This is a genomic window from Thauera sp. WB-2, assembly GCF_027594845.1.
Classification (GTDB): Bacteria; Pseudomonadota; Gammaproteobacteria; order Burkholderiales; family Rhodocyclaceae; genus Thauera; species Thauera mechernichensis.
Genome location: NZ_CP088935.1, coordinates 3,244,677 through 3,470,972, shown reverse-complemented (window position 1 = coordinate 3,470,972; position 226,296 = coordinate 3,244,677). Strand labels below are relative to the sequence as shown.

General features: G+C 65.8%; 208 protein-coding genes, 5 tRNA genes and 1 other RNA gene (2 of these 214 running past the window's edge). 152 read left to right on the top strand and 62 right to left on the bottom strand.

The features are described 5' to 3' along the window. The 7 genes from LQF09_RS15920 to LQF09_RS15890 all read left to right on the top strand — a co-directional run. Positions 1-1,245: the 3' portion of a TonB-dependent receptor plug domain-containing protein gene (locus LQF09_RS15920; RefSeq protein WP_270068406.1), read on the top strand. Its footprint begins 855 nt before the window's first position; 1,245 of the gene's 2,100 nt are visible here — the last part of the coding sequence; its start codon lies beyond the left edge, outside the window; the stop codon is at positions 1,243-1,245. 58 nt (positions 1,246-1,303) lie between these two features. Further along, entirely contained in the window at positions 1,304-1,864 is a 561-nt protein-coding gene (locus LQF09_RS15915) for a MotA/TolQ/ExbB proton channel family protein (protein ID WP_002929626.1), read from the top strand. Then, on the top strand, positions 1,861-2,172 hold the full coding sequence (locus LQF09_RS15910; protein ID WP_002929629.1) for a DUF2149 domain-containing protein: 312 nt from the start codon (positions 1,861-1,863) through the stop codon (positions 2,170-2,172). Before LQF09_RS15915 ends, LQF09_RS15910 begins: the two co-directional genes overlap by 4 nt. A gap of 77 nt (positions 2,173-2,249) precedes the next feature. Beyond that, a complete protein-coding gene (locus tag LQF09_RS15905) occupies positions 2,250-2,534 on the top strand; it encodes a hypothetical protein (RefSeq protein ID WP_002929630.1) in 285 nt (94 codons plus the stop codon). A gap of 42 nt (positions 2,535-2,576) precedes the next feature. Next, on the top strand, positions 2,577-3,188 hold the full coding sequence (gene rpsD, locus LQF09_RS15900; protein WP_270068405.1) for a 30S ribosomal protein S4: 612 nt from the start codon (positions 2,577-2,579) through the stop codon (positions 3,186-3,188). A 26-nt stretch (positions 3,189-3,214) separates the two neighbouring features. Next, complete coding sequence (locus LQF09_RS15895; RefSeq protein WP_232433266.1) at positions 3,215-3,487, top strand: hypothetical protein; 273 nt, start codon at positions 3,215-3,217, stop codon at positions 3,485-3,487. A gap of 170 nt (positions 3,488-3,657) precedes the next feature. Then, positions 3,658-4,035, top strand: a complete 378-nt coding sequence (locus tag LQF09_RS15890) for a DUF6746 family protein (RefSeq protein WP_270068404.1) — start codon at positions 3,658-3,660, stop codon at positions 4,033-4,035. A 111-nt stretch (positions 4,036-4,146) separates the two neighbouring features. Here the strand turns inward: LQF09_RS15890 and LQF09_RS15885 are convergent, their stop codons facing one another. From LQF09_RS15885 to LQF09_RS15865, 5 genes are all read right to left on the bottom strand, one after another. Continuing rightward, positions 4,147-5,322, bottom strand: a complete 1,176-nt coding sequence (locus LQF09_RS15885; RefSeq protein WP_270068403.1) for a DUF1513 domain-containing protein — start codon at positions 5,320-5,322, stop codon at positions 4,147-4,149. An 86-nt stretch (positions 5,323-5,408) separates the two neighbouring features. After that, on the bottom strand, positions 5,409-7,736 hold the full coding sequence (locus LQF09_RS15880; protein ID WP_002941693.1) for a TonB-dependent receptor: 2,328 nt from the start codon (positions 7,734-7,736) through the stop codon (positions 5,409-5,411). 351 nt (positions 7,737-8,087) lie between these two features. Next, on the bottom strand, positions 8,088-9,461 hold the full coding sequence (locus LQF09_RS15875; RefSeq protein WP_270068402.1) for an efflux transporter outer membrane subunit: 1,374 nt from the start codon (positions 9,459-9,461) through the stop codon (positions 8,088-8,090). 71 nt (positions 9,462-9,532) lie between these two features. Further along, complete coding sequence (locus LQF09_RS15870) at positions 9,533-11,512, bottom strand: MacB family efflux pump subunit (RefSeq protein WP_002929655.1); 1,980 nt, start codon at positions 11,510-11,512, stop codon at positions 9,533-9,535. After that, positions 11,509-12,807 (bottom strand): efflux RND transporter periplasmic adaptor subunit, encoded by a 1,299-nt coding sequence (locus LQF09_RS15865; protein ID WP_270068401.1) that lies wholly within the window; start codon positions 12,805-12,807, stop codon positions 11,509-11,511. The genes LQF09_RS15870 and LQF09_RS15865 overlap by 4 nt, the downstream gene beginning before the upstream one ends. Before the next feature lie 295 nt (positions 12,808-13,102). Between LQF09_RS15865 and LQF09_RS15860 the strand changes: the two genes are divergently transcribed. Continuing rightward, complete coding sequence (locus tag LQF09_RS15860) at positions 13,103-14,101, top strand: cytochrome-c peroxidase (protein WP_270068400.1); 999 nt, start codon at positions 13,103-13,105, stop codon at positions 14,099-14,101. 178 nt (positions 14,102-14,279) lie between these two features. Continuing rightward, on the top strand, positions 14,280-14,696 hold the full coding sequence (locus LQF09_RS15855) for a Fur family transcriptional regulator (protein WP_002929658.1): 417 nt from the start codon (positions 14,280-14,282) through the stop codon (positions 14,694-14,696). A gap of 96 nt (positions 14,697-14,792) precedes the next feature. Here the strand turns inward: LQF09_RS15855 and LQF09_RS15850 are convergent, their stop codons facing one another. The 10 genes from LQF09_RS15850 to LQF09_RS15805 all read right to left on the bottom strand — a co-directional run bounded on the left by LQF09_RS15850 (position 14,793) and on the right by LQF09_RS15805 (position 23,456). Beyond that, positions 14,793-15,209: an ExbD/TolR family protein gene (locus LQF09_RS15850; RefSeq protein WP_002929659.1), complete on the bottom strand. Its 417-nt coding sequence runs from the start codon at positions 15,207-15,209 to the stop codon at positions 14,793-14,795. Then, positions 15,209-15,979 (bottom strand): MotA/TolQ/ExbB proton channel family protein, encoded by a 771-nt coding sequence (locus tag LQF09_RS15845; RefSeq protein ID WP_002929660.1) that lies wholly within the window; start codon positions 15,977-15,979, stop codon positions 15,209-15,211. The genes LQF09_RS15850 and LQF09_RS15845 overlap by 1 nt, the downstream gene beginning before the upstream one ends. A 1-nt stretch (position 15,980) precedes the next feature. After that, positions 15,981-16,784, bottom strand: a complete 804-nt coding sequence (locus LQF09_RS15840; RefSeq protein ID WP_270068399.1) for an energy transducer TonB — start codon at positions 16,782-16,784, stop codon at positions 15,981-15,983. 141 nt (positions 16,785-16,925) lie between these two features. Then, positions 16,926-17,405: a bacterioferritin gene (gene bfr / locus LQF09_RS15835; RefSeq protein WP_002929663.1), complete on the bottom strand. Its 480-nt coding sequence runs from the start codon at positions 17,403-17,405 to the stop codon at positions 16,926-16,928. Next, positions 17,402-17,644 carry a (2Fe-2S)-binding protein gene (locus LQF09_RS15830; protein WP_004248823.1) on the bottom strand — a complete coding sequence of 81 codons (243 nt, stop codon included), beginning with the start codon at positions 17,642-17,644 and terminating at the stop codon, positions 17,402-17,404. Before LQF09_RS15830 ends, bfr begins: the two co-directional genes overlap by 4 nt. A 43-nt stretch (positions 17,645-17,687) precedes the next feature. After that, the gene (locus LQF09_RS15825) at positions 17,688-17,894 is read right to left on the bottom strand and encodes a hemin uptake protein HemP (protein WP_270068398.1); all 207 of its coding nucleotides are present in this window, start codon (positions 17,892-17,894) and stop codon (positions 17,688-17,690) included. A 98-nt stretch (positions 17,895-17,992) separates the two neighbouring features. After that, positions 17,993-18,448 carry a hypothetical protein gene (locus tag LQF09_RS15820; RefSeq protein WP_270068397.1) on the bottom strand — a complete coding sequence of 152 codons (456 nt, stop codon included), beginning with the start codon at positions 18,446-18,448 and terminating at the stop codon, positions 17,993-17,995. Next, positions 18,435-19,604, bottom strand: coding sequence for a hypothetical protein (locus LQF09_RS15815; protein WP_270068396.1), 1,170 nt, complete (start codon positions 19,602-19,604; stop codon positions 18,435-18,437). Before LQF09_RS15815 ends, LQF09_RS15820 begins: the two co-directional genes overlap by 14 nt. Beyond that, positions 19,601-22,048, bottom strand: coding sequence for an EAL domain-containing protein (locus LQF09_RS15810; protein ID WP_270068395.1), 2,448 nt, complete (start codon positions 22,046-22,048; stop codon positions 19,601-19,603). The genes LQF09_RS15815 and LQF09_RS15810 overlap by 4 nt, the downstream gene beginning before the upstream one ends. A 25-nt stretch (positions 22,049-22,073) precedes the next feature. After that, positions 22,074-23,456 (bottom strand): malonyl-CoA decarboxylase, encoded by a 1,383-nt coding sequence (locus LQF09_RS15805; protein ID WP_270068394.1) that lies wholly within the window; start codon positions 23,454-23,456, stop codon positions 22,074-22,076. Between the two features lie 225 nt (positions 23,457-23,681). Between LQF09_RS15805 and LQF09_RS15800 the strand changes: the two genes are divergently transcribed. Continuing rightward, a complete protein-coding gene (locus LQF09_RS15800; protein WP_270068393.1) occupies positions 23,682-24,068 on the top strand; it encodes a two-component system response regulator in 387 nt (128 codons plus the stop codon). A 24-nt stretch (positions 24,069-24,092) separates the two neighbouring features. Here the strand turns inward: LQF09_RS15800 and lgt are convergent, their stop codons facing one another. Both lgt and LQF09_RS15790 read right to left on the bottom strand, forming a co-directional pair. Next, positions 24,093-24,893, bottom strand: a complete 801-nt coding sequence (gene lgt, locus LQF09_RS15795; protein ID WP_270068392.1) for a prolipoprotein diacylglyceryl transferase — start codon at positions 24,891-24,893, stop codon at positions 24,093-24,095. An 86-nt stretch (positions 24,894-24,979) separates the two neighbouring features. Further along, positions 24,980-25,672, bottom strand: a complete 693-nt coding sequence (locus LQF09_RS15790) for a YceH family protein (protein ID WP_002929695.1) — start codon at positions 25,670-25,672, stop codon at positions 24,980-24,982. Between the two features lie 604 nt (positions 25,673-26,276). Here LQF09_RS15790 and ilvD point away from each other — a divergent pair. The 5 genes from ilvD (at position 26,277) to LQF09_RS15765 (ending at position 29,802) form a co-directional block, all read left to right on the top strand. Continuing rightward, on the top strand, positions 26,277-28,127 hold the full coding sequence (ilvD, locus tag LQF09_RS15785; RefSeq protein ID WP_002931890.1) for a dihydroxy-acid dehydratase: 1,851 nt from the start codon (positions 26,277-26,279) through the stop codon (positions 28,125-28,127). Between the two features lie 36 nt (positions 28,128-28,163). Further along, positions 28,164-28,358: a hypothetical protein gene (locus tag LQF09_RS15780; protein WP_002931891.1), complete on the top strand. Its 195-nt coding sequence runs from the start codon at positions 28,164-28,166 to the stop codon at positions 28,356-28,358. 4 nt (positions 28,359-28,362) lie between these two features. After that, on the top strand, positions 28,363-28,665 hold the full coding sequence (locus tag LQF09_RS15775; protein ID WP_002931893.1) for a cell division protein ZapA: 303 nt from the start codon (positions 28,363-28,365) through the stop codon (positions 28,663-28,665). Between the two features lie 57 nt (positions 28,666-28,722). Further along, a non-coding RNA gene (ssrS, locus tag LQF09_RS15770) (6S RNA) lies at positions 28,723-28,905 on the top strand. 90 nt (positions 28,906-28,995) lie between these two features. Then, positions 28,996-29,802, top strand: a complete 807-nt coding sequence (locus tag LQF09_RS15765) for a sulfite exporter TauE/SafE family protein (RefSeq protein WP_002931896.1) — start codon at positions 28,996-28,998, stop codon at positions 29,800-29,802. Between the two features lie 19 nt (positions 29,803-29,821). Here LQF09_RS15765 and LQF09_RS15760 read toward each other — a convergent pair whose 3' ends face one another. From LQF09_RS15760 to LQF09_RS15740, 5 genes are all read right to left on the bottom strand, one after another. Then, entirely contained in the window at positions 29,822-30,784 is a 963-nt protein-coding gene (locus LQF09_RS15760; RefSeq protein ID WP_270068391.1) for a metal ABC transporter solute-binding protein, Zn/Mn family, read from the bottom strand. 57 nt (positions 30,785-30,841) lie between these two features. Next, positions 30,842-31,708, bottom strand: a complete 867-nt coding sequence (locus tag LQF09_RS15755; protein WP_002931903.1) for a metal ABC transporter permease — start codon at positions 31,706-31,708, stop codon at positions 30,842-30,844. 81 nt (positions 31,709-31,789) lie between these two features. Continuing rightward, complete coding sequence (locus tag LQF09_RS15750) at positions 31,790-32,641, bottom strand: metal ABC transporter ATP-binding protein (protein ID WP_270068390.1); 852 nt, start codon at positions 32,639-32,641, stop codon at positions 31,790-31,792. A gap of 1 nt (position 32,642) precedes the next feature. Next, positions 32,643-32,852 (bottom strand): hypothetical protein, encoded by a 210-nt coding sequence (locus LQF09_RS15745; protein ID WP_002931907.1) that lies wholly within the window; start codon positions 32,850-32,852, stop codon positions 32,643-32,645. Between the two features lie 2 nt (positions 32,853-32,854). Further along, positions 32,855-33,313: a Fur family transcriptional regulator gene (locus tag LQF09_RS15740; protein ID WP_002931908.1), complete on the bottom strand. Its 459-nt coding sequence runs from the start codon at positions 33,311-33,313 to the stop codon at positions 32,855-32,857. 336 nt (positions 33,314-33,649) lie between these two features. On the opposite strand from LQF09_RS15740, the gene LQF09_RS15735 reads away from it, so the two are divergent. From LQF09_RS15735 to LQF09_RS15695, 9 genes are all read left to right on the top strand, one after another. Then, on the top strand, positions 33,650-34,243 hold the full coding sequence (locus LQF09_RS15735) for a DUF2796 domain-containing protein (protein ID WP_002931910.1): 594 nt from the start codon (positions 33,650-33,652) through the stop codon (positions 34,241-34,243). Between the two features lie 11 nt (positions 34,244-34,254). Further along, a complete protein-coding gene (locus LQF09_RS15730) occupies positions 34,255-34,971 on the top strand; it encodes an ABC transporter ATP-binding protein (RefSeq protein WP_270068389.1) in 717 nt (238 codons plus the stop codon). Beyond that, complete coding sequence (locus LQF09_RS15725; RefSeq protein ID WP_002931915.1) at positions 34,968-36,263, top strand: ABC transporter permease; 1,296 nt, start codon at positions 34,968-34,970, stop codon at positions 36,261-36,263. Before LQF09_RS15730 ends, LQF09_RS15725 begins: the two co-directional genes overlap by 4 nt. 43 nt (positions 36,264-36,306) lie before the next feature. Next, positions 36,307-36,927, top strand: coding sequence for a DUF3299 domain-containing protein (locus tag LQF09_RS15720; RefSeq protein WP_002931916.1), 621 nt, complete (start codon positions 36,307-36,309; stop codon positions 36,925-36,927). Positions 36,928-37,030: 103 nt separating this feature from the next. After that, a complete protein-coding gene (locus LQF09_RS15715) occupies positions 37,031-39,226 on the top strand; it encodes a type I secretion system permease/ATPase (RefSeq protein ID WP_270068388.1) in 2,196 nt (731 codons plus the stop codon). Continuing rightward, positions 39,226-40,644: an HlyD family type I secretion periplasmic adaptor subunit gene (locus LQF09_RS15710; RefSeq protein ID WP_002931924.1), complete on the top strand. Its 1,419-nt coding sequence runs from the start codon at positions 39,226-39,228 to the stop codon at positions 40,642-40,644. The genes LQF09_RS15715 and LQF09_RS15710 overlap by 1 nt, the downstream gene beginning before the upstream one ends. A 2-nt stretch (positions 40,645-40,646) precedes the next feature. After that, complete coding sequence (locus LQF09_RS15705; protein ID WP_270068387.1) at positions 40,647-41,264, top strand: helix-turn-helix transcriptional regulator; 618 nt, start codon at positions 40,647-40,649, stop codon at positions 41,262-41,264. 129 nt (positions 41,265-41,393) lie between these two features. Then, entirely contained in the window at positions 41,394-48,746 is a 7,353-nt protein-coding gene (locus LQF09_RS15700) for a retention module-containing protein (RefSeq protein WP_270068386.1), read from the top strand. 56 nt (positions 48,747-48,802) lie between these two features. Then, on the top strand, positions 48,803-49,129 hold the full coding sequence (locus tag LQF09_RS15695; RefSeq protein ID WP_270068385.1) for a hypothetical protein: 327 nt from the start codon (positions 48,803-48,805) through the stop codon (positions 49,127-49,129). Between the two features lie 48 nt (positions 49,130-49,177). Here LQF09_RS15695 and LQF09_RS15690 read toward each other — a convergent pair whose 3' ends face one another. Together LQF09_RS15690 and LQF09_RS15685 are read right to left on the bottom strand one after the other, a co-directional pair. Continuing rightward, the gene (locus LQF09_RS15690; RefSeq protein WP_270068384.1) at positions 49,178-51,097 is read right to left on the bottom strand and encodes a bifunctional diguanylate cyclase/phosphodiesterase; all 1,920 of its coding nucleotides are present in this window, start codon (positions 51,095-51,097) and stop codon (positions 49,178-49,180) included. Between the two features lie 25 nt (positions 51,098-51,122). Then, positions 51,123-51,818: a transglutaminase-like cysteine peptidase gene (locus LQF09_RS15685; protein ID WP_002931944.1), complete on the bottom strand. Its 696-nt coding sequence runs from the start codon at positions 51,816-51,818 to the stop codon at positions 51,123-51,125. 226 nt (positions 51,819-52,044) lie between these two features. On the opposite strand from LQF09_RS15685, the gene LQF09_RS15680 reads away from it, so the two are divergent. After that, positions 52,045-53,508 carry a TolC family outer membrane protein gene (locus LQF09_RS15680; RefSeq protein ID WP_002931947.1) on the top strand — a complete coding sequence of 488 codons (1,464 nt, stop codon included), beginning with the start codon at positions 52,045-52,047 and terminating at the stop codon, positions 53,506-53,508. Positions 53,509-53,544: 36 nt separating this feature from the next. Here LQF09_RS15680 and LQF09_RS15675 read toward each other — a convergent pair whose 3' ends face one another. Continuing rightward, entirely contained in the window at positions 53,545-54,327 is a 783-nt protein-coding gene (locus LQF09_RS15675) for an enoyl-CoA hydratase/isomerase family protein (RefSeq protein WP_002931954.1), read from the bottom strand. A gap of 170 nt (positions 54,328-54,497) precedes the next feature. Between LQF09_RS15675 and LQF09_RS15670 the strand changes: the two genes are divergently transcribed. From LQF09_RS15670 to LQF09_RS15645, 6 genes are all read left to right on the top strand, one after another. Further along, positions 54,498-54,818, top strand: a complete 321-nt coding sequence (locus LQF09_RS15670) for a DUF485 domain-containing protein (RefSeq protein ID WP_353736329.1) — start codon at positions 54,498-54,500, stop codon at positions 54,816-54,818. Continuing rightward, entirely contained in the window at positions 54,818-56,494 is a 1,677-nt protein-coding gene (locus LQF09_RS15665) for a cation acetate symporter (RefSeq protein WP_002931958.1), read from the top strand. Before LQF09_RS15670 ends, LQF09_RS15665 begins: the two co-directional genes overlap by 1 nt. 925 nt (positions 56,495-57,419) lie before the next feature. Beyond that, positions 57,420-58,715: a hemolysin family protein gene (locus tag LQF09_RS15660; protein WP_002934046.1), complete on the top strand. Its 1,296-nt coding sequence runs from the start codon at positions 57,420-57,422 to the stop codon at positions 58,713-58,715. A 52-nt stretch (positions 58,716-58,767) separates the two neighbouring features. Beyond that, positions 58,768-59,181, top strand: coding sequence for a hypothetical protein (locus LQF09_RS15655; RefSeq protein WP_002934048.1), 414 nt, complete (start codon positions 58,768-58,770; stop codon positions 59,179-59,181). A 10-nt stretch (positions 59,182-59,191) separates the two neighbouring features. Next, complete coding sequence (locus LQF09_RS15650) at positions 59,192-59,869, top strand: helix-turn-helix domain-containing protein (RefSeq protein ID WP_270068383.1); 678 nt, start codon at positions 59,192-59,194, stop codon at positions 59,867-59,869. Continuing rightward, a complete protein-coding gene (locus LQF09_RS15645) occupies positions 59,866-60,177 on the top strand; it encodes a hypothetical protein (protein WP_270068382.1) in 312 nt (103 codons plus the stop codon). The genes LQF09_RS15650 and LQF09_RS15645 overlap by 4 nt, the downstream gene beginning before the upstream one ends. 13 nt (positions 60,178-60,190) lie before the next feature. On the opposite strand, the gene LQF09_RS15640 is transcribed toward LQF09_RS15645, so the two are convergent. Then, on the bottom strand, positions 60,191-60,901 hold the full coding sequence (locus tag LQF09_RS15640; protein ID WP_051018607.1) for a GntR family transcriptional regulator: 711 nt from the start codon (positions 60,899-60,901) through the stop codon (positions 60,191-60,193). Between the two features lie 576 nt (positions 60,902-61,477). Between LQF09_RS15640 and scpA the strand changes: the two genes are divergently transcribed. From scpA to LQF09_RS15515, 25 genes are all read left to right on the top strand, one after another. Next, the gene (scpA, locus tag LQF09_RS15635; RefSeq protein ID WP_270068381.1) at positions 61,478-63,649 is read left to right on the top strand and encodes a methylmalonyl-CoA mutase; all 2,172 of its coding nucleotides are present in this window, start codon (positions 61,478-61,480) and stop codon (positions 63,647-63,649) included. 224 nt (positions 63,650-63,873) lie between these two features. Further along, positions 63,874-64,872: a methylmalonyl Co-A mutase-associated GTPase MeaB gene (gene meaB, locus LQF09_RS15630; RefSeq protein WP_037985178.1), complete on the top strand. Its 999-nt coding sequence runs from the start codon at positions 63,874-63,876 to the stop codon at positions 64,870-64,872. A 105-nt stretch (positions 64,873-64,977) separates the two neighbouring features. Then, positions 64,978-66,510: an acyl-CoA carboxylase subunit beta gene (locus LQF09_RS15625; RefSeq protein WP_002934186.1), complete on the top strand. Its 1,533-nt coding sequence runs from the start codon at positions 64,978-64,980 to the stop codon at positions 66,508-66,510. Between the two features lie 138 nt (positions 66,511-66,648). Beyond that, entirely contained in the window at positions 66,649-68,637 is a 1,989-nt protein-coding gene (gene accC / locus LQF09_RS15620) for an acetyl-CoA carboxylase biotin carboxylase subunit (RefSeq protein WP_270068380.1), read from the top strand. 402 nt (positions 68,638-69,039) lie between these two features. Continuing rightward, positions 69,040-70,416 carry a KamA family radical SAM protein gene (locus LQF09_RS15615; protein WP_270068379.1) on the top strand — a complete coding sequence of 459 codons (1,377 nt, stop codon included), beginning with the start codon at positions 69,040-69,042 and terminating at the stop codon, positions 70,414-70,416. A gap of 213 nt (positions 70,417-70,629) precedes the next feature. Further along, positions 70,630-71,085, top strand: coding sequence for an REP-associated tyrosine transposase (locus LQF09_RS15610; protein ID WP_270068378.1), 456 nt, complete (start codon positions 70,630-70,632; stop codon positions 71,083-71,085). 89 nt (positions 71,086-71,174) lie between these two features. Further along, complete coding sequence (locus tag LQF09_RS15605) at positions 71,175-71,498, top strand: type II toxin-antitoxin system RelE/ParE family toxin (RefSeq protein WP_002933838.1); 324 nt, start codon at positions 71,175-71,177, stop codon at positions 71,496-71,498. Continuing rightward, a complete protein-coding gene (locus LQF09_RS15600) occupies positions 71,491-71,781 on the top strand; it encodes a helix-turn-helix domain-containing protein (RefSeq protein WP_002945515.1) in 291 nt (96 codons plus the stop codon). Before LQF09_RS15605 ends, LQF09_RS15600 begins: the two co-directional genes overlap by 8 nt. A gap of 936 nt (positions 71,782-72,717) precedes the next feature. After that, positions 72,718-73,950 (top strand): polysaccharide export protein, encoded by a 1,233-nt coding sequence (locus tag LQF09_RS15595; protein ID WP_270068377.1) that lies wholly within the window; start codon positions 72,718-72,720, stop codon positions 73,948-73,950. Between the two features lie 100 nt (positions 73,951-74,050). Continuing rightward, positions 74,051-76,297 carry a polysaccharide biosynthesis tyrosine autokinase gene (locus LQF09_RS15590; protein WP_270068376.1) on the top strand — a complete coding sequence of 749 codons (2,247 nt, stop codon included), beginning with the start codon at positions 74,051-74,053 and terminating at the stop codon, positions 76,295-76,297. A gap of 298 nt (positions 76,298-76,595) precedes the next feature. Beyond that, a complete protein-coding gene (locus LQF09_RS15585) occupies positions 76,596-78,170 on the top strand; it encodes an MraY family glycosyltransferase (RefSeq protein ID WP_270068375.1) in 1,575 nt (524 codons plus the stop codon). Between the two features lie 102 nt (positions 78,171-78,272). Further along, positions 78,273-79,556, top strand: a complete 1,284-nt coding sequence (gene tviB, locus LQF09_RS15580; protein ID WP_270068374.1) for a Vi polysaccharide biosynthesis UDP-N-acetylglucosamine C-6 dehydrogenase TviB — start codon at positions 78,273-78,275, stop codon at positions 79,554-79,556. 133 nt (positions 79,557-79,689) lie between these two features. Beyond that, positions 79,690-80,763 (top strand): NAD-dependent epimerase/dehydratase family protein, encoded by a 1,074-nt coding sequence (locus tag LQF09_RS15575; protein ID WP_270068373.1) that lies wholly within the window; start codon positions 79,690-79,692, stop codon positions 80,761-80,763. Positions 80,764-80,767: 4 nt separating this feature from the next. Beyond that, positions 80,768-82,204 carry a lipopolysaccharide biosynthesis protein gene (locus tag LQF09_RS15570; RefSeq protein WP_270068372.1) on the top strand — a complete coding sequence of 479 codons (1,437 nt, stop codon included), beginning with the start codon at positions 80,768-80,770 and terminating at the stop codon, positions 82,202-82,204. Between the two features lie 26 nt (positions 82,205-82,230). Continuing rightward, on the top strand, positions 82,231-83,322 hold the full coding sequence (locus LQF09_RS15565) for a glycosyltransferase (RefSeq protein ID WP_270068371.1): 1,092 nt from the start codon (positions 82,231-82,233) through the stop codon (positions 83,320-83,322). Between the two features lie 4 nt (positions 83,323-83,326). Beyond that, positions 83,327-84,316, top strand: coding sequence for a hypothetical protein (locus LQF09_RS15560; RefSeq protein ID WP_270068370.1), 990 nt, complete (start codon positions 83,327-83,329; stop codon positions 84,314-84,316). Between the two features lie 82 nt (positions 84,317-84,398). After that, on the top strand, positions 84,399-85,472 hold the full coding sequence (locus LQF09_RS15555; protein WP_270068369.1) for a glycosyltransferase: 1,074 nt from the start codon (positions 84,399-84,401) through the stop codon (positions 85,470-85,472). Positions 85,473-85,535: 63 nt separating this feature from the next. Then, entirely contained in the window at positions 85,536-86,594 is a 1,059-nt protein-coding gene (locus tag LQF09_RS15550) for a hypothetical protein (protein ID WP_270068368.1), read from the top strand. A gap of 21 nt (positions 86,595-86,615) precedes the next feature. After that, positions 86,616-87,446, top strand: coding sequence for a polysaccharide deacetylase family protein (locus LQF09_RS15545; RefSeq protein WP_270068367.1), 831 nt, complete (start codon positions 86,616-86,618; stop codon positions 87,444-87,446). Between the two features lie 16 nt (positions 87,447-87,462). Then, complete coding sequence (locus LQF09_RS15540) at positions 87,463-88,593, top strand: glycosyltransferase family 4 protein (RefSeq protein WP_270068366.1); 1,131 nt, start codon at positions 87,463-87,465, stop codon at positions 88,591-88,593. Between the two features lie 65 nt (positions 88,594-88,658). Continuing rightward, the gene (locus LQF09_RS15535) at positions 88,659-89,294 is read left to right on the top strand and encodes a hypothetical protein (RefSeq protein ID WP_270068365.1); all 636 of its coding nucleotides are present in this window, start codon (positions 88,659-88,661) and stop codon (positions 89,292-89,294) included. Positions 89,295-89,714: 420 nt separating this feature from the next. Next, positions 89,715-91,043, top strand: a complete 1,329-nt coding sequence (locus LQF09_RS15530) for a UDP-glucose dehydrogenase family protein (protein WP_270068364.1) — start codon at positions 89,715-89,717, stop codon at positions 91,041-91,043. A gap of 278 nt (positions 91,044-91,321) precedes the next feature. After that, positions 91,322-92,122 carry a TIGR04255 family protein gene (locus LQF09_RS15525; RefSeq protein ID WP_270068363.1) on the top strand — a complete coding sequence of 267 codons (801 nt, stop codon included), beginning with the start codon at positions 91,322-91,324 and terminating at the stop codon, positions 92,120-92,122. Further along, a complete protein-coding gene (locus tag LQF09_RS15520) occupies positions 92,113-92,691 on the top strand; it encodes a hypothetical protein (protein ID WP_037985212.1) in 579 nt (192 codons plus the stop codon). The genes LQF09_RS15525 and LQF09_RS15520 overlap by 10 nt, the downstream gene beginning before the upstream one ends. 13 nt (positions 92,692-92,704) lie before the next feature. Then, positions 92,705-93,547, top strand: coding sequence for a hypothetical protein (locus LQF09_RS15515; protein ID WP_051018614.1), 843 nt, complete (start codon positions 92,705-92,707; stop codon positions 93,545-93,547). Between the two features lie 272 nt (positions 93,548-93,819). Here LQF09_RS15515 and LQF09_RS15510 read toward each other — a convergent pair whose 3' ends face one another. From LQF09_RS15510 to LQF09_RS15445, 14 genes are all read right to left on the bottom strand, one after another. Continuing rightward, positions 93,820-94,140 (bottom strand): helix-turn-helix domain-containing transcriptional regulator, encoded by a 321-nt coding sequence (locus LQF09_RS15510; RefSeq protein ID WP_270068362.1) that lies wholly within the window; start codon positions 94,138-94,140, stop codon positions 93,820-93,822. Between the two features lie 3 nt (positions 94,141-94,143). Continuing rightward, positions 94,144-94,347, bottom strand: a complete 204-nt coding sequence (locus LQF09_RS15505; protein ID WP_270068361.1) for a hypothetical protein — start codon at positions 94,345-94,347, stop codon at positions 94,144-94,146. 567 nt (positions 94,348-94,914) lie between these two features. Further along, positions 94,915-96,789, bottom strand: a complete 1,875-nt coding sequence (locus tag LQF09_RS15500; RefSeq protein WP_270068360.1) for a methyl-accepting chemotaxis protein — start codon at positions 96,787-96,789, stop codon at positions 94,915-94,917. Between the two features lie 246 nt (positions 96,790-97,035). Then, positions 97,036-98,862: a bifunctional metallophosphatase/5'-nucleotidase gene (locus LQF09_RS15495; RefSeq protein WP_002934224.1), complete on the bottom strand. Its 1,827-nt coding sequence runs from the start codon at positions 98,860-98,862 to the stop codon at positions 97,036-97,038. Between the two features lie 709 nt (positions 98,863-99,571). Next, the gene (locus LQF09_RS15490) at positions 99,572-99,967 is read right to left on the bottom strand and encodes a CBS domain-containing protein (RefSeq protein WP_002933939.1); all 396 of its coding nucleotides are present in this window, start codon (positions 99,965-99,967) and stop codon (positions 99,572-99,574) included. Positions 99,968-99,975: 8 nt separating this feature from the next. Next, complete coding sequence (locus LQF09_RS15485; protein ID WP_004248848.1) at positions 99,976-100,323, bottom strand: hypothetical protein; 348 nt, start codon at positions 100,321-100,323, stop codon at positions 99,976-99,978. Continuing rightward, positions 100,320-101,840: a DUF1538 domain-containing protein gene (locus LQF09_RS15480; RefSeq protein WP_270068359.1), complete on the bottom strand. Its 1,521-nt coding sequence runs from the start codon at positions 101,838-101,840 to the stop codon at positions 100,320-100,322. The genes LQF09_RS15485 and LQF09_RS15480 overlap by 4 nt, the downstream gene beginning before the upstream one ends. Before the next feature lie 470 nt (positions 101,841-102,310). Continuing rightward, positions 102,311-102,748, bottom strand: a complete 438-nt coding sequence (locus LQF09_RS15475; RefSeq protein ID WP_002933951.1) for a low molecular weight protein-tyrosine-phosphatase — start codon at positions 102,746-102,748, stop codon at positions 102,311-102,313. Positions 102,749-102,817: 69 nt separating this feature from the next. Next, entirely contained in the window at positions 102,818-103,633 is an 816-nt protein-coding gene (locus tag LQF09_RS15470) for a PEP-CTERM sorting domain-containing protein (protein WP_270068358.1), read from the bottom strand. Between the two features lie 228 nt (positions 103,634-103,861). Continuing rightward, the gene (locus LQF09_RS15465) at positions 103,862-105,859 is read right to left on the bottom strand and encodes a methyl-accepting chemotaxis protein (RefSeq protein WP_270068357.1); all 1,998 of its coding nucleotides are present in this window, start codon (positions 105,857-105,859) and stop codon (positions 103,862-103,864) included. Positions 105,860-106,054: 195 nt separating this feature from the next. Next, positions 106,055-106,531 carry a VOC family protein gene (locus LQF09_RS15460; protein ID WP_002933980.1) on the bottom strand — a complete coding sequence of 159 codons (477 nt, stop codon included), beginning with the start codon at positions 106,529-106,531 and terminating at the stop codon, positions 106,055-106,057. Between the two features lie 867 nt (positions 106,532-107,398). Then, positions 107,399-108,127, bottom strand: coding sequence for a response regulator transcription factor (locus LQF09_RS15455; protein WP_270068356.1), 729 nt, complete (start codon positions 108,125-108,127; stop codon positions 107,399-107,401). Continuing rightward, positions 108,118-110,220 (bottom strand): PAS-domain containing protein, encoded by a 2,103-nt coding sequence (locus tag LQF09_RS15450; RefSeq protein WP_270068355.1) that lies wholly within the window; start codon positions 110,218-110,220, stop codon positions 108,118-108,120. Before LQF09_RS15450 ends, LQF09_RS15455 begins: the two co-directional genes overlap by 10 nt. A gap of 876 nt (positions 110,221-111,096) precedes the next feature. After that, positions 111,097-112,167, bottom strand: coding sequence for an AraC family transcriptional regulator (locus LQF09_RS15445; RefSeq protein ID WP_270068354.1), 1,071 nt, complete (start codon positions 112,165-112,167; stop codon positions 111,097-111,099). A 351-nt stretch (positions 112,168-112,518) separates the two neighbouring features. On the opposite strand from LQF09_RS15445, the gene icmF reads away from it, so the two are divergent. The 5 genes from icmF (at position 112,519) to LQF09_RS15420 (ending at position 119,152) form a co-directional block, all read left to right on the top strand. Further along, on the top strand, positions 112,519-115,785 hold the full coding sequence (icmF, locus tag LQF09_RS15440) for a fused isobutyryl-CoA mutase/GTPase IcmF (protein WP_002932891.1): 3,267 nt from the start codon (positions 112,519-112,521) through the stop codon (positions 115,783-115,785). Between the two features lie 254 nt (positions 115,786-116,039). Then, positions 116,040-116,918, top strand: a complete 879-nt coding sequence (locus LQF09_RS15435) for a PEP-CTERM sorting domain-containing protein (protein WP_270068353.1) — start codon at positions 116,040-116,042, stop codon at positions 116,916-116,918. Positions 116,919-117,039: 121 nt separating this feature from the next. Further along, complete coding sequence (locus LQF09_RS15430) at positions 117,040-117,429, top strand: DUF2721 domain-containing protein (protein WP_002932894.1); 390 nt, start codon at positions 117,040-117,042, stop codon at positions 117,427-117,429. 119 nt (positions 117,430-117,548) lie between these two features. After that, positions 117,549-118,718: a signal protein gene (locus LQF09_RS15425; protein ID WP_270068352.1), complete on the top strand. Its 1,170-nt coding sequence runs from the start codon at positions 117,549-117,551 to the stop codon at positions 118,716-118,718. Between the two features lie 8 nt (positions 118,719-118,726). Continuing rightward, a complete protein-coding gene (locus LQF09_RS15420; protein ID WP_270068351.1) occupies positions 118,727-119,152 on the top strand; it encodes a hypothetical protein in 426 nt (141 codons plus the stop codon). A 39-nt stretch (positions 119,153-119,191) separates the two neighbouring features. On the opposite strand, the gene LQF09_RS15415 is transcribed toward LQF09_RS15420, so the two are convergent. Both LQF09_RS15415 and LQF09_RS15410 read right to left on the bottom strand, forming a co-directional pair. Further along, positions 119,192-120,319, bottom strand: a complete 1,128-nt coding sequence (locus LQF09_RS15415; protein WP_002932898.1) for a peptidoglycan -binding protein — start codon at positions 120,317-120,319, stop codon at positions 119,192-119,194. 4 nt (positions 120,320-120,323) lie between these two features. Further along, positions 120,324-121,403 (bottom strand): hypothetical protein, encoded by a 1,080-nt coding sequence (locus LQF09_RS15410; protein ID WP_002944803.1) that lies wholly within the window; start codon positions 121,401-121,403, stop codon positions 120,324-120,326. A 184-nt stretch (positions 121,404-121,587) separates the two neighbouring features. Here LQF09_RS15410 and LQF09_RS15405 point away from each other — a divergent pair, with 184 nt between their 5' ends. The 9 genes from LQF09_RS15405 to LQF09_RS15365 all read left to right on the top strand — a co-directional run bounded on the left by LQF09_RS15405 (position 121,588) and on the right by LQF09_RS15365 (position 133,417). Next, entirely contained in the window at positions 121,588-123,198 is a 1,611-nt protein-coding gene (locus LQF09_RS15405; protein ID WP_270068350.1) for a diguanylate cyclase domain-containing protein, read from the top strand. Between the two features lie 213 nt (positions 123,199-123,411). After that, positions 123,412-125,403 carry an AMP-dependent synthetase/ligase gene (locus tag LQF09_RS15400; RefSeq protein ID WP_270068349.1) on the top strand — a complete coding sequence of 664 codons (1,992 nt, stop codon included), beginning with the start codon at positions 123,412-123,414 and terminating at the stop codon, positions 125,401-125,403. Between the two features lie 14 nt (positions 125,404-125,417). Then, on the top strand, positions 125,418-126,239 hold the full coding sequence (locus tag LQF09_RS15395) for an ABC transporter ATP-binding protein (protein WP_002932911.1): 822 nt from the start codon (positions 125,418-125,420) through the stop codon (positions 126,237-126,239). 12 nt (positions 126,240-126,251) lie between these two features. Then, on the top strand, positions 126,252-127,181 hold the full coding sequence (locus LQF09_RS15390) for a branched-chain amino acid ABC transporter permease (RefSeq protein WP_002932924.1): 930 nt from the start codon (positions 126,252-126,254) through the stop codon (positions 127,179-127,181). A gap of 15 nt (positions 127,182-127,196) precedes the next feature. Continuing rightward, complete coding sequence (locus tag LQF09_RS15385) at positions 127,197-128,273, top strand: branched-chain amino acid ABC transporter permease (protein WP_002932926.1); 1,077 nt, start codon at positions 127,197-127,199, stop codon at positions 128,271-128,273. Positions 128,274-128,323: 50 nt separating this feature from the next. After that, a complete protein-coding gene (locus LQF09_RS15380) occupies positions 128,324-129,655 on the top strand; it encodes an ABC transporter substrate-binding protein (protein WP_002932928.1) in 1,332 nt (443 codons plus the stop codon). Positions 129,656-129,709: 54 nt separating this feature from the next. Beyond that, positions 129,710-130,525 carry an ABC transporter ATP-binding protein gene (locus LQF09_RS15375; RefSeq protein WP_002944813.1) on the top strand — a complete coding sequence of 272 codons (816 nt, stop codon included), beginning with the start codon at positions 129,710-129,712 and terminating at the stop codon, positions 130,523-130,525. Positions 130,526-130,575: 50 nt separating this feature from the next. Then, positions 130,576-131,811: a phenylacetate--CoA ligase family protein gene (locus tag LQF09_RS15370; protein ID WP_270068348.1), complete on the top strand. Its 1,236-nt coding sequence runs from the start codon at positions 130,576-130,578 to the stop codon at positions 131,809-131,811. A gap of 415 nt (positions 131,812-132,226) precedes the next feature. Further along, positions 132,227-133,417 (top strand): CaiB/BaiF CoA transferase family protein, encoded by a 1,191-nt coding sequence (locus tag LQF09_RS15365; protein WP_270068347.1) that lies wholly within the window; start codon positions 132,227-132,229, stop codon positions 133,415-133,417. Between the two features lie 12 nt (positions 133,418-133,429). On the opposite strand, the gene LQF09_RS15360 is transcribed toward LQF09_RS15365, so the two are convergent. The 3 genes from LQF09_RS15360 to LQF09_RS15350 form a co-directional block, all read right to left on the bottom strand. Then, complete coding sequence (locus LQF09_RS15360) at positions 133,430-133,867, bottom strand: PhaM family polyhydroxyalkanoate granule multifunctional regulatory protein (protein WP_002932935.1); 438 nt, start codon at positions 133,865-133,867, stop codon at positions 133,430-133,432. A 332-nt stretch (positions 133,868-134,199) separates the two neighbouring features. Then, positions 134,200-136,176, bottom strand: a complete 1,977-nt coding sequence (locus tag LQF09_RS15355; protein WP_270069893.1) for a hybrid sensor histidine kinase/response regulator — start codon at positions 136,174-136,176, stop codon at positions 134,200-134,202. Beyond that, positions 136,176-137,168, bottom strand: coding sequence for an ABC transporter substrate-binding protein (locus LQF09_RS15350; RefSeq protein WP_270068346.1), 993 nt, complete (start codon positions 137,166-137,168; stop codon positions 136,176-136,178). The genes LQF09_RS15355 and LQF09_RS15350 overlap by 1 nt, the downstream gene beginning before the upstream one ends. Before the next feature lie 219 nt (positions 137,169-137,387). Here LQF09_RS15350 and LQF09_RS15345 point away from each other — a divergent pair, with 219 nt between their 5' ends. Then, positions 137,388-138,020, top strand: a complete 633-nt coding sequence (locus LQF09_RS15345) for a response regulator transcription factor (RefSeq protein WP_002931542.1) — start codon at positions 137,388-137,390, stop codon at positions 138,018-138,020. Positions 138,021-138,032: 12 nt separating this feature from the next. Here LQF09_RS15345 and LQF09_RS15340 read toward each other — a convergent pair whose 3' ends face one another. Then, complete coding sequence (locus LQF09_RS15340; RefSeq protein WP_002931545.1) at positions 138,033-138,740, bottom strand: hypothetical protein; 708 nt, start codon at positions 138,738-138,740, stop codon at positions 138,033-138,035. Positions 138,741-138,849: 109 nt separating this feature from the next. Continuing rightward, positions 138,850-139,584: a class I SAM-dependent methyltransferase gene (locus LQF09_RS15335; protein WP_270068345.1), complete on the bottom strand. Its 735-nt coding sequence runs from the start codon at positions 139,582-139,584 to the stop codon at positions 138,850-138,852. 180 nt (positions 139,585-139,764) lie between these two features. Between LQF09_RS15335 and LQF09_RS15330 the strand changes: the two genes are divergently transcribed. The 47 genes from LQF09_RS15330 to galE all read left to right on the top strand — a co-directional run bounded on the left by LQF09_RS15330 (position 139,765) and on the right by galE (position 173,066). Beyond that, positions 139,765-139,849 (top strand) — tRNA-Tyr (locus LQF09_RS15330). Positions 139,850-139,937: 88 nt separating this feature from the next. Further along, positions 139,938-140,011 (top strand) — tRNA-Gly (locus LQF09_RS15325). A 27-nt stretch (positions 140,012-140,038) separates the two neighbouring features. Further along, a tRNA-Thr gene (locus tag LQF09_RS15320) sits at positions 140,039-140,113 on the top strand. An 85-nt stretch (positions 140,114-140,198) separates the two neighbouring features. Continuing rightward, on the top strand, positions 140,199-141,389 hold the full coding sequence (tuf, locus tag LQF09_RS15315) for an elongation factor Tu (RefSeq protein ID WP_002931549.1): 1,191 nt from the start codon (positions 140,199-140,201) through the stop codon (positions 141,387-141,389). 57 nt (positions 141,390-141,446) lie between these two features. Beyond that, positions 141,447-141,522: transfer RNA gene (locus LQF09_RS15310), tRNA-Trp, on the top strand. A 24-nt stretch (positions 141,523-141,546) separates the two neighbouring features. After that, positions 141,547-141,894, top strand: a complete 348-nt coding sequence (gene secE, locus LQF09_RS15305) for a preprotein translocase subunit SecE (protein ID WP_002931551.1) — start codon at positions 141,547-141,549, stop codon at positions 141,892-141,894. Between the two features lies 1 nt (position 141,895). Continuing rightward, positions 141,896-142,429 carry a transcription termination/antitermination protein NusG gene (nusG, locus tag LQF09_RS15300; RefSeq protein ID WP_002931553.1) on the top strand — a complete coding sequence of 178 codons (534 nt, stop codon included), beginning with the start codon at positions 141,896-141,898 and terminating at the stop codon, positions 142,427-142,429. Between the two features lie 107 nt (positions 142,430-142,536). After that, positions 142,537-142,968, top strand: a complete 432-nt coding sequence (rplK, locus tag LQF09_RS15295) for a 50S ribosomal protein L11 (RefSeq protein ID WP_002931554.1) — start codon at positions 142,537-142,539, stop codon at positions 142,966-142,968. Between the two features lie 2 nt (positions 142,969-142,970). Continuing rightward, the gene (gene rplA / locus LQF09_RS15290) at positions 142,971-143,669 is read left to right on the top strand and encodes a 50S ribosomal protein L1 (protein ID WP_002945298.1); all 699 of its coding nucleotides are present in this window, start codon (positions 142,971-142,973) and stop codon (positions 143,667-143,669) included. A gap of 256 nt (positions 143,670-143,925) precedes the next feature. Then, complete coding sequence (gene rplJ, locus LQF09_RS15285; RefSeq protein WP_002931561.1) at positions 143,926-144,429, top strand: 50S ribosomal protein L10; 504 nt, start codon at positions 143,926-143,928, stop codon at positions 144,427-144,429. Between the two features lie 57 nt (positions 144,430-144,486). Beyond that, on the top strand, positions 144,487-144,858 hold the full coding sequence (rplL, locus tag LQF09_RS15280; RefSeq protein ID WP_002931563.1) for a 50S ribosomal protein L7/L12: 372 nt from the start codon (positions 144,487-144,489) through the stop codon (positions 144,856-144,858). Positions 144,859-145,068: 210 nt separating this feature from the next. Beyond that, entirely contained in the window at positions 145,069-149,202 is a 4,134-nt protein-coding gene (gene rpoB / locus LQF09_RS15275) for a DNA-directed RNA polymerase subunit beta (RefSeq protein WP_002931565.1), read from the top strand. A gap of 77 nt (positions 149,203-149,279) precedes the next feature. Beyond that, positions 149,280-153,494 carry a DNA-directed RNA polymerase subunit beta' gene (rpoC, locus tag LQF09_RS15270; protein WP_002945294.1) on the top strand — a complete coding sequence of 1,405 codons (4,215 nt, stop codon included), beginning with the start codon at positions 149,280-149,282 and terminating at the stop codon, positions 153,492-153,494. Between the two features lie 134 nt (positions 153,495-153,628). Next, the gene (gene rpsL / locus LQF09_RS15265) at positions 153,629-154,006 is read left to right on the top strand and encodes a 30S ribosomal protein S12 (RefSeq protein WP_002931569.1); all 378 of its coding nucleotides are present in this window, start codon (positions 153,629-153,631) and stop codon (positions 154,004-154,006) included. Between the two features lie 33 nt (positions 154,007-154,039). Next, complete coding sequence (rpsG, locus tag LQF09_RS15260) at positions 154,040-154,510, top strand: 30S ribosomal protein S7 (protein ID WP_002931571.1); 471 nt, start codon at positions 154,040-154,042, stop codon at positions 154,508-154,510. Positions 154,511-154,617: 107 nt separating this feature from the next. Continuing rightward, positions 154,618-156,717, top strand: a complete 2,100-nt coding sequence (fusA, locus tag LQF09_RS15255; RefSeq protein WP_002945292.1) for an elongation factor G — start codon at positions 154,618-154,620, stop codon at positions 156,715-156,717. Positions 156,718-156,765: 48 nt separating this feature from the next. Further along, positions 156,766-157,956: an elongation factor Tu gene (gene tuf / locus LQF09_RS15250; protein WP_002931549.1), complete on the top strand. Its 1,191-nt coding sequence runs from the start codon at positions 156,766-156,768 to the stop codon at positions 157,954-157,956. Positions 157,957-158,033: 77 nt separating this feature from the next. After that, positions 158,034-158,345: a 30S ribosomal protein S10 gene (gene rpsJ / locus LQF09_RS15245; RefSeq protein WP_002931577.1), complete on the top strand. Its 312-nt coding sequence runs from the start codon at positions 158,034-158,036 to the stop codon at positions 158,343-158,345. A 111-nt stretch (positions 158,346-158,456) separates the two neighbouring features. Further along, on the top strand, positions 158,457-159,095 hold the full coding sequence (gene rplC, locus LQF09_RS15240) for a 50S ribosomal protein L3 (protein WP_002942731.1): 639 nt from the start codon (positions 158,457-158,459) through the stop codon (positions 159,093-159,095). 10 nt (positions 159,096-159,105) lie between these two features. Beyond that, on the top strand, positions 159,106-159,726 hold the full coding sequence (rplD, locus tag LQF09_RS15235) for a 50S ribosomal protein L4 (protein ID WP_002931579.1): 621 nt from the start codon (positions 159,106-159,108) through the stop codon (positions 159,724-159,726). Beyond that, the gene (gene rplW, locus LQF09_RS15230) at positions 159,723-160,028 is read left to right on the top strand and encodes a 50S ribosomal protein L23 (protein ID WP_002931584.1); all 306 of its coding nucleotides are present in this window, start codon (positions 159,723-159,725) and stop codon (positions 160,026-160,028) included. The genes rplD and rplW overlap by 4 nt, the downstream gene beginning before the upstream one ends. Positions 160,029-160,034: 6 nt before the next feature. Then, on the top strand, positions 160,035-160,862 hold the full coding sequence (gene rplB / locus LQF09_RS15225) for a 50S ribosomal protein L2 (RefSeq protein WP_002931586.1): 828 nt from the start codon (positions 160,035-160,037) through the stop codon (positions 160,860-160,862). 10 nt (positions 160,863-160,872) lie between these two features. Further along, positions 160,873-161,148, top strand: coding sequence for a 30S ribosomal protein S19 (rpsS, locus tag LQF09_RS15220; RefSeq protein WP_002931587.1), 276 nt, complete (start codon positions 160,873-160,875; stop codon positions 161,146-161,148). Between the two features lie 9 nt (positions 161,149-161,157). Then, the gene (gene rplV, locus LQF09_RS15215; protein ID WP_002931589.1) at positions 161,158-161,487 is read left to right on the top strand and encodes a 50S ribosomal protein L22; all 330 of its coding nucleotides are present in this window, start codon (positions 161,158-161,160) and stop codon (positions 161,485-161,487) included. Positions 161,488-161,496: 9 nt separating this feature from the next. After that, complete coding sequence (gene rpsC / locus LQF09_RS15210) at positions 161,497-162,264, top strand: 30S ribosomal protein S3 (RefSeq protein ID WP_002931590.1); 768 nt, start codon at positions 161,497-161,499, stop codon at positions 162,262-162,264. Continuing rightward, on the top strand, positions 162,264-162,680 hold the full coding sequence (gene rplP / locus LQF09_RS15205; RefSeq protein WP_002931592.1) for a 50S ribosomal protein L16: 417 nt from the start codon (positions 162,264-162,266) through the stop codon (positions 162,678-162,680). The genes rpsC and rplP overlap by 1 nt, the downstream gene beginning before the upstream one ends. Before the next feature lie 2 nt (positions 162,681-162,682). Next, a complete protein-coding gene (rpmC, locus tag LQF09_RS15200) occupies positions 162,683-162,877 on the top strand; it encodes a 50S ribosomal protein L29 (RefSeq protein WP_002931593.1) in 195 nt (64 codons plus the stop codon). Further along, positions 162,874-163,143 carry a 30S ribosomal protein S17 gene (gene rpsQ, locus LQF09_RS15195; RefSeq protein ID WP_002931595.1) on the top strand — a complete coding sequence of 90 codons (270 nt, stop codon included), beginning with the start codon at positions 162,874-162,876 and terminating at the stop codon, positions 163,141-163,143. Before rpmC ends, rpsQ begins: the two co-directional genes overlap by 4 nt. Positions 163,144-163,296: 153 nt before the next feature. Continuing rightward, positions 163,297-163,665 (top strand): 50S ribosomal protein L14, encoded by a 369-nt coding sequence (gene rplN, locus LQF09_RS15190; protein WP_002931596.1) that lies wholly within the window; start codon positions 163,297-163,299, stop codon positions 163,663-163,665. 11 nt (positions 163,666-163,676) lie between these two features. Continuing rightward, positions 163,677-163,994, top strand: a complete 318-nt coding sequence (gene rplX, locus LQF09_RS15185; protein WP_002931597.1) for a 50S ribosomal protein L24 — start codon at positions 163,677-163,679, stop codon at positions 163,992-163,994. A gap of 9 nt (positions 163,995-164,003) precedes the next feature. Beyond that, positions 164,004-164,543, top strand: a complete 540-nt coding sequence (gene rplE / locus LQF09_RS15180) for a 50S ribosomal protein L5 (protein WP_002931598.1) — start codon at positions 164,004-164,006, stop codon at positions 164,541-164,543. A 7-nt stretch (positions 164,544-164,550) separates the two neighbouring features. After that, on the top strand, positions 164,551-164,856 hold the full coding sequence (gene rpsN / locus LQF09_RS15175) for a 30S ribosomal protein S14 (protein WP_002931601.1): 306 nt from the start codon (positions 164,551-164,553) through the stop codon (positions 164,854-164,856). 13 nt (positions 164,857-164,869) lie between these two features. Continuing rightward, positions 164,870-165,265: a 30S ribosomal protein S8 gene (gene rpsH, locus LQF09_RS15170; protein ID WP_002931603.1), complete on the top strand. Its 396-nt coding sequence runs from the start codon at positions 164,870-164,872 to the stop codon at positions 165,263-165,265. Positions 165,266-165,275: 10 nt separating this feature from the next. Next, positions 165,276-165,809, top strand: a complete 534-nt coding sequence (gene rplF, locus LQF09_RS15165; RefSeq protein ID WP_002942741.1) for a 50S ribosomal protein L6 — start codon at positions 165,276-165,278, stop codon at positions 165,807-165,809. Between the two features lie 11 nt (positions 165,810-165,820). Continuing rightward, positions 165,821-166,174 (top strand): 50S ribosomal protein L18, encoded by a 354-nt coding sequence (gene rplR / locus LQF09_RS15160; protein ID WP_002931606.1) that lies wholly within the window; start codon positions 165,821-165,823, stop codon positions 166,172-166,174. A gap of 12 nt (positions 166,175-166,186) precedes the next feature. Further along, positions 166,187-166,711 (top strand): 30S ribosomal protein S5, encoded by a 525-nt coding sequence (gene rpsE, locus LQF09_RS15155; RefSeq protein WP_002931609.1) that lies wholly within the window; start codon positions 166,187-166,189, stop codon positions 166,709-166,711. Positions 166,712-166,714: 3 nt separating this feature from the next. Further along, positions 166,715-166,897, top strand: coding sequence for a 50S ribosomal protein L30 (rpmD, locus tag LQF09_RS15150; RefSeq protein WP_002931611.1), 183 nt, complete (start codon positions 166,715-166,717; stop codon positions 166,895-166,897). Between the two features lies 1 nt (position 166,898). Beyond that, the gene (rplO, locus tag LQF09_RS15145; RefSeq protein WP_002931612.1) at positions 166,899-167,336 is read left to right on the top strand and encodes a 50S ribosomal protein L15; all 438 of its coding nucleotides are present in this window, start codon (positions 166,899-166,901) and stop codon (positions 167,334-167,336) included. Positions 167,337-167,351: 15 nt separating this feature from the next. Then, positions 167,352-168,677 carry a preprotein translocase subunit SecY gene (gene secY / locus LQF09_RS15140; RefSeq protein WP_002931614.1) on the top strand — a complete coding sequence of 442 codons (1,326 nt, stop codon included), beginning with the start codon at positions 167,352-167,354 and terminating at the stop codon, positions 168,675-168,677. Between the two features lie 4 nt (positions 168,678-168,681). After that, on the top strand, positions 168,682-168,900 hold the full coding sequence (infA, locus tag LQF09_RS15135) for a translation initiation factor IF-1 (RefSeq protein WP_002931617.1): 219 nt from the start codon (positions 168,682-168,684) through the stop codon (positions 168,898-168,900). 25 nt (positions 168,901-168,925) lie between these two features. Next, positions 168,926-169,039: a 50S ribosomal protein L36 gene (rpmJ, locus tag LQF09_RS15130; protein WP_002931619.1), complete on the top strand. Its 114-nt coding sequence runs from the start codon at positions 168,926-168,928 to the stop codon at positions 169,037-169,039. A gap of 53 nt (positions 169,040-169,092) precedes the next feature. Beyond that, positions 169,093-169,455, top strand: a complete 363-nt coding sequence (gene rpsM / locus LQF09_RS15125; RefSeq protein ID WP_002931620.1) for a 30S ribosomal protein S13 — start codon at positions 169,093-169,095, stop codon at positions 169,453-169,455. Between the two features lie 12 nt (positions 169,456-169,467). Beyond that, positions 169,468-169,857 (top strand): 30S ribosomal protein S11, encoded by a 390-nt coding sequence (gene rpsK, locus LQF09_RS15120; RefSeq protein WP_002931621.1) that lies wholly within the window; start codon positions 169,468-169,470, stop codon positions 169,855-169,857. Between the two features lie 14 nt (positions 169,858-169,871). After that, on the top strand, positions 169,872-170,501 hold the full coding sequence (rpsD, locus tag LQF09_RS15115; RefSeq protein WP_002931624.1) for a 30S ribosomal protein S4: 630 nt from the start codon (positions 169,872-169,874) through the stop codon (positions 170,499-170,501). Between the two features lie 39 nt (positions 170,502-170,540). After that, a complete protein-coding gene (locus tag LQF09_RS15110; protein ID WP_002931627.1) occupies positions 170,541-171,521 on the top strand; it encodes a DNA-directed RNA polymerase subunit alpha in 981 nt (326 codons plus the stop codon). 25 nt (positions 171,522-171,546) lie between these two features. Beyond that, positions 171,547-171,945: a 50S ribosomal protein L17 gene (rplQ, locus tag LQF09_RS15105; protein ID WP_002931629.1), complete on the top strand. Its 399-nt coding sequence runs from the start codon at positions 171,547-171,549 to the stop codon at positions 171,943-171,945. A 101-nt stretch (positions 171,946-172,046) separates the two neighbouring features. After that, the gene (galE, locus tag LQF09_RS15100) at positions 172,047-173,066 is read left to right on the top strand and encodes a UDP-glucose 4-epimerase GalE (protein ID WP_270068344.1); all 1,020 of its coding nucleotides are present in this window, start codon (positions 172,047-172,049) and stop codon (positions 173,064-173,066) included. Position 173,067: 1 nt separating this feature from the next. Here the strand turns inward: galE and uvrA are convergent, their stop codons facing one another. Further along, complete coding sequence (gene uvrA, locus LQF09_RS15095; protein WP_270068343.1) at positions 173,068-175,902, bottom strand: excinuclease ABC subunit UvrA; 2,835 nt, start codon at positions 175,900-175,902, stop codon at positions 173,068-173,070. 108 nt (positions 175,903-176,010) lie between these two features. Here uvrA and LQF09_RS15090 point away from each other — a divergent pair, with 108 nt between their 5' ends. The 8 genes from LQF09_RS15090 (at position 176,011) to LQF09_RS15055 (ending at position 185,224) form a co-directional block, all read left to right on the top strand. After that, the gene (locus LQF09_RS15090) at positions 176,011-177,210 is read left to right on the top strand and encodes an MFS transporter (protein WP_270068342.1); all 1,200 of its coding nucleotides are present in this window, start codon (positions 176,011-176,013) and stop codon (positions 177,208-177,210) included. Between the two features lie 91 nt (positions 177,211-177,301). After that, positions 177,302-177,799 carry a single-stranded DNA-binding protein gene (ssb, locus tag LQF09_RS15085; protein WP_002931643.1) on the top strand — a complete coding sequence of 166 codons (498 nt, stop codon included), beginning with the start codon at positions 177,302-177,304 and terminating at the stop codon, positions 177,797-177,799. A gap of 116 nt (positions 177,800-177,915) precedes the next feature. After that, positions 177,916-178,881 carry an MBL fold metallo-hydrolase gene (locus tag LQF09_RS15080; RefSeq protein ID WP_002931646.1) on the top strand — a complete coding sequence of 322 codons (966 nt, stop codon included), beginning with the start codon at positions 177,916-177,918 and terminating at the stop codon, positions 178,879-178,881. A gap of 10 nt (positions 178,882-178,891) precedes the next feature. Next, complete coding sequence (locus tag LQF09_RS15075) at positions 178,892-179,731, top strand: tRNA threonylcarbamoyladenosine dehydratase (RefSeq protein ID WP_270068341.1); 840 nt, start codon at positions 178,892-178,894, stop codon at positions 179,729-179,731. After that, complete coding sequence (locus LQF09_RS15070; RefSeq protein ID WP_002942770.1) at positions 179,728-180,114, top strand: sirohydrochlorin chelatase; 387 nt, start codon at positions 179,728-179,730, stop codon at positions 180,112-180,114. The genes LQF09_RS15075 and LQF09_RS15070 overlap by 4 nt, the downstream gene beginning before the upstream one ends. Positions 180,115-180,387: 273 nt before the next feature. Further along, on the top strand, positions 180,388-181,458 hold the full coding sequence (locus LQF09_RS15065; protein WP_270068340.1) for an efflux RND transporter periplasmic adaptor subunit: 1,071 nt from the start codon (positions 180,388-180,390) through the stop codon (positions 181,456-181,458). 10 nt (positions 181,459-181,468) lie between these two features. Next, positions 181,469-184,741, top strand: coding sequence for an efflux RND transporter permease subunit (locus tag LQF09_RS15060; protein WP_270068339.1), 3,273 nt, complete (start codon positions 181,469-181,471; stop codon positions 184,739-184,741). Positions 184,742-184,903: 162 nt separating this feature from the next. After that, positions 184,904-185,224, top strand: a complete 321-nt coding sequence (locus tag LQF09_RS15055; RefSeq protein WP_232431652.1) for a PilZ domain-containing protein — start codon at positions 184,904-184,906, stop codon at positions 185,222-185,224. Positions 185,225-185,251: 27 nt separating this feature from the next. Here LQF09_RS15055 and LQF09_RS15050 read toward each other — a convergent pair whose 3' ends face one another. Then, positions 185,252-185,767, bottom strand: coding sequence for a disulfide bond formation protein B (locus LQF09_RS15050; protein WP_002932235.1), 516 nt, complete (start codon positions 185,765-185,767; stop codon positions 185,252-185,254). Positions 185,768-185,803: 36 nt separating this feature from the next. Next, positions 185,804-186,748, bottom strand: a complete 945-nt coding sequence (locus LQF09_RS15045; protein WP_270068338.1) for a LysR family transcriptional regulator — start codon at positions 186,746-186,748, stop codon at positions 185,804-185,806. Positions 186,749-186,862: 114 nt separating this feature from the next. Here LQF09_RS15045 and LQF09_RS15040 point away from each other — a divergent pair, with 114 nt between their 5' ends. Together LQF09_RS15040 and LQF09_RS15035 are read left to right on the top strand one after the other, a co-directional pair. Next, positions 186,863-187,462 carry an FMN-dependent NADH-azoreductase gene (locus LQF09_RS15040; RefSeq protein WP_002932238.1) on the top strand — a complete coding sequence of 200 codons (600 nt, stop codon included), beginning with the start codon at positions 186,863-186,865 and terminating at the stop codon, positions 187,460-187,462. Positions 187,463-187,533: 71 nt separating this feature from the next. Further along, complete coding sequence (locus LQF09_RS15035) at positions 187,534-188,418, top strand: pirin family protein (protein WP_270068337.1); 885 nt, start codon at positions 187,534-187,536, stop codon at positions 188,416-188,418. Between the two features lie 13 nt (positions 188,419-188,431). On the opposite strand, the gene LQF09_RS15030 is transcribed toward LQF09_RS15035, so the two are convergent. Both LQF09_RS15030 and ybiB read right to left on the bottom strand, forming a co-directional pair. After that, positions 188,432-188,797, bottom strand: a complete 366-nt coding sequence (locus LQF09_RS15030; RefSeq protein WP_002932243.1) for a PilZ domain-containing protein — start codon at positions 188,795-188,797, stop codon at positions 188,432-188,434. Positions 188,798-188,845: 48 nt separating this feature from the next. Further along, entirely contained in the window at positions 188,846-189,760 is a 915-nt protein-coding gene (gene ybiB / locus LQF09_RS15025) for a DNA-binding protein YbiB (protein WP_270068336.1), read from the bottom strand. A 121-nt stretch (positions 189,761-189,881) separates the two neighbouring features. On the opposite strand from ybiB, the gene LQF09_RS15020 reads away from it, so the two are divergent. The 4 genes from LQF09_RS15020 to LQF09_RS15005 all read left to right on the top strand — a co-directional run bounded on the left by LQF09_RS15020 (position 189,882) and on the right by LQF09_RS15005 (position 192,952). Continuing rightward, on the top strand, positions 189,882-190,763 hold the full coding sequence (locus tag LQF09_RS15020; RefSeq protein ID WP_270068335.1) for an NAD(P)-dependent oxidoreductase: 882 nt from the start codon (positions 189,882-189,884) through the stop codon (positions 190,761-190,763). A 17-nt stretch (positions 190,764-190,780) separates the two neighbouring features. Then, complete coding sequence (locus tag LQF09_RS15015) at positions 190,781-191,668, top strand: NAD(P)-dependent oxidoreductase (protein ID WP_270068334.1); 888 nt, start codon at positions 190,781-190,783, stop codon at positions 191,666-191,668. Positions 191,669-191,809: 141 nt separating this feature from the next. Further along, positions 191,810-192,736, top strand: coding sequence for a UDP-3-O-acyl-N-acetylglucosamine deacetylase (gene lpxC, locus LQF09_RS15010; protein WP_002932254.1), 927 nt, complete (start codon positions 191,810-191,812; stop codon positions 192,734-192,736). 27 nt (positions 192,737-192,763) lie between these two features. Beyond that, positions 192,764-192,952, top strand: a complete 189-nt coding sequence (locus LQF09_RS15005) for a hypothetical protein (protein ID WP_002932255.1) — start codon at positions 192,764-192,766, stop codon at positions 192,950-192,952. A 36-nt stretch (positions 192,953-192,988) separates the two neighbouring features. On the opposite strand, the gene LQF09_RS15000 is transcribed toward LQF09_RS15005, so the two are convergent. Next, a complete protein-coding gene (locus tag LQF09_RS15000; RefSeq protein ID WP_002932256.1) occupies positions 192,989-193,420 on the bottom strand; it encodes a DUF721 domain-containing protein in 432 nt (143 codons plus the stop codon). An 87-nt stretch (positions 193,421-193,507) separates the two neighbouring features. Here LQF09_RS15000 and secA point away from each other — a divergent pair, with 87 nt between their 5' ends. From secA to LQF09_RS14970, 6 genes are all read left to right on the top strand, one after another. Then, complete coding sequence (gene secA, locus LQF09_RS14995; protein ID WP_270068333.1) at positions 193,508-196,243, top strand: preprotein translocase subunit SecA; 2,736 nt, start codon at positions 193,508-193,510, stop codon at positions 196,241-196,243. Positions 196,244-196,261: 18 nt separating this feature from the next. Then, entirely contained in the window at positions 196,262-197,500 is a 1,239-nt protein-coding gene (gene argJ, locus LQF09_RS14990) for a bifunctional glutamate N-acetyltransferase/amino-acid acetyltransferase ArgJ (RefSeq protein WP_270068332.1), read from the top strand. Between the two features lie 194 nt (positions 197,501-197,694). Next, entirely contained in the window at positions 197,695-199,767 is a 2,073-nt protein-coding gene (locus LQF09_RS14985) for a TonB-dependent receptor plug domain-containing protein (protein ID WP_002942798.1), read from the top strand. Next, a complete protein-coding gene (locus tag LQF09_RS14980) occupies positions 199,764-200,750 on the top strand; it encodes an ABC transporter substrate-binding protein (RefSeq protein ID WP_270068331.1) in 987 nt (328 codons plus the stop codon). Before LQF09_RS14985 ends, LQF09_RS14980 begins: the two co-directional genes overlap by 4 nt. After that, positions 200,747-202,054, top strand: coding sequence for a diguanylate cyclase (locus LQF09_RS14975; RefSeq protein WP_270068330.1), 1,308 nt, complete (start codon positions 200,747-200,749; stop codon positions 202,052-202,054). The genes LQF09_RS14980 and LQF09_RS14975 overlap by 4 nt, the downstream gene beginning before the upstream one ends. A gap of 193 nt (positions 202,055-202,247) precedes the next feature. Continuing rightward, positions 202,248-204,236, top strand: coding sequence for a TonB-dependent receptor plug domain-containing protein (locus LQF09_RS14970; RefSeq protein ID WP_270068329.1), 1,989 nt, complete (start codon positions 202,248-202,250; stop codon positions 204,234-204,236). 17 nt (positions 204,237-204,253) lie between these two features. On the opposite strand, the gene apaG is transcribed toward LQF09_RS14970, so the two are convergent. After that, complete coding sequence (apaG, locus tag LQF09_RS14965) at positions 204,254-204,637, bottom strand: Co2+/Mg2+ efflux protein ApaG (RefSeq protein WP_002932262.1); 384 nt, start codon at positions 204,635-204,637, stop codon at positions 204,254-204,256. A 65-nt stretch (positions 204,638-204,702) separates the two neighbouring features. On the opposite strand from apaG, the gene purB reads away from it, so the two are divergent. Continuing rightward, complete coding sequence (gene purB, locus LQF09_RS14960) at positions 204,703-206,079, top strand: adenylosuccinate lyase (RefSeq protein ID WP_002932266.1); 1,377 nt, start codon at positions 204,703-204,705, stop codon at positions 206,077-206,079. Positions 206,080-206,320: 241 nt separating this feature from the next. Continuing rightward, the gene (locus tag LQF09_RS14955; protein WP_270068328.1) at positions 206,321-206,638 is read left to right on the top strand and encodes a DUF2322 family protein; all 318 of its coding nucleotides are present in this window, start codon (positions 206,321-206,323) and stop codon (positions 206,636-206,638) included. 215 nt (positions 206,639-206,853) lie between these two features. On the opposite strand, the gene secF is transcribed toward LQF09_RS14955, so the two are convergent. The 5 genes from secF to queA form a co-directional block, all read right to left on the bottom strand. Then, positions 206,854-207,786: a protein translocase subunit SecF gene (secF, locus tag LQF09_RS14950; protein ID WP_270068327.1), complete on the bottom strand. Its 933-nt coding sequence runs from the start codon at positions 207,784-207,786 to the stop codon at positions 206,854-206,856. A gap of 21 nt (positions 207,787-207,807) precedes the next feature. Then, positions 207,808-209,661 carry a protein translocase subunit SecD gene (gene secD, locus LQF09_RS14945; RefSeq protein WP_270068326.1) on the bottom strand — a complete coding sequence of 618 codons (1,854 nt, stop codon included), beginning with the start codon at positions 209,659-209,661 and terminating at the stop codon, positions 207,808-207,810. 145 nt (positions 209,662-209,806) lie between these two features. Then, positions 209,807-210,130 (bottom strand): preprotein translocase subunit YajC, encoded by a 324-nt coding sequence (gene yajC / locus LQF09_RS14940; protein WP_002931459.1) that lies wholly within the window; start codon positions 210,128-210,130, stop codon positions 209,807-209,809. A 97-nt stretch (positions 210,131-210,227) separates the two neighbouring features. Then, complete coding sequence (tgt, locus tag LQF09_RS14935) at positions 210,228-211,340, bottom strand: tRNA guanosine(34) transglycosylase Tgt (protein ID WP_002944193.1); 1,113 nt, start codon at positions 211,338-211,340, stop codon at positions 210,228-210,230. Further along, positions 211,330-212,406: a tRNA preQ1(34) S-adenosylmethionine ribosyltransferase-isomerase QueA gene (queA, locus tag LQF09_RS14930; RefSeq protein WP_002931457.1), complete on the bottom strand. Its 1,077-nt coding sequence runs from the start codon at positions 212,404-212,406 to the stop codon at positions 211,330-211,332. Before queA ends, tgt begins: the two co-directional genes overlap by 11 nt. 142 nt (positions 212,407-212,548) lie before the next feature. Between queA and LQF09_RS14925 the strand changes: the two genes are divergently transcribed. After that, positions 212,549-212,633 (top strand) — tRNA-Leu (locus tag LQF09_RS14925). Positions 212,634-212,817: 184 nt separating this feature from the next. Here LQF09_RS14925 and nhaR read toward each other — a convergent pair. Next, a complete protein-coding gene (gene nhaR / locus LQF09_RS14920; protein WP_002924799.1) occupies positions 212,818-213,726 on the bottom strand; it encodes a transcriptional activator NhaR in 909 nt (302 codons plus the stop codon). Positions 213,727-213,879: 153 nt separating this feature from the next. Between nhaR and LQF09_RS14915 the strand changes: the two genes are divergently transcribed. The 4 genes from LQF09_RS14915 (at position 213,880) to tilS (ending at position 217,475) form a co-directional block, all read left to right on the top strand. Beyond that, positions 213,880-214,227: an HPF/RaiA family ribosome-associated protein gene (locus LQF09_RS14915; protein WP_002924797.1), complete on the top strand. Its 348-nt coding sequence runs from the start codon at positions 213,880-213,882 to the stop codon at positions 214,225-214,227. Positions 214,228-214,277: 50 nt separating this feature from the next. Beyond that, positions 214,278-214,940, top strand: coding sequence for a Bax inhibitor-1/YccA family protein (locus LQF09_RS14910; RefSeq protein WP_002944198.1), 663 nt, complete (start codon positions 214,278-214,280; stop codon positions 214,938-214,940). 167 nt (positions 214,941-215,107) lie between these two features. Further along, positions 215,108-216,073 carry an acetyl-CoA carboxylase carboxyltransferase subunit alpha gene (locus LQF09_RS14905; protein WP_002924793.1) on the top strand — a complete coding sequence of 322 codons (966 nt, stop codon included), beginning with the start codon at positions 215,108-215,110 and terminating at the stop codon, positions 216,071-216,073. A gap of 76 nt (positions 216,074-216,149) precedes the next feature. Next, positions 216,150-217,475 (top strand): tRNA lysidine(34) synthetase TilS, encoded by a 1,326-nt coding sequence (gene tilS / locus LQF09_RS14900; RefSeq protein WP_270068325.1) that lies wholly within the window; start codon positions 216,150-216,152, stop codon positions 217,473-217,475. 12 nt (positions 217,476-217,487) lie between these two features. Here tilS and LQF09_RS14895 read toward each other — a convergent pair whose 3' ends face one another. Both LQF09_RS14895 and LQF09_RS14890 read right to left on the bottom strand, forming a co-directional pair. Next, positions 217,488-218,093, bottom strand: a complete 606-nt coding sequence (locus LQF09_RS14895; RefSeq protein WP_002924787.1) for a response regulator transcription factor — start codon at positions 218,091-218,093, stop codon at positions 217,488-217,490. Next, positions 218,090-220,024: a sensor histidine kinase gene (locus LQF09_RS14890; RefSeq protein WP_002924785.1), complete on the bottom strand. Its 1,935-nt coding sequence runs from the start codon at positions 220,022-220,024 to the stop codon at positions 218,090-218,092. Before LQF09_RS14890 ends, LQF09_RS14895 begins: the two co-directional genes overlap by 4 nt. A gap of 243 nt (positions 220,025-220,267) precedes the next feature. Between LQF09_RS14890 and LQF09_RS14885 the strand changes: the two genes are divergently transcribed. The 7 genes from LQF09_RS14885 to hisS all read left to right on the top strand — a co-directional run. Continuing rightward, positions 220,268-221,272 carry a TRAP transporter substrate-binding protein gene (locus tag LQF09_RS14885; RefSeq protein WP_270068324.1) on the top strand — a complete coding sequence of 335 codons (1,005 nt, stop codon included), beginning with the start codon at positions 220,268-220,270 and terminating at the stop codon, positions 221,270-221,272. Between the two features lie 141 nt (positions 221,273-221,413). After that, a complete protein-coding gene (ndk, locus tag LQF09_RS14880) occupies positions 221,414-221,839 on the top strand; it encodes a nucleoside-diphosphate kinase (RefSeq protein ID WP_002924781.1) in 426 nt (141 codons plus the stop codon). 132 nt (positions 221,840-221,971) lie between these two features. Then, entirely contained in the window at positions 221,972-223,120 is a 1,149-nt protein-coding gene (gene rlmN, locus LQF09_RS14875; protein ID WP_002924779.1) for a 23S rRNA (adenine(2503)-C(2))-methyltransferase RlmN, read from the top strand. Continuing rightward, positions 223,117-223,923: a type IV pilus biogenesis/stability protein PilW gene (pilW, locus tag LQF09_RS14870; RefSeq protein WP_083485725.1), complete on the top strand. Its 807-nt coding sequence runs from the start codon at positions 223,117-223,119 to the stop codon at positions 223,921-223,923. Before rlmN ends, pilW begins: the two co-directional genes overlap by 4 nt. Next, positions 223,920-224,867 carry a helix-turn-helix domain-containing protein gene (locus LQF09_RS14865; RefSeq protein ID WP_270068323.1) on the top strand — a complete coding sequence of 316 codons (948 nt, stop codon included), beginning with the start codon at positions 223,920-223,922 and terminating at the stop codon, positions 224,865-224,867. Before pilW ends, LQF09_RS14865 begins: the two co-directional genes overlap by 4 nt. 29 nt (positions 224,868-224,896) lie before the next feature. Further along, entirely contained in the window at positions 224,897-226,135 is a 1,239-nt protein-coding gene (gene ispG, locus LQF09_RS14860) for a flavodoxin-dependent (E)-4-hydroxy-3-methylbut-2-enyl-diphosphate synthase (protein WP_333482871.1), read from the top strand. 90 nt (positions 226,136-226,225) lie between these two features. Further along, positions 226,226-226,296, top strand: the start of a protein-coding gene (gene hisS, locus LQF09_RS14855) for a histidine--tRNA ligase (protein ID WP_270068322.1). The gene runs 1,228 nt beyond the window's last position; 71 of the gene's 1,299 nt are visible here — the first part of the coding sequence; the start codon lies at positions 226,226-226,228; its stop codon lies beyond the right edge, outside the window.

Here is a 226,296-nt window from a genome sequence, read left to right as displayed (position 1 = left end):
GCCGACGCCAGCATGCCGCTGGCGTCCGTCGATGGCCGGCTCGGGCTGCGGCTTGCGGTGATGGACGGCGACCGTCGGACGGACACCCGTCGCCTGCCTGCCGTGGGCACGGCCGCAGTCGAGGCGCTCGAGCGCAGCGAGCGCGAACTCACCGGGTCGGCCCGGCTCGACAGGGCAGTGGGGGCCCACCTGCTGACCTGGGCGCTTGAGGGCGCGGTGCTCAGCCGGAAGGATGCACAGGAGGCGGGATCGGATACGGCGTTAGCGCTGCGCCGTCATGACTTGCGTGAAACAAGCGCGGCGGCCTGGTTCCAGGACGAATGGACCTTCGGCGGCGCCGACGGCGACACGTTTACGCTCACCAGCGGCCTGCGCGTGGACGGCCTGCGCCAGCGTTCGGGCGGCGGGCAGCGGCATACCGAGGCGGTGTCGCCCTCGCTCGCATTACGTTGGGCGTTCGCGCCGGCCTGGGTGCTGCGCACCAGCGTCGGAAGTGGCTTGCGCGCGCCCAAGCTGGATGAGCTCAGTCCGGTCGTCACCCGCAGTGCGGGCGTCAATACGCCACTCGAACCCGACCTGGGCGGGCGGCCGGGCCTGGCTGCGGAGCGCATCCAGCGCTTCGAGATCGGTGTCGAGCGCTATCTCGGCGGCGAGCGCAGCGTGCTTGGGGCCAACGCCTACTTCCGTCGCACTGCGGACTTCATCGAGCGCACGTTGGCCGACGAGGCTGGACGCTGGGTCGAGCGCCCCGCCAACGTCGGCGATGCGCGCCATTGGGGCGTCGAGCTCAGCGTGCGCCTGGACAGCGCCGCCCTCGCTGGCATCTTGCCGGCCGGCGGCAGCCTGCGCGCAACCCATACCCTGCCGCGGGCCGAGGTCGACGACGCCCGGCTGGGCGTCCGGCGTATCGCCAATGACACGCCCCGCCATGTCTCCAGCCTTGGCTATGAACACGCGCCTTCGGGTGCGGCCCTGCGCTATGGCGTCCAACTCCGCCACACGGGGCCGGTACGCACGGCGCGGGCCAGCGAACTGCAGGGGACGAACCGCAGTGGCACGCGCATCGACGTCCACGTCACCCGGCAGCTCGTTCCTGGGGTTGATCTGCGCCTGGCCGGGGAGAACCTGCTCGGTGCGCGCGATCGCCTTGCACGTGTGGCGCGCGATGACGACCGTCGCTGGCAGCTGGCCGGCCGTGATGGCGGCGACAGGACCTGGCTGCTGACCCTGGAGGGGAAGTGGTAGCAGCCACTGCCCCGGCACATTCACGACCACCAACCCATTCACCTTCCAAGGAGGACACATGTCCCTTTCCCAACTGATCGAAACCGCCATGTACGGACTCAGTCAGCTCTTCATGCTGCCTGTGCTGCTGCTCGTGACCGTGCTGTTCTTCTACGCCTTCCACGCCCTCGGCCGCTTCCTCATGCAGGCGCGCCAGCGCCGTCGCGGCGACCCGCGTGCGCAGGAACTCCATGCCGCGCTGCGCCTGGATCCCAGCCTGGGGGTGACCGATCTGGAAGCGATCGCTGTGCACCGGCTCGAGACCCTGCGCATCGCTACCCGCGTCGGGCCGATGCTCGGCCTGGTCGCAACCATGATCCCCATGGGGCCGGCCTTGATGGCACTCTCCGATGGGCAACTCCAGGAGGTCAGCCGCAACCTGATGATCGCCTTCTCAGCGGTGATCCTCGCGCTGATCGCCTCTGCGATTACCTACTGGGTCGTCAGCGTGCGCCGCCGCTGGCTGGCGACCGAGCTGGCCGATATCGAGAAGCGAGGCTGCCGCGCTGCTGCGCACGAACAGGGCGGTGCGCCATACGATGATCCGCTCGCCCCGCTGGCCGCGGAGGGTGTGCAATGAGCCTGCGCCTGATGGACGACCTCGAGGCCGACGACCCCATCCTGTCGGTGGTCAATCTGATCGACGTGTTCCTGGTGATCATCGCCGCGCTGCTGCTGGCGATCGCAAGCAACCCGATGAACCCTTTCACAACCGATGACGTCACCATCATCAGGAACCCCGGGCAGCCGAACATGGAGATGATCGTCAAGAAGGGCGAGGTCATCGAGCACTACCAGGCCAGTGGCGAGATCGGCTCGGGAGAGGGCGCCAAGGCTGGGGTCGCCTACCGCATGAAGGATGGCTCCTTCGTCTATGTTCCGGAGTAGTCCATCAAGGGCAAGAAAGGCTTGACTTTCTGCGGATAGTAATAATAATGAGAACTGTTCGCAGAAAGGAGTTCGTCATGTCTCTTCAGGTCTCGACCGAACAGCTCAGGCTGATCTCCGGCCTCATCTCACACGTGGCCCGCTACCTGGACAGTGGCTGTCCTCGTGCGGCGCACGAGGCGGGCATGTTGCTGCGCGAGCTCGACGCGCGTCCGATCGACCAGGAGCTGAACCGCTCATGCGAACAACTCGAACAGGCCATCGCGAACAGCCAGCCGCCCCGAGCGCTGCGTTCCAGCGCAGTCGCACGCGACGCGGTCTCGATTTCGAAGCTGCCTCAATCGCACTTTTCGCACGCCTGAGGCGTGCTGCACAGACTCACGGAACAACAGAAGGAGAACGACTTGTCACGTTATACCGGCCCCCGCCTGAAGGTGATGCGCGCACTGGGCTGCGAGCTTCCCGGCCTGTCGCGCAAGCCGCTGGGGGAACGCAACTACCCGCCAGGCCAGCACGGCCAGCGCCCAAAGCGCAAGTCGGAGTTCGGCTCGCAACTGATCGAGAAGCAGAAGCTGCGTTTCAACTATGGCCTGGGCGAGCGCCAGATCCAGCGCCTGTTCCGTGAAGCCAAGCGCGACAAGGCGCCCACGGGCGAGAAGCTGCTCGAGCTGCTCGAGCGCCGCCTGGATAATTTCGTGTTCCGCGCCGGCTTTGCGCCGACCGCCGTCGCCGCTCGGCAGCTGGTGCGGCACAAGCATGTCCTGCTCAATGGCCGGTCGGTGAACATCCCGTCGATCCGCATTCGTCCGGGTGACCGCATCACGCTCACCGAGCGTGCACGCAAGATTCCGGTGGTCGTCGAGGCGCTCGCCGAGCCGGCGCTCAGCCGTCCCGAATGGCTGGCGTTCGACGAGGCCTCGCTGAGCGCGCAGGTCATGCGGACGCCTTCGGCCGACGAGATGCCGTTCCCGGTCGAGGTGCAGCAAGTCGTCGAATACTACGCGGTGCGCCTGTGACTCCCGAGCGCCGTGCCGCGGAACCCTTGGCGCACACAGGGTGTGCAGAGGGGCCGGATTACGGTCACTCGCCCGACCTCGCACTCGCCGCGGTCCTGCAGTTGCTGTCGCGTTTCCCGGCGCGGCGCTCGCCCGCAGTGGCGCGTGCCATCGCCGCACACCTGGCGCTCATTGGTGGCGACACGCGCATGCCCGAAAGCGTGCGCGAGTGCGCCGCAAGGCTGGTGTCCGACTGGCGCGCCTATGAGGTGCTGGGCGAGTCGTGGAGCGCAGCCGAGTGTCCGGGACACCTGCAATAATGGCCCGCACGGCGACAAGCTAGCACCACGGAGTATTTCATGAGCAAGAAGTGCTGCAGGAAAGACAAGCCCTGCAAAGGCTGCCCTCGCAAGGGCAAGTGAAATCCGTTCGAACGTCTTCGCGTAGCCATGGCCACGCGAAGAGTGCATTTACTCAGAAGGGCAACACCATGAAAAAAATGATCCTCGCTGCTGTTCTCTCCCTCGGTACGCTGGCGACCCCGGCGTGGGCATCCGGCCCGGGGGAGAAGTACGCACACTTCGAAGCCAAGCCGTCAGAGACCCTTGACCAGGCAGTCGCGAACTTTTCGGAATACAACACCAAGCTGCAGGCCATCCTCGACGGCGCCGTCAGCGACGGCGACATGGCCGACGTGCACCAGCTGACCTATACGCTGGAGACTGCGCTTGCCAAGATGAACGAGGAGATGGGCAAGCTTGCCGAGACGCTCGAGGAAGTGCATCAGGCGTCCGAGAAGCTCGACCGCGAGGGCGTCATCAAGCATGGCAAGGCCTACCTGGAGACTTCGCGCAAGGTCGTGAAGTAAGCGCTGGGGGCGATGCACACCAGGTATGCGTTCTGCATCAGCAGCTGCGTCAGAGCCGCCTTTCATAGGCGGCTTTTTTCTGATCAGCGGTCTGCCCGCCACCTGCTGTCGTCAGGCCTCCGAGAGCAGGATCCAGTGGTTGTCCAGTGCCATAGGTTCGGGCCAGGGCAGCAGATTTGCTGGTGCGCTCGGGTGCCAGCGGGCCAGTCCGTAGGCGGTCGACACCAGGACGCCTCCGCCATCGGCGGGGCCATGCCAGCCGCTGAGGGCGTAGGATGCCTTGAGCTGTACGATGGGTCGCATGCGCTCGGGTAGCCCGGGATGCCACAGGTTGGTCACGTCGGCCTGGTGGCTGGAGAGTGCGAAACCGTCATGGAGTGCCGGGGCGATGTCGCCGGCGTAGCCGATACCATCGTTCTCCTGGGTGGGGATGCTCAGGTGCTCGCCATCGAACACGGCCAGGATTGGCGCGCGACGGCGGTCGGCCTCGAGGTCGTGCTCAGCCTGCATTGCGATCCCGAGCAGGGCGTCGCCTTCCTGCGGCGGTCGGCTCCACGCCATGTGACGCAGGCTAAGCCGCGGGTCGTCGACACGCCACTGGCCGAGCAGGGCACCGTTGGCGGTGTCGATGCGCACCAGCGACGCGTCCATGCGATGGATATCGAACTTCTTGTCCTCCAAGCTGCGCGGGATGCCGCCATTGGCGACGAAGAGGTGACCCTGGCCGTCGAGCAGCAACTGGTGCGGGTCAAGGCCATGGGTGTCCCATTCTGCAAGCTTGCGCAGGCTGCGGCGGTCGCGCACGCCAATCTTGCCCTTGCCGCTGCTGAAGTCGGTTTCGGTGGTGTACAGGTGTTCGCCGTTGGCCGAGACGATGACATGGCCGCCAAGGCGGCACATGCCTTCTTCCTGAACGTCGATCTGCTGGACGACATTGCCCTGTGCGTCGCAGCGTAGCAGCCAGGTGCCGGGGCGCGCGCTGCAGACCAGCAGTCCGCCGTCGGGCTCCGCCATCAGGCCGTGTGGCCGGCTCGGCAGAGCGAGCTTATAGCCGAAACCGAGCGTGCGTGCTTCCCAGTCCGCAACCAGGGTGCCGGCGAAGTTCTGGTCGTCCGCGCGCGGCCCACGCCAGGCTGCACCCACTACCGCGCGGGCGCCTTCCGGTGCGGCCAGGGCCCAGCGTGGCAGCGCGGTGCCGGCGATGCCAGCCGTGAGCGCCTGCAGTGCGCGGCGACGGGAAATGCGAATGGATCGAGGTGCAGGGTGCGATGGTGCTTCGGTGTGCATGAACGGCTCCGCAGGCTTGCCTGTTGAACGGGAACGGCCGGGCGGCGCAGTGACGCGTCGCCCGGCCGGATGAAACACGATGAGGTTCAGAAGTCGTAGTTCAGGGTCACGCGGGCATTGCGTGCGTCACCCTTGTAAAGGAAGGAGCCCGACTGGTAGGCCGCCGTGTAGTAGTCCTTGTTGGTCACGTTGCCGACATTCAGGCGCACATCCATGTTCTTGTTGATGCGGTAGTTGGCGAACAGGTCGAGTACCGTGTAGGCGGGAATCGGCTGCGTGTACTGCCCAGTCGTTGCGTTGAAACTGGCTGCGGTGTCCGGCTGGCCGGCGTACTTCTCGCTCTCGTACTTGGCTGCGCCGCCGAACGAGAACTTGTCCGTCGCCTGGTACTTGAGCTGGACGTGGGCGCTGGTGTCGGCGAAGTTGCTGAGCGTCTTGCCGACGCGGGACGGCGTGGCCGATTTCAGCACCTCGGCCTCCATGATCGCGATACCGGCCTGTGCGGTCAGCTTGTCGGTGATCATGCCGGTGAGGCCGAGTTCGATGCCGCGGACGCGGTTTTCGGACGAATTGAAGGTGCCGGTTGCCGTGTAGCCGTTGCCTTCCATGACGTCGGTCTTGGTGATCTGGAATACGGCAGCGGTTGCCAGCAGCTTCTCGCCCATCAGGTTCCACTTCGTGCCGAGCTCGATGAGTTCGGTCTTCTCGGGCTTGGCCGCGCCCGGGATGAAGCCGCCGTAGCCGGCGTTGGTGCCAACGTCCGACTCGCCGCCGTTGATGTCGCTAGCGGTGGAGTAGCTGGCATACACATTGGCGTCCGGACGGAACTTGTAGGTCAGGCCGATGTGGCCGTTCCACAGCGAGTCAGTCAGGTTGTATGGCGTGCGCACCAGGGTCGTCGTGTTCTGGATCGTCTGGCTGTAGTCGTAGCGGTCCCAGCGCAGGCCGGCAAAGGCGGTCCACTTGTCATTGAGGTCGACCGTGTCCATGAGCGATAGCGAGACGGTCTTGACGTTCCAGTCCTGGTCCCACGGGCCGCGCGTGATGCTGCGGTTCATCAGCGTATTGACGCCATTGACGGTGCTGCCGTCCGGGTTGGTGACGCACCAGTTGTTGTTGGTCGTCGAGGTATTGCCGGTGATGCAGTTCTGCCCCGAATTGGCGATGCGATAGACGCCGTTGAGCACCTTGTGGTCCGAATACTCGAGGCCGAAGATGAATTCGTGCTTGAGCCCGCCGATGACGCGGTCCAGGTGCAGGTTGGTCTGGTTGACGAAGTAGTCGACCTCTTGCCAGCCCTGGTGCGTGCTGAGCGAGATCGTCGAAGCCCCGGCGCGGGGGTCATTGGCGCCGAAGGTGGCAGCACGCGCGCCGGTGACGACATAGCCGTTGTCGGCCATGCCCAGGCGGGTGAGGTTCGTGATGCGGGTGTCCTGGTCGAACTTGTACCGCACGCGGGCGGTGAAGGTGTCGACATCGGAACTCAGGAAGTCCTGCTGCTGGGCGTACACCGGCACGTTCTTCGCTGGCTTGCGGTTGGGCACGGTGCCTTGCAGGAAGCTGCCCATGTCGGGGTTGTCTTCCGCGCGCATTCCGTAGTAGTCGAGCGTGAGGTCGAGTTTGTCGGTGGGCGTCCAGAAGCCCGACAGTGCAACGCCCTTGCGGTCGCGGTCGGTCGGGGCGCGGTCGGGTACTTCCTGGTAGCCGTAGAGCAGGTTGGCACGCAGGGCGAAGTCCTCGGTCACCACCTGGTTGGTGTCCAGCGTAAGGCGGGTGTACTTGTCGGTGCCGAACCCGGTCGACAGGCGCGTGTAGGTGTAGTCGGTGGTGGCCTGCTTGGTGACCGAGTTCACCGCGCCGCCGGAGGTGCCGCGGCCGGCAAAGCTCGAGTTGGGGCCCTTGGAGATCTCGACCTGCTCGGTGGCGAAGCTTTCGCGGATCGTCATGCCGGGGTCGCGCAGACCGTCCACGAAGACGTCGCTGCGTGCCTCCTGGCCGCGGATGATGTAGCGGTCGCCGAAGGCGTTGCCGTTCTCGCCTGTGCCCAGCGTGATGCCGGGCTGGGCGTCGAGAATCTCGCGCAGGTCGGTGTAGCCGGAGTCCTCGATCTGTGCCTTGGTCAGGACCTGGATGTTCTGTGCCGTCTCGGCGAGCGGACGCTTGTGGCGTTCGTCACCCGAGTACTTGGCCTTGTAGGGGACGCCTGGTTCCGCGTTGGGGTTTGCTTCGAGCGCAGTATCGACGACACGTACGGTCTGCAGGCTGGCCTCTTCGGCGTTCGCCTGCGCTTGTGCTTGAGCGAGAGCGCTTGCCGGCGCCAGCATGAAGCTGGACAGGCCGACGGCGATTGCGGTGACGATGGGACGTTTGCGCAGCGAGTTAGGGCGCAAGGCCTGCGATTGCTTCAATGACATCGGGTCTTCCTGATCACGGTTGGTCGATACATCCGGGGGTGATCAGCCCGTGCTTGGTGGTTCGGCAGCGCGTGCTCCAGGCAACAGCATGCTGCCCTCGCCTGCCGCGTCGGGGGCGCTAGGGGGGGCTGCATCGTGTTGCGACGGGAGACGTGCGGATCTCCAGGTCAAGCTGACTCGGGCTGGCTTGGCTGGCTGATCCGCACGGGCGGAGTGGCTGGCTGGCTTAGGCGATACCTGCCGCGACGTGCAGACGCGGGCCTGCAGCGGGTATCACGATCTGCTGTTGCAGATGCTTACCATTCTCGGTCTATGGGTCTATCGCGTCAATAAGACTGCGAACAATTCGTATTAAGGAGCTGCGTTGCGCCATCCGCCGCCCAGTGCTCTGTACATGCCGACCGCATTGCTCAGCCGCGCCAGCTGCAGTTGGGCGAGCTGGTCCTGGGCTGAGAACAGGGAGCGCTGGGCGTCGAGCACGGTGAGCAGGCCGTCGGCGCCTTCGCGGTAACGCAGCTCGGCCAGGCGCAGGCTGCGCTCGGCCTCGGCGAGGATCTCGCGCTGGACAGCTTCCTGGTTGGCATCGCGTGCGCTGTCCGCGAGGGCATCCTCCACTTCCTTGAGGGCGACGAGAAGGGTGCGGCGGTGGGTTTCGAGCAGCTCGCGCTGGCGTGAGCGCTGCAGTTCGACCTCGGTGCGCAGGCGGCCGCCATCGAAGATCTTCTGCACCACGCTAGCGGAAAGCGACAGCGTGCGCGTGGTGTCGGCGAGCGAGAGCAGGGCGGCGCTGCCGATGCCTGCGCCTGCCGACAGACTGATGCTGGGCAGCAGGGCTGCGCGTGCTGCGGCGATGTTGGCGGCCGCGGCCTCGAGCCGAGCTTCGCTGGCGGCGATGTCCGGGCGGCGCAGTAGCAGGTCCGAGGGCAGGCCGGCGCTGACATGTGGCACGTGCAGGGAATGCAGCCGTACGTCGGCCGCGACGCTGGCTTGCGGACTGCGTCCGAGCAGGATGGCAAGCGCGCTGCGCGTCTGGCGCAGCTGCACTTCCAGCGGTTCGATCGCCTTGCGCTGGTTGAGTACGGTGCTGCGCTGCTGGCTCAGCTCCAGCGCGGAGGCCGCGCCGTTGTCGTAGCGGGCCTGCACGACACGCAAGACGCGCTCGGCGATGTCGAGGTTCCGGCGCGCGATGTCGATGCGCTCCTGCAGCGTGAGCACCTGGAACCAGGTGGTGGCCACGCTCGCACTCATCGACAGGCGGGCGGCATCGTAGTCATGGCGGGTGGCGACCAGGCTGGCGCGGCTGGCATCGGCCCCGGCGGCGATGCGGCCCCAGAGATCGAGTTCGTAGCTGGCGCCGAGGCTCAGGTCGGTGGAGCCGGACTCCCTGCCGTCGACGTTGCGTGTGCCGCTGCCGCCGCTCAGGCTCAGCGCCGGGAAGAGCGAGGCGCCGGCCTGGCGCAGCGCAAGCTCGGCCTGCACGACGCGCTCGGCCTGGATGCGCAGGTCGGGGGCGGCGGACATCGCCTCGGTAATGAGCGCATCCAGCTCGGGAGCACCGAAGTCATGCCACCAGTCGGTGGCGACAGCGTCGCCGCTTTCTGTAGCGCGCTCAGACCATGCGTTCGGTACGGAGAGCGTCGGGCGGGCGATCGGTTCGGTGATCGCGCAACCGGTCGCGAACAGGGCGGCAATGAGGAGAAGAAGGCTGCGTCGGGTGGGCTGCATGGGGGCGCTAACGGGGTTGGCCGCAGGCTGGCCTGCGGTGTCGAGGCGGGAGTGCGTAAGGCGGCGAGGGTTCACTCGGAAGCGAGGGCGACGACCGGATCCAGGCGCGCTGCCTTGCGTGCAGGCAGGTAGCCGAAGATCAGGCCGGTCAGGAAGGCGCAGCTGAAGGCGAGTACGACCGGCGTCAACGAATATTGCACAGCGGTGCCGAAGCGCTCGATGATCGCCGCGCTGCCCAGGCCCACCGCCACGCCGATCAGCCCGCCGACGGCGGACACCACCAGCGCCTCGATCAGGAACTGCTGCAGGATGTTCTTCATGCGTGCGCCGGTGGCCATGCGGATGCCGATCTCGCGTGTGCGCTCGGTGACCGACACCAGCATGATGTTCATGACGCCGATGCCGCCCACCAGCAACGAAATCGCCGCCACCGTACCGAGCAGGATGGTGAGCGTGTTCTGCGTCTCGGACACGGTGTCGATCACCGAGGCCATGTTGCGGATCTGGAAGTCCTCGACGCCGTGCCGCGCGAGCAGCAGGGCGTGCACATCGGCCTGCGATTCGTCGATGCGCGAGACGTCCTCCACGGCGACGGTCACGTTGCGCAAGAAGCGCTGGCCTGTGATGCGCAGGCTGCCCGTGGTGTAGGGCACGAAGACGATGTCGTCCTGGTCCTGCCCCCATGGCGTGGCGCCCTTGGGCGACATCACGCCGACGACCTGGAAGGGGATGTTGTTGACCAGCACGAACTCGCCTACCGCGTCGCCCGCCGGGAACAAGGCATTGGCGACGGTCTGCCCGAGTACGGCCACGGTCGCGTAGCGGGCCTCGTCCTCGGCACTGAAGAAGGTGCCGCTGGCCGGTACCCAGGTGCGCGCGACCACGTAGTCGGCCGAGGTGCCGTTGACGCTGGTGCGGTGGTCGACGTTGCCGGCGCGGATGGTTATGGTACCGCCCTGCTCTGGGACCGAGGCAAGGATGTTGGGCAGTTCGGCGATCGCCTGCACGTCCTCGATCACCAGCGTCGCCGGGGCGTCGCGGCCGCGCGTGTTGGGCGCGCCGGGACGCACGGTGAGCAGATTGGTGCCCATCGCGCTGACCTGGTCGATCACCTTCTGTTTGGCGCCGTCGCCGATTGCCAGCATGGCGATCACCGAAGCCACGCCGATGACGATGCCGAGCAAGGTGAGGATGGCGCGGAACAGGTTGGCGCGCAGTGCGCGCAGCGCGGTGCGGGTGGCCTCGACGACGTCCGACAGCGGTGACGTGCGGTCCACATGGGGGGCGAAGTCGGGCTCCTCGCCCTGCGGCGGGCGCGGACCGGGGTCACCGACGATGCGTCCGTCGCGGATCTCGATGATGCGGCTCGCTTGCTCGGCGACCTCGCGCTCGTGGGTGATCAGGATGATGGTGTGGCCGGCGGCGGACAGCTCGCGCAGCAGCTTCATCACCTCGGCACCGCTCTTGCTGTCGAGGGCGCCGGTGGGCTCGTCGGCAAGTATGATGCGGCCGCCGTTCATCAGCGCGCGTGCAATCGACACGCGCTGCTGCTGGCCGCCGGAGAGCTGGCTGGGGCGGTGGTGGATGCGCTCGCCCAGGCCGAGGGTGGCGAGCAGCGACTCGGCACGGGCGTGGCGCTCCTCAGGCGGCATGCCCGAATACACCGCCGGCACCTCGACGTTGTCGCGCGCGCTGGCGCCGCCGATCAGGTTGTAGCTCTGGAACACGAAGCCGAAGGCCTCGCGGCGCAGGCGTGCGAGCGCGTCGCGGTCGAAGCCGGCGACGTCCTCGCCCATGAAGCGATAGGTGCCGCCACTGGGTCGATCGAGGCAGCCGAGGATGTTCATCAGCGTCGACTTGCCCGAGCCCGACGCGCCGACGATGGCGACGAACTCGCCGGGGAAGATCTCGAGGTCGATACCGTGCAGCACCTGCGTCTCGACCTCGCCGGTGACGAAGCTGCGCGTAACCCCAGAGAGTGCGATCAGCGGTGTCGTGGCGGTCGCGGGCAAGGGGGCCGACGCCGGCGGCGGGAGCTGTTCGACTTTCATAGCCGCGGCGTCATCGGCGGACGGTTGCCTGCGGCAGCGCCGCTCACGATGCCCGAGACCACGCGCTCGCCCTCTCGTACGCCGCTCAGCACCTGAGCCTGGACACGGTTGGTGACGCCGATCTCGACGCTGCGTTCTTCAAGCGTGCCGCGCTCGCCGACGACCCTCAGCGTACGCGTACCCGCCATGGAGGCCGAGTCGCGGCCGCCTGGTCGCCGCCCCTGGCCGTCAGCGCGGGCGTTGCCAGGCGTGGCGCCGGGTGCCGTCGACGTGCTTGCACTGCCGGGCTGCGGCGTGCGCACCGCGCCCTGCGAGAGCGCTGCCATCGGGATCAGCAGCGCATCCTTGGCCTGTGCAACGACGAAGAAGACCTGGGCGGTCATCTGCGTCATCAGTTTGCCGTCGGGGTTGGGCACGTCGAAGAGCGCGTTGTAGAGCACGACATTGTTGGTCACCGTCGGCGTTGGCTCGATCTTCTCCAGCCTTCCGTACCAGCGCTTGCCGGCGCCGCCCAAGGTAGTGAAGTAGGCCTCCATGCCGAGCTTGAGGCGACTGATGTCGGCCTCGGAGACCTGGGTCTGAACCGTCATCGTGCTCAGGTCGGCGATGCGCATCACGACCGGCGCCTGCTGGTTGGTATTGAGGGTCTGGCCCTGGCGTGCGGTGATCGAGACCACCGTTCCTGCCATCGGCGACAGGATGCGGGCGTACTGGAGGTTGGCTTCGTCCGCGCGCAGGGTGGATTCGATCTGTTCGATCTGCGCCCGCAAGGCCTCGAGCTGGGCCTCGGCCGATTTCGCCGAGGCCTCGGCGGTCTGCAGGTTTTCCTGGGTGCTCGCGTCTTCGGCCATCAATGCACGTTGTCGGCGCAGCTGGATGTGGGCGAGCGCGAGCTGAGCCTCGCGGTCCTTCAGCTGGGCGCGCAGGTTGCGCAACTGTGCGCGTGACGCATCGACCCGTGCGAGGTAGACCGTCGGGTCGATCTGAGCGAGCAGATCGCCCTCCTTGACCTCGCTGCCCACCTCGACGTGGATCCTCTCGAGCTGCCCTGAAACCTGAGCGCCCACATCCACGTAATCGCGCGGTTGCAGGGTCCCGGTGGCGGTGACCACGTCTTCGACCGTGCCGCGCTGGACGGTTGCGAGCTGGTATTGCGCGAGCGGATCGCGCTCGCCGAAAAGCTGCGGCCACGCGAGCCATGCGCCGACGACAAGTGCTGCGGAGATCGTGAGCGCCGCCAGGACGTTACGGCGACCGGTTGCGGGGGGCTTGGGAAGAGCGTTGGAGTTCTGCATTGCGAGTCTTGGCAGTTGGCGACAGCGCACGGGAACGAGCGTGTCAGGACCTTTGCAGCATAACGGAGCGGCCACAGCGTCTTTGTATCGGATTGAAGCCTGTGCAGGCTGAACCGACCTATGGACGCCGACTTGGTTCATCGGAAGAAAGCTTGACTAAAGTCAAGATCGGGTAGGTCAGGCAGGCGTTTAATGGGCGCCAATATCTGGACGACGTCTAAAAGACAGCAGCCTTAGAGGCTTGTTACCCCGGGGTCCAGCGAACGGTTCGAATGGCAAGTCAAGGAGAAGCAAGATGTTCAAGCTGAAGACGATGAGTGTGGCGGTGGCGATGATGGTTGCGGGCAGCGCATGGGCTGCAACGGTCCGTGATGAGCCGATCCAGCCGATCCAACCCGCCAAGGTCGAGAACCCCGCCAAGGTCGAGCTGGGCAAGAAGCTGTGGTTCGAACCCCGCCTGTCGATGTCCGGCATCATCTCCTGCAATACCTGTCACAACCTGTCGCGCGGTGGTACCGACAACCTCAAGACCTCGATCGGCCATGGTTGGAAGGCAGGTCCGGTGAACTCGCCGACCGTTCTCAACTCCAGCCTTGCCATCGCCCAGTTCTGGGACGGTCGTGCCGCAAACCTCAAGGAGCAGGCTGGTGGCCCGATCCAGGCCGATGTCGAAATGAACATGCCGCATACGCTGGCGCTCGACGTGCTGCAGTCGATTCCGGGCTACGTTGCCGAGTTCAAGGGTGTGTTCGGCAAGGAACAGATCGACATGGACATGGTGACCAGTGCGATCGCGGCCTTCGAGGAGACCCTCGTCACGCCGAACTCGCGCTTCGACAAGTGGCTCAAGGGCGACGACAAGGCGCTCGACGCCAAGGAACTCGCGGGCTACACGCTGTTCAAGGAAAGCGGCTGCGTGGCTTGCCACAACGGTCCTGCTGCCGGTGGTACCTCGTTCCAGCGCATGGGCCTGGTCGAGCCGTACCAGTCGACTTCGCCGGCCGAAGGGCGCTCGGCAGTCACTGGGGTTGATGCGGACCGCTTCAACTTCAAGGTGCCGACGCTGCGCAACGTCGAAATGACCTACCCCTACTTCCATGACGGTGAAGGTGCCACGCTGGAGCAGGCGGTGGATATCATGGGCCGCCTGCAGCTTGGGCGCACCTATAGTGACGACGAAATCGGCAAGATCGTCGCCTTCCTTAAGACGATGACCGGTGACCAGCCGCAACTCACCATGCCGATCCTGCCGCCGTCGAGCAACGCAACGCCGCGTCCGGATCCCTTCAAGTAAGCGTGGGAGAGGGCTCTGGCAGCCAGTGCTGTGCGACTGGCTGCCGATTGCTTCGCAGGCGTGCGTGCCGCAGGGTACGTACGCCTGTTGACGTTTACCCGGGAAGCCGTTCACGATTCCATCGTCAATGAATTTGCTGCATAGCACGCTTTCTTGCGCGCCATGCCCTGGATAGCCCATGAATGCATACACCACCGACGATGCCATCGCCTGCCTGCGCAAGGCCGGTGTCCCCGTCACCCAGCAGCGGATCGAGATTGCACGCGTGCTGTTTTCGGCACCGGTGCACATGTCGGCCGACCAGATATGGGCCACTGTCAAGGCGACTGCGCCCGATGTTTCGCGTGCCACGGTGTACAACACCTTGCGGCTGTTCACCGAGAAGCACCTCGTACGCGAATTGTTCGTTGATCCGCAGCGCATCGTGTACGACTCCACCACCACGCCGCATTTTCACCTCTACAACATGGATACCGGCGAGGTGCGCGACCTCGCCGCCGACGAGATCGAGGTGATCGGCGCGCCGCGCCTGCCAGCTGGCGTGGAACTGGAAGAGGTTGATGTCATCGTCAGGGTGCGCAACCGCAGCGCTTGAGCGCAACGCGGCCGCTTGCTTCAGAAAAACAGGGGGCGCTGCAGCAATGCAGCGCCCCCTGTTTCGTTGTGCGGGGCTGCTCGCCCCGCACGGCCCTCAATGCTCCGGCAGGGTCACGAAGCCCATTTTCTCGACGCCAGCGCTGCGCGCCTTCGACATCACGTCGGCGATCGACTCATAGCGCGTATTGCGGTCGGCGCGCAGATGCAGTTCGGGCTGCGGAGTCTGCGCTGCTGTGGCGGCCAGACGCTCGGGCAGGGTGAGCGGGTCGATCTCGTCGTTATTCCAGAAGATGCGTCCTTCGCCATCGAGCGAAAGCGCCACGGTCTCGGGCTTCTGATCGGTCGGTGCGCTCGACGCCTGCGGCAGATCGATCTTGACCGAGTGCGTCAGCAAGGGCGCAGTGATCATGAACACGATCAGCAGCACGAGCATGACGTCGATGAGCGGGACCATGTTGATCTCGCTCTGCAGCGGACGGTTGTCCCCCTGGCTGAATCCGCCGAAGGCCATCATGCAGCTCCGTGGTTCGGCGCCGGGTTCAGGCTCGAGGCGCGTGAGGCCGCCTCGGGCTGGCCTTGGCGGGCGCTCACCGCGGCGATGCGCGAGCCGGTCGAGAAGGCGGCATGCAGGTCGTGGGCGAAGGCGTCGAGCTCGGACAGCTCCACCCGGTTCGCACGCGTGATGGCGTTATAGGCGAGCACGGCCGGGATCGCAACGAACAGGCCGAAGGCGGTCATGATGAGCGCTTCGCCGACCGGGCCGGCAACCTTGTCCAGGGTGGCCATACCGGAGGCGCTGATGTTGACGAGTGCGTGGTAGATACCCCACACGGTGCCGAACAGGCCGATGAAGGGCGCGGTCGAGCCGATCGAGGCAAGCACCGTGAGCCCGGCCTCGAGCGCTGCTGTCGATAGTGCGATCGACTTGCGCAGTGCGCGCGTGATCACCTCGTCGGCATCGAGCGTGCCGCCCAGCGTCTCCTTGTGCGTATGGCGGCGGACGTGCTGGGCAGCCGCGGCGCCCTGTTCGGCGAGGGCCTCGAACGGGGAGCCCGGGGCCTGCTCGTTGAGGCGCTTGAGCCCCGCTTCGAGATTGGGCGCGGCCCAGAACGCCTCGATCGCACCGCCGTGGCGGCGTGCACGCATCTGGCGCAGTGCGCGGACCACGATCAGGTACCAGCTGGTGATCGACATCAGCAGCAGGATCAGGCCCACGGCGCGGATGATGAGGTCGGATTGCGCCCACAGGTGGGCGAGGCCGAAGGCCTGCGAACTGTCCATATCAGTTTCCTTTGAGTTTGAAGACGACGGGCACCAGGACCCAGGATTCGATCTTGCGGCCACCCTGGCGGGCAGGCTCGAAGGTCCATCGTGCAACCTGTTCGCGTGCGGCACGGTCGAGCCGGTCCGAGCCCGAACTGGTGCGGATCTCGACCTGGCTCGCCTTGCCATCCGGCTGCACCAGCACGCGCAGGGTCACCTGGCCTTCTTCGCGCAGGCGACGCGATGCCATCGGATAAGCCGGTGGCGGGTTGTTCAGGTAGGCGGCATCGAAGCGGGCGGCCGTCACCGGTGCCGCCGCCGCCGATGCGGCTGCGGGCGCTGCTGCCGGAGCGGGCGGTGGCGCCTGCGACTCGGCCACTGCGGCCTGTGCGGGCGCAGGCGGTGCCGGAGGCGCTTCTTCAGGCGCGCTGAGTGCGGTGGGTGACTCCGTGACCGTCTGCGGGGGCGGGCGCTTGACCACCGGCTTGGGCGGGGGCGGCTTCTTGACCACGGGCGGGGGTGGTTCCGGTTCGCGGACCACCGGCTTGGGCGGCTCTGGAGGCGGCTCGACGGGCAAGACCTCTGGGGCTGGTACGGGCTCGGGCGCAGGAGCGGGCGCTGGCGGCGTCTCCGCGGCCGGCTTCGGCAAGGGGTCGCCGGCGATCAGCGACACCTGGATCGGGACGACCTCGGGGGGAATCACCGGGTCCTGCGACAGATAGGCCAGCGCCGCAAGGCCGCCGAGGTGAAGCCCCGTGATGAGCGTGGCCAGCGCGAGGCGCCCAGGCGCGCCTACCGAAGTTGGCTGGATGCGTCGTCCCACTGCCCGCGTTGCCAGAACGGACTGAGGCTGTGCTGGCGTGTCGAAGTCTGGCACTGGGGATAGGTGCGGAAAGGGCGCGGCGTGAGCGGCAGAAGGCATCGTCAGGGGCTGTTGAATGCCCCTGGACGGGGCTGCGGTGGGTCAGGATGCGGCTGGCTTCATCTGCGACTGCAGGTAGTTCTGCAGGCCGACGCTGTCGACGAGGCCGAGCTGGGTCTCGAGGTAGTCGATATGCTCCTCGGTGTCTTCGAGAATGTGCTCGAACAGCTCCCGCGAGACGTAGTCCTTACAGGACTCGCAGTAGGCAATTGCTTCGATCAGGTTCTCGCGCCCTGCCAGTTCGAGCTTGAGGTCGCCCTGCATGCACTCGGGCACGTTCTCGCCGATCAGGAGCTTGTTGAGGTTCTGCAGGTTGGGCAGGCCCTCGAGGAAGAGCACGCGTTCGATCAGCATGTCGGCGTGCTTCATCTCCTCGATCGACTCGTCGTACTCGTGCTTGCCGAGGCGGTCGAAGCCCCAGTTCTTGTACATGCGCGCATGCAGGAAGTACTGGTTGATGGCGGTAAGCTCGATGGTGAGCTGCTTGTTGAGGTACTGGATGACTTTCTTGTCGCCTTTCATGCTGCGGCCTCCAGGGCAAATTGGTTGGGGTGCAGCGTTTGCCTTGCTGTGGCCAGCGTCTCGTTCCCGGCTTGACAGTCGATTGCCGCACGCAGGCAACTATGGGCATGACGTGCGCAGGTCGCGCATTCGGTCGTCACACCCAACTCCGCCCGCAGATCCCGCAGCCGGCGCGCACCCGCGCGAGCGGCCTGTTCGATCTGGCGTTCGGTGACCCCAAGGCAAACGCATACGTACATAGTTTAGCCTCCCAGCCGCATTTTGCCCTTAGGGCGGTGATATTCATTTGGTGAGAATCAACTTTCCGCTGCGCGTGGCGCGCAGGAAGTACCGGCATCCCTCGTGCTCGATCTCGAGCGTGCTCCGCCCCTCGAACAATTGCTCGCTCCGGATGGCTGCGTCCTGGCCCTGGCGATGTGGCAGGGTCTCACCGGCGGTCTCTTGCCCCGTGGAGGGCGGTGCGGGATGGGCGCAGTTATTGGACAGCATTTGTAAGAGTCTGGCGAATAATAATGATTCGCATTAGATCACATGCCTACCCAAGGGTCAATCGCCGGCTGCACGGATGCGCAGCCAGCCGGCAACTTTCATTCGAGGCTGAACAGGATCTGGAGGCCGGGGTCGTTCGCGGCGGTACGCGGCAGGTAGGCAATGCTGCCCTGGGATTCGAGAACGAGGCGCCGGGCCTCATCGACGCTCGATGCCTCGCGCGGGGGCTGGGCGCGGCCGGTAAATACCAGTCGCGACCAGTAGGCGCGGATCTGGCTGGGGTTCTTCCGCGTGAGCCGTTGGTAGAACGCATCCCGAACTGGTCCGGCAGGCAGGTCAATGAGCATCACCCCTTGGCCGTCGAACAGGTTGCTGCGGCGGCCCAGGTAGAGCTGCTCCGTGGTGCCGCGATCGAGGGTGGTCAGCCCACCGTGTACGGCGGTCACGACCACGATCTCTTCGGCCTTGGCGCCTGCCGGCCACAGCACCGTCAGCGCGAGCAGCAGCCACGTCGTGCACAGCGCGAGGGTGGGCGTGCGCTCAGAAGACCACATCGACGGACACGCTCAGCAGGTTGATGGCGCGGTTGTCCAGTCCGCGTGCGAAGGGGTCGCCGCGGGCGATGAAGGTGCCGTGGGCTCCGCGCTCGGTGCGCACGTGGGTGAGTTCGGTCTTGAGCGCGGCTGCGCTGGCGAAATCCCAGCGCACGCCAAGGGTCAGGCTGCGTTGCGACTGGTTGCGCGAGCGGTTGAATGCCGATACGAGAGCGCCAAGGCCGGGGTCGGCTGTTGCCAGGCGGACGGCCGGTTCGTCCTGCCATTGCCGTGCGAGGACGAGGTAAGGCGTGAATGCACCGCTGCGTCTGCCCAGCGAGGCGTAGGCGCCGCGTGCGCTGCTGGTAAAGGCGTCGGCGGTGTTGCGTGCCAGTTCGGCGCTGACCAGCCAACGTCCGTCGTCCCATTGCAGTCCGATCGAACTGAAGCTGGCGCGCGCGTCGTCGCCGCTGAGCAGGCTGCGCAGTTCGCCCGGAAGCGCCGCGACACGGGCCGAGCTACGCTGAACGGAAAGCTCCGCGATTGCATGACCAGCGCTGATGCTGAACTCGCCGGCCTCCATGGTCACGCTCAGCCCGACCAGATTGTCCAGCGTCGCACGTCCGCCGCCGATTACCGGAATGCGGCTGCGTCCGGCGTAGGGGTGCAGTTCGAGGTGGGCAGGTCCGACCGGTGTGCGGTATAGCAGGTCGATGCCATCGATGTCGCTGAAGGGGTTCAGGCCATAGACCTCGACCGGCGGTCGCACCCATGGGTGGCTGTAGTTGAGGTCTGCCGAGTCAGACAGCATGAAAAACGGGCTGCGTAGCCGGCCGGCGCGCACGCTGAGCGCGGGGGTGAGGGCATGGCTGATGAAGGCCAGTGCCGGTCGCGGAGTATGGTCGCCACGCTGGGTTTCGCGGGTGATCAACTGCAGGACTGCCGCGCTGCGCTCGCCGAAGCGCCCGTTCAGCTGCAGGCCGAGTACCGAGTCCGGCCCGGCATCGACTCGATTGCCGCCGGGCGCGTCGATGCCGATGCGGGCGAACTGGAGCGCGTGCGAGCTGGTATACACCGCACCGGCGGTGGCAAAGCCCGAAAACTGCCAGTCCACGCGGGTCTCGGCGGCTGCCGGCAGAGCCACGACGGCAAGTGCTGCCAGCAAGGATCTGATCATTGAAGGTGCTCTCCGGTAGTACGGCGCAGGCTGGCAAAGGTCGCGTTCCGGTCCAGCGGTCGCGAGAACAGGTAGCCCTGGCCAAAGTCGCAGCCCATCGCACGCAGGATCTCGAGTTGCGCTTCTTCTTCTATGCATTCTGCCACCACCGTCATGCCGAGGTCGTGGGCGAGTTCGATGCTGTGGCGCACGATGGCACGCAGCCTTTCGTCATGGGTGATGGAGCGCACGAAGGAGCCGTCCAGCTTGACCTGGTTGCAGGGCATGGTGTGGAGGTAGCTCAGTGCGGAGTAGCCGGTACCGAAGTCGTCGATGAGGATGTCGATGCCGGCCTCGCGCAGGGCATGGAGGTTGCGTAGCGCGGGGCCTTCAGGGCTGGCGAGCAGACTCTCGGTCACCTCGAAGCGGATGAGACGGCGAGGTACGCCGCAGCGTTCGATGGCGGAGAGCAGCTCCTCGGCCAGTTGCGCGCGCGCGAGCTGGCGGGCGGAGAGGTTGACGCTCACGCGCAGGGGGGTCGGATCGGCGAGTTGGCTGCGCCAGGCACGCAGGTCGCGGCAGCTTGTCTCGAGTACCGTCATGCCCAGGTCGTGGATCAGGTCGAGGGTCTCGGCCAATGGAATGAACTCTGCCGGTGACAGCAGGCCGAGCGTGGGGTGGGGCCAGCGCACAAGGGCTTCGAAGCTGCTCGTCTGTCGTGTGCTCAGGTCGACGATCGGCTGGTAGTAGACCTCGAGGCCGCCGTGGGCGAGGGCAGTGCGCAGTTCTGCCTCCACCTTGAGGGCACGCAGCGCCTGGGCATGCATGGATGGCTGGAAGAACTCGATGGCGGCACTTTCGCTGCGGCGCGCCTTGTGCAGGGCGTTGTCGGCATCGCGCAGCAGCGACTCGGCGTCCTCGCGCTCGCCATCGCTCAGTGCCACGCCCACCCGGCACCGCGGATGCAGCAGCGACTCGGCGCTGCTGGGCGCAAAGGGGGGCAGGGCGACGAGCTCCTCGCAGATGCGCAAGGCTTCGAGCGAGTCGTCCAGGCCGTTGAGCAGAACGGCGAACTGATCGCCGCCGACGCGCGCCGAAACGTCGCCATCACGCATCAGCGAGCCGACGTGGCGGGCGACGCTGCGCAGGAGTTCGTCGCCAACCGCATGGCCATAGCTGTCATTGACCAGGCTGAAGCGCTCGAGGTTGATCGTCAGTACCGCGACCAGCTTGCCGTGGCCGCGCCGGCGTTGCGCCAGCGCACGATTTACATGTTCGATGAACATCGCGCGGTTGGGCAGCCCGGTGAGCCCGTCGTGGAGTGCGTCATGCACGAGCTGTTGCTCGGCGCGCTTGCGCAGGTTGATGTCGCCCAGCGAGCCAGCCATACGAATCGCACGGCCATCCTCGTCGCGGCTGGCGACGCCGCGCATCAGCACCCAGTGCGCCTCGCCATTGGGCGGCACCACCCGGTGCTCGAACATGAACTGGGCGCTCTCGCCCTTCAGGTGCGCGATCAGGCGCTGGCGATAGCCTGGCAGGTCCTGGGGGTGGATGTAGTCGAGCAGCGCCTGCGGGGAGCTTTGCAGTGCTCCAGGTGCCAGGCCGAGGATCTGGCAGAAGCGGTCGGAATAGTAGGCCGTTCCGGCGCTGATGTCCCAGTCCCACAGGCCATCGTTTGCGCCGTGCAGCGCCATTGCATAGCGCGCCTCGCTGCTGCGCAGGCTCTCGGCCGTCTGCTGCAGTTCATGCACACGCTGCTGCAGCGTTGCCGCCATGATGTTGAAGTGCCGCGCGATCACCGCGAACTCGTCATGGCCACGGGTGGAGACGCGGTGCTCGAGGTGGCCGTCGGCAATGGCCTTGCTACCTTCGAGCAGGCGGCGCAGGTTGCGAGTCAGCAGGAAGCCAATCGAGGACAGCAGCACGAATGTGAGCGCGATCTCGGCCAGTGCGATGGCGAGGCCTTGCTCCATGATCGCCCTGCGTGCGGCTGCCAGGACCGAGACCGATACCCCGAACTGCAGCAAGCCGACCTCGTTCCTTGCCAGCAGCAGCGGGCGCCGCACATGAACCAGCTCGCTGCCGGTGAGTGCCTCGACGAAGCTCTGGCGGGTGCTGCTAGGCTCTGGCAACGGTGCGTCGGTGCCCGAGCCGGCGCTGACCAGCGGGCGCATGTCGGCGCCGACGATGCGCACATAGACCAGGCCCTGCTCGGCGCCTTCGAGCAGTTCGCCGAGCACGTCCTGCAGGGCGTCCAGGCGTTCGCGCTCGCTGTAGGCGGTGATCATCGCGTGCAGCATGCTCGCGTTCTGCTCGATCGTGGTGTCGAGGCTGGCGGACACGGCGTTGTTCATCAGTCGTACGCTGTTGGCCAGCAGCAGACTGAGCAGCAACACCTGGACCACGGTGCTGGCGAGCAGAAGGCGAATGCGGATCGAGGTTGGGCGCAGGGGCAGGAGCATGGTATCGGTCGGCACGGCGCGCGGCTCAGCGCCGTGCCAGTCGCCTCACGGCCGAAGAAGCGTCGATGCGGCCTTCGCGTTCGAAGTCCTCCAGGTTGACCTCGATGCTGTCCGGGTCGTAAAGATAGTTGACCATCACCCCCCAGGACTGCCGCAGGCCTTTGGTCGATGTATCCGCGAGCCAGTTCAGGCGCTCGACGCGTGCGCCGTTGCCGAGATGGAAGCGAGCGACCGAATCGACCGGCCTGTCGCCGCGCCGGGCCTCGAGCAGGTAGCGCGCGGTCAGGCGCAGCAGGGGGTCGCGCAGGGCATCGGCAAGCGCGGGGTCGCCACTCCAGCTGCTGTCTCCACCCAGCAGGCCGGCCAGCGGTGCAGCGTCGAGGTCGGCCAGGCCGAGTGTCCGCAGACGTTTCCAGTCGGCTGGGGTGATTGCTTCGGCGAGTTCTTCCGGATTGCGCTCAGCCCAGCGCACCAGCCCCGGGATGGGCGACAGGGTGGCAAAGGTGCGCAGGCGCGGGAAGTCGCGCTTAAGGTCATCGACGACGCGCTTGAGCAGGAAGTTGCCGAAGCTCACCCCGCGCAGCCCCGCCTGGGTGGCGCTGATCGAATAGAAGATGGCGGTCGTCGCCTTGCCGACGTCGGCCAGCGGCGCCTCGATGTCGAGCAGGCGCTGGACATCGTCCGCCATGTTCTCGAGTAGCGCGACCTGGACGAAGATCAGCGGCTCCAGCGGCATGCGCGGGTGGAAGAACGCGTAGCAGCGGCGGTCGGAGTCCAGCCGGTTCTTCAGGTCGTCCCAAGAGCGGATCTCGTGCACCGCCTCATACTGCACGAGCTTTTCGAGCAGGGCTGCAGGCGACCCCCAGGTGATGCGCTGCAGTTCGAGGAAGCCGACGTCGAACCACGCCGTCAAGCGGGCTTCGAGCTCGCGGTCGAGCGGCTTGAGCAGCGGGTCCTCGGGCAGAAAACGCAGCAGGTCAGCGCGCAGGTCCACCAGGAACTTCACTCCCTGGGGGATTGCGTTGAACTGGGTCAGGATACGCAGCCGGCGCGAGCGCATCGCAGTGCGCAGCCGCGCCTCGGCATCCCACTGCGCCGGTGTGCCCACCGCGTGTTGATAGTCCTCGTGGGCAAGTGCCACCTGTTCCGGGTCGGGGCCGAATTCGTGCGCGATCAGCTTGAGAAAGGCGTGGCGCCCTGCATCATCAAGGCGCAGGTAAGTCTCCGCCAGTCGCGCCGCGCGTTGGCGGGTAGAGACCTCGCCTCCGCGCCCTTCCGCACACTCCTGCAGTTGCGTACGGATGCTGTCCAGATCGTCCGCCTCCGGCATCTTGCCGAAATGTGCGGCGCTGACCACCAGCTCGCGCACCCTGGAGAGGCTGCGCGAAACGAGTCCCGAAGCTGACATGTTCTCCTCCTGATCCTGCCCTGGTCCGGCACTGGCGGCGCCCAGGCACTGTCCATGCGGATTGATTTGGCTCGATCTTATCGTGTCGGTTGACGATAGCATTAGCCCGAATCGGGCAGTGCGTGACATTTTTACGGTTTTGAACTTGCGCATGCAGTGGTGCTATGACATCTTCCGGGCAGTCTTCTTCCCCGAGTTCGCAATAACGTGCTGCTTGCCGCCGCCATGCGCCCCCAAGAATCCCGCCTGAGAGTGCTGCTCGTCGCGCCCGATGCGCCGCAGGCCGACACCGCGCTGGCGCTCGGTGCGGCCCTGGCGGAAGCAGGCGTAGACGTCGTTGGTCGCACAGCGAGCGAAAGCCTCGCCCTGGGCCTGTACTTCGAACGTCATCCCGACGTGGTGGTTCTCGATTCGAGCGTCGCACCGCAGGAGCCCGCACGTCTCGTCGGCCTGCTCAAGCGCGTTGCCCCGGGTAGTTACATCGTGGTTGCCGTGCCGGCTGCGGACTCCATGCCGGCGCGCGCGGCGCGCGCACTCGGCGCCGACGCCGTCAGCCTCGTCGCCGACCTCCCCGACCTGCTCGCGGGGCTTGCCGACGCCAAGGCGGCCTGAGCCGTCCGGGCAGTCCGGGCTGCTTCAGCGTGGCGCCGGTGCGGCGGTGCGCGTCAGTACCAGCAGGGCCAGGCCGACCACCACCATCGGCACACACAACCACTGCGCGGTCGATAGGCCCAGAGACAAGGTGCCGAAGATGCCGGGGTCGGGCGTACGGAAGAACTCGGCCAGGAAGCGCAGGCTGCCGTAGCCGATCAGGAACACGGCTGACACCGCGCGCAGCGGTCGCGGGCTGGCCGCGTACAGCCACAGGATGACGAACAGCAGCAGGCCTTCACCCGCCGCCTGGTAGAGCTGTGAGGGGTGGCGCGGCGCCGCGTCCACCCAGGGGAAGACCATCGCCCAGGGCAGCTCTGAACTTGCCGGGCGGCCCCATAGCTCACCGTTGATGAAATTGCCGATGCGCCCTGCCGCCAGCCCGGTCGGCACCAGCGGTGCGATGAAGTCGGTGACCTGCCAGAAGCCCTTGCCGTGCTTGCGGCCATACAGCCACATCGCCACCAGCACGCCGAGGAAACCACCGTGAAAGCTCATTCCGCCCTTCCACACCGCGAGGATTTCACCCGGGTGCTGCAGGTAGTAGCCGGGCTGGAAGAACAGCACCTCGCCCAGGCGCCCGCCCACGATCACGCCGATCACGCCGTACAGCAACAGATCGTCGATCATCTGCGCGTTCCAGCCCAGTTCAGGCCTGCGGCGTGCATGCAGGCGACCGAGGACGACGAAGAGCACGAAAGCGGTCAGGTACATCAGGCCATACCAGCGCACCGAGAGTGGGCCCAGCGAAAAGGCGATCGGATCGAATTGCGGATGGACGAGCATGGGTCTGATGGGTGCAATGAGCGTGGCGCACACGTTGAGCCGGCCTGCCAGTGGCTCGTCCTGCGCGCCGTTTGTGGGTCAGGTGGTCAGTCGAACTGCTTGCGGAACTCGGCAAACTCGCTGCGCAGGGCTTCGAGCTCTTCCCGCAGACGGCGGACCTCGTCCTCGAGTTCCCCGATTCGTCCGCGCGCACTGCCCGCCGCTGTGCCCAGGGACTGCGCCTCGGCCATCTCCTGAACCGCCGCGTCGCCGCCGAGCAGATGCACGTGGCGGGTCTCCTTGGTGCCGGGCGCGCGGGGCAGGGCGGCGACGAGCGGCGGATATTTGTCGGCCAGGTGTTCCAGCACCGCTTCCACCGCTGCAACGTCGTCGAAGCGGTGCAGGCGCTCGCAGCGCTGGCGCAACTCGCCTGCAGTCTGTGCGCCGCGCAGCAGCAGGATCGCCAGTACCGCCTGCTCGGCTGGCGGCAGCGAGTGGCGCAGGCGCACCAGGTGCTCGTACTTGGGCACGCGCGCGCTTGCCTGGTCACGCTTGGACACCAGGCGCCGGGCCATCAGGCTGTCGATCGCATCCTGCACCTCCGCTTCGCTCAGGCTCATCACCGGCTCGCGCGCGGTGAGCTGATTGCAGCCGGTCGTGACGGCGTTGATCGACAGCGGATATGCGTCGGGGGTGATGAAGGACTTTTCGATCAACACCCCGAGCACACGGATCTCGGCCGGGGTGAGGTCGAAGCCGGCTTCCGGTTGTGCTTCGGTGGCGGGGTTCGCATCCTGCATGGGGCCTCCTGGCGGTGACGAGACCGGGATGATACGCCAGCCCGCACGCCTCCGACGTCTCGCGGCTCGCGCCGCTCCTACAGGAGGGCGCCGCGGCGTCCGTTCCCGCCGTAGGAGCGGCGCCAGCCGCGAGGGGTTGAAGGCGACGGGCGTCGGGCGAGTGCGATGAAAAGCTCGCGGCTCGCGCCGCTCCTACAGGAGGGCGCCGCGGCGTCCGTTCCCGCCGTAGGAGCGGCGCCAGCCGCGAGGGGTTGAAGGCGACGGGTGTCGGGTGGGTGCGATGAAAAGCGCGCGGCTCGCGCCGCTCCTACAGGAGGGCGCCGCGGCGTCCGTTCCCGCCGTAGGAGCGGCGCCAGCCGCGAGGGGTTGAAGGCGATGGGCGTCGGGTGGGTACGATGAAAAGCTCGCGGCTCGCGCCGCTCCTGCAGGAGGGCACCGCGGCGTCCGTTCCCGCCGTAGGAGCGGCGGCAGCCGCGAGGGGTTGAAGGCGACGGGCGTCGGGCGAGTGCGATGCCGGATCGCTGCCGTGGTGCCGAACGATGTGCATGCTGGCTGGTGCGCGTTAGAATCACCGTCTTTACCGCAGATTTTCCGGAGCGCCGCCATGCCCCAGTATCGTTCCCGCACCTCGACCGCCGGCCGCAACATGGCGGGAGCCCGCGCCCTGTGGCGCGCCACCGGCATGAAGGACGAGGACTTCAGCAAGCCGATCATCGCCATCGCCAACAGCTTTACCCAGTTCGTGCCCGGCCACGTGCACCTGAAGGACCTGGGGCAGCTCGTTGCGCGCGAGATCGAGGCCGCTGGCGGCGTCGCCAAGGAGTTCAACACCATCGCCGTCGATGACGGCATCGCCATGGGGCACGGCGGCATGCTGTATTCGCTGCCCTCGCGCGACCTCATCGCCGACAGCGTCGAGTACATGTGCAATGCCCACACCGCAGACGCGCTCGTGTGCATCTCGAACTGCGACAAGATCACCCCGGGCATGCTGATGGCCGCCCTGCGCCTCAATATCCCGGTGATCTTCGTCTCCGGCGGCCCGATGGAGGCAGGCAAGGTGAAGTGGGAGAACAAGGTCATCTCCCTCGATCTGGTCGACGCCATGGTCAAGGCCGCGGACAAGAACTGCTCCGACGAGGAAGTCGACGCCGTCGAGCGCTCTGCCTGTCCGACCTGCGGCTCGTGCTCGGGCATGTTCACTGCCAACTCGATGAACTGCCTCACCGAAGCGCTCGGACTGTCGCTGCCCGGCAACGGCACCACGCTCGCCACCCATGCCGACCGTGAGAAGCTGTTCAAGGAAGCCGGCCGCCGCATCGTCGACCTGGCCCGCCGCTATTACGAACAGGACGACACCTCGGCGCTGCCGCGCTCCATCGCCAGCTTCAAGGCTTTCGAGAACGCCATCAGTCTCGACGTGGCCATGGGCGGCTCGACCAACACCGTGCTGCACCTCCTGGCAGCCGCGCACGAAGCCGGTATCGACTTCACGATGAAGGACATCGACCGCATCAGCCGCCGCGTCCCCTGCCTGTGCAAGGTTGCGCCCGCCGTGGCCGATGTGCACATCGAAGACGTGCACCGCGCCGGCGGCATCATGGGCATCCTCGGCGAGCTCGATCGTGCAGGGCTGCTGCATCGCGACGTGCCGACGGTGCACAGCAAGACCATGGGCGACGCCCTGTCGCGCTGGGACATCCTGCAGGCGCATGACGTCTCCGTGTTCGAGCTTTTCCTCGCTGCGCCGGGCGGGGTGCCGACGCAAGTGGCGTTCTCGCAGAATCGCCGCTGGAAGGAGCTGGACATGGACCGCACGCGCGGGGTCATCCGCGACAAGGCCAACGCCTTCAGCCAGGACGGTGGGCTTGCCGTGCTCTACGGCAACATTGCCGAGAAGGGCTGCATCGTGAAGACCGCCGGCGTGGACGAGTCGATCTGGAAGTTCACCGGCAAGGCGCGCGTGTTCGAAAGCCAGGACGACGCAGTTGACGGCATTCTTGGCGAACAGGTGCAGGCTGGCGACGTGGTGGTGATTCGCTACGAAGGCCCCAAGGGCGGCCCCGGCATGCAGGAGATGCTCTACCCCACCTCCTATCTCAAGAGCCGAGGTCTGGGCGCGCAGTGCGCGCTGCTCACCGACGGCCGCTTCTCCGGCGGTACCTCCGGCCTGTCGATCGGCCATGCCTCGCCCGAGGCGGCCTGCGGCGGTGCGATCGCCCTCGTCGAGGACGGCGACATCATCGAGATCGACATCCCCAACCGCAGCATCAACCTCGCGGTCACGGCCGACGAGCTCGCCCGCCGACGCGCCGCGATGGAGGCCAAGGGGGCTGCTGCATGGAAGCCGGTCAAGCGCGAACGCGTCGTCTCGGCGGCGCTGCAGGCCTATGCTGCGCTCACCACCTCGGCCGATACCGGCGCGGTGCGTGACGTGACCCAGGTCCAGCGCTGATTGACCCGTCATCGCCCGCTCACTAACATCGCCGCCATGGATACAGAACTCGCCCAGCTCGAAGCCCAACTCGAGCAACTGATCAGCCTCCACGAACGCCTGCGGGCCGACAATGCCGAGCTGCGCGGGCGCGTCCTGCGGCTGGAGACCGACAACCGCCAGCTCTCCGACAAGGTCAGGTTCGCCGCCGAGCGTGTCGAGAGCTTGCTAGAAAAACTGCCGGAGGCCTGAGGTCATGTCGATGGAGCATCTGGATGTGATGTTGCTCGGGAAGGAATACCGCGTCTCCTGCACCCCCGAAAGCAAGGACGAGTTGCTCGCCACGGTCGCCTACCTGGACGACAAGTTTCGTGAACTTGGCGCCAAGACCAACGCCGCGGGCGAGCGGCTAGCGGTCATGACTGCACTCAACCTTGCACACGAGTTCCTGCAGTTCCAGCGCGGCAATGGGTTTGACATGCCGGGCACGAAGCGTAGAATCGGACTCATGAAAGCGCGCCTCGACGGGGTGCTGGCCCAGCAGGAAAAGCTCTTCTGACGTCTGATTCAGAATTGCTTCTGCACAGGTCGGCAGGCTGGTCGGGCACGTAAGATCAATCCCCTGCAGTGTTCGTTGAAGTCGTAGATTCCTTGAACCAATAGTCGAGAGACTCGGTTGCCGACCATCGATACCGCTGTGTGAACGCCCCTTGCCGGGTGATCCTGATGCGGAAGGAACGCGACCTCCCTGAACCCTAGGTTCAGGATGCCCGGCGGAGACGGCACAGGCGGGGGGCCACACGAGAAGGCGCGGTGAGCGATCACCGTGCCTTCTTCACGTTAACGGCCGGCGATCGTGCCTGACGCGAACAACGGCAAGGAGAATCCGATGGATGTGAATGCCTGGTGGCTCGCCTACCCCCTGCTTGGCGCGGTGGTGGGCTTCGTTGCTGGCCTGCTCGGGGTGGGCGGCGGCGCGGTGATGGTTCCGATGCTCACCACCTTATTCCTTGCCCAGGGCTTTGCTCACGAGTCCGTGGTGCACATGGCGCTCGGAACCTCGATGGCAGCCATCGTGCTGACCTCCATCTCCAGCTTGCGCGCCCACCAGTCGCACGGTGCGGTGCGCTGGGACATCGTGCGCCGGATCACCCCCGGCATCCTGCTTGGCACCTTCGGCGGCACCTTCATCGCGTCGCGTGCCGATACCGTGCCGCTGGCGATCTTCTTCGCCCTGTTCACCGCCTACGTGGCCGTGCAGATGCTGCTGAACATCAAGCCCAAGCCTGCGCGCGAGCTGCCTGGGGTCGCCGGGATGAACGCCGCAGGTGTCGGCATCGGCGGCATTTCGGCCTTGGTGGCGATCGGTGGTGGTTCGCTGTCCGTGCCTTTCATGACCTGGTGCAACGTCAAGATGCAGCACGCGATCGGCACCTCAGCGGCGATCGGCCTGCCGATCGCCGTCTCGGGCACGATCGGCTACCTCGTCAATGGCTGGGGCGCCGAGGGCACGCCGGCACTGACCCTTGGCTACATCTACCTGCCGGCGCTGGTTCTGGTGGCTACGGTCAGCATGCTCACCGCACCCTATGGTGCGAGTCTGGCGCACCGCCTGCCGGTGGCCACACTCAAGAAGATCTTTGCCGGCTTGTTGATGGTGCTGTGCGCGAAGATGCTGCACAGCATCTTCGCCTGAACGCCCGGGGCGCCCGGGTTCAGGGCGTCTCGCGCAGCGCGTCCTGCAGCGCCTGCAGGTTGCTGCGCATCATCTGCACATAGCTCGCTGCCGGCCCGCCAGCGCCCGACAGGGCGTCGGAGTAGAGCGTGCCGCCCATCCTTGCGCCGCTCTCGGCGCGGATGCGCTCGATCAGACGTGCATCGACGACATTCTCGATGAACACCGCGGGGATGTTCTCCGCCTTGAGTTGGCGGATGAGCCTGGCAACGCCCTTGGCCGTCGGCTCGGCATTGTTCGATACGCCCACCGGCGACAGGAAGCGCACCCCGTAGGCACGCCCGAAGTAGGCGAAGGCGTCGTGCGAGGTCACGACCTTGCGGCGCTCGGCCGGAATCGCCCCGAATGCGGCACGCAACTCGGCATCGAGTGCGCGCAGTTCGCCGTCGTAGCGTTCGGCGTTGGCGCGGTAGGTGGCCGCGCCCGCGGGGTCGGCAGCGGTCAGCGCTGCAGCGATGTTGGCCACGTACTGGCGGGCGTTGCCCACGTCCTGCCAGGCGTGAGGGTCGATCGCCTTGCTGCCGTGCTTGTGGCCGTGCGAATGCTTGTGACCGTGGTCGTGGCCATGGTCGTCGGCCATCTCCAGCGTCACCACGCCGTCGCTGGCAACCACGATCGTGCCCTTGTAGCCGCCCGAGCGCGCCAGGCGGCTCATCCAGTCATCGAAGCCCAGGCCATTGACCACCACCAGCGCTGCCGAGCCGATCTCGCGCGCATCCGAGGGGCGGGGCTGGAAGGCGTGGGCGTCCTCGTCCGCGCCCACCAGGCTGCGCACCTTGACGCGCTCGCCGCCGACCTGCTGCACGAAATCACCCAGGATGCTGAAGCTTGCGGTGACGTCCAGCGGCTGCTGACCGTGTGCCGGACCGAGGGCAAGGGCAAGCAGGCCGCCGGCGATGGCGTGGGCGAGACGGCGTCCGGCGGTTGTGGGCTGGGGCTTCATCGTGGGGTCTCCTGGGAAAGGGGCATCGGGTCTTGCGGCGCCTTGTGCGTGCAGCGCTCAGCGTTCGAGGTGGTTGCGCACCGGCAGGCGGCCGGCGAGCAGGCCACCGGGTGCAGCGAGCAAAGAGATGAAGTAGACCACGCCGCACACCAGCACGATTGCCGGGCCGGCTGGCACGTCGGCATGGAAGGACAGCAGCAGCCCGGCCACGCCGCTGGCGAAGGCGAACAGCACCGCAAGCAGCAGCAGCATGGGCAGCCCGCGGGCCCATAGCCGCGCAGCGGCCGACGGCAGGATCATGATGCCCACCGCCATCAGCGTGCCCAGGGCGTGGAAGCCGCTCACCAGGTTCACCACCACCAGCATCAGGAAGCCGTAATGCGCCACCGGTGACCAGCGGCTCACGCCGCGCAGAAAGGCGGGGTCGAAGCACTCCATCACCAGCGGGCGGAACAACAGCGCCAGGCACACCAGGGTCACGCTGGCGATGCCGGCGATCAGCAGCAGCGAGGCATCGTCAAGCGCCAGCACCGAGCCGAACAGCACATGCAGCAAGTCGAGGTTGCGCCCGCGCAGCGACACGATCATCACCCCCGCGGCCAGCGACAGCAGGTAGAAGGCCGCCAGGCTGGCGTCCTCCTTGAGGATGGAGGCGCGCGTGACCAGGCCCGCGGCCAGCACCACGACCAGTCCGGCGACGATGCCGCCGACCGTCATCGCGCCGAGCGAGAGACCAAAGGCGAGGTAGCCCAGCGCCGCTCCGGGCAGGATGGCGTGGCTCATTGCGTCGCCCATCAGGCTCATGCGGCGCAGCAGCAGGAACACGCCCACCGGCGTGGCGCCCAGCGCCAGCGCCAGGCAGCCGGCCAGGGCGCGGCGCATGAAGGCAAAATCGGTAAACGGATCGATGAGGAATTCGGTCACGGGGAAAGGAAGCAGGTTGGTACCGGGTCTGGTCCGAGGTGGAACTGGCGCGTAATGCGGGCGAGGGCGTTGTCGGTAAGCTCAGTGCCTGTGGCCGTGCCCATGGGCATGGTCGTGATCATGGACATGCACGTGGCCAGGGGCTGCCGCACCGTCTCCCGTGCTCGGGGGCAGCGTGGGCACGGCTTCGATGTGGCACTCCGCAGCGTTGTCGTCGAAGGCTTCCGACAGGCGGCGCGCGCGCGCCAGCAACTCGGGCGTCAGTACCTGAGCCGTGGGACCGAAGGCCACCGGCTCGCGCGACAGCAGCAGGGCGGTAGGGAAGTAGCGGCGCACCTGTTCGAGGTCGTGCACCACGGTGAGGATGGTGCGGCCTTCGGCGTGCCAACCCAGGATCAGCGCCACCAGGTCTTCGACGGTGCGGCTGTCGATGGCGGCGAAGGGCTCATCGAGCAGGATCAGCGGCGCATCCTGCAGGATGAGGCGCGCAAAGCGCGCGCGCTGCAACTGGCCGCCTGACAGCGAGCCGATCGGGCGCGCTTCGAAGCCCGTCAGGCCAACCGCGTCCAGCGCATCGCGTACGCGCTCGCGCTGGCGGCGCGACAACCCGCCGAAAGCGCCTACCTCGTGCCATAAACCCATCGCCACCACGTCGAACACCGACACCGGGAAGCTGTGGTCGATCTCGCCGCGCTGCGGCATGTAGGCCAGGCCGTGCGCGGGCAGGGCGGGCATCACGATGCGGCCGCCGATCGGGCGCAACTCGCCCGCAATGCCCTTGAGCAGGGTGGACTTGCCGGCGCCATTGGGGCCGACCACCGCCACCAGCGCGCCGGCGGCGATCTCGCCGGACAGGTGGTGCACCGCGGGGTGGCGGTCGTAGCCCAGGGTGAGGTTGTCGAGCTGGATCATCGGCATGCGCGCGGCGTCCATGTCAGCGCAGCGCCCACAGGATGGTCAGCCACAACAGGGCCAGCGCGCCCGCGCACACGCCCAGGCGGGTGGCCAGGCTGGTGCCGAGCAGGCTGGGGGCAGGCGTGCCGCGGTCGGCAGCGCGTTGGGCGGCGAGCCTGGGGGTAGCAGCGTGCTCATGTCCGCCGGGAATGGCCGCAGGGGGGGTGTGGACATGGGCTTCGAGGCGCATGTTCAGGGTGCCCCCACGCCGTTGCGGCCGCAGTCGGCGCAGGCGCCGTGCAGTACCAGCTCGGCGCGGTCGAGCTCGAATCCGGCCGGCAGCGCTGCGCTCGCCGTCGCGGGGATGTCCTCCAGGCACAGCACCTGCCCGCAGCGGTCGCAGTGGAAGTGTGCATGGCGGTGATCGTCGCCGCGGCGGATCTCGAAGTGCCAGGCGCGCTCGCCGCTGGCGATGCGGCGTGCAATGCCCTGTTCCACCAGCCACTCGAGCGCACGGTACAGCGTGACCCGGTCATGGGCGATGCCGCCCGCGTCGAGCGCAGCGGCGACCTCGTCGTGCGATAGCGGATGGCTCGCCGCCTGCAGCACCTCGATGACCGCGATGCGGGTGCGTGTGACGCGACCGCCGTGGGCCGCGATCAGTTCGCGAGCCGGCACGGGTGTGTGGCTGTGGGCAGTGTGCTGGGGCATGGTGTATCCGGAACGGTTTGCGGGCGCTTCGGTCTGGATCTGGTGCTGTATTTGATGCAACATTGTAGCATTAGATGAACCCGTAGCATTCACGCGCATCCAAGGCGGGAAATGCGCTGCGCCTGGTTCCGCCGTAGGAGCGGCGCCAGCCGCGAGCTTTTCGTACCACTCGTGGGGCATGTCGCCTTCAACCCCTCGCGGCTGGCGCCGCTCCTACGGGGGCACCCGCGGCGCCTGCCCATGCGGTAGGAGCGGCGCCAGCCGCGAGCCTTTGATTGACCAACTGCCCTCAGAAACCCGTTCCAGACAACCTTTCGAGCCCGGAGGCGCAACACGATGACCCGAATCCCCGCCCGCAGTACCTTGTCCGCGCTTGGCTGCGCAGCCCTGTTGGCAGTGTCGCCGCTGGCCCAGGCGCAGCATGCCCATGGCGCCCATGAGCACGGCGTTGCCCACCTGAGCGTTGCAACCGATGGTGGCGAACTGCTGATCGAGCTGACGACCCCGCTCGACAACCTGGTCGGCTTCGAGCACGCGCCGCGCACGGCCGCCCAGCGCAAGGCCATGGCTGCTGCCGAGCAGCGTCTGCGCGAGGGTGGGGCGCTGTTCGCACCATCGACCGCGGCCGGTTGCGCGCTGCGGGAGGTCAGCGTCGAATCGCCCTGGCCGCAAGGCGGGGAGCAGGCGGACGGTCACAAACACGACCACAAACACGACCACAAACACGATCATGACCACGGCGATGATGGCCATGCCGACCTCGTCGCCAGCTACCGCTTCGAGTGCTCGGCCCCGGCCGCACTCGAGCGTATCGACACCGCCCTCTTCGACGCCTTCCCGCGCCTGCGCGAGTTGCGCGCGGCGCACGCATCCGGCCGCGGCCAGGGTTCGGCGGTGCTCAAGCCCGGCGCCGCTGCCCTGAAACTGTGAGCGCAGCCGCCGTGCCTGCGGTCCGCCTCGCCGGCCTGCGCTATCGCTGGCCGGGTGCGCCGGCCGACTGCCTCGACATCGAGCGCCTCGACATCGCCAGCGGCGAGCGCGTCTTCCTGCGCGGGCCGAGCGGCAGCGGCAAGACTACGCTGCTGTCGCTGGTCGGCGGTGTGATCCTTCCCCAGGCCGGCTCTGTCGAGGTGTCCGGGCAGGTGCTGGCAGCGCTGTCGTCGGGTGCGCGCGACCGCTTCCGTGCCGACCATGTCGGCTTCGTGTTCCAGCTCTTCAACCTGCTGCCCTGGCTGTCCGCCCTCGACAACATCCTGCTTGCCTGCCGCTTTTCGCCCCAGCGCCGTGCGCGGGTGGCGGCCGCTGGCAGCACGCCGGCGGCCGAGGCAGCACGCCTGGCAGCGCGGCTCGATCTCGACCCCGGCCTGCTCGCGCGCCCTGCGGCGCAGCTGTCGGTCGGCCAGCAGCAGCGCGTGGCCGCCGCACGCGCACTCATCGGCCGTCCCGGCCTGGTGGTGGCCGATGAGCCTACATCCGCGCTCGATGCCGACCGCCAGCAGGCCTTCATTGCGCTCCTGCTCGAGGAGTGCGCCGCAGCCGGTGCCGCCTTGCTCTTCGTGAGCCACGACCAGCGCCTGGCGGCTCACTTCGACCGCGTGCTCGAACTCGACCACATGAACCGCGCCTCGGCAGCGTGCGCGGCGGAGGGCGGCGCATGAGCACCGTGCTCGGCCTCAGCCTGCGCAGCATCGCCAACCGCCGTCTGTCGGTCGGCCTCACGGTGATCGCGGTGGCGCTCGCGGTGGCGCTCCTGCTCGGTGTCGAGCGCCTGCGCAACGACGCCCGCGCCGGCTTTGCGCAGACCATCTCGGGCACCGACCTCGTGGTCGGTGCCCGCAGTGGCCCGGTACAGCTGCTGTTGTACTCGGTCTTTCATCTCGGCAACGCCACCAACAACGTGTCGTGGGCGAGCATCGAGCACATTGCCGCCATGCCCCAGGTCAGCTGGCTGGTACCGATCTCGCTTGGTGATTCCCATCGCGGCCACCGTGTCATCGGCACCACCGTGGGCTTCTTCGAGCATTACCGCCATGGCGACCGGCGCGCGCTGCGTTTCGAACAGGGGCGTGCCTTTGCCGATGCGCCCGCCGAGGTTGCCGGCATCTTCGAGGTCGTGCTCGGTGCCGAAGTGGCCGCGCGCTTCGGCTACCGGCTCGGCCAGCAGATCGTGCTCAGCCACGGCACGCTGGGTGGGCAGGGCGGCCCGCGCTTTGCCGACCACGACGACAAGCCCTTCACCGTCGTCGGCATCCTGGCGCGCAGCGGCACGCCGGTCGATCGTGCGCTGCTGGTGAGCCTGGAAGGCATCGAGGCCATTCACATCGACTGGCATGGGGGCGCGCCCATCCCCGGTCTGCGCATTGCCGCCGAGCATGTGCGCAAGTTCGATCTCCAGCCCAAATCGGTCACCGCTGCCCTCGTCGGCCTGCACAGCCGTACTGCAGTGTTCCGCGTGCAGCGCCAGATCAACGGCCATGGCGACGAGGCGCTCACCGCCATCCTGCCCGGCGCCACGCTGCAGGAGCTGTGGGGGCTGGTCGGCATTGCCGAGAAGGCGCTGCTCGCGGTGTCGGCGCTGGTGGTGGCAGTGGGGCTGGCCGGCATGGTGGCGGTCGTGGTCGCCAGCCTGGGCGAGCGTCGCCGCGAGCTCGCCATCCTGCGCGCGCTCGGGGCCAGCCCGCGCCAGGTGTTCGCGCTGCTTGCAAGCGAGAGCGTGATGCTGGCGCTGGCGGGTATCGCGCTTGGCCTGGCGCTGCTGTATGGTGCGAGCGCGGCGTTGGCGCCGTGGTTGAGTGCCAATCATGGCCTGCAACTGACGCTCGGCTGGCCGACCTCTGGCGAATGGCGCCTGCTCGCGGCGGTGCTGGGGGCCAGCCTGATGGCGAGCCTGGTGCCGGCCTTGCGCGCCTACCGCTATTCGCTTGCCGACGGCATGAGCATCCGCGTCTGACTGCCGGCGAGCGTCCTCACGATGTGAATGGGTTCTACGATCGATGACTGCATCCAAGCTGTGCGCCGTGGTCGGCGCCTCCTTCCTCCTGTTGGCGGCGGTGCCGCAGGTTCAGGCGCAGAGCCAGGCTGCTGGTGCGCCGCAGTACCAGGTAGGCGACCGCCTGGCGGCGCCTGCCGGCAGCGCGAGCGGGCCGTTCCGCGAGCTCAGCTGGGATGAGCTGATGCCCGCCGACTGGAAGCCCGAAGCACTGTTTGCCGACATTAACCTCGACGAGCTCGGCGACAACGACCCGCGCGCCATGGAGGTGCTGCAACGCATCCGCGAGGAGTGGGACCGCGCGCCGGTCGTCGAGCGGCTTGCCGGCGAGCGTGTGCGCATCCCCGGCTTTCTCGTCCCGCTCGAGACCAACGGCGAACAGATCAGCGAGTTCCTGCTCGTGCCGTACTTCGGCGCCTGCGTGCATGTGCCGCCGCCGCCGGCCAACCAGCTCATCCACGTCATCCCCGACAAGGCGGTGCCGGCCGGCTACAACATGCTGCCGGTATGGGTCGAGGGGGTGATGGCGGTGGGGCGGATCGATTCCGACATGGGGGTGGCCGGCTACCAGCTGAGGGGGATGAAGGTCGAGGAGTACATCGACACCGAGCCGCTGCCGGACTGAACCGCAGCAGCAGGCGCCAATGTGACCGAATTAACGCTGCAAGCCCCGGGTTTGACTCAGTTTGGGCGGTTGCCCATAGAATGCGTCCAATTGTTCATCATGGATGACCTTCTGCGTGCAGCAAGCCTCGATCACCCTGGCGCCAGGCGCTGAGCCGGCATCGACCCCGGAGCCGTCGCCGCGCGGCACGGATGCACTGCTCGCTTGCCTGCTGGTCGTGGCCCAGGCGCATGGCTTGTCCGTCACCCGCGAAGCCGTGCTCGCCGGCCTGCCGCTCGAGGGCGGGCGGCTCGGCCCGGCGCTGTTCGAACGCGCGGCAAGCCGGGCCGGGCTGTCGAGCCGCATCGTGCGCCAGGCCCTCGAGCACGTCGAACTCGCGCTGCTGCCCGCAGTGCTGCTGCTCGAGGACGGCCAGGCCTGCGTGCTCATGCGCGTGGACGCAGCCGCCGCCGTGGCCGAGGTGGTGTTTCCCGAGCTTGGCGACAGTGTGGTGACGATGGCGCTCGCCGAGCTGCGCACGCGCTATGTCGGCGTCACCCTGTACGCGCGCCCGCGCCACCGCTTCGATGCGCGTACGCCCGAGGTCCGCGGCACGGGCGCCGGGCACTGGTTCTGGAGCGTGATGGCCGAGAACCGGGCGCTCTACCGCGACGTGCTGCTCGCGGCGCTGGTCATCAACGTGTTCGCGCTCGCGCTGCCCTTGTTCTCGATGAACGTGTATGACCGCGTCGTCCCCAACAATGCCATCGAGACCCTGTGGGCGCTCGCCATTGGCGTCATGATCGTCATCTGCGGCGACTTCGTGCTGCGCATGCTGCGCGGCTACTTCGTCGATCTTGCCGGTAGCCGTGCCGACGTCAAGCTGTCGGCGGTGATCATGGAGAAGGTGCTTGGCCTGCGCATGGAGGCCCGGCCCGACTCGGCCGGCTCCTTCGCCTCCAACCTGCGCGCCTTCGAGTCGGTGCGCGACTTCATCAGCTCGGCGACGGTCACCGCCTTCATCGACCTGCCGTTCGCGCTGCTCTTCGTCATCGTCATCGGCTGGATCGGCTGGCCGATGGTGATCCCCTTCGTCGTCGGCATCACGCTGCTGCTGCTTTACTCGCTCACCGTCCAGCGCCGCATGCATGCGCTGGCCGAAACCACTTACCGCGCCAGCGCGCAGCGTAACGCCACCCTGGTCGAGGGCCTGGTCGGCATGGAGACGGTGAAGGCGATGGGGGCCGAGGCGGTCATCCAGGGCAAGTGGGAGAAAAGCGCAGCGCTGGTCGCAAGCGTCGGCGCACGCCTGCGCCTGCTCGCCGCCACGAGCTCGAACGGCGCCCTGTGGGTGCAGCAGATGGTGAGCCTGTCGACAGTCATCATCGGCGTCTACCTGATCAGCGAGGGCGAGCTCACCATGGGCGGCCTCATCGCCTGCTACCTGCTGTCCTCGCGCGCGATGGCGCCGATCGGCCAGGTCGCCGGGCTGCTGGTGCAGTACCACTCCGCAGCGACCGCCTTCGAATCGCTCGAGGAGCTGATGCAGCGCCCGGTCGAGCGTCCGCAGGACAAGCGCTTCCTGAGCCGTCCGCTGCTGCGCGGCGACATCGAGTTCCGCAACGTCAGCTTCGCCTACGGCGAGGGCGAAATGCCGGCCCTGCGCGAGGTTTCCTTCACCATCCGTACCGGCGAGCGCGTGGGTATCCTGGGCCGTGTCGGTTCAGGCAAGACCACGCTCGAGAAGCTCATCCTCGGGCTCTACCAGCCCACCGGCGGCGCCGTGCTGGTCGACGGCATCGACCTGCGCCAGCTCGACCCCGCCGAGCTGCGCCGCAACATCGGCTATGTGCCGCAGGATGTCACCCTGTTCTACGGCTCCCTGCGTGACAACATCGTCATCGGCATGCCGGAGGCGGGCGACGACAAGGTGTTGCGTGCCGCGCGCATTGCGGGCATCGCCGACTTCGTCGACGCCCACCCGCACGGTTACGGCATGCTCGTCGGCGAACGTGGCGAATCGCTCTCCGGCGGGCAGCGCCAGGGCGTGGCCATCGCCCGTGCGCTGGTCGCCGACCCGCCCATCCTGCTGCTCGACGAGCCTTCTGCCTCGATGGACCACGCCAGCGAGGAGGCGCTCAAGCAGCAGCTGCGCGCGCACGGCGCCGGCAAGACGCTGATCGTGATCACGCACCGAACCTCGCTGCTCGATCTGGTCGACCGCATCATCGTCATCGACGCCGGTCGCATCGTCGCCGACGGGCCCAAGGCCCAGGTGGTCGACGCCCTGCGCCAGGGCCGTATCGGGAGGGCTGGCTGATGTTGCCGCGCATGCAGCGTTCCCTGTTCGACAAGGTTGGCGAGGTGTCCCAGGGCTCGACGCAGCTCGGCGGTGGTGCGCTCGACCGCCTGGTGCGCAGCGCCGCCCGTGGCGACCGCCCGGGCGCCGATGACTGGATGGGCGAGGCCGACTGGGCCCGCCTGCAGCAGGAGCCGCTGCGCGCACGCGGCCTGCTGTGGATCATCGCCCTCGTGCTGGTCGCGCTGGTCGTGTGGGCGGCGCTGGCCGAACTCGATGAGGTCACGCGCGGCGAGGCGCGTGTCATTCCGTCGTCGCAGCTGCAGGTGGTGCAGTCCTTCGATGGTGGTGTGGTCGAGGAGATCGCCGTACGCGAAGGCCAGGTCGTCGACACCGGCGAGCTGCTGTTGCGCATCGACCCCACGCGCTTCGTCTCGACCCTGCTCGAAAGCCGCGCCACCGCGCAGGCGCTGCAGGCCAGGGCAGCCCGCCTGGAGGCGCTCACGCGCGGCGGCGAGTTCGCCGTCGCTGCAGAGCTCGAGCGCGAGATCCCCGACATCGTCGCCCACGAACGCCGCATGTTCGAGACCAGTCGCGAGGGTATCAACGCCCAGATCGCCATTGCCCGCCAGCAGCTCAGCCAGCGACAGCAGGAACTCAACGAAGTGCGCGCACGCCGCGATCAGGCTGCACGCGGCCTCGATCTTGCGGTGCGCGAGCTTGACGTGACCCGGCCGCTGGTGCGTTCCGGCGCGGTGTCCGACGTCGACATCCTGCGTCTCGAGCGCGATGTCGCACGCATGCGCGGCGAGCGCGACCAGGCTGCGGCGCAGATCTCGCGCGTGCAGGCCGCAATCACCGAAGCCGAAGGCAAGATCCAGGAGGTCGAGCTGGCGGTGCGCAACCAGTGGCGCGCCGAGCTCTCCGACACCATGAGCAAGCTCGGCAGCCTGTCCGAGGGCGCCCGTGGGCTCGAGGACCGCGTCAAGCACGCCGAGATCCGCTCGCCGATGCGTGGCACCGTCAAGCGCCTGCTCGTCAATACCGTGGGCGGCGTGGTACAGCCCGGCCGCGAGGTGGTCGAGATCGTCCCGCTCGACGACGCTCTGCTGCTCGAGGCGCGCATCAAGCCCAGGGACATCGGCTTCCTGCGCCCCGAGCAGCCGGCCGTGGTCAAGTTCAGCGCCTACGACTTCGCCATCTACGGTGGGCTCGATGCCGTCGTCGAGCACATCTCGGCCGATACCGTGCTCGATGACAAGGGCAACGCCTTCTACATCGTGCGCGTGCGCACACTGCAGAACGAGCTCGGCGAGGGGATGCCGATCATCCCCGGCATGGTCGCCGACGTCGACATCCTCACCGGCAAGAAGAGCGTGCTCGCCTACCTCGCCAAACCCGTGCTGCGCGCCAAGGCCAACGCACTGACGGAGCGCTGAGCATGACCGAATACTTCATCAGCCCCAGCGCGCGGGCGCTCGACGCCTGGCGCAAGGCTTTCTCGAGTGCGGTGGTGCTTGGTTCCGCCGAACAGCTGCCGGCACTGGCCGCGGATGACCTCGTCTGGGTCGATGTCGAACTCGACGATTGGGCCGGCACGGTACGCAGTCTGACCGAGAGGGGCGTGCGCGTGGTCGTCGTGTCGGCCCTGCCCGCGGACGAGCAGGCCCTGCGTGCGCTCGACAGCGGCGCGCGCGGCTACTGCCATGCATTCGCCGCCGCCGGCTTGTTCCACGAGGTGGCGCTCGTCGTGCGCCATGGTGGTCTGTGGGTTGGTCCCCATCTATTGGCGCGCTTGATAACCGGGCTGGCGCCGCAACTCGCCCAGGCACCCGAGGCGCCAGCTGCACCCGCGCTCGATGAGCTCAGCCCGCGCGAGCGTGAGGTGACGATCGCTGTTGCCGAAGGGCTCACCAACAAGCAGGTCGCCTTGCGTCTCGACATCTCCGAACGCACGGTCAAGGCGCACCTGGCGGCGGTCTTCGACAAGCTCGGCGTCCCCGACCGCCTGCAGCTCGCCTTACTCGTCTCCCGCGTCGGCGCTCAAGCCCAAGCGTGACGTAGTTCGCAGCCTGTCCACCTGGACAATGGCGCCTGTGCCGATGCCTCCGTACGCTTGCCAGCATCATGATTCTTGGTGCCCGGTCGCATCACGCGGCCAAGCGGCGCATAACGGAGAGCGAACGAAATGGCTGAAGCCCAGGTGGTTGGAAACGTCGTCTACGTCAGTGGTCAGGTTCTCGCCCGCAACGCCGATGGCGAACTGCGCGTGCTCAAGGTCGGCGATACCGTCCTCGAAGGTGAGGTCATCATCACCGGCCCCGGCGCCCGCGTCGAACTCTCCCACGCCGACGGCGCCACCACCCTCGTCCCCGAAGACAGCAGCGTCCTCGTAGCCGCCGACATGGGCGAGGCCGGTCGTGCCGACGCCCGTGCAGCCGCTGTCGAAGACGCCACCATCGCCCAGGTCATCCAGGCCATCGAAGCCGGGCAGGACCTGGGCGAAGTGCTCGAGGACCCGGCAGCCGGCCTGGCTGGCGGCGGCGCGGGCGAAGGCAGCAGCTTCGTGCGGCTGCTGCGCATCAGCGAGGACCTGGAAGGTGCGGGGCCGGTCGTCGATGGCAATGCTGAGGGCGATCGTCTCGAGTTCACCGCAGGCGCAGTCGATGGGCGGGCGGGTGCTGCGGCTGATGACGACGGCGCCCCCGTCGACACCCTGGCTCCGAGCGTCGTGGTGACGATCAATCCGGACGGGACTGTCAGTATTGTCTTCAGCGAGCCGCCGGTGGGCTTTGAGTCGAGCGACGTCGTTGTGACCAACGGTTCGATTTCCAACCTGGTGCAAGATCCGACCGACCCGACGCGCTGGACGGCTGATCTGACTCCGGCGGCTGGTTTTGAAGGTACCGTCACGGTCGAGATTCCCGCCGGTAGCTACACCGATGCGGCGGGCAATTCGGGCGGTGGCGGCAGCGACAGCACCGTGGTTGACACGCTCGCCCCGAGCGTCAATGTCACCATCAACCCCAACGGCACGGTCAGCTTCGTGTTCAGCGAGGCGCCGGTGGGCTTCGAGGCGAGCGACGTTGTTGTGACCAACGGTTCGATTTCGAACCTGGTGCAAGATCCGACCGACCCGACGCGCTGGACGGCTGATCTGACTCTGGGCGCGGGCTTTGAAGGCAACGTCACCGTCGAAGTCCCGGCAGGTAGCTACACCGACGTGGCCGGCAATGTCGGTAGTGGCGATAGCGACAGAACGGCAGTCGACACGCTTGCCCCGAGCGTCAATGTCACGATCAACCCGGACGGTACGGTGAGCTTCGTCTTCAGCGAAGCGCCGGTGGGCTTCGAGGCTGCAGACGTTGTCGTGACGAACGGCAGCATCAGCAATCTGGTGCAGGACCCGACCGACCCGACGCGCTGGACGGCTGATCTGACTCCGGCCGCTGGCTTCGAGGGCAACGTCACCGTCGAAGTCCCGGCAGGTAGCTACACCGACGTGGCCGGCAATGCTGGCAGTGGCGATAGCGACAGCACGGCAGTCGACACGCTCGCGCCGAGCGTCAATGTCACGATCAATCCGGATGGCACGGTGAGCTTCGTGTTCAGCGAAGCCCCGCTGGGCTTTGAGGCGAGCGATGTCGTCGTCACGAACGGTTCGATCTCGAACTTGGTGCAAGATCCGACCGACCCGACGCGCTGGACCGCCGACCTCACGCCGGCCGCTGGCTTCGAGGGCAACGTCACCGTCGAAGTCCCGGCAGGTAGCTACACCGACGTGGCTGGCAATGCCGGTAGCGGCGATAGCGACAGTACGGCAGTCGACACGCTCGCGCCGAGCGTCAATGTCACGATCAACCCGGATGGCACGGTGAGCTTCGTGTTCAGCGAAGCCCCGGTGGGCTTTGAGGCGAGCGACATCGTCGTCACCAACGGTTCGATCTCGAACCTGGTGCAAGACCCGACCGACCCGACGCGCTGGACGGCCGACCTGACTCCGGCCGCGGGCTTTGAAGGCACGGTGACCGTCGAAGTCTCCGCCGGCAGCTACACCGACGTGGCCGGTAATGTCGGCAGTGGCGATAGCGACAGCACCGCGGTCGACACGCTCGCCCCGAGCGTCAACGTCACGATCAACCCGGACGGTACCGTCAGCTTCGTCTTCAGCGAAGCCCCCGTGGGCTTCGAGGCTGCAGACGTCGTTGTGACCAATGGCAGCATCAGCAATCTGGTGCAGGACCCGACCGACCCGACCCGCTGGACCGCCGACCTGACCCCGGCCGCTGGTTTCGAGGGCAACGTCACGGTCGAAGTCCCCGCCGGCAGCTACACCGACGTGGCTGGCACTGCCGGTAGCGGCGATAGCGACAGCACCGCGGTCGACACGCTTGCCCCGAGTGTCAACGTCACGATCAACCCGGATGGCACGGTGAGCTTCGTGTTCAGCGAAGCGCCGGTGGGCTTCGAGGCGAGCGATGTCGTCGTCACGAACGGCAGCATCAGCAACCTCGTCCAGGACCCGACTGACCCGACCCGTTGGACCGCCGACCTCACGCCGGCCGCGGGCTTTGAAGGCACGGTGACCGTCGAAGTCCCCGCCGGCAGCTACACCGACGTGGCCGGCAATGTCGGCAGTGGCGATAGCGACAGCACCGCGGTCGACACGCTTGCGCCGAGCGTCAACGTCACGATCAACCCGGACGGTACCGTCAGCTTCGTGTTCAGCGAAGCCCCCGTGGGCTTCGAGGCTGCAGACGTCGTTGTGACCAATGGCAGCATCAGCAACCTCGTCCAGGACCCGACCGACCCGACCCGCTGGACGGCGGATCTGACCCCGGCCGCTGGTTTTGAAGGTACGGTCACGGTCGAGATTCCCGCCGGTAGCTACACCGACGTCGCCGGCAACGCCGGTAGCGGCGATAGCGACAGCACCGCGGTCGACACGCTCGCCCCGAGCGTCAACGTCACGATCAACCCGGACGGTACCGTCAGCTTCGTGTTCAGCGAAGCGCCGGTGGGCTTTGAAGCTGCCGATGTGGTCGTCACCAACGGTTCGATCTCGAACCTGGTGCAAGATCCGACCGACCCGACGCGCTGGACGGCTGATCTGACTCCGGTCGCTGGCTTCGAGGGCAACGTCACCGTCGAAGTCCCGGCAGGTAGCTACACCGACGTGGCCGGCAATGTCGGTAGTGGCGATAGCGACAGCACGGCAGTCGACACGCTTGCCCCGAGCGTCAATGTCACGATCAACCCGGACGGTACGGTGAGCTTCGTCTTCAGCGAAGCGCCGGTGGGCTTCGAGGCTGCAGACGTTGTCGTCACCAACGGCAGCATCAGCAATCTGGTGCAGGACCCGACCGACCCGACGCGCTGGACGGCTGATCTGACTCCGGTCGCTGGCTTCGAGGGCAACGTCACCGTCGAAGTCCCGGCCGGTAGCTACACTGACGTGGCTGGCAATGCCGGTAGCGGCGATAGCGACAGCACGGCAGTCGACACGCTCGCGCCGAGCGTCAATGTCACGATCAATCCGGATGGCACGGTGAGCTTCGTGTTCAGCGAAGCCCCGCTGGGCTTTGAGTCGAGCGACGTCGTTGTGACCAACGGTTCGATTTCGAATCTGGTGCAAGATCCGACTGACCCGACGCGCTGGACGGCCGATCTGAGCCCGGCCGCGGACTTCGAGGGCAATGTCACCGTCGAAGTCCCGGCCGGTAGCTACACCGACGTGGCCGGCAATGCCGGTAGCGGCGATAGCGATAGTACGGCAGTCGACACGCTCGCCCCGAGCGTCAACGTCACGATCAACCCGGATGGCACGGTGAGCTTCGTGTTCAGCGAAGCCCCGGTGGGCTTTGAAGCGAGCGACGTCGTTGTGACCAACGGTTCGATTTCCAACCTGGTCCAGGACCCGACCGACCCGACGCGCTGGACGGCTGATCTGACTCCGGCCGCCGGCTTTGAAGGCACGGTGACCGTCGAAGTCCCCGCCGGCAGCTACACCGACGTGGCTGGCAATGCCGGTAGCGGCGATAGCGACAGCACCGCGGTGGATACCTTGGCCCCGAGCGTCAATGTCACGATCAACCCGGACGGTACCGTTAGCTTCGTGTTCAGCGAAGCCCCGGTGGGCTTCGAGGCGAGCGACATCGTCGTCACCAACGGTTCGATCTCGAATCTGGTGCAAGATCCGACCGACCCGACGCGCTGGACGGCCGATCTGACCCCGGCCGCGGGTTTCGAAGGCAATGTCACGGTTGAAGTCCCCGCCGGCAGCTACACCGACGTGGCCGGCAATGTCGGTAGTGGCGATAGCGACAGCACGGCAGTCGACACGCTTGCCCCGAGTGTCAATGTCACGATCAACCCGGACGGCACCGTCAGCTTCGTGTTCAGCGAGGCGCCGGTGGGCTTTGAGTCGAGCGACGTCGTTGTGACCAACGGTTCGATTTCCAACCTGGTCCAGGACCCGACCGACCCGACGCGCTGGACGGCTGATCTGACCCCGGCCGCCGGCTTTGAAGGCACGGTGACCGTCGAAGTCCCCGCCGGTAGCTATACCGACGTCGCCGGCAATGCCGGTAGCGGCGATAGCGACAGCACCGCGGTGGATACCTTGGCCCCGAGCGTCAATGTCACGATCAATCCGGATGGCACGGTGAGCTTCGTGTTCAGCGAAGCCCCGGTGGGCTTCGAGGCGAGCGACGTCGTCGTCACCAACGGCAGCATCAGCAATCTGGTGCAAGATCCGACCGACCCGACCCGCTGGACCGCCGACCTGACCCCGGCCGCCGGCTTTGAAGGCACGGTGACCGTCGAAGTCCCCGCAGGCAGCTACACCGACGTGGCCGGCAACGCCGGTAGCGGCGATAGCGACAGCACCGCGGTGGATACCTTGGCCCCGAGCGTCAATGTCACGATCAATCCGGATGGCACGGTGAGCTTCGTGTTCAGCGAAGCCCCGGTGGGCTTTGAAGCTGCCGATGTGGTCGTCACCAACGGTTCGATCTCGAACCTGGTGCAAGATCCGACCGACCCGACGCGCTGGACGGCTGATCTGACTCCGGCGGCTGGTTTCGAGGGCAACGTCACCGTCGAAGTCCCGGCAGGCAGCTACACTGACGTGGCTGGCAATGCCGGTAGCGGCGATAGCGACAGCACCGCGGTCGACACGCTCGCGCCGAGCGTCAACGTCACGATCAACCCGGATGGCACGGTGAGCTTCGTCTTCAGCGAAGCGCCGGTGGGCTTTGAAGCTGCCGACATCGTCGTCACCAACGGTTCGATCTCGAACCTGGTGCAAGACCCGACCGACCCGACGCGCTGGACCGCCGACCTCACGCCGGCCGCGGGTTTCGAAGGCAATGTCACCGTCGAAGTCCCCGCCGGCAGCTACACCGACGTGGCCGGCAATGCCGGTAGCGGCGATAGCGACAGTACGGCAGTCGACACGCTCGCCCCGAGCGTCAACGTCACGATCAACCCGGATGGCACGGTGAGCTTCGTCTTCAGCGAAGCGCCGGTGGGCTTCGAGGCGAGCGATGTCGTCGTCACCAACGGCAGCATCAGCAACCTCGTCCAGGACCCGACCGACCCGACCCGCTGGACGGCTGATCTGACTCCGGCCGCCGGCTTTGAAGGCACGGTGACCGTCGAAGTCCCCGCCGGCAGCTACACCGACGTCGCCGGCAATGTCGGCAGTGGCGATAGCGACAGCACGCTGATCGATACCAGCGCGGCGATTACCGTCAGTCTTAATAACGTCGGTAGTGCCAATGTCACCGCGGTGCCGATCACCGGTACCACCACCAGTGTGGAGCCCGGCCAGACGGTCACGCTCGTCATCAGCGACAACGACCCCGCCACGCCGGATGTGACGGTCACGACCACGGTCAATGCCGACGGCAGCTACAGCACCACGGCCAACCTCAGCGCGCTCACCGATGGTCCGCTTACGGTCACCGCCACGGTTACCGACCTTGCCGGCAACACGGCTGTGGATAGCGACAACGGGGTGAAGGCCATCGCCGACACGCCCAACCTCGCGCCCATCAACGACATCTTCATCCTCACGCCCGGCAGCACCGTCATCTCCACGGGTGGTAGCGACACGGTGGTCACGCCGGGCGACAACAACTCCGGCAATGGTGTCTTGAGGGCGGATCTCGAGCGCGAGCTTGGCCTGCCCAGCGGCTACCTGAGCAACCGTTTCAATCCAGTGGGCGAAAACGTCACCCACAACGGCAACGTCACCGTGCTCGACGGCAAGGTCACCGAATCGCATCACGCAATGACGGCCGGCTCCACGGTGAGCTGGAACTACATCTTCACCAACGGCGAGAACCTCGCGTCCGAGGTTGCGAATGGCTTCAACGACCTGGTCGTGCTCATCGTGACCGATCCCTCCGGCGCCAAGCAGTCGATCCTGGTCAACGCCTCCGAGGTCAAGTTCCCGCAAAGCAGCGTCAGCGACAGCTTCACCTTCACCGCCAGCGCCGATGGCCAGTACAGCTTCCAGTGGCTGGTGCTCAACGGTGGCGACCGCCTCAAGGACTCGTCGCTGCAGCTGTCTGCGCCGCGCTTTGGCGCGCCGGGCGATGCTGCGGCCTACGGTGCGCCTGTGCGCCTGCCCGTGTTTGCCGAACTGGCTGACAAGAGCGGGTCCGAGGTGCTCACCGTCGTCGTCTCCGGCGTTCCTGCCGGCGCCCGCTTCACCTCGGGTACCGACAACGGCGACGGCACCTGGACCTTCACCGCGGCCGAGCTCGGCAACCTGCTGCTGATGCCGCCTGCAGGCTTCTCCGGCTCGATGGCGCTCACCGTCACTGCGATCGCACGTGAGACCGCGAATGACGACACCGCGGTCAGCCAGCAGACCGTCAACATCACCTTCAACCAGACCGACTCCACCGTCACCAACAGCACCAGCGCGGGCCAGACGCTCAACGGCACCGGCGGCGACGATCTCATCCGCGGCTATGCGGGCGACGACACCATCAACGGCGGTGCCGGCGACGACCTCATCTTCGGCGGAGCCGACAATGACACCCTGCGTGGCGGGGCGGGTAACGACTGGCTGTATGGCGGGCAGGGCAACGACACCCTGTACGGCGATGCCGGCAACGACGTCCTCGTCGGCGGTGCGGGTAACGACACCCTGTATGGTGGTGCCGGAGCCGACGTGTTCAAGTGGCAGTTCGGCGACCAGGGCAGCACCAGCGCGCCCGCGGTCGACGTGGTCAAGGACTTCAGCGTGAGCCAGGGCGACGTGCTCGACCTGCGCGACCTGCTGATCGGCGAATCCCATCAGGGCATCGACGCCGGCAACCTCGCCGACTACCTCGACTTCAGCTTCGAGCCGGGCGCGGGCTCCGCCGCCGGGACGACCGTCATCGCGGTCAAGACCCAGGGGGCAGCAATGACGGGGCCGGACCAGATCATCCGCCTCGAAGGTGTCGACCTGCTGGGCGGCCTGGCCGACGACAATCAGATCATCCAGAACCTGCTCAGCAGCGGCCGGTTGATCACCGACTGACCATGTCCCAATGGCCTGCCGGGGCAACCCGGCGGGCCACCGCAAGAGGCTCAGGCATGCCTTACGTAGAACGCAACGCCGGTGGAGACATTGTCGCCGTCAGCGCCACCGAAGACGCGATCCACCGTCACCTCGTCGACGCCGAAGACCCGCAACTGCGGGTCTTCCTGCACAAGCTCAGCGCCACCCCCGGGCTCGCCGAGACGGATCTGCACATGGTCCGCGTGCTCGAGGATCTCATCGACCTGCTCGTCGAACGCGCGGTGATCCGCTTTACCGACCTGCCGCCCGCGGCCCAGGAGAAGCTCAGCGCACGGCGCAGCGCACGGGTCTCGATGCGCAGCCTGCACCTGCTCGACGACGCCGACGGACAGGTGCTCTGACCTACCGCGTCCGCCGCGCCCTGGCCCGCTGTCCGCAGGCCCGGGCGCTCATGCTTGCGCCTGCACGCCTGGTCCGGTCACCCCGTCCACCCCCAGGCGTGTCAGCGCCGCTTGCTCCTGTGCCGTGCTCACGCCCTCGGCAATGACCTGCACGCCGATGCTGTGCGCCAGCATGCACAGGCTGCGCAGTACGTTCTGGTTGCCGGGCTCGGTGTCGATGCTGCGCACCATGGACGCATCCACCTTGATGTAGTCCAGGCCCAGGTCGTGCAAGTCACCGATGCGCTTGAGCTCACGGCCGCAATGCTCGATGCCGATCCGGCAGCCAAGCGGCTTGAGCATCTGGCACAGCTCGCGGAACTCCGCAGGATGCTGCACCACGCCGTATTCCGGCACCTCGACCCACAGCTTGCGTGCAGCCTCGGGTCGGCTGTCGAGCAGCGTCTGCAGATGGTTGCGGAAGGCTGCATCGCACAGCGACTCGGCCGATATGTTGATGCCCAGCGCTGACGGTTCCTGCTCCACGTCCAGCAACGCACGTCGCACCACCTCGGCGTCGATCCGGCTCACCAGCCCGAGGCGCGCCGCCCAAGGCATGAAGTAGCCCGCGCTCTGCCACTCGCCACCCATCTCCAGGCGCACCGGCGCCTCCTGGTGCAACACGGCGCCGCCTGTCGACAGCACCGGGAAGCGTGCCAGCATCATCCGCGACTTCAGCACGGCATCCTCGATCGCGCAGCGCCAACCATGCAGGTCGGTATGCGGCAGGGGCGGCCGGTCGGGGTCGGCGATGCGGATCATGCGCGCGCCGTCCTGCTCGGCCCCCGCCAGCGCCCCGTCGGTATGGGCGAGCAGCGCCTTCAGCGCCGTGCCTGGTGCAAACGCGCATGCCCCCAGCGCAAAGGCCACCTCCAAGTGCTCGCCTTCGCCAGCGTGGGCGATCGCGCGGTCGATCTCCACCTGCATGCGCTGGGCGACTGCGGCGGCATCTTCCTCGCCGCAGGCCAGCAGCGCAAAATCGGTACCGTTCAGTCGTCCTGCCTCCCAGCCCGGCTGCGACGACGCCAGGTGCAGCAGGTGATGGCCGAGCGTGCGCAGCAGGGCATCGACCGCCGGTCGTCCCAGGCGGCGGTTCAGCGCAGCCATGTCGGCAATGCGCGCGATCGCCAGCGTGCCGCCGGCACGCGCATCCTCACGCTCCAGGGCGCTCTCCACCTGGCGCAGGAACTGGGCACGGGTCATCAGGCAGGTCAGTGCGTCATGCTGGCTCTGGAAGCGCAGCGCCTCCAGGCGCTCGGCCTCCTCACCCAGCATCTGCCGCACCCTGCCCGACAAGGCGTTCATCGCCCCCACCACGCGGCGGAACTCCAGCGTCCCCGGTTCGGCTGTGGTGACGAAGCGACGCTCGCCGATCGCGCTCGCCTGCGCGACCACATCGTCGAGCGGGCTCAGAATGCGCTTGAGCAACACCGTGCCCAGCGCACCGCATACAAGCCCGCCGGCAGCAAACCACAGCAGCAGGTCAAGCGTCGATCGCCACAGCGACTCATAGGCGTAGCGGTCGTGGCTCTCGACCTGCAGCGTGCCGAACTGGCGCCAGCCATCCTGCACCTGCGCCACGCCCGCACCGGCATGCATCGGGATCAGCTGGCGGAACCAGGCCGGCGCCGCCTCGGCCCCGCCAGTTTGCGCCTGCTCGGCGATCGTCTCGCCGTTGGGCGCGGTCAGGCGGATCAGCCGGTAGTGGCCGGTGTCCATGCGCGCCGCCAACTGCAGCTCGATGCTCACCGGGTCCTTCGGCAGATGAGACAGCGCCAGCGCCAGCGCCCCTGCGTTGTCGATGTTCTTCACCGTCATCGCCTGCACCAGGTAAGCCCGCGCCGACAGGGTGCCCACGACCAGGCTTCCTCCCAGCGCGAGCACGGTCAGGCAGACGGTTGCGATCCACAGCTTCTTGATCAGGGACATGATGGGTGCATCCTTGCAGAGATCTTCATTTTCTCAGTTCGAGCCCTTCGCTCGCCATGCGCTCGAGCACGCTGCGCCAGCGCGACAGGCGCGCCGTCGGGTCTGCGGACGAGGTGCTCGCGCCCTGTACCCACAGGCCTTCGCTGGTGAAGCTGAAAATCGGAAACAGGTCGGGGCGGCGGCTGGCCGGGCGAATCTCGCCTACCAGGTTGTCCAGGATCAGCGGCTCGGCGTCGGCCGATTCGAAATAGCCCACCACCATATGAGCCTGCGACACCGTGCTTTGCGGCCCGCCGATGCGGGCTCGCACGTAGATCAGGCGCAGCCGCTCGGCCGGCATGCCCAGCGCAATCAGGCTGGCGTACTTGGCGATTGCAAAATCCTCGCAATCGCCTGCGCCGCGCGCAAGCATCTCAAGCGGCGTCGCCCAGTAGTCCGCTTGCCGCCAAACCACGATGTCATCCTCGAAGCGCACCCGGCGGTTGAAGAACCCATTCACGCGCGCCAACTGGTCCGCCGTCTCCAGCGCCGCCGCCTCGCCCAGCATCGCACGCCAGTCGCGCACCTGCTCGGCCACTGCGTCGCCGTGGCGGGCGAGGGCGATGCGCTCCATGTGCTCGAAGTCGGCCTCGGCCAGCACGCGCGACAAGCCGCCCGCCAGCGCCAGTATGGCGAGCAGGTAACAAACCGTCCTGGAAAGGGCGACGAGAGTCAGGGGCATGACATAATGCTGGCCGGGTGCTCACGATTATGCGGGATCGGCCGTGATGCGGCACAGCGCTGACCGCGCCACGACGTGACCCAGGACACGCCGGAGCCGGTAAATGCGCATGGCTTGTGCATTGCGTCACCGATTGCCGTCGATCCACCCACAACGCACGACCCGGATTGGGTCTAATGCGCACGTACCCCGAATCGCTCTCCGTTCGAAACCAAGGTTCTAATAAATGAACAACAAAGCTCTTCGCCGCACGCTCGGCATGATCGCACTCCTTGCGGTGCATGGCACTGCACAGGCAGCTTCCGCCCCAGTCCCCGACGCGCTGCGCGACGCCGTGCTCAAGGTCGTCGCCACCAACCCCGACGTGCAGGCACGCTGGCACGCCTTCCGCGCCGCCGGCGCCGAGCAGGACGTTGCGCGCGGCGGCTACCTGCCGCAGGTCGACCTCAACGCCGGCGTTGGCCGCGAACGTGTCGACCGTCCGCGCGAAGCCGTTGACAGCTACACCCGCCGCGGCGCCACCCTGTCGCTCAACCAGATGCTGTACGACGGCTTTCTCACCCGCAGTGAAGTGTCCCGCCTTGGCTACGCTCGTCTCGCCCGCTACTACGAAGTTGTCGATGCGGCCGAAACTGCCGCGCTCGACACGGTGCGCACCTACGCCGACGTGCTCCGCTACCGCGAACTCGTGCAACTGGCCAAGGACAACTACGTCGAGCACCGCCGCGTGTACGACCAGATCGCCGAGCGCGCCGCCGCCGGCGTCGGCCGCCGCGTAGACCTCGAGCAGGCCAGCGGCCGCCTCGCGCTTGCAGAATCCAACCTCCTCACCGAGGTCAGCAACCTGCACGACGTCAGCGCGCGCTACCTGCGCCTGGTCGGCGAAGAGCCTGCCGAGCGCCTCAGCGCGCTTCCCGACACCCTCGCCGGCAGCGAAGGCCTGCCTGCCACCGCCTCCGACGCCGTGCGTGCCGCGCTCGTCTCCAGCCCCGCCATCAACGCCGCAGTCGAGAACGTGCGCGCCGGCCAGGCAGAAGTCCAGGCTCGCCGCAGCGCCAACCAGCCGCGTATCGACTTGCGCGCCCGTCAGTCGCTCGACAACAACCTCGACGGCGTCAGCGGTAGCACGCGCGAAGGCGTGGTCGAAGTCGTGCTCAACTACAACCTGTTCCGCGGTGGCGCCGACCAGGCCCGCATCCGCCAAGCGGCAGAAACGCTCAACCAGTCCCGCGACCTGCGCGAAAAGGCCTGCCGCGACCTGCGCCAGACCCTGTCCATCGCCTACAACGACAGCGCCCGCCTGCGCGAGCAACTCGGCTACCTCGACCAGCACCAGCTGGCCATTGCCAAGGCGCGCGAAGCCTATCGCCAGCAGTTCGACATCGGCCAGCGCACGCTGCTCGACCTGCTCGATACCGAGAACGAGTACTTCCAGGCTCGCCGCGCCTACACTGGCGCCCGCTTCGACCTCCTCACCGCCCAGGCGCGCACCCTCGCCGGCATGGGGCAGTTGCTGCCCAGGCTGCAAGTCGCCCGCGAAGGCTTGCCCTCGGCTGCCGAACTCGGCCAGGACCGCGACGGCATCGACCCCGCCGAGCTCTGCCCGCCGGACGCCCCGTCCATGCTGCAGGTCGACAAGGACGCGCTGTTTGCCGAGGCCCTGCGCGAGGCCGGCGCCCGCAGGCCCTGAGCCCACCCGGCGCGGGGGGCACCTCGAGTGCTCCCCTCAGCGCCCTTTGAACACCGGCGCGCGCTTGTTCAGGAAAGCATCCAGTCCTTCGCGGTAATCCTCGGTCGCCAGAAAGTCGAACGCAGCGCGCCGCTCGGCCTCATCCAGCGGCGCGCCGGTCATCAGCCGGCGCACCCACTGCTTGTGCCAGCGCGCCACCAGCGGTGCCCCTGCGCAGATACGCTCAGCGCTCAGCGCCGCCTCCTCGAACACGCGTTCGTCATCCACCACCCGGCTCAGCAAGCCCTTCTGCAAGGCCTCGCGTGCATCCAGGATGCGGCCCTCGAGCAGGATCTCCAGCACCACCGCCGGCCCCACCAGCGCCAGCAGCCCGGCCATCTCCCCCGGGTACATCGAGAACCCCAGTCGGTTGATCGGCGCACCAAAGCGTGACGACTCGCCAGCGATACGGATGTCGCAGCAGCCGGCAATCTCCAGCCCGCCGCCCACGCACGCACCGCGGATCGCCGCCACCGTCGGCACCGCACAGTCGCGCAGCGCGTTGAGCGCGCTCGCCACCAGATCCTCGTGGTAGTGCATCGCGTCATCCACCGTCGCACGCACGGTCACGAACTCTTCGATGTCGCCGCCGGCGGCGAAGGCCTTCTCGCCCGCGCCACGCACAATCACGCAACGCACGCCATCGTCGGCCGCAACGCGCGCCATTGCGGCGGAAAGCCCGCGCCACATTGCGGCATTCACCGCATTGAGCTTGGACGGGTTGCACAGCGTCACGGTGGCGACGCCTGCGCTGATTTCACAATCGATTCCTGGGTTCATCGGCAAGCCTGACTATCGTCGATCAAAATTTTCCATACGGGGTAGTATGGGATCTTATGGATGATATATCATCCGCCGCTGCTGATAACCCCGCGTCAGACGGAGCGCTCGGCAAAAAGGAGGGTGGAGGGCAATGCAGTTCTACGTTGCTTATCCATGAGGAGGGAGAAGTGTCTGTCTCAATGTATGCGCATATTCGGCGCAACCCACGCTTCAAGGAACTGGTAGCCAAGCGGACCCGTTTTGCGGGCATCCTCGCGGTCATCGTTCTGGCCATGTTCTATGGCTTCGTCCTGCTCGTCGCGTTCGCGCCCGGGCTCATCGGCATGCGCCTCTCCGAGGGCAGCAACATCACCTTCGGCATCGTTGCCGGTCTCTTCCAGTTCGTCTTCTTCTGGGTGCTCACCTGGGTGTATGTCCGTCGCGCCAACGGCGAATTCGACGACATCAACAAGGAAATCATCCAGGCGGCCTGGAAGGAGGAGAAGTGATGAACGCAAGCACCCTGTCGCGCCTTGGCGCCGGCCTCCTCGTACTCGCCCTCCCTGCGCTCGCGCTCGCCAAGGGCGACATGGGCCAGATGGAGAAGCAGGCCCTCAACTTCCACGCCATCGGCATGTTCTTCGTGTTCGTGGTGCTCACCCTGGGCATTACCTACTGGGCGGCCAGCCGCACCAAGTCGACGGCCGACTTCTACACCGCGGGCGGCGGCATCACCGGCTTCCAGAACGGCCTGGCGATTGCTGGTGACTACATGTCCGCGGCCACGCTGCTCGGCCTCACCGCCATGATGTACATGCAGGGCGTCGACGCCTACATCTACATGCTGTCCTTCTTCGTCGGCTGGCCCATCATCCTGTTCCTGATGGCCGAACGCCTGCGCAACCTCGGCAAATTCACCTTCGCCGACATCACCGCCTACCGCCTCAACCAGGGCAAGGTGCGCACCATGGCCGCGGTCAGCTCGCTCACCGTGGTGTGCTTCTACCTCGTCGCGCAGATGGTCGGCGCCGGCCAGCTCATCAAGCTGCTGTTCGGCCTCGACTACAACATCGCGCTCGTCGTCGTCGGCGCGCTCATGATGATCTACGTCACCTTCGGCGGCATGGTCGCCACCACCTGGGTGCAGATCATCAAGGCCGTCATGCTGCTCATCGGCGGCACCACCGTCGGCGTGCTCGCTTTCAGCCAGTTCGGCTTCAGCTTCGACGAGCTCACCACCCGTGCGATGGAAGTGCACAAGCTGGGCGCCAAGCTGCTGTCCCCGGGCAGCCTGCTCGCCGACCCCATCACCGCCATCTCGCTCGGCCTGGGCCTGATGTTCGGTACCGCCGGCCTGCCGCACATCCTGATGCGCTTCTTCACCGTCACCGACGCCAAGGAAGCGCGCAAGTCCGTGCTCTACGCCTCGGGCATCGTCGCCTACTTCTTCAACGTCATCGCCATCATGGGTCTGTGCGCCATCCTCATCGTCGGCACCAACCCGCAGTTCTTCGAGGGTGGTGAGATCGGCGGCAAGGTCGTCGGCGGCGGCAACATGATCGCCATGCACCTGGCCCAGGCCGTCGGCGGCAACCTGCTGCTCGGCTTCCTGTCGGCAGTGGCCTTCGCAACCATCCTCGCGGTGGTGGCCGGCCTGGCGCTGGCTGGCGCGTCGGCGATCTCGCACGACATCTACTCGCGCGTCATCATGAAGGGCAAGGCCAACGAAGCCACCGAGCTCAAGGTGTCCAAGTACGCCACCATCGGCCTGGGCATCGTCGCCATCCTGCTCGGCATGGCCTTCGAGAAGATGAACATCGCGTTCATGGTCGCGCTCGCCTTCGGCGTTGCCGCATCGGCCAACTTCCCGGTGCTCATCCTGTCGATGTACTGGAAGGGCCTCACCACGCGCGGCGCCCTCATGGGCGGCTACTCCGGCCTCATCAGCGCGGTGCTGTTCGTGCTGCTGTCCAAGTCGGTGTGGGTCGACGTGCTGCACTTCGAGTCGGCCATCTTCCCCTACACCCAGCCCGCCCTGTTCTCGATGCCCATCGCCTTCTTCATGACCTGGCTGTTCTCCACGCTCGACAAGAGCCAGGAAGCCAAGGACGAGAAGGAAGCCTTCGAAGACCAGTACGTGCGCGCCCAGACCGGCGTCGGCGCTGCCACGGCCGCCGCGCACTAAGCCGCACGCGCTCCAAGCCCTCGCGGCTGGCCCCGCTCCCGTAGGAGCGGCGCCAGCCGCGAGTCTTTCATCGCCCCGCCCAACGCCCATCGCCTTCAACCCCTCGCGGCTCGCGCCGCTCCTACCGGGTGCCACGCGCCGCGGCTGGCTCCGCCGTAGGAGCGGCGCCAGCCGCGAGCCTTTCATCGCCCCCGCCCAACGCCCATCGCCTTCAACCCCTCGCGGCTTGCGCCGCGCCTACCGGGGCGACACGCGCCGCGGTTGGCTCCGCCGTAGGAGCGGCGCCAGCCGCGAGCCTTTCATCGCACCCGCCCAACGCCCATCGCCTTCAACCCCTCGCGGCTCGCGCCGCGCCTACCGGGACGACACGCGCCGCGGCTGGCTCCGCCGTAGGAGCGGCGCCAGCCGCGAGCCTTTCATCGCACCCGCCCAACGCCCATCGCCTTCAACCCCTCGCGGCTCGCGCCGCGCCTACCGGGGCGACACGCGCCGCGGTTGGCTCCACCGTAGGAGCGGCGCCAGCCGCGAGCCTTTCATCGCACCCGCCCAACGCCCATCGCCTTCAACCCCTCGCGGCTTGCGCCGCTCCTACGGTGGGAACACACGCTGCGGCGCTCTCCTGTAGGAGCGGCGCCAGCCGCGAGCCTTTCATCGCACCCACCCAACGCCCATCGCCTTCAACCCCTCGCGGCTCGCACTGCTCCTACGGTGGGAACACACGCTGCGGCGCTCTCCTGTAGGAGCGGCGCCAGCCGCGAGCCTTTCATCGCACCCGCCCAACGCCCATCACCCTCAACCCCTCGCGGCTCGCGCCGCTCCTACAGGGGGGCGTGGGCTGCTGGTGATAGACTTCACGACCTACCCAACCTGGTTTTGCCTTCCGGCGGGGCCTCTTGACCGAGAGTCATCTCCCAAAGGAGTCGTCGTGCTGTCCAACGATCTGTTCATCATCTTTTTGCTCATCATCGCGAGCGCCTTCTTCTCGATGTCCGAGATCTCGCTCGCCGCTTCGCGCAAGATCAAGCTCCGCCTCATGGCCGAAGGTGGCCACGTCAATGCCCAGCGCGTGCTCGCGCTGCAGGACAACCCAGGCAACTTCTTCACCGTCGTGCAGATCGGCCTCAATGCCGTCGCCATCCTCGGCGGTATCGTCGGCGAGCAGGCCCTGTCGCCCCATGTCGCCGCTGCCATCGGCCTGGTGTACGACGGGCCGCGGCTTCACACCCTCAGCTTTGTGGTGTCCTTCGTCTTCGTCACCTCGCTGTTCGTGCTGTTCGCCGACCTCATGCCCAAGCGCCTGGCCATGGTCGAGCCCGAGCGCATCGCGGTCGGCCTGGTGCGGCCCATGCAGGCCTGCATCTGGGTTTTTGCGCCCCTGGTGTGGGTGTTCAACGGGCTCGCCAACATCCTGTTCCGCTGGTTCAAGGTGCCGAGCAAGCGTACCGAAGACATTACCGCCGACGACATCGTCGCCATGGCCGATGCCGGCGCCCAGGCTGGCGCGCTGCTGCGCCAGGAGCAGCACCTCATCAGCAACGTCTTCGAGCTCGACTCGCGCATCGTGCCCTCGGCCATGACCTCGCGCGAGAGCATCGTCTTTCTCACCCTCAGCGAATCCGAAGAGAGCATCCGGCGCAAGATCTCCGCGCACCCGCACGGCAAGTTCCCGGTGTGCGAGGACGGCATCGACAGCGTCATCGGCTATGTCGACGCCAAGGACATCCTGCCGCGCATCGTCAATGGCCAGGACCTCTCGCTGCGCACCCAGCCCATCGTGCGCAAGGTCCTCATGCTGCCCGACACGCTCAGCCTGTTCGAAGCCCTCGAGCGCTTTCGCGACGCCAAGGAAGACTTCGCGCTCGTACTCAACGAATACGCCCTGGTCGTAGGGCTGCTGTCTTTGCAGGACGTCATGAACACGGTCATGGGGGATCTCGTCAGCCCCTTCCAGGAAGAACTCATCGTCCGCCGCGACGACAACTCCTGGCTCATCGACGGCGTCACCCCGATCGAAGACGTCATGCAGGCGCTCGACATCGAAGTCTTCGAGGGCTTCCAGAACTACGAAACGGTCGCCGGCTTCCTCATGTACCGCCTGCGCAAGGTCCCCAAGCGCACCGACTTCGTGGTCTATGCGGGCTACAAGTTCGAGGTCGTCGACATCGACAACTACCGCATCGACCAGGTCCTGGTGACGCGCAGCGAGACGAGCGAGCCATGAGTCGAGGCGCCCTTGTCATTCATGGGAAAAAGACCATAATGGGGCAGGGCGTGTGAAGCTCGCCAGTACGGACCTGCACCACCCGCGAGCCAGGAGAGAGGCGCTTGCCATCGCACGGCTGGGTCCCGGCCCCCACCTGCTCGCGCTGTCGCAGTTTGCGGCCGTGTTCGACAGCCTCTGCGACGGTGTGCAGTTTCCGAACGCCCCCTACCTCGGCGCGAGCTACGGCATCGAAAGCGTCTTCGACGAACAGCACCGGGCCGGAGCCGTCACCGTTTTTTACCGGGTTTTCTGGGGTAGCGACGCGTGCGGGCTGGTGGCAGCGCTGTGCCAGGCAGACTTCGGCCGCCCCGTGTTCATGGCCATGACGGGTTTTGGCTTGCCGGGAGCCGCGGGTCATGGCGACAAGACCCGTGCCGTGGACGCTGCAGTCAGGCTGGCGCGGGCGCGCAGCGTGGATCTATGAAGGGTGAAGAATGAGCGAGAGTGACACGAGGTATTCGGTAACGCGCACCGGCGGCCGAACCTTCCGCGTTGCCGCCGCACGCAAGGGCGGCGCGAATGACCTCACCGCGGCGCTTGCCGAGGCCGCCGGCGATACCCCCGAGTTTCAGGCCGGCTACCAGGCTGCGCAGCGCTACCTCGCGTTCGGTCGCGCCCTGCGGACCTTGCGCGAAGCGCATGGCATGACGCAAAAAGCGCTGTCCGAGCGCACCGGCATCGACCAGGCCGACCTCAGCAGAATCGAGAACGGCGTCTGGGGCAAGCGAGGCATCAGCGTGCTCACGATGGAGCGCATCCTCGCCGAACTGGGGCATCGCCTCGAGTTCAGCATCGTGCCGATCGAGCAGGCGTCGGGTCAGGCAGCGCAGGGGGGCGAAGCCCCGCCCTGGGTCGAACTGGCTCCGCAGGGGCAGCGGCTGGATGCGAGCGCGGGTGCCCGCACAGGCCTTCCGCCCTGGATCGAGGAAGTGCCGGACGACGCGCCGCAGGACCTTGCCCCAGGCGCGCTCCGGAACGCCCTCGCAGGCGTACTCGAAGACGCCGTCTTCAAGGCAGCGCTCGATCGAGAGTGGCGCGCAGCCTTTGCCAAGCGCCGGCGCCGGGCGACGCTGGCGCGCAGCAGTGCAAGGCCGGCAACGCTCAAGAAATGACGGCCGCGCTTGCCGGCGCCATCGCCGAGCTTCTCAGCGTCCTCAGCGGGCTACTGCTCATCGCCCCGGTCATCGCGCTCAACCGGCACCTTCGCGCCATCAAGACCGCGCAGGACCAGCTTGCAGCGCCGCGTACCAAGCTGACGCGCAGCATCGCGCGCGAGCTCAAGCCGCAGCTCGAGCGCGCAAAGATCCCCGAATGGTCGCGCCGCGACCAGCGCATGCTCATCTGGGCAATCGGGCTGTTTGCGGCCGCGTCGGCCATCAAGCTCTACCTTGCGGCGGCGGTCGCCCTGGCCGCAGGCTGAACCCGACGGCCGCTCAGGCCTCTGCCTGCGCCTCGGTCTCCGGCGCGGCAAGCGGAGCGTCGTCGGCCTTGGCCACGGCGATGCGGGCCAGCGCGGCGCGGCCGCTGCGGATGTGGTGGCGCATGAGCTGCTCGGCACGCTCGCCGTCGCGGGCGAGGAGGGCGCCGAGGATGTCGCGGTGCTCTTCCAGCGACTGCTCCAGCCGCCCGTCCGAGAACAGCGAATGGTGGCGCGACAGCTTGATCACCTTGCGCAGGTCTTCGATCACGTGCAGCAACCAGCGGTTGTCGGCGATCTCCTGCAGGCTGCGGTGGAAGTTCTGGTTGGCCTCGAAGAAGCCGTCGATGTCGTCCGCCGCCGCCGCCTTCTCCAGGTCGGCGTGGATCGCGCGCAGGCGCGTCAGGTCGCCGTCGGTGGCGCGCATGGCCGAGGCTCGTGCGCACTCGCCCTCGAGCATCGACATCACGCTGAACACCTCGTCGAGGTCACGCTCGGAGATCTCGGTCACGTAACAGCCGCGGCGCGGCTTGAGCGTCACCAGCCCCTCGGAGGCGAGCACCTTCAGCGCCTCGCGCAGCGGTGTGCGTGAGATGCCGTAGTGCTCGGCCAGCGCCTGCTCGTCCACCCAGGTGCCCGGCGCCAGCTCGTGCGAATAGATGCGCTGCCGAAGGCGCTCGGCGACTTCCTGGTACAGCGCCATGGGCGCGATTCTCGAAGCGTTCATGTTGCTTTGTGCGGTCTCCGACTTCTCAGATGCAAAGGCCGGCGCGCCCACAGGGCAATAGCGCCGCAGTGGATTTTGCCGTAGGACCAGCGCCGGCCGCGAGCGAATTGCGGCTGGTCCGACCCCCGTCGCCTTCAAAACCTCGCGGCTCGCGCCGCTCCTACCGCAACACCAAGCGCCGCGCCCCCCGTAGGAGCGGCGCCAGCCGCGAGCCTTTTCGGCGGCGATCCAGCCCCAACACCTTCAACCCCTCGCGGCTCGCGCCACGCCTAAGACACCCGCCGCGGGCTGTTCGTGCGTCGGCTAGAGAGGCCATTGCGTTCATAATTATGGATAAAGTATTATTCCGCTGGTAGAACAAGTCAACTTCCCGTGTGCGACGCGGCAGGGAGGCGCCAGGCCAAAGCCTGGTGACAAAAGGGGGGCCGCGTTGCGCCAGAAGCGTCGACGGCCACCCGCAGCAGGGCTGCGGGTGGCCGGTTCGTCGCCTACGTGCCGCACTTGTCGCGGCGCGGGTTGTGTCTGATCCGATATCGTCCAGCAGCTCCGCGAGCTGCCGAAGCAGAGAGGTTTCCCATGTCGCAAAGCAACCAGTCCAACGAGCCCACCTACAACCAGGCCGACATCGAGGCCTGGAACAAGGCCGCCGCCAAGCACGCCCCGGGCGGCGACGTCACCAAGCTCAACTGGGTCACGCCCGAAGGGCTGGTCGTCAAGCCGCTGTACACCAAGGCCGACACCGCCGACCTCAAGCACGCCGACACGCTGCCCGGCTTCGAACCCTTCCTGCGCGGCCCGCAGCCCACCATGTACGCCGTCAAGCCGTGGACCATCCGCCAGTACGCGGGTTTCTCCACCGCCGAAGCCTCCAACGCCTTCTACCGCAAGGCGCTCGCCGCCGGCGGCCAGGGCGTGTCGGTCGCCTTCGACCTCGCCACCCACCGCGGCTACGACTCCGACCACCCGCGTGTCACCGGCGACGTCGGCAAGGCCGGCGTGGCCATCGACTCGGTCGAAGACATGAAGATCCTGTTCGACGGCATCCCGCTCGACAAGATCTCCGTCTCCATGACCATGAACGGCGCAGTGCTCCCCATCCTCGCCGGCTACATCATCGCCGCCGAAGAGCAGGGCGTGTCGCAGGACAAGCTCTCCGGGACCATCCAGAACGACATCCTCAAGGAGTTCATGGTCCGCAACACCTACATCTACCCGCCGACGCCGTCGATGAAGATCATCGCCGACATCTTCCAGTACACGTCGGCCAACATGCCCAAGTTCAACAGCATCTCGATCTCGGGCTACCACATCCAGGAAGCGGGCGCCAACCAGGCCATCGAGCTCGCCTTCACCCTGGCCGACGGCCTCGAGTACGTGCGCACCGGCATCGCCAGCGGCATGGACGTCGACACCTTTGCCGGCCGCCTGTCCTTCTTCTGGGCAGTGGGCATGAACTTCTACCTCGAGATCGCCAAGATGCGTGCCGCGCGTCTGCTGTGGTGGCGCATCATGAAGCAGTTCAACCCCAAGAGCCCCAAGTCGATGATGCTGCGCACCCACTCGCAGACCTCCGGCTGGTCGCTCACCGAGCAGGACCCGTACAACAACGTCGTGCGCACCACCATCGAGGCCATGGCCGCGGTGTTCGGCGGCACCCAGTCGCTGCACACCAACGCGCTCGACGAAGCCATCGCCCTGCCCACCGAGTTCTCCGCCCGCATCGCCCGCAACACCCAGATCATCATCCAGGAAGAGACCCACATCTGTAACGTCGTCGACCCCTGGGCCGGCTCCTACATGATGGAAAAGCTCACCCAGGACATGGCCGACAAGGCCTGGGCGCTGATCGAAGAGATCGAGTCCATGGGCGGCATGACCAAGGCCGTCGAATCCGGCTGGGCCAAGATGAAGGTCGAGGAATGCGCCGCCGACAAGCAGGCCCGCATCGACTCCGGCAAGGACGTCATCGTCGGCGTCAACAAGTACAAGCTCGCCAAGGAAGACCCGATCGAGATCCTCGACATCGACAACCACGCCGTGCGCGAGTCGCAGATCGCCCGCCTCGCCCAGGTGCGCGCCAACCGCGACACCGCCGCCGTGCAGGCCGCGCTCGACGCCCTCACCCAGTGCGCCGAAACCGGCGACGGCAACCTGCTCGACCTCACCGTCAAGGCCATCCGCCTGCGCGCCACCGTCGGCGAAGTCTCCGACGCGCTCGAAAAGGTCTTCGGCCGCTACCGCGCCAACCCGCAAGCCGTGTCCGGCGTCTATGGAGCCGTCGTGGAAGAACAGGAAGACTGGAAGGCCCTCAAGGCCGACATCGAAGCCTTCATCGCCGAAGAAGGCCGCCGCCCGCGCGTCATGATCGCCAAGCTCGGCCAGGACGGCCACGACCGCGGCGCCAAGGTCGTCGCCTCGGCCTTCGCCGACCTCGGCTTCGACATCGATATCGGCCCGCTCTTCCAGACCCCGGAAGAAGCCGCCCGCCACGCGGTCGAGAACGACGTCCACGCCGTCGGCTGCTCCAGCCTCGCCGCCGGCCACAAGACGCTCGTGCCGCAGATCGTCAACGAGCTCAAGCGCCTCGGCGCCGACGACATCATCACCTTCGTCGGCGGCGTCATCCCCGCGCAGGACTACGACGCGCTCTACGCCGCCGGCGCCAAGGGCATCTTCGGCCCCGGCACCCCCATCCCCACCGCCGCGCGCGAAGTGCTCAAGCAGATCCGCGCAGCGCGCAAGGCATAAGGGCGAACACCGGCGGCCTTGCCGCCGGAGCAATTGAACAAAACGTATCGGCACACCGTAGGAGCGGCGCCAGCCGCGAGGGGTCGAAGGCGACACCGCCCAAAAAACCTCGCGGCTTGCGCCGCTCCTACAGCATCACACCGTAGGAGCGGCGCAAGCCGCGAGCTTTTTCCACCGCAACCCGCCACACCCGTACCGCAAAGGCCACGAACACCCCACCGACCATGCTTTCGCCCACGTCCCACCCCCTCGATCCCACGGACCAAGCCCTCGTCGACGGCGTTCTGGCGGGGCAGCTGCGGCCGCTCGCCAAGACCATCACGCTCATCGAATCCCAGCGCGAGGACCACAAGGAGCGGGCCCGCCACGTGCTCGAGGCCCTGCTGCCGAGCACCGGCGGAGCGATGCGGGTGGGCATTTCCGGCGTGCCGGGCGTGGGCAAATCTACCTTCATCGAAGCGCTCGGCCTCTACCTCATCGAGCAGGGGCTGCGCGTCGCCGTACTGGCGGTCGACCCCTCGTCCTCGGTCACCGGCGGCTCCATCCTCGGCGACAAGACGCGCATGGAACTGCTCAGCCAGAACACCGCCGCCTTCATCCGCCCCAGCCCCTCGGCCTGCAGCCTGGGCGGCGTGGCCGAGAAAACGCGCGAGACCATGCTGGTCTGCGAAGCCGCCGGCTTCGACGTCATCATTGTCGAGACCGTCGGCGTCGGCCAGTCCGAAACCGCCGTCGCCGGCATGACCGACATCTTCTGCCTGCTGCAGCTGCCCAACGCGGGCGACGACCTGCAGGCGATCAAGAAAGGCATCATGGAGATCGCCGATCTGATCGTCATCAACAAGGCCGACATCGACCCCGCCGCCGCCATGCGCGCCAAGTCGCAGATCAAGACCGCGCTGCACATGCTGCGTCCAGCCAGCCCCAACTGGACGGTCCCGGTGCTCACCCTGTCGGCGCTGCGCAAGGAAGGCGTGGCCGAGTTCTGGACCACGGTGATGGACTACCGCAAGGCGCTCACCGCCACCGGCGAGCTCGACGCCAAGCGCCGCCACCAGGCCCTGGCCTGGATGTGGGAAATGATCGACTCCGGGCTGCGCAGCCGTTTCCGCAGCCACCCCCGGGTCAAGGAAGAACTGCCGGCGCTGGCGCGCGCGGTGGAAGAGGGCGGTACCACCCCCTCGCTCGCCGCGCTGCGCCTGCTCGGCCATCTGCAAAGCTGAAACCGCAAGTCTGCCGTTACACGTATTCAGTCCCAAGCCTGACACACACCCACCGGCTTTCCCGGCCGGCACGACGCAACACAGAGATCTGACAGGAGGTCATCAATGCAAGAAATCATTCGCCAGCTGGAGGAAAAGCGCGAGAAGGCCCGCCTCGGCGGTGGCCAGAAGCGCATCGACGCCCAGCACGCCAAGGGCAAGCTGACCGCCCGCGAACGCATCCTGCTGCTGCTCGACGACGACAGCTTCGAAGAGTGGGACATGTTCAAGGAGCACCGCTGCGCCGAGTTCGGCATGAACGCCGACCACATCCCGGGCGACGGCGTCGTCACCGGCTACGGCACCGTCAACGGCCGCCTCGTGTTCGTGTTCTCGCAGGACTTCACCGTCTTCGGCGGCTCGCTGTCCGAAACCCACGCCGAAAAGATCTGCAAGGTCATGGACCACGCCATGAAGGTCGGCGCCCCGGTCATCGGCCTCAACGACTCGGGCGGCGCCCGCATCCAGGAAGGCGTCGACTCGCTCGGCGGCTACGCCGACGTGTTCCAGCGCAACGTGCTCGCCTCCGGCGTCGTGCCGCAGATCTCGCTCATCATGGGCCCCTGCGCAGGCGGTGCGGTGTACTCGCCGTCGATGACCGACTTCATCTTCATGGTCAAGGACTCGTCCTACATGTTCGTGACCGGTCCCGAAGTCGTGAAGACCGTGACCCACGAAGAAGTCACCGCCGAAGAGCTCGGTGGCGCCGTCACCCACACCAGCAAGTCCGGCGTGGCCGACCTCGCCTTCGAGAACGACGTCGAAGCGCTCATGATGACCCGCCGCCTGGTCGGCTACATCCCCGGCAGCAACCGCGACAAGCCGCCGGTCGTGCCCTCGGTCGACCCCGCCGACCGCCTCGACTACTCGCTCGACACCCTCGTGCCGAGCAACGCCAACCAGCCGTATGACATGAAGGAACTGATCGTCAAGATGGTCGACGACGGCGACTTCTTCGAGCTCCAGCCCGACTACGCCAAGAACATCATCATCGGCTTCGCGCGCATGGAAGGCGCCCCGGTCGGCATCGTCGCCAACCAGCCGCTGGTGCTCGCCGGCTGCCTCGACATCAAGAGCTCGATCAAGGCCGCGCGCTTCGTCCGCTTCTGCGACGCCTTCAACATCCCGGTCGTCACCCTGGTCGACGTCCCCGGCTTCATGCCCGGCACCGCGCAGGAATACGGCGGCATCATCAAGCACGGCGCCAAGCTGCTCTACGCCTACGCCGAATGCACCGTGCCCAAGGTCACCCTCATCACCCGCAAGGCCTACGGCGGCGCCTACGACGTCATGTCGTCCAAGCACCTGCGCGGCGACGTCAACTTCGCCTGGCCCAGCGCCGAAATCGCCGTCATGGGCCCCAAGGGCGCGGTCGAGATCATCTTCCGCGAAGAAAAGAACGACCCCGAGAAGATCGCCGAGCGCGAAGCCATGTACAAGCAGCGCTTCGCCAACCCCTTCGTGGCCGGCGCGCGCGGCTTCATCGACGACGTGATCATGCCGCACGAAACCCGCAAGCGCATCTGCCGCTCGCTGTCGATGCTCAAGGACAAGCAGCTCGAGAACCCGTGGCGCAAGCACGGCAACATCCCGCTCTGATCCGCGCACGAGGAATACGTTAAATGTTTAAAAAGATCCTGATCGCAAACCGCGGTGACCAGCCGCGAAGCGGCGCAGCGACGAAGTCACATCGCCTTGCGTGCGAAGCACGTTGCGATTTCACCGCGGAGACCACGCATGTTTAAAAAGATCCTGATCGCAAACCGCGGTGAAATCGCCTGCCGCGTCATCAAGACCGCCCGCAAGATGGGCATCGCCACCGTCGCCGTGCACTCCGAGGCCGACAAGGACGCGCTCTTTGTCGAAATGGCCGACGAAGCCGTCTGCATCGGCCCGGCGCCGTCCAAAGAGTCCTATCTCGTCATCGACAAGATCATCGCCGCCTGCAAGCAGACCGGCGCCGAGGCCGTCCACCCGGGCTACGGCTTCCTGTCCGAGAACGCCGAGTTCTCGCGCCGCCTGGAAGAAGAAGGCATCAAGTTCATCGGCCCGAAGCACTACTCGGTCGCCAAGATGGGCGACAAGATCGAGTCCAAGAAGCTCGCCATCGAAGCCGGCGTCAACACCATCCCCGGCTACAACGACGCCATTGCCGGCCCCGACGAAGCCGTCGAGATCGCCAGGAAGATCGGCTACCCGGTCATGATCAAGGCCTCCGCCGGCGGTGGCGGCAAGGGCCTGCGCGTCGCCTTCAACGACAAGGAAGCGCACGAAGGCTTCGCCTCCTGCGTCAACGAAGCCCGCAACGCCTTCGGCGACGACCGCGTCTTCATCGAAAAGTACGTCCTCGAGCCCCGCCACATCGAAATCCAGGTGCTCGGCGACTCGCATGGCAACTACGTGTACCTCAACGAGCGCGACTGCTCCATCCAGCGCCGCCACCAGAAGGTCATCGAAGAAGCCCCCAGCCCCTTCGTCGACCCCGAGATGCGCCGTGCCATGGGTGAGCAGGCCGTTGCCCTGGCACGCGCGGTGAACTACGAATCGGCCGGCACGGTCGAGTTCGTCGTCTCCGGCGCCACCAAGGAGTTCTACTTCCTCGAGATGAACACCCGCCTGCAGGTCGAGCACCCGGTCACCGAACTCATCACCGGGCTGGACCTCGTCGAGCAGATGATCCGCGTCGCCTACGGCGAAAAGCTGCCGCTCAGCCAGGCCGACGTGAAGATCGACGGCTGGTCGATGGAGTGCCGCATCAACGCCGAAGACCCGTTCCGCGGTTTCCTGCCCTCCACCGGCCGCCTGGTGAAGTTCCAGGCGCCGGCCGAAGGCAACGGCGTGCGCGTCGACACCGGGGTGTACGAGGGCGGCGAGATCTCGATGTACTACGATTCGATGATCGCCAAGCTGATCGTGCACGGTGCGAACCGAGAGCAGGCCATCGAGCGCATGCGTGACGCGCTCAACGCCTTCGTGATCCGCGGCATCAGCTCGAACATCCCCTTCCAGGCCGCGCTGCTTCAGCACCCGCGCTTCTGCTCGGGACACTTCAACACCGGGTTCATCGCCGAGGAGTACCCGCAGGGCTTCGACGCCTCGATGGTGCCGCACGACGACCCGGCGCTGCTCGCCGCGGTGGCCACCTTTGCCCGCAGCCGCTACATCGAGCGCGCGGTGCAGATCGAGGGCCAGCTTGCCGGGCACGGCCGCAAGGTGGCCTCCGACTGGGTGGTGGTGATGGGCGGCAAACAGTACGCGGTGCACACCCAGCTCATCCCGGGCGGTCTCGCCGTCACCCATGAGGGCCGCAGCTACAACATCGTGTCCGACTGGAAGTTCGGCGACCTGCTGTTTACCGGCACGGTCAATGGCGCGCCGATCTGCCTGCAGATCGAGCGTCGGGGCCTGCGCTACCGCATCTCGCACTTCGGCCTGCAGGTCGAGCCGATGGTGATGACGGTGCGCGCCGCCCACCTGCTGTCGCTGATGCCCGAGAAGCTGCCGCCCGACCTGTCGAAGTTCCTGCTGTCGCCGATGCCCGGCCTGCTGCGCGAGGTGGCGGTGGCCGAGGGCCAGGAGGTCAAGGCGGGCGAGAAGCTCGCCATCATCGAAGCCATGAAGATGGAAAACGTGCTCAAGGCCGAGCAGGACGGCAAGGTCAAGAAGATCGTCGCCAAGCCCGGCGCCAGCCTCTCGGTCGACGAAGTCATCATCGAATTCGAGTGAGCACCGCCACACAACCGTTTTGATCGATGGGGAGGGAGACCCGGGCCACGCGCCCGGGTGCCTGTCGGCGAGGGCCTGCGCAAGCAGGCCCTTTTTTTCGCCTGCACCCCCACGCCCCCCACAAAACCCTCGCGGCTCGCGCCGCTCCTACCGCAAACCAAGCGCCGCCCCCCCCGTAGGAGCGGCGCCAGCCGCGAGGGTCTGAAGGCGACCCCGCCCATCGCAGCCACCCCAACCCCTCGCGGCTCGCGCCGCTCCCACAGCAAGACCAAGCGCCGCGCCCCTTTCCCCACGGAACCAATCCCCCCGTCCTCCAGTCACATTTGCGACAATTCACTTTGCGCCGTAGCATTGCCAGCCCAAAAAACGGGGACCGCCCCCGACACAACTGGAGGACAACACATGAACGCGCAAGTCCACGCCCTCAAGCCCCTCGACGGCGCCAGCCTGTTCGAACCCGTGCCCTTCAAGGTCTACACCCAGCGCGACCTCGACCGCATCGCCCCGCTGGCCCGCCTGTCGCCCGAACAGCGCTTCGAAATGAAGGTCGTCTCCTCGGTGCTGCCGTTCCGCGTCAACCAATACGTCATCGACGAACTCATCGACTGGCGCCACGTCCCCGACGACCCCATCTTCCAGCTCACCTTCCCGCAGCGCGGCATGCTCGCCCCCGAGCACTACGACCGCATCGCCGCCTTGCTGCGTGCCGAAGCCCCCAAGGACGAACTCGAACGTGCCATCGACGAAGTCCGCCACGCCCTCAACCCGCACCCCGCCGACCAGATGCAGATGAACATGCCGGTCGACGACGAAGGCCACCGCCTCGACGGCATGCAGCACAAGTACCGCGAAACCGTCCTCTTCTTCCCCAGCCAGGGCCAGACCTGTCACGCCTACTGCACCTTCTGCTTCCGTTGGGCGCAGTTCGTCGGCGACAAGGACCTGCGCATCGCATCGTCCGAAGCCAGCGCGCTGCACGCCTACCTGCGCCAGCACACCGAAGTCACCGACCTGCTCGTCACCGGCGGCGACCCCATGGTCATGAAGACGCGCCACCTGCGCGACTACCTCGAACCCCTCCTGCAACCCGAGTTCGACCACATCCAGACCATCCGCATCGGCTCCAAGGCGCTCACCTTCTGGCCGCACCGCTTCCTCGGCGCCGACGACGCCGACGACCTCATGCGCCTGCTCGCCCAGCTCGTCGAATCCGGCAAGCACGTCGCCCTCATGGCGCACTACAACCACTGGAAGGAACTCGACACCGACGCCGCCCAGGCCGCCATCCGCCGCGTGCGCGCCACCGGCGTCGTCATCCGCGCCCAAGGCCCGCTCATCGCCCACATCAACGACGACCCCGCCGTATGGGCCAAACTGTGGAAGATGGAAGTCAAGCTCGGCATCGTTCCCTACTACATGTTCGTCGAACGCGACACTGGCGCCCGCAACTACTTCGAAGTCCCCCTCGTGCGCGCCTGGGAGATCTACCAGCAAGCCATCCAGCAAGTCTCCGGCCTCGCCCGCACCGCCCGCGGCCCCAGCATGAGCGCCAGCCCCGGCAAGGTCGAAATCCAGGGCGTGACCGAGATCGCTGGCGAAAAGGTCTTCGTGCTGCGCTTCATCCAGGGCCGCAACCCCGACTGGGTCCAGCGCCCCTTCTTCGCCAAGTACGACGACAAAGCCACCTGGCTCGACCAACTCGTCCCCGCCTTCGGCGAAGAGAAATGGTTCTGGCAAGACGAATACCAGTCCATCCGCGCCCAAAAGCTCGCCACCTGACGCCCGCCGGCGCCCCTGTGGGAGCGGCGCCAGCCGCGAGCCTTTCATCGCACCCACCCACCCCCACCGCCCCCAACCCCTCGCGGCTCGCGCCGCTCCTACGCGGGCCGACGCGCGCCGCGAGCTTTTCCAAAAAAACCCAAACGCATAACCCCGCGCCGCGCTAATATCCCCCGCTCAATGACATTCAACTGAACGGGGCCCGCATCGCCGATGCCTCCGCACGCCTGCGACCTGCGCCGCGGCCGCGTCTCCGAACCCGGCCGCGTCTTCCTCATCACCACCGTCACCCACCGCCGCGCACGGCTCTTCGACGACTTCCACCTCGCCCGCCTGACCATCGCCCACCTGCGCCGCGCCGACCAACTCGGCCACGCCGCCACACTCGCCTGGGTGCTCATGCCCGATCACCTGCACTGGCTCGTGCGCCTCGAAGCCGGCACCCTCTCGGCCCTCGTCGGCGCCTTCAAGGCCGGGTCTTCGGCCGCGATCAACCGAAGCCTGCAGACCCCCGCAACGCGCCGATGGGCAGCCGGCTTCCACGACCACGCCCTGCGCAAGGAAGAAGACCTCCACGCCCTCGCACGCTACGTCGTCGCCAACCCCCTGCGCGCAGGCCTGGCCCCCAGCGTGCGGATGTACCCCCATTGGGATGCCGTGTGGCTATAGAGCCGCCCATCGCCCCCAACCCTCCCGGCTTGCGCGCTGCAACAGCTGATGTGCTGCCGCCTTAACTCCGCTTCTAGCGTACAATCGCCATGGTCTTCGTAGAACTCCCTATCTTCAGTCGCTGCGCGCAGGCACTGTTCTCGGACGCACAGCTTCGGGACTTGCAGCAGGTCTTGCTCGAGAACCCGTCAGTGGGAGATCTGATTCCCGGTGGTCGAGGGCTCCGCAAGTTTCGTGTAGCACTGCTGGGGCGTGGTAAGCGGGGCGGTGCGCGTGTGATTTATTACCACTGGGTCAGCCGCGAGCAGTGCTACCTGATCTACGCCTACGCCAAGAATGCCAGGGCGGACCTGACCAAGGATCAGCTGAGGCGTCTGGCTGAGGTAATCGAAACCGAGGTGAGCAATGGATGACAAGCACTTTGAAGAACTGCTGGAAAGCGTTCGTGACATGGGGCGCCACATGCGTGGAGAGCCAGTCGCCGGCGTTGTCGCGCGAGAGCTGCCCGAGCCAGACGTCAAGGCCATTCGCGAGCGCACGGGGCTGAGCCAGACCCGTTTCGCCTATCTCATCGGTGTCAAACCCAAGACGCTGCAGAACTGGGAGCAGCGCCGTGTTCGCCCCGCCGGTCCAGCGCGTGCGCTCCTCAAGATCGTCGAAGCCAACCCCGCCGCGCTATCGGTGCTTCACCGCTGATTGCCCTTTCGCGCCCGCCCACGCCCATCGCCTTCAACCCCTCGCGGCTGGCGCCGCTCCTACAGCGGAGCCAGCTGCGGCGCGTGTCGTCCCGGTAGGAGCGGCGCAAGCCGCGAGCCTTTCATCACACCCGCCCACGCCCATCGCCTTCAACCCCTCGCGGCTCGCGCCGCTCCTACGGGGGAGGCCCGCCACGGTCTGCTGTAGGAGCGGCGCAAGCCGCGAGCCTTTCATCGCCCCCGCCCACGCCAGTCGCCTTCAACCCCTCGCGGCTCGCGCCGCGCCTACGGGGGAGGCCCGCCACGGTCTGCTGTAGGAGCGGCGCCAGCCGCGAGCCTTTCATCACACCCGCCCACGCCCATCGCCTTCAACCCCTCGCGGCTCGCGCCGCTCCTACGGGGGAGGCCCGCCACGGTCTGCTGTAGGAGCGGCGCCAGCCGCGAGCCTTTCATCACACCCGCCCACGCCCATCGCCTTCAACCCCTCGCGGCTGGCGCCGCTCCTACGGGGGAGGCCCGCCACGGTCTGCTGTAGGAGCGGCGCAAGCCGCGAGCTTTTCATCGCACCCGCCCATCCCCATCGCCCCCAACCCCTCGCGGCTGGCGCCGCGCCTACGGAACCCGGTGGGTGCGCGTCTGGCATCTGGCGATGCCAATGGCTTGAATGCCCGGTCTGCCTTTGTTTGCAAAGGGGATACCCTTTCCTCATCAAAAAAAGTGTCGGAATTCTTTACAGTTCGTCACGGAGGGCGTTTCATTGCCGTAACATGACGGTCTTAGGCTACTGCCAAAGCACTGATAGAATGTCGGCTTTTGTGCTGTGCGGCATGACAGGTGTGCTTCTTGCTAAAGCACTCGGTTGATGCACGCACCTTGCCCTGTGGCGCAGCAGCATGGGCAACCGCCACATACCGAGAACATACAGACGGGGTATCCGATGAACACACCCAGCACCAACCTGCCAGCCCGCCGCACGACTGCCGCACACCCCGTGGGTGCGTTGCGCGGGTTTGTCCTGGTTGCCGCGGCCACTGCGCTGAGTGGCTGCACGCTCATCCCGGGCGTCAGCGGCAGCTTCATGCGCGACGAATCGCGTGTCGAGTTGCCCGTCACCCAGGGCGGCGAGCAGGTGCCGGCCACGGTCAGCATCACCCCCATCACGGCCGAACTCATCATCCAGCACTTCAAGGCCAGCCAGGCGTCGGGCGATTCGCGCTTCCGCACCGGCAACGCCGGCGGGCAGACCGCCACCCGGGGCGACAACACCGCGCCCGATCCCGGTCTCACCCACCAGGACTACCGCCTCGGCCCCGGCGACATCATCAACGTCATCGTCTGGGACCACCCCGAAATCACCATCCCTGCCGGCTCCTACCGCTCGGCCGAGCAGTCCGGCACCCTGGTGGCCGACGACGGCACCATCTTTTTCCCCTACGCCGGGGTGGTCAAGGTCGCTGGCCTCACCCCGCGCGAAGTGCGCGAACTGCTCGCCAAGCGCCTCGCCAAGGTCATCGAAAACGTCCAGCTCGACGTCCGCATCGTCTCTTTCCGCAGCAAGCGCGTGTACCTCGTCGGCGAAGTCGCCAAGCCCGGCCTGCTCGCCATCGACGACATCCGCATGACGCTGGTCGAAGCCGTCAACCGTGCCGGTGGCATCACCGAACACGCCGACCACGGCAACGTGCTGCTCACCCGCAACGGCGAAACCTACCGCGTCGACCTCCAGGCCCTGTACGAAGAAGGCGACACCAGCCAGAACGTGCTGCTGCAGCCCGGCGACATCGTCAACGTGCTCGACCGCAGCCGCAACAAGGTGTTCGTGCTCGGCGAAGTGCAGCGCCCCGGCTCCATGGTCATGAACAAGCGCCGCACCACCCTGGCCGAAGCCCTGGCCGACGCCGGCTTCGTCAACCAGGTCACCTCCGACCCCGCCTGGGTCTACGTGATGCGCAGCGACAACGGCACGTCCGAGCTCTTCCACCTCAACGCCCGCACCCCCGACGCCTTGTTGCTGGCCGAGAGCTTTCCGCTGCTGCCGCGCGACGTGGTCTATGTCGACGTCGCCCCGGTAGCACGCTGGAACCGTGTCGTCAGCAACATCCTGCCCACCTCGCAGATGCTCAACTTCACCAGCGACGTGCGCTACCCGCTGTTCGGCGGCCGCCAGTAAGGCCTGGGCCGGCCCGCCGCGTGCGGGCCGCCGCCGTGCCGCGCGCACGGTGCCGTCACCGTGACCACCGCATCAACCCAAATACGACAGGAAGACCCCGTTGCGCCGCGATCCCGCCACCACCGCCCAGCCCGAAGCCGGCCCCAACACCCGCAGCGCCGCCGCGCGCGGTAACGACGACTTCATCAACCTCGGCGAAATCATCGCCGTGCTGCTCGAATACAAGTGGCTCATCCTCGCCATCGGTACCTTTGCCGTGCTGGTGGGCGGGGTCGTCGCCTTCGTCTCCACCCCCATCTACCGCGCCGACGCCCTCGTCCAGGTCGAAGACAAGAAGAGCGCCAAGGGCGGCCTCGCCGCGCTGCGCGACGTCGAAGCCGTGCTCGGCGACACCACCTCCGTCGCCGCCGAACTCGAGATCCTGCGCTCGCGCATGATCCTCGGTCGCGTCGTCGACCGCCTCAACCTCACCGTACGCGCCCAGCCGCATCACTTGCCGGTCTTTGGCCGCGCGCTCGCCCGCCGCCATGCCGGGGTCGAGCCCGCCGCGCCGCTGTTCGGCCTGTCCGGCTACGCCTGGGGCGGCGAGCGCATCGCCGTGCAAAGCCTCGAAGTCGCCCCCTACCTCATGGGCGAACCGCTCACCCTCGTCGCGGGCGACAACGGCAGCTACAGCGTGTTCGACGACGCCGGCACCCTGCTCGTCAGCGGCCGCGTAGGCGAGCCCGCCAGCGCCGAGCACGTCAGCGTCTTCGTCGCCGAACTCGTCGCCCGCCCCGACACCCGCTTCATCCTCAGCCGCATCGCCCACACCAGCGCCATCGCCGCCCTGCGCGAAAACCTCGAGGTGCGCGAACGCGCCCGCCAGTCCAACGTCATCGAAGCCGCCTTCAGCGGCCCCGACCGCGCCCTGGCCGAATCCATCCTCAACGAAGTCCTCAACGCCTACGTGCGCCAGAACGTCGAGTACCGCTCGGCCGAGGCAGAATCCACGCTCGCCTTCCTCGAAGCCCAGCTCCCCGAGCTCAAGGGCCAGCTCGACACTGCCGAGGCCGCCTACAACGAATACCGCCAGTCGCGCGGCTCGGTCGACCTCACCCTCGAGACGCAGTCCGTGCTGCGCTCGGTGGTCGAAGCCGACAACGAAATCGTCGCCCTCCAGCAAAAGCGCGAAGAACTGCGCCAGCGCTTCACCTCCGAGCACCCCCAGGTCATCGCTGTCGACGCCCAGATCAGTCGCCTGCGCAACCGCCGCGCCAGCTTCGAAGGCAACGTCTCGCGCCTGCCCGAAACCCAGCAGGTCGCCCTGCAGCTGCGCCGCGACGTCGAAGTCGCCACCGCCCTCTACACCAACCTGCTCAACAGCGCCCAGCAGCTGCGCGTCGCCCGTGCCGGCACCGTGGGCGACGTCCGCGTCATCGACTCGGCCGTCACCGCCCAATTCCCCGTTGCCCCGCGCAAGGCCCTCATCCTGCTGCTGTCGGGCGTGCTCGGCCTGCTCGGCGCGCTCGGCACCGTCTGGGCCATCCGCGCCCTGCGCGTGGTGGTGGAAGACCCGCAGACCATCGAACGCGAGCTCGCCCTGCCGGTGTACGCCACCGTGCCGGCCAGCAAGGCCGAGGAGGGCATCGAACGCCGCATCCTGCGCGGCAGGGGCGGCAAGGGCGAACTGCTCGCCCTCGTCAGCCCCGACGACGACGCCATGGAAAGCCTGCGCAGCCTGCGCACCACGCTCCACTTTGCCCTGCTCGGCGCCGAGCGCGGCTCCGTCCTCATCACCGGCCCCGCCCCCGGCGTCGGCAAGAGCTTCGTCACCAAAAACCTCGGTGCCGTACTCGCCCAGGCCGGCAAGCGCGTCATCATCGTCGATGCCGACTTGCGCAAGGGCCACATCAACAAGGCCTTCGGCGTGCCGCGCGGCCTCGGCGTGTCGGACTACATCATGGGCAAGGCCACGCTCGAGGTCATCGTCAAGCCCACGGCGGTGGAGAACCTGCACATGGTCACCACCGGCCTCATCCCGCCCAACCCGTCCGAACTGCTCATGCACCCGCAGTTTGCCAACATGCTCGCAGCGCTCGAAGACCGTTGCGACGTGCTGCTGGTCGACGCCCCCCCCATCCTGGCCGTGTCCGACGCCGCCATCATCGGCCGCATGGTGGGCGCCACGCTGCTCGTCGCCCGCGCTGGCCGCCACCCCATCCGCGAGCTGGAACAGGCCGTCAAGCGTTTCGAACACGGCGGCGCCGCGGTCAAGGGCTTCGTCTTCAATGGTTTCGACACCCGCCGCCAACGTCACCGCTTCGGTTACGAGGGCTACCACTATCAATACAAGTACAAGTCCTGACTGCCGCCGGATTTGTTGACCAAAATCTCGCGGCTTGAGCCGCCCCTGCAACGCGACCAACCGCGCCGTTGGGGTTCGCTGTAGGAGCGGCGCCAGCCGCGAGCTTTTGAAACCATTGGCCCTCGCCGCAGGGCCCAAAAACTCGCGGCTCGCGCCGCTCCTACAGGGGCGCGCGAGCCGGCGAGGTAAGCTGCGCCCCGGGCACATGCCCAATGAATTGCTGCAACGCGGTAGCCGCCTTACCAGCCGCTGCCCGCCGTGCCACCAAGGCACAACGTTTTTTGAGCGAGGTATCACCATGTGGGGCCTGTTAACACTCATCCTGGCCACGGCGCTGTCTGCCGCCGTCATCCGCGGCATGCTGCGCCTCGCACCCCATGTCGGTCTCATCGACCACCCAGGCGAACACAAGCAGCATGTGCACAGCACCCCCTTCGTGGGTGGCTTCGGCGTGCTCGCTGCGCTGCTGCTGGCCGTGGGCATGCTGCTATGGCTGCTGCCCGCGCAGTCCCTGGCCTGGGCCTCGCTTGCAGTGTGCGCGCTGGTCATGTGGGGCGTGGGCCTCGCTGACGACCGCTGGAAGCTCAGCGCCCGCATCCGCCTCGTCATCCAGGCCGGGCTGGCTCTGCTCATGGTCTACGGCGGCGGCATCGTGCTCGTCGACCTCGGCGACCCCTTGCTCATCGGTGCGCTGTCGCTCGGCATCATCGCCGTGCCCTTCACCGTGTTCGGCGTGGTCGGCTGCATCAACGCCCTCAACATGGTCGACGGCATCGACGGCCTGTCCGGCACCGTGGCTGCCGGCACGCTTGCCTTGGTCGCGCTCGTCACCCTGGGTGCGGGCGACGGCAGCGGCCACCTGCTGGCCATGGCCTTGCTCGGCGGCGTGGCCGGCTTCCTGTGGTTCAACCTGCGCTTCGGCAGCCAGCACCGCGCCCGCGTCTTCATGGGCGACAACGGCAGCATGATGCTGGGCCTGCTCATCGCCTGGCAGCTCATCGACATCACCCAGGGCGAGCAGCCCCTGGTGCCCCCGGTGGTGGCGCTGTGGATGTTTGCCGTACCGCTCATCGATACCCTGGCCGTCATGGCCCGGCGCGTGTGGCTGGGCAAGTCGCCCTTCAGCCCCGACCGCCACCACCTGCACCACCTGCTGCAGCGCGCCGGCTTCCGGGTCGAGCACACCGTCACCATCATCGGTAGCCTGCACCTGGGCCTGGGCCTGTTCGGCCTGCTCGGTGCCTGGCTGGGCGTGCCCGACGCGCTCATGTTTGCCGGCTTTGTCGCGGTGTTTGCGGTGTATCTGCGCTTTACCGCCCGGCCGTGGCGCTTCGTGCCCATGTTGCGCCGCTTGCACCGCAGCCTGCACCTCACCCCGGCGCTCAACTGCGGCGTGTTCTTCGGCAATTCCAGCCTCGAGCATGTGGAGCAGATCAACGCCCTGGTCGCCCCCGAACTCAAGGACAACACCGTCTTCCGCACCCGCCTGTACGAATACCGTGGCGACCCCGAGCATGCCGGCCGCCGCTACGCCGTGGTGCAGATCGTGGTGGACGAAGACATCGCCCCGCTCGCCTATCAGAGCCTCTACATGCGCCTGCTGCAGCGCGTCATGCGCCCCGACCGCAACGCCTTCGTGCGCGGCTATGTCACCCGCGACCCCGCCAACGAGCGCCGCGCCGAGCACCGCACTCCGCACGCCGACGAGCGCCGCGGCGAACGCCGCGTGGGCCGGTGCGAACTGCTGGAAGAGTCATTCACCTATGTGCAAAACGGCCGCATCGTCGACGAGCAGGTCAACCAGCGCGTCTATCCGCGGGGGCACAATGACGCTGCAGCCCCAAGAGCAGACCTGGCCCGCGAGCTGCGTTGACGGCCCCAGTCGCAGACACCGACTGTCGCTCTGCAGCCTGCTTACCATCGTCTCGAAACACACCGCATTCAAACTCCTTCAATCCGTAACACGCCTACCATCATGACCACCCACACTCTGGACTCCATCAAGCTCGCCATCATCGGCCTGGGCTACGTCGGCCTGCCGCTCGCCGTGGAATTCGCCAAGCAGCGCAGCGTTGTCGGCTTCGATATCAACCAGGCCCGCATCGACGCCCTGCGCAGCGGCCACGACGCCACGCTCGAAGTCTCGGACGAAGAGCTCGCCGAAGCCACCGGCCTCAGCTACACGGCCAGCCTGCAAGACCTGGCCGCCTGCAATACCTACATCGTCACCGTCCCCACCCCCATCGACGAGCACAAGCAGCCCGACCTCACCCCCCTGGTCAAGGCCAGCGAGACCATCGGTAAGGTGCTCAAGAAGGGCGACATCGTCATTTACGAATCCACCGTCTACCCCGGTGCCACCGAAGAAGACTGCGTGCCGGTGCTGGAGAAGGTGTCCGGCCTCAAGTTCAACGTCGACTTCTACGCCGGCTACAGCCCCGAGCGCATCAACCCGGGCGACAAGGAACACCGCGTCTCCACCATCAAGAAGGTCACTGCCGGCTCCACGCCCGAAGTGGCCGAGCTGGTCGACCAGCTCTACCGCCAGATCATTGTCGTCGGCACCCACAAGGCCGAAAGCATCAAGGTGGCCGAGGCCGCCAAGGTCATCGAGAACACCCAGCGCGACGTCAACATCGCCCTCATCAACGAGCTCGCCATCATCTTCAACAAGATGGGCATCGACACCGAGGCCGTGCTGCAGGCCGCCGGCAGCAAGTGGAACTTCCTGCCCTTCCGCCCCGGCCTGGTCGGCGGCCACTGCATCGGCGTGGATCCGTACTACCTCACCCACAAGGCGCAATCCATCGGCTACCACCCCGAGATCATCCTCGCCGGCCGCCGCCTGAACGACGGCATGGGCGCCTACGTGGTGTCGCAGCTGGTCAAGGCCATGCTCAAGCGTCGCATCACCGTCGAAGGCGCGCGTGTGCTCGTCATGGGCCTCACCTTCAAGGAGAACTGCCCGGATCTGCGCAACACCCGCATCGTCGACATCGTCAAGGAGCTGGGCGAGTACAACATCCAAGCCGACGTGTACGACCCCTGGGTGGATGTGGCCGAAGCCCAGCACGAATACGGCCTTACCCCCATCGATGCGCCCAGGCAGGGCGCCTACGACGCCGTTATCGTCGGTGTGGCGCATGAGCAGTTCAAGGCCATGGGCGCCGACGCCATCCGCGCCCTCGGCAAGAAGGAACACGTCATCTACGACCTCAAGTACGTGCTCCCCCGCACCGCCGCCGACCTCCGCCTCTAACCCCCGCACCCCCCCCTGTAGGAGCGGCGCCAGCCGCGAGCCTTTTAATGGCGCCACCGCCCACCCCAACCGCCCCAAAAACCTCGCAGTTGGCGCCGCTCCTACAACAGAACCACCAAGCTGCACCCACCCCATGACCCGCTACGACCAACTCTGCCTCGACCTCCCCAAGAACCCGAAGACCTGGCTCGTTACCGGCGTAGCCGGCTTCATCGGCTCCAACCTGCTCGAAACCCTGCTCAAGCTCGACCAGCGCGTGGTCGGGCTGGACAACTTTGCCACCGGCCACCAGCGCAACCTCGACGAGGTCCAAGGCCTGGTCAGTGCCGAGCAGTGGGCGCGCTTCAGCTTCATAGAGGGCGACATCCGGCGTCTGGAAGACTGCCGTCGCGTCTGCGAGGGCGTCGATTACGTCCTGCATCAGGCCGCGCTTGGATCAGTGCCACGTAGTCTCAACGACCCCATCACCAGCAACGCCACCAACATCGATGGCTTTCTAAACATGCTGGTGGCGGCGCGCGACGCCAAGGTGAGCAGCTTCACCTACGCAGCCAGCAGTTCTACCTACGGCGACCACCCCGGACTTCCCAAGGTCGAGGATGTCATCGGCAAGCCGCTTTCGCCCTATGCGGTCACGAAGTACGTGAACGAACTCTATGCGGAGGTGTTTGCACGCAGCTACGGGTTCGCCTCCATCGGGTTACGTTACTTCAACGTCTTCGGCCGCCGCCAGGACCCGGACGGTGCCTATGCCGCCGTGGTGCCAAAGTGGGCCGCCTCGATGATTAAAGGCGAAGACGTGTTCATCAACGGTGATGGCGAAACCAGCCGTGACTTTTGCTACGTCGATAACGCCGTTCAGGCCAATCTCCTGGCTGCCGTCGCGACATCGGAAGAGGCGAGGAATCAGGTTTACAACGTGGCGGTGGGCGGGCGCACAAATCTGAACCAGCTTTTCGGTGCGCTCAAAAATGCGCTCGCCACTCAACGGGTGAGGTACGAGAAAACGCCCGTTTACAGAGACTTTCGGGCGGGGGATGTTCGCCACTCCCAGGCTGATGTCGAGAAGGCCCGTAATCTGCTCGGCTATGCGCCGCGTTTCGATATCAATGCCGGCATCGCCGCCGCGGTGCCTTGGTATGTCGGCTTCTCCGTCGTCCGAGACCGCGCCGCGGCAGTGACCGACCGCGATCCTGCCGGCAATTGACCCGATGCTGCTTCGCCACAGTTTCTATTACCTCTTCGCGCGTGGTGTGCCCGGGCTGGTGAACTTCGCCGCCTTGGCGCTTTACACGCGGTTGATGGCGCCGGAGGAGTTCGGCCGCTATTCGCTCGTCCTCGCCACCGTCGGCCTCGTGGACGTGATGGTCTTTCAGTGGTTGCGGCTTGTCTTGGGGCGCTTCATTCCGGCGCACCGCAACCAGCCCCGCGTGGTTCAGGAAACCGTTCTTGCCTTGTTCCTGGCACTCGCCGCCGTTGTGCTGCTTTCGGCAGGCGTGGTTGCACTGTCATGGCCTGACCCTGTCCTTCGCGGACTGCTTGCGATCGGCGTCTCGCTGACGCTGGTTCAGGCTTGGTTGCAGTTGGACCTGACGCTCGCGTCCGCACAACTTCAACCGGGCCGATATGGCCGCCTCATGGGGAGCAAGAGCGTGCTCGCCATCATCGTGGGTGGTTGGCTGGCGTGGCTGGGATTTGGGGCGTATGGGCCGTTGTTGGGCTTGATCTTTGGTGCCGTCCTCGCATGGCTCCTGTTTGGGCTTCGTGCCTGGAGTGGGGTAAGGCCGCGCTGGCCCGAATCCACGCAATTTCGTGACTACGTCACTTACGGCTTACCGCTTGTCGTGACTTTCGCCCTCGGCTGGGTTATCGCGAGTTCGGATCGCATGATCATCGCCTGGTTACTGGATGAGGCTGCTGCAGGGATATATGCAGTGGGCTACGACCTCCCACAGCAGACCCTTGGCTTGGTTCTCACCATCATCAATACGGCTGCGCATCCATTGGCAACGCGCCGTCTGGAGCATGAAGGCGTGGAGGCCGCCGGTGCGCAGATGCGCCGCAATGGTGAACTGATCACGACTTTCGCCTTTACTGGCGCTGCGGCACTTGTGGCATTGGCGCCACAGTTGGTTGATCTGGTCGTGGGTAGTGCGTTTCGGGACGGTGCGCTCGCTGTGCTTCCGTGGGTTGCAGCTTCTGCAGCCGTTGCCGGGCTAAAGGCCTTTCATTTCGATATTGCCTTTCATCTCATGCGTCAGTCGCGCTGGCTCGTCATAACGACAAGTCTCGCGGCGCTTGCAAACGTCGCGCTCAATTTTCTTCTGATTCCGTCTTATGGGATCGTGGGTGCGGCTTGGGCCACGCTCGCCGCATTTGCAGTGGCGTGCATCGCGAGTGCCTTGCTCGGCCGAAAAATTTTCCCGATGCCGCCAGTTCTCCCTCTGATCATCAAGGCCACCATTGTTGCTGGCTGCATGTACGGCGGCGTGGCCGTCGTTTTGTCTGCCGGGCTTGCTCCGACCTTAGAGATTGTCATGGGTGGCAGCAGCGGAGGTCTTCTCGCGATCCTTGCAGCGATTTGCCTGGATATTGGCGGCCTGCGAGAGGGTGTGCTGTCAAGGTTGCGCACCCGTAAGAAAAACTGAAATGGCTGGACGGACGCTCTGGACTTATGACTGATATTGCCCTTTACGTTTCTTCCCTGCGCGGCGGCGGTGCCGAACGTGTCATGGTTCTGCTTGCCAACGGTCTAGCAGAGCGTGGTTACAAAGTCGATCTCGTTGCAGCGAGCGCGCAGGGTCCATACCGCGGGGAGGTAAGTCCTTCCGTCAACATTGTTGATCTCGGGGCAAAACGCGTGGCTGCGAGTCTTCCCGGGTTGGTTCGTTATCTCAGAGGGGCCAGGCCAAAGTCGATGTTGTCGGCGGTCAATCACGCGAATGTGATCGCCGTGATTGCCCGAGTGCTTGCCCGCGTACCGACGCGGTTAGTGGTTAGCGAGCACAACAACCTGTCGCAGTCCCGTAAACGGCCCAAGGATCTGAGTGGTAAGGTCGTTCAGGCACTCATGCACTGGGCCTACTCCAAGGCGGATGCCGTGGTTGCCGTCTCGAAGGGCGTGGCCGACGATCTCGCTGAAACCCTTGGATTTCCGCGATCGCGGATTGAAGTTGTGTACAACCCAGTGGTCACCCCCAAACTTTTCGAGCGCGCTGCGGCACCACTGGATCACCCTTGGCTTGCGCCTGGCGAGCCGCCAGTAGTTCTTGGCGTCGGGCGCCTTACGCCTCAGAAAGACTTTGCAACGCTGATCAAAGCGTTCGCCCAGGTCCGAAAACAGCGCGATTGCCGACTTGTCATTCTTGGCGAAGGCGAATTGCGCGCGGATTTAGAGGGGCTTATTCGAGATTTGGATTTAAGTGCAGATGTTCTGCTTCCGGGATTTTCCGATAATCCTTTCGCCTGGATGAGGAAATGTAGTCTTTTTGTGCTTTCTTCCGCCTGGGAGGGGTTGCCCACCGTTCTCATTGAGGCATTAGCGAGTGGTGCCAAAGTGGTTAGTACAGACTGCCCTAGTGGGCCGGCTGAAATTCTTGAGGGTGGCAAGTGGGGAGCTATCGTCCCGGTTGGTGAGGTTGAGCCTCTCGCAAAATCGATGGATTCTGCCCTAATAGGTTCGGGCCACAAAAGCGGCGTCGAGCGTGCTGCACATTTCGGAGTTGAGCATGCAGTTAGTGGATATGTTTCGGTGATGCAGGTCTAGAGCAATGTACCAAGAAGGCCTTCAAGTGAGGCGAGACGTTTTTAACATTGTCTTGCTCTTCATCTTCTCTGTCCTTGCCGCACTTGTTCCGTGGCCCGAGATATTTCGTTCTATCAACGGTTACCCAATGGTGGATCGAGAGGTTTACACTGAGTACTTTTTGTACGGGAAAAATGTACTTGAATACAAAGAGTTCTCTGGGGTTCTTAGCTATTACACAAACGAGTTTCTTTGGCACTTTGGGGTTGGTTTGCTGCTTGCTTCGGGTGTTGAGCTTGCAGATGTATTTTTGGTAATTAGCTTTATTCTATATTTTAGTTTTGGTCTTCTTGTTTTAAGGGAAAAAAGCCCGTGGGCGCTCCTCCTTATAGTTAATCCGCTGGTTGTTGACTTCGCGTTTTCCCAGTTGAGGCTGGCGCTCGCGGTTTCGCTGCTGATATGGAGTTATCTGTCGTATGGGAGATGTCGCACGCTGTCTTCTGTATTTTTGATTGCTTCGCTGTTCATTCATTCTGCGACAGCAATATTCGTGGCGATATACTTTGTCGTTAGGTTTCTTAGCTGGGCTTCAGGGTATTCAAATCTGAAGGTGTCAGTGGAGTTTGCTGTGCTTTTTTTTACCGGCGCTCTGATATCTATCGCGATTGGGCCGCTGCGAGAGGTCATACTTTCAGCTATAGGAGATAGGCGAGTTGACTATCCTGATATGGCAAGCTCAGTGCAGTATTCCTTGTTCTGGATTGGGCTGCTCGGCATGTCTTTTGTTTTTGCGAAGAACGTGATCCAGAGCGAGGTGAATAGATATGCGATAGTGATTATTTCCATTGTTGCGGTTAATGTTTTGCACGGTGGATATTCGACGAGATTTTTGGCTGCGGCATTCCCATTTCTTCTAAATCTGGTCTTAAGCTTTGGCGGGGCAGCGCGGTTCGTGCCCTGGTTTTTTGGTTTTTATGCGGGCCTGCAGTGGCTTTATTGGCTAAGGCTCATATAGCAGCATTATCGAAATAGAATAATTTATGTCTTTTAGAGTTCTTCATGTCATTAATCGCTTGGGGGCGTCAGGGGCAGAAATAATGCTCTTCAATTTGGCGCTCAAGCTGCGAGATAAGGGCGTAGAGCAAGAGTTTTTGACCTTGATGCCGGGCGGTAGCCTCTTGTCCCGTTTTCATGAAGCAGGTTTCTCGGTTGGGCATATAGGGATGACCCAAGGTGTTCCTTCTCTTGGGGCGCTTCTCAAGATCAGGAGACAGATTTTGCAGCGCAGTCCGGACGTGATTTTTGGCTGGCTTTACCATTCTTGCGTTGCGGCGGGTCTCGCTGCACCCCGTGGTGTTCCGCTTGTGTGGGGAATTCATCATGCCTTGTCGAAGCTCAGCGAAGAGAAGCTCCTGACTCGCCTTCTCATCAAGGCTGGGCCGTACCTCAAGCGCAAGGTGTCCCACTACGTTTATGTTTCGAGAACCAGCGCGCAGCATCATTTTGCGGTTGGCTATCCACGCCAGAATGCGGAAGTGATTCCGAACGGCTTTGATATCGATCGGTTTTGCCGCGATGAGCGTCTGCGCGCTGAGGTGCGTACGGAGCTTGGTATTCGCGAAGATCAGATCGTTTTTGGTTCGGCAGCTCGGTTCAACTCGAACAAGAACCAAGTAGGGCTGGTCGAGGCGCTGGGCGGGTTGTCGGCGCCGAGTGCGGTGTTGTTGATGGTCGGCCGCGAGGTCGACGCTAACAACGCCGAGCTGAAACGTGTGATTGCCGCTCACGGACTCAAGGATCGGGTGATCCTGCTTGGTGAGCGCAGCGATATGACTTGGCTGATGAATGGCATGGATGTGTATGTGTCGGCGTCGAAATGGGGTGAATCGTTCCCGCTCGTACTCGGCGAGGCGATGGCGACCCAGGTGCCGTGCATCTCGACCGATTTGGGTGATTGCCGCGACATCGTGGGTGATACCGGCCAAGTGGTGAGGCCCGACGACGTCTCTGCCCTCCGGGAGGCGATGGCAGCGATGTGCGCGCTGACGCCCGAGGCGCGCGCCGAGCTGGGGCGCAAGGCGCGCCGACGCGTGGAAGAGAACTACAACCTTGACCGGATTGCCGACCGCTATCTGGAAGTGTGTCGTGAGGTGGCGCGCAAGCGGGCTTGAGGCGGTTTGTAGAGTTCGGGTTTGCTGCAGAGCAGTTTTTGGCGCCGCGTTTGAGGGGGAGGAATGGCGGAATCTACATGGAGGGCTGCGCCGCTGGCGGATCGTCTGGAGTCTGCGGGGGTGCTGGCGGCGGTGAGCGACTCGCTGCCGGGCAACGAAGTGACGCGGAAGACCGGCGACTACTGGCGCTGGAAGCATGTGAACACGCCGTTTGGGCGCAGTACCGGCACGGTGGCACTGAGCGATGCGGATGAGGAAGTGGTGGGGGTGCGCAGCTTCATGCGCTGGGTCCTTTCGGACCCAACGCCGGGCGCGGGGGGCGGAACGCTCCGCGCGGTGCGGGCGGTTGATGCAGTGACTAACGATGCTTGGCGTGGCAAGGGGATATTCAAGCGGCTGACGCTCGCTGCAATCGAAGATGTCGAACGCGACGGTGTGGACCTGATCTTCAATACGCCCAACCAGAACAGTGCACCGGGCAATTTGAAGATGGGCTGGCAGTGTGTCGGCGCGGTTCCCTTGTTCATTCGCCCGGTTCGGCCCTTGCGTATGGCGCTGCGTGTGCTGCGGCGAAAATCGGCCCCTGCGCCGACTTGGTCTGCAAGCGAGTTTAAGGGGCTTCCGCTGTGGCGGGATGTGCCCGATCTGGACGCGGTGCTTGCGCTTGTGCGTAGCCATGAGGCGGCGCGTGCTGCGACCGGGCTGCGCACGCCGCGGACGGCGGAGTACCTGGCCTGGCGCTATGGCGCCCATCCGCAGGCCGAATACCGCGTTTATCTGCACCGCGAGGCGGGGCGCCTGGTGGGCGCGGCGGTGCTGCGGGCGAATGTGCGGCTGGGTTTGAAGGAAATGGTGTTGACCGAGATCTGGGCCGATGGGGCGGATTCTGCACGCCTGAAGCAGGTGGTGCAGGGCGTGTGTGCGGCGACCGACTGCGACCATGTGATGGCGCACTTTGCGGCGGGCAGTGTGGAACTGGCGGCCATTCGGCGCTGCTTCTTCCTGCCGGTGCGCCAGCAGAAGATGCGCCTTTTTGCACGTGGGCTGGGCAAGCCACTGCCCGCTGATGTGTTTTCGATGACTGGCTGGGATTTGTCTCTTGGCGATCTTGAGCTGTTTTGAACCGGGAGAACGAGCTTGTCGATGCGAGACCTGATCAAGCGCGCTGCGGCTTTGCACGGGCGTGTGTTTGGTGGCCCGCCGAGTGATGGCGTGTCGGTACTGATGTACCACCGGGTGGTGGGCGATCTGGCGTTGGAGCTGGATCTGCCTTTCGAGACTTTTCGTGAGCAGATGGCCTGGCTGAGCGAGCGCGGCGGGGTGGTGCCCTATGCTGAGGCCGTGAGCCTGCTGGTGGTTGGGCCACCGCCCACGACGATGAAGTACGCGATCACCTTTGATGACGCGTATGAGGATTTCTACACGCGGGCGCTTCCGGTGCTGCGCGAATTCCGCCTGCCGGCCACGCTCTTCGTGCCGACGCGCTTCATGGACGAGCCGGGGCATATTCCGTTGTCGCGCAAGCCGGCCGATGCCGAGCAAAAGATCCGCCCGATGAGTTGGGACCAGTTGCGCGAGGTTGCGGCCGACCCGCTCATCACCATTGGGGCCCATACGCATAACCATCCCGAGCTGGTGTCGCTGAGCGACGCGCAAATCGCCGATGAGATGCGGATTGCAGCGGAGCGCTTCCAGAAGGAGCTGGGCTTTGTGCCCGAGCATTTCGCTTATCCGCGCGGGATCTGGGATGCCCGGGTGCGGGATGCGATCACGCCCCATTGCGCGAGCGCATGCACGACCAATGGGCAGATTGCGACCCCGCGGAATAGCACGCGCTATGCGATTCCGCGAGTGCCGATCCGGCGTAGCGACGGGATGCGCTGGTTCGAGGATCGGGTTCAGGGCCGGTTGAACGGTGAGGAACAGGTGGTTCGGATGGCAAAGCGGGCGCTGGGGCGCAACGTCGGTTATTGAGCAGGAGCGTTCTGTTGTGAAAGTGCTGTTGTTTGCCAATACCGAGTGGTACCTCTACAACTTCCGCCGCTCGCTCGCGATTGCGTTGCGCGATGCCGGGTACGACGTTCTGCTGGTGTCACCGCCCGGGCCGTATGGCCAGCGCCTGCAGGATCTGGGCTTCCGCTGGGTGGCCGCGCCGATGGAGCGGCGCAGCCTCAACCCGCTGCGCGAGGCGGCGCTGGTGCTGTGGCTGAAGAGGCTGATTCAGCGCGAGAAGGTCGACCTTGTGCACGGCTTTACCATCAAATGCGCGGTGTACGGCTCGCTAGCATCGCGCCTGGCGGGCGTGCCGGCGCGGGTGAATGCTGTGGCGGGGATGGGCTACGTCTTCACCAGCCAGGATGCTAAGGCGCGCTTGTTGCGCCCGATCGTGCGTGGCCTGATGCGCTTGGCGCTGGATGGCCCGAAGGCGCGGCTGATTCTGCAGAACCCGGATGACGTGGCGCTGTTCAAGCAGGCGGGCTTGGTTGATTCCGCACGTATCCGCTTGATCATGGGCTCTGGGGTCAATTGCAGCCGCTTCACGCCCGGCGCCGAACGGAAGCAGGGCGCCCCAATGCGGGTGGTGCTGCCCGCGCGCCTGCTTTGGGACAAAGGCGTGGGCGAGTACGTGAACGCCGCACGCATGTTGCGTGCCGAGAATCGCGACATTGTTTTTCTGCTCGCCGGCGACCCCGATCCAGGCAACCCCGCGGCGGTACCCGAGGCGGACGTGCGCGGCTGGGAGCGCGAAGGGCTGTTGCAGTGGCTGGGGCATGTGGATGACATGCCCGGCCTGTTCGCAAGCGTGGATGTGGTGATCCTGCCCAGCTATCGCGAGGGCTTGCCCAAGGGCTTGATCGAGGCGGGCGCGAGCGGCCTGCCACTGGTGACGACGGACGTACCCGGTTGCCGCGAGGTCGTCACGGACGAGGTCGACGGCCTGCTGGTGCCGGCGCGCGATGCCGAGGCGCTGGCGCGCGCAATTGCACGTTTGCACGACGATCCGGCGCTGCGCGCGCGTTTGGGCGCAGCAGCGCGAGAGACCGCGCTGCGCGAGTTTGACGAGCGCATCGTGATCGAGCGGACGGTCGGGGTGTATGAGGAAGTGCTGGGCGGCCGGTGAGTTTTTTGTTTTGAAGGCTTGCGGCTGGCGCCGCTCCTACGGTGGTAGTTGGCCGGTTGATGACGATGAGCGATCTGAGCCGAGAGGCCGAGGTACAACGTGCGGACGAACTGCTTGCCAGCCTGAGCAAGGTGACGCTGGCTGGCTGCGCCGTGCTGGCGCTGGCGTTTTCGGTGCTGACCGGGGCGGGGGCGGCGGTGGAGATTTTCGGTGTGTCGATCTCCACCCGCTACGCGCCCCAGGTGCTGAGTTTTCTGGCGCTGGTGGTGGTGTTCGAGCAGTGCCGGCATGTGCGCGCAATCGACTTTCTGGTGGCGAATACGGGTGATCGTAGCGCGCTGGTGGCGCGCATTCGCATCCATCCGGCGCTGCTCAACCCGTACTTCGAGCTTGGGCGCGAGGACCGTCTTGCCAACTACCTTGGCGTCACGCTGTTGGCGTTGGCCAATGTGGTGATGATGTTTGTGGTGGAGCGCATGGCCTTTGGGGGGCGGGTGGGCGGGCGTTTGGTGCTGTCCGCCGACAACGTGCTGTTGTTTGGGCTCGTTCTTGCGATGGCGCTGTGTGTGGTGATCTTCGTTGCGCGTGTGCTCAAGCGCAGCCTCGATGTCATATCGGGCGCGACGGCGGTGGATAAGATCGGGCTGGTCTATCTGGTGGCGTTTGGCGGGTTTGTGATCAACAGGGTTTGGCCTGCGTGAGCTGGGCGGGGCGAAAGGCTCGCGGCTTGCGCCGCTCCTACAGCACCCCGCCGCGGTGCCCGTCCCTTGTAGGTGCGGCGCCAGCCGCGAGGGTTTGAAGGCGATACGGCCTATCGCAACCGCCCCAAAAAGCTCGCGGCTTGCACCGCTCCTACAGCGGAGCCCATTGCCGTGCTTGACTACGCCGCGCCTGCGGTGGCCCTGGCCGCCCGCGTTTTTCTGCAACTTCCGCTTCATCCCTCGGTAACCCCTCGTCCCTATCGTGCCCCACGCCACCCGTGCTTTCGGGTGGCGGCATCGCAGGGTCGGGATGGCTTCGCTTGCCGCATTGCGCGGGCGGGCGTCTGCGCGGTGTCTCGCACTGTGCGGCCGTGCGCTGTGCCCTCGGGCGCGGGCTGCGTGATCGGGTGGGCGGGGTCGATGAACTTGACGGTGTTCGGCACGGGCTATGTGGGACTGGTGGCTGGGGCGTGCCTGGCGGAGGCGGGGCATGCGGTGCTATGCGTGGATCTGGATCAGCGCAAGATCGACCGCCTCAACCAGGGCGAGCTGCCGATCTGGGAGCCGGGGCTGGATGCGATCGTGGCGCGCAACGTGGGTGAGGGGCGCCTGGCCTTTACCACCGACGTGGCGCGCGGGGTGGCGCATGCGCAGGTGCAGTTCATTGCCGTGGGCACGCCGCCGGACGAGGACGGTTCGGCCGATCTGCAGTACGTGCTGGCAGTGGCCGAGAGCGTGGCGCGCAACATGGCGGGCTACAAGGTGCTGATCAACAAGTCGACGGTGCCGGTGGGCACGGCCGACAAGGTGCGCGAGCGCGTGGCGGCGGTGCTGGCCGAGCGCGGGGTGGCGCAGCCCTACGACGTGGTGTCGAACCCGGAATTCCTCAAGGAAGGGGCGGCGGTGGGCGACTTCCTCAAGCCCGACCGCATCATCATCGGTACCGATTCGGACAAGGCGCGCGCGCTGATGCGCGAGCTGTACGAGCCCTTCAACCGCAACCATGAGCGCACCATGTTCATGGACGTGCGCAGCGCCGAGCTGACCAAGTACGCGGCCAACGCGATGCTGGCGACCAAGATCAGCTTCATGAACGAGCTGGCGAACATGGCCGAGATCCTGGGTGCGGACATCGAGGAGGTGCGCAAGGGCATCGGTGCGGATCCGCGCATCGGCTACCACTTCATCTACCCGGGTTGCGGTTACGGTGGCAGCTGCTTCCCGAAGGATGTGCAGGCGCTGGGGCGCACGGCCGACCAGATCGGCTACGAAGCGCCGCTGCTCAAGGCGGTGGAGGCGGTGAACAACCGCCAGAAGGGGGTGCTGTTTGCCAAGCTGGCGCGCCACTTTGGCGGTGCGGACAAGCTGGCCGGCAAGACGGTGGCGGTGTGGGGCCTGGCCTTCAAGCCCAACACCGACGACATGCGCGAAGCCCCCAGCCGTACGCTGATCGAGGCGCTGTGGGCCGCGGGTGCGCGCGTGCAGGCGTTTGACCCGGTGGCGATGGAAGAGACCCGCCGCATCTACGGCGAGCGCGACGACTTCACCCTGGCGGCCAACAAGTACGCGGCGCTGGAAGGCGCCGACGCACTGGCGATCTGCACCGAATGGCAGCAGTTCCGAGCGCCTGACTTCGACGAGATGCAAGGCCGCCTCTCCGCCCGCGTGATCGTCGACGGCCGCAACCTCTACCACCCCGACCGCCTCGAGGCCGACGGCTGGTCGTATTACAGCGTCGGCCGCAGCTAAGCCCCCAAAAAGCGCGCGGCTTGCGCCGCGCCTACCGCAACCCAGGCGCCTGGTCGCACTGTAGGAGCGGCGCCAGCCGCGAGATGTTGAAGGCGACACGGCCTGGGTGGGCTCGATAAAAAGCTCGCGGCTTGCGCCGCTCCTACAGCGAAGCCAGGCGCTTGGTCGCACTGTAGGAGCGGCACCAGCCGCGAGGGGTTGGAAGAACTCTCCCGGCAAGTTTGGTCGAAGTGTGTATAGTTTTGTGTATAGAAGCGCTTCGTAGAGGGGAGGGTGACATGGTGCGCGATGGGGGCTATCCGAAGCTTGAACGGCAACCGCTGACCTTGGTGCTGGCGGAGTTCCGCTTCGGGCGGGTGGCGTTCGAGCCGGCTGCGTTGGTGGCGCTCAAGGAGCGGATGGCGCGACGCTTTACGGACGTGACCGAGGGCGTGGCGCAGCAAGTGCAGCTTGGCGACGCGGGGGTCACGATCATGCCGGCGCCGTATGTGATCTGGCGGGCGCCGGAGGCAGGGGCGGCAGTGCACCTGGAGGTGGATCGGATTGCCTACGCCACGACGATGTACCCGCGCTTCGAGGGGTTTGCGAAAGATTGCCTGGCTGTGGTGGAGGCGTTGGTTGAAACCCTGCGCCCGCCGAGCTTGCATCGGGTGGGGCTGCGCTACAATGACGCCGTCGTACCGATGCCGGATGAATTGCTGGAGCACTATGTCGCGGCGCCCTTGCTGCCGTTTTCGCCCTTGGCCGCCGACGGTGACACGGTCATGCGGCACTTGAGCGAGACGGTGGTGCAGACCACGGCAGGGGCGCTCGTGGTGCGGGCGCTGGCAGGTGTGCACGGGCTGGGCATGATGCCCGACTTGCTGGGGCAGTTCGATCTGCCGCTTAAGGTCGAGGTGCCCAACGATCGGCCCGTCGCGGTGCTGGATTTTGATCATTACTGGGAAGTGGCAGAGGCCGAAGGCGTGCCCTTCGATGTCGATGCCGCGCGCAGTCGGCTCGACCGGCTGCACGAGCCGGCCCGAGAGGCTTTTTGGAAAGTGACGACGGAGTTTGCGAGGACACAGCGATGGAACTGATGCGAAGCGGGTTTGCAGGCGCGCCGCGGGGGTTTCTGGCGTTGGTTGCCGGCGGAGCCGAGCTTGGACGGGCGACTGTCGTCACCCGGCCGAGCGGCGGGGTCGTGATGTGCTTCTTCTCGGATCCATCGGGCGGGGCCGACAGGCTGCGCGTTCTTCCGTCGCTTCCGCGCCCGGATCTGGCGCGTGACCCGGCCCGGACAGGCTTGGGTGTGGCGGCTGATCTTGATCTGATTGCGCGCGTGTTCGGATTGAATACGGCGCAGATCGCCGAGATTTGCGGCCCTGTGACCCGACCGACTGTTTATGCGTGGCGCGATGGTGCGGCACCCCGGCCGGCGAAGCTGGCCCGTATTCACATGCTGCGTCGCGCTGCGCTCGATTGGGAGCGGTCGGGGTTTGGTGTGCCGGGTACGGCGATGACCGCACCGGTGATCTACGAGAAGAGCCTGTTCGACCTGCTGCGTGCCGACCCACTGGATCTGGCCGCGATTCAGTTTGCGGGCGGCCGTCTTGCGATGGAGCGCGAGATGGCGGCCAGGCGCACCTTTGCCGACCCTTTTCGCTGAGGGCCGTTGATCGATGGCGGCGCTTGGGAGGCAGGTTGCGGATAGAGGCTGGCAGCAGGGCAGCGTTTTGCGCTGCGACGATCACGCGTTGCTGGGCGCGCGTTACCTTGAGGGGGAGCCCGCAGGAGATTTGATCGGCCTGGTGGTGAGCCAATCCTGCGATCTGACGCATGAATCGCTTCAGGGCGAGCCGTACGCGGAGATCCTTGTCGGATTGCGGGCCGAGGACGATGCCGCCCTGAAACGACGGGGACACTGCGCTGCCGGGAAACATCCTCGCTGTTTGCACATGCCGATTCGGCAGGAGGGCAACGAGGTCTGGTTTCAGTTCTTGCCGTGGGACCGGCTCTTTGTCGACCGCGCGGTGCTGGCCGACCGCATGCCGGATGATACGCGCGTGGTCCTGCAGGCGGACCTCGACCTGCTGGTCACCTGGTTGGCTCAACGCTATGTGCGTGCTGCCTTTCCGGACGATTTCAACAGCCTTCTCGACGCCACCCGCAGCAAGCAGAAGAAGCTGCACGCCCGTCTTTCGCCCGATGTGTCGGGGCTTTATGCGCGCTTGAATCCTGATCGTGAGCTGCTGGAGGGCGAGCGTTACACGCTGGACCTGCTCGCACTGGTGCCGACATTTCGTGGGGACGCGCTCCCGTCCGTGGGCAAGAGCGTACAGGCGCTGGTTGATCTGATTCGGGCGGCCGGTATCGATGCCCGCGGCAGTGTAAGGCTGGAGGACGAGGTGTCTTATGGCTTCGTGCGCGCCTTCCGGCGTTTTCCTCTTGAACACCTCTCGCTGCGTGGCGACTCGCCCGATCCGATGCCTTTGGAGTTATCGACGGGTGAACGACGCGGGTAGTGTGGCTGCTGGCTGGCGTCCGCTTCAACAAGCCTCGCGGCTTGCGCCGCTCCTACAGCAAACCGAACCGCCGCGGGTCTCCCCCGTAGGAGCGGCGCGAGCCGCGAGGGGTTGAAGGCGACGAGGCCCATCGCAGCCGCGCGGAAAGGCTCGCGGCTTGCGCCGCTCCTACAGCAAGCCCCCCGCCGCGGGTCTCCCCCGTAGGAGCGGCGCGAGCCGCGAGGGGTTGAAGGCGACATGGCTCGGCGTCTAGGGGAGAAGGCTGGCTTCGGTTATGCCATCCACACGTGGGTGCGAACCTCAACCTTCAGCGCGCGTTTGATGGCGGCGAAGATCGCCGAGATGTTGCTCATTGTCGGATTGCCCGAGGCCGACAGCATCCGGTGCAGGCTCTTGGCCGGTTTGTGGATTTCCTCGGCCAGGGACTCGAAGCCGATCGTTGCGTTGACCAGGTCACGCAGGATCAATCTGGCGGTGTCGGGTTCGCCGTCTATGAAGAGGGTGATCGCCTCGTCGAGCAGTGCCTGGGCAAAGGCCGGATCGTTTTGCACCCGGGCAGCAACGGTTTCCTTGAAGTCTCGGGTCAATGCCATTGTTCATGCTCCTTTCTTCGTTTGCGCCTTGCGACGCTTGTACTCGCCAATGCCTCGGAACCACTCCACGTTGGATAGGTTGCCTTGTTCAATTCGGGCGGCAGCAATGGTGACTTTTGCGGCAGCCATCGGATCGAGTGCGGAGAACCAGCGGGCATATGGACTGCTGCCGTCGGGGAGGAGCAGTTCCTTGACTTGGTAGGTCATTGGCTGAAAGGTAACATATAAGTGTATATAGGTGGGCGCCTCGAAGCGGCCGCATTGGCGCAGCAAGCTGAGGACGATTCGCTGAGAGTTATGCTAACGGACTTTCCGCGCCTGCGGGTTGCCAGCGCACTCGACCGTCGTCCGCCACGCCAAAAAGCTCGCGGCTGGCGCCGCTCCTACAACAAACCGAACCGCCGCGGGTCTCCCCCGTAGGAGCGGCGCGAGCCGCGAGGGGTTGAAGGCGACGGGGCCCTTCGCAGCCGCCCGGAAGAGCTCGCGGCTGGCGCCGCTCCTACAGCAAGGCCAGCGCGCATTTCTCCCCGTAGGAGCGGCGCCAGCCGCGAGGGGTAGAAGGCGACGGGGCTCGTCGCAGCCGCCCGGAAAGGCTCGCGGCTGGCGCCGCTCCTACAGCAAGGCCAGCGCGCATTTCTCCCCGTAGGAGCGGCGCGAGCCGCGAGGGGTTGAAGGCGACGGGGCTCGTCGCAGCCGCCCGGAAAGGCTCGCGGCTGGCGCCGCTCCTACAGGACGCCGATGCTCGTGCGGGGGTGTTGCTGCGGTTGGGGGGCGTCAGGTGTGGAAGCGGCCGAGGACGGTGTCGGTGCGTTGGGCGGTTTCGGAGAGCTGGTGCAGGGTTTCGCGGATGGCCTGGATGGCGATGTCGGTTTCGCTGACGCGGCTGCTGATGCCTTCGGTGCTTTGCGCCATGGCGGTGGTGGCGCTGCGCTGTTCGGCGATGGTGAGGGCGATTTCGGACATGCGCTCGGAGACGTTGGCGATCTTGCCGCGGATCTCCTCGACCAGGCGGCTGGCTTCTTCGCTGCGGTCGACGCTGTGCTCGACCGAGCTGACGGTGTTGTGCATGCGCTGAACCGCGCCGTCGGTCTCGTTGCGGATGATGCCCAGCTTCTGCGAGATCTCGAGCGTGGCGATGCCGGTGCGGTCGGCGAGCTTGCGTACTTCGTCGGCGACGACGGCAAAGCCGCGCCCCTGCTCGCCGGCGCGGGCGGCTTCGATGGCGGCGTTGAGCGCGAGCAGGTTGGTCTGGTCGGCGATTTCGCGGATGACGTTGACGATGCCTTCGATCTCGGTCGAGCGCCGCGCCAGGCCTTCGAGTACGCCCGCCATGTCCTTGACCTGGCCGGCCGAGGTGGCGATTTCGCCTGCGATGGCCATGACCTGGCCCACCGTCTGCTGGGTGAGCTTGCCGGTTTCGGCGGCGAGCTTTTCGGCGTCGGCGGTGTTGTCGGCGATGTGGGCGATGCTGACGGTGATCTCTTCGACGGTGGCGGCGTTGCTGGCGGAGATGTCGGAGAGGCCTTCCGATTCCTTGGCGACGCTGTCGACGCGGTCGTTGAGCTCCTTGACGCCGGCGACGAGGCGGGTGGCGTCGGCGTTCAGGGCATTGAAGGTGGTGCGCAGGCCGGTCATGAATTCATTGAAGGCGGAGGCGGTTTCGCCGACTTCGTTGTTGCCGTCGACCGAGATGCGCCGGGTGAGGTCGCCGCCGCCGCCGGCGATCGAGCGCATGGCGTCGCGGATCTTGGACAGGCCGCCGAGGATGCGCTGCAGCACCACGATGGCGATGCCGCCGAGGACGAGGGCGACGGCGATGACGATGCCCACGCTCTTGGCCAGCAGCGCGCCGAGCGGTTCGGCGACCACGGCGCGGTCGATGACGAGGACGAGCGACCAGTCGGTGCCGGTGACCGGTTGCCAGGTGACATAGCTGTCCTGGCCGCCCACGGCGGCTTCGATGGGAGCGGCCGGCGCGCTCGCCAGGCGTGCGGCGTTGGCGGCGAGTGCGGATGAGACCTCGCTGATGTTCTTGAGCGCGAGCTTGGCGTCGGGGTGGGCGATGATGGTGCCGTCGTGCGCCACGAGCATGGCGTAGCCGCCCTGCAGCCGCACCGAGAGGACGTTGTCGACCACGTTGCGGATGGAGACGTCGGCGGCGACGACGGCGGCAACGCTGCTGCCGCTGCGCACGGGTGTGGCAAAGCTGATGATGAGGTCGCCGGTGGAGGCGTCGGCGTAGGGGGCGGTGAGGATGGTGCCGCCCTTGGCGACGGCGCCCTGGTACCAGGGCCGTGCGGTGGGGTCGTAGGTGGGCGGCAGGTTCTGCGGCGTCGAGAACACCGTGCGCTTGTCGGGGTAGCCCGCATAGACCAGGTCCAGCGCCAGGCCTTCGGCGGCACGCTGGAAGAAGGTGAGGGCGTCGGGGTCGACGGCAATGGGGACGAGCGCTTCGATCATGCGCCGGCGGGTGTCCACCCATTCGGCGATCCGCCCGGCGTAGCTGTTTGCCGCGAGCCGTGTGGATTCTTCCATGGCGCCGACGAGTTGGCCGCGCAGCTGGAAGAAGGAGGCCGTGGAGAGTACCGCTGCGGTGAGCGCGATCACCGTCAGCAGCAGGCCCACAATCATGAACTTGATCGAACGCATGATGGCTCCGGAATGCTGTCAGGTTGGTCCCGCGCGCTGGGTACCCCTGGGTGCCGAAGTTGAACGCGCAGCAGGTGGATGATGCTCCAATTTATCGTCTGCAGAAGTGCCATCTTTAGCGATATAAGGGAAATTCCTTAGCAGCAAGCCTGGGGGGCGTGCGGGCGTGCGGGCGTAGGGCATGGGGCCGGCCCCGTGGTCGAGGTCCGGCCCCATGCGGTGCTGCGGGCTGAGCGAGGCCTGCGCTCAGGGGGTGTCGATGAACACCTGGGTGCTGAAGTCTGCCGTGGCCGGGCGGGCGAGCACGGGGTTGTCCAGCGCGTAGCGCAGGAAGGCGTCGGCGTAGGCGAGGAAGGTGTCGGTGCGACGCTCGCCGCTGATGGTGCCCAGCGTGGTGTAGCCGTCCTGGCCGTCGGCGATGAAGTCGTTGGTGATCACCCGGTAGCGGGCGCTGTCGTCGAGCGCGACCCAGCTGCCGCCAGCGTTGCGGTGCTCCAGGGCGCTGATGCGGCTGCCGCGCGGCTGGCGCAGGTCGACCTGCCAGCGCAGCGCGCCGGCGTAGGGGTAGGAGCCGGTGTTGCCGGCGACCACGCTCTGCATGGCGTCTTCGAGCGCGGCGCGGATCTCGGCGCCGCTCATGTCGAGTGCGACCAGCGTGTTCTTGAACGGCAGCACGGTGTAGATGTTGCCCACCGTGACCGTGCCCATGGCGAGGTCGACGCGCACGCCACCGCCGTTCTGCAGCGAAATGTCGGCGCCGCCAAAGCGCTGGCCCTGGCGCAGGAAGGCTTCGGCGACGAGTTGCTGGACGTCGCCGCCGTGGGCGATGACATGGGGGTCGTCGTTGCAGCCGGCGAGGCGCGAGCGCGAGCCGTCGCGGGCGGTGCCGGGCACGCGGCGCAGGCAGAGGTTGGTTTGCGCGTTGGCGACGGGCTCGGCGCCGAAGTCGGTCACCTGGCGGGTGTAGTCGGCGAGCACGCTGGCAGCCTGGGCGTTGGGCGCGGTGACGCGCAGCGCGGGCTGGCGGGCGAGGTCGGCCTGGGCGAAGGTGAGGGCGTCGCCGCTGAGCGTGCCCAGCGTGCTGCCGATGAGGACATGGGGCTGGCCGCCGCAGGACTTGACCTTGCCGCGGCCGTCGAAGACGACTTCCAGTTCGCCGACGACGGCGCTGTACTGCCAGGCCTGGGCGATGCAGACGGTGTTGCCGTCCTTGTCGGCGGCGACCGTGGGGTAGGCGCCGACCGGCGACAGGCCGTAGTCGCGCAGGCTGTCGTCGCCAAGCAGGCTGTGCGAGTCGCCGCCGACGATGACGTCGACGCCCGACAGCTGCGCAGCCAGGGCCTGGTCCTGTGCATAGCCCATGTGGGTGAGCAGCACGATCTTGTCGATGCCTTGCGCGTGCAGGCGGTCGATTTCGCGCTGGGCGGCCTCGCGTTCGTCGAGCAGGCGTGTGCCGGGGTCGGGGCGCGATGCGTTCTGGGTCTTGTCGGCGATGGTGAGGCCGATGATGCCGATGCGCTCGCCGCCACGCTCGATCACCACGGCGGGGCGTACGCCGTCGCTGCCGATCGGCGAGCCCGCGCGCAGCGACAGGTTGGCCGACAGCAGCGGCGTGCGGCAGGTGGGGCTCGCCCACAGGTCGTCGATGAAGCTGCGCAGACCGGCGTCACCCGCGTCGAATTCGTGGTTGCCCACTGCCATGGCGTCGAAGCACACCTCGTTCATCAGGTCGGCATCGGACTTGCCTTCGGTGAGGGTGTAGTAGAGCGTGCCGGTAATGGCGTCGCCCGCGTGCAGCTTGAGGACATTGCCGTGGCGCGTGGCCAGCTCGTCGATCGCCGTCACCACGCGCGGAAAACCGCCCATGCCGACGGTGACGTTGCTGCGCGTGCCGCTGGCGTCGGTGGCCAGGCGCAGCGTGGCGCTGGCTTCGTCGAGATTGGAGTGGTGGTCGTTGATGTGCAGGATTGCGAGCGGGAAGTCGGGCTTGGGTGTATCCGAATCGCTGATGCAACCTGCAAGCGCAAGCGCGCCCGCGAGGACGGCAACGGCCGGGATGACGGTGTGATTCATGAGGGACCTCGAATGGACTGGGAATGACACCCCGCAGTGTCCCTGCGCGATATGAAGTGCCTGTTAAAAGCCAGCCCGAATGCCCCCTCGCGACGCGCTGGGCTTGCTGTAGGAGCGGCGCCAGCCGCGAGCCTTTAATCAACCGCCCGCCCCCCCCATCGCCTTCAACCCCTCGCGGCTCGCGCCGCTCCTACAGGGGGGCGACGCGCGTTGGGCCTGCTGTAGGAGCGGCGCCAGCCGCGAGCCTTTAATCAACCGCCCACCCACCCCCATCGCCTTCAACCCCTCGCGGCTTGCGCCGCTCCTACAGGGGGGCGACGCGCGTTGGGCCTGCCGTAGGCGCGGCGCCAGCCGCGAGCCTTTAATCAACCGCCCACCCCCATCGCCTTCAACCCCTCGCGGCTCGCGCCGCTCCTACAGGGGGGCGACGCGCGCTGGGTTTGCTGTAGGAGCGGCGCCAGCCGCGAGCCTTTAATCAACCGCCCGCCCACCCCCATCGCCTTCAACCCCTCGCGGCTCGCGCCGCTCCTACAGGGGGGCGACGCGCGCTGGGTTTGCTGTAGGAGCGGCGCCAGCCGCGAGCCTTTAATCAACCGCCCACCCACCCCCATCGCCTTCAACCCCTCGCGGCTTGCGCCGCTCCTACAGGGGGGCGACGCGCGTTGGGTTTGCTGTAGGAGCGGCGCCAGCCGCGAGCTTTTCGGGCCGATCAGGCTTCTTCGTCGGCGAGCTTGAGGATGGCGCCGACGATGTCGGACATGGTGACGATGCCGGCGAGCTCGTTGGATGAGGTGACCAGCAGGCGGCGGACGCCGATATTGACCATGAGGCGGGCGGCGTGCTTGACGTCGAGCTCGCGCGAGATGGTCAGCGCTGGCTTGGCGCAGATGTCGTAGACATTGACGAGGTCAATGTCCCCCTCTTCGGCGACGATCGTCTTGAGGATGTTGGTGTAGGTGATGATGCCGTAGGCGTCATGGGCGTCGCGCTTCTCGACCACCAGCGACTTGACCTTGTTCTGCTTCATCACCCGCATGGCTTCGCGGATGGTTGCGAAGGGCGATACCGTCACCACTTCGCGCAACATGATGTCCTTGACCAGCATGGGGGCTCCTAGATGTCGTGCTTGATGTGCTCTTCGAACTGCTGGATCTGGCGCATGTCGATGCCGGCGATGTGCTCGAGCGGGATGGTGAACACCACGCCACGGCTGCTGTTCTTGAGGTCGAGCTCGCGGCTGAGGTTCTTGAGCACGGAGAGCGAGAGCTTCTTCTCGAGCACCATCACCAGTACGGACTGGCTACCCTCGTAGGTAAGGCCGAAGAAGGTCTTCTTTTCCGTGGCGCCGATGCCGCGCCCGTCCAGCAGTGTGACGCCGCCTGCGCCGGAGCGCTTGGCGATGTCGATCGCCTGTTCTTCGAGATCCTCGGCGAGGATCGCGACAAGTACCGAGAACTTCACGTTTTTTCTCCTGTCGGCTTGAACCGCTCGGCGTAAAGAGCATAGAGCATCACGGTTACGATGGGAAAGATCGAGGCAAACGCGATGAGGCCGAAGCCGTCGATGAGCACGTTGCGCCCCTCGATGTTGGTGGCCAGCCCGATGCCCAGCGCAGTGACGAGCGGTACGGTCACCTCGGACGTGGTGACGCCGCCGAGGTCGAAGGCGAGGGGGACGATGTACTTGGGCGCCAGCCAGGTCAGCGCAATGACCAGGGCGTAGCCGCCCATGATGTAGTAGTGGATCGAGTCGCCGGTGATGATGCGATGCACGCCGATGGTGATGCCGATGGCCACGCCGATGGCGACCAGGATGCGGATGTGGTTGGCGTTGAGCCGCCCCTTGCCGGCTTCTTCGGCCTTCTGGCCGATGGCGATCAGCGCGGGCTCGGCCATGGTGGTGGCAAAGCCGATCGACAGTGCGAACAGGTATACCCAGGTGTAGGTGTCGAGGGCGACGAGCTGTTCTGCCATGGCGCGCCCGACCGGGAAGAGCCCGAGCTTGAGCCCGATCACGAAGGCATAGAGGCCGACGATGACCATGACGAAGCCGCCCACGACCTTGTGCAGGTGGGCGATCGGCTTGCGGATCACGCCGTACTGGAAGAACAGGATGACGACGATGATCGGCGCCACGTCGCGGAACATGGTGAGCAGGTCGACGAGCATGCCGGTGAGTGCGCCGAGCATGCCGGCGGGCTCGGGAATTGCGGCCGCAGCGGCCTGTGCGATGCCGGCCGCGGGCTGCGCGGCGGCGAGCGCGGGGGCGGCGCCGAGGCTGTAGACGAAGACGCCGTAGAGCTGCACCGAGATCATCGGCACCATCACCGCCAGCGCGACCAGGCCAAAGCCGTGTGCGAGCGCGTTGCGGCCGCGGATCGATACCGCCAGGCCGATGCCGAGCGAGGCGATCAGGGGCACGGTGACGATATTGGTGGTGACCCCGCCCGAGTCATAGGCGAGGCCGACGATTTCCTCGGGGGCAAAGAAGGTGACGGTGACCACCAGCAGGTAGCCGATGATCATGTACCAGTGCAGCGAATGGCCGAGGATGGTGCGCACCACGCCGAGCGCAACCACCGCGCCGACCGATGTCGCCACCAGTAGGCGCAGGGTGAATCCGTCGACTCGCCCGGCGCTGATCGTTTCGGCCTGGCTGGCGACGGCGATCAGCGCTGGCTCGGCGATCACCGCGGAGAAGCCGAGCGCGAACCCGAACGCCATCAGCAGTGGCAGGGAGCCGCGCTTGGCAAAGGCGTTGGAGAGGTTCTTGCCGATCGGGAAGATGCCCAGCTCCAGCCCTTGCAGGAACAGGGCCACGCCCACCACCACCACCAGCAGGCCCGCAACCATCGACCCCAGGCCATCCGGCACCGTCTGCAAGACGATGGCCTGGAAGAAGGCGACGACGACGACGATGGGGAGCAGGTTGCGGAAGGAGTGCTGCAGGAGGTGCAGGAAATCCTTGAGGCCGTTCAAGCGCGGTCACCTGATGGAGAGATGTTCGACCGACATTTTCGCATGGCGCCCAGGAATCGGGGCCAGTCGATGGCGACGCGCGTTGGGTTTGCCGTAGGCGCGGCGCCAGCCGCGAGCTTTTCAACGGCCGCCCACCGGCCCCCGTCGCCTTCAACCCCTCGCGGCTTGCGCCGCTCCTACAGGGGGCGACGTGCGCTGTGTTTGCTGTAGGAGCGGCGCCAGCCGCGAGCTTTTCAACGGCCGCCCACCGGCCCCCGTCGCCTTCAACCCCTCGCGGCTTGCGCCGCTCCTACGGGGGGGCGACGCGCGTTGGGTTTGCTGTAGGAGCGGCGCCAGCCGCGAGCTTTTCAACGGCCGCCCGCCTACCCCCGTCGCCTTCAACCCCTCGCGGCTTGCGCCGCTCCTACAGGGGGCGACGTGCGCTGGGTTTGCTGTAGGAGCGGCGCCAGCCGCGAGCTTTTCAACGGGGTTTACAGGCGGGCGAGCCAGTCGTCGGTGGCTGCGCAGATGATGTCGCAGGCCAGGGCGTGGTGGTCCTGGCTGAGGCGGTAGGGGTCGGGGACTTCGACCTTGGACCAGTGCCCCAGCAGGAAGAGCTTGCCGCGTGCGGTGGGGTCGAGGTGGGTGGCGTATTCGAGGTGGTGTTTTTCCATCACCAGGATGATGTCGGCCCAGCGGCTGATCTCGGGGGTGAGCTGACGGGCGCGGTGGGCGGAGAGGTCGATACCGCGGGCAAGCGCGATGGCCTGGGTGTCGGCGTCTGCAGCGTGGCCGACCAGGGCGCCGGTGCCGGCAGAGGCGACGGTGGCCGTGCGGCCACGATCGGCCAGGCGCTGGCGTAGCACGGCCTCGGCGAGCGGGCTGCGACAGATGTTGCCGGTGCAGAGGGTGAGGATCTTTTCGAACATGGCGGCATTATAAGAAAAAAGCCGACGCCCCCTTGCGAGGGCGTCGGCTGGTGCGGCGTGACCGAAAGATCAGGCAGCTTGCTTGCGGCGGCGCATCACACCCAGGCCAGCCAGACCGAGGCCGAGCAGCGCCAGCGAAGCGGGCTCGGGCACGGCGGTGACGGCGATGTTACGCATGGCGAAGCTGCCGTCGGTCAGGTTGTAGGTGGGGCTCTGCATGTAAGCGATGCGCTCGGCCTGCGAGTCCGGACGGCCCTGCAGGAAGGCAGCGTAGTCGGCAGCAGCCAGCAGCACGCCAGCGCCGTCCCAGCCGGAGGCCGTTTCGGTGATGGACATGGTCACGCTGGTGTCGGTGATGGTGCCGGTGATGGCGACGGTGCCAGCGCCGGTGGGGTCGCTGAACGAGGTGCCGAGCAGGCCGTTGAGCAGGCCGAGCACGCCCATGGTGGTAGCGCCGTCATAGCTGCCGCTGAAGCCGAACGAGATCGGGCTGGAGATCAGGCCCATGCCGAAGACGAACGGATACACGCCCGGGGTGAGGCCGGAGACGTTGAGGTCGCCCGAGAACACCTGGACGTTCGAGCTGATCGTGCGGCTGACGGTACCGCCAGGGCCGGCGAAGAAGGTGGCTTCGGCGTAGCCGGTGCCGCCGGCGAGGCCGGGGCCGACGCTGACGGTGTAGCTGCCCGACGGGCCAGCGGCCAGCGACAGGCTGCCGGACAGGCCGGTGAGCGCCACGTTGTAGGTCAGCGGGGTGCCGTCGGCGAAGCCGCTGATGGCGAAGTCGCCAGCCAGCGACTGGACGTTGCTGACGTAGGCGGCCGAGGCGCCGGTCGACACGGCGGTGAGGGCGGCGGTCGCGGCGAGAAGGGCGTATTTCTTCATTGTCTGGGTCCTTTTAATCGGTTGTTGAACCGGTTAAGAGATTGCGCCTGGCCGGGTGGTGCCAAGCGTGAGCTTAATCGCTGTGGCAACAAAGCAAGTCGGATGCCAGAAATACAACTTATTGATTTTTATATGGATGACTCGGTTTGATGGGGGTGCTTATGCCCCCGGTGTAAAAAAAACCGACACTCGGGGGCGGCTTGCCAGCCTTGTGCCGCGACCTCGGTGTCAGGTGCGGAAGCGCCCCACAAGGCTCGACAGCGCGCTTGCGACGCGGGCGAGCTCTTCGGCCGTGTCCGAGCTGGTGCGTGCGGCGCCGCTGTTTTCTTCGGTCATGGCGGCGATGCGCTCGGCGTTGGATGCGACCTGCTGGATGGCGATGTCCTGCTCGCGGATGGTGTGGGCCATGCCCTGCACGCTCTGTGCGACGCGCTCGGAGCTGTCGCCGATGCTGCGTAGCGCGGCTTCGGTGCGCGATACGAGCTCGAGGCTGCCGCTGACGTTGACGCCCGCGGCCTGCATCGAGTCGACGGTGCTGTCGACGTGTTGCTGGATCTCGTGGATGAGGGTGCTGATCTCGCGGGTCGACGAGGCGGTGCGTTCGGCGAGCTTGCGCACTTCGTCGGCGACGACCGCGAAGCCGCGGCCTTGCTCGCCTGCACGCGCGGCCTCGATGGCGGCGTTGAGGGCGAGCAGGTTGGTCTGCTCGGCGATCTCGCGGATGACGCCGACGATGCCGCCGATCTGCTTGGAGCTGGCAGCCAGCGATTGAACGTCGGCCTGCGACGCGGTGACCTGGCTGGCGGCTTGCTCCACGCGGCCGACCATCTCTTGCATGATGTCCAGCGCCGAGTGCGTGTCGGCCGAGGCCTTGTCGACCAGTTCGGCAGCCGTGGCGGCGCGCGTGGCCGTCTCGCTGACGCTGCTCGAGACTTCGGTGGCGGCAGCGGCCACGGTGGCGGCCGATTCGGCCTGGATGTCGGCGCTGCGGCTGAGCTGGGTGCTCGATGCCGAGATGGACGCCGCCGCGGACGACACCCCCTCACTGGACGTGCGCGCTTCGGACAGGATGTGGCGGAAGGTGCCGATGAGGTTGTTGAACGCTTGGGCGGTGCGCTGCACTTCGGTCACGCCTTCGACCGGGATGCTGCGGGTGAAGTCCTTTTCGCTGGAAACCTGCTCGGCGATGCGCACGGCCTGGCTGAGCGGGCGGCTGATGCTGCGCCCGAGCAGGGCCGACACCACCAGCGTGGCGCCAATGGCCAGTACCGACAGGCCGATGGTGATGTAGAGGGTGCGCGTGCTGCTGTCGACCAGTTCGCCTGCGAGCTTGGCGATCTCGCCGTTGACCTGGCGCTCCAGGGCGTAGAGGCGGTCGATGTAGGCGGTGCTGGTCGCGAACCAGTCGGCGCCCTTGATGCCGAATTCGCCATACGTCATGCGCTCGCTCATGACATCGCGCATGCGCTTGACGGCTTCGAGTTCGGGCGAAGCCTCGATCTGCTTGAGCGCGGCCCGGGCGTCGCTGCCCGCCACCGAGCCGAACAGCTCGAAGAAGGCGCGCTGGCGGTTGATGCGTTCGCTGATGGTGCGGTGCTGCTCGGGCGTGACCCAGTCGGCGCTGAAGGCGGCGGTGGCGAGCGCGCGTTCCTGGCCTGCGGCTTCCTTGGCGCGGATGAGCGCTTCGAGCGCAGTGGAGCGCTGTCCGATCAAGGGGTCGGAGTTGTAATGCGCGGCCCCCGCGGCGAGCTGGATGAGGTTGTCGATGGTGGCGGTGTAGTAGCGCGTGCTCTCGCCGATGGCGATGCTCAGTTGTTGCGCCTGCCTGCGGATGTCGGCGAGTTGGGCGAGCTGGCTTTCGACGTCGGCGACCTGCTTCTGGGCGGTCGGCGTGTCGGCGGTGATGGTCTGCTGGTGCCGGCTGCGGAACTGCGCGAGGGCGGTGTCGGTGTCGCGCTGGAAGCCGGGCAGGACGTCACGCATCTGGGAGCCCGAGGAGCTGATGAAGCCCGCGGTCGAGCCGCGCTCGATCTGCAGCCGGTGCACCAGTTCGCTGACAGCGGCACCGAGGCCAGACAGTTGCGCGGTGGTTTCGGCCGAACGCGAGCGCTCGAGCGCCGATTGTCCGAGCATGACGGCCAGCACGATGATGACGATGAGTGGAAGGGCGACGATCAGGCCAAGGCGGCTGGCGATCGAACTTGATGGGCGGCTGACGGGTTCCATCTGCGGTCCTTTTTTTGCGGCGAGTAGCGGGCTTTGGCTGCGATGTCCGAGACCATCTTCAGCGGATGTGTCTCGCAGTTATCGACACGAGGATCGCCGACTTTACGGATTTGTCGGTATCGATTCCATATCGGCGATCAATCTCGCAACGCAGGAAGCCGCACGGGGGCGCGCCGCGCGCCCCCAGGGCCGTGGTCAGCCCGCCAGGCGCGCGAAGGCGTCCACGACTTCGGGCGGCGCCTGCACCAGTTCGATGAGCACGCCCTCGCCACCGATCGGGAACTCGTCGTTGCCCTTGGGGTGCAGGAAGGTAATGTCGAAGCCGGCCGCACCCCGGCGGATGCCGCCAGGCGCGAAGCGCACGCCGTTGGCGCTGAGCCATTCCACCGCCTTGGGCAGGTCGTCCACCCACAGGCCGACGTGGTTGAGCGGGGTGGTGTGCACCGCCGGCTTCTTCTCGGGATCCAGCGGCTGCATCAGGTCGACCTCGACCTTGAACGGGCCTGCGCCCATCGCGCAGATGTCTTCGTCCACGTTCTCGCGTTCGGACACGAAGTTGCCGGTGACCTCCAGGCCAAGCATGTCGACCCACAGCGTCTTGAGTTTGTCCTTGCTCGGGCCGCCGATGGCGATCTGCTGGATACCGAGGATCTTGAAGGGGCGCTGCGACATGATGCCTCCAGTGAGGTGTTGAGTTAAGAATTCATAATTATAGAGGAAGTCGCAACAAATCCACCCCACATGCGCCTACAGCAGGCCGCGGCGCGCCTTCCCCGTAGGAGCGGCGCCAGCCGCGAGGGGTTGAAGGCGATGGAGGTTGGGCGGGACCCGAAAAGCTCGCGGCTTGCGCCGCTCCTACGGCAAACCCAACGCGCGTCGCCCCCCTGTAGGAGCGGCGCAAGCCGCGAGGGGTTGAAGGCGATGGGGGGTTGGGCGGGACCCGAAAAGCTCGCGGCTGGCGCCGCTCCCACAGCAGGCCGCGGCGCGCTTTCCCCGTAGGAGCGGCGCAAGCCGCGAGGGGTTGAAGGCGATGGGGGTTGGGCGGGACCCGAAAAAGCTCGCGGCTGGCGCCGCTCCCACAGCAGGCCGCGGCGCGCTTTCCCCGTAGGAGCGGCGCAAGCCGCGAGGGGTTGAAGGCGATGGGGGTTGGGCGGGACCCGAAAAGCTCGCGGCTGGCGCCGCGCCTACAGCAGGCCGCGGCGCGCTTTCCCCGTAGGAGCGGCGCGAGCCGCGAGGGGTTGAAGGCGACGGGGGTTGGGCGGGACCCGAAAAGCTCGCGGCTGGCGCCGCTCCTACGGCAGGCCGCGGCGCGCCTTCCCCGTAGGAGCGGCGCAAGCCGCGAGGGGTTGAAGGCGATGGGGGTTGGGTGGGTGCGATGAAAAGCTCGCGGCTTGCGCCGCTCCTACAGGAGGGCGCCGCGGCGTCCGTTCCCGCCGTAGGAGCGGCGCGAGCCGCGAGGGGTTGAAGGCGACGGGGGTTGGGCGGGACCCGAAAAGCTCGCGGCTGGCGCCGCTCCCACAGCAGGCCGCGGCGCCTGCATCAGGACCAGGCGACCTGGGCGGAGAAGAGGTAGCCGGCGCCGTACACGGTCTTGATGAGGCGCGGGTTGTGCGGGTCGTCGTCGAGCTTGCGGCGCAGGCGGGAGATGCGCACGTCGATGCTGCGGTCGAAAGGGTCGACGTCGCGTTCGCCGAGCAGTTGCTCGCGCGACAGGATCTTGTTGGGCCGCAGCAGCAGGGTGGCGAGCAGGCTGGCTTCGGCGGCGGAGAGGCTGATCTCGCGCCCGTCCGGGGCGCTGAGGGCGTGGCGGCTGGCGTCGAAGGTCCAGTCGGCGAAGCGGGCGATGGTGCGCTCGGTGGGGGTCTCGGGGGCGGCTGCGCGTTGGTAGCGGCGCAGGATGGAACGCACGCGGGCGACCAGCTCACGCGGTTCGAAAGGCTTGACGATGTAGTCGTCGGCACCGAGCTCGAGCCCGAGCACGCGGTCGGTGACGTCGTTGCGGCCGGTGAGGATGAGCACCGCGCATGGGCTGCCGTCCTGCAGTTCGCGCACGACCTGCATGCCGTCCATGTCGGGCAGGCCGAGGTCGACGATGCACAGGTCGGGGGCGCTGCGGCGTGCGCGCGCCAGCAGCTGCTGGCCGGTGCTGACGTGTTCGCAGCGGAACCCGTATTCGCCCAGGCTCATGCAGATGAGGCGGGCGATCTCGGGGTCGTCCTCGAGCACCATGATGACGGGCGTGTTGGCGTCGGTCGCGGTCAGGGGCATGTTTGGCCGTGCTCCGGTTGGGGCGCTGTGGGGGCGGGCTGCGGTGCGAGCAGGTTGGCGAGTGCTGCGGCCAGGGTAGCCTGGTCGAAAGGCTTGCGCAGCGTGGGTACGTCGGCGGGGGCGACACCGGTGATGGCGCGTTCGCTGGCGTAGCCGGTGACGAGCAGGATCGGCAGCCCGGGGCGCAGCGCGCGGGCGCGCTGGGCGAGCTCGCGTCCGCCGATGCCGCCGGGCATGACGGTGTCGCTGACGAGCAGGGCAATGTCGTCGATGTTCTCCAGCAGCTCCAGGGCCTCGACGCCATTGCTGGCTTCGATTACCGGGTAGCCGTTGGCGGTGAGTTGCATGCGGATCACCTTGCGCACTTCGGGTTCGTCTTCGACCAGCAGCACCGGACCGTCGAGCACCGGCTGCGCGGCCGGCGGCTCGGCTGCCTTGCGGTTCTCGGCCGGGGTGGCCTCGGCCGTGGGCAGCACGAAGCGTACATGCGTGCCCGCGCCAGGGGTGCTGCGGATGCGGATGTTGCCGCCGGACTGGCGGACAAAGCCATACACCATCGACAAGCCGAGACCGCTGCCGCCACCAAAAGGTTTCGTGGTGAAGAAGGGCTCGAACACGCGCTGCAGTACGGCGGGCTCGATACCGGCGCCGGTGTCGGAGACGTCGATCTGCACGTAGGCGCCGGGGGCGAGCTCGCCGACCTGGGCGAGGGTGCCTTCGAGGGTGCGGCGCTTGACGGTGATGGTGAGCTCGCCGCCTTCGGGCATGGCGTCGCGCGCATTGATGGCGAGGTTGAGGATGGCGTTCTCGAGCTGGTGCGGGTCGACCAGGGCGTACAGCGGGTCGCTGGGCAGGCGCAGGCGCACCCGCACGGTTTCGCCCAGGGTGCGCACCAGCAGGTGGGTCATGTTGTGCACGAGGGCGCTGACCTCGACCGAGGTCGGCTCGAGCGACTGGCGGCGCGAGAAGGTGAGCAGGCGGCGGATGAGTTCGGCGCCCCGGCGCGCGGCCTGCAGCGAGGGGGCGACGTACTCGGAGCCGGCGCCGCCGCCGATGCGTTCGTTGAGCACCGACAGGTTGCCGATGATGATGGTGAGCAGGTTGTTGAAGTCGTGCGCGAGCCCGCCCGTGAGTTGGCCGACGGCTTCCATCTTCTGCGCCTGGATGAGTGCGGCCTGGTGGGCTTTCTGTTCGGTGATGTCGATCGACAGCACGAAGAAGCCGACCGTGGTGCCGTCGGCGTCGGCTTCGGGGACGACCACGCTGCGCGCGTGCACGGTGCGGCCATCGGCGAGGCGGCGGGCGTACTCGTAGGTGACGCGCTCGCCGTCGAGGGCGCGGGCGAGGTGGGGTACGATCTGGGTATAGCTGTCCTCGCCGAAGACCTCGTGGATGCTGCGGCCGATGATTTCGTCCTTGCCCAGGCCGAACCAGTCGGCGTAGCCCTTGTTGGCGAAGCGGTAGATCTCGCCGCGGTCGACGTAGGCGATGAGGGCGGGGATGGAGTCGATGATGAGCTGCAGGCGGTTTTCGCTGCGGCGCAGGGCCTCGGCGATATCGTCGATCTCGATGTTGGCGCGGGCGAGGCGTTTGTTGGCAGCCTCGAGTTCGGCGGTGCGCTCGCGCACGCGCTCCTCGAGGCGTACGTTCTGCTGCTCCATCACGCCTTCGTAGCGGCGTTGCTCGGTGATGTCGGTCCACAGCGACACGAAGCCGAGGTTGGGGATGGGGACGCCGCGGACGGCGAGGATGCGGCCGTTGGGTCGTGCGCGCTCGACGTAGTGCGGCTGGAAGCTGCGTGCAGCGGCGACGCGTTCGCGGATGAGGGTGTCGATGTCGCCCTGGCCGTACTCGCCGCGCTCGGCATTGAAGCGCACGAAGTCTTCGAAGGGCGTGCCCACGCGCACCATGGACTCGGGGAAGTCGAGCAGGCGCAGCAGCGCCTTGTTCCAGGTGACGAGCTTGGGGGTGGCGTCGAACACCGCGATCGCCTGGTCGAGCAGGTCGAGCCCGGCGAGCAGCAGGTCGTAGCGCCGGCGCTGTTCGGGCGACAGCGCGGAATAGGTGATGCTCTCCTCGTCGGCCTTCACCATGCTGTGTCGCTCTCCGTCGTGGTTGCTGTCACGCGATGTTTGCACAATCGGCCGTGCGCCGCGACAGGCTGCTGCATGGCGCGTGCCCGTGCGCCCTGTCCGGTGCGCCCGTAGGAGCGGCGCCAGCCGCGAGCTTTTCGTCGGCCGCCCACCTGTCCCCGTCGCCTTCAACCCCTCGCGGCTGGCGCCGCTCCTACCGCGGGGAGACGCGCGTTGGGTTTGCCGTAGGAGCGGCGCCAGCCGCGAGCTTTTCGTCGCACCCACCTGCCCCCGTCGCCTTCAACCCCTCGCGGCTGGCGCCGCTCCTACAGCGGGGAGATGCGCGTTGGGTTTGCCGTAGGAGCGGCGCGAGCCGCGAGCTTTTCGTCGCCCCCACCCACGCCCGTCGCCTTCAACCCCTCGCGGCTGGTGCCGCTCCTACAGCGGGGAGACGCGCCTTGGGTTTGCCGTAGGAGCGGCGCCAGCCGCGAGCCTTTCGTCGCACCCACCCACGCCCGTCGCCTTCAACCCCTCGCGGCTGGCGCCGCTCCTACAGCGGGGAGACGCGCGTTGGGTTTGCCGCAGGAGCGGCGCGAGCCGCGAGCTTTTCGTCGCACCCACCCACGCCCGTCGCCTTCAACCCCTCGCGGCTGGCGCCGCTCCTACAGCGGGGAGACGCGCCTTGGGTTTGCCGTAGGAGCGGCGCGAGCCGCGAGCTTTTCGTCGCACCCACCCACGCCCGTCGCCTTCAACCCCTCGCGGCTGGCGCCGCTCCTACAGGGGGAGACGCGCGTTGGGTTTGCCGTAGGAGCGGCGCCAGCCGCGAGCGTCTTGTCTGCCGCCCTCGCTTGGCGCGCAGCCGTGCAGTTTGGCCAAGAATTGACGCTTACGTCAACGTCACGTTGTCTTTTCCGCCTGCGCAAGCTGCAGCCGGAACCGCTCGGGTGACACGCCCGACCACGATACGAAGGCGCGGTAGAAGGTGGAGGGGTCGGCGTAGCCGAGTTCGGCGGCGATGTGGGCGATGGGCTGGGCGGTCTTGGTCAGCCGCGCATAGGCGATGTCGCGCCGGGTGGCGTCCTTGATGGCGCGGAAGCTCGAGCCCTCTTCCTCGAGGCGACGGTGCAGCGTGCGCGGCGACAGGTGCAGGCGGGCGGCCGCTTCTTCCAGCGACAGGCTGTGGGGCAGGGCGTCGCGCAGCAGGTCGCGGACGCGGAACACCATCTCGCGGTCGCGGCGATAGAGGGTGGTGATCTTGCCCGGCGCGCCGTCGAGGAAGCTGGCGAGCGCGGCCTCGTCGCGGCGCAGGGGGAGGTCGAGCAGGTTGGCCTGCAGTTCGGCGACCAGGTGTTCGGCGTCGAAGCTGGAGTGTTCGGTGTAGACCAGCGCGTAGTCGTCGGCGTGCGCCGGCCGCGGGTAGGGAAAGCGAACGGCGTCGAGGGCGAGGCCGCGGCCGACGAACCAGCTTGCCACGCCATGCAGCAGGCGCAGCAGCCATTCGTACGCGAACACGCGGGCGGGGTCGTCGGCCAGGGGGCCGAGCCGGCCTTCGTCGTCGATCAGGAGCCTTGCCTGCGCGCCGTCACGCTGCAGTTCGACGCGAAAGCCCGGCAGTACGATGCGCAGAAAGCGGATTGCCCGCCCGAGCGCCTTGTCGAGCGTTGGTGCGCCCAGCATGGCGCGGCAGAGGAATTCGAAGCTGCCCGGCGGCATCGGCTGTGGGAGCAGGCCGAAGGCTTCGTCGTCGAGCGCTTCGATGCACAGGTTGTAGAGCAGCGCGTAGCGTTCGACGGGAATGCGGCTGGCTGTATCTGCAAGGTCGATGCCGGCACGGCAGAGCAGGGGCGCCGGGTCGTGGCCGCGGCGCACGTAGCCGGCGAGCATGCCGCTGACGAAGCCGGGCGCTACCGTGGCGCGGCCGCGGCGCAGGCGTGGGGGCAGCGTGGAGTGGGGGGCGGTGTCGGGCATGGTTGTTCGAGTGCACAGAATCGTTATTGCCATGGGCGAGTCGCCTTCAACCCCTCGCGGCTTGCGCCGCTCCTACGGGGAAGGCGCGCCGTGGCCTGCTGTAGGAGCGGCGCCAGCCGCGAGCTTTTGGTTGGTCCGCCGATCGCTCATCGCCTTCAACCCCTCGCGGCTTGCGCCGCTCCTACGGGGAGGGGCGATGCGTGCCGGGCGCCGCGCCTACGGGGGGCGGTGCGCGGTGGGGGTGTTGTTGGCGGATTTTGCACGATTAGCGTCGGCAAGCGCAATGGCAATGGCGGTGTCGGGCTTCTAAGATTGCAGGGTTAGATCTCATCCAACCTGGAGATGACCGAAATGACCGACCTCAGCGTTGCGCACAAGCTGTCGCCCTACAAGCCGAAGAACAAGGTGCGCTTCGTCACCGCCGCGGCCCTGTTCGACGGCCACGATGCCTCGATCAACATCATGCGCCGCATCCTGCAGTCGACCGGCTCCGAGGTCATCCACCTGGGGCATAACCGCTCGGTGGGCGAGATCGTCAATGCCGCGCTGCAGGAAGACGTGCAGGGCATCGCCATCACCAGCTACCAGGGCGGCCACGTCGAGTTCTTCAAGTACATGATCGACCTGCTCAAGGCCAACGGCGGCGAGCACATCAAGGTGTTCGGCGGCGGCGGCGGCGTGATCGTGCCGGCCGAGATCAAGGAGCTGCACGAGTACGGCGTCACCCACATCTTCTCGCCCGAAGACGGCGCCAAGATGGGCCTGCAGGGCATGATCAACAGCGTGGTCGAGCGCTGCGACATGGACATCACCAAGGCCGCGCCACAGAAGGCCGACGCGGTGCTGAAGGCGCTTGCCGCCGGCGATCGCCGTGCGCTGGCACAGATCATCACCGCGCTGGAAAACGGCGGCTACGGCGACGACGTCAAGAAGGCGCTGATCGAGGCGGCGGCCAAGACCAAGGTGCCGACGCTGGGCATCACCGGCACCGGCGGCGCGGGCAAGTCCTCGCTCACAGACGAACTGGTGCGCCGCTTCCGTCTCGACCAGGACGACAAGCTCAAGCTCGCGATCGTGTCGATCGACCCCTCGCGCAAGCGTACCGGCGGCGCGCTGCTGGGCGACCGTATCCGCATGAACGCGATCGAGCACGACAACATCTACATGCGCTCGCTCGCCACCCGCGACACCGGCTCGGAAGTGTCGGCCGCGCTGCCCGAAGTCATCGCCGCATGCAAGCTGGCGGGCTTCGACCTGGTGGTGGTCGAGACCTCGGGCATCGGCCAGGGCAATGCCGCGATCGTGCCCTTCGTCGATCTGTCGCTGTACGTGATGACCCCCGAGTTCGGCGCCGCCAGCCAGCTCGAGAAGATCGACATGCTCGACTTCGCCGATTTCGTCGCCATCAACAAGTTCGACCGCAAGGGCGCGCTCGACGCGCTGCGCGACGTCGCCAAGCAGTACCAGCGCAACCGCGAGCTGTTCGGCCAGCGCCCGGAAGAGATGCCGGTGTTCGGTACCATGGCGGCGCGCTTCAACGACGACGGCGTCACCGCGCTCTACCAGGCCATGCTGCCGGCGCTGGTGGGCAAGGGCCTGAAGGTCGCCAAGAGCAAGCTGCCGGTGGTGAGCGTGAAGGCGTCGTCGGAAGGCCGCGCCATCGTCCCCGCCGACCGCACCCGCTACCTGGCCGAGATCGCCGACACCGTCCGCGGCTACCACAAGCACGTCGAGCAGCAGGCCCGCGTGGCGCGTGAGCGCCAGTCGCTGAAGATCGCCAAGGGGCTGTTCGAGCAGTGCGGCAAGGACGCGGGTTCGTTTGACGAACTCATCAACTGGAAGGACGGCGAGCTCACCCCGCAGGCGAAGAAGCTGCTCGAGCAGTGGCCGACCGAGAAGGCGCTGTACGCCGCCGACGAGTACGTGGTGAAGATCCGCGACAAGGAGATCCGCACCCAGCTCACCCACACCTCGCTGGCCGGCAGCAAGATCCGCAAGGTGGCGTTGCCCAACTTCGAGGACGAGGGCGAGACGCTCAAGTTCCTGATGAAGGAGAACGTTCCCGGCTCCTTCCCCTACACCGCCGGTGTGTTCGCGTTCAAGCGCGAGGGCGAGGACCCGACCCGCATGTTCGCGGGCGAGGGCGACGCCTTCCGTACCAACCGCCGCTTCAAGCGGGTCTCCGAGGGCATGCCGGCGCACCGCCTGTCGACCGCCTTCGACTCGGTGACGCTGTATGGCTGCGACCCCGACCCGCGTCCGGACATCTACGGCAAGATCGGCAACTCGGGCGTGTCCATCGCCACGCTCGACGACATGAAGGTGCTGTACGACGGCTTCGACCTGTGCGCGCCGACCACCTCGGTGTCGATGACGATCAACGGCCCGGCGCCGATCATCCTGGCTTTCTTCTTCAATACCGCGCTCGACCAGCAGGTCGCCAAGTTCAAGGCCGACAACGGCCGCGACCCGACCGAGGACGAGTACGCCAAGATCAAGGCCTGGACGCTGTCGACCGTGCGCGGCACCGTGCAGGCCGACATCCTGAAGGAAGACCAGGGCCAGAACACCTGCATCTTCAGCACCGAGTTCGCGCTCAAGATGATGGGCGACATCCAGGAGTACTTCGTCCATAACAAGGTGCAGAACTTCTATTCGGTGTCGATCTCGGGCTACCACATCGCCGAGGCCGGCGCGAACCCGATCAGCCAGCTCGCCTTCACGCTGTCGAACGGCTTCACCTACGTGGAGTCGTACCTCGCGCGCGGCATGCACATCGACGACTTCGCGCCCAACCTGTCCTTCTTCTTCAGCAACGGCATGGACCCGGAATACTCGGTGATCGGCCGCGTCGCCCGCCGGATCTGGGCGGTGGCGATGAAGAACAAGTACGGTGCCAATGAGCGCAGCCAGAAGCTGAAGTACCACGTGCAGACCTCGGGCCGCTCGCTGCACGCGCAGGAAATGGACTTCAACGACATCCGTACCACGCTGCAGGCGCTGATCGCGATCTACGACAACTGCAACTCGCTGCACACCAACGCCTACGACGAGGCGATCACCACGCCGACCGAAGAGTCCGTGCGCCGCGCGATGGCGATCCAGCTCATCATCAACCGCGAGTGGGGCCTGGCCAAGAACGAGAACCCGAACCAGGGCGCCTTCATCATCGACGAGCTCACCGACCTCGTCGAAGAGGCGGTGCTCAAGGAGTTCGAGGCCATCGCCAGCCGCGGCGGCGTGCTGGGCGCGATGGAGACCGGCTACCAGCGCGGCAAGATCCAGGAGGAGTCGCTCTATTACGAGCACAAGAAGCACGACGGCTCCTACCCGATCATCGGCGTGAATACCTTCCTCAACCCGAAGGGTCAGGCCCAGCAGGAGATCGAGCTCGCGCGCTCGACCGAGGAAGAAAAGCAGGGCCAGTTGAAGCGTCTGGCCGACTTCCATGCCCGCAACAAGGCCGAGGCGCCGAAGTGGCAGGCCAAGCTGCAGCAGGCCGTGATCGCCAACACCAACGTGTTCGAGGTGCTGGTCGACGCGGTGCGCTACTGCTCGCTGGGCCAGATCACCGATGCCCTCTACAAGGTCGGCGGCCAGTACCGCCGCAGCATGTAAGGCAACCCGCTCCCTCCCTCTCCCTTTGTGGGATCCGGCGCTTCGGCGCCGTTTTTTTTGCGCCGGCAGGATGAGCGGAGTGGGGCCGGCGTGGGGCCGGTGGCGCTGCCGCCGGGGGGCAAGGTGTCGGCTCTTTCTACAGGCAGTCCTGGCGTTGGTAAGAAAATCGCAATAAAACAGTGGCTTGTAGTGTTGGCATGCGGATTGCTTGGAGGGGTGCAGCAGCTCCTTGAACAAGCCCATGAGGTCCTTTCATGTCCCTGAAGCATCTTCTTTCCGCCGCGGCCTGCGTCGCTGCAATCGGCGTTGCGCCCATCGCGCATTCGGCCACCATCAACGTCCTGTGGTACGGCCAGGATGCGCCCTACAACGCGCAGATGACCAACCTGGCCGCGGGTGCCGCAAGCTACGATCCGGCCGGTGATGGCAGCCTGAGCTGGAATTTCACCCTGTGGAACTCGTCCGACCCCACGCCCACCTTCAGCGCCTATGATGTGCTGGTCATCGGCTCGAGCCAGGTTTTCGGGATGGGCTTCGACGCCACCCGCCTGCTTGGCGCCAAGTCCGCGATCGAGGCGGCGCGCGGCACGCGCACCTTCCTGTCGGGCCAGGATGCCGACTGGCACTACATCAACGGCCCCGGTGCGCGTGACGACGGCCCGCGCGGCTTCCTGATCAATGCGGTCAACTGGGCCGGCAGCGGCACCGGTCTGGGCATCGTGTCGCTGGCCGACGGCTGGTCTGGCTCGGGCAGCCAGTGGTGGTCGAACACCAGCTCCTTCCTGGCGGCCGAACTGGCCGGTACGACGGCGTACTTCCAGGAGGAATCGGTGGTCATTCCGGCGGCGACGGCCGGCTTCCCGGTCAATGAAGGCCTGACCACCGCGGGCCTGAGCAACTGGGGCACTTCGTCGCACAGCGGCTTCACCTCGGTGCCGACGGGCTATCTGTCGATCAACGACTCCGGGAGCTTCCAGGGGCGTTATGTGACCATCGTGACCGAAGCCTATGCGGGCGGTTGCACGACCGGTTGCGGCGACGAACCGACTCCGGTGCCTGCACCCCCCACCCTGTTGCTGATGGGCATGGCGCTGTTCGCTCTGGGCGCGGTGAATCGTCGGCGCATGCGCTGATCCCAGTTGCATCAAGGCAGATCGCCGCGGCAGCAATGCCGCGGCGATCTGCTTTTGGGGCGTGTGCGAGGGCTAGAATGGGGCTTGGACCCCTGTCGCAGTCACGTTGACCAGACCAAGCATGAACCTCACGACGCCCGCCTTGCTGTTTCCTGCCATTTCGCTGCTCCTGCTGGCCTATACCAACCGTTTTCTGACGCTTGCCCAGGTCGTGCGCCAGCTCGGTGCCTCGGCCGACCGCGGGGCGGAATTGGTGCAGCGCCAGTTGCCAGGGCTCAAGCGCCGCATTGCGCTGACCCAGTACATGCAGGGTTTCGGCGTGTTCAGCTTCTTGCTGTGTGCATTGTCGATGTTCGCGCTGTTCCTCGACGCGCAGGTGCCGGGCAAGCTGCTGTTCGGCGCCAGCATCCTTACCCTGGCGCTATCGCTGGTGCTTTCGCTCGTCGAAGTGCTGATCTCGACCGAGGCCTTGTCGGTGGTGGTGAAGGATCTGGAGGCGGCGGGCAAATGAGGGGGCTCGAGCGCGGAACATTCATGCGCGGATGGGGGGCGAGGGCCTGGGTGGCGGTGGGCCTGTTGTGCTGGGGGGCGGCGAGCCCGGCCGCACAGGAGGACGTGGCAGGAGCCGGAATGGGCTTGCGCCTCAGCGGCTTTGGCACCCTGGCAGCGAGCTATCACGATGCGCAGGACACCCAGTTCCGCGCTCGCGCAGACCAGCGCGAGGGTGCGCAGGCGGGACGGCTCGAGACCGGGATCGATTCCGTGCTGGGGGTGCAGGCCGATGTACAGGTCGACGCACGCTGGTCATCGATGGCGCAGGTCGTGGTGCGCAAGGATGGCAAAGGGGAGTGGGCGCCGCGCCTGAGCTGGGGCTTCGTCAAGTATTCGCCGACACCCGGCCTGGAGTTGCGTGCCGGCCGACTTGGGGTGGACATTTACCTGGATGGCGATTCGCCGCATGTCGGCTATGCCTACACCACGGTGCGCCCTTATACCGACCTGTACGGGCAGCTTAGCTTCGACCGTTTCGATGGCGTTGACCTGCGTGCCAGCGCCGTCGTCGGCGAGGGTGAACTGAGCCTGAAGCTTTATGGCGGGCGCACGCGCGGCGAGGACTACCGGGGCGGCTACCTGTTCCGCCGCGAAGCGTCGACGACCCTGGGGGCGACGCTGCAGTGGGAGTCGACCGCCCTGGCGATGCGGCTGGCCTGGGGCCAGGTGCGCACGCCGGGTGACGGTTTGATGCCGCGCCTGGCCGGTGCGCTGCGTGAGATCGCGCCCTTGCTGCCGCCCGAGCTTGCTGCGCAGGCGGGCACCCGGGCCGCGGAGATGGAGGGGCGCAACAGCAACCTGAGCTATGTCGGGCTCGGCATGACCTGGCGGCATGGCCCCTGGTCGGCCCAGCTGCTCGGGGTCGATGCGAGCATGAACCGCTTTCCGGGCTTCGAGGGCTGGGGCGTGGGGTCGACGCTGGCCTATCGGGCGGGGGCGTGGAAGCCATTCCTGACCTACTCGCGCGGCATGCTTACACCGGGAGCGCGGCCGCTGGCGTTGCCCGCCGACCAGGCCGAGCTTGCGCCAATCCGCGCTGCCTATGCGCTCGCCACCGGGCTGATTGCAAACGACCAGTACGCATGGGGTGTGGGCGTGCGCTATGACCTGATGCCGAATGCGGCACTGAAGCTGCAGCTTGACCGCATCGAGGCCAAACGCTCGTCGATGCTGCTCGATGGCAGCGGTACCAGCGTCGGGCCGCGCGGCGTGAGCGTGTTTACCGCCGCGCTGGATTTCGTCTTTTGAGCGCCGGCATGATCACGCGGCGTCTTGTGTCCATGCTGTTCGGGTCCCTTGCCCTGGCCGGGGCGGTGTTCGCGGACGAACTGGTCGTGATCGCACATCCGGCGAGCGGGGTGGTGGCGCTCGAGCGTACCCAGGTCGTGCACCTCTTTCTCGGGCGCACGCGCGCGCTGCCTTTTGGCGAGCGTGCCACGATCTACGAGGTGGATGCGTATCGCGCGCTTTTCTACCGCCAGCTTGTGCGCCAGGAGATCGCCGAGGTCGATGCCTATTGGGCGCGGCTGCGCTTTTCCGGCCGTACCCAGCCGCCGCAACTGCTCGAGGATGGGGCTGCCGCTGTCGACCGTGTGGCCGCTGAGCCGCATGCGCTCGCCGCGGTGGCGAGCGCCGATATCGATGAGCGCGTCAGGGTGGTGTTCCGCCTGCCGCTGCCGTGATGGGCAAGGGGGTGTGGCCCCTTGCCCATCGGTGCAGGTTCAGCGGCTGGTGAGCTTGAGCTCGATGCGGCGGTTGCGGGCGTAGGCTTCGTCGGTGCTGCGGGCGTCGAGCGGGTGGAACTCGCCGTAGCCGGTGGCGGCCAGGCGTTCCGGTGGAATGCCCTGGCTGCGCAGGAACTTGACGATGGCGAGCGCACGCGCGGTGGACAGCTCCCAGTTCGACGGGAAGCGGGCGGTGGCGATCGGACGACGGTCGGTGTGGCCGTCGACCTGCAACACCCAGGGCAGGTCGGTGGGAATCTCGCTGGCGAGGGTCTTGAGCGTTTCGGCCAGGCGGGTGAGCTGGATCATGCCGTCGGCACTGACCTCGTCGGAGGCGCTGGGGAACAGCACCTCGCTGGAGAACACGAAACGGTCGCCGACGATCTGGATGTCCTTGCGGCTGCCGAGCACGGCCTGCAGGCGGCCGAAGAACTCCGAGCGGTAGCGTGCCAGTTCCTGCACGCGTGCAGCCAGGGCCAGGTTGAGCTCGCGGCCGAGTTCCTCGATCTTGAGATCCTTGTCGCGAGTGGCGGCCTCGGCCGAGGCGAGCGCGGCATTGAGCTGTTCGAGCTGCTCGCGCACGGCGACAAGCTGGCGGTTGAGCAACTCGACCTGGGCGATCGCGGCGGCGGACATCTCCTGCTGTTCCTTGAGGCCGCGCTCGGAAGTGTCGAGCGCGCTGGCAAGGCGTGCGGCCTCGGCTTCGAGCTCGGCCTTGAGACGCTGCAGGGCGGCAATGTCGGTGCTGAGGCGGGCGGCCTCCTCGCGCTGGGCCTTGGCGTCGTCCTGGGCCGCATGAAGCTCGTCGCGCGCGGCGAACAGCTCGGTGGACAGGGCTTCGCGCTCGGCTTCGGTGCTGGCGAGCGAGGCGCTGAGCTCGCCCACCTTGAGATCGGCGCGCGCGCGCGCCGATTGCTCCAGGCTCAAGGTCTGGGCAAGGGTGGCGAGTTCTGCGTTGAGGCGTTCGAGCGCGCGGTCGCGGCCGCTGACGGCGTCGGCGAGCACGAACTGGCCGATGACGAAGATCAGGATCACGAACACCATCACCATCAGTAGCGAGGCGAGGGCATCTACGAAGCCGGGCCAGAAGTCCATCGGCCGGCGGCGGCGGGTCAGCAAGGCCATGTCGTCATTCCGCCCGGTTGCCGCCCTGGCCGCCGAGGGCGGCGCCGATGGTGCGCGACAGCAGGCGCAGCTCGGCGCGCAGGTCTTCGGAGAACTGCGCGCCCTGCGCCGGTTGTTGGGCCACCTGGCGGATCAGCGCGCGCAGGTCGTCCTGGCTGGCCGACAGGTTGGAGAGGTCGCGCGATTCGCGGGTGATGAGGTCGGCGAGGCGGGTGAGCTGGTTGTTGAGCTCGCCCAGGTGCTCGGCCGTGGCGCGGCGCTCGCGTTCGGACTCCGCCGCCGAGCGCTGCATGCGTTCGATGCTCTCGGCGGTCTGCTCGAGCAGGGCCTGTACGTAGGCGGGCACGTTGCCTTCGCCTTCGGCGCCGACGCCGGAGGGTAGCTTGGTCATGTGCGACAGCCATTCCTCGAGCTCGTTGTAGAAGCGGTTCTGGGCGTGGCCGGACTGCAGGTCGAGGAAGCCGACGACGAGCGAGCCGGCGAGGCCGAACAGCGAGGTCGAGAAGCTTGTCGCCATGCCACCCAGGGGTTCGTCGAGCTTGGTCTTGAGGGCTTCGAACATGGCGACCGGGTCGGTGCCGACGCTCATGTTGCCGATGATCTCGCCGATCGAGCGGATGGTGACGAGCAGACCCCAGAAGGTGCCGAGCAGGCCGAGGAAGATGAGCAGGCCGATGAGGTAGCGCGACAGGTCGCGTTGTTCTTCGAGGCGGATCTGCACGCTGTCGAGGATGGAGCGGGTGGAGGTGGGCGACAGGTGGAACTGGCCGCGCTTGCGGGTCGACAGCAGGCGCGCCATGGGGGCGAGCAGCACCGGCTTGAGGCCGCCCGGCGCGGGGCCGGCCTCGCCGTGCTGGAAGTCCTCGATCCACAGCACCTCGCGCTGCAGGCGCCAGACCTGGCGCAGGTTGACCGCGATACCGACGGCGAGCACGAACAGGATGACGCCGTTGAAGGCGGCGTTGGCGACGAAGGCGTGCTTGAGCTGGGGCACGAGCACGGCGGCCAGCGCGGCGACGAGGGCGAGAAAGATGCCCATCCAGGTCGTGACATGGACGGGTTTGGTGAAGGCCTTGCGTTCCATCGAGGGCTTTTCCTGGATGCAGGGCGCCGCGCAGGCGCCCGGTTCGGGTAATCGGGTGCGGGTGAGTCTAGCGCGAATCCTGCAGAATTTGAGGTTTGCGTGCCCGCCTGTGACATGGGTCATTTTTGTCTGTCGCGAGCGGCAGGACAATGGTCAATAAATTTGCCGTTATGACTTAATTTTGATGAACGCGCCAAATATCGCAAGTTCGAGTGTGCCGTTCCAGTCCGTGGGCTGGCGGCGCAGCATCGCCTCGCGGGCCACGGTGCTGATCCTCGTCCTGGGGGCCTTGGTCGGTGTGCTCGTCGGTGCGGCCGGCGCACTCCTGGTGGAGAAGGAGGAGCGTGCGCGACTGGACGCGAAGCTGGGCGAGCAGCTCCTGACCGTGGAGCGCGCGGCCAGCGTGGCGGCCTTTGCACATGACGAACACTTGGCGCGCGAGGTGGTCAGCGGGCTCTTGCACAATCGCAGCATCGCTCGTGCGGCGATCGAGGGCGAGGCTGGCGAGCTTGCCGCCGCCGGGGGCGAGGTGCCGGCGGCCGAGCCCGGGCTGAGCCGGCCGCTGCGCTCGCCCTTTGATGACGCCGAGCTCGTCGGCGTGCTGCGGGTGCATCCCGAGCACGCGGCGATGCATGCCGATGCACGTGCCTATTCGCGTTTCATCGCCCTGCTGCTGGCGGGCATGGTCGTCGTGATCACCTGCGGTGTGGCCTGGGTGGTGAGCCGCCACGTCACGCGGCCGATCCGTACCTTGTCGGACGACCTGCACCGGCTCGACGCCGAGCATGGCGCCTGTCTGGTGACACCGACGGGGCATGGGCGAGACGAGATCGGCCGCCTGGCGGGCGACATCAACGCCTTGATCGAGCGCATGGGCGCGATGATCGCCAGCGAGCGCCGCACGCGCGCGCTGCATGAGGCGGCGGAGCACAAGTGGCACCTGATCTTCGAGAACGCCGAGACCGGTCTGTTCACGCTCGATGCCGATGGCCGTCTGTCGGACTGGAATCCGTGGCTGGCACGCATGTTCGACCTGCCGCTCCATGACGACCATGCCGAGTGCTATCTGCTGGGCGACCAGCTGGCCGACCCGGAGCGGCGCTTCGATGAGATGCGGCACCAGATTGCGCTCGGCGAGCCGGTGCAGGGCGGCGACTTCGAGTGCCGTGTTGCGCTGGGCGGTGTGCGCTGGGTGAATGTGGTCCTGCATCCGCTCGAAGGCCGGGCCGGCATGCTGCAGGGGATCATGAACGATGTTACCGAGCGCCGGCGTGCCGAGGCGCTGGCCCAGGCCCAGGCCGAGCGCGACGTGCTGACCGGGCTGCTCAATCGCCGCGGCGTCGACAAGGCCTATGGCGAGTTGGTGACGCGGCAGGAGGATTGCTCTGGCCTTGCCCTGCTGATGCTGGACCTCGATGGCTTCAAGGCGGTCAACGACGAGCACGGCCACCACGCCGGCGATGCCTTGCTGGCCCTGGTGGCGAGACGCGTGGAGGCGGTGGTACGCAGGACCGATGTGGTGGCGCGCCTGGGCGGCGACGAGTTCGTGGTGCTGCTGACGCGGCTCGATGCGATCTCGACGGCGCGGCTGATCGCCAGCAAGCTGGTGGAGGCGCTGGGCCAGCCCTTCGCGCTCGATGGGGTTTCGCGGGTGACGATCGGGGTCAGCGTCGGGGTGGCCTTCACGCACTGCCCGCCGGCGCAGATCGGCGAACTGCTGCGCCGTGCCGACGGGGCGATGTACGAAGCCAAGCGCGCCGGCAAGTCACAGTACCGCCTGGCCTTGCCGGGCTGAGCAGCACTGACCGCGGCGGCGCGGCCAGTGCTTGTACACGGCGGCGGCCGACTGCAACAATTCAGTACATTCCACAAACAGTTGCGCAAAGGTGGCTTGTCACACTCCATCCTGAACTGACACGGGTGCGGCTTCGCGCCCCGCGGGCAATACACCATAACAAGGTGCCCGCGGCCGGATCAGACAGGACAAAAACCGAAGGAGGAGTGTGGAATGGACGCAGGCAATGGCAGCTCCGATATCCACGGGCAGGGTGCGACAGGTGGGCTGGATACGTTTCCGCGCTACCTGATGCATCACGCGAAGGCTCGGCCGCAGCAGCCGGCGATGCGCGAGAAGGCCTACGGAATCTGGCAGACCTATAGTTGGGCGCAGGTGGCCGAGAATGTGCGGGCGATCGCCTGCGGTCTGGCGCAGCTCGGTTTCAAGCGTGGCGACCGTCTCGCCATCGTTGGCGATAACCGTCCGCGTCTGTACTGGTCGGTTGCGGCCTGCCAGTGCCTGGGTGGCATCCCGGTGATGATGTACCAGGATGCGGTGGCGCAGGAGATGGTCTACGTGCTGCAGGACGCCGAGATCAAGTTCGCCATCGTCGAGGATCAGGAGCAGGTCGACAAGATGCTCGAGATCCAGCCGGAGGCGCCGCTGCTCGAGCATGTGATCTATGACGATGCGCGCGGCATGCGCCACTACACCCAGACCCTGCTGATGGGCCTGGATGAGCTGCAGGAAATGGGGCGTATCCACGACCGCAACCAGTCGGACTTCCTGAACGGGGAGATCGACAAGGGGGCGTCCGACGACATCTCGATCATGCTGTACACCTCGGGTACCACCGGCAAGCCCAAGGGCGTGTGCCAGACCCATGGCGCCTTCATTGCCGCGGCGCGTGGTGGCATGCAGTTCGATCAGCTCACCGATCGCGAGGACATCCTGTCCTACCTGCCGATGGCGTGGGTGGGCGACCACCTGTTCTCGTTCGCGCAGGCGATGGTGGCGGGCTTCACGATCAACTGCCCGGAGTCGGGCGAGACGGTCATGAACGACCTGCGCGAGATCGGGCCCACCTACTACTTCGCACCGCCGCGCGTGTTCGAGAACCTGCTCACCCAGGTGATGATCCGCATGGAGGATGCCAGCGCGCTCAAGCGCAAGTTCTTCAACCATTTCATGGACGTGGCCCGCCGCTGCGGTGCCGACATCCTCGACGGCAAACCGGTCTCGGGCAGTGACCGCTTCCAGTACTGGCTGGGCAATCTGCTGGTGTACGGCCCGCTCAAGAACGTGCTCGGCATGAGCCGTATCCGCGTGGCCTATACCGCGGGCGCGGCGATCGGCCCGGACCTGTTCCGCTTCTACCGTTCGATCGGCATCAACCTGAAGCAGCTCTACGGCCAGACCGAGACCTGCGCCTACGTGTGCCTGCAGCCCGATGGCCAGATCAAGCTGGACTCGGTGGGCAAGCCGGCGCCCTTCGTCGAGGTCAAGCTCGCCGACAACGGCGAGATCCTGGTGAAGGGGCCGATGCTGCTCAAGGCCTACTACAAGCGCCCGGACGCTACGGCCGAGTCGATCAACGCCGAAGGCTACTTCATGACCGGTGATGCCGGCTTCTTCGACGAGGACGGCCACCTCAAGATCATCGACCGTGCCAAGGACGTGGGCAAGATGGCCGACGGCTCGATGTTCGCGCCCAACTACATCGAGAACAAGCTCAAGTTCTTCCAGCACATCAAGGAGGCGGTCACCTTCGGTAACGGCAAGGAGTTCGTCACCGCCTTCATCAACATCGACCTCGAGGCGGTGGGCAACTGGGCCGAGAAGAAGGGCATGGCCTACTCGGGTTACGCCGACCTCGCCCAGCAGTCGGCGGTGTACGACCTGATCCGCGATGGCATCGAGAAGGTCAACGCCGACCTGGCGAGCGACCCCAACATGAGCGGCTCGCAGATCAAGCGTTTCCTGATCCTGCACAAGGAGCTCGATGCGGATGACGGCGAACTCACGCGCACGCGCAAGGTGCGGCGCAACTTCATCGCCGAGAAGTACGGTGAGCTGATCGAAGCCATGTTCGAAGGCAGGAAGAGCCAGTTCATCGAGACCCAGGTCAAGTACGAAGACGGCCGCACGGCCAAGGTGTCTGCCGATCTGCGCATCGAGGAGGTCAAGACCTTCGCGCAGCAGGCCGGCAAGCGGGCCGCGTGAGGAGAGACGAGATAATGACGAATGCCAGCAATGCCGCACCTGCCGCCGCCCAGGGCGGCCGCAAGTTCGGCGACGTGATCCTCGACCTGCAGAACATCTCGCTGCGCTTCGGGGGGGTGAAGGCGCTGACCGACATCAGCTTCAACATCCGCGAGCACGAGGTCCGCGCCATCATCGGCCCCAACGGCGCGGGCAAGAGCTCGATGCTGAACGTGATCAACGGGGTGTACCACCCCCAGGAAGGCAAGATCATGTTCCGCGGCCAGGAGCGCAAGAAGATGGAGCCGCACATGGCGGCCAAGCAGGGTATCGCGCGCACCTTCCAGAACATTGCGTTGTTCAAGGGCATGAGCGTGCTCGACAACATCATGACCGGGCGCAACCTGCGCATGAAGTGCAACCTCTTCCAGCAGGCGCTGTGGATCGGCGCAGCGCGTAACGAGGAGATCGCACACCGCGAGAAGGTCGAGGAGATCGTCGACTTCCTCGAGATCCAGCACATCCGCAAGACCGCGGTGGGGGCGCTGCCCTACGGCCTGCAAAAGCGCGTCGACCTCGGTCGCGCGCTGGCGATGGAGCCGGAGATCCTGCTCCTGGATGAGCCGATGGCGGGCATGAACGTGGAGGAGAAGCAGGACATGTGCCGCTTCATCCTCGACATCAGCGACCAGTTCGGCACCACGATCGTGCTCATCGAGCACGACATGGGGGTGGTGATGGACATTTCGGACCGCGTGGTCGTCCTCGACTACGGCAAGAAGATCGGTGACGGCACGCCCGACGAGGTGCGCAACAACCAGGACGTCATCAACGCCTATCTGGGCAGCGGTCACTGAGCGGAGCGGGACATGGGATTCTTTATCGAAACGATGTTGGGCGGCCTGATGACCGGCATGCTGTATTCGCTGGTCGCGCTGGGCTTCGTGCTCATCTTCAAGGCCTCCGGGGTGTTCAACTTTGCCCAGGGGGCGATGGTGCTGGTCGCCGCGCTGGCGATGGCGCGCTTTTCCGAGTGGTCGAACGCGGCGCTGGGCGGCGACAGCCTGTTCCTGGCCAACGTGATCGGCATCATCGGTGCGGGTATCGTGATGTTCGCGGTGGCGTGGACGGTCGAGCGCTTCGTACTGCGCAAGCTGGTCAACCAGGAAGGGGCGACCCTGCTGATGGTGACCCTGGGTATCGCCTACGTGCTCGAGGGCCTGGGCCAGACCTTCTTCGGCAGCGAGATCTACTCGATCAACGTTGGCATGCCGAAGGACCCGGTGATCATGTTCGAGGGCCTCATCGAAGGCGGCGTCATGATCAACAAGGAAGACTTCATCGCTGCGTTGCTGGCGGCGGTGCTGGTCGGCGGCCTGACCGTCTTCTTCCAGAAGACCTCGGTGGGCCGGGCGCTGCGTGCGGTGGCCGATGACCACCAGGCGGCGCAGTCGGTGGGCATCCCGCTCAACAAGACCTGGGTGATCGTGTGGTGCGTGGCCGGCCTGGTGGCGCTGGTGGCGGGCATCATCTGGGGCTCGAAGATGGGCGTGCAGTTCTCCCTCGTCACCGTGGCGCTGCGTGCGCTGCCGGTGGTGATCCTCGGCGGCCTGACTTCGGTGCCGGGTGCGATCGTCGGCGGCCTGATCATCGGTGTCGGCGAGAAGCTGTCCGAGGTCTATCTCGGACCCTACGTCGGCGGCGGCATCGAAATCTGGTTCGCCTACGTGATGGCACTCATCGTGCTGCTGTTCCGGCCCCAGGGTCTGTTCGGCGAAAAGATCATCAACCGCGTCTGACGGGGAGATAGAACAGTGATTTATCGTGAGAATGGCCAGTTCAAGACGAGCTACCTGGCCGACCAGCAGATCTTCACGATCGCCCAGGACAAGTGGTTCGTCCTCGGTCTGATCGCCTTCGCAGCCATCGGCGTGCCTTTCCTCGCCGACGAGTACCTGTTCCGCGCGGTGCTCATCCCCTTCCTGGTGCTGGCGCTGGCGGCGCTGGGGGTGAACCTGCTGGTGGGTTACTGCGGCCAGATCACCCTGGGGGCGGGTGCCTTCATGGCGATCGGTGCCTACGCAGCCTATAACTTCATGGTGCGGGTCGATGGCATGCCGCTGGTGCTGGCGATGCTGCTCGGCGGTGTGGCGGCAGCGGGCTTCGGCATCCTGTTCGGCATCCCCAGCCTGCGGGTGCGCGGCCTGTACCTGGCAGTGGCGACGCTGGCCGCGCAGTTCCTGTGCGACTGGGCCTTCCTGCGCATCGGCTGGTTCACCAACAACTCGGCCTCGGGCTCGGTGTCGGTGGCCAAGCTCGAAGCCTTCGGCTGGGTGATCAACACGCCGGTGGAGAAGTACCTGTTCTGCCTGATCTTCGTGGTGGTGTTCGCGCTGCTGGCCAAGAACATGACCCGCGCCAGCATCGGCCGCCAGTGGATGGCGATCCGCGACATGGACGTGGCCGCCGAGGTGATCGGCATCCGCCCGATGTACGCCAAGCTGTCGGCGTTCGCGGTGAGCTCGTTCTTCATCGGTGTGGCGGGTGCGCTGTGGGGCTTCGTGCACCTGGGTTCGTGGGAGCCGGCGGCGTTCTCGGTCGATCGCTCGTTCCAGTTGCTGTTCATGGTCATCATCGGCGGCATGGGCTCGATCATGGGCAGCTTCTTCGGCGCCGCCTTCATCGTGATCCTGCCGATCTTCCTCAACCAGTTCCTGCCCTTCCTCGGCGGCCTGGTGGGGGTGACGGTGTCGACTGCCGGTATCTCGCACGCCGAGTTCATCATCTTCGGTTCGCTGATCATCTTCTTCCTGATCGTCGAGCCCCATGGCCTCGCCCGCCTGTGGTCGATCGCCAAGCAGAAGCTGCGCCTGTGGCCGTTCCCGCACTGATGCAGCACACTTTTCGCAGTGCCCATGAAGCATAAATAAGGAGGAGACTCATGAAATTCCGTTCCCTGGCCCTCGCGGCCGCCATCGCCTCGGTGGGCCTGTCGTCCGCCGTGTTCACCCCCGCGGCCCACGCCCAGGCAGCCGAGCAGTACTTCCCGATCCTGGTGTATCGCACCGGCGCCTATGCCGCCAACGGCAACCCGTGGGCAAACGGCTACGTCGATTACCTGAAGCTGGTCAACGCCAAGGGCGGCATCAATGGCGTCAAGGTGTCGTTCGAGGAGTGCGAGACGGGTTACGCCACCGACCGCGGCGTGGAGTGCTACGAGCGCCTGAAGGGCAAGGGCGCGACGGTGTTCCAGCCGCTGTCGACCGGCATCACCTTCGCGCTCACCGAGAAGGCCCCGGTGGACAAGATCCCGCTGATCACCGCCGGCTACGGCCGCAGCGAGTCGCAGGACGGCTCGGTGTTCACCTGGAACTTCCCGCTGCTGGGCACCTACTGGGTGGCGGCCGACGTCGCCATCCAGCACATCGGCAAGGCCTACGGCGGCGTCGATAACCTGAAGGGCAAGAAGATCGCGCTGGTCTATCACGACAGCCCGTTCGGCAAGGAGCCGATCCCGCTGCTGCAGGAGCGCGCCAAGATGCACGGCTTCGACCTGCAACTGCTGCCGGTTGCCCACCCGGGCGTGGAGCAGAAGGCGACCTGGCTGCAGATCCGCCGCGACCGTCCGGACCACGTGCTGCTGTGGGGCTGGGGCGTGATGAACTCGACCTCGCTCAAGGAAGCGCAGGCCACCGGCTATCCGCGCGACAAGATGCTCGGCGTGTGGTGGGCGGGTGCCGAGCCGGACGTCAAGGACGTCGGCGCCGGCGCCAAGGGCTACAGCGCGCTCACCCTGCAGCACGGTGCAGAGCCGAACTCCAAGGTGGTCAAGGACATCCTCGCCATGGTGCATGACAAGGGCCAGGGCACCGGTCCGAAGGACGAAGTCGGTTCCGTGCTGTACATGCGCGGCCTGATCTCGGCCATGTTGGGGGTCGAAGGCGTTGCCGCCGCCCAGGAGCGCTACGGCAAGGGCAAGGTCATGACCGGCGAGCAGGTGCGCTGGGGCCTGGAGAACCTCAATCTCGACCAGGACAAGCTCGACGGCATGGGCTTTGCCGGCGTGATGCGCCCGGTGCAGACCTCCTGCACCGACCACATGGGTGCATCGTGGGTTCGCGTCCACACCTGGGACGGCAACAAGTGGGAGTTCAGCTCCGACTGGTACCAGGCCGACGACAAGGTCCTGCGCCCGATGGTGCTCGACGCGGCGAGCAAGTACGCCGCGGAGAAGAACATCCAGCGCCGTACCGCCGAGCAGTGCGCGCAGTAAGTTGAAACGTGCCTCCGCACCTGCGGGTGCGGAGGCCTTTCCGTGGAATCGAAGATGAACGCTCCCAATTCAGCCTTCCTCAGCGTCAACAACATCGAGGTGATCTACAACCACGTGATCCTCGTCCTGAAGGGTGTCTCGCTGTCGGTGCAGGAGGGCAGCATCGTTGCGCTCCTGGGTGGCAACGGCGCCGGCAAGACGACCACGTTGCGCGCGGTCAGCAACCTGCTCAAGGGCGAGCGCGGCGACGTGACCAAGGGTTCGGTGGAGTACAAGGGCGAGCGCGTCGAGGCCCTGACCCCGGCCGATCTCGTCAAGCGTGGGGTGGTGCAGGTCATGGAGGGTCGCCACTGCTTCGGCCACCTGACCATCGAGGAGAACCTGCGTACCGGCGCCTATACCCGCACCGACGGCAAGGCCGCGGTCGAGGAGACCCTGGAAAAGGTCTACAACTATTTCCCACGCCTGAAGACGCGCCGCAACAGCCAGGCGGCCTATACCTCGGGCGGCGAACAGCAGATGTGCGCGATCGGTCGTGCGCTGATGGCCAAGCCCAAGCTGGTGCTGCTCGACGAGCCGTCGATGGGCCTTGCGCCGCTGATTGTGGAAGAAGTGTTCGAGATCGTGAAGGATCTCAACACCAAGGAAAGGGTGAGCTTCCTGCTCGCCGAACAGAACACCATGGTGGCCCTGCGCTATGCGGACTTCGGCTACATCATGGAGAACGGCCGCATCGTGATGGAAGGCGCAGCCAAGGACCTGGCGACCAACGAGGACGTCAAGGAGTTCTACCTCGGCCTGTCCGGCGAGGGTCGCAAGAGCTTCCGCGACATCAAGCACTATCGCCGCCGCAAGCGCTGGCTGAGCTGAGCCTGCGGGCGACGCACTTCCTCCATACCGGATCGCGCAAGGATGCCGACATGACTTTTTACGACGATCGCGAAACGCTGCCCGCGGACGCTCGCGAGCGTGCGCTGCTCGCACGCCTCCCCGGCCAGATCGCCCACGCGCGGGCGAGCGCGCCCGCCTTTTCCCGCCTGCTCGAGGATGTTGACCCGGACACCATCATCAGCCGCGAGGCCCTGGCGACGCTGCCGGTGACGCGCAAGTCCGAACTGCTGGAGCAGCAGAAGGCGGCGCGGCCCTTCGGCGGCTTTGCGGCGGTTGGCTGGGGGGCGGCGTGCCGACGCGTGTTTGCCTCGCCCGGCCCCTTGTACGAGCCCGAAGGCGCCCGGCCCGACTACTACCGGCTCGCGCGCGCATTGCACGCGGCGGGCTTCCGCGCGGGCGACCTGGTGCATAACACCTTTTCGTACCACTTCACGCCTGCCGGTTCGATGATGGAGACGGCCGCCCATGCGCTGGGGTGCACGGTGTTTCCGGCCGGGGTGGGGCAGACCGAGCAGCAACTGGCGGCGATTGTCGACCTGCAGCCCAATGCCTACGTGGGCACGCCGTCCTTCCTGCGCATCTTGCTCGAGAAGGCGGACGAGGCCGGCCTGCGGCCGTCCTTCACCAAGGCCTTCGTGTCGGGTGAAGCCTTTCCGCCGAGCGTGCGCGACGCTTTCGCGGCGCGTGGCATCCAGGCCTACCAGGCATATGCGACCGCCGACATCGGCCTGATCGCCTACGAGACGCCGGCACGCGAGGGCCTGGTGGTCGACGAGGATATCCTGCTCGAGATCGTGCGTCCGGGGACGGGGGATCCGGTGCCCGAGGGCGAGGTTGGCGAGGTCGTTGTGACCACCTTCAACCCCGATTACCCGCTGATCCGTTTTGGTACCGGCGACCTTTCGGCCGTGCTGCCGGGTGCGTCGCCTTGCGGACGCACCAATCTGCGCATCAAGGGCTGGATGGGGCGCGCCGACCAGACGACCAAGGTCAAGGGCATGTTCGTCCATCCGGGGCAGATCGCCGATGTGGTGCGCCGCCACGCCGAGATTCGCCGTGCCCGTCTGGTGGTGGATAACCCCGATCTCAACGACCGCATGACCCTCATGTGCGAGGTGGCCGGTGGTGGCAGCGAAGCGCTCGCAGCCGCCGTGGCCAGCAGCATTCGCGAGCTCACCAAGCTGCGTGGCGAGGTCGCCTTCCTGCCCTCCGGCGCGCTCGCCAACGACGGCAAGGTCATCGACGACGTGCGCGTCTACAACTGACACGGTTGGCTGGCCCCCGTGTCAGAGCGGCGCCAGCCGCGAGCTTTTTGCCGTCCCGGCCAGCGCTCATCGCCTTCAGCCCCTCGCGGCTCGCGCCGCTCCTACGGGGGGCGAGGCGTGTGAGGGGTGCCGTAGGAGCGGCGCCAGCCGCGAGCTTTTCGTCGTCCCGGCCAGCGCTCATCGCCTTCAACCCCTCGCGGCTTGCGCCGCTCCTACGGGGCGCGAGGCGTGTGAGGGGTGCCGTAGGAGCGGCGCCAGCCGCGAGCTTTTAGTTGTCCCGGCCAGCGCTCATCGCCTTCAACCCCTCGCGGCTTGCGCCGCTCCTACAGGGGGGGCGAGGCGTGTGAGGGGTGCCGTCGGGGCGGCGCCGGTTGGCATAATGCCGGCCAGTCAAGACATCATCACGGATACATACATGAACCCGGCTCATTCTCCCGCCACGCATGCGCCCCTCGCTGGCGTGCGCATCCTGGATCTCACGCGCTTGCTGCCTGGCCCGCTCGCGACGCAGCATCTGTCCGACTACGGTGCCGAGGTGATCAAGGTGGAGGACACCGGCGCTGGTGACTACGCCCGTACCATGGGTGCGATGGGGGGCGAGACCAGCTACTTCTACCAGGTGGTCAACCGCAACAAGCGCAGCTTGCGCCTGGATCTGAAGCAGGCCGAGGGCAGGGCGCTGTTCCTGCGGCTGGTCGATGAGGCCGATGTCGTCGTCGAGGGGTTTCGGCCCGGGGTGATGGAGCGGCTCGGCCTCGGCTATGCGGTGCTTGCCGAGCGCAAGCCGGCGATCGTCCTGTGCAGCATCTCGGGCTACGGCCAGAGCGGTCCGTATGCCGAGCGCGCCGGGCATGACATCAATTACATCGGCTATGCCGGGGTGCTCGACCAGATCGGTGTTGCGGGCGGTCCGCCCGCGTTGTCGAACCTGCAGATCGGCGATCTGCTGGGCGGTACGATGGCGGCGGCAATGGGCATCATGGTGGCCTTGTTCGATGCGCGCCAGCGTGGCCAGGGGCGTCATGTCGATGTGTCGATGACCGATGCGGCCTTCGCGCACGCGATCTTCCCGCTTGCCGAGGTGCTGGCCAACGGACGTGTGCGGCCGCGCGGCGAGGATCTGCTGGACGGCGGCGTGCCCTGCTATGGCGTGTATGAGACTGCGGACGGCCGCCACATGGCGGTGGGGGCACTGGAAGAGAAGTTCTGGCACATGTTGTGCGATGCCCTCGAGCGCCCGGACCTGAAGCCCGGCCATCTCGCGGTCGGCGAAGACGGCAAGCGGGTGCGGGACGCACTGGCGGCGATCTTCCGCAGTCGTAGCCAGCAGGCCTGGGTGGCGCTGTTCGACGGTGTGGATTGTTGTGTGACGCCGGTGCTCAGGCTGGAGGAGAGCCTGGAGAATGCCCAGTTGCGCGCGCGCGGCATGGTGATGGAGGTGGGCGGTGTGCGCCAGTTCGGCCCACCTGTCCGTCTCGGTGGCATGCCGCCGGGTGCCGCGAACCCGGCGCCTGCGCGCGCGGGTGCCGACACCGATGAGATCCTGGCCGGGCTTGGGCTTGGAGCCGATGAGCGCGCCCGCTTGCGTGCAGCGGGCGTGATCTGACGCTGTTCCGGCTTACTTGTCGGCGGGTGCCTTGCGGCGGCCGCCCCGGGCCGCGGGTTTGGCAGCGCTGTCGGCCGCGGCCTGGGCGTCGTCGGCCTGTGCGTTGTTCATCATGTTCCAGGGCCACATCGCAGCGGCAGCGGCGAAGGGGTTGGCGCCTGCGTTTGCGGCGTTGTCCGCGCCCGGTGCGTCGCTGCCCGCCGCATGCTGGCTCATTGCCTTCACGGCGGCGATGGCGGCGCGCTGCATCTCGAGGCCCTGGATGCTCATCTGCAGCATGTTGAGGTTCATCTTCAGCCAGCCCTCGACCGCCTTCATGTCGGCGATGCGCTTGTCGAGTTCATCGACATCCAGCGTGGGCGTGACCATGCCGGGCAGCGAGAAGCCCATGCTGTTCCACATGCCGCGAACGAAATCGAGCGGGTCCTGCGCGTTCTGATCCTGAGACATTGCGGCACTCCCTGTGGGTTGAAGGTATGCAGCAATATTAACCGATGCATGAGGAGCGCTGTGCACGGCCGTACGCAACCGCCCGGGAAGCTCGCGGCTTGCGCCGCGCCTACCGGGGGGGCGCCGCGGTGTCTGTTCCCGCCGTAGGAGCGGCGCCAGCCGCGAGGGGTTGAAGGCGACCGGTGTCGGGTGAGTGCGATGAAAAGCCCATCGCAGCCGCTCGGAAAAGCTCGCGGCTTGCGCCGCTCCTACGGCACCCTGCGCGGCCGATTACCCTGTAGGCGCGGCGCAAGCGCGAGGGGCTGAAGGCGACATGGCCGAGGTCGTGGCCTTCAGGCCGGTGGCGCGGGGTCGGTGTGCGGTGGTGTCTGGCCCGGGGGCTCGGCCGTCGACAGCAGCCTGTTCATGAGGGCTCGCAGGCGCGCCGGGCGTACCGGCTTGTGCAGGAACTGCGCGCCTTCGGCCTGGATGCGGGCGAGGGTCTCGGCGGGGGCTGCCGTGCCCAACAGCACGGCTGGGAGCGCCTCGAGGCCGGGGCGGGTGCGGATGTCGGAGACCAGTTGGAGGCCGTTGGCGGCGCCATCGAGGTCGACCAGAAGCAGGTTGGGCCCGACGCCGTCGTTGATGAGGGCGTGTGCGTCGTCCGCGCGGCGTGCGGTGATCATGTCGCAGCCCCAGTGCGTCAGCAGATCGGTCAGGGTGCGCTCGGCGGGGACGTCCTCACTCACGAGCAGCACGACAAGGCCGTCGAGGCGGCCGAGTGCGCGGGCGTCGTCATGCGCCCGGGTGGCTTCCGCTGCGGTGCCCGCAGGGACCTCGATGGCGAATACCGATCCGCGGCCGGGGGCGGAGCGCAATTCGACCACGAGCCCGAGCAGGTCGGTCAGCCGGCGTACGATCGCCAGGCCGAGGCCGAGGCCCTTGTCGCGCGCGCGTTCCGGGTTGTCGAGCTGGACGAACTCCTGAAAGATGATGTGCTGCTCATCCGCTGCGATCCCTCGTCCGCTGTCGCGGATTTCGATGCGCAGGCGGGTGCCGCGTCGGCGGCAGGCGATCAGTACGCTGCCTTGTTCGGTGTAGCGGATGGCATTGCTGACCAGGTTGGAGACGATGCGCTCGAGCAGGTGGGGGTCGGTGTGGGCACGGCACGGCGGGCAGTGCAGGCGCAGTCGCAGGCCGCGTGCCTGAGCTGCGGCCGAATAGCCGTGTGCGATGCGTTCGAGGCAGGCATGGAGGTCGAAGTGCGTGGGGGCGGGGTTGAGCACCCCGGCGTCGAGGCGGGAAATGTCGAGCAGGCTGTCGAGCAGGCTTTCCATGGCCTCTGCCGACGCCGAGATGCGCTCGGTGATCCGCCGGCTGCGTTGATCCAGGCCCTGCTGCTGGAGTTCGGAGAGGAACAGCCCCAGCGCATGCAATGGCTGGCGCAAGTCGTGGCTGGCGGCGGCGAGGAAACGCGACTTCGCGAGGTTGGCGCGCTCGGCCTCTTCCTTGCGTGCGCGCAATTGTGCGGTGGCGTCATCGATGCGCTGTGACATGGATGCATGCACGTTGGCCAGCCGTTCGGCCATCTCATTGACGCCCTCTGCAAGCCTGCGCAGGCTGCCACCGCCCTGTACGGGTACCCGTTCGTGCAGCCGGCCCTGGCCAATGCGCTGCACCGTCTCGGCCACGCTGCGGATTGGCCCGGTGACGCTGCGGCTCATGCTGCGCACGAGGAGCAGGCTGCCGAGGGCAACGACAAGGAGCCAGCCGGCACCGATCCACAGGAGTTCGATCTGGCGCTTCTGCAGGCGTTCGAGCGAGAGGTCGACCACGACCGTGCCCATCGGGGGTGGTTGCCAGCTGCTGGCGTTACCCGGTTCGAGCTCCAGGCTGGTGATGCCACCGGTAGCGGGCAGCGCACTCGAGGCGATCGGTTCTACGATGCGCAGCCAGCGTCCAGCGCCATTGTGATGGATCAAGGGGGCCGGCGCGGCCGGCGCCAGCGGCCATTCGGTGGCCGGTTTGCCCGCTGTGGCCAACAGCCTGCCGTCCGCGGCCAGGATCGCGACGCCGAGCACGTCATCGGCGGTGAGCAGGGCGTTGCCCAGCTGTTGCAGTGATTGCAGGTCGCCCGAGAAGACGGCGTACTCGCTTCCTGCCGCGAGTTGGCGGGCGTGGGCTTGCGCGCGGGCGAGCAGGGCTTCGTCGAGGTCCGCCAGCCGCAGGCTGACGTGGGTGGCGGTCATCAAGGTGGCGAGCACGATCGTCGGCATCAGGGCGACGAAGGTGACGCGGGCGCGTACGCCCCAGTTGCGCATCCGCTTCATCATGGCACATTGCCCGCTTCGATGGCTTTCAGTCCGCCGTGAAGGGCCTCGGCACTTGGCAGGTCGAGCCCCAGGGAGCGTGCGACGGTAGTGTTGACTTCGACTTCGTACAGGCCAGGCCTGGCAGGCGGTGGCAGCGCTGCACCGGCAAGCGTGTGCAGGGCCAGGGTGGCGGCTTCGGTGCCGACCTGGTCCGGGGTCGTGTACAGGCCGATGACCGCGCCCGCGCGCACGAAGGCAGCCGAGTAGCCGAGTACGGGCGAGCGCAGTCTGAAGGCGGTCAGCAGCACGTTGTGTGCAGTGTGCATGTGATAGATGCGGGGGTCCGGCACGGTGATGAGGACGGCGGGTTCGGCCATCGTCGTGCGCAATGCGGTGTAGAGACCACGGTCGTCCTCGATCACGGCGCTGGATACCGAGAGCGCATGCGCCTGGGCGCCTTGTTCGATAGCCTTCGCGAGTTGTGCGCTGTCGGGGCTGGCGATGAGGGCGATGCGATCGTAGTCGGGGAGTGCGAGCCGGACGAGGCCAAGCTGGCGTTCGACAGGTTGGTCGAGGACGATGGCCGTGCGCGGCAGCATGCTGGGGCGTGCCGGCAAGGCTGCGAATGCCTGCTGGGACAGCAGGACGTGAAGCAGCGGGGCGGGTGGGTCGAGCGCGGTCGCAGTCTGCGCGGCGCGGCTGCCGATCGTGATCACCAGGTCGGCTGGCGGGAGCGCTTCGGCGGGGCTGTCGGCGGTGGAGAGGCGGGTCTCGATGTCGACGGCGGCAGGCGCAGCCGCCAGCGTGCGCCGCAGGGCGGCGAGCGTTTCCGCGTGGATGCCTTCGTTGCCGCTCGAGATCACGAGGATGCGCCCCGCGGCGAAGCCAGGCGCCGATAGCAGCAGGCTGCACACGACAAGCGCGGCAACGACGACGCTCGCCATCAGCGGGCGCCCGGCAATGCGAATGGAATCAATGGCGCAGCCGCCTGGAGTTGCGCCTTGCGTCATCGCCGCCCGCCTTCGGAGCCCGCGGCAGGTGTCACGTGCCGCGGGCAGGACGGGGCGTTGAGGCAAACTGTCATGGTGCGGCGACGGCTGTGCAGGTAGGGTGGCAAGCTTTCGATTGTCCTCCGTTTCTCGCGTTCGGCATAGGGTTTGCCGGTATGCGGCGTGCTATCCTCGGCGCCCTTGGCCGTGGCCGGCGTAACGCTTGGTGTGGGGTGGAAAGTGACTGCGATCCTGATTGTGGAAGACCATGCGCTGGTGCGCGAAGCGATGGTGCAGGGATTGGGCAGGCTTGGAGCCGGTGTGCGCTGTATCGAGGCGGGCAGTGCGGACGAGGCGCTCGCGTGCCTGGATGCGGAGGGCAGTGTGGACCTGGCGGTTGTCGACCTGATGCTGCCGGAAATGAGCGGGTTCTCCCTGCTTGCGATCCTCGGCAAGCGCTTTCCGGACATGCCGGCCATCGTCGTGTCGGCGATGGATGACGAGGCGTCCGTCCGTCGCGCCATGAAGGCAGGGGCGTCGGGTTTCGTGTCGAAATCGAGTTCCGGCGACACGCTGCTGCAAGCCGTGCGCGAGGTGCTCGACGGCGGCGTGCCCACGCCGCCCCGGTTCGCGCCGGCGGCGCCGACGCCCAGGCGCGCCCGCCCCCTGGCAGAACAATATGGCCTCACCACGGCTCAGGCGAGGGTGCTCGAGTTGCTCGCGAATGGGTCGACGAACCGGGAGATCGCCGACTCGCTGGGCCTGTCCGAAGGGACGGTCAAGGTGCACATGACAGCCATCTTCCGCGCTCTGGGGGTGGTCAATCGGGCGCAGGCGCTGGTGGCGATCGCCCGCAGCGGAACGCGCCTCTAGCGTCGACTGCGTTCAGTGCGAGCGGCGATCGCTGTGCGCGAGGCGCAGCGGCATGTCGGCAGCAGGCAGTTGCTCGGACGCTTGTTCGAGATCGTAGAGTCCGGTGTCGTCAACGAAGTCGATTTCCAGGACTTCGAGCACCTGGCGCGCGATTGCGCGGCATGCATTGGCAAGCGGGGTCGGCAACTGCTCGGGGATCTGCTTCTGCAGCAGCAGCTTGGATGAAGAGAGCGCGTTGACCGGGCGCAGGATGCGATGCTTGTAGGCGCCCATGAGCTGCGCCACGCTGCGGTCCGCAGCCTCGCGTTGCCAGGCATTGTGCGGCCACTGCGTGGGCACCGCGTAGGCGCGCGGAAACATCTCGAGGTCGCGCGCGACGGTGCGGATGTCCTCGTGCGATTCGCGGAAGGGCAGCAGTACGATGTCGGACAGGGCGTAGAGCTTGCGGTCCATCTCCGTGCGGTTGCCGCCACCGTCGATGACTCCGATCCAGTCCTCGAGCCCGCGTAGCTTGTCGACGACCTTCGTGAGTGCGTCGCGTGTGCGTGCGTCGGCGATCACATAGCGGCGGCCGGTGGGTACGAGGGGTTCGCGCGATGTGTCTGTAAGCACGCAGGCGGCGCGTTGGCCCAGCAGCCCGAGGCCCTGGCACAGCATGTGCGAAAGCGTGGTCTTGCCTGTGCCGCCCTTGTTGCCGATGACGCAAATGATCTCAGCCATGAATGTCCATCCTGAACTCGGAGTACCCGCGAAGGGATGAGCAGGATTATCGGCCCGCCTGTCAGCCCCCGAGCCCGGGAAAAGCGTGCTTTAGTACCCCCATTTCCGCCTAAGAGGCATGTGGGCGGCTGCTGATCCGGTAGGCATGCAGTCGCGTGCGCCGCCGGTCGTCGACGTCGATGACGAAGTCCGCCTCGCAATCGGGCACCGGGAAGCTGTTGCTCACCAGCAGGCTGCCCGGGCGCATCTCGGCGCAGGCCTTGTGCCATACCGCCGCCATCGGAACAGGGGACAGGAAGGCGTACACGACGTCGTAGTGCGCCCATGAGTGTGCGAAGAGGTCGCTGCGTTCAAGCGTGACGTTGGGGATGCCCGCACACAGCGCCCTGCCGAGCAGCCAGGGGGCTGGTGCGAGCTCGACGCCGACGAAGCTGCAGTCGGGTCGTGTACGCGCAAGCGGCCGCAGCAGTGTGCCGGTACCGGCGCCAATGTCGAGCACGCGTGCAGGTTCATCGGGCAGCAGGCGCAGCACGGCCGCTGCGGTGGCGGCATTGCTCAGATAGAGCGGCACCTGCGTCCGGAAGCTGGTCCAGTAGATCAGCAGCAGTGCGACGAATGCGGCGAGATACCAGGCGGGATCGAGGGCGAATCGATGCGCCATGACGGCCATCGGCAGGAAGAGCAGGTGGATGAGCAGCCACCAGCGCGCACTGCCGAGCATGCCCGAGGCCAGCGCGGCGATGCCGGCCTGGGACAGCACCAGCGGCCACAGGCCGGTGACCAGTCCAGTCCGGGCAAGGGCGTAGGCACCGGCGCAGCCGGCCAGCTGGGCGACGAGGGCCATTAGGGCTGGTGCGTGTCTGATGGGGAAGGGCACGATCGCAGGCTGGGTGAGCGCCCGGTAGCGGGCGGTAGAGCGCGGATCATAGCCCGCAGAGATCGGGTGGGCTGGCCTGGGGTAAAAAAATTTCAGAAAGTGTTTGACACTTCGTGGGGTGAGCACTATAGTGCGGGGCTTCCCGACGGAGGGATACCCAAGCGGTCAACGGGATCAGACTGTAAATCTGACGGCTCAGCCTTCGAAGGTTCGAATCCTTCTCCCTCCACCAGATGCATCGTGTTGCCAGGTGAAGTTCCGTCCTGATCAACACAAGTGGTTGTAGTGAATCGATTGCAGCTTGCTGCGGCGTGGTAAGTGCGGGTGTAGCTCAATGGTAGAGCAGAAGCCTTCCAAGCTTATGACGAGGGTTCGATTCCCTTCACCCGCTCCAGATGTGCTGCGTTTGTACTGTTTCGGAGCCCTTGTAGCTCAGTGGTAGAGCACTCCCTTGGTAAGGGAGAGGCCACGTGTTCAATCCACGTCAAGGGCACCACTCATTTTCTGCCTGGCCTGGCGCGGCGGCCAATATTGTTGGCTGCCGCACTGGTTTTTCTGGTTCTGATTTTAAGGATAGCGATATGGCTAAGGGTAAGTTTGAGCGGACGAAGCCGCACGTGAACGTTGGCACGATTGGCCACGTTGACCATGGCAAGACCACGCTGACCGCTGCGATCACCACGATTCTGTCGAAGAAGTTCGGTGGTGAGGCGAAGGCCTATGACCAGATCGACGCGGCGCCCGAAGAGAAGGCGCGCGGCATCACCATCAACACCGCGCACGTCGAGTACGAAACCGCTGCTCGCCACTACGCGCACGTTGACTGCCCGGGTCACGCCGACTACGTCAAGAACATGATTACCGGTGCTGCCCAGATGGACGGCGCGATCCTGGTGTGCTCGGCCGCTGACGGCCCGATGCCGCAGACGCGCGAGCACATCCTGCTGGCCCGTCAGGTTGGCGTGCCGTACATCATCGTCTTCCTGAACAAGTGCGACATGGTCGACGACGAAGAGCTGCTCGAGCTGGTCGAGATGGAAGTGCGCGAGCTGCTGTCGAAGTACGACTTCCCGGGCGACGACATCCCCATCGTCAAGGGTTCGGCGCTGAAGGCGCTCGAAGGCGACCAGTCGCCGATCGGCGAGCCGGCAATCCTGGCGCTGGCCGATGCGCTGGATTCGTACATCCCGACGCCCGAGCGCGCCATCGACAAGCCCTTCCTGCTGCCGATCGAAGACGTGTTCTCGATCTCGGGTCGTGGCACCGTGGTGACCGGTCGTGTCGAGCGTGGCATCGTCAAGGTTGGCGAGGAAATCGAGATCGTCGGCATCAAGGCCACGGTCAAGACCACCTGCACCGGCGTTGAAATGTTCCGCAAGCTGCTCGACCAGGGTCAGGCCGGCGACAACGTTGGCGTGCTGCTGCGCGGCACCAAGCGTGAAGACGTCGAGCGTGGCCAGGTGCTGTGCAAGCCGGGTTCGATCAAGCCGCACACGCACTTCACGGGCGAAGTGTATGTGCTGTCGAAGGAAGAGGGTGGTCGTCACACCCCGTTCTTCAACAACTACCGTCCGCAGTTCTACTTCCGTACCACGGACGTGACCGGTTCGATCGAGCTGCCCGAGGGCACCGAGATGGTCATGCCGGGCGACAACGTGTCGATCACCGTCAAGCTGATCGCCCCGATCGCCATGGAAGAAGGTCTGCGCTTCGCCATCCGTGAAGGCGGTCGTACCGTCGGCGCCGGCGTGGTTGCCAAGATCATCGAGTAATTACTCGTAATTGCCAGAAAGCGCACCCGCCTGGGTGCGCTTTGCAGTGTCTGCTGCAGGGGTATAGCTCAACTGGCAGAGCGTCGGTCTCCAAAACCGAAGGTTGGGGGTTCGATTCCCTCTGCCCCTGCCATATTTTCTCGGGTGGTTATCCGCAATGGCCGATAAGTTGAAATTCGCGCTGGCGCTGGCACTGTTGGCAGCCGGCGTGGTCGGCTTCTATCTGCTTTCCGAGCAGCCGCTCGTGCTGCGCGTGCTGTCGGTGCTGGTCGGTTTTGGTGCTGGTGTCGCAGTCGCCTCCTTTTCGGAGCAGGGGCAGCGTTTCATCGGCTTTGCGCGTGAATCGATCACCGAAGTCAAGAAAGTCGTCTGGCCCAGCCGCAAGGAAACCATGCAGACCACTGGTCTGGTGTTTGCCTTCGTGGTGGTCATGGCGATCTTCCTGTGGCTGACCGACAAGACCCTGGAATGGGTTCTCTACGATCTCGTTCTGGGTTGGAAGTGATATGACGAAGCGTTGGTATGTGGTTCACGCCTACTCGGGCTTCGAGAAGTCCGTGCAGCGCGCGCTGATCGAGCGCATCAATCGCGCCGGCATGCAGGATGGCTTTGGCCAGATTCTGGTGCCGGTCGAGGAAGTGATCGAGATGCGCAACGGTCAGAAGACCGTGACCGAACGCAAGTTCTTCCCGGGTTATGTTCTCGTCGAGATGGAAATGAACGACGAGACCTGGCATTTGGTCAAGTCGACGCCGAAAGTCACCGGTTTCGTCGGTGGTACGGCGAACAAGCCTGCGCCGATCTCCGAGAAGGAGGTCGCGAAGATCATGCAGCAGATGCAGGAAGGGGTGGAGAAGCCTCGTCCGAAGGTGCTGTTCGAGATCGGCGAAGTCGTGCGCGTCAAGGAAGGTCCGTTTACCGACTTCCATGGCTCGGTCGAGGATGCCAACTACGAGAAGAACAAGCTGCGTGTGTCGGTGACCATTTTTGGTCGCGCCACGCCAGTCGAGCTGGATTTCGCGCAGGTCGAGAAGACTTGAGCGTAAAGGCGGGCCCGCGGGCCTGCCGTAGCCCGTTCACGCGGGCGATGCGAGGAGCGTCGGGCGGCTGCCCGGTGCGCTAGCACTCATCACAGGAGCAAGCCTCAATGGCAAAGAAAATCATTGGTTACATCAAGCTGCAGGTTCCGGCCGGTAAGGCCAACCCCAGCCCCCCGATCGGTCCGGCGCTTGGTCAGCGCGGCCTGAACATCATGGAGTTCTGCAAGGCGTTCAACGCCAAGACCCAGGGCATGGAGCCCGGTCTGCCGATTCCGGTGGTGATCACTGCCTTCGCCGACAAGTCCTTCACCTTCATCATGAAGACGCCGCCGGCGACGATCCTGATCAAGAAGGCTGCAGGTATCCAGAAGGGCTCGCCGAAGCCGCACACCGACAAGGTGGGCAAGGTGACCCGCGCCCAGGTTGAAGAGATTGCCAAGGCCAAACAGCCCGACCTGACCGCTGGCGACCTCGAAGCTGCCGTGCGCACCATCGCCGGCTCCGCCCGCAGCATGGGCATCACCGTGGAGGGCCTGTAATCATGGCGAAACTGTCCAAGCGAGTTCAGGCGCTGCGCGCGAAGGTTGACCGCAACCAGGCTTATCCGGTGGCCGACGCCCTGCGTCTGGTCAAGGAGTGCGCAACCGCCAAGTTCGACGAGTCGATCGATATCGCCGTGAACCTCGGTGTCGATGCACGTAAGTCGGACCAGGTCGTCCGCGGCTCGGTCGTGCTGCCCGCCGGTACCGGCAAGAGCGTGCGCGTCGCCGTGTTCGCCCAGGGTGACAAGGCCGAGGCTGCGCGCGCAGCCGGTGCCGAAGTCGTCGGTTTTGACGATCTCGCCGAGCAGGTCAAGGCCGGCAACCTCGACTTCGACGTCTGCATCGCGACGCCCGACGCCATGCGCGTGGTCGGTCAGCTCGGTCAGATCCTCGGTCCGCGTGGCCTGATGCCGAACCCGAAGGTTGGCACCGTCACCATGGACGTGGCGACTGCGGTCAAGAACGCCAAGGCCGGTCAGGTTCAGTACCGTACCGACAAGGGTGGCCTGGTGCACGCGACCATCGGTCGTGCGTCCTTCGAGGTCGAAGCGCTGCAGCAGAACCTTGCCGCATTCGTCGAGGCGCTCGTGAAGGCCAAGCCGGCTGCTGCCAAGGGTGTCTACCTGCGTCGTATCGCCGTGTCGAGCACCATGGGTGCCGGCGTGCGTGTCGAGACGGCCAGCGTCACCGCTGCCTGATTGCCGCGAGCGGCTGCACCCGAGTGCAGCCGCTCGCAAGAACTTTGAGCCGTTGCCGCCCGTGGGCGGTTGCGGATCGTCAAAGACCGCAGGTGCGTATGCCGAGAGGCCGCGCTTAAGCATGAAGATGGCCTGCGCAGACGGTGTGCTCAGAACAGGATTTGGCCGGCAATCCGGCCGTGCTCCTGATCCAGGTCGCCGTGGGTGCGGAGCGCGATGTGCGTTCCGCGTGTGGACTTGAAAGGAGGAAAGGCCTGTGGGTCTCAATCTCGATGACAAGAAAGCCGTAGTGGCTGAGGTGTCGGCACAAGTGGCCAACGCTCAGACGATCGCGGTGGCCGAGTATCGCGGCATTGCGGTGGGTGACCTCACCGTGCTGCGCGCAAAGGCCCGCGAATCTGGCGTTTACCTGCGCGTGCTGAAGAACACCCTGGTGCGTCGTGCCATTGCCGGCACGCCGTTCGAGGGCCTCGCCGACCAGCTGACCGGGCCGTTGATCTACGGCATCTCGCAAGATCCGGTTGCTGCTGCGAAGGTGTTGAACGATTTCGCCAAGGGTAACGACAAGATCGTCCTGAAGGCCGGTTCCTATGCGGGCGACACGCTCGACCAGGCCGGTGTGCAGGCGCTCGCTTCGATCCCGAGCCGCGAAGAGCTGCTCGCCAAGCTGCTGGGTGTCATGCAGGCGCCGGTTTCCGGCTTTGCTGGCGCGCTGGCCGCCCTCGCCAAGAAGCGCGAGGAAGAAGGCGCCGCTGCTTGAGTCGTGTGTTCCGCTACGAAAGTTTTCTGAAAAAAATCGATTCTGGAGTTATTTGAAATGGCAATCAGCAAAGAAGACATCCTGGAAGCCGTTGCCGGCATGACCGTGATGGAACTGAACGACCTGGTCAAGGCGTTCGAAGAGAAGTTCGGCGTGTCCGCTGCCTCGCTGGCCGTCGCTGCCCCGGGTGCCGCCGCCGCTGCCCCGGTTGAAGAGAAGACCGAATTCGACGTCGTTCTGCTCGAAGCCGGCGCCAAGAAGGTTGAGGTCATCAAGGTCGTGCGTGCTGCGACCGGCCTGGGCCTGAAGGAAGCGAAGGATGTGGTCGACGGCGCGCCGAAGACCGTGAAGGAAGGCGCTCCGAAGGCTGACGCCGAAGCGCTGAAGAAGCAGCTGGAAGAAGCTGGCGCCAAGGTCGAGATCAAGTAATACTCGATGACCCAGCGGGGCTGGCACTCTTCGGAGTGCCGGCCCTTTCGTGCTTTGTAATCGAGATCGCGGACTATTCTGCGATCAACGATGCCAGGCCAGAGCGTTTGCCGAATCTCCGCGCACGCGTGCAGTCATACCGCAGCGTGCAGGAAGCAGCCGAACGTTGTGTCCTGTCTTTCCGATGTTAGCCCTCTAGCCGGAGCATCCATGGCGTATTCCTACACCGAAAAGAAACGTATCCGCAAGAGCTTCGCCAAGCGCGCGGCCGTGCTCGATGCGCCTTTCCTGCTCGCCACCCAGATCGAGTCGTTTGCCGAGTTCCTGCAGGCCGACACGCCGCCCGACGTGCGGCGGAACCAGGGTCTGCAGGCCGCATTCACGTCGATCTTCCCGATCTCGAGCCACAGCGGCAACGCCCGTCTCGAGTACGTGCAGTACATGCTCGGCGAGCCCGCCTTCGATGTGACCGAGTGCCAGCAGCGCGGCCTGACCTTCGCGTCGCCGCTGCGCGCGCGCGTGCGCCTGGTGATCATGGATCGCGAAGCGCCCAAGGAGACGATCAAGGAGGTCAAGGAGCAGGAAGTCTACATGGGCGAGATCCCGCTCATGACGGATACCGGCTCCTTTGTGATCAACGGTACCGAACGCGTCATTGTTTCCCAGCTGCACCGCTCGCCCGGCGTGTTCTTCGAGCACGACCGCGGCAAGACGCACTCGTCGGGCAAGCTGCTGTTCTCGGCACGCATCATTCCCTACCGCGGATCGTGGCTGGACTTCGAGTTCGACCCGAAGGACTTCCTGTACTTCCGTGTTGACCGTCGACGCAAGATGCCGGTGACGATCCTGCTGCGGGCGATCGGCATGACGCCCGAAGAGATTCTCGCCACTTTCCACGATACCGATACCTTCCACCTGCAGGGTGAGGGCGCTCAGTTCGAGCTGGTGGCCGAGCGCCTGCGTGGCGAGGTGGCCCGTTTCGATATCACCACTGCCGATGGCCGGATCATCGTCGCGCGTGACAAGCGCATCACGTCCAAGCACATTCGCGAGATCGACCAGGCCGGCGTCAGGACGATGGCGGTGCCGGACGATTTCCTGCTTGGCCGCGTCGTGTCCACGAACGTCGCCGATCCGGAGACCGGAGAGGTGCTCGCGCGCGCCAATGACGAGATCACCGAGGACCTGCTCGACAAGTTCCGCCTGGCTGGCGTCACGGCGCTGAGCACGCTCTACATCAATGATCTCGATCGCGGCGGTTACATTTCGCAGACCCTGCGCATCGACGAGACCGCCGACCAGTGGGCTGCGAAGGTTGCGATCTACCGCATGATGCGCCCGGGCGAGCCGCCCACCGAGGACGCCGTCGAGGGGCTGTTCCAGGGCTTGTTCTATGCCGAGGAGCGCTACGACCTGTCCTCGGTCGGCCGCATGAAGTTCAATCGCCGCGCCTACCCGGAGAAGATCGACGACAAGGCGCCGGGCTGGATCAAGCGCTTCTACGAGCGCGTTGGCGCGCAGGGCGAGGATGGCCCGGGTGTGCTCACCAACGACGACATCCTTGCGGTGGTCGGCGTGCTGGTCGAGCTGCGTAACGGCCGTGGCGAAATCGACGACATCGACCACCTCGGCAACCGCCGCGTGCGTTCGGTGGGCGAGCTGGCCGAGAACCAGTTCCGCGCCGGTCTCGTGCGCGTCGAGCGTGCGGTCAAGGAGCGCCTGTCGCAAGCTGAGTCCGACAATCTGATGCCGCACGACCTGATCAACGCCAAGCCGATTTCGGCGGCGATCAAGGAGTTCTTCGGCTCCAGCCAGCTGTCGCAGTTCATGGACCAGACCAACCCGCTGTCCGAGATCACGCACAAGCGTCGCGTCTCCGCACTCGGCCCCGGCGGTCTGACGCGCGAGCGCGCCGGCTTCGAGGTGCGCGACGTGCACCCGACGCACTATGGCCGCGTGTGCCCGATCGAGACGCCGGAAGGTCCGAACATCGGTCTGATCAACTCGCTCGCCGTGTATGCGCGCACCAACCGCCACGGTTTCCTCGAGACCCCCTACCGCAAGGTCAACGACGGCAAGGTCACGGACCAGATCGATTTCCTGTCGGCGATCGAGGAAGGCCAGTACGTGATCGCGCAGGCGAACGCCGAGATCGACGAAGCCGGCATGCTGGCGGGCGACCTCGTGTCCTGCCGCCACAAGGGCGAGTTCCTGCTTGCGACCTCGGACATGGTGCAGTACATGGACGTGGCGCCGGGGCAGATCGTGTCGGTGGCAGCGTCGCTGATTCCCTTCCTCGAGCACGACGATGCGAACCGCGCGCTGATGGGCGCCAACATGCAGCGCCAGGCCGTGCCCTGCCTGCGCCCGGAGAAGCCGCTGGTCGGCACCGGTATCGAGCGCCGTGTTGCGGTCGACTCGGGTACCGCCGTGCAGGCCCGTCGTGGTGGCGTGGTGGATTATGTCGATGCGAACCGGATCGTGATCCGCGTTCACGATGCCGAGACCCTGCCGGGTGAAGTGGGTGTCGATATCTACAACATGATCAAGTACACCCGTTCCAACCAGAACACCAACATCAACCAGCGTCCGGTGGTGAAGGTGGGCGATGTGCTGGGCAAGGGCGATGTGATCGCCGACGGCGCATCGACCGACCTCGGCGAACTCGCGCTCGGCCAGAACATGCTGGTCGGCTTCATGCCCTGGAACGGTTATAACTTCGAGGACTCGATCCTCATCTCCGAGCGCGTGGTCGCCGACGACCGCTTCACCTCGATCCACGTCGAGGAGCTCACCGTCGTCGCTCGTGACACCAAGCTCGGACCCGAGGAGATCACCCGCGACATCGCGTCGCTGGGCGAGGCGCAACTGTCGCGCCTGGACGAATCGGGCATCGTGTACATCGGCGCCGAGGTCGAGGCCGGTGACGTGCTGGTCGGCAAGGTCACGCCCAAGGGCGAGACCCAGCTGACGCCGGAAGAGAAGCTGCTGCGCGCGATCTTCGGCGAGAAGGCGTCCGACGTGAAGGACACCTCGCTGCGCGTGCCCTCGGGCATGGTCGGCACCGTGATCGACGTTCAGGTCTTCACCCGCGAGGGCATCGAGCGCGACAAGCGCGCGCAGTCGATCATCGACGACCAGCTGCGCAGCTTCAAGACCGATCTCGCCGACCAGATGCGCATCGTCGAGCGTGACGCCTTCGCGCGTATCCGCCGCATGATCCTCGGTCAGGTGGCCAATGGCGGTCCGAAGAAACTGGCCAAGGGCAGCGAGCTCAATGACGCCTATCTCGATGGCCTCGAGCCCTATCACTGGTTCGACATCCGCCTTGCCGACGAGGCGCTGGCGGTGCAGCTCGAAGCAGTGCGCGAGGGTCTCGAGACCACCCGCAAGGACTTCGAGCAGGCCTTCGAGATCAAGAAGAAGAAGCTCACTCAGGGCGATGAGCTGCCCCCGGGCGTGCAGAAGATGGTGAAGGTCTACCTGGCCGTCAAGCGCCGCCTGCAGCCGGGCGACAAGATGGCAGGCCGCCACGGTAACAAGGGCGTGGTGTCGAAGATCGTTCCGGTCGAGGACATGCCGTACATGGAAGACGGCACTCCGCTGGACATCGTGCTCAACCCGCTCGGCGTGCCGTCGCGGATGAACATCGGCCAGATCCTCGAGACCCACCTGGGTTGGGCAGCGAAGGGCCTTGGCCAGCAGATCGACCGCATGCTGCAGGCGCAGGCCTCGGCGACGGAGCTGCGTGGTTTCCTCGAGCAGATCTACAACGACAGCGGTCGTCCCGAGCAGCTCGACGAACTCGACGACGGCGCCGTGCGTGAGCTCGCAACCAACCTGAAGAAGGGTGTGCCCTTCGCGACGCCGGTGTTCGATGGCGCCAAGGAGGAAGAGATCCGCCAGATGCTCGAGCTCGCCGGTCTGCCGACCGGTGGCCAGGTCACCCTGTATGACGGCCGTACCGGCGAAGCCTTCGAGCGTAAGGTGACGGTGGGCTACAAGCACGTGCTCAAGCTGCACCACCTGGTCGACGACAAGATGCACGCACGTTCGACCGGTCCGTACTCGCTCGTTACCCAGCAGCCGCTGGGCGGCAAGGCGCAGTTCGGTGGCCAGCGCTTCGGTGAGATGGAAGTGTGGGCGCTGGAAGCTTACGGCGCGGCCTACACGCTGCAGGAAATGCTGACGGTCAAGTCCGATGACGTGACCGGCCGGACCAAGGTGTACGAAAACATCGTCAAGGGCGAGCACAAGATCGATTCCGGCATGCCGGAGTCCTTCAACGTGCTGGTGAAGGAAATCCGTTCGCTCGCGATCGACATCGATCTCGACCGCAGCTGATCCCTTACCAAACAACCCGCCCGCGATTGAATCCCGGGGACGCAGTCGAGCCGGCTGCGTCCCGGATGGAGTGAACAATGAAGAGCCTGCTCGCTGACCTGTTCAAGCAAACCCTGCCGAACGAGGAAGAGTTCGACGCGATCACCATCGGTCTCGCGTCCCCGGACAAGATCCGGTCCTGGTCCTATGGGGAAGTCAAGAAACCCGAGACCATCAACTACCGTACGTTCAAGCCGGAGCGTGACGGCCTGTTCTGCGCCAAGATCTTTGGCCCGGTCAAGGACTACGAGTGCCTGTGCGGCAAGTACAAGCGGCTCAAGCACCGTGGCGTGATCTGCGAGAAGTGCGGCGTGGAAGTGACCTTGTCCAAGGTCCGCCGTGAGCGCATGGGCCACATCGAACTGGCCTCGCCGGTCGCCCACATCTGGTTCCTGAAGAGCCTGCCGAGCCGTCTCGGCATGGTGCTCGACATGACCCTGCGCGACATCGAGCGCGTGCTCTATTTCGAGGCCTTCGTCGTCGTCGAGCCTGGCATGACCCCGCTCAACCGTGGTCAGCTGCTCACCGAGGACGACTACCTGTCGAAGGTCGAAGAGTACGGTGACGAGTTCGACGCAGTGATGGGCGCCGAGGGTGTGGCCGCGCTGCTGCGCAGCCTGGACATCAACCTCGAGGTCGAGAAGCTGCGCGGCGACCTGGAGACGACCAACTCGGAAGCCAAGATCAAGAAGTTCTCGAAGCGCCTGAAGGTGCTCGAGGCCTTCCAGCAGTCCGGCATCAAGCCCGAGTGGATGGTGCTCGAGGTGCTGCCGGTGCTGCCCCCCGACCTGCGTCCGCTGGTGCCGCTGGACGGTGGTCGCTTCGCCACCTCCGACCTCAACGACCTCTATCGTCGCGTCATCAACCGTAACAACCGTCTCAAGCGTCTGCTCGAGCTCAAGGCGCCCGACATCATCGTGCGCAACGAGAAGCGCATGCTGCAGGAGTCGGTCGACTCGCTGCTCGACAACGGCCGTCGCGGCAAGGCGATGACCGGCGCCAACAAGCGTCCGCTCAAGTCGCTGGCCGACATGATCAAGGGCAAGGGCGGCCGCTTCCGTCAGAACCTGCTCGGCAAGCGTGTCGACTACTCCGGCCGTTCGGTGATTACCGTGGGTCCGCAGCTCAAGCTGCATCAGTGCGGTCTGCCCAAGCTGATGGCGCTCGAGCTGTTCAAGCCCTTCATCTTCAACAAGCTCGAGCTGATGGGGCTGGCCACGACCATCAAGCAGGCCAAGAAGATGGTGGAGTCGCAGGAGCCGGTGGTGTGGGACATCCTCGAAGAGGTGATCCGCGAGCACCCGGTCATGCTGAACCGCGCTCCGACGCTGCACCGCCTCGGCATCCAGGCTTTCGAGCCGGTACTGATCGAAGGCAAGGCGATCCAGCTCCACCCGCTCGTCTGCGTCGCCTTCAACGCCGACTTCGACGGCGACCAGATGGCCGTCCACGTTCCGCTGTCGCTGGAAGCACAGATGGAAGCCCGCACCCTGATGCTGGCCTCCAACAACGTGCTGTCGCCGGCCAACGGCGAGCCGATCATCGTGCCGTCGCAGGACATCGTGCTGGGCCTGTACTACGCGACCCGCGAAGGCGTGAACGTGCCGGGCGAGGGCATGATCTTCACCGACGTGTCGGAAGTGAAGCGTGCCTACGAGTCCGGCCAGATCGCGCTCCATGCGCGCATCACGGTGCGCCTGAAGGAAGCCGACCTGGGCCCGAACGGTGAGCGCATCGAGCGGATCGTTCGCCACGACACGACCGCCGGCCGCGCCATCCTGTCCGAGATCCTGCCTGCGGGTCTGCCCTTCAGCGTGATCGACAAGGCGCTCAAGAAGAAGGAGATCTCCAAGCTCATCAACGCCTCGTTCCGCCGTTGCGGCCTGCGTGCAACCGTGATCTTCGCCGACAAGCTGATGCAGTTCGGCTACGGCCTGGCTACCCGCGCAGGCCTGTCGATCGCGGTCAAGGACATGCTTGTGCCCAACGCGAAGCACGACCTGATCCGTGCCGCCGAGGCCGAGGTGAAGGAGATTGCGCAGCAGTACACCTCCGGCCTTGTCACCGATGGCGAGCGCTACAACAAGGTCGTGGATATCTGGGGCCGTTGTGGCGACCAGGTCGCCAAGGCGATGATGGAGCAGCTCGGTTCCGAAGAGGTGGTCAACCGCGAGGGCAAGACCGTCCGCCAGGAGTCGTTCAACTCGATCTACATGATGGCCGACTCGGGTGCTCGTGGTTCCGCTGCCCAGATCCGCCAGCTTGCCGGCATGCGCGGCCTGATGGCCAAGCCGGACGGCTCGATCATCGAGACGCCGATCACGACGAACTTCCGTGAAGGCCTCAACGTTCTGCAGTACTTCATCTCGACGCACGGCGCCCGTAAGGGTCTGGCCGATACCGCGCTGAAGACCGCGAACTCGGGTTACCTTACCCGCCGCCTGGTCGATGTGACCCAGGATCTGGTGGTGATCGAGGACGACTGCGGCACCCGCGAAGGCTTCAACATGAAAGCCCTCATCGAGGGTGGCGAGGTGGTCGAGCCCCTGCGCGAGCGCATCCTCGGCCGCGTTTGCGCCGAGGACGTGGTGAATCCGGAGACGCAGGAGACGGTGATCGAGTCGGGCAGCCTGCTGGACGAGGATGCAGTCGACCTGATCGAGAGCCTTGGCGTCGATGAAGTCAAGGTGCGCACGCCGCTGACCTGCGAGACCCGCTATGGTCTGTGCGCGAAGTGCTACGGTCGCGACCTCGGTCGCGGCAGCATGGTCAACTCCGGCGAGGCGGTCGGCGTCATTGCCGCACAGTCGATCGGCGAGCCCGGCACGCAGCTGACGATGCGGACCTTCCACGTCGGCGGTGCGGCGTCGCGAGCGGCAGCAGCCAGCGGGGTGGAGGCCAAGTCCGCCGGCTCGATCCGATTCGCCGGCAACATGCGCTACGTCGCCAACGCCAAGGGCGAGAAGATCGTCATCGCGCGTTCGGCCGAGCTGGTCGTGGCCGATGACCTCGGTCGTGAGCGCGAACGCCACAAGCTGCCGTACGGTGCCTTGCTGCTGGTCGACGACGGCCAGGCGATCAAGGCCGGCACGCAGCTGGCCAGCTGGGACCCGCACACCCGCCCGATCGTGACCGAATACGCCGGTACGGTGAAGTTCGAGAACGTCGAGGAAGGCGCGACCGTCGCCAAGCAGATCGACGAGGTCACCGGTCTGTCGACTCTGGTGGTCATCGACTCCAAGCGGCGTTCGTCGACCGGCACCGCCAAGGGCGTGCGCCCGCAGGTGAAGCTGCTCGATAGCAATGGCGAAGAAGTGAAGATCGCCGGGACCGAGCATTCGGTGGCGATCACCTTCCAGGTCGGCTCGCTGATCACGGTCAAGGACGGCCAGCAGATCAACGTTGGTGACATTCTTGCCCGTATTCCGCAGGAATCGGCAAAGACCCGCGACATCACCGGTGGTCTGCCGCGCGTTGCCGAACTCTTCGAGGCCCGTGCGCCCAAGGATGCCGGCATGCTCGCCGAGTACACCGGCACGGTGTCCTTCGGCAAGGAGACCAAGGGCAAGCAGCGCCTGGTCATCACCGAGCCGGATGGCACCTCGCACGAGTTCCTGATCCCGAAGGACAAGCACCTCATGGTGCACGACGGTCAGGTGGTGAACAAGGGCGAGCTGATCGTGGACGGTCCGGCGGATCCCCACGACATTCTTCGCCTGCAGGGCATCAACGAACTTGCGCGCTACATCATCGACGAGGTGCAGGACGTTTACCGACTGCAGGGCGTGAAGATCAACGACAAGCACATCGAGGTGATCGTTCGCCAGATGCTGCGGCGCGTGGTCATCACGGATCCGGGCGATAGCCGTTTCATCCGCGAGGAGCAGGTCGAGCGTTCCGAGGTTCTGGACGAGAACGATCGCCTCGAGGCCGAGGGCAAGTTGCCGGCGCACTACGAGAACGTGCTCCTCGGTATCACCAAGGCGTCGCTGTCGACCGACTCGTTCATCTCCGCGGCATCCTTCCAGGAAACCACGCGCGTGCTGACCGAAGCGGCGATCATGGGCAAGCGCGACGAGCTGCGCGGCCTGAAGGAGAACGTCATCGTCGGCCGACTGATCCCGGCAGGTACCGGTCTTGCATACCATCGTAGTCGCAAGGCGCAGGAGCAGGGCATGGATCTGGGTGCCGATCATGCGTGGGCGCCGGCGGAAACCGTTGCGGAAACGCAGCAGGACATCGAGGCTAGTTGACTTATCGGTCTGCCTCGGACTAAACTCCGGCCTCTTTTTTGTGGACTGACCAATCGTAGTCAGTCGCAGCCGGAATAATCCGCCCGCGGCGGCCCATGGTGGGCTGCCGCGGTCTTATGGGAAATTCTTAAGCTATGCCAACAATCAATCAGCTTGTCCGCAAGCCGCGCCAGATGGAAGTTGCGAAGAGCAAGGTCCCGGCGCTCGAGGCCTGCCCGCAAAAGCGTGGTGTTTGCACCCGCGTCTACACCACGACCCCGAAGAAGCCGAACTCGGCGCTTCGTAAGGTCGCCAAGGTGCGTCTCACCAATGGTTTCGAGGTCATCTCGTACATCGGCGGTGAAGGTCACAACCTCCAGGAGCACTCTGTCGTGCTGATCCGTGGCGGTCGTGTCAAGGACTTGCCGGGTGTGCGCTATCACATCGTTCGTGGCTCCCTCGACCTTCAGGGTGTCAAGGATCGTAAGCAGTCGCGCTCGAAGTACGGTGCCAAGCGCCCGAAGAAAGCCTGATTGTTGGCCCAAGAAATTTAGCGAGAGGTTGTCATGCCGCGTCGTCGTGAAGTACCCAAGCGCGAGGTTCTGCCGGATCCGAAGTTCGGAAACCAGGATGTCTCGAAGTTCATCAACGTGATCATGCAGTCGGGCAAGAAGTCCGTTGCTGAGCGCATCGTCTATGGTGCGTTTGATCACATCACCTCCAAGTCCGGCAAGGATCCGCTCGAGGTGTTCTCGACCGCGGTTGCGAACGTGAAGCCGGTTGTCGAAGTCAAGAGCCGCCGCGTCGGTGGTGCCAACTACCAGGTGCCGGTCGAAGTGCGTCCGTCCCGTCGTATGGCGCTGTCGATGCGTTGGTTGCGCGAAGCTGCGCGCAAGCGTGCAGAGAAGTCGATGGCTCAGCGCCTCGCCGGTGAGCTGCTGGAGGCCGCCGAAGGTCGTGGTTCCGCCATGAAGAAGCGTGAAGAAGTTCACCGCATGGCCGAAGCCAACAAGGCGTTCTCGCACTACCGCTTCTGATCCTGGTTGGTGGCGGTAACTCGGGCCCTGTACAGGGCTCGATTGTTTTCTAACGCATGAAATCGTTCATCGCGTCACAGGCGCGCATAACAGAAGGCAGGTAAAACGTGGCCCGCAAGACTCCCATCGAGCGCTACCGCAATATCGGTATCTCCGCTCACATCGACGCCGGCAAGACGACTACGACCGAGCGTATCCTCTTCTACACCGGCGTGAGCCATAAGCTCGGTGAAGTGCATGATGGCGCAGCTACCACCGACTGGATGGTGCAGGAGCAAGAGCGTGGCATCACCATCACCTCCGCGGCGGTGACCTGCTTCTGGAAGGGTATGGATAACTCCTATCCCGAGCACCGCTTCAACATCATCGATACGCCGGGACACGTGGACTTCACCATTGAAGTCGAGCGCTCGATGCGCGTTCTGGACGGTGCGTGCATGGTGTATTGCGCCGTTGGTGGCGTGCAGCCGCAGTCCGAGACCGTGTGGCGCCAGGCGACCAAGTACAAGGTGCCGCGTCTGGCCTTCGTGAACAAGATGGACCGTTCGGGTGCCAACTTCTTCAAGGTCGTCGACCAGATGAAGACCCGTCTCAAGGCCAATCCGGTTCCGGTGGTGGTGCCGATCGGTGCCGAAGATTCCTTCAAGGGCGTGGTCGATCTGCTCAAGATGAAGGCGATCATCTGGGACGAGGCCTCCCAGGGCATGAAGTTCGATTACCAGGAGATCCCGGCTGACGTCGTGGCGACTGCGGAAGAGTGGCGCGCCAACATGGTCGAGGCTGCGGCTGAAGCGAACGAAGACCTGATGAACAAGTACCTCGAGGAAGGCGAGCTTTCCGAAGAGGAGGTCATTGCGGGTCTGCGTGCGCGCACCCTGGCCTGCGAGATCCAGCCGATGCTGTGCGGCACCGCGTTCAAGAACAAGGGTGTCCAGCGCATGCTTGACGCGGTCATCCAGTACCTGCCGTCGCCGATCGACATTCCGCCGGTTGCTGGCGTGGATGACGACGAGAAGGAAGTGGTGCGCTACGCCAAGGACGACGAGAAGTTCTCGGCGCTGGCGTTCAAGCTGATGACCGACCCGTTCGTAGGTCAGCTCACCTTCATTCGCGTCTACTCGGGCGTGCTGGAGTCGGGTTCGACGGTGCTGAACTCGGTCAAGGGCAAGAAGGAGCGCATCGGCCGCATCCTGCAGATGCACGCCAATGATCGTGAAGAGATCAAGGAAGTGCTCGCGGGCGACATCGCCGCTGTGGTCGGCCTCAAGGACGTTACGACCGGCGAGACCCTGTGCGACATCTCGGCGCCGGTCATCCTCGAGCGCATGGTGTTCCCGGATCCGGTGATCCACGTTGCGGTCGAGCCCAAGACCAAGAGCGACCAGGAAAAGATGGGTCTGGCTCTCGGTCGACTGGCTGCCGAGGATCCGTCCTTCCGCGTCCGTACCGACGAAGAGTCGGGTCAGACCATCATCTCGGGCATGGGCGAGCTGCACCTCGAGATCATCGTCGACCGCATGCGCCGCGAGTTCAACGTCGAGGCGAACGTCGGTGCGCCGCAGGTTGCCTACCGCGAGACCATCCGCAAGGCTGCGATGGACGTCGAAGGCAAGTTCGTCAAGCAGTCCGGCGGTCGTGGTCAGTACGGTCACGTCGTCATCAACCTTGAACCGGCCGAGCAGGGCAAGGGCTACGAGTTCGTCGATGCGGTCAAGGGTGGCGTCGTTCCGCGTGAGTACATCCCGGCGGTCGACAAGGGTATCCAGGACACCCTCAACAGTGGCGTGCTGGCGGGCTTCCCGGTCGTTGATGTCAAGGTGACGCTGCACTTCGGTTCCTACCACGACGTCGACTCGAACGAAAACGCGTTCAAGATGGCCGGCTCGATGGCGTTCAAGGATGCGATGCGCAAGGCCAGTCCCGTGCTGCTCGAGCCGATGATGGCTGTGGTGGTCGAGACGCCGGAAGACTACATGGGCAACGTCATGGGTGACCTGTCGGGTCGCCGCGGTATCGTCCAGGGTATGGATGACATCCCGGGTGGCATGAAGGAAATCAAGGCCGAGGTGCCGCTGGCCGAGATGTTCGGTTACGCTACCCAGCTGCGCTCGCTGACCCAGGGTCGCGCGACCTACTCGATGGAGTTCAAGCACTACGCTGAAGCACCGAAGAGTGTGGCCGAGGCCGTCATCAGCAGCCGCAAGTAATTCCAGCAATTCAGAATTTCCGTAACTTCAACATAAGGACCCGCGAACATGGCGAAGGGTAAGTTCGAACGCACCAAGCCGCACGTGAACGTTGGCACGATTGGCCACGTTGACCACGGCAAGACCACGCTGACCGCTGCGATCACCACGATTCTGTCGAAGAAGTTCGGTGGTGAGGCGAAGGCCTATGACCAGATCGACGCGGCGCCCGAAGAGAAGGCGCGCGGCATCACCATTAACACCGCGCACGTCGAGTACGAAACCGCTGCTCGCCACTACGCGCACGTTGACTGCCCGGGCCACGCCGACTACGTCAAGAACATGATTACCGGTGCTGCCCAGATGGACGGCGCGATCCTGGTGTGCTCGGCCGCTGACGGCCCGATGCCGCAGACGCGCGAGCACATCCTGCTGGCCCGTCAGGTTGGTGTGCCGTACATCATCGTCTTCCTGAACAAGTGCGACATGGTCGACGACGAAGAGCTGCTCGAGCTGGTCGAGATGGAAGTGCGCGAGCTGCTGTCGAAGTACGACTTCCCGGGCGACGACATTCCCATCGTCAAGGGTTCGGCGCTGAAGGCGCTCGAAGGCGACCAGTCGCCGATCGGCGAGCCGGCAATCCTGGCGCTGGCCGATGCGCTGGACTCGTACATCCCGACGCCCGAGCGCGCCATCGACAAGCCCTTCCTGCTGCCGATCGAAGACGTGTTCTCGATCTCGGGTCGTGGCACCGTGGTGACCGGTCGTGTCGAGCGTGGCATCGTCAAGGTTGGCGAGGAAATCGAGATCGTCGGCATCAAGGCCACGGTCAAGACCACCTGCACCGGCGTTGAAATGTTCCGCAAGCTGCTCGACCAGGGTCAGGCCGGCGACAACGTTGGCGTGCTGCTGCGCGGCACCAAGCGTGAAGACGTCGAGCGTGGCCAGGTGCTGTGCAAGCCGGGTTCGATCAAGCCGCACACGCACTTCACGGGCGAAGTGTATGTGCTGTCGAAGGAAGAGGGTGGTCGTCACACCCCGTTCTTCAACAACTACCGTCCGCAGTTCTACTTCCGTACCACGGACGTGACCGGTTCGATCGAGCTGCCCGAGGGCACCGAGATGGTCATGCCGGGCGACAACGTGTCGATCACCGTCAAGCTGATCGCCCCGATCGCCATGGAAGAAGGTCTGCGCTTCGCCATCCGTGAAGGCGGTCGTACCGTCGGCGCCGGCGTGGTTGCCAAGATCATCGAGTAATTTGCTCGATCCGGGGGAGGGGCCTGCAGCCTCTCCCCTTGCTCTTTTCGCTCTTTCAGCTCTTTAGGAACAACATCATGCAAAACCAGAAGATCCGCATCCGCCTCAAGGCTTTCGATTACCGTCTGATTGACCAGTCGGCGCTCGAGATCGTCGATACCGCCAAGCGCACCGGTGCGGTTGTTCGTGGTCCGGTTCCGCTGCCGACCCGCATCGAGCGCTTTGACCTGCTGCGCTCGCCGCACGTCAACAAGGCATCGCGCGACCAGATGGAAATTCGTACCCACCAGCGCCTGATGGACATCATCGATCCGACCGACAAGACCGTCGATGCGCTGATGAAGCTGGACCTCCCCGCGGGTGTGGATGTCGAGATCAAGCTCCAGTAAGCGTAATCCGCTTGCGGAAGTTTGGAACGGGCCGGTATAATCCGGCCTTTGTGCCTTTTGGCGCAATAATTTGACCCCCGGTCAATCGCAACCGGGATTCAGGAGAAAAAAATGAGTCTAGGCCTTGTTGGACGCAAGGTCGGCATGACTCGCATCTTTGCCGAGGATGGTCGTACCATCCCGGTTACGGTGCTTGACGTGTCGGATAATCGTGTGTCCCAGATCAAGACGATTGAGACCGATGGCTACGCCGCGGTCCAGGTCGCATACGGCAAGCGTCGCGCGAGCCGCATCACCAAGCCGGTCGCGGGGCATCTCGCGAAGGCGGGCGTCGAGCCCTGCCGCGGCATCAAGGAGTTTCGTGTCGAGGCCGAACAGGCTGGTGGCATGAATGCCGGTGATGCAATCGGTGCGGATCTCTTCCAGGTCGGGCAGAAGGTCGATGTGACCGGCGTGACGATCGGTAAGGGTTTCTCTGGCCCGATCAAGCGTCACAACTTCTCGTCGAACCGTGCGTCGCACGGTAACTCGATCTCGCACAACTCCCCGGGTTCGATCGGTATGGCTCAGGATCCGGGTCGCGTTTTCCCGGGTAAGCGCATGGCTGGTCAGTACGGCAACGTGCAGCGCACCACCCAGGGTCTCGAGATCGTCCGTGTTGATGTCGAGCGCCAGCTCCTTCTCGTGAAGGGTGCGGTGCCGGGTGCCAAGGGTGGCGACGTTGTCGTCCGTCCGGCGGTCAAGGCCTGAGGAGCGCGCAATGGAATTGAAGCTATTGAATGAGCAGGGCCAGGCAGCATCGACGCTCGAGGCGTCGGATGTGCTGTTCGGTCGTGACTACAACGAAGCCCTGGTGCACCAGGTCGTCACCGCCTATCTGGCGAATGCGCGCTCGGGTAACCGCAAGCAGAAGGGCCGTTCGGAGATCGCCAAGTCGACCCGCAAGCCTTTCCGCCAGAAGGGTACGGGCAATGCGCGTGCCGGTATGGCCTCGAGCCCGCTGTGGCGCGGGGGCGGCAAGATCTTCCCGAATTCGCCTGACGAGAACTTCAGTCAGAAGGTCAACCGCAAGATGTACCGCGCTGGCGTTGCTGCGATCCTGTCGCAGCTGGCGCGCGAGGATCGCCTTGCCGTGGTCGAGAGCTTCAGCGTCGAGGCGCCGAAGACGCGACTGCTGTCGCAGAAGCTCAAGGGTATGGGCCTGGATTCCGTCCTGGTCATTACCGACGAAATGGACGAGAACCTGTTCCTCTCTTCGCGCAACCTCCACCAGGTGCTGGTGCTCGAGGTGAGCGAGGCGGATCCGGTGTCGCTCGTGCGTTTCCCGAAGGTGCTGGTCACCAAGGGCGCGCTGGCGAAGATGGAGGAAGCGTGGCAATGAGCGCGATCAGTCAGGAACGTCTGCTGCAGGTGCTGCTCGCCCCGCAGATCTCCGAGAAGGCGACTTTTGTCGCCGACAAGAACGAGCAGGTGGTGTTCAAGGTCGCTTCCGATGCAACCAAGCCCGAAGTGAAGGCGGCTGTCGAGTCGCTCTTCAAGGTCGAGGTGAAGTCGGTGCAGATCCTGAACGTGAAGGGCAAGGCCAAGCGCTTTGGCAAGACCATGGGTCGCCGCAAGGACTGGAAGAAGGCCTTCGTGTGCCTGAAGCCCGGTCAGGAAATCAACTTCGCGGCGGGGGAGTGATAGATCATGGCAATCGTTAAACTCAAGCCTACGTCTGCAGGCCGTCGTGCCCAGGTCAAGGTGGTGAACCCCGACCTGTACAAGGGTCGCCCGGTCGCAGCGCTGGTCGAGAAGCAGAGCAAGAATGCTGGTCGTAACAACAACGGCCGCATCACCGTGCGTCACCAGGGTGGCGGTCACAAGCAGCACTATCGCCTGGTCGATTTCCGTCGCAACAAGGATGGTATCCCGGCGAAGGTCGAGCGCATCGAGTACGACCCGAACCGCTCGGCGCACATTGCGCTGCTGTGCTACGCCGATGGCGAGCGTCGCTACATCATCGCGCCGCGTGGCGTCGAGGTTGGTCAGCAGCTCGTGAGCGGGTCCGAGGCCCCGATCAAGCCCGGTAATGCGCTGCCGATCCGCAACATTCCGGTGGGTTCGACCATTCACTGCATCGAGATGGTTCCTGGCAAGGGCGCGCAACTTGCGCGTGCGGCGGGTACCTCGGTTCAGTTGCTGGCCCGCGAAGGCACCTACGCGCAGCTTCGTCTGCGCTCGGGTGAAATTCGTCGAGTGCACGTCGAGTGCCGTGCGACGATCGGCGAGGTCGGCAACGGCGAGCACGGTCTGCGCAAGATCGGCAAGGCTGGTGCGAACCGCTGGCGCGGTATCCGCCCGACCGTTCGTGGTGTGGCGATGAACCCGGTGGATCACCCGCACGGTGGTGGCGAAGGCCGTACCGGCGAAGCGCGCGAGCCGGTGAGCCCGTGGGGTACGCCGAGCAAGGGTTATCGGACGCGTTCGAACAAGCGCACCGACAACATGATCGTGCAGCGTCGTCACAAGCGTTAAGGGGTAAAAGATGGCACGTTCTATCAAGAAAGGCCCGTTCATCGACGCGCACCTGCTCAAGAAGGTCGACGCGGCTCGGACGAGCAACGACAAGCGCCCGATCAAGACCTGGTCGCGCCGTTCCACGGTGCTGCCGGACTTCATCGGTCTGACGATCGCGGTGCACAACGGCAAGCAGCATATTCCGGTGTTCGTGACCGAGAACATGGTTGGTCACAAGCTGGGCGAATTCGCGCTGACGCGTACCTTCAAGGGTCACGCTGCCAGCAAGAAGGCCAAGCGATAAGGGGACGACATGGAAACCAAAGCAATTCTCCGTGGCGTTCGCCTGTCGGCTCAGAAGGGCCGCCTGGTTGCCGACCTGGTCCGCGGCATGCCCGTCGGCCGTGCGCTCGACACGCTCGCCTTCTCGCCCAAGAAGGGCGCGAAGATCATCCGCAAGGTGCTCGAGTCGGCAATTGCCAACGCTGAGCACAACGACGGTGCCGATATCGACGCGCTGAAGGTCAAGACCATTCACGTGGAAGAGGGCATGACGCTCAAGCGCTTCACCGCGCGTGCGAAGGGTCGCGGCAACCGCATCCTGAAGCCCACCTGCCACGTCTACCTGACCGTTGGCGAGTAAGGAGTAAACATGGGTCAGAAAATCCATCCCACTGGCTTCCGTCTCGCCGTCACGCGTGACTGGGGCTCGCGCTGGTTCGCCAACAGCAAGGACTTCTCGGGCATGCTGCACGAGGACTTGAAAGTTCGTGATTACCTGAAGAAGCGTCTCGCGCACGCTTCGGTTGGTCGCGTGACGATCGAGCGTCCGGCCAAGAATGCACGCATCACCCTGTTCAGCGCCCGTCCTGGTGTCGTCATCGGCAAGAAGGGCGAGGATATCGAGGCGCTCAAGCGTGATCTGCAGAAGATCATGGGTGTGCCGGTTCACGTCAACATCGAGGAAGTGCGCAAGCCGGAACTCGATGCCAAGCTCGTGGCCGACTCGATTGCTCAGCAGCTCGAGAAGCGCATCATGTTCCGCCGCGCCATGAAGCGTGCGATGCAGAACGCCATGCGCCTCGGCGCCCAGGGTATCAAGATCATGAGCTCGGGCCGTCTGAATGGTGCGGAAATCGCTCGTACCGAGTGGTACCGTGAAGGTCGTGTGCCGCTGCACACGCTGCGCGCCAACATCGACTACGGTGTTTCGGAAGCGAAGACCACCTACGGCATCATTGGCATCAAGGTCTGGGTGTTCAAGGGCGAGATGCTTGGCCGTAACGAACAGCCCGTGGCTGCAGAGCCCGAAGCCGACAACCGCCGTGGCCGTCGTGGCGCTCCCCGTGACGGCGAGCGTCCGGGTCGCCGCCCCGCCCGTCGTGGCGAAGGCCGGCAAGAAGATAGCAGGAGTGAATGATGCTGCAGCCGACTAGAAGGAAGTATCGGAAGGAGCAGAAAGGCCGTAACACTGGCGTCGCCACGCGTGGCGCCAAGGTGTCGTTCGGCGAGTACGGGCTCAAGGCGGTCGGTCGCGGTCGTCTGACGGCGCGCCAGATCGAGTCGGCACGTCGTGCCATGACGCGTCACATCAAGCGCGGTGGCCGCATCTGGATCCGCATTTTCCCGGACAAGCCGATCTCCAAGAAGCCCGCCGAAGTGCGGATGGGTAACGGCAAGGGTAACCCGGAGTACTGGGTTGCCGAGATCCAGCCGGGCAAGGTGCTCTATGAAATGGATGGCGTGGCCGAAGAGCTCGCTCGTGAAGCTTTCCGGCTTGCCGCCGCCAAGCTGCCGATCGAGACCGTGTTCGTGACCCGTCAGATTGGGGGTTGAACATGAAGGCCAATGAACTCCGCGCCAAGAGCGCTGAAGAGTTGAACAAGGAATTGCTCGAGCTGCTGAAGGCACAGTTCTCGCTGCGCATGCAGCATGCCACCCAGCAACTTGGCAACACGAGTCAGATCGGGAAGGTGCGTCGCGACATCGCGCGTGTCCGTACCATCCTGCGCGAAAAGGCGGGTCAGCAATGAGCGAACAAGTCGAGAAGGTTCGCCGCGCGCTGGTTGGGCGTGTGGTTAGCGACAAGATGCAGAAGACCGTGACGGTCCTCGTCGAACGTCGGGTGAAGCACCCGCTGTACGGCAAGATCATCACCCGTTCGGCGAAGTACCATGCCCACGTGGAAGATGGTATCGCCGCCGAAGGCGATCTGGTCGAGATCGAGGAATGCCGTCCGATCTCGCGCACCAAGACCTGGCGCGTTGCCAAGGTGCTCGAGAAGGCACGCATCATCTGAACTGAGTAACAAGCAAGGTGCAGAAAAACAGCTTGGCGCGACAGCGCCAGGCTGTTATACTTTTGCCTCTTTGCTCCGGGGCTCGCTCGGGGCATCCTACCCTGACGGGTTCCAAGACTGTCCGCACATGCGGGATAAGTTGGAGATACTTTCATGATTCAAATGCAGTCCAAGCTGGACGTCGCCGATAACTCCGGTGCGCGCTCGGTGATGTGCATCAAGGTCCTGGGTGGTTCGAAGCGCCGCTACGCTGGCGTGGGCGACATCATCAAGGTCACCGTGAAGGATGCTGCGCCGCGTGGTCGTGCCAAGAAGGGCGATGTCTATAACGCGGTTGTCGTGCGTACCGCCAAGGGCGTCCGTCGTCCCGATGGTTCGCTGATCAAGTTCGATGGCAACGCGGCCGTGCTTCTGAACAACAAGCTGGAGCCGATCGGCACCCGTATCTTCGGGCCGGTTACTCGTGAGCTGCGTACCGAGCGCTTCATGAAGATCGTCTCGCTCGCGCCCGAAGTGCTCTGAGGAGTCCTTAGATGAACAAGATCCGCAAGGGTGACGAAGTTTTGGTACTGACGGGCAAGGATCGCGGCCGTCGCGGTACTGTGCTGCGCCGCGTCGATGACGAGCGCGTCGTGGTCGAGGGTGTGAATCGGGTGAAGAAGCATGTGCGCCCGAATCCGCTCAAGGGTGAGGTGGGTGGCATTGTCGAAAAGGAAATGCCGATCCACGTGTCGAATGTCGCGCTGTTCAATCCCGCCACCCAGAAGGGTGATCGCGTCGGGATCAAGACGCTTGAAGATGGCCGCAAGGTTCGTTTCTTCAAGTCGAACGGCGAGCTGGTGAACGCCTAAGGAGTGACGATGGCTCGCTTGCAACAGGTTTACAAGGACGAAGTCGCGCCGGCGCTCAAGCAGCAGTTCGGCTACAAGTCCGTGATGGAGATCCCGCGTATCACCAAGATCACCCTGAACATGGGTGTCGGTGAGGCGGTGGGTGACAAGAAGATCCTCGAGAATGCGCTCGGCGACATGACCAAGATTGCCGGTCAGAAGCCGGTGTCGACCAAGGCTCGCAAGTCGATTGCGGGTTTCAAGATCCGTGACGGCTATCCGATCGGTTGCATGGTCACCCTGCGTGGTCCGCGCATGTTCGAGTTTCTCGATCGTCTGATCACTATCGCGCTGCCGCGCGTGCGTGACTTCCGCGGTATCGCAGCGAAGGGTTTTGACGGTCGTGGCAACTACAACCTCGGTGTCAAGGAACAGATCATTTTCCCTGAAATCGAGTACGACAAGATCGATGCGCTGCGCGGGATGAACATCAGCATCACGACGACGGCGAAGACCGACGGGGAGGCGCGCGCGCTCCTCGCTGCGTTCAAGTTCCCGTTCAAGAATTGAGGGTCATATGGCGAAACTCGCTCTGATCAATCGCGAAGTGAAGCGCGCCAAGCTGGTGGAGAAGTTCGCCGCCAAGCGTGCCGCCCTGGTCGCAAAGGTCAAGGACAGCAGCCTGTCCGAAGAAGAACGCATGGCTGCACGCCTGGCCCTGCAGCAACTGCCCCGCAACGCCAACCCGACTCGCCAGCGTAATCGTTGCGCGCTCACCGGGCGTCCGCGTGGTGTTTTCCGCAAGTTCGGTCTGTGCCGCAACAAGCTGCGCGAGATCGCTTTCCGCGGCGAAGTCCCTGGCATGACCAAGGCGAGCTGGTAAGGAGAATTCGAAGATGAGTATGTCCGATCCCATCGCCGACATGCTGACGCGCATCCGCAATGGCCAGCAGGCACAGAAGGCATCGGTGTCGATGCCCTCGTCGAAGCTGAAGGTTGCGATCGCGAAGGTGTTGCAGGATGAAGGTTACATCGACGGCTTCGCCGTCCGCGACGATGCCGGCAAGGCGTCGCTTGACGTTACGCTGAAGTATTACGCCGGTCGTCCGGTCATCGAGCGCCTTGAGCGCGTGAGCCGTCCCGGCCTGCGTATCTACAAGGGCAGCGACGATCTGCCGCGCGTCATGAACGGCCTTGGCGTGGCCATCGTGTCCACCCCGCGTGGTGTGATGACCGACCGTTCGGCGCGTGCAAACCGCGTTGGCGGCGAAGTCATCTGCCTGGTGGCATAAGGAGGAAGCGATGTCTCGTGTAGCCAAGAATCCGGTGGCGATTCCTCAGGGTGTCGAAGTGACGATCTCCGCTGGTGAGATCGCCGTCAAGGGGCCGCTCGGTACGCTGCGTCAGGCGCTGACCAGCGCCGTCTCGGTCGAGCGCGAAGGTGATGCAGTCGTGTGCAAGGCGCGCGACGGTGTGGCCAACGCCCGTGCGCTTTCGGGTACGACCCGTGCGCTCATCAATAACATGGTGAGCGGTGTCAGCAAGGGTTTCGAGCGCAAGCTCAACCTGGTTGGCGTCGGCTATCGCGCTCAGGCTCAGGGCGACAAGCTCAACCTGTCGCTCGGCTTCTCGCATCCGGTCGTGCATCAGATGCCGGAAGGCGTGAAGGTCGAGACCCCGACCCAGACGGAAATCGTGATCAAGGGTATCGACAAGCAGAAAGTCGGCCAGGTCGCTGCCGAGGTGCGTGCCTACCGCTCCCCCGAGCCCTACAAGGGCAAGGGCGTCCGTTATTCGGACGAGGTGGTGGTGCTCAAGGAAACCAAGAAGAAGTAAGGCGGTTCGTCATGAACAAGAAAGAAACTCGTCTTCGCCGTGCGCGCAAAACTCGCGCCAAGATTGCGGAGCTCAAGGCGGTTCGCCTGACGGTGTTCCGGTCCAACTGCCACATGTACGCCCAGGTCATCGACGGTTCCGGCTCCCGCGTGATTGCGGCCGCCTCGACAGTCGAAGCCGATGTGCGCGCCCAGGTCGCGAACGGCGGCAACAAGGCTGCCGCCGAGCTCGTCGGCAAGCTGATTGCCGAGCGTGCCAAGGCTGCCGGCATCGAGCAGGTCTCGTTTGACCGCTCGGGCTTCCTGTATCACGGCCGCGTCAAGGCGCTGGCCGAGGCTGCCCGCGAAGGCGGCCTCAAGTTCTAAGCGAGGATTCGAATGGCTAAGCAGCAAACCAAACGTGCGCAAGCCTCCGACGAGCGCGATGACGGCCTGAAGGAGAAAATGGTCGCGATCAATCGCGTGACCAAGGTCGTCAAGGGCGGCCGGATCCTCGGCTTCGCCGCGCTGACCGTGGTCGGCGACGGTGACGGTGCGATCGGCATGGGCAAGGGCAAGTCGCGCGAAGTGCCGGTGGCAGTTCAGAAGGCGATGGACGAAGCGCGTCGCAAGATGCGCAAGGTCTCGCTCAAGAACGGCACCCTGCAGCACACTGTTGTCGGCAAGCATGGCGCCGCCTCGGTGCTGATGCAGCCGGCTCCGGCCGGTACCGGCATCATCGCCGGTGGCCCGATGCGCGCAGTGTTCGAAGTGATGGGCGTGACCGATGTGATTTGCAAGTGCATCGGTTCTGCCAATCCCTACAACGTCGTTCGTGCCACGATCAACGGCCTGATGGCGATCAACACCCCGGCGGAGATTGCTGCCAAGCGCGGCAAGTCCGTCGAAGAAATTCTGGGGTAAGCGATGTCGGACAAGAAAATCAAGGTGACGCTCGTCAAGAGCGTGATCGGCACCAAGCAGTCGCACCGCGCCACCGTGCGCGGGCTCGGTCTGCGTCGACTCAACCATACGGTCGAGCTGGCGGATACCCCCGAGGTTCGCGGCATGGTCAACAAGGTGTCCTACCTGGTCAAGTGTGAGGGTTGATATGCGCCTGAATACCATCAAGCCGGGCGAAGGCTCGAAGAAGGCTGCGCGCCGTGTCGGTCGCGGCATGGGTAGCGGCCTCGGCAAGACCTGCGGTCGCGGCCACAAGGGGCAGAAGTCCCGTGCCGGCGGCTTCCACAAGGTCGGCTTCGAGGGCGGTCAGATGCCCTTGCAGCGTCGTTTGCCGAAGCGTGGTTTCGTTTCGCTGACGCGTGCGCGCAATGTCGAGGTGCGTCTGTCCGAACTGGACAAGCTGCCCATCGATGAAGTCGATCTGCTGACGCTCAAGCAGGCGGGCGTGATCGCGGCTGACGCACTGTCGGCGAAGGTCGTGCTTTCCGGCGCCATCAACCGCAAGGTTGTGCTGCGCGGTGTCGGTGCTACCCAGGGTGCCAAGGCGGCGATCGAAGCCGCTGGTGGTTCCGTGGCGGCCGAGTAAACAGGGAAAACGATTGTGGCGAATACTGCTGCCACGCTCGGAAAGCCGGGGCGGTTCGGCGACCTGAAGCGTCGCCTGCTGTTTCTGCTGGGCGCGCTGATCGTCTACCGCATCGGCGCGCACATTCCTGTCCCGGGTATCGATCCCGAGCGTCTGGCTGAGTTGTTCCAGTCGCAGGCGGGCGGCATCCTCGGGGTGTTCAACCTGTTCTCCGGCGGCGCGCTGTCGCGTTTCACCATCTTCGCGCTGGGCATCATGCCCTACATTTCCGCGTCGATCATCATGCAGTTGATGACGGTGGCGGTACCGTATCTCGAGGCGTTGAAGAAGGAAGGCGAGGCTGGGCGACGCAAGATCACGCAGTACACCCGCTACGGCACGCTCGTCCTTGCTTTTGCTCAGGCGCTCGGTATTTCGATTGCGCTCGAGGGGCAGCCGGGCCTGGTGCTGGATCCGGGGCTGATGTTCCGTTTCGTTACCGTGGCGACGCTGGTGACTGGCACGATGTTCCTGATGTGGATGGGTGAGCAGATCACCGAGCGCGGTATCGGAAACGGTATTTCGTTGATCATCTTCGCGGGGATCGTGGCTGGATTGCCGAGTGCGATCGGTGGGCTGTTCGAGCTGGTTCGTACTGGCGCGATGCATCCCTTCACGGCGCTCTTCATCTGCGTGCTGGTTGTGCTGGTGACCGGGTTCGTGGTGTTCGTGGAGCGGGGGCAGCGCAAGATTCTGGTGAACTACGCCAAGCGGCAGGTCGGCAACAAGGTGTATGGCGGGCAAAGCTCCCACCTGCCCCTGAAGCTGAACATGTCGGGTGTGATTCCGCCGATTTTTGCGTCGAGCATCATCCTGTTCCCGGCGACCTTGGGTCAGTGGTTTGGCTCGTCTGAGGGTATGTACTGGTTGCGGGATATCGCATCCACACTGTCTCCAGGACAGCCGATCTACGTGATGCTGTACGCGCTGGCAATCGTGTTCTTCTGTTTCTTCTACACCGCGCTCGTGTTCAACGCGCGTGAGACGGCGGACAACCTGAAGAAGAGTGGTGCGTTCGTGCCTGGCATTCGTCCGGGTGACCAGACGGCGCGCTACATTGACAAGATTCTCATGCGGCTGACGTTGGCCGGGGCGGTGTATATCACCCTGGTCTGCCTGCTGCCAGAGTTCCTGATCCTGAAGTGGAACGTTCCGTTCTATTTCGGCGGCACCTCGCTGCTGATCATCGTGGTGGTCACGATGGACTTCATGGCCCAGGTACAGGCGTTTGCGATGTCGCACCAGTACGAGAGTCTGCTGAAGAAGGCGAATTTCAAGGGGGCGGGCTTCCCGGGCAGGTAGAACCATGGCGAAGGAAGATGTCATTGAGATGCAAGGTGAGGTTACTGAGAACCTCCCGAATGCAACATTCCGCGTCAGGCTCGAGAACGGTCACATGGTGCTTGGGCACATCTCCGGAAAGATGCGGATGCACTACATCCGCATCCTCCCTGGGGATAAGGTGACCGTCCAGCTCACCCCCTACGACCTGACCAAGGGCCGGATCGTGTTCCGGACCAAGTGAAGATAAGAGAAACAGGAGCAAGACCATGAGAGTCCAGGCATCGGTAAAGCGGCTCTGCCGCAACTGCAAGATCATCCGCCGCAAGGGTGTGGTTCGCGTCATTTGTAGCGATCCGCGGCACAAGCAACGCCAGGGTTGATTAGATCAACTTAAGGCTTTAGAATTTAACGTTTTTCGCTTTGGGGTATACGGATGGCCCGTATTGCTGGGGTAAACATTCCCAATCACAAGCATGCCGAGATCGCGCTGACCGCCATCTATGGGATCGGCCGTTCGCGTGCTCAGAAGGTTTGCGACGCTGCCGGTATCCAGCGTTCGGTCAAGGTCAAGGACCTGACTGAATCGGATATGGAGAAGCTGCGTGACGAAGTCGCTCGGTTCGTTGTCGAGGGTGACCTGCGTCGTGAAGTGACGATGAACATCAAGCGACTGATGGACCTGGGCTGCTATCGCGGCGTGCGTCATCGTCGCGGCCTGCCGATGCGTGGTCAGCGTACCCGCACGAACGCCCGCACCCGCAAGGGCCCGCGCAAGGCGATCGCCGGCAAGAAGTAATAGGAACCGATAATGGCTAAGACTGGAACGAAGGTTCGTAAGAAGGTCAAGAAGAACGTCGCGGAAGGTATCGCGCACGTTCACGCGAGCTTCAACAATACGATCATCACCATCACCGACCGTCAGGGCAACGCGCTGTCGTGGGCGACCTCGGGTGGCGCTGGCTTCAAGGGTTCGCGCAAGAGCACCCCGTTCGCTGCCCAGGTGGCTGCAGAAGCAGCTGGCAAGGTGGCACAGGAGTGCGGTATCAAGAACCTCGAGGTTCGCATCAAGGGCCCGGGCCCGGGTCGCGAGTCTTCGGTTCGTGCGCTCAACGCGCTGGGGATCAAGATTTCCAGCATCACGGACATCACCCCCATTCCGCACAACGGCTGCCGTCCGCCGAAGAAGCGTCGTATCTGACAAGGAGTTGATAAGTGGCTCGTAATCTCGATCCCAAGTGCCGTCAGTGCCGTCGCGAAGGCGAAAAGCTGTTTCTGAAGGGCGAAAAGTGTTTTACCGACAAGTGCGCGATTGAGCGTCGTGCCTACGCGCCTGGCCAACACGGTCAGCGCTCGGGGCAGCGTCTGTCGGGTTACGGTGTGCAACTGCGCGAGAAGCAGAAGATCCGTCGTCTGTACGGTGTGCTCGAGCGTCAGTTCCGCCGTGTGTATTCCGAAGCTGACCGTCGTCGTGGCCAGACCGGCGAGAACCTGCTTCAGTTGCTCGAAGGTCGTCTGGATTCGGTGGCCTACCGCATGGGTTTTGGCGCTTCGCGTGCCGAGGCTCGTCAGGTTGTGCGCCACAACGGCGTTCTGGTCAATGGCAAGCGCGTCAACATCCCGTCGTATGTCGTTCGTCCGGGCGATGTCGTGGAGCTGACCGAGCGCGCCCGTGGGCACCTGCGCGTCAAGGCTGCGCTCGAAGCGGCTGAGTCGCGCGGGTTCCCGGAGTGGCTGGAAGTCGACGCCAAGGCTGGCAAGGGTACGTTCAAGGCCTATCCGGTGCGCAGCGAACTGCCGGCAACGATCAACGAAGGCCTGGTTGTGGAACTGTACTCCCGTTGATCGGGAGTCTGAGCCTCTTCTAGTTCCGAGGGAATGCTGATGCAAAGCAATGCACTGCTGAAACCGCGCATCATCGACGTCCAGAGCACCTCGCCTGTCCAGGCGCGGGTGACTATGGAGCCGTTCGAGCGCGGGTTCGGTCACACGCTGGGGAATGCGCTGCGGCGCATCCTCCTGTCGTCGCTGCCGGGCCATGCGGCCACGGAAGTGACGATCGAAGGTGTGCTCCATGAGTACTCGACGCTTGACGGCGTGCGCGAGGACATCGTCGACCTGCTGCTCAACCTCAAGGGCGTGGTGTTCAAACTGAATGGCCGTGCCGATGTAACCGTGCGGCTGGCGAAGTCCGGCGAGGGCGTTGTCACCGCGGCCGACATCGAGCTCGGTCACGACGTCGAGATCATCAACCCGGATCACGTGATCGCCCACCTTGCTCCGGGCGGAAAGCTCGACATGCAGATCAAGGTCGAGCAGGGCCGTGGCTATGTGCCGGGTAATGCACGTCCGCAGAGCGCCGAGAGCAAGAGCATCGGGCACATCGTGCTTGACGCTTCGTTCGGGCCGGTGCGTCGCGTCAGCTATCTCGTCGAGAGCGCTCGCGTCGAGCAGCGTACCGATCTGGACCGGCTGATCATCGATATCGAGACCAATGGTGCGGTCGACCCCGAAGAGGCCATCCGCTACGCCGCGCGCGTGCTGATGGACCAGCTCTCGGTGTTTGCCGACCTCGAGGGTACTCAGCCCGAGCGCGAGGTGGCGCCGTCGGTGACCATTGATCCGGTGCTCATGCGCCCGGTCGATGATCTGGAATTGACGGTGCGTTCGGCGAACTGCCTGAAGGCCGAGAACATCTACTACATCGGTGACCTGATCCAGCGCACCGAGACCGAGCTGCTCAAGACCCCGAACCTGGGTCGCAAGTCGCTCAACGAGATCAAGGAAGTACTGGCCTCCCGCGGGCTTACCCTTGGCATGAAACTGGAAAACTGGCCGCCGGCCGGGCTTGAAAAGCTCGGTTGAGACGCCGGGCAAGTGAGGAATTGAAATGCGTCACCGTAATGGTCTTCGCAAGCTGAATCGTACCAGCAGCCACCGCCAGGCGATGTTCCGCAACATGGCCAACTCGCTGCTGCAACACGAAGTCATCAAGACGACCCTGCCGAAGGCGAAGGAACTTCGCCGTGTGGTCGAGCCGATGATCACCCTGGGCAAGAAGCCCAGTCTCGCCAACCGCCGTCTGGCTTTCGACCGCCTGCGCGACCGTGACATGGTCGTCAAGCTGTTCGACGAGCTGGGTCCGCGCTACGCCGCCCGCAACGGTGGTTACCTGCGCATCCTGAAGTGCGGTTTCCGTGACGGCGACAATGCACCGATGGCTTACGTCGAGCTGCTGGATCGCCCCGACGTGGAAGCGGTCGAGGTCGAGGGCGCCGAGGCGGCTTGAGCCGTCGCGAGCAACCGAGTAAAAAACCGGGCAGCGCCCGGTTTTTTTTCGTGATCAGCAATCACGACTGTAACAACGGGCTTTGCTGAAGGGGCGAGCGTATGGGCGTGACATTGGTGACGGGTGGGGCGGGTTACATTGGGTCCCATACCTGCGTGGAATTGCTTGCGGCCGGGCGTGACGTGGTCGTGATCGATGATCTCTCGAACTCTTCGCCCGAAGCGTTGCGGCGTATCGAGGAGCTTGGCGGGCGCCCCTTGGCTGGGTTTGTCGAAGCAGACGTGCGCGATCGCCGCGCGTTGGAGGGCATTTTTGCTGCACACGAGGTGGAGGCGGTTATCCACTTTGCGGCGCGGAAGGCGGTCGGAGAGTCGGTGGCACAGCCGCTCGCCTACTATGACAACAATCTTCAGGGCTTGCTGAGTGTGCTGCAGGCGATGGATGCCGCGGACTGCCGGAGGATGGTGTTCAGCTCTTCAGCGACGGTGTATGGCGATCCCGCAAGCGTGCCTATCCGCGAGGATTTTCCCACTACGGCGACCAATCCTTACGGCTGGACGAAGCTGATGGGAGAGCAGATCCTGCGCGATCTGGCGAATGCAGATGGACGCTGGAACGTGGTGCTGCTGCGCTACTTCAATCCAGTAGGGGCCCACTCGAGCGGGCGAATCGGCGAAGACCCGGAGGGCTTGCCGAACAACCTGATGCCTTTTGTAAGTCAGGTAGCGGTGGGCCGACTCGAACGCCTGCGGGTGTTCGGTGACGACTATCCTACGACTGACGGTACCGGCGTGCGCGACTACATTCACGTTGTCGACCTCGCGCTCGGGCACCTGCGGGCACTCGAGCGTATCGACACGCTGGCCGGTGTCACGACGCTCAATCTCGGCACTGGGCGCGGCTACAGCGTACTCGAGATGGTGCGCGCGTTCGAGCTTGCGTGCGGTCGGCCGGTGCCATACGACGTCGTGGCGCGTCGGCCGGGTGACATCGCCGCATGCTGGGCCGATCCAGCGCGAGCCCAGGCGATGCTGGGCTGGAAGGCCGAGCGGGGGTTGGCGGCGATGTGCGAGGATGCGTGGCGCTGGCAGCGCATGAACCCGCTGGGGTATCGAGGCTGAGTCAGGCGGATCTGGGCGTCGCGAGCAGGCGTGCGAGGTAACGCCCGGTGTGGCTCGAGGGGTGGGCTGCGACTGCTTCCGGCGGGCCTGCGCAGACAACGGTGCCGCCCCCTCCGCCGCCTTCCGGGCCCATGTCGATCAGCCAATCGGCAGTCTTGATGACATCGAGATTGTGTTCGATGACGACAACCGTATTGCCATGGTCGCGCAGACGGTGCAGGACCGTGAGCAGCATCTCGATGTCCTGGAAATGCAGGCCGGTGGTGGGTTCGTCGAGGATGTACAGGGTGCGGCCGGTGTCGCGCTTCGAGAGTTCTAGGGCGAGCTTGACACGTTGCGCTTCGCCGCCCGACAAGGTGGTAGCGCTCTGGCCCAGACGGATGTAGCCGAGGCCGACATCCTTCAGGGTCTCGAGCTTGCGCGCGACGGCGGGCACGGCAGCGAAGAAATCGAAGGCCTGTTCCACCGTCATGTCGAGCACTTCGTAGATCGTTCGCCCCTTGTAGCGGATCTCCAGGGTCTCGCGGTTGTATCGCTTACCGTGACAGACGTCGCAAGGCACGTACATGTCGGGCAGGAAGTGCATCTCGACCTTGATCATGCCGTCGCCCTGGCAAGCCTCGCAGCGGCCTCCACGCACGTTGAAGGAGAACCTCCCAGGTCCGTAGCCACGCGCGCGGGCCTCGGGCACGCCCGCGAACAGCTCGCGTATCGGTGTCAGCAGGCCGGTGTAGGTGGCCGGGTTCGACCGCGGTGTGCGACCAATTGGTGACTGGTCGACATTGATGATCTTGTCCAGGGCGTCCAGCCCTTGGATGCTCCGGTGGGGAGCGGCCTCGACGCTGGCACCATTGAGGTGGCGCGCTGCTGCGGCGGCCAGGGTGTCGTTGATCAAGGTCGACTTGCCCGATCCGGACACGCCTGTGATGCAGGTGAACAGGCCGATCGGTAGCGCTGCATCGACCTGCTTGAGGTTGTTACCGGTCGCGCCGAGGATGTGCAGCATGCGCTCCGGGTCGAGCTGCCGGCGGGTGTGCGGCACCGCGATGCTGCGGCGGCCGGCGAGATAGTCGCCGGTGATGGAGGCTGGGTCGTCGATGACTTGCTGGGGTGTGCCGCGGGCGACGATCTGACCGCCGTGCTCCCCTGCGCCCGGGCCCATGTCGATCAGGTAGTCGGCGCTGCGGATTGCGTCCTCGTCGTGCTCGACAACGATCACCGTATTGCCGAGATCGCGGAGTTGGCGCAGGGTGCCGAGCAGGCGGTCGTTGTCGCGCTGGTGCAGGCCGATCGAAGGCTCGTCGAGCACGTACATGACACCAGTCAAGCCTGAGCCGATCTGGCTGGCGAGGCGGATGCGCTGAGCTTCGCCGCCGGACAGGGTGTCTGCAGCGCGGTCGAGTGAAAGATAGTCGAGGCCGACGTTGATGAGAAAGCTGAGGCGGTCGGCGACCTCCTTGATGATGCGCTCGGCGACCTGGGCGCGCGCGCCGGTAAGCTGCAGCTGGGTGAAGAAGTGCTGGCACTCGGCGAGCGGCAGGCGAGCGATGTCGTGCAGCGCACGGCCACCGATCAGCACGTGGCGTGCCTCGCAGCGCAATCTGCTGCCCTCGCAGGCCGGGCAGACCCGGCTGGCACGATATTTCGTCAGTTCTTCTCGCACCGCCTGTGAGTCGGTCTCGCGCAGGCGGCGCTCGAGATTCGGGATAATGCCTTCGAACGGGTGCTCCTTGAGCACCATGCGGCCATTGTCGGCCATGTAGCGAAAGGCGATGCGGGTGCGTCCGGAGCCATGCAGGACGGTCTCACGTACTGTGTCGGGTAGATCGATGAACGGTGTCTCGATGTCGAAGCCGTAGTGTGCTGCGAGGCTGGCGAGCATCTGGAAGTAGAACTGGTTGCGCCGATCCCAGCCCCGGATCGCGCCTGCGGCGAGCGAAAGTTCGGGGTGTGCGACGACGCGTGCGGGGTCGAAGAACGCGATGGCGCCCAGTCCATCGCAGCGCGGGCACGCGCCTGCCGGGTTGTTGAACGAGAACAGGCGTGGTTCGAGCTCGGCGAGTGCGAAGCTGCACACCGGGCAGGCGAAGCGCGCCGAGAACAGGTGAGCGGTGCCGCTGTCCATTTCCACGGCGAGCGCACGTCCGTCGGCATGCTGGAGCGCGGTCTCGAAGGACTCGGCGATGCGGCCACGCTGGTCGGCGCGGACCTTCAGGCGGTCGATCACCACCTCGACGTCGTGGCGGCGGCTCTTGTCGAGCGCCGGCATCGCATCGAGTTCCATGACCTCGCCGTCGACCCGCACGCGCACGAAGCCCTGGGCACGCAGCTCGGCGAACAGGTCCTGTTGCTCGCCCTTGCGCCCGCTCACCACCGGGGCGAGGATCATCAGCCTTGTCTCGGGCGGCAGCGCCAGAACGTGGTCGACCATCTGTGCCACACTTTGGGCCTCGAGGGCGTGCTCGGGGTGCTCCGGGCAATGGGGCGTGCCGGCACGGGCGTAGAGCAGGCGCAGGTAGTCGTGGATCTCGGTAACCGTACCCACCGTGGAGCGCGGGTTGTGGCTGGTGGCTTTCTGTTCGATCGAGATCGCGGGCGACAGGCCCTCAATGAGATCTACATCCGGTTTCTCCATGAGCTGCAGGAACTGGCGCGCGTAGGCCGACAGCGACTCGACGTAGCGGCGCTGGCCCTCGGCGTACAGCGTGTCGAAGGCGAGCGAGGATTTGCCGGATCCGGACAGGCCGGTGATGACCGTGAGCCGGTTTCGCGGCAGGTCGGCGCTGATGTTCTTCAGGTTGTGCGTGCGCGCACCGCGGATGCGGATCTCGTCCATGGCAGATGCCTAGCGTGGGCCAGCCCGAAACTATACGAGAGAAGGGCGGCACCGGCCAGGCGGCCGGAGTGCTAAAATGCTTGGCTTTGACGACGCCGGTTTCCTCTGATGACCGTTCCTGCTCGCGATCCGATGACGCGCGACGAACGCCGCGCCGGCATGAGCCTGGCTGCGATCTTTGCGCTGCGCATGCTGGGGCTGTTCCTGATCCTGCCTGTGTTCGCAGTCCATGCCGCGACCATCCCGGGTGGCGACAACCTGACCCTGGTGGGGCTGGCGATAGGCGCCTACGGCCTCACCCAGGCCTGCCTGCAGATCGCCTACGGTGCCGCGTCCGATCGTTTCGGCCGCAAGCCGGTGATCGTGTTCGGACTCGTGCTGTTCGTGATCGGCAGCGTGGTCGCCGCGCTAGCCGACGACATCACGATGATCATCGCCGGCCGTATCCTGCAGGGGGCGGGCGCGATCTCGGCGGCAGTCACGGCGCTTGCTGCCGACCTCACCCGCGACCAGCACCGTACCAAGGTGATGGCCATGATCGGCTCGTCGATCGGGCTCGTGTTTGCGCTGTCCATGGTCGCTGCGCCGCTGTTGTATGCCGCGGTCGGCATGGATGGGATCTTCTGGCTGACCGCGGTGCTCGCCTTCGTCGCCATCGGCGTGGTGCTGTGGGTGGTGCCTGCGGCGCCGCCCGTGCCGCGCGCGACGGGGCGCCTGATCGACGTGCTCCGCGACGGCCAGCTCATGCGGCTCAACTTCGGCGTATTCGCGCTCCATCTCATTCAGACCACGATGTGGGTGATGGTGCCCTCGGCCCTGGTGGCGAGCGGCGGGCTGCCCATGCCCGAGCACTGGAAGGTCTATCTGCCAGCCGTGCTGTTGTCCTTCGTCGTGATGGTGCCAGCGGTGATCGTCGCCGAGCGCCATGACAAGCTTAAGCCCGTTTTCAATGCGGCGATCGTGCTGCTGGCGGTGGTCCAGCTGGGGCTGTGGCTGATTGGTGACGGTCTGATACCATTGGCATTGCTGCTGACGCTTTTCTTCATTGCGTTCAATGTGCTCGAGGCAACCCAGCCGTCGTGGATTTCGCGCATCGCAGCGCCCGGCGCAAAGGGCACAGCGCTGGGGGTGTATAACACCTTGCAGTCGATCGGCCTGTTCCTCGGCGGCGTGCTCGGCGGCTGGCTGGGCCAGGTCCATGGGCCGGGTGCGGTGAGCCTGTTCTGTGCCTTGCTCGCCTTTGCCTGGCTTGGTCTTGCGGCGTCCATGCGGCCGCCGCCGCTGCGCGCGCAGCCGGTAGCGGGCTGAAGCACCCAGGCCTGGCCTGGGGTCTGTCGTATTTCACGCGGGTGCAGCGCTTACATCGCCGCGCCCGGATGCACACTCAAAGGAGAACCGGATGGCATCCGTCAATAAAGTCATCCTGGTCGGCAACCTCGGTGCCGACCCGGAAAGCCGTTTCGCCCCGTCGGGCGACGCGATCTGCAATATCCGTCTTGCCACCACCGAGAACTGGCGCGACAAAGCCACCGGCGAGCGCCGTGAAGCGACCGAATGGCATCGGGTGTCCTTCTACGGCAAGCTGGCAGAGATCGCTGGCCAGTATCTGCGCAAGGGCAGCCAGGTGTACATCGAGGGCAGCCTGCGGACCCGCAAGTGGCAGGATCAGAGCGGCCAGGACCGCTACACCACCGAGATCCGCGCTGACGAGATGAAGATGCTGGGCGGCCGTCGCGAAGGTGGTGACGCACCGATGCGCGCAAGCGAGGGTGGCTGGGACGCGCCCGCGCCGGCCGCTGCCGCGCCGCGCGCACCCGCACAGCGCCCTCAGCCGGCAGCACAACCGCAGCAGCAGCCGGGCGGCTTTGGTGATTTCGACGACGACATCCCGTTCTGAAGCGGGAGGATGCGGATGCGCGCGCGTGATGTGCGTCCGCGACACTGCCGGAGCGCGAGGCTAGAGTCGGGTCGCCGATGCTGGCCTGCCGCGCGGCAGTGCGAGGAGGGAGTGCAATGTTGGACCTGATCAGCCACGCCGACGGCGTTCATGCGGTGGATTCCGGCTATGGCCGGCCGCAGCTTGCGGCCATCCATATCATCGTGCAGGACGGTCGCGCCGCGATCGTCGATACCGGCAGCAACGCCTCGGTGCCGCGCGTGCTCGGCGCGCTCGCCGCGCTCGGTATCGCGCCCGAAGCAGTGGATTGGGTGTTGTTGACCCACATCCATCTCGACCACGCCGGCGGTGCGGGCAGCCTGATGTGTGCGCTGCCGCACGCCAGGCTTGTCGTGCATCCGCGTGGCGTGCGCCACATGACTGATCCGAGCCGGTTGTGGGACGCCACCTGCGCCGTTTACGGGCCGGAGCGCGCGTTCGCGCTCTACGGACGCTTGGTGCCTGTCGCGGCCGAGCGCATCGTGCCGGCCACCGACGGTCTCGAGCTCAAGCTGGGCGGTCGCTGCCTGCGCATCTTCGATACCCCGGGGCATGCGCGTCACCACGTCTGCATCTGGGACGACAGTGCGCGCGCCTTCTTCACGGGCGACACCTTTGGCCTGTCCTATCGCGAGCTTGATGTCGATGGCCGTGCCTTCATCATGCCGACGACGACGCCGACCCAGTTCGAGCCCGAGGCGATGCACGCCTCCATCGACCGCATGCTGGCGATGCAGCCGCAGGCCATGTACCTGACGCACTACAGCCGGATCACCGAAGTCGATCGCCTGGGCGCTGACCTCCACCGTCTGATCGACACCATGGTGGCGGTGGCGCAGGCTGCGCGCGGCGATGGCGTGGCCCGCCATGTCGAGATCCTTGCCGGCCTCGAGCAGATCATGCGCGAGGAGGCCGCACGCCAGAACTGGGCGCTCAACGAGGACGAGACGCTCGACCTGCTGCGCATGGACCTCGAGCTCAACGCCCAGGGTCTGGGCGTATGGCTCGACAGCCAGCGCGTCACCGCGGCCGAGACGGCCTGAGCGGGGCGCGATGCAAGGCGCAGGCGTCGATGTTGCCCGCCGCTTCGGCGGTATCGACCGGCTCTACGGCGATGGCGCAGTCGCCCGTCTGCAGGCCGCACATGCCTGCGTGATCGGTGTCGGCGGCGTTGGCTCGTGGGCGGCCGAGGCGCTGGCACGCAGTGGGGTGGGCCGACTCACCCTGATCGACCTCGACCACGTTGCCGAGTCGAACATCAACCGCCAGGTACATGCGCTCGAATCTACACTCGGCATGGCCAAGGTCGGCGCGATGGCCGCGCGCATTGCGGGCATCAACCCGCTGTGCGCGGTCGAGCAGGTCGAGGACTTCCTGACGGCCGAGAACGCCGAGGACCTGCTGCAGTGCTTCGATGTCGTCATCGACGCCATCGACAACGTGCGCGCCAAGGTAGCGATCGCGGCCGTGTGCCGGCGCCGCCGAATCAGGCTGGTGATGGCGGGCGGGGCAGGGGGCAAGACCGATCCGGGCCGGCTGGTGGTCGATGATCTGGCGCGTACGGTGCAAGACCCTCTGCTGTCCAAGGTGCGCGCCCGCTTGCGCAAGGAACACGGTTTCAGCCGCGACCCGCGGCGCAAGTTCGGCATCGATGCGGTGTTCTCCACCGAGCCGGTGCGCTACCCCGAAGCGCGGGCCTGCTTGGGTACGGGCGCGGCTACCGCGCTCGCTCCGCAGGGGTTGGCCTGTGCCGGATATGGCTCGAGCATGGCAGTGACCGCCAGTGCGGGCCTGTTCTGCGCCGCACGCGCGCTCGATCATCTGCTGCAGGCGCGGGTAGCCTGCGCTACCCTTGGCCCAGCGGACCCAGACAACCCGGAGAGCTGTTCATGAATTCAAGTGTTGCGCGTGACACCGCCGTCGTCTTGTTCGGGCATGGTGCCCGTAATCCCGACTGGGCGGGGCCCATGCGCCGCATCCGTGAGGCGCTGCTGGCACGTCCCGATGCGCCGAGCGTGGAGCTTGCCTTCCTCGAGTTCATGACGCCGACGCTGCCGGAGGCGGTGGCCGCGCTGACTGCCGCGGGTGCGCGCAAGGTGGCGGTAGTGCCGATCTTCCTCGCCCAGGCGGGGCATCTCACGCGTGACCTGCCGATTCTGGTCGATGAGGTGCGCGCGGCCCACCCAGACTGCGAGATCGTGCTCGCCACCGCAGCGGGCGAGTCCGCCAGGGTGGTCGCTGCGATGGCGGACTACGCGGCTTCCTGTCTCGACTGATTCCCCCGCACGCTTCAGCGTGCGCATGGCCTGCTGCAAGGCCATCGCATCGAGCGAGCGATCTTGCGGATGCATCGGCATGATCGCCTTCACGAGCTCGCGGCTGGCGCCGCTCCTACGGCGGGTCTGCAGCGTTTGGGACCAAGGTAGGAGCAGCGCCAGCCGCGAGCTTTTCGTCGTTCGCATGGAGGTTGTCCGCGCGGGAAGAGGTTCATGCACGCGCGTCGTGGCGGATGGCTTGACGCTCATGTCTATAAGAATATACTTATAGACATGAAAATGATCATGCTCCCCCCTCTTGTACGCGCCGTGCTGGTCGCGTGTGCTCTTTCAGTGCCGGGCGCGGCCACTGCCGACGTGCCGACCGTGCGGATCGGCGCGCAGGTGCAGGATCTTGGCTTCGTCAGCGAGGCCAGCATAGAGGCTGTCCATCAAGTCACCGTTGCTGCGCAGGTGCAGGGGCGGGTCCTTGCACTCTCCGTCGACACCGGCGACCGTGTCCGCCGCGGCCAGGTGCTGGCCCGCATCGATGCGGCCGAGGCGGCGGCTGCGCTTGCGGCTGCGCAGGCCGTGGTGGGGCAGGCCGAGGCCGAAATGGGCAATGCCCGTAGCGAACTTGCCCGTGCACGCGGCCTCGTCGAGCGCCAGTTCCTCAGCGCGTCCGCGCTCGATGCCGCGCGTACCCGCCTCGAGGCTGCCGAGGCGGCCGTCAAGGCTGCCCGTGCCCAGCGCGAACAGGCTGCCGCCGTAAAAGGCCAGTTCGAGATCGTGGCGCCGCTCGACGGCGTGGTGTCGGCGCGCCATATCGAGACCGGCGAGATGGCCCAGCCCGGACGCGCGCTATTTACCCTTCACGACCCGGCACGCATGCGCGCCGTCACCGATGTGGCGCCGCAGCGCCTGGCCGCGCTCGGTGAAGGGGCTGTGCGCGCGCGTGTGACGCTCGGAGATGGCGGCCGCGTCGTCGATGCCGAGGCGGTCACCTTGCTGCCGGCGGCGGATGCGCGCACGCACACGGTGCGTGTCCGTGTCGAATTACCCGCAGGCACAGACGGATTGATGCCGGGCAGCTTCGCGCGCGTGCATTTCGTGGGGGCGGCGGGCACGGCAGAGGCTTCCGTGGTGGTTGTGCCGCGTGCGGCCATCCTGCGCCGTGGCGAGTTGACTGCGGTGTATGTCGCTGACGGAGCAGGCGGCTTCGCGCTGCGCCAGGTCCGCCTCGGGCGGGGTGTGAACGGCAGCGAGGCGGTAGAGGTGCTGGCCGGCCTCAAGGGTGACGAGACGCTCGCCCTCGATCCCGTACAGGCTGGCCTTCGGGCGCGCGTAGCGGCGCCCGCACGCTGAGGAGGTGATCATGGACACGCCTCTCGGCATCGCTGGCCGCATCGCGGCCGGCTTTCAGCGCAATGCCATCACGCCGCTGCTGGCCTTGGTGCTGCTGCTCGCCGGCATCTTTGCCACCCTGGTCACACCCAAGGAGGAAGAGCCGCAGATCGACGTCACCATGGCCAATGTGCTGGTGCCGTTTCCGGGGGCGTCTGCGCGCGACGTCGAAGCCCTTGTCGCGCGTCCTGCCGAGCAGGTGCTGTCGCGCATCGCCGGGGTCGAGCACGTGTACACCGTGTCGCGGCCGGGCATGGCGGTGGTCACGGTGCAGTTCGAGGTCGGCGTGCCCAACCAGACCGCGCTCGTGCGCCTGTATGACACCGTGCACTCGCACGCCGACTGGCTGTCGCCGCAGCTTGGCGTCGGCACGCCGCTGATCAAGCCCAAGGGCATCGACGACGTGCCCATCGTCAGCTTCACGCTGTGGACCGCGGATGCCGAGCGCGCCGGCTTCGAGCTGCAACAGGTTTCGCGTGCGATCGAGACCGAGTTGAAGCGTATCCCCGGCACCCGCGACGTGCTCACTATCGGTGGCCCCGGTCATGTCATCCGGGTGAACATGGACACCGTGCGCATGAACGCGCACGGTGTCACTGCGCAGGACCTGCGCGCCGCCCTGCAGCTGGCCAACGCCTCGCAGCCCGCAGGCAGCCTGGTGGCCGGCAACCAGGAGGTGCTGGTTCAGACGGGCACCTATCTGGAGTCGGCCGAAGACGTACGCAGCCTGGTGGTTGGCGTGCACGACCAGCGCCCGGTCTTCCTGCGCGATGTCGCCGACGTCATCGATGGGCCCGATCAGCCTGCGCAGTACGTGTGGTTCGGCACCGGCGCGGCCGCGCAGCAGCGCGGCATCGAGCAGCAGGGCATGTTCCCCGCGGTCACCCTGGCGTTGTCGAAGAAGCCTGGCGCCAACGCCGCCGACGTCGCCCGCGCGGCCATGCAGCGACTGGACAATCTGCGCGGCAGCCTGATCCCCGATGGGGTCGAGGTCACCGTCACCCGCGACTACGGCAAGACGGCCAATGACAAGGCTGCCCAACTCATCGGCAAGCTCGCCTTCGCGACCGCTGCGGTGGTGGCGCTGGTCTTTTTCGCGCTCGGTCGGCGCGAGGCGCTCATCGTCGGCGTCGCGGTCACGCTCACCCTGGCCGCCACCTTGTTCGCGTCCTGGGCCTGGGGCTTCACCCTCAACCGGGTGTCGCTGTTCGCGCTCATTTTCTCGATCGGCATTCTGGTCGATGACGCCATCGTGGTGGTCGAGAACATCCATCGCTGGCATACGCTCGAGCCCGACACGCCGCTGTGGAAGCTGATCCCCAAGGCGGTGGACGAGGTCGGCGGCCCCACCATCCTCGCCACTTTCACCGTGATCGCGGCGCTGCTGCCGATGGCCTTCGTCAGTGGCCTCATGGGGCCCTACATGAGCCCGATCCCGATCAATGCCTCGATGGGCATGTTCATCTCGCTGGTGGTGGCCTTCGTGGTCACGCCCTGGCTGGCGCAGAAAATGCTGAAGAACGTCGATGCGCACCAGCACGGGGGCGAGGATCGCATGACGAAGCGGCTCGATGGCCTGTTCCGTCGTCTCATGACGCCCTTGCTCGACGCCCGCCGCGGCGCGCGCAACCGCCTGCTGCTGTGGCTCGCAGTGCTGGCGCTGATCGGTGCCTCGGTGGCGCTGCCGGTGGTGCAGCTGGTGGTGATGAAGATGCTGCCCTTCGACAACAAGAGCGAGTTCCAGGTGGTGCTCGACATGCCGGTGGGTACGCCGGTGGAGGATACTGCGCGCGTGCTCAACGAGATCGGCGCGCATCTGGCTGCCGTGCCCGAGGTCACCGACTGGCAGTCCTACGCCGGCACCGCCGCGCCGATCAACTTCAACGGCCTGGTGCGCCAGTACTACCTGCGCAGCGCCCCGGAGCAGGGTGACATCCAGGTCAACCTGGTCGACAAGTCCGCGCGCTCGCGCCAGAGCCACGAGATCGCGGTCGCAGTGCGCGACGCGGTCAGCAGGATTGCGACCCGCAACGGCGGCAACGCCAAGGTGGTGGAGGTGCCGCCCGGGCCGCCGGTGCTGTCGCCGATCGTCGCCGAGATCTACGGTCCGGACTACGCCGGGCAGCTGGAGGTGGCGCGCCGGGTGCGCGCGGCCTTCGAGGCCACGCCCGACATCGTCGGCGTGGACGACACGGTAGACGAGGATGCGCCCAAGCTGGTGCTGCGCGTGGATCAGGCCAAGGCCGCGCGCATGGGCGTGGCCCAGGCCGACATCGTCGAGGTGGTACGCCTCGGCCTCGCCGGCGAGAACGTCACCCCGGTACATGGCGGCGACAACAAGTACGAGATCCCGGTGCGCGTCCAGCTGCCGGCGGTGGAGCAGTCCGAGCTCGCCAGCCTGCTGGCGATGCAGGTGCGCGCACGCCAGGGCGACAACGCCGGTCAGCTGGTCAAGGTGTCCGAGCTGGTGCAGGTTGCCGAAACCCGGCGCGAGCAGATCCTGTACCGCAAGGACCTGCTGCCGGTGGTGTATGTGACCGGTGACATGGGCGGCAAGCTCGATTCGCCGCTGTATGGCATGTTCGACATCCGTACACGTGTCAATGGCATGGCGCTCGCGGGTGCGCCGGGCCTGTACGGCACGCTCGGCGAGTGGTTCATCAGCCAGCCCGACGACCCCTATGCCGGATACCAACTCAAGTGGGACGGCGAGTGGCAGATCACCTACGAGACCTTCCGCGACATGGGGGCGGCCTATGCGGTCGGCCTGGTGCTGATCTACCTGCTGGTGGTGGCGCAGTTCAGGAGCTACCTGGTGCCACTCATCATCATGGCGCCGATCCCGCTCACTATCATCGGCGTGATGCCCGGGCATGCGCTGTTCGGCGCCCAGTTTACCGCGACCTCGATGATCGGCATGATCGCGCTCGCTGGCATCATCGTGCGCAACTCGATCTTGCTGGTGGACTTCGTCAATCAGCAAGTTGTCGCGGGCATGGAACTCGGCGAGGCAGTGATCCGTGCCGCGGCGGTGCGTGCCAAGCCGATCGGACTCACTGCGTTGGCGGCGATGATCGGCGCGGTGTTCATCCTTGACGACCCGATCTTCAATGGCCTCGCGATAAGCCTGATCTTCGGCATCCTGGTGTCCACCGTGCTCACCCTGGTGGTGATCCCGGTGCTGTACTACGCGGCCATGCGCAGTCGCATCGGCCGCTTGCAGGATCTGCCGAGTCAGGCCTGATCTGAAGGGCGCACGCTGCTGGACAGGATGACGGGGCTCTCGTCCCTGTGCCCGGCGCCGTGCACTTGTGCACGCCGGACAGCTGATGCTTCGAGCGGGGAAGACACCTGTGGCAGCGGCACGCGCTAGAATCACGCGATGCTCATCAGCTCCGGGATGCATATGGCCACGAATGACGTACCGCCGCACCAGGATCGACGCCTCAATCGGCGCTTGCCGCTGGGGTGCCCCGCCTACATCGCGTTGCGTAACGGCGAACGGGTAGACGCGACCTGCATCGAGATCGGCGTGGGAGGCATGACGCTGCATGCGGCCTATGTGCCGGGGCGCAACGAGGTCATCGATGTTGCCGTGCTGGGGCCGCTTGGTTCGCCGACACCGGACCGCCCGCCGTTGATCACCAAGCTCGAGGTTACGCGCTGCAATGCGCTCGGTGATGGCCGCTACGAGATCGGCGGCCAGATCGTGCGCGTGGTCGACTGAGCGCGCGCACCATCGGCGCGGCCTTTCTCAGCGTGCCGCCTCCCGGCGGACCAGCATCCACAGCGCAAAGGCGAAGGTGGCGGTGAAGGTTACCAGCGACCAGTTGGCGATCGACAGTCCGAGGAAGGTCCAGTCGATGGCGACGCAGTCGCCCGCGCCACGGAAGATCATTGGCAGGGCCTCGCCCAGAGGGAAGCTCTCCAGCATGAATTCCAATCCTGGACCACACTCCGGGATCTCAGGCGGAAAGAGCTGCATCCAGCTCTGGCGCGCGGCGATGCCGCCGCCGCCAAGCGCGCCCACGGCGATCAGCGCCGCGTACACGCGGCTGCCGCTGCGGCCCGGGCCGTGCAGGCCGCCGACCAGGGCAACGAGTGCCACGCCCAGGAAGGCATAACGCTGCATGATGCACATCGGGCAGGGTTCCAGCCCCCCTACGTGCTGCAGGTAGAGTCCGAAGCCAAGCAGGCCGATGGCGGTGCCGAACAGGGCGAGGTAGAGCACGCGCGCTGGCAGGTGCAGCAGGGTGTGGATCAGGGACATCGGGTATCGGTTTCCTGGGCGGGCGCCCATTGTAGGTCATGCGTCCTCGGAGCGTGGTGTCGCGGTTTCGGTTCCCGCCGCGGTCCCCGTGCCCAGTGCAGCCTGCAGCATGTCCAGAAAAGCGCGTGTCTTGGCCGGCATCAGCCGTCTTCCCGGGAACACCGCCCACGCCGTGTGGGTGGGCAGACACCACGCCGCGAGCACCCGGCGCAGTTCCCCGCGGCGCACGTAGGGGGCGGCGAAGTAGTCTGGTACCGCGGCAATGCCTGCGCCGCCGCGGGCCAGTCGGATCAGTAGCTCGGGTGAGTTTGCAGTGATGCTGCCTGGTGGCGTGCCTTGCCAGCGTTCCTCGCCCCGCATCAGCGTCCAGCCTAATGGGGCGCCTCCGCGTCCGAGCAGCCGCAGCGCGCGGTGCTGGTTGAGTGCGTCAGGGCGCTCGGGTTCGCCATGCTCGGCGAGGTATGCGGGGGCAGCATAAAGTCCGGCAGGGAACACGGCCAGGCGGCGCGCGGCGAGCACGGTGTCGTCGGGTAGTTCGCCCATGCGGATGGCGATGTCGAAGTTCTCGCCGAGCAGGTCGACCCGCCGTGGCGACAGGTCCAGTTCCAGCGCCACCGCGGGGTGCAGGGCGCAGAAGGCGGCCAGGGCGTCGGTGAGCAGGAGGTTGGCGAAGTCGCTCGGCATCGACACGCGCAAGCGTCCGCTGGGGCGGGCCTGGCGGCTTTCTGCGAGGGCCTTTACAGCGTCAATCTCGCTTGCGACCTGGCGTGCATGCTCGAGCAGTGCCTCGCCGAACTCGGTGACAGTCAGGCGTCGGGTCGTGCGCAGCAGCAGCCGTTCCCCTAGCTGCTCCTCGAGCATGGAGATGCGGCGCGAGACCGTGGACTTGGGCAGGCCGAGGCGGTCGGCAGCGGCGGTGAAGCTGCCACCCTCTGCCACGCGGGCGAAGATCAGCAGGTCGGCGGGGTCGTATTGTTCCAATTTTGAGACAATGTTGCTCTAAATGGGGGGTTAATCAATTAAATGGGCACGATTAGACTCTCATCACCGTCTTGCAACAAGACCCTGACCCCAAGCGTCCCAAGGAGAGAGAACATGAACATTCTGCAGATCAACGGCAGTGCCCGCACTGAAGGCGCCAACTCCACCCGTGTCGCCAGCGACATCGTTGCCCGTCTGAAGTCGACCCACCCCGAGGCGCTGATCGTGCTGCGTGACCTGGCGCGCGATCCTGCCCCGGTGATCGATGAAGGCGCGCTCGGTGCGCTGTTTACCCCCGCCGACCAGCGTACGCCGGAACAGGCGGTCCGCGTGGCCGAGAGCGACGCCTTGATTGCCGAGGTGCAGGCTGCCGACGTGATCGTGATCGGCGTACCGATGTACAACTTTGGCATCTCGACTCAGCTCAAGAACTGGATCGACGCGATCGCACGCGCCGGTGTCACCTTCCGCTATACCGAGAGTGGGCCCGAGGGCCTGCTCAAGGGCAAGAAGGTGATCGTCGCCTTCGCTCGCGGTGGCCGCTACCGCGGTACGCCGGCCGACACTCAGACGCCCTTTCTGCAGACGGTGTTTGCTTTCCTGGGTATGACCGATGTGCGCTTCGTGTATGCGGAAGGGCTGAACATGGGTGACGAGTCGGCCCGGCAGGGCTTTGCCGAGGCTGAGGCGGATATCGCCGTCGCCTTGGGGTGAGTTTCGGCAACTGCGGCGGACCTGTCCGCCGCAGCATTGCCAGCGGTAGGACAGACATGAGGAGAGCAGACATGAGTGCAACGACAGCAGGTGCCAGTCCTGTGGTTACGGTGGTGCAGCCGCGCACGGTCGAACGTCTGGTTACCGGCGTACCGACCTCCGATGGTGCAGGCGTGAAGCTGACGCGCGTGCTGACACAGTCCCTGCAGCGCCGTCTCGATCCTTTCCTGATGCTCGATGCCTTCGGCAGCGATCGGGCCGAGGATTACATCGCCGGCTTCCCCGATCATCCACACCGCGGCTTCGAGACGGTGACCTACATGATCGCCGGCCGTCTGCTGCATCGCGATAGCGCCGGGAACGAGGGCTTGCTGGAAAGCGGTGGCGTGCAGTGGATGACGGCTGGCCGGGGGGTGATCCACTCGGAGATTCCGCAACAGGAAGACGGCCTGATGGCGGGCTTTCAGCTGTGGTTGAACCTGCCGGCGAGCGACAAGATGAGCGCACCTTGGTACCGGGATTTCGCTGCCCACGAGTTGCCACGCGTGCGCACCGCAGCCGGGGTCGAGGTCACCGTGATCGCGGGCGAGAGCCATGGCGTGGGCGGTGCAGTGACGCGCACCGCCACGGCGCCGCTCTATCTGGACATTCACCTGCCTGCGGGGGCGCAGTTCGAGCAGCCGCTGGCGGTGGAGCACAACGCCTTCATCTACGCCTATCAGGGTGAGTTGACGGTTGCGGGGCAGGTGGTGCCCGAGCACACCATGGCCATCCTTGCCAACGAGGCTGCCAGCGATGGTGTGCGGTTGGAGGCCAGGGCCGATGCACGTGTGCTGCTCGTTGCCGGCCGCCCCCTGGGCGAGCCGATTGCCCAGTACGGCCCGTTCGTGATGAACACCGAGCAGGAGATCTATCAGGCCGTCGCCGATTACCGCGCGGGCCGGTTTGCAGCCTGATCGACCGGCGTGTTCAGTGCGGCAGCAGGGCGGCGAGTTCGCGCTCGAGCAGTGTGGCGTCGCCCTGGTTGAGTTCGATCAGGCGGCGCAGGTGGGTGATGCTGTCGAGGTCGATTGCAGTGCATGCGAGCCCTATCCGGCCCGCGCTGCAGTGCGCCACATGGCCGTCCATGCGCACCACGGCCTCGCCGTCATCGAGCACGAGCTCGAGGCTGCAGCTGGCGCCAGAAGTGATCGCCGCCCCGTCCTGCAATTGCAGCAGTGCGCCCTTGAGTGAAAGGTCGAGGATCTCGCAGGCCTCGGTGTGTCCGGCGACGCTGAAGCGGGCTCCGTGGTGAAAGCCGATGCGGGCGAAGTGTCTGTGCTCGGGCGTGTCCATGTCGCGATCAGTCCTTGGGTTGGCTTGTGTGTTGCGCCCGCGCGGTGTTCAGTGCGCGAGCGCTTTCAGCGCCGCGACCTGCGCGGTGATCGGGGCGGGTATGGGGGCGTCGCCCGCGAGCATGGCGCGGATGAGTGCTGCGTTGTCGGTGACGCCCGGCAGGTCTGGCAGCCCGGGTAGCGGTGGGGCGCCGCCTTCTTCGCCCGCGACGGCCAGCCGCGTCTCACCGTCGACGTAGGCTTTCATTTCCGGGCAGCGGCGAGGATTGGCGTAGATCTCGCCCTCGGTGCCACGTAGCAGCATCGAGCGCCCACCGTCCAGGCGCAGGAAGGCATCCATGCGCTCGAGGTACTCGGGGTGGGTGACCGCCACCACGCGCACGCTGCGTCCGCGGCAGGGGTCGATCAGCTTGGCCATGGTGTGGCCGCTGGCGCGCACGCCCATGCGGGTGCGCAGGGCAAGCAGGGGGTCGAGACCCGGTAGCAGGCGCTGGAGGCTGATGCACGCCAGGCGGCGGTCCGCGAGCTGCGCTGCGGCCTCGGCGGTGTCGGCCGCCGGGCTCAGGTCGAGCTCGTCAAGCAACGCGAACGGGCTGACCCGGGTGTCGAAGTCGTGACGACCCTGGATCAGCACCGGAACGCCCTCACGTGCCAGCAGCATCGCCACCAGCGGCATCAGATTGGCCTGGCGGCGTGCGCCGTTGTAGGTCGGCAGGACGACGCAGCGGGGGCCCGCCGGTACCTGGATCTGGGCGCTGCGCGCGTCCATCGCCTGCTTGAAGCCGAGCAGTTCGGGCAGGGCCTCGCTCTTGATGCGGAAGGCGATCAGGATGGCGCCGAGCTCGAGCTCGGGAATGCGACCGTCGAGCATGTCCCCGAACAGTGCGGCCGCCGTGTCCGTGTCGAGGTCGCGTGCGCCCTTGGCGCCCCGCCCGATTTCCTTGATGATTGTGCCGTAGTTCATGGCCCGGATTATGGCGGGCTTCCTGCCGCCCTGCCAGCGGCAACGGCGGTGTGCGCGGGCAGGCCTCGCTCGGCTTCCGGTGCATGCCGTGCCGAACCTATCCCCCACGGAGATCTATCGAATGGAAGTTGGATTCATCGGACTCGGCCTGATGGGCCGGCCCATGGCGCTCAACCTGATCAAGGCAGGTCATCGCGTGCATGTCTGGAGCCGCCGTCGCGCGTCGATGGAGCCGCTGCTGGCGGCTGGCGCGGGTGAGTGCGAGAGCGCGGCCGATGTCGCCAGACGGGCGGCAGTGACGATCAGCATGGTGGCCGATGCGCCCGACGTGGAGCAGGTGACGCTCGGCCCGGCAGGCGTGGCCGAGGCGGCAGGGGCGGGTCACATCCATATCGACATGAGTACCATCGCACCGGCCGCAGCGCAGTCGATCGCAGCGCGTTTGGCGGCGTGCGGCGTGACGGCGCTCGATGCGCCGGTGTCGGGAGGAGAGGTCGGCGCCATTGCTGGCTCGCTCACCATCATGGCCGGCGGTGATGCCGATGCCTTTGCGCGCGTGCTGCCCCTGCTCGAGGCCATGGGGCGCTCGATCACCCGCATCGGTGACGCCGGTGCCGGCCAGGTCGCCAAGGCCTGCAATCAGATCCTTACCGGCGTCGGTGTGGCGGCAGTGGCCGAGGCGCTCAATTTCGCCACGCGCAGTGGGGTCGACGCTGGGCGCGTGCGCGAGGCTTTGCTGGGCGGCTTCGCGTATTCGCGCATCCTGGAGAACCACGGTCAGCGCATGCTGGAGCGCAACTTCAAGCCTGGCTTCAAGGCCTGGATGCACCAGAAGGACATGCGCATCGTCATGGAAGAGGCGCACCGGCTCGGGCTCGCCCTGCCATCGGCTGCGGCGACGACGCAGCTGTTCAATGCCATGGTCGGCAGCGGCCTGGGCGAGGATGATTCGGTTGCCATGCTCAAGCTGCTCGAGCGCATGAGCGGCGCTGCGGCCGAGTGAAGCAGGAGGGCATGGGCATGAGGATCGGTTTCATCGGCCTGGGCGCAATGGGCGAGTCGATGGCACGCCATTTGCGCGCTGCCGGGCACCCCCTTGCGGTGTGGGCGCGGCGGCCGGAGTCAGCGGCTGGCCTGGTCGCCGAGGGGGTGCCCTTGTGTGCCACCCCGGCCGAACTGGCGGCACGCAGCGAGGTGGTGGTGACCATCGTCACCGCGAGCGTGGATGTGGAGGCGCTCGCCTTCGGCGGGGACGGACTCGCCGAGGGTTTTGCCAAAGACGCCATCCATCTCGACATGAGCACCATCGCCCCTGATACGGCGCGTCGCCTGGCCGAGCGCTACGCGCGCCAGGGCGTCGACTGGGTGGATGCGCCCGTCTCCGGTGGGCCCCAGGGCGCGCGTGATGCAACGCTGGCGATCATGGCCGGCGCCCATCCCGAGGTGCTGGAGCGCGTACGTCCGCTGCTCGAGGTGCTCGGCAAGCGCATCGTGCACATCGGTCCGCCGGGCGCCGGCCAGGTGGCCAAGGCCTGCAACCAGATGATCATGGTGTCAGTCGTCCAGGCCTGCGCCGAGGCCATGCGCCTGGCTGCAGCCCACGGCGTCGATCTGGCGGCGGTGCGCACGGCGCTGTTGGGGGGCTCGGCGTCCTCACGCATGCTGGAGATCATGGGCGACAAGATGGTGCGCCGGGACTTTTCGGCCGGGATCGAGGCACGGCTCCACCATAAGGACTTCGGTATCCTGATGAACGAGGCGGCGACGGCAGCTGTGCCGCTGCCGATCGCGGCTCAGGTCTGGCAGCAACTCAACGCGCTGATGGCGCAGGGGATGGGGCGCGACGACATCTCCAGCCTGCTGCGGGTGCTGGAGGCCACGCAGGCTCAGGGCCGATTGCGGACTTGAGTTCCGAGTCGCGGCCGAGGCCTTGTGCAGGCGTGGTTGCGCTGCAACATCTGCTTGCGCAACAGCCTGTCTGCATGGCCGCGATAGCCGGGGCGTCACGGGGGTGCGTGCTAAAATGCCCGATCAAAAAGGACAATAGACATGATCAGGCAACGTACCCTCAAATCCATCGTCAAGGCCACGGGTGTCGGCCTGCACGGCGGACGCAAGGTGAACCTGACCCTGCGCCCGGCGGCGCCCGACACGGGCATCGTGTTTCATCGCGTGGACCTCGAGCCGCCGCTCACGCTGCCGGCCGACCCCTATGCGGTGTGCGACACCCGCATGTGCTCGGGCCTGGAGCAGGGTGGCCACAAGGTCGGTACGGTCGAGCACCTGATGTCGGCGCTCGCCGGCCTGGGTGTCGACAACCTGCATGTCGACGTCGATGCGCCCGAGATCCCCATCCTCGACGGCAGCTCGGCGCCCTTCGTCTTTCTGTTGCAGTCGGCGGGCATCGAGGAGCAGAAGGCGCCCAAGAAGTTCATGCGCGTCAAGAAGGCGGTCGAATATGTCGAAGGCGACAAATGGGTCAGGCTCGAGCCGTATGACGGCTTCAGCCTGTCGTTCTCGATCGTGTTCAACCACCCGGCCATCGACAGCACCTCCACTCGCGTGAAGGTCGACTTCGCCGAGCAGTCCTACGTGCGCGACGTTGCGCGTGCACGCACCTTCGGCTTCATGCAGGATGTCGAGTTCATGCGCGCCAATGGCCTGGCGCTGGGCGGCAGTCTGGAAAACGCGATCGTCATGGATGAGTATCGCGTGCTCAACGCCGAGGGGCTGCGCTACGCAGACGAGTTCGTCAAGCACAAGGTGCTCGACGCGATCGGTGATCTCTACCTGTGCGGCCATCCGCTGCTGGCCGCCTACTCGGCGCACAAGGCCGGCCATGCGCTCAACAACCAGATCCTGCGCGTGCTGCTCGAAGATCAGGAGGCCTGGGAGATCGTCACCTTCGAGAAGGATGCGAGCACACCGGCCGCCGTCTCCCACCAGTTTGCGCCGTTGGCGCAGGCTTTCGCCTGAGCGTCCGCAGATGAAGGTCGCGACCCCATGCTGATCATGCGCCTGCTGCTGCTGCTCGCCGTGCTGGCGATCGGCGGCTCGGTGATTCTGTGGCAGCTCACCGGCAATCCGCGCTACAAGGCCTGGGCGTGGAAATCCTTTCGCGCTGCGGTCGTGGTGGTATTCGTCTTCTTCGCCCTGTTCGCGATCGAGCGCGTGCTCGCGCCGATGGTGTGATTCTGTCGTCGCGGCGCTGTGGCCCGCGGCGCTCGTCTACTGGCGGCTGCGGCGCACCAGACGCTCGAGTGATTCGCGCAGCGGCGAATCGGGCGGCAGGCTTTGCGCGAACTTGCTCAGATTGTCCTTCGCGTCGTTCGACAGGTGGCGCTCGGCAGGTGGCGGGCGCCATTGCACCTGCTCCGGCGTACCCACCTTGACCTTGATGGCCTGCACCGCATGTCCTGCTCGGACCAGGTGCTCGACGAGGCTGGGCAGCATCTGCCGCAGGCGCACGGCCGCCGCGCCGCCGCGCGCGCTGACCGTGAGCGTGCCGTCCTTCAGGTTCGCCACCTGGCATTGGCCGACAAGCTGAGGCGGCAGGCCGCGTTCGAGCGCCCCCTGCAGGCGGCGCAGGCGGGCGGCATGGTCCTGCAGGCGGGCGAGGGCGTCGCCCTGGCCGAGGAAGCGGTGCAGCAGTTGGGACATCGTGCGCGGGCTCGACAAGCGTCATCAGGTGATCGAGTCCGACATGATAAACTGCCGCCTTTGCCGAATTGACGTCGACCCCCAAACATGATCTCCGGCCTGCTCAAGAAAATCTTCGGTAGTCGCAACGACCGCCTCGTCCGCCAGTACTTCCAGACCGTGCGCAGGATCAACGCACTCGAGCCAGAGATCTCCGCGCTGTCCGATGAGGCCTTGCGGGGCAAGACCGCGGAGTTCAAGCAGCGCGTGGCCAACGGCGAAACGCTCGATGCCCTGCTGCCCGAGGCCTTCGCGGTGGTGCGCGAGGCCGGCAAGCGCGTGCATGGCATGCGCCACTTCGACGTCCAGCTCGTCGGCGGCATGGTGCTGCACAACGGCAAGATCGCCGAGATGCGCACCGGCGAGGGCAAGACCCTGGTCGCTACCCTGCCGGCCTACCTCAATGCGCTGTCGGGCAAGGGCGTGCACGTCATCACGGTGAATGACTACCTGGCCAGCCGCGACGCCGAGTGGATGGGGCGGATCTACGGTTTCCTCGGGCTCACCACCGGCTGCAACATGTCACGCATGTCGCACGACCAGAAGCAGGCCGCCTACGCTGCCGACATCACCTACGGCACCAACAACGAGTTCGGCTTCGACTACCTGCGCGACAACATGGTGTATTCGCTCGGCGAGCGCGTGCAGCGCGGTCTGAACTTCGCCATCGTCGATGAGGTGGACTCCATCCTGATCGACGAAGCGCGTACGCCGCTGATCATCTCCGGCCAGGCCGAGGATCACACCGAGCTCTACCTCAAGATGAACCAGGTCGCGCCGCTGCTGAAGAAGCAGGAGGGCGGCCTCAACGACAAGGACGAGGTCATCGAGGCCGGCGACTACACGGTCGACCTCAAGGCCCACCAGGTGCTGCTCACCGAGCAAGGCCACGAGACCGCCGAGCAAATCCTTGTACGCATGGGCCTGCTCGCCGAGGGTGGCGGGCTGTACGACCCCGCCAACATCCTGCTGGTGCACCATCTCTATGCTGCGCTGCGCGCACATGCGCTGTACCACAAGGACCAGCAGTACGTGGTGCAGAACGGCGAGGTGGTCATCGTCGACGAGTTCACCGGCCGCCTGATGCCGGGCCGGCGCTGGTCGGACGGCCTGCACCAGGCGGTCGAGGCCAAGGAGGGCGTGCGCATCCAGGCCGAGAACCAGACGCTGGCCTCGATCACCTTCCAGAACTACTTCCGCATGTACGGCAAGCTCGCCGGCATGACCGGTACGGCCGACACCGAAGCCTTCGAGTTCCACTCCATCTACAGCCTCGAGACCGTGGTCATTCCGACCAACCGGCCGATGCAGCGCAAGGACGAGAACGACAAGGTCTATCGCACCGCGAAGGAGAAGTGGGATGCGGTGATCGAGGACATCCGCGGCTGCGTCGAGCGTGGCCAGCCGGTGCTGGTCGGTACCACCTCGATCGAGACCAACGAGTTCCTCTCCGGTCTGCTCAAGAAGGCGAAGATCGATCACCAGCTGCTCAACGCCAAGCAGCACGATAGCGAGGCGCAGATCGTCTCCCAGGCCGGTCGTCCCGGCGTGGTCACGATCGCCACCAACATGGCGGGCCGCGGCACCGACATCGTGCTCGGCGGCAACATCGAGAAGCCGGTGGCCGCGCTGCGCGAGGACTCGAGTGTCCCGCCCGAGGAGCTCGAGGCCCGCGTCAGCGCCCTGCGTGCCGAGTGGGCCAAGGTGCATGAGCAGGTGCTCGCCGCCGGCGGCCTGCACATCATCGGCACCGAGCGCCACGAGTCGCGCCGCATCGACAACCAGCTGCGTGGCCGCTCCGGCCGCCAGGGCGATCCTGGCTCGAGCCGCTTCTATCTGTCGCTTGAAGATCCGCTGATGAAGATCTTCGCTGGCGAGCGCCTCAATGCCATCATGGTGCGCCTGAAGATGCCCGAGGGTGAGGCGATCGAGCACGCGATGGTCACGCGCTCGCTCGAGTCCGCGCAGCGCAAGGTCGAGCAGCGCAACTTCGACATCCGCAAGCAACTGCTCGAGTACGACGATGTCGCTAACGACCAGCGCAAGGTGGTCTATCAGCAGCGCAACGAACTGCTCGAGAGCGAGGATATCTCCGACACCATCCGCGCCATGCGCCAGGGCGTGCTGCATGACATCTTCCGTCGCTATGTGCCGGCCGAGAGCGTCGAGGAGCAGTGGGAGATCCCGGCGCTTGAGCAGGCCCTGCTCGCCGAGTGCCAGCTCAAGCTGCCGGTGGGCGAGTGGGTGAAGGCCGAGCCCAGCCTGGACGACGAGGCCATCCTCGAACGTATCGTGCAGGCGGGCGAGGAGGCCTATGCGGCCAAGACCGCAGTCGTCGATCCGGCGGCGTGGCACCAGTTCGAGCGCAACGTCATGCTGCAGAGCCTGGATACCCACTGGCGCGAGCATCTGGCGGCGCTTGACCACCTGCGCCAGGGTATCCACCTGCGCGGCTATGCGCAGAAAAACCCCAAGCAGGAGTACAAGCGCGAGTCCTTCGAGCTGTTCGAGGGGCTGCTCGACACCGTACGTGCCGACGTCACCAAGATCCTGATGACGGTGCAGATCCGCACCGAATCTCAGCTTGAACAGGCCGAGCCGCCACAACAGGTCGAGAACGTGAAGTACCAGCACGCCGATTACGACGAGGCGCTTGGCAACACCGAGGCGGGGCAGGGCGGCGCGCAGCCGCAGGTCAATGCCGTGCCCAAGGTCGGGCGCAACGACCCCTGCCCCTGCGGCTCGGGCAAGAAGTACAAGCACTGCCACGGCAAACTCAACTGATCTGCACCGGAGACACGCATGGCCGTCAATCTCGCCACCCCGAACCCTGCCGAACTCCTGCCCGTCCAGGGCGTGCGCCTGGGCGTCGCCGAGGCCGGCATTCGCAAGGCCAACCGTCGTGACCTGACGGTGATCGAGCTCGCCCCTGGCAGCCGTGCCGCGGGCGTGTTCACCCGCAACCGCTTCTGCGCTGCACCGGTCCAGGTCTGCAAGGCGCATCTGCCGGGCGGAGCCGTCCGCGCCTTGGTGATCAACACTGGGGTGGCCAATGCCGGTACCGGCGAATCCGGCGTCGCCAATGCCCAGGCCACCTGCGCAGCGCTGGCTGCGGAGATGGGTATCGACGCCAGCCAGGTGCTGCCTTTCTCCACGGGCGTGATTCTCGAGCCGCTGCCGATGGAACGCTTGGTCGCCGGTCTGCCCAAGGCGCTCGCCGACCTGCGCGCGGACGGCTGGTTCGATGCCGCGCACGCCATCATGACGACGGACACGCTCGCCAAGGCGGTGTCGCGGCAGGTGCAGCTCGGTGGAAAGGCCGTGACCCTCACAGGCATCAGCAAGGGCGCGGGCATGATCCGGCCCAACATGGCGACCATGCTTGGCTTCCTGGCCTGCGACGCGGCTGTTTCTCAGCCGCTGCTCGACGCTCTGGTCAGGGAGGCCGCCGACCTGTCCTTCAACAGCATCACCGTCGATGGCGACACGTCCACCAACGACTCCTTCGTGCTCGTCGCTACCGGTGCCGCCGGTAACGATGAGGTCGTCGATGCTGCGAGTGCCGAGTTCGCGGCCCTGCGTGCCGCGATCATCGACGTATCGATCGCGCTCGCCCAGGCCATCGTGCGTGACGGCGAGGGTGCGACCAAGTTCATGAGCATTGCAGTCGAGGGCGGTGCGGATCGCGACGAGTGCCGCAAGGTCGCCTATGCGGTCGCGCATTCACCCCTGGTCAAGACCGCTTTCTTCGCCTCCGACCCCAACCTCGGCCGTATCCTGGCAGCTATCGGCTACGCTGGCATTGACGATCTCGATGTGTCGAAGTTGCGCGTGTGGCTGGGCAACCCCGACGAGGCCGTGCTGGTCGCCGAGCACGGTGGGCGCGCAGCCAGCTACGTCGAGGAGGCCGGCTCGCGGATCATGAAGCACGCCGAACTGACGATCCGCGTCGATCTCGCGCGTGGCAGCGCAGCGGCCACGGTGTGGACCTGCGATTTTTCCTATGACTATGTCAAGATAAACGCGGACTACCGGAGCTGAATCCCTGCAGCGTGCCCCGACCCGCGTGTGTGCGCCGTGACCTGTGTCACTCGCAGTGGCGCAAGGCGTAGCGGTCGGGCAGGACATCGGGGCACAATCGGGTCCTTGGCGTTCGGCGATGTGGCCTGGACGCTGAAGCAATATGTGCTGTGAGGACCTGCATGCGGGCGTATAGGTTACCGGGTGAAGTAGGTGTGAACGCCGTACGCGTACTGGCTGCGCTCGCCGTGGCGCTGCCCCTCGCCGTTCAGGCCAGCAGTGACCCTTTCTTCGACGATATTCCGCTTGTCCTGACGGCTACGCGGCTTGCGCAGTCGCCGCTCGATGCGCCAGCCGCGGTCACGGTGATCGATCGCGAGATGATCGAGGCTTCGGGCTTCACGCGTATTCATGACCTGTTGCGCCTGGTGCCGGGCTTTCTGGTCGCCGATGTGGCGAGTGGCTCGCCTACGGTGGCCAGCCATGGTCTGGGCGACGCCTACGATCGCCGCGTCAAGGTGATGATCGATGGCCGCACGATCAACAGCCCCTTGTGGGGTGACACCAAGTGGGACGGATTGCCCCTGCGGGTCGATGACATCGAGCGCCTGGAGGTGGTGCGTGGCCCCAACGGCGCTGCCTATGGCGTCAACGCCTTCCAGGGCGTGATCAATATCATCAGCCGTTCGCCGGCAACCGAGGTGGGCAAGGCGGTCATCCTGCGTGCCGGCAAGGACGGATTCCACGACTACGGCGTTCGCATCAACGGCAACGGTGCCGGCGTGCTGGACTGGCGGTTGTCGGCTTCGCGCCGCTCGGCGGTGAACTTCGAGCCGCATCTGGAGAGCCGCCCTGGGTTCCAGCGCTGGCACGATGCCGAGAAGATCACCCGGACGGTTGCCAACTTCAGTGCGACCCTGCATGCCACGGGTCGCGATCAACTGGCCTTGCAGTTCGGCGTGAGCGAGGGGCCCAGTTGGCGCGGCAGTCCCGATTACGTCGACTTCCCCTCGCATGTCGAGCGCGACCGTTCGCTGTATCTGCAGGCGGGCTGGGTACGGCAGCTCGACGCCGAGCGCTCGTTGAGTCTGCAGTACTACCATCAGAGCGAGCGCGAGCAGGGTCGGTGGACGGTTGGGCCGTTCGTGTACGACGGTGTTTCCTATCGCTTCGATGCCGACCGTGACAGCGAGGTTCGCCGCGATGATGTCGAACTCCAGTACAGCACGCGGCTGTCGTCTTCGCTCAGCGGCATGCTCGGGCTCGGCGTGCGTGCCGAGCGCGCGCGTTCCTTCAGCCTGCTGGGCAGGCGAGATTGGCTCGACGCCACGCACGGGCAGCTCTTCGGAAACCTGGAGTGGCAGCCGCTCGCAGCCCTGCGGATCAATCTGGGAGGGACGCTCGAGCATCACGACTACAGTGGTCGCCTGTTCTCGCCCCGTTTTGCGGCCAACTATGCACTCGACGATTTCTCTGCGCTCAGGCTTTCCGCGGGAAGGGCCTACCGTGCCCCCAGCCTGATGGAGTCGCGCGCCTTCCAGACCTACCGTGAAGGCGATGTGATCCGCCGCATCCTGTATCGCGCGCAGGGCTCGTTGCAGAGCGAGCGCATGCGCTTCATCGATCTGGGCTACGTCGCGCAGTATGCGCCTCTGGGGATCACGCTCGATACGCGAGTGTTCCGCGAGTATCACGAGCGTTTCATCGATGACCGCAGCTGCAGGACCTTCATCGATGGTTTCGATTTCGACGAATTGCCGGCCGAGTATCGCGAGTTCTGGCGTGCCGAGACCTGCGCAGGAGCTGAAGGGCCGGATTTCCAGCCCATTGTCCCCGGGCAGAAGGCCTTCTACTTTTTCAATGGCAACGATTTCCGCATGACCGGCGCCGAGTTCACGGTGGACTGGCGTCGTGCGGGCTGGGGGCGGATCGTGCTCTCCCAGGCCTTCGTTCGCATCGACAAGGGCGAGCCTTATACCGATCGGGACATCCCGGATAGTGCGCCGCATGCGACGACCTCGGTGCTGCTCATCAAGGATCTGCCCGACCGCTGGCGGGCCAGCATCGGGTACTACCGCAACGGTGAGTACTACTGGATGAACGGTGGCGATTACATTCCGCGTGGCGACCGTTTCGACCTCAAGCTCGCACGCCGTTTCGGTGCCCCCGGTAGCGAGAGCGAGTTCTCCGTGACTGCCCTCAGCGCGACCGGGAAGTACCCCGATTTCCACAACGGCAAGTACCGCCATCAGCCGTTCCTGTTTGCCACCCTGAGGCTTGGTTGGTGAACACCGAGGACGATCGGGCGCCGCCGCTGCCGGGCCGTCGCCGGCAATACGCGAGGACGGCCGATGCTGTCCGCTGCGCCTTCGTCCGCATGTTCGCCTGCGTGCTGCTGATGCTGTCCCCGATGGCGCATGCGCTCGATCTGGTGCTGCTGGCGCCGGGGGACAAGGGGCCTGCGCAGCAGTTCGTCGAGGCGCTGCGCAAGGCGACCAAGCCGGGCGTGCATCGCGTGCGTGAGGTCACCGCGCTCGATGAGGTGGCGCGAGACGGCGCGCTCGAGCGCACGGATGTCGTGATCGCAGCGGGCCGGCAGGCGGTGGAGGCGGCCTTGCGACAGTCCGACCGACCGGTGTTTGCCGTCCTCGTCGGTCAGCGCGACGTCGAACGCTTCAGGCGCGAGTTTCCGCAGCGCAGCCTGGGCGCGATCGTGCTCGACCAGCCGGTGGCGCGACACCTCGCCCTGGTGCGCGCGATCCTGCCTCAGGCGTCGCAGCTTGGTGTCCTGCTTGGGCCCGACAGCCGTTTCGTGGAGCCGATGATCAATCAGGCCGCGACCGCTCAACAACTCGCCCTCGATATCATAGGCATCGCCGATTCGACCGAGCTTGTCGGCGCGCTGCAGGTCCTGCTGGAGCGTAACGCCGCACTGCTGCCCTTGCCGGACAGCCTGGTGTCCAGCCCGGCGGCGGCACGTGCCATCCTGCTTACCAGTTATCGCCACCGCCGTCCGGTGTTCGCTTTCTCGTCGGCCTATGTCAGCGCGGGCGCGCTTGCGGCGGTGTTCAGCTCACCGGAGCATATCGCCTACGACCTCGCCGACCTGCTCAATGCCGGCCTGCACTCTGCCGAGGGGCTGGGCGGGATTCACCACCCTGAGCGCTTCGAGGTGGAGGTGAATCGGACGGTGGCCAAGGCGCTTGGCATCACCGTGCCCGACGAACAGATCCTGCGTGAGCGCATTGCCGGGGGAGGGGCGCGGCGATGAGCTGGATGCGCAAGATTTCGCTCGGCGTCAGGATGGCCCTGATCCTGTTCGTGCCCAGCCTGGCCTTCGTCGTGGTACTTGGCAGCCTGTTTGTCCACCAGAGCCATCGCGAGCTCGACGAGGCCAGCCTGGCACGGGGGCGGGCGATCGTGAGTTTTCTCGGGCCTGCCGCCGAGTACGTCCTCGTGTCGGGCAATCCGGTGGCCCTCGACAGCCTGATGGCACGCGCGCTTGCGCAGGCGGAGGTCGCTGCGGTTGCCTTCTACGACGCTGACGGCGAGTTGCTTGGAGTGGCCGGTCAGGGGCTGGTCGGCTTGCCGTCGGCGGCGCGCATCGTCGAGGCCGACGAGGTGGTGGTCGAAGCTCGTGGCGGGCGGCTGCAGTTCGCCACCGCGGTACTGAGCCTGGCACCGCAGGTGGACGACTATTCGACGCCGCAGCAGGCGTTGCGGACGGAGCGGCTTGGCTGGGTGCAGGTTGATCTGGATGTCACGGCACGTGAAGCGGCCAAGCGGCGCCTGCTGTTGGTTGTCGTCGCGGCCGTTCTGGTGGTGCTCGTGGGGGCGTTGGCTATGGCGTGGCGTCTGGCACGCTCGGTCGGCCTGCCGGTGGCGGCCCTCGTCAAGGCTGTTCGCCGGATGGCGTCGGGTGATCTCGATGTGCGCGTGTCGGCACAGTCGACGAGCGAGGAGCTGAGGGCGCTCGAGGCCGGCTTCAACGCCATGGCGGATTCGATTGCGCACAGCCAGCAGACGCTGCAGGCACGCATCGAGGAAGCGACGGCCCAGTTGGCACACCAGGCACGCCATGACCCGCTCACCGGACTGCCCAACCGGCGCGCTTTCGAGGAATCGATCGAGCAGGCGGTGTCGATCCACAGGCGCGCAGGCGATGTAGTGACGCTGCTGTACATCGATCTCGACCGCTTCAAGCCGGTCAATGATACTTGCGGCCATGCGGCCGGAGACCGCCTGCTGAGGGAGCTGGCTGGCTTGTTGCGTGCGCGCCTGCGTGCGCAGGATCACGTGTTCCGCATCGGTGGCGACGAGTTCGCGGTGATTTTGCGCGGTTGCGGTCGTGAGGACGCCCACCATATCGCAACTGCGTTGTGCGATGCGGTCGCCGCCTACGAGTTCGTGTGTGCGGGGCGGAGCTTCAAGGTGGGGGCGAGCATCGGCATGGCGCGTATGGAAGGCATGATCAATGACGTTTCCGCGGTGATGCAGGCAGCCGACCAGGCGTGCTACGAGGCAAAGCATGCCGGCCGTGGCCGTGTCATCGAGTACCAGCGCTCTTCGGACTGAGCGCGTTCTGCATGTGCGTGCTTGTCGGAGCAGTGCGGGGGAGTTCATTGGGGGAGACGACATGAAGCATATTGGTCGATCCAAGAGCGGGACCCTGGGCATGGCCATGTGCGGCCACGCCGTGTGCGGCCGACGTTTCTCCCAAAGCGCTCGCGTGGTTCGGCGCGCGTTGAGCCTGTTGCTGGCGGCAGGAATGGCGACACCCTTGGTCGGCACTGCGGATGACGGCGTGTTCTTCAGCGCACTTCCGATCGTGGCCTCGGTCAGCCGCTTGCCGCAGCGCCTGGAGGATGCCCCTGGCGCGGTAACGGTGATCGATCGCGCGATGATCCGTGCCTCGGGGGCACGTTCTCTGCATGAGGTGTTTCGCCTGGTGCCCGGCTTCCAGACCTTCACGCCCAGCGACAAGCCGGCGCGGGTCAATTACCACGGCATTACCGACGACACGGACTACTCGCCCCGCGTGCAGGTGCTGGTGGATGGCCGTTCTTTGCATTCGCCGCTCTTTCGCGGCGGTATGAACTGGGAGCTGGTTCCAGTGGCGCTCGAGGACATCGAGCGCATCGAGGTGGTGCGGGGCTCCAATACCGTCTCTTACGGCACCAATGCCTTCCTGGGGGTCATCAACATCGTTACGGTCGAGCCTGCTTTTGCCCAGGGGCTTTCGGTCAGCACACAGCGGGGCAGCGGCGGCGTGCGTGATTACAGCGTGCGGGGCGGCGGCGGTCTGGGTGAAGGCGGCGCCTTCAGGCTGAGCGTCCAGGAGCGTGCCGACGATGGACTGGACCATCGCGACGTACTGCCAGCCGATCGTGACTGGCGCGATAGCAACCGCAGCAGGTTGTTCGATTTCCGGGCCGATCTGCAGCTCGATGCACGCAGCTTGCTCGAGTTGCAGATCGGCCGCGTCGAGGCGCGCCAGCTTGTCGGGCGGCTCAGCGTCGCTGCAGACGGCACCGCGATCGGCCCCCGAGCCTCCGACCCGCTGCGGCGCGCGGATCAGTCATCGACCTGGGTGCAGGCGCGCTGGCTGCACGCGCTGTCAGAGTCCGCCGATCTCTCCTTACGCTACACCCATCATGTCGATCGGCTCGACGCTGGCTTCGACGTTGCTGGCCGGCCGGAGTTGGGGCGTATCAACCCCAACGGTGGCCGCGGCGTCCGCCATGAATTCGAGGCGCTCCATACCTTCCTCCCGGTGGATTCGTTACGCATGGCCTGGGGGGGGAGTTGGCGCCATGACACGCTCGAGTCGGCGACCATGCTGCATGGAGTTGGCCGTGTCAGCCGCGATGTCGGGCGTCTGTTCGCCAACCTGGAGTGGAAACCGTTGGGTTGGTTTACCGGCAACCTTGGCCTGTCGCACGAGTACGACTCGCTGGCCGGTGCGCATGTGGCGCCACGCGCGAGTGCAAGCTTCCATATCGACGAGCAGAACACCGTTCGCGTTGGTTATGCCAGGGCCTGGCGCACGCCGGGGACGCTGGACTACAAGGCCAGCCAGCTTGCCAGCAACGGGAGCATCGAATGGGCGGGTACCCCGGGCTTGCCCGCCGAGGGGCTGGACAGCTGGGAACTGGGCTACCTCGGCGATTGGCGCGCTGTGCGCATGAGCCTGGACCTGCGTGTCTTCCACGAGCGCGTGTCGGATCGTATCCACCGCATCCGTACGGTGGCGGGTGGGCCGCTGACGGCGCAGGCCGTGCATGAGCTGAAGATCAGGGGCCACGAGCTGCAGTGGAAGTGGCAGCCCGTAGATGCGACACGGATTGTTGTGGGGCATGCCCACATCGACATCGATGCTGACTTCAGCACGCTCGGCAGAACACTGCATGCAGCTGCCGGCAGCCACTTGTTCGGATCTGGCGCCGAGCGCTATTTCGCCCTCTCCGAGCGCTCCGCGCCGCGACGGGCTACCTCGCTGCTGTGGATGCAGCGCTCGCCGATGGGGGTGAGCCTGGCGGTGGCGCGCTACTGGGTGCACGACATCAAGTGGACCCGCAATACCGACACCGACAGCTATCAGCGTACCGACCTGCGCCTGTCCTACCCGTTTTCAGGTTTCGTCCGCGGCGGCGAGATCGCCTATACGGTGCAGTCCCTCAACGGTGCGCATGCCGAGGAACGCATGCAGCGCATCGTCGACCGGCGCCACTGGGTATCGCTGCGCCTGGACTTCTGAGCCGCGCCCGGTGGGTCTCAGTGCAGGGCGCGTGGCATGGCCAGCATGAATGGCGGAATTTCAGCCTCGAAGCGGTGCTCGTCCTCGGCAAGCATCTGATAGCGCCCGTGCATGGTGCCGACCGGGGTTTCCAGTACGCAGCCGCTGGTGTACTCGAAATGCTCCCCAGGTGCGAGCAAGGGTTGTTCGCCGATCACGCCCTGGCCATGAACCTCCTGCACCTTGCCATTGCCGTCGGTGATGACCCAGTGGCGGGCAAGCAGCTGTGCCGGCACGGTGCCAAGGTTGCGGATGGTGACGTGGTAGGCGAAGACGAAGTGGTCGTCCTCGGGGCGGGACTGTGCAGTGACGTACTCGGCAACGGCAGTCACCTCGATCTTGTAGCGCTCCGGCGTGCTCACGGTGGTTTGTTCTCTTCTGGGAAGGGGGAGGCGTTAAAATAGCACTTTTGTCCGGAAGCTCCGTCATGTCGAATGCCTCGCCGTCCCCGCTCACCGCTCTGTCCCCGCTCGATGGCCGTTACCACGGCAAGGTGGCCGGGCTGCGCGACCATTTCTCCGAACACGGTCTCATCCGCAACCGCGTCAAGGTCGAGGTTGAGTGGCTCAAGGCGCTTGCAGCCGATGCCGCGCTGGCGGAGATCGCGCCCTTCTCGGTGGCAACCGTGGCTGAGCTCGACGCCGTGGTCGCAGACTTCTCGACCGCTGACGGCGAGGCGGTGAAGGCGATCGAGGCCACCACCAACCATGACGTCAAGGCCATGGAGTACTGGCTCAAGAAGCGCCTGGGACATAACGCCGAGGTGATGAAGGTGTCGGAGTTCATCCACTTTGCGTGCACCTCCGAGGACATCAACAACACCTCGCATGCGCTGATGCTGGCCGAAGGCCGCGACCGTGTGCTGCTGCCCGCGCTCGATGCCGTAATCGCCCGTTTCCGCGAGCTCGCCCATGCCCTGGCCGACCTCCCGATGCTGTCGCGCACCCATGGACAACCTGCCAGCCCGACCACGCTCGGCAAGGAGATGGCGAACATCGCCGCGCGCCTGATGCGCGTCCGCGCTGCGATTGCCGGCGTCGCGATGACTGCCAAGTTCAACGGTGCGGTCGGTAACTACAACGCCCACCTGTCGGCCTGGCCCGAGTTCGACTGGGAAGGCTTCAACCGCCGCTTCATCGAGTCCCTGGGGCTGACATTCAACGAGTACACCATCCAGATCGAGCCGCACGACGCGATGGCCGAACTCTTCGACGCCATCGCCCGTAGCAACACCATACTGATCGATGCCTGCCGCGACATCTGGATGTACATCTCGCTCGGCTACTTCAAGCAGAAGCTCAAGGAAGGCGAGGTCGGCTCCTCGACCATGCCGCACAAGGTCAACCCGATCGACTTCGAGAATGCCGAGGGCAACTTCGGTCTCGCCAATGCGGTGCTCAAGCACTTCTCCGAGAAGTTGCCGATCTCGCGCATGCAGCGCGACCTCACCGATTCCACCGTGCTGCGCAACATGGGCGTGGGTTTCGGCCACACCGTTCTCGCGCTCGACAGCTGCCTGCGCGGCCTGGGCAAGCTCGAGGCCGACCCGGCGCGCCTGGCGGCCGACCTGGACGAGTGCTGGGAGGTGCTCGCCGAGCCGGTGCAAACGGTGATGCGCCGCTACGGCATCGAGAACCCCTACGAGCAGCTCAAGGCCATGACCCGCGGCAAGGGCATCACCCGCGAGGCGCTGCACGACTTCGTTCGCACCCTGGCCATCCCCGCCGAGGCGCGCGAGCACCTGCTGGCGATGACGCCGGCGAGCTACGTCGGCAAGGCCGCGGAGCTGGCGCGGCGCATCTGAGAGCCACCCTTGCGTGACGTGGGCGCAGCGCCTGCAAAGGCTCGCGGCTGGCGCCGCTCCTACGGCACCCCGCCGCGGTCGATCGCCCCGTAGGAGCGGCGCCAGCCGCGAGGGGGTGCAGGCGACATGGTCGGGGCCACGCCCAGGAAGGTCGCGGCTTACGCCGCGCCCAACGCAACTTACTCCCCGTGCCTGCTGCCGGTCCCGGCATTGAGCACGCTCACAAAGAATGGAGCACCGAATGGCTTTCGCCGACAACCTTAAGACACTGCCCGGCGTTTCTCATCTCGCCGCACTCAACCTCATCGATACCGCGGCTGCGGTCGTCGCCACCATCGAGAACAAGCCCGGTCAGGCCGGCTCGCTGGTGGTGTATAACCACCTCGCCCAGCTCTACGGCGCGATCAGCCCGGAAGCGGCCAGGAAAGGGCTGGAGCTCTACGCCGAGCACACCGAGGACGCCCGCCGCAACCCGGGCAAGCACCCCAACATCGACCGCCTGATCGGTCTCATCGAGCGCGGCGAGACGCTCACGGTCAAGCAGGTTTTTGCGGTCTGAGGGCTGGGGTTACAAGTCGGCACGCGAAGCGCTCTGCTTGTGGCGATCCAGGCGGCCGATCTTGTTCAAGCTCGCGGCCGCGGGGGGCGCCGCGGTAGCCCTTGCTGTAGGAGCGGCGCCCGTCGCGAGTCTTTCATCGCACCCGCCCAACGCATTTCGCCTTCAACCCCTCGCGGCTGGCGCCGCTCCTACGCGGGGTGCGTGGCCGCGTGGGCTCAGACCACCGCCTCTTCCTTTTCCTTCTTCGGCTTGATGAACTGCTCGCGCGACACGCCCAGCCACATCACCAGCGGGCTGGCGACGAAGATCGACGAGTAGATGCCGAAGCAGATCCCGATGGTCAGGGCGAGTGCGAAGTAATACAGCGTCTCGCCGCCGAAGATCAGCATGGACACCACCATCATCAAGGTACTGCCGTGGGTGATCACGGTACGCGAGATCATCGCCGTGATCGCATGGTCCAGCACTGCCGGCGTGTCCATGGCACGCTTCTTCTTGAAGGTCTCGCGCACGCGGTCGAACACCACCACCGATTCGTTTACCGAATAGCCCAGCACCGCCAGCACCGCCGCCAGCACCGGCAGCGAGAACTCCCACTGGAAGAAGGCGAAGAAGCCGACGATGATGATCACGTCGTGAAGGTTGGCAATGATCGCGGACACGGCGAAGCGCCACTCGAAGCGCATTGCCAGGTAGATCACGATGCCGATGATCACCAGCAGCAGCGCCATTGCGCCATCGGTGGCCAGTTCCTTGCCGACCTGCGGGCCGACGAATTCCACCCGGCGCAGTTCGGGCTGGGGGCCTTCGGTGGCTTGCAGCGTGGCCATGACCCGCTCGGAGATGCGGCTGGTGTCGAGGTCCTCGCGGTTGGGCATGCGGATCAGGATCTCGCGCGCACTGCCGAAGTTCTGCACCTGCGCATCGGGGTAGCCGTCGCGCGCGAGCGCCTGGCGGATGTCCTCGATGCGCGGCGGCTCGGCGTAGCCGACCTCGATCAGCGTGCCGCCGGTAAATTCCACCGACAGGTTGAGCCCGCGCAGCACGATGAAGAACACTGCGAGCACGAAGGCGAGGCTGGAGAAAAGGTTGAACTTCAGCGCATGGCGCATGAGGGGGATGTCGGTTCGCTGACGGAAGAATTCCATGGTCTTGTCTGCCCTTGTCCCTTAGTTCGCCGACTGGCCCAGATGCAGCTTGGTGATCTTGCGCTGGCGGCCGTAGATGAAGTTGATGATCATGCGCGACACCAGAATGGCGCTGAACATCGAGGTCAGGATGCCCAGGCAGTGCACCACGGCGAAGCCGCGCACCGGGCCGGAGCCGAACACCAGCAGTGCGATACCTGCGATCAGGGTGGTGATGTTGGCGTCCAGGATGGTGTCGAAGGCGCGGTCGTAGCCGGCCGAGATTGCCGCCTGCGGGCTGGCACCGTTGCGCAGTTCCTCGCGGATGCGCTCGTTGATCAGCACGTTGGCGTCGATCGCCATGCCCAGGGTCAGCGCCATGGCGGCGATGCCGGGCAGGGTCAGGGTAGCCTGCAGCAGCGACAGCAGCGCGATCAGCAGCACGAGGTTGAAAGTGAGCGCGATCACCGACACCAGGCCGAACAGGGTGTAGTACGCGATCATGAATACGGCGATGGCGAGGAAGCCCCAGATCACCGAGTTCGAGCCCTTGGTGATGTTCTCGGCGCCCAGGCTGGGGCCGACGGTGCGCTCCTCGATGATCTCCATCGGCGCTGCCAGACTGCCGGCGCGCAGCAGCAGGGCGACGTCGTTGGCTTCGGCCGTGGTCATGCGGCCCGAGATCTGTACGCGCCCGCCGCCGATCTCGCTGCGGATCACCGGCGCAGTGACGACCTCGCCCTTGCCCTTCTCGAATAGCAGGATGGCCATGCGCTTGCCGACGCTCTCGCGCGTGACGTCGCGGAAGATGCGGGCGCCAGCGGCGTCCAGCGTCAGGTGCACCGCAGGCTCGTTGGTCTGGCCGTCGAAGCCGGGCTGGGCGTCGGTGAGGCGGTCGCCGGTCAGCACCACCTGGCGGCTGACCAGCAGCGGGGCGCCGCCGCGCTCGGTGTAGAGTTCGGTGCCGAACGGCACGTTGCCCGCCAGGGCCTGCTCGACGGCGCCCGGGGTGTCATCGACCATGCGCACCTCGAGCGTGGCGGTGCGGCCGAGGATGTCCTTGGCCTTGGCCACGTCCTGCACGCCGGGCAGCTGTACCACGATGCGCTCGGCGCCCTGTTGCTGGATCACTGGCTCGGCGACGCCGAGCTCGTTGATGCGGTTGTGCAGGGTGGTGATGTTCTGCTTGATGGCGAAGTCGCGCATCGTCTGCTGCGCCTGCGCGGTCAGCGTGGCGACGAGCTTGAGGTCGTCGGCGGCGTCGTCGCGGTCGGCGAGCTGCAGGTCGTTGGTGGCGTCCTGGATGGCGCGGCGGCCCGCCTCGCGCTGTTCGGCGTCACGGAAGCGGATGACGACGGTGTTGCCCTCGCGGGTGATGCCGGCGTGGCGCACGCTCTTGTCGCGCATCAGGGTGCGCAGGTCGCCCGTGGTCGAGTCCAGGCGCTTGACGAGCGCACCCGGCATGTCCACCTCGAGCAGGAAGTGCACCCCGCCGCGCAGGTCGAGGCCGAGGTACATCGGCAGGGCCTTGATCGAGGTCAGCCAGTTGGGCGAGGCCGACAGCAGGTTGAGCGCGACGACATAGGAGGGGTCGGCCGGGTCGGGGTTGAAGACCTGCTCGATCACGTCCTTGGCGCGCAGCTGCTGCTCGGTGTCGGCAAAGCGGGCGCGCACGCTGGTGGCGTCCGAGAAGATCCCGGTGTGGGCCAGACCGGCCTCGCGCAGGGCGCTGTTGAGGCGGTCGGTGGTGCTTGCCGGGTCGAGCTTGAGCGTGGCCTTGGCGCTCGAGACCTGCACCGCCGGGACTTCACCATAGAAGTTGGGCAGGGTGTAGAGCAGGCCCCAGAGCAGCACGAGGACGATCAGGGCGTTCTTCCAGAGGGGGTAGCGGTTCATCGTCGTCGGGAGAGGTGTGGGGGGCGTTGCGGTTGTTCGCGGTGCGGGGCACCGGCGGGGCCGCGAAGCGGGCTGCACATCGTGCAGCGGATGGGGTGATGCGAAACGCGCCGGCGGGCTGGGTGCCGGCCGGCGCGTGCAAGGCTTACAGCGACTTCAGCGTGCCCTTGGGCAGCACGGTGGCGACGGCCTGCTTCTGCACGGCGACCACGGTGTTGTTGGCGATCTCGAGCTGCACGAAGCTGTCGCCGACTTCGGTCACGCGGCCGGCGATGCCGCCGCCGGTCACCACCTCGTCGCCCTTGGCGAGGGCTTCGACCATGGCCTTGTGTTCCTTCGCGCGCTTCATCTGCGGGCGGATCATCAGGAACCACAGCACCACGAACATCAGGATCAGGGGCAGCAGGCCCATCAGGCCGCCGCTGGGGTCGCCGCCCGCAGCTTGGGCATAGGCATTGGAAATCAGCACGTTGATAACTCCAGATTGGCAAAAAAGCGCTCGATTATAACAGCAGCGGGGCGAGCGCCCGGGTGGATCAGATGCCTCCGCAGGGCGGGTGGTTCCTTCACTGCGTACCGGTGGCGCGTTCGGCGCGGAAGCGCCGCACGTAGGCGTCCAGCTCGCCCGCAGCGATCGAATCGCGCAACTCGGCGGTCAGGGTCTGGTAGTAGCGCAGGTTGTGCACCGTGTTGAGCATGCTGCCGAGGATCTCGCCGGTGCGGTGCAGATGGTGCAGGTAGGCGCGGCTGAAGTTGCGGCAGGTGTAGCAATCGCACGAGGGGTCGAGCGGCCGGGTGTCGGCCTTGTGAACGGCGTTCTTGATCTTGATGTCGCCGTAGCGGGTGAATAGCCAGCCGTTGCGGGCGTTGCGGGTGGGCATCACGCAGTCGAACATGTCGATGCCGGCGATCACGCCGTCGACGATGTCCTCGGGTGTGCCCACGCCCATGAGGTAGCGCGGCTTGCCCTGCGGCAGGCGCGGTGCGGTGTGGGCGAGGATGCGCGCCATGTCGTCCTTGGGTTCGCCCACCGACAGGCCACCGATGGCGAAGCCGTGAAAGCCGATGTCTTCGAGTGCGCCCTGCGACTCGTCGCGGAGGTCTTCGTACATGCCGCCCTGGACGATGCCGAACAACGCGTTGGTGTTGCCCAGGCGGTCGAACTCGTCGCGCGAGCGCTTCGCCCAGCGCTGCGACAGGCGCATCGACTTCGCCGCCTCGTCGCGAGTGGCGGGGTAGGGCGTGCATTCGTCGAAGATCATCACGATGTCCGAGTTGAGCACGGTCTGGATCTGCATCGAGATCTCGGGTGTCAGGAACAGCTTTGCGCCGTCGATCGGGCTGGCGAACTTGACCCCTTCCTCGGTGATCTTGCGCAGCGCGCCCAGGCTGAACACCTGGAAGCCGCCCGAGTCGGTGAGGATGGGCTTGTCCCAGGCCATGAAGCGGTGCAGGCCTTGGTGTGCGGCGACGATGTCCAGGCCCGGGCGCAGCCAGAGGTGGAAGGTGTTGCCCAGGCAGATCTGCGCGCCGATGTCAGCGAGCATGGCCGGCGTCATCGCTTTGACCGTGCCGTAAGTGCCGACGGGCATGAAGACCGGTGTCTCGACCGTGCCGTGGGCAAGGGTAAGGCGGCCGCGGCGGGCGCCGCCGTCGGTGGTGAGGAGTTCAAATTGCATTGTTGAGCTTGTCGTTCTCGGCTTCGTTGCGGCGGGTGATGAACATCGCGTCGCCGTAGCTGAAGAAGCGGTAGCGCTGGGCGACGGCGTGGGCGTAGGCGCGGCGGATGCTGTCCATGCCGGCGAAGGCCGACACCAGCATCATCAGGGTGGACTTGGGCAGATGGAAGTTGGTGATGAGCGCATCGATCACCTGGAAGCGAAAGCCGGGCAGGATGAAGATTTCGGTCTCGCCGCTGCCGGCCTCGAGGGCGCCTTCCTGTGCAGCGGCCTCGAGTGCGCGCATGCTGGTGGTGCCGACCGCGATGACGCGTCCGCCGGCGGCGCGGGTCGCAGCGATGGCGTCCACGGTTTCCTGAGGGATCACATAGCGCTCGCGGTGCATGCGGTGCTCGCCGAGGTCGTCGACACGAACAGGCTGGAAGGTGCCGGCGCCCACGTGCAGGGTCAGCCAGGCGCAGCGCACGCCGCGCTCGACAAGGCGGTCGAGCAAGGCCTGATCGAAATGGAGTCCGGCCGTGGGGGCGGCGACTGACCCCGGGTCGCGCGCATAGACCGTCTGGTAGCGGCTTTCATCGGCGTCGCCGGCGGCGCGCTGGATGTAGGGCGGCAAGGGGAGCTTGCCATGGCGCTCGAGTAATTCGAAGAGGTCTTCGCCGGCGGGAAAGCGCAGGTGGAAGAATTCGCCGACACGGCCGAGTACCTCGACATCGAAGGCGTCGGCGAGATGCAGCCGGGCGCCTGTCTTGGGCGACTTGCTTGCACGCACCTGCGCGAGTGCTTCGTGCGGGCCGACCGCGCGTTCGATCAGGACCTCGACCTGCCCGCCGCTGTCCTTGACCCCGTGCAGGCGAGCGTGGATGACGCGGGTGTCGTTGAAGACGAGCAGGTCGCCAGGGCGAACGAGGTCCGGCAGGTCGGTGAAGCAGGCGTCGGCGAGCACCGGCGCCGAGCCGGCCTCGGGGGTGAGCACAAGCAGGCGGCTGGCGCTGCGCTCTGCAAGGGGGGCTTGCGCGATCAGTTCCGCGGGAAGGATGTAATCGAAATCGCTGAGAGTCAGGGGCATGATGGATTCTTGAAGCCAGGATCTGTTGCGGTTGGTGCCACGTCGGCGGCTTTCACTTGCCGTGTTGCCGTCGTCGCGTGATGCACCGGTCAGCAGCGTGCTTGCCGGGGTGAGGATTGTTCGGACATAATGCGCGTCCCTGGCCGGGATGGCGGAATCGGTAGACGCAGCGGATTCAAAATCCGCCGCCGCAAGGTGTGTGGGTTCGAGTCCCACTCCCGGCACCATGACGATCGGCGTCAGCGTTTCAAGACGCCCGATCCGCGGCGGCCATGCCCTGCCGGCCACTTGTCGGCCCACCCGGCCACAAGCGCGCCATTCTTACGATTCCCTCATTCCGTTCCATCGCCAACGCCGTCCGGAAGCCTTGGCAAGCCCGCGATTCTGTACGGGCTGCGAGCGAAAATCAAATCAGTCCGCGGTGGAGCCGCCGAGCTGATGACGCGCGGCTCCTTCGCTGATCGCGCGCACTGCGGGGTGTGTCAGCCTGCGTTCGACCGAGATCGCGTAATAGGTTTCGGTCACACCCCTTGCGTCTCCCAGATGCACCATGCCCGCCTGCCGACACAGCTGTTCGCCGACCAGCGATGCGCTCGGGAACAGTCCGGCGCCCGCTTCCGCGAATGCACGCATCAGGGCGCTGTCGTCGAATTCGCCGACGATGCGCGGCCTTAGCCGTTCGGTTTCCAGCCAGCGCAGCAGCGGCGTGCGCACGCTCGCCTCGGCGCCCGGGAGCAGGAGCGGGGCGCCGTCGAGGCATGCCGGGAAGCTGCCTTGCAGTGCGTCTGCCAGTGTGGGTGTGGCGTACAGGCCGATGGTCGAGGTGCCGAGCGCGTGGCTGTAGCCGCGTACGTCCATGCTTGGCGGTAGCGGGCTGTCGGCGAGGACGACGTCGAGCTTGTGGATGGCGAGTTCGCCGAGGAGGGCGTCGAACTTGCCTTCCCGGCACACGATGCGCATCGGCTCGGCCAGATCCATCGACGGCGCGAGTAGCAACCAGGCGATGGCCTTCGGCACCACGTCGGCAACGCCCACCCTGAAGGGCATGGCGCGCCCGGCCGAGCGGCTGCGCAGTGCTTCCTCGAGCTCGCTGCCGAGGCGAAAGATCTCCTCTGCATAGTCGAGCACCATGCGTCCCGTCTCGGTCAGCGCCAGCTTGCGTCCCTGTCGCTTGAACAGATTGACCCCGAGTTCGGTCTCAAGTGCGGCGATCTGGCCGGATACGGTTTGTGGCGCCAGCCCGGAACGTTCTGCGCCGCGGACGATCCCACCGGCACGGGCAGCCGTCCAGAAGTGGTGTAGTTGCTTGTAGTTGAGCATGGATGGCTCCCGTAGGCACAGGATGAAGATACTTCGATAAAACCAGATAAAGATTCAGTTGAACCAGGATTTTATCGAAGAGTCTGAGCGTTAGTATCCGTCGAGGCGTGGTGCCCGACGGCAATCGCGCAACAAGAACGAAGGAGACTGCATATGCGTATCGATCTGCACTGCGACAATGTCGAGGCTGCTCCCGGGCTGCGTGACTATGTGACGCGACGGATGCAGTTCGCCATCGGGCGTTTCCGCGACCACATTCAGTGGGCGCGTGTGAAAGTGGCCGATGTGAATGGGCCGCGAGGCGGCACCGACAAACGATGCGTGGTACAACTGCGGCTGCGCAATCTGCCGGACGTGGTGTTCGCCATCACCCAGATCGAGGTGCGGGCGGCGGTCGACGAGGCTGCAGACCGTGTTTCGCGTGTGCTCGCGCAGCGTGTCCGGCGCAGTCAGCGGCCGGTGCGCAGCGTGGCGCCCCAACTTGACGCAGTACCTGCCTGATCGGCGTCGTTCAAAACAATTCAACAACTTCCCCTGGAGGAATGCTCGAAATGGAAAACCGCATGACGATGACGCGCTCCGAAGCGTCGGTCCTGTCGACCAACAAGGTCATCCGCAATACCTACATGCTGCTGTCGTTGACGCTGGCTTTTTCGGCGCTCACCGCGGGCTTGTCGATGGCGATGGGCTTGCCCCACCCGGGCTTGATCCTGACCCTGGTCGGTTACTTCGGCCTGCTTTTCCTGACGAGCAAGTTCCGTAACAGCAGCCTCGGCATCGTGTTCGTGTTCGCCCTGACCGGCTTCATGGGCTTCACCCTCGGTCCGATCATCTCGGCCTACCTGTCGCTGCCCAACGGCAGCAGCATCGTGATGCAGGCGATGGCGGGCACGGCGGCGATCTTCCTGGGCCTTTCCGCGTATGCGGTGACGACCAAGAAGGACTTCTCCTTCATGGGCGGTTTCCTGATGGTCGGCATCCTGGTCGCCTTCCTGGCCGGTCTTGGGGCGGTGTTCTTCTCGATCCCCGCGCTGTCGCTGACCGTATCCGCGGCCTTCGTGCTGCTGATGTCGGGCCTGATCCTGTATGAGACCAGCAACATCATCCATGGTGGCGAGACCAACTACATCATGGCCACGGTGACGCTGTTCGTCTCCATCTTCAATCTCTTCACCAGCCTGCTGCACCTGCTGGGCTTCGCCAACAACGACTGACCCGCTGGCGCCGACAGGCGCTCGGGGCAGGGCATCGGGGCGGCCGCCATCACGGGGCCGCCCCGATGCGTTCGGCGGCCTGAATGCGGCAGCGCAGCGAAGACGGTGCGCGTCGTCGTCCGGGCGGCGTTACAATGGCGGACATTTTTTTGACTGGGAACGGCTGGATGAAAACCACCTTTCTGGATTTCGAAACGGCAATCGCCGAACTGGAAGCGAAGATCGACCAGCTTCGCTTCGTGCAGGATGACCCGGCTGTAGACATCTCCGAAGAGATCGGGCGCCTCGAGGCCAAGAGCCAGTCGCTGACCAAGGATCTCTATGGCAAGCTCACGCCGTGGCAGATTTCCCAGGTTGCGCGTCACCCCCAGCGCCCCTATACGCTGGACTACGCCGAGCTGATCTTTACCGATTTCAAGGAGTTGCACGGTGACCGTGCCTTTGCCGACGACAAGGCGATCGTCGGCGGCCTGGCGCGTTTCAACGGGCAGTCCTGCGTCGTCATCGGCCACCAGAAGGGGCGGGACACCAAGGAGAAGATCGCGCGCAACTTCGGTATGCCCCGTCCCGAGGGCTACCGCAAGGCGATGCGGCTGATGAAGCTGGCCGAGAAGTTCGGCCTGCCGGTGTTTACCTTCGTCGATACGCCGGGCGCCTACCCCGGCATCGGTGCCGAGGAGCGCGGCCAGTCCGAGGCGATCGGCCACAGCATCTACCTGATGGCCGAACTGCGCGTGCCGATCATCAGCACCATCATCGGTGAGGGCGGTTCGGGTGGGGCGCTGGCGATCGCGGTCGCCGACCAGGTACTGATGCTGCAGTATTCGACCTATTCGGTGATTTCTCCCGAGGGCTGCGCCTCCATCCTGTGGAAGAGTGCCGACAGGGCGCCTGATGCAGCCGAGACGATGGGTATCACCGCCGCGCGACTCAAAGCCTTGAACCTTGTCGACCGGGTCGTCAATGAGCCCGTTGGTGGCGCGCACCGCGATCCGCGCGCGATGGCCACCGCACTCAAGCGTGCGCTTGGCGATGCGCTGCGCGAACTCGAGGCGCTCACGCCCTCGGAGCTCGTGGCCCAGCGCTACGACAAGCTCATGAGCTACGGTCGTTTCAAGGACAAGGCGGCCTGAGCGCCGCCGTGTCGTCGCGTTCCAGCGCAGGGTGAGCGCTGGCCACCATGAAGCTCCGCCCGAGGTGAATGGGCCCATGCTTGCCGCCGTCGCGCAGTGCCTGCGCCGTGCCGGGGTCGGAGCGGGCGCGCGACTATGCTGCGCGTTGTCCGGTGGTGTCGATTCCGTTGTCCTGCTGGAGCTGCTGCATCGTCTTCGGCCCGAGGTGGGGTTCAGTCTCGAGGCCGCTCATGTCCACCATGGGTTGAGCCCCAATGCGAGCGCCTGGGCCGATGCGTGTGAGGCGCATTGCGCGAGGCTCGGCGTTCCCTTCCAAGTCCTCAGGGTCGCGGTCGATCCTGCGCACAGCGGCGGTCCGGAGGCGGCGGCGCGCGCAGCACGGCATGCCGCGCTCGATCGCGTACCGTGCGACTGGATGGTGTTCGGCCATCATCAGGATGATCAGGCCGAGACCCTGTTGTTCCGGCTGCTGCGCGGTGCGGGGGTCGCGGGCGCTGCGGCGATGGCGGTGTCCGTTGCGGCTGCGCCCGGGCGTCCCGGGCGTCTGCGGCCGCTGCTGGGTCAGCGCCGAGCCGGCATCCTGGCGTGGGCGCGGCGCGAGGCGCTCTCATGGGTAGAGGACGAGAGCAATGCCGACCTCCGCTTCGCTCGCAATATGCTGCGCCACCGCGTGCTGCCGAGCCTGGAAGCAGCATTCCCGTCCGCAGTGCCGATGCTGGCGCGCGCCTGCGCCAACTTTGCCGAGGCCGAAGGCCTGCTCGCCGACCTGGCCGAGCTTGATGCTCAAATGTGTGGGGGGCGAGTCTGGCGGGCGAGCAGTGTGCTTGGGCTGAGCGTGCCACGGCAGGCGAACCTGTTGCGATGGCGCCTGCGCGAGTATGGCGCGCAGGCGCCATCGCGAGGGCGCCTGGAAGAGGCTCTGCGCCAGCTGGCGACGGCGACAGACGTACGGCCGCTGCGCGTGGCCTTGGGAAATGGCTGGGCGTGTTGCGTTTACCGCGGGGTGCTGTGGCTGGAGGGGGTCGAGGAGGTCTCTGTGCAGGCGAGGGAGTGGCGCGGAGAGGCCGCGCTGCCGTGGGGGGGCGGCCTGGTGCGATTCGAGTGTGGCCTTGGGGTCGGCCTCAGCCGGGCACGCCTGCAGGAGGCGGAGCGACTTGTGCTGGCCGCGCGCGCGCCCGGTGTGCGGCTCCAGCTGGCACCCGGGCGTCCGCGCCAGCTGCTGCGCAAGCTCTGCCAGGAGGCGGGGGTGCCGGCCTGGCTGCGTGATCGCATGCCGGTGCTATGGGCCGATGACGCGCCGGTGTGGGTGGCCGGTATCGGCATCGCCTGCAGTCACGCCTGTGCGCCTGACGAGGCCGGTGTGATGCCGTGCTGGGAGCCGGGTGCGCGGGCCGGCGCCTGAGCCAGGGCTGGCTCAGCTGCGCAGGGTCGTGAGTATCTGAGCCAGTTCGACGGCTGAGCGGACGTCCATCTTGTCGAAAATGCGCGAGCGGTGGGCTTCCACGGTGCGCATCGAGATCGACAGCTCATCGGCGATGACCTTGTTGTACTTGCCCTCCAGAATCAGGTCCATGACCTCGCGTTCGCGGCAGGTCAGCGTTGCAAGTCGTGCTTCGATGGTCTCGCGGCTGGCTGCGGCGCGCTGGCGTTCTGCGTCAGCGGCGAGCGCCGTCTCCACGAGACTGACCAGGTCGTGGTCGTTGAAGGGCTTCTCGATGAAGTGGAACGCCCCCTTCTTGAGCGCAGCGACCGCCATCGGCACGTCGCCATGGCCGGTGATGAAGATCACTGGCAGTTCGCATCCGCGCGCAAGCAGGGTGTCGAAGCACTCGAGGCCGCTCATTCCTGCCATGCGGATGTCGAGCACAATGCATCCGCGCCACTGCGGACTCCACGCTTCGAGGAAGTCCTCGCCGCTTGCCCAGGTCCGGCAGGCGACGCCCCGTGTCTTGAACAGCCATTGCAGGGCGTCCCGGATGGCCTCGTCGTCATCGATGATGTGGGTGCAGGCAGTGCTCATGCTGGATCGGGTTCCACGGGAAGCGACAGGGTGAAGATGGTACCGCCCCCGGGGCGTGCTTCGAAAGTCAGGCGGCCGTGATGCAGTTCGGCGATCGAGCGGCAGATGTTGAGCCCCATGCCCATGCCGGCGTTCTTGGTGGTGAAGAAGGGCTCGAACAGCCGTGCCGCCGTCGCTGCGTCGATACCGGTGCCGCGATCGGCGACCGAGATGATGACCTGGCGGTCCTTGAGGGCCGTGCTGATCAGCGCCTGGCGCTGTGCCGCGGGGGTGTCGTGCATGGCGTCCATGGCATTGCGTACGAGGTTGATGACGATCTGTTCGATCATCACCGCGTCGGCGGCCACCGGCGGGAGCTTGCGCGCAAGCGAGCTTGCAATCTGGGTGCCGCGTTTGCGCGCGTCGGCCTCGATCAGGGCGACCGCGTCGCGGATCACGGCGTTGAGATCAAGCGCCTCGAGCCGGGGTTCGGAGCGGCGCACGAAATCATGCACGCGGCGGATGATGTCGCCGGCTCGGCGTGCCTGGCGGGCGATGCGTTCGTGGATGTCGCGCAGTTCGTCGCGGTCCAGTTGACCGCTTTCGAGGCGGTTGATGCAGCCCGAGTTGTAGCTGGCGATGGCCGCCAGCGGCTGGTTGAGCTCGTGGGCAAGGGTCGAGGCCATTTCGCCCATGGTGATCAGGCGCGAACTCTGCTGCAGCCGCTCTTCCTGCTGGCGCGCATGCTCGAGTGTGCGCTTCTGCTCGGTGATGTCGAGCACCGAGCCCATCCAGCCTGCATGGCGCCCCTGCGGGTCGATGAGCGGGGCCTCGAGTACCAGCGCATCGAGGATGTCCCCGTTCTTGCGTCGCAGGCGCACCTCGGTGCCCTGTGGTGAGCTCCCCCCGGACATGATTTCGCGGTGCAGCTCGAAGGTCTCCTCGAGGTGCTCCGGATCCCAATAGGGCATGGGGGGTTTCAGGCCGACCAGTTCGTCGGCTTCATAGCCGGTCATGCGGCAGAAGGCGGAGTTGACGTAGGTGAGGCGGCCGTCGAGGTCGCGGGCGCGCATGCCGGTGATCAGCGAGTCCTCCATGGCCTTGCGGAAGGCCGATTCGGCACGCAATGCGGCTTCGGCCTGCTGACGCCTTGCCAGCTCGCGCCGCAACTGGATCACGCTCCAGATGATGATGCCGGCCAGCAGGACCAGGGAGGCACCGAGGAGCAGCGGGATCCAGCGCGTTTCGTACTTGTAGGCGGTGATCTGCAGGGTGAGGCCGTGGCCGGGCGGGTCGAAGGGCATGGTGTAGGCCAGCCATGCGGACACGGGTGCGACCTTCGACTTGGCCGCGATCTCACGGTCGTCGGCGTCGAGCACCGCGACGCGATAGCGTTCGGAGAACCACCAGGGCAGTTCGCGCACCACCAGGTCGGAGAGCGAATATACTCCGACGACAACGCCCAGCAGCGCTTCGTTGGACCACACCGGTACATGAACCTCGAAATGGTGGGCGCCGTTCGTGGTGGGGTAGGTGGGGCCGTAGACCGGTCGGCCGAGTGCGCGCGCGAGCTTCAGGCTGGGCTCGCCGGGAACCCCGGCGGAGCCCTCGTCGCCAGCGTGAGGCCGCGGTGTGGGTGGCAGGGCGCCTGCGATACGTCCGTCGGCGCGCACCCAGATGATCTGCACCAGGCCGCGCTCCTGGTTCAGCAGGCTGGACAGGCGGGCTTCGGTGGGTGCTCCCAGCGTCTGTCCGGCAAACAGCTCGGGGCCGATCTGCTGCAGGTGGATTTCGTTGCGGTCGAGATGGAAGCGCAGGTTCTGTTCCATCCACAGCACGTCGTTGATCAGCGTGGTGCGCTGTTCGTCGGTGTCGTGGGCGCGGGTGAGCCAGACAAGCGCGGCGATCGCAACCACGAACAGGCCCAGCGTGAGGTAGGGCAGCTGCTGCATCCACCGCCTGCGTGCGACGGTTTCAGTGCTGGGGGCGTGTCGAGTCGAGGGCGCTTGAGTCATCGGGCTGGGTGCGGTGCAGCAGGAAAGGCGCGGCGGCGCGGTGTCAGGCTCCCACAATAGCAGGCGGCAAGGCGGTGCAAGAAGTGGATGTCCGGCACGAAGTGTCCACGCGGATCGGATCAGGTGCACGACCTGCTTGTACTGCTCGACGCGTCCGGGTGTGCGAATGGAGGAGGTGAGATGGGTTTGCGTGCAGTTTTACTTGGCGTGCTTGCGTTCGGATTGTCGGCCGCAGTTTCGGCTGCGGATCCTGTCGTCATCCGCTTCAGCCACGTCGTGGCCGCGGACACGCCCAAGGGCAAGGCCGCTGAGAAGTTCAAGGAACTCGCCGAGCGCTACACCGAGGGAGCGGTCATCGTTGAGGTCCATGCCAACAGCAGTCTGTACAAGGACAAGGAGGAAATGGAGGCGCTTCAGCTTGGCGCGGTCCAGCTGCTGGCGCCGTCGCTGGCGAAGTTCGGTCAGCTCGGAATGCGCGAATTCGAGGTGTTCGACCTGCCTTACATTTTTGACGGCTATGAGGCCTTGAACAAGGTCACTCAGGGGCCGCTGGGCCAGCAACTGCTGTCCCGGCTCGAGGCGCGGGGGATCAAGGGGCTGGCGTTCTGGGACAACGGCTTCAAGTCATTCTCCGCCAACTCGCCGATCCGCCGCCCTGAGGACCTGCGTGGCAAGACGATGCGGATCCAGTCGTCCAAGGTGCTCGACGAGCAGATGCGTGCGCTCGGAGCACTACCGATGGCGATGGCTTTTTCGGAGGTCTATCCGGCCTTGCGTGCAGGCGTGGTGGATGGCACGGAGAATCCGCACTCGAATCTCTTCACCCAGAACATGCACGAAGTGCAGAAGCATGTGACCCTGACCGAGCATGGCTATCTGGGCTATGCGGTGATCGCCAACAAGCGCTTCTGGGAGCGCCTGCCGGCCGATGTCCGGGTTCGGTTGGAGCGTGCCATGGCCGAATCGACCGCTTACGCCAACCGTATCGCCAAGGAAGAGAACGACAGGGCGCTCGAGGCCGTACGCGCCGCCGGCACGACCGAGATCTACGAGCCGAGCGCGCAGGAGAAGGCGGCGTTCAAGAGGGCGTTGATCCCTGTGCACAGGACGATGGAGGGGCGCATTGGCAGCGAGCTGATCCGTGCGATTCATCGTGAGACGGGCTTCGATTCTTCGGGGCACTGATCCGCGGTGTCGATGGTGCTGTCTGCGCAGCTGCTGTCACTGCGGCACTCGCCGGACGCATCGGTGTCACACGAAACCTGCTAAAATCTTGCGCTTTTTCCAAACTTTCCGCTTTAACCAAGCACAGTCCCGGAGTTATCCATGGCAATCGAACGCACCCTGTCCATCATCAAGCCCGACGCCGTCGCCAAGAACGTGATCGGCCAGATCTACGCCCGCTTCGAAGCGGCCGGTCTCAAGATCATCGCCGCCAAGATGGTGCACCTGTCCGAGCAGGAAGCCGGCCAGTTCTACGCCGTGCACAAGGAGCGTCCCTTCTTCAAGGATCTGGTGTCCTTCATGACCTCCGGCCCGGTGATGATCCAGTGCCTCGAGGGTGAGAACGCCATCGCCAAGAACCGTGAGCTGATGGGCGCCACCGACCCGAAGAAGGCCGACAAGGGCACCATCCGCGCAGATTTCGCCGATTCGATCGACGCCAATGCCGTGCACGGCTCCGACGCTCCCGAGACGGCTGCCGTGGAAGTGGCTTTCTTCTTCCCGGGCATGAACGTTTACTCGCGCTGAGCGGTCCGTACCAACGGCCCGTCGCGCACGCTTCGCGGTGCGTCCCGCACCGCATGCGGCGTGTGCGGGCCGTTTGCATTACGGGCGGTCTGCGATTTGAGGCCGCTGCTGCCATAAGGTGTGGTTTCAGGCATGAGCACTTCCAAGCCGGTCAATCTGCTTGACTTCGATGTCGATGGCCTCGTCGCCTGGTTCGCCGGGCTGGGCGAGAAGCCTTTTCGCGCCCGCCAGGTGATGCGCTGGATGCATCGCGAGGGCTGCGACGACTTCGATGCGATGACCGACGTCGCCAAGTCCCTGCGCGCCAAGCTCAAGGAGATCGCCACGATCCGCCCGCCGGTACCGGTGCGCGATTCGATCTCGGCCGACGGTACGCGCAAGTGGCTGCTCGACGTTGGCAACGCCAATGCGGTCGAGACCGTGTTCATCCCCGAGACCAACCGCGGCACGCTGTGCGTGTCGTCGCAAGCGGGCTGTGCGCTCGATTGCGCGTTCTGCTCAACCGGCAAACAGGGATTCAACCGCAACCTGAGTGCGGCGGAAATCGTTGGCCAGCTGTGGCTGGCCAACAAGCTGCTGGGCGCCGCCAGGGCCGATGCGAGTGAGTCCGTGCAGGAACTCGAAGCCGGTGACAAGGACAATGGTCGCATCATCAGCAATGTGGTGATGATGGGCATGGGCGAGCCGCTGGCCAACTTCGACAATGTCGTCACCGCGTTGCGCCTGATGCTCGACGATCACGCCTACGGCTTGTCGCGCCGCCGCGTTACGGTGTCGACATCGGGCATCGTGCCGGCCATGGACCGCTTGCGCGAGGAGTGCCCGGTGGCGCTCGCGGTGTCGCTGCACGCGTCCAACGACGCATTGCGCGACCGTCTCGTCCCGATCAACCAGAAATACCCGCTGCGCGAGCTGATGGCTGCCTGTCAGCGCTACCTCGAGCGTGCGCCGCGCGACTTCGTGACCTTCGAGTACGTGATGCTCGACGGCGTCAATGACAGCGATGCGCATGCGCGCGAGCTGCTTGCACTCGTGCGTGACACACCGTGCAAGTTCAATTTGATTCCCTTCAATCCATTCCCGAACTCGGGCTTCGAGCGCTCGCCGGCGGAACGTATCCGCCGTTTTGCCGGTATCCTGATTGACGCTGGCATTGTCACCACCACGCGCAAGACGCGCGGCGACGATGTTGATGCGGCCTGTGGCCAGCTCGCAGGCCAGGTCCAGGACAGAACTCGGCGCACGGTGCGTCTGACGCAGATCACGGAGGAACGAAGATGAGACATCGTCCGCTGCTAACTGCCGCAGCAGTGGCGGCTGCGCTGCTGGCCGGGTGTGCGACGGTCCCTGGCGGCTCGGCGTTCGATTCCGCGGCCGCGAGCCGGCCGCTGTCGGATGTTACGCCGGCTACACCCGAGGAGGCGCGGGCTCATGTCCATGTCGAGTTGGGCATGGCGTACTTCGAGGTCGGGCGCTACGACGTTGCGCTCGACGAAGCCAGGATCGCACTTCAGGACAGCCCCAACTATGCCCCGGCCTTCCACCTGCTGGGCCTCGCCTACATGCTGGTCGATGAGCTGGCGGCGGCGCGGGACAACTTCGAGCGCGCCCTGCGCATAGCGCCGGGAGATCCGGATTTCAACAATAGCTATGGTTGGTTCCTGTGTCTGCAGGGCAAGGAAAGCGAGGGGCTCGAGCGGCTCGCGATGGCTGCGCGCAACCCTTATTACCGCTACCCTGGCCGGCCGCTGACGAACGCGGGCCTGTGCGAGCTGCGGCGCAAGGACGATGCCGGCGCCGAGCTGCAGTTCCAGCGTGCACTGCAGGTCGACCCACAGAACGGCCTCGCGCTTTTCCACCTCGCCGATATTGCCTATCGCGGCGGACGGCTGGAGCAGGCGCGTACGCATCTGATCCGACTGCACCAGCAGCAGGGGCCGACCGCCGCGTCGGCCTGGCTCGGTCTGCGCACCGAGCGCCGGCTCGGCAATCGAGATGCCGAGGCGAGCTATGCCTCGCAACTGGGCAGCCGCTTCGGCAATTCCAGTGAGTATCAACTGATGATCCAAGGACAGTACGAGTGAGCAGCCAGCAGCCAGATCAATCCGTTCGGCCCGATGCCGCAGCCGAGGCGGCAGCGTCTGCGGGCACGCGGCTGCGCCGTGCGCGCGAAGCACGGGGTGAGTCGGTGCACGAGGTCGCCTTTGCCCTCAAGCTGCGCCCGCGGCAGATCGAAGCCCTCGAACGTGACGACTTCGCTGCGCTGCCCGGCATGGCCTTCGTGCGCGGCTTCATCCGCAATTACGCGCGCTACGTGGGCGTGGATGCCGCGCCCCTGCTCGACAGCTTGCAGCACGCTTCGGTTGCCGGCTCGCCCGACCTTGCGCCCATTAGCAACGCCGATGGCGACCTGCCGAGTGGATCCGGTTCGCGGCGTGCGAGCTTTCCGCTTGGCGCTGTCGTGGTGGTGCTGGTCGCGCTCGTTCTGGCTGGCTGGTATTTCGACTGGTTCCAGACCGAGCCGGCGACCACCGCTGGCGACGACACCAGCGAGGCGGTCCCTGCATTTGTCCAGGCGCCGATGCAGCCAATCAGTCCGCCTGCGGTAGAGCCTCCGGCAGCCGAGGAGGCTGCGGCTGCCGAGGCGAATGGTGGCTCGGAGGATAGTGCGGCGCCTGCCGCCGTCAGCGAACCGACGGCAGGCACTGCCGCTGCGGGCGGTGATGGCAGCGTCCAGGCCGAGGCGGCGCCCGCGCAGGCAGCCGCGCCCGAGGCCGCAGCTGACGGCGCGGGCAGGCAACTGGTGTTTCGCTTCGGTGCGGACTCCTGGGTCGAGGTGCGTGACGCTTCCGGCAGCATCCTGCATTCGGGCACCAATCGTGCGGGCAGTTCGCGTACGGTCCAGGGTACGCCCCCGTTCGTCTTGGTCGTTGGCAATGCCAGCAGCGTCAATCTCGAGTTCGATGGTCAGCCGGTCGACCTCGCGAAGCATGTCCGTGGCTCGGTTGCCCGTCTGACCTTGCGTTGAGTGCTTTCCCAGTCATGAATCAAGAACAGATGCCCATTCCCGCTTGCCCGCTGGCTCGCCACAATACGCGCCAGGTCATTGTCGGCAAGGTCCGAGTCGGTGGCGACGCACCGGTCGTCGTGCAGTCGATGACCAATACCGATACTGCTGATGTGCTCGCCACGGCGATGCAGGTCGCCGAGCTCGCACGCGCGGGATCGGAGATCGTGCGTATCACGGTCAACAACGAGGCCGCCGCGAAGGCCGTGCCGCATATCCGCGACCGCCTGCTGGCGCTGAACATGGATGTGCCGCTTGTTGGCGACTTCCATTACAACGGCCACAAGCTCCTCACCGATTTTCCGGCTTGCGCCGAGGCGCTCGCGAAGTTCCGCATCAACCCCGGCAACGTGGGCGCGGGCAGCAAGCGTGACCCTCAGTTCGCTGCGATCGTGGAGCTCGCCTGCCGCTACGACAAACCGGTACGCATCGGTGTCAACTGGGGCAGTCTCGACCAATCCGTGCTCGCGCGCATCATGGATGAGAATGCCAGTCGCGCCGAACCGCGCGACGCGGGAGCCGTGATGCGCGAGGCGCTCGTGGTCTCCGCGCTGGAGTCCGCTGCCAAGGCCGAGGAGTACGGCCTGGGGCGCGAGCGCATCATCCTGTCGGCCAAGGTTTCGAGCGTGCAGGATCTGATCGCGGTGTATCGCGAACTGGCGCGGCGCAGCGACTACGCCCTGCACCTGGGCCTGACCGAGGCCGGCATGGGCAGCAAGGGCATCGTGGGCTCCACGGCCGCGCTCGCGGTGCTGCTGCAGGAGGGCATCGGCGACACCATCCGCATCTCGCTCACTCCCGAGCCAGGCGGCAGTCGCACGCAGGAGGTCGTGGTCGCGCAGGAGATCCTGCAGACCATGGGGCTGCGCGCGTTCACCCCCATGGTCACCGCTTGCCCCGGTTGCGGACGTACCACCAGCACGTTCTTCCAGGAACTCGCCTCGGGCATCCAGGACTATGTGCGTGCGCAGATGCCGGTCTGGCGCGAGCAGTACGACGGGGTCGAGAACATGACGCTGGCGGTGATGGGCTGCGTGGTGAATGGTCCGGGCGAGAGCAAGCATGCCAACATCGGCATTTCCCTGCCCGGCACGGGCGAAACCCCGGCTGCACCGGTGTATGTCGACGGCGAGAAGGTGGTGACCCTGCGCGGTGACAACATCGGTGCCGAGTTCAAGGCCATCGTCGACGAATACGTGGCCACGAAATACGTCAGGAAGGGCGGCTGAAAGGCGCCCGGCCGGGCCGCCAGCCTCAGCCGCAAACCATAACGAGCGCGCAAAAGCGCAACAACGCAATAACGCAAAGACCACGCATTCATGAGCCAGACCTTGCAGGCCGTGCGCGGGATGAACGACATCCTGCCCGACGACGCCGAAACCTGGGAGTA

What these genes read in the sequence shown, in the direction of transcription:
- LQF09_RS15915 (WP_002929626.1), top strand. Translation starts at nt 1,304, where the DNA reads ATGTCCCTTTCCCAACTGATCGAAACCGCCATGTACGGACTCAGTCAG.
- LQF09_RS15910 (WP_002929629.1), top strand. Translation starts at nt 1,861, where the DNA reads ATGAGCCTGCGCCTGATGGACGACCTCGAGGCCGACGACCCCATCCTG.
- LQF09_RS15905 (WP_002929630.1), top strand. Translation starts at nt 2,250, where the DNA reads ATGTCTCTTCAGGTCTCGACCGAACAGCTCAGGCTGATCTCCGGCCTC.
- LQF09_RS15890 (WP_270068404.1), top strand. Translation starts at nt 3,658, where the DNA reads ATGAAAAAAATGATCCTCGCTGCTGTTCTCTCCCTCGGTACGCTGGCG.
- LQF09_RS15885 (WP_270068403.1), bottom strand. Translation starts at nt 5,322, where the DNA reads ATGCACACCGAAGCACCATCGCACCCTGCACCTCGATCCATTCGCATT.
- LQF09_RS15880 (WP_002941693.1), bottom strand. Translation starts at nt 7,736, where the DNA reads ATGTCATTGAAGCAATCGCAGGCCTTGCGCCCTAACTCGCTGCGCAAA.
- LQF09_RS15875 (WP_270068402.1), bottom strand. Translation starts at nt 9,461, where the DNA reads ATGCAGCCCACCCGACGCAGCCTTCTTCTCCTCATTGCCGCCCTGTTC.
- LQF09_RS15870 (WP_002929655.1), bottom strand. Translation starts at nt 11,512, where the DNA reads ATGAAAGTCGAACAGCTCCCGCCGCCGGCGTCGGCCCCCTTGCCCGCG.
- LQF09_RS15865 (WP_270068401.1), bottom strand. Translation starts at nt 12,807, where the DNA reads ATGCAGAACTCCAACGCTCTTCCCAAGCCCCCCGCAACCGGTCGCCGT.
- LQF09_RS15860 (WP_270068400.1), top strand. Translation starts at nt 13,103, where the DNA reads ATGTTCAAGCTGAAGACGATGAGTGTGGCGGTGGCGATGATGGTTGCG.
- LQF09_RS15855 (WP_002929658.1), top strand. Translation starts at nt 14,280, where the DNA reads ATGAATGCATACACCACCGACGATGCCATCGCCTGCCTGCGCAAGGCC.
- LQF09_RS15850 (WP_002929659.1), bottom strand. Translation starts at nt 15,209, where the DNA reads ATGGCCTTCGGCGGATTCAGCCAGGGGGACAACCGTCCGCTGCAGAGC.
- LQF09_RS15845 (WP_002929660.1), bottom strand. Translation starts at nt 15,979, where the DNA reads ATGGACAGTTCGCAGGCCTTCGGCCTCGCCCACCTGTGGGCGCAATCC.
- bfr (WP_002929663.1), bottom strand. Translation starts at nt 17,405, where the DNA reads ATGAAAGGCGACAAGAAAGTCATCCAGTACCTCAACAAGCAGCTCACC.
- LQF09_RS15830 (WP_004248823.1), bottom strand. Translation starts at nt 17,644, where the DNA reads ATGTACGTATGCGTTTGCCTTGGGGTCACCGAACGCCAGATCGAACAG.
- LQF09_RS15825 (WP_270068398.1), bottom strand. Translation starts at nt 17,894, where the DNA reads ATGCTGTCCAATAACTGCGCCCATCCCGCACCGCCCTCCACGGGGCAA.
- LQF09_RS15820 (WP_270068397.1), bottom strand. Translation starts at nt 18,448, where the DNA reads ATGTGGTCTTCTGAGCGCACGCCCACCCTCGCGCTGTGCACGACGTGG.
- LQF09_RS15815 (WP_270068396.1), bottom strand. Translation starts at nt 19,604, where the DNA reads ATGATCAGATCCTTGCTGGCAGCACTTGCCGTCGTGGCTCTGCCGGCA.
- LQF09_RS15810 (WP_270068395.1), bottom strand. Translation starts at nt 22,048, where the DNA reads ATGCTCCTGCCCCTGCGCCCAACCTCGATCCGCATTCGCCTTCTGCTC.
- LQF09_RS15805 (WP_270068394.1), bottom strand. Translation starts at nt 23,456, where the DNA reads ATGTCAGCTTCGGGACTCGTTTCGCGCAGCCTCTCCAGGGTGCGCGAG.
- LQF09_RS15800 (WP_270068393.1), top strand. Translation starts at nt 23,682, where the DNA reads ATGCGCCCCCAAGAATCCCGCCTGAGAGTGCTGCTCGTCGCGCCCGAT.
- lgt (WP_270068392.1), bottom strand. Translation starts at nt 24,893, where the DNA reads ATGCTCGTCCATCCGCAATTCGATCCGATCGCCTTTTCGCTGGGCCCA.
- LQF09_RS15790 (WP_002929695.1), bottom strand. Translation starts at nt 25,672, where the DNA reads ATGCAGGATGCGAACCCCGCCACCGAAGCACAACCGGAAGCCGGCTTC.
- ilvD (WP_002931890.1), top strand. Translation starts at nt 26,277, where the DNA reads ATGCCCCAGTATCGTTCCCGCACCTCGACCGCCGGCCGCAACATGGCG.
- LQF09_RS15780 (WP_002931891.1), top strand. Translation starts at nt 28,164, where the DNA reads ATGGATACAGAACTCGCCCAGCTCGAAGCCCAACTCGAGCAACTGATC.
- LQF09_RS15775 (WP_002931893.1), top strand. Translation starts at nt 28,363, where the DNA reads ATGTCGATGGAGCATCTGGATGTGATGTTGCTCGGGAAGGAATACCGC.
- LQF09_RS15765 (WP_002931896.1), top strand. Translation starts at nt 28,996, where the DNA reads ATGGATGTGAATGCCTGGTGGCTCGCCTACCCCCTGCTTGGCGCGGTG.
- LQF09_RS15760 (WP_270068391.1), bottom strand. Translation starts at nt 30,784, where the DNA reads ATGAAGCCCCAGCCCACAACCGCCGGACGCCGTCTCGCCCACGCCATC.
- LQF09_RS15750 (WP_270068390.1), bottom strand. Translation starts at nt 32,641, where the DNA reads ATGGACGCCGCGCGCATGCCGATGATCCAGCTCGACAACCTCACCCTG.
- LQF09_RS15745 (WP_002931907.1), bottom strand. Translation starts at nt 32,852, where the DNA reads ATGCGCCTCGAAGCCCATGTCCACACCCCCCCTGCGGCCATTCCCGGC.
- LQF09_RS15740 (WP_002931908.1), bottom strand. Translation starts at nt 33,313, where the DNA reads ATGCCCCAGCACACTGCCCACAGCCACACACCCGTGCCGGCTCGCGAA.
- LQF09_RS15735 (WP_002931910.1), top strand. Translation starts at nt 33,650, where the DNA reads ATGACCCGAATCCCCGCCCGCAGTACCTTGTCCGCGCTTGGCTGCGCA.
- LQF09_RS15725 (WP_002931915.1), top strand. Translation starts at nt 34,968, where the DNA reads ATGAGCACCGTGCTCGGCCTCAGCCTGCGCAGCATCGCCAACCGCCGT.
- LQF09_RS15720 (WP_002931916.1), top strand. Translation starts at nt 36,307, where the DNA reads ATGACTGCATCCAAGCTGTGCGCCGTGGTCGGCGCCTCCTTCCTCCTG.
- LQF09_RS15715 (WP_270068388.1), top strand. Translation starts at nt 37,031, where the DNA reads ATGACCTTCTGCGTGCAGCAAGCCTCGATCACCCTGGCGCCAGGCGCT.
- LQF09_RS15710 (WP_002931924.1), top strand. Translation starts at nt 39,226, where the DNA reads ATGTTGCCGCGCATGCAGCGTTCCCTGTTCGACAAGGTTGGCGAGGTG.
- LQF09_RS15705 (WP_270068387.1), top strand. Translation starts at nt 40,647, where the DNA reads ATGACCGAATACTTCATCAGCCCCAGCGCGCGGGCGCTCGACGCCTGG.
- LQF09_RS15700 (WP_270068386.1), top strand. Translation starts at nt 41,394, where the DNA reads ATGGCTGAAGCCCAGGTGGTTGGAAACGTCGTCTACGTCAGTGGTCAG.
- LQF09_RS15695 (WP_270068385.1), top strand. Translation starts at nt 48,803, where the DNA reads ATGCCTTACGTAGAACGCAACGCCGGTGGAGACATTGTCGCCGTCAGC.
- LQF09_RS15690 (WP_270068384.1), bottom strand. Translation starts at nt 51,097, where the DNA reads ATGTCCCTGATCAAGAAGCTGTGGATCGCAACCGTCTGCCTGACCGTG.
- LQF09_RS15685 (WP_002931944.1), bottom strand. Translation starts at nt 51,818, where the DNA reads ATGCCCCTGACTCTCGTCGCCCTTTCCAGGACGGTTTGTTACCTGCTC.
- LQF09_RS15680 (WP_002931947.1), top strand. Translation starts at nt 52,045, where the DNA reads ATGAACAACAAAGCTCTTCGCCGCACGCTCGGCATGATCGCACTCCTT.
- LQF09_RS15675 (WP_002931954.1), bottom strand. Translation starts at nt 54,327, where the DNA reads ATGAACCCAGGAATCGATTGTGAAATCAGCGCAGGCGTCGCCACCGTG.
- LQF09_RS15665 (WP_002931958.1), top strand. Translation starts at nt 54,818, where the DNA reads ATGAACGCAAGCACCCTGTCGCGCCTTGGCGCCGGCCTCCTCGTACTC.
- LQF09_RS15650 (WP_270068383.1), top strand. Translation starts at nt 59,192, where the DNA reads ATGAGCGAGAGTGACACGAGGTATTCGGTAACGCGCACCGGCGGCCGA.
- LQF09_RS15645 (WP_270068382.1), top strand. Translation starts at nt 59,866, where the DNA reads ATGACGGCCGCGCTTGCCGGCGCCATCGCCGAGCTTCTCAGCGTCCTC.
- LQF09_RS15640 (WP_051018607.1), bottom strand. Translation starts at nt 60,901, where the DNA reads ATGAACGCTTCGAGAATCGCGCCCATGGCGCTGTACCAGGAAGTCGCC.
- scpA (WP_270068381.1), top strand. Translation starts at nt 61,478, where the DNA reads ATGTCGCAAAGCAACCAGTCCAACGAGCCCACCTACAACCAGGCCGAC.
- meaB (WP_037985178.1), top strand. Translation starts at nt 63,874, where the DNA reads ATGCTTTCGCCCACGTCCCACCCCCTCGATCCCACGGACCAAGCCCTC.
- LQF09_RS15625 (WP_002934186.1), top strand. Translation starts at nt 64,978, where the DNA reads ATGCAAGAAATCATTCGCCAGCTGGAGGAAAAGCGCGAGAAGGCCCGC.
- accC (WP_270068380.1), top strand. Translation starts at nt 66,649, where the DNA reads ATGTTTAAAAAGATCCTGATCGCAAACCGCGGTGAAATCGCCTGCCGC.
- LQF09_RS15615 (WP_270068379.1), top strand. Translation starts at nt 69,040, where the DNA reads ATGAACGCGCAAGTCCACGCCCTCAAGCCCCTCGACGGCGCCAGCCTG.
- LQF09_RS15610 (WP_270068378.1), top strand. Translation starts at nt 70,630, where the DNA reads ATGCCTCCGCACGCCTGCGACCTGCGCCGCGGCCGCGTCTCCGAACCC.
- LQF09_RS15605 (WP_002933838.1), top strand. Translation starts at nt 71,175, where the DNA reads ATGGTCTTCGTAGAACTCCCTATCTTCAGTCGCTGCGCGCAGGCACTG.
- LQF09_RS15600 (WP_002945515.1), top strand. Translation starts at nt 71,491, where the DNA reads ATGGATGACAAGCACTTTGAAGAACTGCTGGAAAGCGTTCGTGACATG.
- LQF09_RS15595 (WP_270068377.1), top strand. Translation starts at nt 72,718, where the DNA reads ATGAACACACCCAGCACCAACCTGCCAGCCCGCCGCACGACTGCCGCA.
- LQF09_RS15585 (WP_270068375.1), top strand. Translation starts at nt 76,596, where the DNA reads ATGTGGGGCCTGTTAACACTCATCCTGGCCACGGCGCTGTCTGCCGCC.
- tviB (WP_270068374.1), top strand. Translation starts at nt 78,273, where the DNA reads ATGACCACCCACACTCTGGACTCCATCAAGCTCGCCATCATCGGCCTG.
- LQF09_RS15575 (WP_270068373.1), top strand. Translation starts at nt 79,690, where the DNA reads ATGACCCGCTACGACCAACTCTGCCTCGACCTCCCCAAGAACCCGAAG.
- LQF09_RS15570 (WP_270068372.1), top strand. Translation starts at nt 80,768, where the DNA reads ATGCTGCTTCGCCACAGTTTCTATTACCTCTTCGCGCGTGGTGTGCCC.
- LQF09_RS15565 (WP_270068371.1), top strand. Translation starts at nt 82,231, where the DNA reads ATGACTGATATTGCCCTTTACGTTTCTTCCCTGCGCGGCGGCGGTGCC.
- LQF09_RS15560 (WP_270068370.1), top strand. Translation starts at nt 83,327, where the DNA reads ATGTACCAAGAAGGCCTTCAAGTGAGGCGAGACGTTTTTAACATTGTC.
- LQF09_RS15555 (WP_270068369.1), top strand. Translation starts at nt 84,399, where the DNA reads ATGCTCTTCAATTTGGCGCTCAAGCTGCGAGATAAGGGCGTAGAGCAA.
- LQF09_RS15550 (WP_270068368.1), top strand. Translation starts at nt 85,536, where the DNA reads ATGGCGGAATCTACATGGAGGGCTGCGCCGCTGGCGGATCGTCTGGAG.
- LQF09_RS15545 (WP_270068367.1), top strand. Translation starts at nt 86,616, where the DNA reads ATGCGAGACCTGATCAAGCGCGCTGCGGCTTTGCACGGGCGTGTGTTT.
- LQF09_RS15535 (WP_270068365.1), top strand. Translation starts at nt 88,659, where the DNA reads ATGAGCGATCTGAGCCGAGAGGCCGAGGTACAACGTGCGGACGAACTG.
- LQF09_RS15530 (WP_270068364.1), top strand. Translation starts at nt 89,715, where the DNA reads ATGAACTTGACGGTGTTCGGCACGGGCTATGTGGGACTGGTGGCTGGG.
- LQF09_RS15525 (WP_270068363.1), top strand. Translation starts at nt 91,322, where the DNA reads ATGGTGCGCGATGGGGGCTATCCGAAGCTTGAACGGCAACCGCTGACC.
- LQF09_RS15520 (WP_037985212.1), top strand. Translation starts at nt 92,113, where the DNA reads ATGGAACTGATGCGAAGCGGGTTTGCAGGCGCGCCGCGGGGGTTTCTG.
- LQF09_RS15515 (WP_051018614.1), top strand. Translation starts at nt 92,705, where the DNA reads ATGGCGGCGCTTGGGAGGCAGGTTGCGGATAGAGGCTGGCAGCAGGGC.
- LQF09_RS15510 (WP_270068362.1), bottom strand. Translation starts at nt 94,140, where the DNA reads ATGGCATTGACCCGAGACTTCAAGGAAACCGTTGCTGCCCGGGTGCAA.
- LQF09_RS15505 (WP_270068361.1), bottom strand. Translation starts at nt 94,347, where the DNA reads ATGACCTACCAAGTCAAGGAACTGCTCCTCCCCGACGGCAGCAGTCCA.
- LQF09_RS15500 (WP_270068360.1), bottom strand. Translation starts at nt 96,789, where the DNA reads ATGCGTTCGATCAAGTTCATGATTGTGGGCCTGCTGCTGACGGTGATC.
- LQF09_RS15495 (WP_002934224.1), bottom strand. Translation starts at nt 98,862, where the DNA reads ATGAATCACACCGTCATCCCGGCCGTTGCCGTCCTCGCGGGCGCGCTT.
- LQF09_RS15490 (WP_002933939.1), bottom strand. Translation starts at nt 99,967, where the DNA reads ATGCTGGTCAAGGACATCATGTTGCGCGAAGTGGTGACGGTATCGCCC.
- LQF09_RS15475 (WP_002933951.1), bottom strand. Translation starts at nt 102,748, where the DNA reads ATGTTCGAAAAGATCCTCACCCTCTGCACCGGCAACATCTGTCGCAGC.
- LQF09_RS15470 (WP_270068358.1), bottom strand. Translation starts at nt 103,633, where the DNA reads ATGAAGAAATACGCCCTTCTCGCCGCGACCGCCGCCCTCACCGCCGTG.
- LQF09_RS15465 (WP_270068357.1), bottom strand. Translation starts at nt 105,859, where the DNA reads ATGGAACCCGTCAGCCGCCCATCAAGTTCGATCGCCAGCCGCCTTGGC.
- LQF09_RS15460 (WP_002933980.1), bottom strand. Translation starts at nt 106,531, where the DNA reads ATGTCGCAGCGCCCCTTCAAGATCCTCGGTATCCAGCAGATCGCCATC.
- LQF09_RS15455 (WP_270068356.1), bottom strand. Translation starts at nt 108,127, where the DNA reads ATGCCCCTGACCGCGACCGACGCCAACACGCCCGTCATCATGGTGCTC.
- LQF09_RS15450 (WP_270068355.1), bottom strand. Translation starts at nt 110,220, where the DNA reads ATGGTGAAGGCCGACGAGGAGAGCATCACCTATTCCGCGCTGTCGCCC.
- LQF09_RS15445 (WP_270068354.1), bottom strand. Translation starts at nt 112,167, where the DNA reads ATGCCCGACACCGCCCCCCACTCCACGCTGCCCCCACGCCTGCGCCGC.
- icmF (WP_002932891.1), top strand. Translation starts at nt 112,519, where the DNA reads ATGACCGACCTCAGCGTTGCGCACAAGCTGTCGCCCTACAAGCCGAAG.
- LQF09_RS15435 (WP_270068353.1), top strand. Translation starts at nt 116,040, where the DNA reads ATGTCCCTGAAGCATCTTCTTTCCGCCGCGGCCTGCGTCGCTGCAATC.
- LQF09_RS15430 (WP_002932894.1), top strand. Translation starts at nt 117,040, where the DNA reads ATGAACCTCACGACGCCCGCCTTGCTGTTTCCTGCCATTTCGCTGCTC.
- LQF09_RS15425 (WP_270068352.1), top strand. Translation starts at nt 117,549, where the DNA reads ATGGGCTTGCGCCTCAGCGGCTTTGGCACCCTGGCAGCGAGCTATCAC.
- LQF09_RS15420 (WP_270068351.1), top strand. Translation starts at nt 118,727, where the DNA reads ATGATCACGCGGCGTCTTGTGTCCATGCTGTTCGGGTCCCTTGCCCTG.
- LQF09_RS15415 (WP_002932898.1), bottom strand. Translation starts at nt 120,319, where the DNA reads ATGGCCTTGCTGACCCGCCGCCGCCGGCCGATGGACTTCTGGCCCGGC.
- LQF09_RS15410 (WP_002944803.1), bottom strand. Translation starts at nt 121,403, where the DNA reads ATGGAACGCAAGGCCTTCACCAAACCCGTCCATGTCACGACCTGGATG.
- LQF09_RS15405 (WP_270068350.1), top strand. Translation starts at nt 121,588, where the DNA reads ATGAACGCGCCAAATATCGCAAGTTCGAGTGTGCCGTTCCAGTCCGTG.
- LQF09_RS15400 (WP_270068349.1), top strand. Translation starts at nt 123,412, where the DNA reads ATGGACGCAGGCAATGGCAGCTCCGATATCCACGGGCAGGGTGCGACA.
- LQF09_RS15395 (WP_002932911.1), top strand. Translation starts at nt 125,418, where the DNA reads ATGACGAATGCCAGCAATGCCGCACCTGCCGCCGCCCAGGGCGGCCGC.
- LQF09_RS15390 (WP_002932924.1), top strand. Translation starts at nt 126,252, where the DNA reads ATGGGATTCTTTATCGAAACGATGTTGGGCGGCCTGATGACCGGCATG.
- LQF09_RS15380 (WP_002932928.1), top strand. Translation starts at nt 128,324, where the DNA reads ATGAAATTCCGTTCCCTGGCCCTCGCGGCCGCCATCGCCTCGGTGGGC.
- LQF09_RS15375 (WP_002944813.1), top strand. Translation starts at nt 129,710, where the DNA reads ATGAACGCTCCCAATTCAGCCTTCCTCAGCGTCAACAACATCGAGGTG.
- LQF09_RS15370 (WP_270068348.1), top strand. Translation starts at nt 130,576, where the DNA reads ATGACTTTTTACGACGATCGCGAAACGCTGCCCGCGGACGCTCGCGAG.
- LQF09_RS15365 (WP_270068347.1), top strand. Translation starts at nt 132,227, where the DNA reads ATGAACCCGGCTCATTCTCCCGCCACGCATGCGCCCCTCGCTGGCGTG.
- LQF09_RS15360 (WP_002932935.1), bottom strand. Translation starts at nt 133,867, where the DNA reads ATGTCTCAGGATCAGAACGCGCAGGACCCGCTCGATTTCGTTCGCGGC.
- LQF09_RS15355 (WP_270069893.1), bottom strand. Translation starts at nt 136,176, where the DNA reads ATGAAGCGGATGCGCAACTGGGGCGTACGCGCCCGCGTCACCTTCGTC.
- LQF09_RS15350 (WP_270068346.1), bottom strand. Translation starts at nt 137,168, where the DNA reads ATGACGCAAGGCGCAACTCCAGGCGGCTGCGCCATTGATTCCATTCGC.
- LQF09_RS15340 (WP_002931545.1), bottom strand. Translation starts at nt 138,740, where the DNA reads ATGGCTGAGATCATTTGCGTCATCGGCAACAAGGGCGGCACAGGCAAG.
- LQF09_RS15335 (WP_270068345.1), bottom strand. Translation starts at nt 139,584, where the DNA reads ATGGCCCTCGTCGCCCAGCTGGCCGGCTGCGCCGGTGCCTACGCCCTT.
- tuf (WP_002931549.1), top strand. Translation starts at nt 140,199, where the DNA reads ATGGCTAAGGGTAAGTTTGAGCGGACGAAGCCGCACGTGAACGTTGGC.
- secE (WP_002931551.1), top strand. Translation starts at nt 141,547, where the DNA reads ATGGCCGATAAGTTGAAATTCGCGCTGGCGCTGGCACTGTTGGCAGCC.
- nusG (WP_002931553.1), top strand. Translation starts at nt 141,896, where the DNA reads ATGACGAAGCGTTGGTATGTGGTTCACGCCTACTCGGGCTTCGAGAAG.
- rplK (WP_002931554.1), top strand. Translation starts at nt 142,537, where the DNA reads ATGGCAAAGAAAATCATTGGTTACATCAAGCTGCAGGTTCCGGCCGGT.
- rplA (WP_002945298.1), top strand. Translation starts at nt 142,971, where the DNA reads ATGGCGAAACTGTCCAAGCGAGTTCAGGCGCTGCGCGCGAAGGTTGAC.
- rplL (WP_002931563.1), top strand. Translation starts at nt 144,487, where the DNA reads ATGGCAATCAGCAAAGAAGACATCCTGGAAGCCGTTGCCGGCATGACC.
- rpoB (WP_002931565.1), top strand. Translation starts at nt 145,069, where the DNA reads ATGGCGTATTCCTACACCGAAAAGAAACGTATCCGCAAGAGCTTCGCC.
- rpoC (WP_002945294.1), top strand. Translation starts at nt 149,280, where the DNA reads ATGAAGAGCCTGCTCGCTGACCTGTTCAAGCAAACCCTGCCGAACGAG.
- rpsL (WP_002931569.1), top strand. Translation starts at nt 153,629, where the DNA reads ATGCCAACAATCAATCAGCTTGTCCGCAAGCCGCGCCAGATGGAAGTT.
- rpsG (WP_002931571.1), top strand. Translation starts at nt 154,040, where the DNA reads ATGCCGCGTCGTCGTGAAGTACCCAAGCGCGAGGTTCTGCCGGATCCG.
- tuf (WP_002931549.1), top strand. Translation starts at nt 156,766, where the DNA reads ATGGCGAAGGGTAAGTTCGAACGCACCAAGCCGCACGTGAACGTTGGC.
- rpsJ (WP_002931577.1), top strand. Translation starts at nt 158,034, where the DNA reads ATGCAAAACCAGAAGATCCGCATCCGCCTCAAGGCTTTCGATTACCGT.
- rplC (WP_002942731.1), top strand. Translation starts at nt 158,457, where the DNA reads ATGAGTCTAGGCCTTGTTGGACGCAAGGTCGGCATGACTCGCATCTTT.
- rplD (WP_002931579.1), top strand. Translation starts at nt 159,106, where the DNA reads ATGGAATTGAAGCTATTGAATGAGCAGGGCCAGGCAGCATCGACGCTC.
- rplW (WP_002931584.1), top strand. Translation starts at nt 159,723, where the DNA reads ATGAGCGCGATCAGTCAGGAACGTCTGCTGCAGGTGCTGCTCGCCCCG.
- rplB (WP_002931586.1), top strand. Translation starts at nt 160,035, where the DNA reads ATGGCAATCGTTAAACTCAAGCCTACGTCTGCAGGCCGTCGTGCCCAG.
- rpsS (WP_002931587.1), top strand. Translation starts at nt 160,873, where the DNA reads ATGGCACGTTCTATCAAGAAAGGCCCGTTCATCGACGCGCACCTGCTC.
- rplV (WP_002931589.1), top strand. Translation starts at nt 161,158, where the DNA reads ATGGAAACCAAAGCAATTCTCCGTGGCGTTCGCCTGTCGGCTCAGAAG.
- rpsC (WP_002931590.1), top strand. Translation starts at nt 161,497, where the DNA reads ATGGGTCAGAAAATCCATCCCACTGGCTTCCGTCTCGCCGTCACGCGT.
- rplP (WP_002931592.1), top strand. Translation starts at nt 162,264, where the DNA reads ATGCTGCAGCCGACTAGAAGGAAGTATCGGAAGGAGCAGAAAGGCCGT.
- rpmC (WP_002931593.1), top strand. Translation starts at nt 162,683, where the DNA reads ATGAAGGCCAATGAACTCCGCGCCAAGAGCGCTGAAGAGTTGAACAAG.
- rpsQ (WP_002931595.1), top strand. Translation starts at nt 162,874, where the DNA reads ATGAGCGAACAAGTCGAGAAGGTTCGCCGCGCGCTGGTTGGGCGTGTG.
- rplN (WP_002931596.1), top strand. Translation starts at nt 163,297, where the DNA reads ATGATTCAAATGCAGTCCAAGCTGGACGTCGCCGATAACTCCGGTGCG.
- rplX (WP_002931597.1), top strand. Translation starts at nt 163,677, where the DNA reads ATGAACAAGATCCGCAAGGGTGACGAAGTTTTGGTACTGACGGGCAAG.
- rplE (WP_002931598.1), top strand. Translation starts at nt 164,004, where the DNA reads ATGGCTCGCTTGCAACAGGTTTACAAGGACGAAGTCGCGCCGGCGCTC.
- rpsN (WP_002931601.1), top strand. Translation starts at nt 164,551, where the DNA reads ATGGCGAAACTCGCTCTGATCAATCGCGAAGTGAAGCGCGCCAAGCTG.
- rpsH (WP_002931603.1), top strand. Translation starts at nt 164,870, where the DNA reads ATGAGTATGTCCGATCCCATCGCCGACATGCTGACGCGCATCCGCAAT.
- rplF (WP_002942741.1), top strand. Translation starts at nt 165,276, where the DNA reads ATGTCTCGTGTAGCCAAGAATCCGGTGGCGATTCCTCAGGGTGTCGAA.
- rplR (WP_002931606.1), top strand. Translation starts at nt 165,821, where the DNA reads ATGAACAAGAAAGAAACTCGTCTTCGCCGTGCGCGCAAAACTCGCGCC.
- rpsE (WP_002931609.1), top strand. Translation starts at nt 166,187, where the DNA reads ATGGCTAAGCAGCAAACCAAACGTGCGCAAGCCTCCGACGAGCGCGAT.
- rpmD (WP_002931611.1), top strand. Translation starts at nt 166,715, where the DNA reads ATGTCGGACAAGAAAATCAAGGTGACGCTCGTCAAGAGCGTGATCGGC.
- rplO (WP_002931612.1), top strand. Translation starts at nt 166,899, where the DNA reads ATGCGCCTGAATACCATCAAGCCGGGCGAAGGCTCGAAGAAGGCTGCG.
- infA (WP_002931617.1), top strand. Translation starts at nt 168,682, where the DNA reads ATGGCGAAGGAAGATGTCATTGAGATGCAAGGTGAGGTTACTGAGAAC.
- rpmJ (WP_002931619.1), top strand. Translation starts at nt 168,926, where the DNA reads ATGAGAGTCCAGGCATCGGTAAAGCGGCTCTGCCGCAACTGCAAGATC.
- rpsM (WP_002931620.1), top strand. Translation starts at nt 169,093, where the DNA reads ATGGCCCGTATTGCTGGGGTAAACATTCCCAATCACAAGCATGCCGAG.
- rpsK (WP_002931621.1), top strand. Translation starts at nt 169,468, where the DNA reads ATGGCTAAGACTGGAACGAAGGTTCGTAAGAAGGTCAAGAAGAACGTC.
- LQF09_RS15110 (WP_002931627.1), top strand. Translation starts at nt 170,541, where the DNA reads ATGCAAAGCAATGCACTGCTGAAACCGCGCATCATCGACGTCCAGAGC.
- rplQ (WP_002931629.1), top strand. Translation starts at nt 171,547, where the DNA reads ATGCGTCACCGTAATGGTCTTCGCAAGCTGAATCGTACCAGCAGCCAC.
- galE (WP_270068344.1), top strand. Translation starts at nt 172,047, where the DNA reads ATGGGCGTGACATTGGTGACGGGTGGGGCGGGTTACATTGGGTCCCAT.
- uvrA (WP_270068343.1), bottom strand. Translation starts at nt 175,902, where the DNA reads ATGGACGAGATCCGCATCCGCGGTGCGCGCACGCACAACCTGAAGAAC.
- LQF09_RS15090 (WP_270068342.1), top strand. Translation starts at nt 176,011, where the DNA reads ATGACCGTTCCTGCTCGCGATCCGATGACGCGCGACGAACGCCGCGCC.
- ssb (WP_002931643.1), top strand. Translation starts at nt 177,302, where the DNA reads ATGGCATCCGTCAATAAAGTCATCCTGGTCGGCAACCTCGGTGCCGAC.
- LQF09_RS15080 (WP_002931646.1), top strand. Translation starts at nt 177,916, where the DNA reads ATGTTGGACCTGATCAGCCACGCCGACGGCGTTCATGCGGTGGATTCC.
- LQF09_RS15075 (WP_270068341.1), top strand. Translation starts at nt 178,892, where the DNA reads ATGCAAGGCGCAGGCGTCGATGTTGCCCGCCGCTTCGGCGGTATCGAC.
- LQF09_RS15070 (WP_002942770.1), top strand. Translation starts at nt 179,728, where the DNA reads ATGAATTCAAGTGTTGCGCGTGACACCGCCGTCGTCTTGTTCGGGCAT.
- LQF09_RS15065 (WP_270068340.1), top strand. Translation starts at nt 180,388, where the DNA reads ATGAAAATGATCATGCTCCCCCCTCTTGTACGCGCCGTGCTGGTCGCG.
- LQF09_RS15060 (WP_270068339.1), top strand. Translation starts at nt 181,469, where the DNA reads ATGGACACGCCTCTCGGCATCGCTGGCCGCATCGCGGCCGGCTTTCAG.
- LQF09_RS15055 (WP_232431652.1), top strand. Translation starts at nt 184,904, where the DNA reads ATGGCCACGAATGACGTACCGCCGCACCAGGATCGACGCCTCAATCGG.
- LQF09_RS15050 (WP_002932235.1), bottom strand. Translation starts at nt 185,767, where the DNA reads ATGTCCCTGATCCACACCCTGCTGCACCTGCCAGCGCGCGTGCTCTAC.
- LQF09_RS15040 (WP_002932238.1), top strand. Translation starts at nt 186,863, where the DNA reads ATGAACATTCTGCAGATCAACGGCAGTGCCCGCACTGAAGGCGCCAAC.
- LQF09_RS15035 (WP_270068337.1), top strand. Translation starts at nt 187,534, where the DNA reads ATGAGTGCAACGACAGCAGGTGCCAGTCCTGTGGTTACGGTGGTGCAG.
- LQF09_RS15030 (WP_002932243.1), bottom strand. Translation starts at nt 188,797, where the DNA reads ATGGACACGCCCGAGCACAGACACTTCGCCCGCATCGGCTTTCACCAC.
- ybiB (WP_270068336.1), bottom strand. Translation starts at nt 189,760, where the DNA reads ATGAACTACGGCACAATCATCAAGGAAATCGGGCGGGGCGCCAAGGGC.
- LQF09_RS15020 (WP_270068335.1), top strand. Translation starts at nt 189,882, where the DNA reads ATGGAAGTTGGATTCATCGGACTCGGCCTGATGGGCCGGCCCATGGCG.
- LQF09_RS15015 (WP_270068334.1), top strand. Translation starts at nt 190,781, where the DNA reads ATGAGGATCGGTTTCATCGGCCTGGGCGCAATGGGCGAGTCGATGGCA.
- lpxC (WP_002932254.1), top strand. Translation starts at nt 191,810, where the DNA reads ATGATCAGGCAACGTACCCTCAAATCCATCGTCAAGGCCACGGGTGTC.
- LQF09_RS15005 (WP_002932255.1), top strand. Translation starts at nt 192,764, where the DNA reads ATGCTGATCATGCGCCTGCTGCTGCTGCTCGCCGTGCTGGCGATCGGC.
- LQF09_RS15000 (WP_002932256.1), bottom strand. Translation starts at nt 193,420, where the DNA reads ATGTCCCAACTGCTGCACCGCTTCCTCGGCCAGGGCGACGCCCTCGCC.
- secA (WP_270068333.1), top strand. Translation starts at nt 193,508, where the DNA reads ATGATCTCCGGCCTGCTCAAGAAAATCTTCGGTAGTCGCAACGACCGC.
- argJ (WP_270068332.1), top strand. Translation starts at nt 196,262, where the DNA reads ATGGCCGTCAATCTCGCCACCCCGAACCCTGCCGAACTCCTGCCCGTC.
- LQF09_RS14975 (WP_270068330.1), top strand. Translation starts at nt 200,747, where the DNA reads ATGAGCTGGATGCGCAAGATTTCGCTCGGCGTCAGGATGGCCCTGATC.
- LQF09_RS14970 (WP_270068329.1), top strand. Translation starts at nt 202,248, where the DNA reads ATGGCGACACCCTTGGTCGGCACTGCGGATGACGGCGTGTTCTTCAGC.
- purB (WP_002932266.1), top strand. Translation starts at nt 204,703, where the DNA reads ATGTCGAATGCCTCGCCGTCCCCGCTCACCGCTCTGTCCCCGCTCGAT.
- LQF09_RS14955 (WP_270068328.1), top strand. Translation starts at nt 206,321, where the DNA reads ATGGCTTTCGCCGACAACCTTAAGACACTGCCCGGCGTTTCTCATCTC.
- secF (WP_270068327.1), bottom strand. Translation starts at nt 207,786, where the DNA reads ATGGAATTCTTCCGTCAGCGAACCGACATCCCCCTCATGCGCCATGCG.
- secD (WP_270068326.1), bottom strand. Translation starts at nt 209,661, where the DNA reads ATGAACCGCTACCCCCTCTGGAAGAACGCCCTGATCGTCCTCGTGCTG.
- tgt (WP_002944193.1), bottom strand. Translation starts at nt 211,340, where the DNA reads ATGCAATTTGAACTCCTCACCACCGACGGCGGCGCCCGCCGCGGCCGC.
- queA (WP_002931457.1), bottom strand. Translation starts at nt 212,406, where the DNA reads ATGCCCCTGACTCTCAGCGATTTCGATTACATCCTTCCCGCGGAACTG.
- nhaR (WP_002924799.1), bottom strand. Translation starts at nt 213,726, where the DNA reads ATGCTCAACTACAAGCAACTACACCACTTCTGGACGGCTGCCCGTGCC.
- LQF09_RS14915 (WP_002924797.1), top strand. Translation starts at nt 213,880, where the DNA reads ATGCGTATCGATCTGCACTGCGACAATGTCGAGGCTGCTCCCGGGCTG.
- LQF09_RS14910 (WP_002944198.1), top strand. Translation starts at nt 214,278, where the DNA reads ATGGAAAACCGCATGACGATGACGCGCTCCGAAGCGTCGGTCCTGTCG.
- LQF09_RS14905 (WP_002924793.1), top strand. Translation starts at nt 215,108, where the DNA reads ATGAAAACCACCTTTCTGGATTTCGAAACGGCAATCGCCGAACTGGAA.
- tilS (WP_270068325.1), top strand. Translation starts at nt 216,150, where the DNA reads ATGCTTGCCGCCGTCGCGCAGTGCCTGCGCCGTGCCGGGGTCGGAGCG.
- LQF09_RS14895 (WP_002924787.1), bottom strand. Translation starts at nt 218,093, where the DNA reads ATGAGCACTGCCTGCACCCACATCATCGATGACGACGAGGCCATCCGG.
- LQF09_RS14890 (WP_002924785.1), bottom strand. Translation starts at nt 220,024, where the DNA reads ATGCAGCAGCTGCCCTACCTCACGCTGGGCCTGTTCGTGGTTGCGATC.
- LQF09_RS14885 (WP_270068324.1), top strand. Translation starts at nt 220,268, where the DNA reads ATGGGTTTGCGTGCAGTTTTACTTGGCGTGCTTGCGTTCGGATTGTCG.
- ndk (WP_002924781.1), top strand. Translation starts at nt 221,414, where the DNA reads ATGGCAATCGAACGCACCCTGTCCATCATCAAGCCCGACGCCGTCGCC.
- rlmN (WP_002924779.1), top strand. Translation starts at nt 221,972, where the DNA reads ATGAGCACTTCCAAGCCGGTCAATCTGCTTGACTTCGATGTCGATGGC.
- pilW (WP_083485725.1), top strand. Translation starts at nt 223,117, where the DNA reads ATGAGACATCGTCCGCTGCTAACTGCCGCAGCAGTGGCGGCTGCGCTG.
- ispG (WP_333482871.1), top strand. Translation starts at nt 224,897, where the DNA reads ATGCCCATTCCCGCTTGCCCGCTGGCTCGCCACAATACGCGCCAGGTC.